At 50.0% G+C, this 230,686-nt stretch carries 207 protein-coding genes, 3 tRNA genes, 3 rRNA genes, 1 other RNA gene, 3 pseudogenes, 2 CRISPR repeat arrays and 1 riboswitch (2 of these 220 running past the window's edge); of the genes and pseudogenes, 108 read left to right on the top strand and 109 right to left on the bottom strand.

All coding sequences use genetic code 11. The annotated features are described in order from the left end of the window. The 3 genes from CYJ98_RS09615 to CYJ98_RS09605 form a co-directional block, all read right to left on the bottom strand. Positions 1–242: the 5' portion of a YfhL family 4Fe-4S dicluster ferredoxin gene (locus CYJ98_RS09615; RefSeq protein ID WP_003679513.1), read on the bottom strand. It extends 10 nt beyond the left edge of the window; the window shows 242 of its 252 coding nt (coding positions 1–242); it begins with the start codon at positions 240–242; its stop codon lies off the left edge, out of view. A 122-nt stretch (positions 243–364) separates the two neighbouring features. Continuing rightward, positions 365–937 (bottom strand): 16S rRNA (guanine(966)-N(2))-methyltransferase RsmD, encoded by a 573-nt coding sequence (gene rsmD, locus CYJ98_RS09610; protein ID WP_101756365.1) that lies wholly within the window; start codon positions 935–937, stop codon positions 365–367. A gap of 132 nt (positions 938–1,069) precedes the next feature. Continuing rightward, the gene (locus CYJ98_RS09605; RefSeq protein ID WP_101756366.1) at positions 1,070–1,453 is read right to left on the bottom strand and encodes a helix-turn-helix domain-containing protein; all 384 of its coding nucleotides are present in this window, start codon (positions 1,451–1,453) and stop codon (positions 1,070–1,072) included. 188 nt (positions 1,454–1,641) lie between these two features. Here CYJ98_RS09605 and CYJ98_RS09600 point away from each other — a divergent pair, with 188 nt between their 5' ends. Then, positions 1,642–2,112: a hypothetical protein gene (locus CYJ98_RS09600; protein WP_143485324.1), complete on the top strand. Its 471-nt coding sequence runs from the start codon at positions 1,642–1,644 to the stop codon at positions 2,110–2,112. 54 nt (positions 2,113–2,166) lie between these two features. Further along, on the top strand, positions 2,167–2,613 hold the full coding sequence (locus CYJ98_RS09595) for a hypothetical protein (RefSeq protein WP_101756367.1): 447 nt from the start codon (positions 2,167–2,169) through the stop codon (positions 2,611–2,613). Positions 2,614–2,687: 74 nt separating this feature from the next. Here CYJ98_RS09595 and topA read toward each other — a convergent pair whose 3' ends face one another. From topA to def, 10 genes are all read right to left on the bottom strand, one after another. Beyond that, positions 2,688–4,994, bottom strand: a complete 2,307-nt coding sequence (gene topA, locus CYJ98_RS09590; RefSeq protein ID WP_101756368.1) for a type I DNA topoisomerase — start codon at positions 4,992–4,994, stop codon at positions 2,688–2,690. Positions 4,995–5,067: 73 nt separating this feature from the next. Then, on the bottom strand, positions 5,068–5,523 hold the full coding sequence (locus tag CYJ98_RS09585) for a DUF494 family protein (protein WP_003749244.1): 456 nt from the start codon (positions 5,521–5,523) through the stop codon (positions 5,068–5,070). Between the two features lie 24 nt (positions 5,524–5,547). Continuing rightward, positions 5,548–6,738: a DNA-processing protein DprA gene (gene dprA / locus CYJ98_RS09580; RefSeq protein WP_101756369.1), complete on the bottom strand. Its 1,191-nt coding sequence runs from the start codon at positions 6,736–6,738 to the stop codon at positions 5,548–5,550. A gap of 234 nt (positions 6,739–6,972) precedes the next feature. Beyond that, on the bottom strand, positions 6,973–8,247 hold the full coding sequence (locus tag CYJ98_RS09575) for a sigma-54-dependent transcriptional regulator (RefSeq protein ID WP_101756370.1): 1,275 nt from the start codon (positions 8,245–8,247) through the stop codon (positions 6,973–6,975). Continuing rightward, the gene (locus tag CYJ98_RS09570) at positions 8,234–10,360 is read right to left on the bottom strand and encodes a sensor histidine kinase (RefSeq protein WP_101756371.1); all 2,127 of its coding nucleotides are present in this window, start codon (positions 10,358–10,360) and stop codon (positions 8,234–8,236) included. The genes CYJ98_RS09575 and CYJ98_RS09570 overlap by 14 nt, the downstream gene beginning before the upstream one ends. Before the next feature lie 3 nt (positions 10,361–10,363). Next, positions 10,364–10,957: a DUF4390 domain-containing protein gene (locus CYJ98_RS09565; RefSeq protein ID WP_004520180.1), complete on the bottom strand. Its 594-nt coding sequence runs from the start codon at positions 10,955–10,957 to the stop codon at positions 10,364–10,366. Beyond that, positions 10,923–12,182, bottom strand: a complete 1,260-nt coding sequence (rsmB, locus tag CYJ98_RS09560) for a 16S rRNA (cytosine(967)-C(5))-methyltransferase RsmB (protein WP_049352440.1) — start codon at positions 12,180–12,182, stop codon at positions 10,923–10,925. The genes CYJ98_RS09565 and rsmB overlap by 35 nt, the downstream gene beginning before the upstream one ends. 46 nt (positions 12,183–12,228) lie before the next feature. Beyond that, on the bottom strand, positions 12,229–12,747 hold the full coding sequence (locus CYJ98_RS09555; protein ID WP_049352443.1) for an O-acetyl-ADP-ribose deacetylase: 519 nt from the start codon (positions 12,745–12,747) through the stop codon (positions 12,229–12,231). A 33-nt stretch (positions 12,748–12,780) separates the two neighbouring features. After that, positions 12,781–13,707, bottom strand: a complete 927-nt coding sequence (gene fmt, locus CYJ98_RS09550) for a methionyl-tRNA formyltransferase (RefSeq protein WP_101756372.1) — start codon at positions 13,705–13,707, stop codon at positions 12,781–12,783. A gap of 134 nt (positions 13,708–13,841) precedes the next feature. Further along, positions 13,842–14,345 (bottom strand): peptide deformylase, encoded by a 504-nt coding sequence (def, locus tag CYJ98_RS09545; RefSeq protein ID WP_003678675.1) that lies wholly within the window; start codon positions 14,343–14,345, stop codon positions 13,842–13,844. A 234-nt stretch (positions 14,346–14,579) separates the two neighbouring features. Between def and CYJ98_RS09540 the strand changes: the two genes are divergently transcribed. After that, positions 14,580–15,845, top strand: coding sequence for a LysM peptidoglycan-binding domain-containing protein (locus tag CYJ98_RS09540; RefSeq protein ID WP_101756373.1), 1,266 nt, complete (start codon positions 14,580–14,582; stop codon positions 15,843–15,845). 308 nt (positions 15,846–16,153) lie between these two features. On the opposite strand, the gene CYJ98_RS09535 is transcribed toward CYJ98_RS09540, so the two are convergent. Both CYJ98_RS09535 and pyk read right to left on the bottom strand, forming a co-directional pair. Next, complete coding sequence (locus CYJ98_RS09535; RefSeq protein WP_101756374.1) at positions 16,154–17,569, bottom strand: OmpP1/FadL family transporter; 1,416 nt, start codon at positions 17,567–17,569, stop codon at positions 16,154–16,156. Between the two features lie 201 nt (positions 17,570–17,770). Then, positions 17,771–19,243: a pyruvate kinase gene (gene pyk, locus CYJ98_RS09530; RefSeq protein ID WP_063075686.1), complete on the bottom strand. Its 1,473-nt coding sequence runs from the start codon at positions 19,241–19,243 to the stop codon at positions 17,771–17,773. A gap of 213 nt (positions 19,244–19,456) precedes the next feature. On the opposite strand from pyk, the gene CYJ98_RS09525 reads away from it, so the two are divergent. Continuing rightward, positions 19,457–19,960 carry a hypothetical protein gene (locus tag CYJ98_RS09525; RefSeq protein ID WP_101756375.1) on the top strand — a complete coding sequence of 168 codons (504 nt, stop codon included), beginning with the start codon at positions 19,457–19,459 and terminating at the stop codon, positions 19,958–19,960. Between the two features lie 65 nt (positions 19,961–20,025). On the opposite strand, the gene CYJ98_RS09520 is transcribed toward CYJ98_RS09525, so the two are convergent. The 16 genes from CYJ98_RS09520 to CYJ98_RS09445 all read right to left on the bottom strand — a co-directional run bounded on the left by CYJ98_RS09520 (position 20,026) and on the right by CYJ98_RS09445 (position 34,319). Beyond that, a complete protein-coding gene (locus tag CYJ98_RS09520; protein ID WP_269208304.1) occupies positions 20,026–20,154 on the bottom strand; it encodes a hypothetical protein in 129 nt (42 codons plus the stop codon). A 23-nt stretch (positions 20,155–20,177) separates the two neighbouring features. Further along, positions 20,178–21,041: a GNAT family N-acetyltransferase gene (locus CYJ98_RS09515; RefSeq protein ID WP_070836923.1), complete on the bottom strand. Its 864-nt coding sequence runs from the start codon at positions 21,039–21,041 to the stop codon at positions 20,178–20,180. A gap of 275 nt (positions 21,042–21,316) precedes the next feature. Further along, the gene (locus CYJ98_RS09510; protein WP_101756376.1) at positions 21,317–21,982 is read right to left on the bottom strand and encodes a hypothetical protein; all 666 of its coding nucleotides are present in this window, start codon (positions 21,980–21,982) and stop codon (positions 21,317–21,319) included. Between the two features lie 192 nt (positions 21,983–22,174). After that, a complete protein-coding gene (gene pyrI / locus CYJ98_RS09505; protein ID WP_070813707.1) occupies positions 22,175–22,633 on the bottom strand; it encodes an aspartate carbamoyltransferase regulatory subunit in 459 nt (152 codons plus the stop codon). A gap of 10 nt (positions 22,634–22,643) precedes the next feature. Further along, complete coding sequence (gene pyrB, locus CYJ98_RS09500; protein ID WP_070813708.1) at positions 22,644–23,564, bottom strand: aspartate carbamoyltransferase; 921 nt, start codon at positions 23,562–23,564, stop codon at positions 22,644–22,646. A gap of 924 nt (positions 23,565–24,488) precedes the next feature. Beyond that, complete coding sequence (locus tag CYJ98_RS09495; RefSeq protein WP_244169028.1) at positions 24,489–24,983, bottom strand: type IV pilin protein; 495 nt, start codon at positions 24,981–24,983, stop codon at positions 24,489–24,491. Positions 24,984–25,162: 179 nt separating this feature from the next. Beyond that, positions 25,163–25,450: a ComEA family DNA-binding protein gene (locus tag CYJ98_RS09490; RefSeq protein WP_070813709.1), complete on the bottom strand. Its 288-nt coding sequence runs from the start codon at positions 25,448–25,450 to the stop codon at positions 25,163–25,165. Between the two features lie 383 nt (positions 25,451–25,833). After that, positions 25,834–25,947 (bottom strand): 5S ribosomal RNA (gene rrf / locus CYJ98_RS09485). A gap of 95 nt (positions 25,948–26,042) precedes the next feature. Further along, positions 26,043–28,931: ribosomal RNA gene (locus CYJ98_RS09480) — 23S ribosomal RNA — on the bottom strand. A 348-nt stretch (positions 28,932–29,279) separates the two neighbouring features. Beyond that, positions 29,280–29,355 (bottom strand) — tRNA-Ala (locus tag CYJ98_RS09475). 5 nt (positions 29,356–29,360) lie between these two features. Beyond that, positions 29,361–29,437, bottom strand: a tRNA-Ile gene (locus CYJ98_RS09470). 105 nt (positions 29,438–29,542) lie between these two features. After that, positions 29,543–31,083: ribosomal RNA gene (locus CYJ98_RS09465) — 16S ribosomal RNA — on the bottom strand. The 16S, 23S and 5S rRNA genes sit together here with 2 tRNA genes alongside, the layout of an rRNA operon. 456 nt (positions 31,084–31,539) lie before the next feature. Next, positions 31,540–31,956 carry an RNA polymerase-binding protein DksA gene (gene dksA, locus CYJ98_RS09460; RefSeq protein ID WP_004519243.1) on the bottom strand — a complete coding sequence of 139 codons (417 nt, stop codon included), beginning with the start codon at positions 31,954–31,956 and terminating at the stop codon, positions 31,540–31,542. 233 nt (positions 31,957–32,189) lie between these two features. Beyond that, complete coding sequence (locus CYJ98_RS09455; protein WP_101755624.1) at positions 32,190–32,747, bottom strand: YggT family protein; 558 nt, start codon at positions 32,745–32,747, stop codon at positions 32,190–32,192. A gap of 2 nt (positions 32,748–32,749) precedes the next feature. Then, on the bottom strand, positions 32,750–33,547 hold the full coding sequence (proC, locus tag CYJ98_RS09450; protein ID WP_101755625.1) for a pyrroline-5-carboxylate reductase: 798 nt from the start codon (positions 33,545–33,547) through the stop codon (positions 32,750–32,752). Between the two features lie 76 nt (positions 33,548–33,623). Next, the gene (locus CYJ98_RS09445) at positions 33,624–34,319 is read right to left on the bottom strand and encodes a YggS family pyridoxal phosphate-dependent enzyme (protein WP_101755626.1); all 696 of its coding nucleotides are present in this window, start codon (positions 34,317–34,319) and stop codon (positions 33,624–33,626) included. 117 nt (positions 34,320–34,436) lie between these two features. Here CYJ98_RS09445 and CYJ98_RS09440 point away from each other — a divergent pair, with 117 nt between their 5' ends. The 3 genes from CYJ98_RS09440 to yccS all read left to right on the top strand — a co-directional run bounded on the left by CYJ98_RS09440 (position 34,437) and on the right by yccS (position 39,100). Then, complete coding sequence (locus CYJ98_RS09440; protein ID WP_004519239.1) at positions 34,437–35,483, top strand: type IV pilus twitching motility protein PilT; 1,047 nt, start codon at positions 34,437–34,439, stop codon at positions 35,481–35,483. An 86-nt stretch (positions 35,484–35,569) separates the two neighbouring features. Next, positions 35,570–36,799 carry a PilT/PilU family type 4a pilus ATPase gene (locus CYJ98_RS09435; protein ID WP_039861910.1) on the top strand — a complete coding sequence of 410 codons (1,230 nt, stop codon included), beginning with the start codon at positions 35,570–35,572 and terminating at the stop codon, positions 36,797–36,799. Between the two features lie 165 nt (positions 36,800–36,964). Further along, on the top strand, positions 36,965–39,100 hold the full coding sequence (gene yccS, locus CYJ98_RS09430; RefSeq protein ID WP_101755627.1) for a YccS family putative transporter: 2,136 nt from the start codon (positions 36,965–36,967) through the stop codon (positions 39,098–39,100). A 167-nt stretch (positions 39,101–39,267) separates the two neighbouring features. Here the strand turns inward: yccS and CYJ98_RS09425 are convergent, their stop codons facing one another. Beyond that, positions 39,268–40,446, bottom strand: coding sequence for a phosphoglycerate kinase (locus CYJ98_RS09425; protein ID WP_101755628.1), 1,179 nt, complete (start codon positions 40,444–40,446; stop codon positions 39,268–39,270). 193 nt (positions 40,447–40,639) lie between these two features. Between CYJ98_RS09425 and CYJ98_RS09420 the strand changes: the two genes are divergently transcribed. Next, the gene (locus CYJ98_RS09420; protein WP_101755629.1) at positions 40,640–41,989 is read left to right on the top strand and encodes a M16 family metallopeptidase; all 1,350 of its coding nucleotides are present in this window, start codon (positions 40,640–40,642) and stop codon (positions 41,987–41,989) included. Positions 41,990–42,047: 58 nt separating this feature from the next. Beyond that, positions 42,048–43,346: a M16 family metallopeptidase gene (locus tag CYJ98_RS09415; protein ID WP_101755630.1), complete on the top strand. Its 1,299-nt coding sequence runs from the start codon at positions 42,048–42,050 to the stop codon at positions 43,344–43,346. 50 nt (positions 43,347–43,396) lie between these two features. Here CYJ98_RS09415 and CYJ98_RS09410 read toward each other — a convergent pair whose 3' ends face one another. The 3 genes and pseudogenes from CYJ98_RS09410 to CYJ98_RS09400 all read right to left on the bottom strand — a co-directional run bounded on the left by CYJ98_RS09410 (position 43,397) and on the right by CYJ98_RS09400 (position 45,095). Next, positions 43,397–43,612, bottom strand: coding sequence for a hypothetical protein (locus CYJ98_RS09410; RefSeq protein ID WP_167382862.1), 216 nt, complete (start codon positions 43,610–43,612; stop codon positions 43,397–43,399). Positions 43,613–43,691: 79 nt separating this feature from the next. Continuing rightward, a pseudogene (locus CYJ98_RS09405) lies at positions 43,692–44,152 on the bottom strand (transposase); the annotation flags it as partial. 178 nt (positions 44,153–44,330) lie between these two features. After that, positions 44,331–45,095 carry a S24 family peptidase gene (locus tag CYJ98_RS09400; RefSeq protein ID WP_063076376.1) on the bottom strand — a complete coding sequence of 255 codons (765 nt, stop codon included), beginning with the start codon at positions 45,093–45,095 and terminating at the stop codon, positions 44,331–44,333. A gap of 323 nt (positions 45,096–45,418) precedes the next feature. Between CYJ98_RS09400 and CYJ98_RS09395 the strand changes: the two genes are divergently transcribed. Then, positions 45,419–45,631, top strand: a complete 213-nt coding sequence (locus CYJ98_RS09395; RefSeq protein ID WP_049352588.1) for a hypothetical protein — start codon at positions 45,419–45,421, stop codon at positions 45,629–45,631. A 155-nt stretch (positions 45,632–45,786) separates the two neighbouring features. Here the strand turns inward: CYJ98_RS09395 and CYJ98_RS09390 are convergent. The 5 genes and pseudogenes from CYJ98_RS09390 to CYJ98_RS09370 all read right to left on the bottom strand — a co-directional run. Continuing rightward, positions 45,787–46,342, bottom strand: a pseudogene (locus CYJ98_RS09390) (transposase); the annotation flags it as partial. A gap of 123 nt (positions 46,343–46,465) precedes the next feature. Beyond that, entirely contained in the window at positions 46,466–48,304 is a 1,839-nt protein-coding gene (glmS, locus tag CYJ98_RS09385) for a glutamine--fructose-6-phosphate transaminase (isomerizing) (protein ID WP_101755631.1), read from the bottom strand. Between the two features lie 161 nt (positions 48,305–48,465). Next, positions 48,466–49,839, bottom strand: a complete 1,374-nt coding sequence (gene glmU / locus CYJ98_RS09380) for a bifunctional UDP-N-acetylglucosamine diphosphorylase/glucosamine-1-phosphate N-acetyltransferase GlmU (protein WP_101755632.1) — start codon at positions 49,837–49,839, stop codon at positions 48,466–48,468. Positions 49,840–49,937: 98 nt separating this feature from the next. Then, on the bottom strand, positions 49,938–50,222 hold the full coding sequence (locus CYJ98_RS09375) for a membrane lipoprotein lipid attachment site-containing protein (RefSeq protein WP_003686634.1): 285 nt from the start codon (positions 50,220–50,222) through the stop codon (positions 49,938–49,940). A 61-nt stretch (positions 50,223–50,283) separates the two neighbouring features. Then, positions 50,284–50,931 carry a pyrimidine 5'-nucleotidase gene (locus CYJ98_RS09370; RefSeq protein WP_101755633.1) on the bottom strand — a complete coding sequence of 216 codons (648 nt, stop codon included), beginning with the start codon at positions 50,929–50,931 and terminating at the stop codon, positions 50,284–50,286. Between the two features lie 64 nt (positions 50,932–50,995). On the opposite strand from CYJ98_RS09370, the gene CYJ98_RS09365 reads away from it, so the two are divergent. The 3 genes from CYJ98_RS09365 (at position 50,996) to CYJ98_RS09355 (ending at position 53,500) form a co-directional block, all read left to right on the top strand. Continuing rightward, the gene (locus CYJ98_RS09365) at positions 50,996–51,997 is read left to right on the top strand and encodes a thiamine ABC transporter substrate-binding protein (RefSeq protein ID WP_101755634.1); all 1,002 of its coding nucleotides are present in this window, start codon (positions 50,996–50,998) and stop codon (positions 51,995–51,997) included. Positions 51,998–52,110: 113 nt separating this feature from the next. Next, positions 52,111–52,956, top strand: coding sequence for a mechanosensitive ion channel family protein (locus CYJ98_RS09360; RefSeq protein ID WP_101755635.1), 846 nt, complete (start codon positions 52,111–52,113; stop codon positions 52,954–52,956). Positions 52,957–53,032: 76 nt separating this feature from the next. Beyond that, complete coding sequence (locus tag CYJ98_RS09355) at positions 53,033–53,500, top strand: CinA family protein (protein WP_070504075.1); 468 nt, start codon at positions 53,033–53,035, stop codon at positions 53,498–53,500. 82 nt (positions 53,501–53,582) lie between these two features. Here the strand turns inward: CYJ98_RS09355 and efeB are convergent, their stop codons facing one another. The 3 genes from efeB to efeU form a co-directional block, all read right to left on the bottom strand. After that, a complete protein-coding gene (efeB, locus tag CYJ98_RS09350) occupies positions 53,583–54,848 on the bottom strand; it encodes an iron uptake transporter deferrochelatase/peroxidase subunit (protein ID WP_049344915.1) in 1,266 nt (421 codons plus the stop codon). Between the two features lie 134 nt (positions 54,849–54,982). After that, positions 54,983–56,149, bottom strand: a complete 1,167-nt coding sequence (efeO, locus tag CYJ98_RS09345) for an iron uptake system protein EfeO (protein WP_049333129.1) — start codon at positions 56,147–56,149, stop codon at positions 54,983–54,985. A 12-nt stretch (positions 56,150–56,161) separates the two neighbouring features. Further along, positions 56,162–56,995 carry an iron uptake transporter permease EfeU gene (gene efeU / locus CYJ98_RS09340; protein ID WP_004519216.1) on the bottom strand — a complete coding sequence of 278 codons (834 nt, stop codon included), beginning with the start codon at positions 56,993–56,995 and terminating at the stop codon, positions 56,162–56,164. 381 nt (positions 56,996–57,376) lie between these two features. Here efeU and CYJ98_RS09335 point away from each other — a divergent pair. The 3 genes and pseudogenes from CYJ98_RS09335 (at position 57,377) to CYJ98_RS09325 (ending at position 59,394) form a co-directional block, all read left to right on the top strand. Beyond that, positions 57,377–58,552 (top strand): annotated as a pseudogene (locus tag CYJ98_RS09335) (cytochrome-c peroxidase). Positions 58,553–58,690: 138 nt separating this feature from the next. Next, positions 58,691–59,020, top strand: coding sequence for an FKBP-type peptidyl-prolyl cis-trans isomerase (locus CYJ98_RS09330; protein ID WP_094192864.1), 330 nt, complete (start codon positions 58,691–58,693; stop codon positions 59,018–59,020). A gap of 125 nt (positions 59,021–59,145) precedes the next feature. Further along, positions 59,146–59,394, top strand: coding sequence for a BolA family protein (locus CYJ98_RS09325; RefSeq protein ID WP_003686612.1), 249 nt, complete (start codon positions 59,146–59,148; stop codon positions 59,392–59,394). A 68-nt stretch (positions 59,395–59,462) separates the two neighbouring features. Here CYJ98_RS09325 and CYJ98_RS09320 read toward each other — a convergent pair whose 3' ends face one another. From CYJ98_RS09320 to bioH, 8 genes are all read right to left on the bottom strand, one after another. Further along, positions 59,463–60,269: a class I SAM-dependent methyltransferase gene (locus tag CYJ98_RS09320; protein ID WP_101755636.1), complete on the bottom strand. Its 807-nt coding sequence runs from the start codon at positions 60,267–60,269 to the stop codon at positions 59,463–59,465. An 84-nt stretch (positions 60,270–60,353) separates the two neighbouring features. Then, complete coding sequence (locus tag CYJ98_RS09315) at positions 60,354–60,938, bottom strand: 4Fe-4S single cluster domain-containing protein (RefSeq protein ID WP_101755637.1); 585 nt, start codon at positions 60,936–60,938, stop codon at positions 60,354–60,356. After that, on the bottom strand, positions 60,938–62,773 hold the full coding sequence (locus tag CYJ98_RS09310; RefSeq protein ID WP_101755638.1) for an AAA family ATPase: 1,836 nt from the start codon (positions 62,771–62,773) through the stop codon (positions 60,938–60,940). Before CYJ98_RS09310 ends, CYJ98_RS09315 begins: the two co-directional genes overlap by 1 nt. 4 nt (positions 62,774–62,777) lie before the next feature. Further along, positions 62,778–63,890 (bottom strand): hypothetical protein, encoded by a 1,113-nt coding sequence (locus CYJ98_RS09305; RefSeq protein WP_101755639.1) that lies wholly within the window; start codon positions 63,888–63,890, stop codon positions 62,778–62,780. A gap of 40 nt (positions 63,891–63,930) precedes the next feature. Further along, positions 63,931–64,428 carry a hypothetical protein gene (locus tag CYJ98_RS09300; RefSeq protein WP_101755640.1) on the bottom strand — a complete coding sequence of 166 codons (498 nt, stop codon included), beginning with the start codon at positions 64,426–64,428 and terminating at the stop codon, positions 63,931–63,933. Beyond that, on the bottom strand, positions 64,421–66,466 hold the full coding sequence (locus CYJ98_RS09295; RefSeq protein WP_101755641.1) for a PIN domain-containing protein: 2,046 nt from the start codon (positions 66,464–66,466) through the stop codon (positions 64,421–64,423). Before CYJ98_RS09295 ends, CYJ98_RS09300 begins: the two co-directional genes overlap by 8 nt. After that, complete coding sequence (locus CYJ98_RS09290) at positions 66,466–70,404, bottom strand: AAA domain-containing protein (RefSeq protein ID WP_101755642.1); 3,939 nt, start codon at positions 70,402–70,404, stop codon at positions 66,466–66,468. The genes CYJ98_RS09295 and CYJ98_RS09290 overlap by 1 nt, the downstream gene beginning before the upstream one ends. Positions 70,405–70,496: 92 nt before the next feature. Next, on the bottom strand, positions 70,497–71,243 hold the full coding sequence (gene bioH / locus CYJ98_RS09285; protein WP_101755643.1) for a pimeloyl-ACP methyl ester esterase BioH: 747 nt from the start codon (positions 71,241–71,243) through the stop codon (positions 70,497–70,499). Here bioH and CYJ98_RS09280 point away from each other — a divergent pair. The 7 genes from CYJ98_RS09280 to rnpB all read left to right on the top strand — a co-directional run bounded on the left by CYJ98_RS09280 (position 71,242) and on the right by rnpB (position 75,365). Beyond that, positions 71,242–71,958, top strand: coding sequence for a ComF family protein (locus tag CYJ98_RS09280; RefSeq protein ID WP_101755644.1), 717 nt, complete (start codon positions 71,242–71,244; stop codon positions 71,956–71,958). The two genes, bioH and CYJ98_RS09280, sit on opposite strands and share 2 nt — an antisense overlap. 64 nt (positions 71,959–72,022) lie before the next feature. Beyond that, entirely contained in the window at positions 72,023–72,487 is a 465-nt protein-coding gene (trmL, locus tag CYJ98_RS09275) for a tRNA (uridine(34)/cytosine(34)/5-carboxymethylaminomethyluridine(34)-2'-O)-methyltransferase TrmL (protein ID WP_036492475.1), read from the top strand. Between the two features lie 48 nt (positions 72,488–72,535). Continuing rightward, positions 72,536–73,255, top strand: a complete 720-nt coding sequence (locus CYJ98_RS09270) for a septal ring lytic transglycosylase RlpA family protein (RefSeq protein ID WP_101755645.1) — start codon at positions 72,536–72,538, stop codon at positions 73,253–73,255. Positions 73,256–73,353: 98 nt separating this feature from the next. Beyond that, entirely contained in the window at positions 73,354–73,938 is a 585-nt protein-coding gene (ruvA, locus tag CYJ98_RS09265; RefSeq protein WP_101755646.1) for a Holliday junction branch migration protein RuvA, read from the top strand. Positions 73,939–73,951: 13 nt separating this feature from the next. Next, complete coding sequence (locus CYJ98_RS09260) at positions 73,952–74,185, top strand: methionine-binding protein (RefSeq protein WP_101755647.1); 234 nt, start codon at positions 73,952–73,954, stop codon at positions 74,183–74,185. 54 nt (positions 74,186–74,239) lie between these two features. Beyond that, positions 74,240–74,950 (top strand): hypothetical protein, encoded by a 711-nt coding sequence (locus CYJ98_RS09255; RefSeq protein WP_101755648.1) that lies wholly within the window; start codon positions 74,240–74,242, stop codon positions 74,948–74,950. Positions 74,951–75,003: 53 nt separating this feature from the next. Then, positions 75,004–75,365, top strand: an RNA gene (gene rnpB, locus CYJ98_RS09250) — RNase P RNA component class A. Positions 75,366–75,471: 106 nt separating this feature from the next. Here the strand turns inward: rnpB and CYJ98_RS09245 are convergent. Together CYJ98_RS09245 and CYJ98_RS09240 are read right to left on the bottom strand one after the other, a co-directional pair. Further along, on the bottom strand, positions 75,472–76,794 hold the full coding sequence (locus CYJ98_RS09245) for a murein transglycosylase A (protein ID WP_101755649.1): 1,323 nt from the start codon (positions 76,792–76,794) through the stop codon (positions 75,472–75,474). 90 nt (positions 76,795–76,884) lie between these two features. Beyond that, positions 76,885–77,472 carry an RDD family protein gene (locus tag CYJ98_RS09240; protein ID WP_101755650.1) on the bottom strand — a complete coding sequence of 196 codons (588 nt, stop codon included), beginning with the start codon at positions 77,470–77,472 and terminating at the stop codon, positions 76,885–76,887. A gap of 241 nt (positions 77,473–77,713) precedes the next feature. Here CYJ98_RS09240 and asd point away from each other — a divergent pair, with 241 nt between their 5' ends. Then, positions 77,714–78,829: an aspartate-semialdehyde dehydrogenase gene (gene asd / locus CYJ98_RS09235; protein WP_101755651.1), complete on the top strand. Its 1,116-nt coding sequence runs from the start codon at positions 77,714–77,716 to the stop codon at positions 78,827–78,829. Positions 78,830–78,918: 89 nt separating this feature from the next. Here asd and CYJ98_RS09230 read toward each other — a convergent pair whose 3' ends face one another. Then, on the bottom strand, positions 78,919–79,716 hold the full coding sequence (locus tag CYJ98_RS09230) for a factor H-binding protein (RefSeq protein ID WP_101755652.1): 798 nt from the start codon (positions 79,714–79,716) through the stop codon (positions 78,919–78,921). A 197-nt stretch (positions 79,717–79,913) separates the two neighbouring features. Here CYJ98_RS09230 and CYJ98_RS09225 point away from each other — a divergent pair, with 197 nt between their 5' ends. After that, positions 79,914–80,396: a dihydrofolate reductase gene (locus CYJ98_RS09225; RefSeq protein WP_101755653.1), complete on the top strand. Its 483-nt coding sequence runs from the start codon at positions 79,914–79,916 to the stop codon at positions 80,394–80,396. Between the two features lie 81 nt (positions 80,397–80,477). Here the strand turns inward: CYJ98_RS09225 and CYJ98_RS09220 are convergent, their stop codons facing one another. Further along, positions 80,478–80,744 carry a DUF3079 domain-containing protein gene (locus CYJ98_RS09220; RefSeq protein WP_101755654.1) on the bottom strand — a complete coding sequence of 89 codons (267 nt, stop codon included), beginning with the start codon at positions 80,742–80,744 and terminating at the stop codon, positions 80,478–80,480. A 167-nt stretch (positions 80,745–80,911) separates the two neighbouring features. On the opposite strand from CYJ98_RS09220, the gene CYJ98_RS09215 reads away from it, so the two are divergent. Further along, positions 80,912–81,367 carry a GNAT family N-acetyltransferase gene (locus CYJ98_RS09215; RefSeq protein WP_101755655.1) on the top strand — a complete coding sequence of 152 codons (456 nt, stop codon included), beginning with the start codon at positions 80,912–80,914 and terminating at the stop codon, positions 81,365–81,367. Between the two features lie 68 nt (positions 81,368–81,435). Here the strand turns inward: CYJ98_RS09215 and dinG are convergent, their stop codons facing one another. Beyond that, a complete protein-coding gene (gene dinG / locus CYJ98_RS09210; protein ID WP_101755656.1) occupies positions 81,436–83,586 on the bottom strand; it encodes an ATP-dependent DNA helicase DinG in 2,151 nt (716 codons plus the stop codon). Positions 83,587–83,750: 164 nt separating this feature from the next. After that, positions 83,751–83,969, bottom strand: coding sequence for a DUF2061 domain-containing protein (locus tag CYJ98_RS09205; RefSeq protein ID WP_101755657.1), 219 nt, complete (start codon positions 83,967–83,969; stop codon positions 83,751–83,753). 128 nt (positions 83,970–84,097) lie between these two features. On the opposite strand from CYJ98_RS09205, the gene CYJ98_RS09200 reads away from it, so the two are divergent. Beyond that, positions 84,098–85,048: a D-2-hydroxyacid dehydrogenase gene (locus CYJ98_RS09200; RefSeq protein ID WP_101755658.1), complete on the top strand. Its 951-nt coding sequence runs from the start codon at positions 84,098–84,100 to the stop codon at positions 85,046–85,048. Positions 85,049–85,242: 194 nt separating this feature from the next. Here the strand turns inward: CYJ98_RS09200 and gnd are convergent, their stop codons facing one another. After that, positions 85,243–86,691, bottom strand: a complete 1,449-nt coding sequence (gene gnd, locus CYJ98_RS09195) for a decarboxylating NADP(+)-dependent phosphogluconate dehydrogenase (protein ID WP_101755659.1) — start codon at positions 86,689–86,691, stop codon at positions 85,243–85,245. Between the two features lie 481 nt (positions 86,692–87,172). Between gnd and ggt the strand changes: the two genes are divergently transcribed. Next, positions 87,173–88,942 carry a gamma-glutamyltransferase gene (ggt, locus tag CYJ98_RS09190; protein WP_101755660.1) on the top strand — a complete coding sequence of 590 codons (1,770 nt, stop codon included), beginning with the start codon at positions 87,173–87,175 and terminating at the stop codon, positions 88,940–88,942. 237 nt (positions 88,943–89,179) lie between these two features. Here the strand turns inward: ggt and lpxC are convergent, their stop codons facing one another. Then, a complete protein-coding gene (gene lpxC, locus CYJ98_RS09185; RefSeq protein WP_101755661.1) occupies positions 89,180–90,094 on the bottom strand; it encodes a UDP-3-O-acyl-N-acetylglucosamine deacetylase in 915 nt (304 codons plus the stop codon). Between the two features lie 650 nt (positions 90,095–90,744). On the opposite strand from lpxC, the gene gap reads away from it, so the two are divergent. Beyond that, the gene (gene gap / locus CYJ98_RS09180; RefSeq protein ID WP_003747744.1) at positions 90,745–91,749 is read left to right on the top strand and encodes a type I glyceraldehyde-3-phosphate dehydrogenase; all 1,005 of its coding nucleotides are present in this window, start codon (positions 90,745–90,747) and stop codon (positions 91,747–91,749) included. A gap of 95 nt (positions 91,750–91,844) precedes the next feature. On the opposite strand, the gene tsaA is transcribed toward gap, so the two are convergent. Then, positions 91,845–92,519: a tRNA (N6-threonylcarbamoyladenosine(37)-N6)-methyltransferase TrmO gene (gene tsaA / locus CYJ98_RS09175; RefSeq protein ID WP_101755662.1), complete on the bottom strand. Its 675-nt coding sequence runs from the start codon at positions 92,517–92,519 to the stop codon at positions 91,845–91,847. Between the two features lie 170 nt (positions 92,520–92,689). Here tsaA and CYJ98_RS09170 point away from each other — a divergent pair, with 170 nt between their 5' ends. The 5 genes from CYJ98_RS09170 to CYJ98_RS09150 all read left to right on the top strand — a co-directional run bounded on the left by CYJ98_RS09170 (position 92,690) and on the right by CYJ98_RS09150 (position 96,890). After that, positions 92,690–93,325 (top strand): nicotinamidase, encoded by a 636-nt coding sequence (locus tag CYJ98_RS09170; protein ID WP_101755663.1) that lies wholly within the window; start codon positions 92,690–92,692, stop codon positions 93,323–93,325. 46 nt (positions 93,326–93,371) lie between these two features. Continuing rightward, positions 93,372–94,340 (top strand): lipopolysaccharide heptosyltransferase I, encoded by a 969-nt coding sequence (gene waaC, locus CYJ98_RS09165; protein WP_101755664.1) that lies wholly within the window; start codon positions 93,372–93,374, stop codon positions 94,338–94,340. A 184-nt stretch (positions 94,341–94,524) separates the two neighbouring features. After that, complete coding sequence (locus tag CYJ98_RS09160; protein WP_003686610.1) at positions 94,525–95,274, top strand: electron transfer flavoprotein subunit beta/FixA family protein; 750 nt, start codon at positions 94,525–94,527, stop codon at positions 95,272–95,274. 10 nt (positions 95,275–95,284) lie between these two features. Then, positions 95,285–96,217 carry an electron transfer flavoprotein subunit alpha/FixB family protein gene (locus CYJ98_RS09155; RefSeq protein ID WP_101755665.1) on the top strand — a complete coding sequence of 311 codons (933 nt, stop codon included), beginning with the start codon at positions 95,285–95,287 and terminating at the stop codon, positions 96,215–96,217. Positions 96,218–96,278: 61 nt separating this feature from the next. Further along, positions 96,279–96,890, top strand: coding sequence for an IMPACT family protein (locus tag CYJ98_RS09150; RefSeq protein ID WP_101755666.1), 612 nt, complete (start codon positions 96,279–96,281; stop codon positions 96,888–96,890). 60 nt (positions 96,891–96,950) lie between these two features. Here the strand turns inward: CYJ98_RS09150 and CYJ98_RS09145 are convergent, their stop codons facing one another. Beyond that, complete coding sequence (locus tag CYJ98_RS09145) at positions 96,951–97,256, bottom strand: DUF4298 domain-containing protein (protein ID WP_070813687.1); 306 nt, start codon at positions 97,254–97,256, stop codon at positions 96,951–96,953. A 140-nt stretch (positions 97,257–97,396) separates the two neighbouring features. On the opposite strand from CYJ98_RS09145, the gene purD reads away from it, so the two are divergent. After that, positions 97,397–98,668, top strand: coding sequence for a phosphoribosylamine--glycine ligase (gene purD / locus CYJ98_RS09140; protein WP_101755667.1), 1,272 nt, complete (start codon positions 97,397–97,399; stop codon positions 98,666–98,668). 72 nt (positions 98,669–98,740) lie between these two features. Further along, complete coding sequence (locus CYJ98_RS09135; RefSeq protein ID WP_101755793.1) at positions 98,741–99,310, top strand: L-threonylcarbamoyladenylate synthase; 570 nt, start codon at positions 98,741–98,743, stop codon at positions 99,308–99,310. Between the two features lie 383 nt (positions 99,311–99,693). Here the strand turns inward: CYJ98_RS09135 and CYJ98_RS09130 are convergent, their stop codons facing one another. After that, positions 99,694–100,134, bottom strand: a complete 441-nt coding sequence (locus CYJ98_RS09130) for a surface-adhesin E family protein (protein WP_101755668.1) — start codon at positions 100,132–100,134, stop codon at positions 99,694–99,696. A gap of 210 nt (positions 100,135–100,344) precedes the next feature. Between CYJ98_RS09130 and purB the strand changes: the two genes are divergently transcribed. After that, positions 100,345–101,715: an adenylosuccinate lyase gene (purB, locus tag CYJ98_RS09125; protein ID WP_101755669.1), complete on the top strand. Its 1,371-nt coding sequence runs from the start codon at positions 100,345–100,347 to the stop codon at positions 101,713–101,715. Positions 101,716–101,846: 131 nt separating this feature from the next. Here purB and msrAB read toward each other — a convergent pair whose 3' ends face one another. After that, the gene (gene msrAB, locus CYJ98_RS09120) at positions 101,847–103,415 is read right to left on the bottom strand and encodes a bifunctional peptide-methionine (S)-S-oxide reductase MsrA/peptide-methionine (R)-S-oxide reductase MsrB (RefSeq protein ID WP_101755670.1); all 1,569 of its coding nucleotides are present in this window, start codon (positions 103,413–103,415) and stop codon (positions 101,847–101,849) included. Positions 103,416–103,560: 145 nt separating this feature from the next. On the opposite strand from msrAB, the gene ftsY reads away from it, so the two are divergent. Further along, positions 103,561–105,093, top strand: coding sequence for a signal recognition particle-docking protein FtsY (gene ftsY / locus CYJ98_RS09115; RefSeq protein WP_167382863.1), 1,533 nt, complete (start codon positions 103,561–103,563; stop codon positions 105,091–105,093). A 156-nt stretch (positions 105,094–105,249) separates the two neighbouring features. Here the strand turns inward: ftsY and CYJ98_RS09110 are convergent, their stop codons facing one another. From CYJ98_RS09110 to CYJ98_RS09090, 5 genes are all read right to left on the bottom strand, one after another. Further along, a complete protein-coding gene (locus tag CYJ98_RS09110; protein WP_101755671.1) occupies positions 105,250–106,146 on the bottom strand; it encodes a polyprenyl synthetase family protein in 897 nt (298 codons plus the stop codon). Further along, entirely contained in the window at positions 106,130–106,357 is a 228-nt protein-coding gene (locus tag CYJ98_RS09105; protein WP_003681131.1) for an exodeoxyribonuclease VII small subunit, read from the bottom strand. Before CYJ98_RS09105 ends, CYJ98_RS09110 begins: the two co-directional genes overlap by 17 nt. A 135-nt stretch (positions 106,358–106,492) precedes the next feature. Next, positions 106,493–108,349 (bottom strand): ribonuclease catalytic domain-containing protein, encoded by a 1,857-nt coding sequence (locus CYJ98_RS09100; protein WP_101755672.1) that lies wholly within the window; start codon positions 108,347–108,349, stop codon positions 106,493–106,495. A gap of 108 nt (positions 108,350–108,457) precedes the next feature. Further along, complete coding sequence (locus CYJ98_RS09095; protein WP_101755673.1) at positions 108,458–109,378, bottom strand: patatin-like phospholipase family protein; 921 nt, start codon at positions 109,376–109,378, stop codon at positions 108,458–108,460. A gap of 99 nt (positions 109,379–109,477) precedes the next feature. Then, entirely contained in the window at positions 109,478–110,095 is a 618-nt protein-coding gene (locus tag CYJ98_RS09090) for a tellurite resistance TerB family protein (protein WP_101755674.1), read from the bottom strand. Between the two features lie 150 nt (positions 110,096–110,245). On the opposite strand from CYJ98_RS09090, the gene rsgA reads away from it, so the two are divergent. Then, a complete protein-coding gene (rsgA, locus tag CYJ98_RS09085; RefSeq protein WP_101755675.1) occupies positions 110,246–111,112 on the top strand; it encodes a ribosome small subunit-dependent GTPase A in 867 nt (288 codons plus the stop codon). A 71-nt stretch (positions 111,113–111,183) separates the two neighbouring features. On the opposite strand, the gene csm6 is transcribed toward rsgA, so the two are convergent. Both csm6 and csx16 read right to left on the bottom strand, forming a co-directional pair. Further along, a complete protein-coding gene (csm6, locus tag CYJ98_RS09080) occupies positions 111,184–112,275 on the bottom strand; it encodes a CRISPR-associated ring nuclease Csm6 (RefSeq protein ID WP_159068721.1) in 1,092 nt (363 codons plus the stop codon). A 27-nt stretch (positions 112,276–112,302) separates the two neighbouring features. Continuing rightward, positions 112,303–112,602 carry a CRISPR-associated protein Csx16 gene (csx16, locus tag CYJ98_RS09075; RefSeq protein ID WP_101755677.1) on the bottom strand — a complete coding sequence of 100 codons (300 nt, stop codon included), beginning with the start codon at positions 112,600–112,602 and terminating at the stop codon, positions 112,303–112,305. A 139-nt stretch (positions 112,603–112,741) separates the two neighbouring features. Between csx16 and cas2 (CYJ98_RS09070) the strand changes: the two genes are divergently transcribed. The 3 genes from cas2 (CYJ98_RS09070) to cas2 (CYJ98_RS09060) are packed head-to-tail and all read left to right on the top strand — an operon-like array spanning position 112,742 to position 114,339. Further along, positions 112,742–113,023, top strand: coding sequence for a CRISPR-associated endonuclease Cas2 (gene cas2 / locus CYJ98_RS09070; protein WP_101755678.1), 282 nt, complete (start codon positions 112,742–112,744; stop codon positions 113,021–113,023). A 12-nt stretch (positions 113,024–113,035) separates the two neighbouring features. Continuing rightward, positions 113,036–114,052 carry a CRISPR-associated endonuclease Cas1 gene (gene cas1 / locus CYJ98_RS09065; protein ID WP_101755679.1) on the top strand — a complete coding sequence of 339 codons (1,017 nt, stop codon included), beginning with the start codon at positions 113,036–113,038 and terminating at the stop codon, positions 114,050–114,052. Continuing rightward, the gene (gene cas2 / locus CYJ98_RS09060) at positions 114,049–114,339 is read left to right on the top strand and encodes a CRISPR-associated endonuclease Cas2 (protein ID WP_101755680.1); all 291 of its coding nucleotides are present in this window, start codon (positions 114,049–114,051) and stop codon (positions 114,337–114,339) included. Before cas1 ends, cas2 (CYJ98_RS09060) begins: the two co-directional genes overlap by 4 nt. A 161-nt stretch (positions 114,340–114,500) precedes the next feature. Further along, a CRISPR array of direct repeats spans positions 114,501–115,029; the repeat unit is 36 nt; unit sequence GTCTTAATCCCCATGTGGTGGGGAGGTTTTTCAGAG. Positions 115,030–115,286: 257 nt separating this feature from the next. Here cas2 (CYJ98_RS09060) and CYJ98_RS09055 read toward each other — a convergent pair. After that, positions 115,287–115,745, bottom strand: a complete 459-nt coding sequence (locus CYJ98_RS09055) for a hypothetical protein (protein ID WP_101755681.1) — start codon at positions 115,743–115,745, stop codon at positions 115,287–115,289. 83 nt (positions 115,746–115,828) lie between these two features. Between CYJ98_RS09055 and cas6 the strand changes: the two genes are divergently transcribed. After that, positions 115,829–116,770 (top strand): CRISPR system precrRNA processing endoribonuclease RAMP protein Cas6, encoded by a 942-nt coding sequence (cas6, locus tag CYJ98_RS09050; protein ID WP_167382864.1) that lies wholly within the window; start codon positions 115,829–115,831, stop codon positions 116,768–116,770. Positions 116,771–116,884: 114 nt separating this feature from the next. Then, a CRISPR array of direct repeats spans positions 116,885–117,557; the repeat unit is 36 nt; unit sequence GTCTTAATCCCCATGTGGTGGGGAGGTTTTTCAGAG. Positions 117,558–117,836: 279 nt separating this feature from the next. On the opposite strand, the gene metG is transcribed toward cas6, so the two are convergent. The 5 genes from metG to CYJ98_RS09025 form a co-directional block, all read right to left on the bottom strand. After that, a complete protein-coding gene (gene metG, locus CYJ98_RS09045; protein ID WP_101755683.1) occupies positions 117,837–119,894 on the bottom strand; it encodes a methionine--tRNA ligase in 2,058 nt (685 codons plus the stop codon). Positions 119,895–120,021: 127 nt separating this feature from the next. After that, on the bottom strand, positions 120,022–121,275 hold the full coding sequence (gene murA / locus CYJ98_RS09040; protein ID WP_070504121.1) for a UDP-N-acetylglucosamine 1-carboxyvinyltransferase: 1,254 nt from the start codon (positions 121,273–121,275) through the stop codon (positions 120,022–120,024). A 196-nt stretch (positions 121,276–121,471) separates the two neighbouring features. Continuing rightward, a complete protein-coding gene (gene ftsX, locus CYJ98_RS09035) occupies positions 121,472–122,389 on the bottom strand; it encodes a permease-like cell division protein FtsX (RefSeq protein WP_003747810.1) in 918 nt (305 codons plus the stop codon). After that, the gene (ftsE, locus tag CYJ98_RS09030; protein WP_003681151.1) at positions 122,386–123,036 is read right to left on the bottom strand and encodes a cell division ATP-binding protein FtsE; all 651 of its coding nucleotides are present in this window, start codon (positions 123,034–123,036) and stop codon (positions 122,386–122,388) included. The genes ftsX and ftsE overlap by 4 nt, the downstream gene beginning before the upstream one ends. Positions 123,037–123,285: 249 nt before the next feature. Further along, the gene (locus tag CYJ98_RS09025; protein ID WP_049349226.1) at positions 123,286–123,768 is read right to left on the bottom strand and encodes a TlpA disulfide reductase family protein; all 483 of its coding nucleotides are present in this window, start codon (positions 123,766–123,768) and stop codon (positions 123,286–123,288) included. A gap of 169 nt (positions 123,769–123,937) precedes the next feature. Between CYJ98_RS09025 and arsC the strand changes: the two genes are divergently transcribed. Then, entirely contained in the window at positions 123,938–124,297 is a 360-nt protein-coding gene (gene arsC, locus CYJ98_RS09020; protein WP_004519164.1) for an arsenate reductase (glutaredoxin), read from the top strand. A gap of 25 nt (positions 124,298–124,322) precedes the next feature. Then, positions 124,323–124,979: a YdcF family protein gene (locus tag CYJ98_RS09015; protein ID WP_070460998.1), complete on the top strand. Its 657-nt coding sequence runs from the start codon at positions 124,323–124,325 to the stop codon at positions 124,977–124,979. Positions 124,980–125,049: 70 nt separating this feature from the next. Here the strand turns inward: CYJ98_RS09015 and CYJ98_RS09010 are convergent, their stop codons facing one another. Beyond that, positions 125,050–125,301, bottom strand: a complete 252-nt coding sequence (locus CYJ98_RS09010; protein ID WP_070461000.1) for a hypothetical protein — start codon at positions 125,299–125,301, stop codon at positions 125,050–125,052. 106 nt (positions 125,302–125,407) lie between these two features. Next, positions 125,408–126,502, bottom strand: coding sequence for an ABC transporter substrate-binding protein (locus CYJ98_RS09005; RefSeq protein ID WP_070461002.1), 1,095 nt, complete (start codon positions 126,500–126,502; stop codon positions 125,408–125,410). Positions 126,503–126,661: 159 nt separating this feature from the next. Here CYJ98_RS09005 and gltX point away from each other — a divergent pair, with 159 nt between their 5' ends. Beyond that, complete coding sequence (gltX, locus tag CYJ98_RS09000; protein ID WP_101755684.1) at positions 126,662–128,056, top strand: glutamate--tRNA ligase; 1,395 nt, start codon at positions 126,662–126,664, stop codon at positions 128,054–128,056. 65 nt (positions 128,057–128,121) lie between these two features. On the opposite strand, the gene CYJ98_RS08995 is transcribed toward gltX, so the two are convergent. Beyond that, entirely contained in the window at positions 128,122–129,078 is a 957-nt protein-coding gene (locus CYJ98_RS08995) for a DUF2167 domain-containing protein (RefSeq protein ID WP_101755685.1), read from the bottom strand. Positions 129,079–129,523: 445 nt separating this feature from the next. Between CYJ98_RS08995 and CYJ98_RS08990 the strand changes: the two genes are divergently transcribed. The 11 genes from CYJ98_RS08990 to CYJ98_RS08945 all read left to right on the top strand — a co-directional run bounded on the left by CYJ98_RS08990 (position 129,524) and on the right by CYJ98_RS08945 (position 136,792). Next, positions 129,524–129,862, top strand: coding sequence for a hypothetical protein (locus CYJ98_RS08990; protein ID WP_049349234.1), 339 nt, complete (start codon positions 129,524–129,526; stop codon positions 129,860–129,862). 59 nt (positions 129,863–129,921) lie between these two features. Continuing rightward, positions 129,922–130,257 carry a zinc ribbon domain-containing protein YjdM gene (locus CYJ98_RS08985; RefSeq protein WP_049323689.1) on the top strand — a complete coding sequence of 112 codons (336 nt, stop codon included), beginning with the start codon at positions 129,922–129,924 and terminating at the stop codon, positions 130,255–130,257. Positions 130,258–130,373: 116 nt separating this feature from the next. Then, positions 130,374–130,487 (top strand): hypothetical protein, encoded by a 114-nt coding sequence (locus tag CYJ98_RS11110; protein WP_349290129.1) that lies wholly within the window; start codon positions 130,374–130,376, stop codon positions 130,485–130,487. Between the two features lie 34 nt (positions 130,488–130,521). Continuing rightward, on the top strand, positions 130,522–130,758 hold the full coding sequence (locus CYJ98_RS08980; protein WP_101755687.1) for a zinc-ribbon domain-containing protein: 237 nt from the start codon (positions 130,522–130,524) through the stop codon (positions 130,756–130,758). A 179-nt stretch (positions 130,759–130,937) separates the two neighbouring features. Next, positions 130,938–133,247 (top strand): DNA helicase RecQ, encoded by a 2,310-nt coding sequence (recQ, locus tag CYJ98_RS08975; protein WP_101755688.1) that lies wholly within the window; start codon positions 130,938–130,940, stop codon positions 133,245–133,247. Between the two features lie 225 nt (positions 133,248–133,472). Continuing rightward, positions 133,473–133,922, top strand: a complete 450-nt coding sequence (locus tag CYJ98_RS08970; RefSeq protein WP_101755689.1) for a DoxX family protein — start codon at positions 133,473–133,475, stop codon at positions 133,920–133,922. Positions 133,923–134,007: 85 nt separating this feature from the next. Beyond that, a complete protein-coding gene (locus CYJ98_RS08965; protein ID WP_049349240.1) occupies positions 134,008–134,280 on the top strand; it encodes a hypothetical protein in 273 nt (90 codons plus the stop codon). Positions 134,281–134,366: 86 nt separating this feature from the next. Then, positions 134,367–135,209: a DUF692 domain-containing protein gene (locus CYJ98_RS08960; protein WP_101755690.1), complete on the top strand. Its 843-nt coding sequence runs from the start codon at positions 134,367–134,369 to the stop codon at positions 135,207–135,209. After that, the gene (locus CYJ98_RS08955) at positions 135,199–135,885 is read left to right on the top strand and encodes a DNA-binding domain-containing protein (protein ID WP_101755691.1); all 687 of its coding nucleotides are present in this window, start codon (positions 135,199–135,201) and stop codon (positions 135,883–135,885) included. The genes CYJ98_RS08960 and CYJ98_RS08955 overlap by 11 nt, the downstream gene beginning before the upstream one ends. Before the next feature lie 142 nt (positions 135,886–136,027). Next, complete coding sequence (locus tag CYJ98_RS08950; protein ID WP_101755692.1) at positions 136,028–136,606, top strand: sigma-70 family RNA polymerase sigma factor; 579 nt, start codon at positions 136,028–136,030, stop codon at positions 136,604–136,606. A gap of 12 nt (positions 136,607–136,618) precedes the next feature. Further along, positions 136,619–136,792, top strand: coding sequence for a hypothetical protein (locus tag CYJ98_RS08945; RefSeq protein WP_004519151.1), 174 nt, complete (start codon positions 136,619–136,621; stop codon positions 136,790–136,792). A 238-nt stretch (positions 136,793–137,030) separates the two neighbouring features. Here CYJ98_RS08945 and CYJ98_RS08940 read toward each other — a convergent pair whose 3' ends face one another. Together CYJ98_RS08940 and CYJ98_RS08935 are read right to left on the bottom strand one after the other, a co-directional pair. Then, positions 137,031–141,179 carry a translocation/assembly module TamB domain-containing protein gene (locus CYJ98_RS08940; protein ID WP_101755693.1) on the bottom strand — a complete coding sequence of 1,383 codons (4,149 nt, stop codon included), beginning with the start codon at positions 141,177–141,179 and terminating at the stop codon, positions 137,031–137,033. Positions 141,180–141,259: 80 nt separating this feature from the next. After that, positions 141,260–143,101 carry an autotransporter assembly complex protein TamA gene (locus CYJ98_RS08935; protein WP_101755694.1) on the bottom strand — a complete coding sequence of 614 codons (1,842 nt, stop codon included), beginning with the start codon at positions 143,099–143,101 and terminating at the stop codon, positions 141,260–141,262. Between the two features lie 447 nt (positions 143,102–143,548). Here CYJ98_RS08935 and sstT point away from each other — a divergent pair, with 447 nt between their 5' ends. Both sstT and CYJ98_RS08925 read left to right on the top strand, forming a co-directional pair. Beyond that, complete coding sequence (gene sstT, locus CYJ98_RS08930; protein ID WP_101755695.1) at positions 143,549–144,772, top strand: serine/threonine transporter SstT; 1,224 nt, start codon at positions 143,549–143,551, stop codon at positions 144,770–144,772. A gap of 227 nt (positions 144,773–144,999) precedes the next feature. Further along, complete coding sequence (locus CYJ98_RS08925; RefSeq protein ID WP_101755696.1) at positions 145,000–146,856, top strand: ABC transporter ATP-binding protein; 1,857 nt, start codon at positions 145,000–145,002, stop codon at positions 146,854–146,856. 109 nt (positions 146,857–146,965) lie between these two features. On the opposite strand, the gene CYJ98_RS08920 is transcribed toward CYJ98_RS08925, so the two are convergent. Then, positions 146,966–147,694 carry a TIGR00730 family Rossman fold protein gene (locus CYJ98_RS08920; protein WP_003686578.1) on the bottom strand — a complete coding sequence of 243 codons (729 nt, stop codon included), beginning with the start codon at positions 147,692–147,694 and terminating at the stop codon, positions 146,966–146,968. Positions 147,695–147,835: 141 nt separating this feature from the next. Here CYJ98_RS08920 and truC point away from each other — a divergent pair, with 141 nt between their 5' ends. The 23 genes from truC to CYJ98_RS08805 all read left to right on the top strand — a co-directional run bounded on the left by truC (position 147,836) and on the right by CYJ98_RS08805 (position 169,501). Next, a complete protein-coding gene (truC, locus tag CYJ98_RS08915; protein ID WP_101755795.1) occupies positions 147,836–148,552 on the top strand; it encodes a tRNA pseudouridine(65) synthase TruC in 717 nt (238 codons plus the stop codon). Between the two features lie 97 nt (positions 148,553–148,649). After that, the gene (gene prfB / locus CYJ98_RS08910) at positions 148,650–149,753 is read left to right on the top strand and encodes a peptide chain release factor 2 (protein ID WP_003681666.1); all 1,104 of its coding nucleotides are present in this window, start codon (positions 148,650–148,652) and stop codon (positions 149,751–149,753) included. A gap of 704 nt (positions 149,754–150,457) precedes the next feature. Next, positions 150,458–151,915: an oligopeptide:H+ symporter gene (locus tag CYJ98_RS08905; protein WP_101755697.1), complete on the top strand. Its 1,458-nt coding sequence runs from the start codon at positions 150,458–150,460 to the stop codon at positions 151,913–151,915. Positions 151,916–152,249: 334 nt separating this feature from the next. Continuing rightward, the gene (locus CYJ98_RS08900) at positions 152,250–152,606 is read left to right on the top strand and encodes an NADH-quinone oxidoreductase subunit A (RefSeq protein WP_003686600.1); all 357 of its coding nucleotides are present in this window, start codon (positions 152,250–152,252) and stop codon (positions 152,604–152,606) included. After that, a complete protein-coding gene (locus CYJ98_RS08895) occupies positions 152,597–153,079 on the top strand; it encodes a NuoB/complex I 20 kDa subunit family protein (RefSeq protein WP_002215610.1) in 483 nt (160 codons plus the stop codon). The genes CYJ98_RS08900 and CYJ98_RS08895 overlap by 10 nt, the downstream gene beginning before the upstream one ends. 12 nt (positions 153,080–153,091) lie before the next feature. Then, entirely contained in the window at positions 153,092–153,685 is a 594-nt protein-coding gene (locus tag CYJ98_RS08890; RefSeq protein WP_101755698.1) for an NADH-quinone oxidoreductase subunit C, read from the top strand. Beyond that, positions 153,675–154,931, top strand: coding sequence for an NADH dehydrogenase (quinone) subunit D (nuoD, locus tag CYJ98_RS08885; RefSeq protein ID WP_049332998.1), 1,257 nt, complete (start codon positions 153,675–153,677; stop codon positions 154,929–154,931). Before CYJ98_RS08890 ends, nuoD begins: the two co-directional genes overlap by 11 nt. Continuing rightward, positions 154,931–155,404, top strand: coding sequence for an NADH-quinone oxidoreductase subunit NuoE (gene nuoE, locus CYJ98_RS08880; RefSeq protein ID WP_004467713.1), 474 nt, complete (start codon positions 154,931–154,933; stop codon positions 155,402–155,404). Before nuoD ends, nuoE begins: the two co-directional genes overlap by 1 nt. A gap of 53 nt (positions 155,405–155,457) precedes the next feature. Next, positions 155,458–155,853 (top strand): hypothetical protein, encoded by a 396-nt coding sequence (locus CYJ98_RS08875; protein WP_101755699.1) that lies wholly within the window; start codon positions 155,458–155,460, stop codon positions 155,851–155,853. 106 nt (positions 155,854–155,959) lie between these two features. Continuing rightward, positions 155,960–157,255, top strand: coding sequence for an NADH-quinone oxidoreductase subunit NuoF (nuoF, locus tag CYJ98_RS08870; protein WP_101755700.1), 1,296 nt, complete (start codon positions 155,960–155,962; stop codon positions 157,253–157,255). 50 nt (positions 157,256–157,305) lie between these two features. Continuing rightward, a complete protein-coding gene (locus CYJ98_RS08865; RefSeq protein ID WP_208617166.1) occupies positions 157,306–157,650 on the top strand; it encodes a hypothetical protein in 345 nt (114 codons plus the stop codon). Between the two features lie 69 nt (positions 157,651–157,719). After that, a complete protein-coding gene (nuoG, locus tag CYJ98_RS08860; protein ID WP_101755702.1) occupies positions 157,720–159,981 on the top strand; it encodes an NADH-quinone oxidoreductase subunit NuoG in 2,262 nt (753 codons plus the stop codon). 2 nt (positions 159,982–159,983) lie between these two features. Further along, positions 159,984–161,060 carry an NADH-quinone oxidoreductase subunit NuoH gene (nuoH, locus tag CYJ98_RS08855; protein WP_002216340.1) on the top strand — a complete coding sequence of 359 codons (1,077 nt, stop codon included), beginning with the start codon at positions 159,984–159,986 and terminating at the stop codon, positions 161,058–161,060. 75 nt (positions 161,061–161,135) lie between these two features. Next, on the top strand, positions 161,136–161,531 hold the full coding sequence (locus tag CYJ98_RS08850; protein ID WP_003676990.1) for a GFA family protein: 396 nt from the start codon (positions 161,136–161,138) through the stop codon (positions 161,529–161,531). A 55-nt stretch (positions 161,532–161,586) separates the two neighbouring features. Continuing rightward, positions 161,587–162,066 (top strand): NADH-quinone oxidoreductase subunit NuoI, encoded by a 480-nt coding sequence (nuoI, locus tag CYJ98_RS08845; RefSeq protein ID WP_003747878.1) that lies wholly within the window; start codon positions 161,587–161,589, stop codon positions 162,064–162,066. An 11-nt stretch (positions 162,067–162,077) separates the two neighbouring features. Next, a complete protein-coding gene (locus tag CYJ98_RS08840) occupies positions 162,078–162,749 on the top strand; it encodes an NADH-quinone oxidoreductase subunit J (RefSeq protein ID WP_101755703.1) in 672 nt (223 codons plus the stop codon). Next, complete coding sequence (nuoK, locus tag CYJ98_RS08835) at positions 162,746–163,051, top strand: NADH-quinone oxidoreductase subunit NuoK (RefSeq protein ID WP_003747881.1); 306 nt, start codon at positions 162,746–162,748, stop codon at positions 163,049–163,051. The genes CYJ98_RS08840 and nuoK overlap by 4 nt, the downstream gene beginning before the upstream one ends. Before the next feature lie 2 nt (positions 163,052–163,053). Beyond that, the gene (gene nuoL / locus CYJ98_RS08830) at positions 163,054–165,078 is read left to right on the top strand and encodes an NADH-quinone oxidoreductase subunit L (RefSeq protein WP_101755704.1); all 2,025 of its coding nucleotides are present in this window, start codon (positions 163,054–163,056) and stop codon (positions 165,076–165,078) included. Positions 165,079–165,151: 73 nt separating this feature from the next. Beyond that, positions 165,152–165,457 (top strand): chorismate mutase, encoded by a 306-nt coding sequence (locus CYJ98_RS08825; RefSeq protein WP_101755705.1) that lies wholly within the window; start codon positions 165,152–165,154, stop codon positions 165,455–165,457. Between the two features lie 76 nt (positions 165,458–165,533). Continuing rightward, the gene (locus tag CYJ98_RS08820) at positions 165,534–165,854 is read left to right on the top strand and encodes a cupin (RefSeq protein WP_101755706.1); all 321 of its coding nucleotides are present in this window, start codon (positions 165,534–165,536) and stop codon (positions 165,852–165,854) included. Positions 165,855–166,032: 178 nt separating this feature from the next. Next, a complete protein-coding gene (locus CYJ98_RS08815; RefSeq protein ID WP_070646485.1) occupies positions 166,033–167,529 on the top strand; it encodes an NADH-quinone oxidoreductase subunit M in 1,497 nt (498 codons plus the stop codon). 9 nt (positions 167,530–167,538) lie between these two features. After that, complete coding sequence (gene nuoN, locus CYJ98_RS08810) at positions 167,539–168,981, top strand: NADH-quinone oxidoreductase subunit NuoN (RefSeq protein ID WP_070504153.1); 1,443 nt, start codon at positions 167,539–167,541, stop codon at positions 168,979–168,981. A gap of 220 nt (positions 168,982–169,201) precedes the next feature. Next, on the top strand, positions 169,202–169,501 hold the full coding sequence (locus tag CYJ98_RS08805; protein WP_101755707.1) for a DUF2818 family protein: 300 nt from the start codon (positions 169,202–169,204) through the stop codon (positions 169,499–169,501). Positions 169,502–169,592: 91 nt separating this feature from the next. On the opposite strand, the gene CYJ98_RS08800 is transcribed toward CYJ98_RS08805, so the two are convergent. Further along, entirely contained in the window at positions 169,593–170,045 is a 453-nt protein-coding gene (locus tag CYJ98_RS08800) for a hypothetical protein (RefSeq protein ID WP_036493924.1), read from the bottom strand. A gap of 577 nt (positions 170,046–170,622) precedes the next feature. On the opposite strand from CYJ98_RS08800, the gene frr reads away from it, so the two are divergent. From frr to murJ, 13 genes are all read left to right on the top strand, one after another. Further along, the gene (gene frr / locus CYJ98_RS08795) at positions 170,623–171,180 is read left to right on the top strand and encodes a ribosome recycling factor (RefSeq protein WP_049332978.1); all 558 of its coding nucleotides are present in this window, start codon (positions 170,623–170,625) and stop codon (positions 171,178–171,180) included. Positions 171,181–171,237: 57 nt separating this feature from the next. Continuing rightward, a complete protein-coding gene (locus CYJ98_RS08790; RefSeq protein ID WP_101755708.1) occupies positions 171,238–171,984 on the top strand; it encodes an isoprenyl transferase in 747 nt (248 codons plus the stop codon). A gap of 5 nt (positions 171,985–171,989) precedes the next feature. Further along, positions 171,990–172,784, top strand: a complete 795-nt coding sequence (locus CYJ98_RS08785) for a phosphatidate cytidylyltransferase (protein ID WP_101755709.1) — start codon at positions 171,990–171,992, stop codon at positions 172,782–172,784. Between the two features lie 33 nt (positions 172,785–172,817). Next, positions 172,818–173,567, top strand: coding sequence for an SIMPL domain-containing protein (locus tag CYJ98_RS08780; protein WP_101755710.1), 750 nt, complete (start codon positions 172,818–172,820; stop codon positions 173,565–173,567). Between the two features lie 117 nt (positions 173,568–173,684). Next, positions 173,685–174,866, top strand: a complete 1,182-nt coding sequence (gene ispC / locus CYJ98_RS08775; RefSeq protein WP_101755796.1) for a 1-deoxy-D-xylulose-5-phosphate reductoisomerase — start codon at positions 173,685–173,687, stop codon at positions 174,864–174,866. Positions 174,867–174,997: 131 nt separating this feature from the next. Further along, a complete protein-coding gene (rseP, locus tag CYJ98_RS08770; protein WP_101755711.1) occupies positions 174,998–176,338 on the top strand; it encodes an RIP metalloprotease RseP in 1,341 nt (446 codons plus the stop codon). A gap of 3 nt (positions 176,339–176,341) precedes the next feature. Then, positions 176,342–178,744, top strand: coding sequence for an outer membrane protein assembly factor BamA (bamA, locus tag CYJ98_RS08765; protein ID WP_101755712.1), 2,403 nt, complete (start codon positions 176,342–176,344; stop codon positions 178,742–178,744). A 111-nt stretch (positions 178,745–178,855) separates the two neighbouring features. Then, the gene (locus tag CYJ98_RS08760; RefSeq protein WP_101755713.1) at positions 178,856–179,365 is read left to right on the top strand and encodes an OmpH family outer membrane protein; all 510 of its coding nucleotides are present in this window, start codon (positions 178,856–178,858) and stop codon (positions 179,363–179,365) included. Positions 179,366–179,466: 101 nt separating this feature from the next. Next, on the top strand, positions 179,467–180,507 hold the full coding sequence (gene lpxD, locus CYJ98_RS08755) for a UDP-3-O-(3-hydroxymyristoyl)glucosamine N-acyltransferase (RefSeq protein ID WP_101755714.1): 1,041 nt from the start codon (positions 179,467–179,469) through the stop codon (positions 180,505–180,507). Positions 180,508–180,580: 73 nt separating this feature from the next. After that, a complete protein-coding gene (gene fabZ, locus CYJ98_RS08750; RefSeq protein WP_003681704.1) occupies positions 180,581–181,030 on the top strand; it encodes a 3-hydroxyacyl-ACP dehydratase FabZ in 450 nt (149 codons plus the stop codon). Between the two features lie 75 nt (positions 181,031–181,105). Then, complete coding sequence (lpxA, locus tag CYJ98_RS08745; protein ID WP_101804492.1) at positions 181,106–181,882, top strand: acyl-ACP--UDP-N-acetylglucosamine O-acyltransferase; 777 nt, start codon at positions 181,106–181,108, stop codon at positions 181,880–181,882. A 160-nt stretch (positions 181,883–182,042) separates the two neighbouring features. After that, positions 182,043–183,218 (top strand): lipid-A-disaccharide synthase, encoded by a 1,176-nt coding sequence (lpxB, locus tag CYJ98_RS08740; protein WP_101755715.1) that lies wholly within the window; start codon positions 182,043–182,045, stop codon positions 183,216–183,218. A gap of 9 nt (positions 183,219–183,227) precedes the next feature. Further along, on the top strand, positions 183,228–184,766 hold the full coding sequence (murJ, locus tag CYJ98_RS08735; RefSeq protein WP_101755716.1) for a murein biosynthesis integral membrane protein MurJ: 1,539 nt from the start codon (positions 183,228–183,230) through the stop codon (positions 184,764–184,766). A gap of 80 nt (positions 184,767–184,846) precedes the next feature. Here the strand turns inward: murJ and CYJ98_RS08730 are convergent, their stop codons facing one another. Then, entirely contained in the window at positions 184,847–185,260 is a 414-nt protein-coding gene (locus CYJ98_RS08730; protein ID WP_101755717.1) for a helix-turn-helix domain-containing protein, read from the bottom strand. 172 nt (positions 185,261–185,432) lie between these two features. Here CYJ98_RS08730 and CYJ98_RS08725 point away from each other — a divergent pair, with 172 nt between their 5' ends. From CYJ98_RS08725 to CYJ98_RS08715, 3 genes are read left to right on the top strand one after another with little or no spacing between them, the layout of a single operon-like run. Further along, entirely contained in the window at positions 185,433–186,173 is a 741-nt protein-coding gene (locus CYJ98_RS08725; protein ID WP_234396218.1) for a M15 family metallopeptidase, read from the top strand. A 10-nt stretch (positions 186,174–186,183) separates the two neighbouring features. After that, entirely contained in the window at positions 186,184–186,561 is a 378-nt protein-coding gene (locus CYJ98_RS08720) for a hypothetical protein (protein WP_101755719.1), read from the top strand. Next, positions 186,561–187,283: a hypothetical protein gene (locus CYJ98_RS08715; protein WP_101755720.1), complete on the top strand. Its 723-nt coding sequence runs from the start codon at positions 186,561–186,563 to the stop codon at positions 187,281–187,283. Before CYJ98_RS08720 ends, CYJ98_RS08715 begins: the two co-directional genes overlap by 1 nt. Before the next feature lie 64 nt (positions 187,284–187,347). Here CYJ98_RS08715 and thiC read toward each other — a convergent pair whose 3' ends face one another. After that, a complete protein-coding gene (gene thiC / locus CYJ98_RS08710; protein ID WP_101755721.1) occupies positions 187,348–189,237 on the bottom strand; it encodes a phosphomethylpyrimidine synthase ThiC in 1,890 nt (629 codons plus the stop codon). Between the two features lie 93 nt (positions 189,238–189,330). Further along, positions 189,331–189,430, bottom strand: a riboswitch (TPP riboswitch). Positions 189,431–189,540: 110 nt separating this feature from the next. Between thiC and CYJ98_RS08705 the strand changes: the two genes are divergently transcribed. After that, positions 189,541–189,617: transfer RNA gene (locus tag CYJ98_RS08705), tRNA-Met, on the top strand. A gap of 178 nt (positions 189,618–189,795) precedes the next feature. Here the strand turns inward: CYJ98_RS08705 and CYJ98_RS08700 are convergent. Beyond that, positions 189,796–190,932 (bottom strand): FUSC family protein, encoded by a 1,137-nt coding sequence (locus CYJ98_RS08700; protein ID WP_101755722.1) that lies wholly within the window; start codon positions 190,930–190,932, stop codon positions 189,796–189,798. 154 nt (positions 190,933–191,086) lie between these two features. Between CYJ98_RS08700 and rnhB the strand changes: the two genes are divergently transcribed. Then, positions 191,087–191,680 (top strand): ribonuclease HII, encoded by a 594-nt coding sequence (rnhB, locus tag CYJ98_RS08695; RefSeq protein ID WP_049350693.1) that lies wholly within the window; start codon positions 191,087–191,089, stop codon positions 191,678–191,680. Between the two features lie 57 nt (positions 191,681–191,737). Here rnhB and CYJ98_RS08690 read toward each other — a convergent pair whose 3' ends face one another. Beyond that, positions 191,738–192,742, bottom strand: coding sequence for a quinone-dependent dihydroorotate dehydrogenase (locus tag CYJ98_RS08690; RefSeq protein WP_101755724.1), 1,005 nt, complete (start codon positions 192,740–192,742; stop codon positions 191,738–191,740). A 248-nt stretch (positions 192,743–192,990) separates the two neighbouring features. Between CYJ98_RS08690 and CYJ98_RS08685 the strand changes: the two genes are divergently transcribed. Further along, positions 192,991–195,000 carry an OPT family oligopeptide transporter gene (locus CYJ98_RS08685; protein WP_101755725.1) on the top strand — a complete coding sequence of 670 codons (2,010 nt, stop codon included), beginning with the start codon at positions 192,991–192,993 and terminating at the stop codon, positions 194,998–195,000. Between the two features lie 348 nt (positions 195,001–195,348). Here the strand turns inward: CYJ98_RS08685 and waaA are convergent, their stop codons facing one another. From waaA to CYJ98_RS08635, 10 genes are all read right to left on the bottom strand, one after another. Next, positions 195,349–196,611 carry a lipid IV(A) 3-deoxy-D-manno-octulosonic acid transferase gene (gene waaA / locus CYJ98_RS08680; RefSeq protein ID WP_101755726.1) on the bottom strand — a complete coding sequence of 421 codons (1,263 nt, stop codon included), beginning with the start codon at positions 196,609–196,611 and terminating at the stop codon, positions 195,349–195,351. Between the two features lie 138 nt (positions 196,612–196,749). Beyond that, complete coding sequence (locus CYJ98_RS08675; protein ID WP_101755727.1) at positions 196,750–197,181, bottom strand: plastocyanin/azurin family copper-binding protein; 432 nt, start codon at positions 197,179–197,181, stop codon at positions 196,750–196,752. A gap of 169 nt (positions 197,182–197,350) precedes the next feature. Then, positions 197,351–198,118, bottom strand: a complete 768-nt coding sequence (locus CYJ98_RS08670) for an ABC transporter ATP-binding protein (protein ID WP_101755728.1) — start codon at positions 198,116–198,118, stop codon at positions 197,351–197,353. A 10-nt stretch (positions 198,119–198,128) separates the two neighbouring features. Next, positions 198,129–199,175, bottom strand: coding sequence for a FecCD family ABC transporter permease (locus CYJ98_RS08665; protein ID WP_049332949.1), 1,047 nt, complete (start codon positions 199,173–199,175; stop codon positions 198,129–198,131). 117 nt (positions 199,176–199,292) lie between these two features. Then, positions 199,293–200,408: an ABC transporter substrate-binding protein gene (locus tag CYJ98_RS08660; RefSeq protein WP_101755729.1), complete on the bottom strand. Its 1,116-nt coding sequence runs from the start codon at positions 200,406–200,408 to the stop codon at positions 199,293–199,295. A gap of 519 nt (positions 200,409–200,927) precedes the next feature. Continuing rightward, complete coding sequence (gene ptsP / locus CYJ98_RS08655) at positions 200,928–202,691, bottom strand: phosphoenolpyruvate--protein phosphotransferase (protein WP_101755730.1); 1,764 nt, start codon at positions 202,689–202,691, stop codon at positions 200,928–200,930. Further along, positions 202,691–202,960, bottom strand: coding sequence for an HPr family phosphocarrier protein (locus CYJ98_RS08650; RefSeq protein ID WP_003747940.1), 270 nt, complete (start codon positions 202,958–202,960; stop codon positions 202,691–202,693). The genes ptsP and CYJ98_RS08650 overlap by 1 nt, the downstream gene beginning before the upstream one ends. A gap of 33 nt (positions 202,961–202,993) precedes the next feature. After that, complete coding sequence (locus CYJ98_RS08645) at positions 202,994–203,431, bottom strand: PTS sugar transporter subunit IIA (RefSeq protein WP_101755731.1); 438 nt, start codon at positions 203,429–203,431, stop codon at positions 202,994–202,996. A gap of 57 nt (positions 203,432–203,488) precedes the next feature. Beyond that, positions 203,489–204,052 (bottom strand): hypoxanthine-guanine phosphoribosyltransferase, encoded by a 564-nt coding sequence (locus CYJ98_RS08640; RefSeq protein WP_101755732.1) that lies wholly within the window; start codon positions 204,050–204,052, stop codon positions 203,489–203,491. Positions 204,053–204,166: 114 nt separating this feature from the next. Further along, the gene (locus CYJ98_RS08635) at positions 204,167–205,696 is read right to left on the bottom strand and encodes an ABC transporter permease (protein WP_101755733.1); all 1,530 of its coding nucleotides are present in this window, start codon (positions 205,694–205,696) and stop codon (positions 204,167–204,169) included. 232 nt (positions 205,697–205,928) lie between these two features. Between CYJ98_RS08635 and CYJ98_RS08630 the strand changes: the two genes are divergently transcribed. After that, the gene (locus CYJ98_RS08630) at positions 205,929–206,459 is read left to right on the top strand and encodes a cytochrome b (RefSeq protein ID WP_101755734.1); all 531 of its coding nucleotides are present in this window, start codon (positions 205,929–205,931) and stop codon (positions 206,457–206,459) included. 157 nt (positions 206,460–206,616) lie between these two features. Then, complete coding sequence (gene pdxA / locus CYJ98_RS08625; protein ID WP_101755735.1) at positions 206,617–207,621, top strand: 4-hydroxythreonine-4-phosphate dehydrogenase PdxA; 1,005 nt, start codon at positions 206,617–206,619, stop codon at positions 207,619–207,621. A 193-nt stretch (positions 207,622–207,814) separates the two neighbouring features. Here the strand turns inward: pdxA and CYJ98_RS08620 are convergent, their stop codons facing one another. The 10 genes from CYJ98_RS08620 to galE form a co-directional block, all read right to left on the bottom strand. Next, positions 207,815–208,810: a S49 family peptidase gene (locus CYJ98_RS08620; protein ID WP_003747953.1), complete on the bottom strand. Its 996-nt coding sequence runs from the start codon at positions 208,808–208,810 to the stop codon at positions 207,815–207,817. 54 nt (positions 208,811–208,864) lie between these two features. Next, positions 208,865–209,887 (bottom strand): lysozyme inhibitor LprI family protein, encoded by a 1,023-nt coding sequence (locus tag CYJ98_RS08615; RefSeq protein ID WP_101755736.1) that lies wholly within the window; start codon positions 209,885–209,887, stop codon positions 208,865–208,867. Between the two features lie 105 nt (positions 209,888–209,992). Next, positions 209,993–211,207, bottom strand: coding sequence for a sodium/glutamate symporter (gene gltS, locus CYJ98_RS08610; RefSeq protein WP_101755737.1), 1,215 nt, complete (start codon positions 211,205–211,207; stop codon positions 209,993–209,995). Between the two features lie 216 nt (positions 211,208–211,423). Beyond that, complete coding sequence (locus CYJ98_RS08605) at positions 211,424–212,830, bottom strand: tetratricopeptide repeat protein (protein ID WP_101755738.1); 1,407 nt, start codon at positions 212,828–212,830, stop codon at positions 211,424–211,426. A gap of 368 nt (positions 212,831–213,198) precedes the next feature. Then, positions 213,199–214,458 (bottom strand): capsule biosynthesis protein, encoded by a 1,260-nt coding sequence (locus tag CYJ98_RS08600; protein WP_101755739.1) that lies wholly within the window; start codon positions 214,456–214,458, stop codon positions 213,199–213,201. A gap of 136 nt (positions 214,459–214,594) precedes the next feature. Then, a complete protein-coding gene (locus CYJ98_RS08595) occupies positions 214,595–216,709 on the bottom strand; it encodes a capsular polysaccharide biosynthesis protein (RefSeq protein WP_101755740.1) in 2,115 nt (704 codons plus the stop codon). 23 nt (positions 216,710–216,732) lie between these two features. After that, entirely contained in the window at positions 216,733–217,272 is a 540-nt protein-coding gene (gene rfbC, locus CYJ98_RS08590; RefSeq protein ID WP_162817341.1) for a dTDP-4-dehydrorhamnose 3,5-epimerase, read from the bottom strand. A 53-nt stretch (positions 217,273–217,325) separates the two neighbouring features. Beyond that, positions 217,326–218,192, bottom strand: a complete 867-nt coding sequence (gene rfbA / locus CYJ98_RS08585) for a glucose-1-phosphate thymidylyltransferase RfbA (RefSeq protein ID WP_070606309.1) — start codon at positions 218,190–218,192, stop codon at positions 217,326–217,328. Positions 218,193–218,265: 73 nt separating this feature from the next. Further along, positions 218,266–219,333, bottom strand: coding sequence for a dTDP-glucose 4,6-dehydratase (gene rfbB, locus CYJ98_RS08580; RefSeq protein ID WP_070606307.1), 1,068 nt, complete (start codon positions 219,331–219,333; stop codon positions 218,266–218,268). Positions 219,334–219,449: 116 nt separating this feature from the next. Next, entirely contained in the window at positions 219,450–220,466 is a 1,017-nt protein-coding gene (gene galE, locus CYJ98_RS08575) for a UDP-glucose 4-epimerase GalE (RefSeq protein WP_101755742.1), read from the bottom strand. Positions 220,467–220,687: 221 nt separating this feature from the next. Between galE and CYJ98_RS08570 the strand changes: the two genes are divergently transcribed. The 4 genes from CYJ98_RS08570 to CYJ98_RS08555 all read left to right on the top strand — a co-directional run bounded on the left by CYJ98_RS08570 (position 220,688) and on the right by CYJ98_RS08555 (position 224,868). Continuing rightward, complete coding sequence (locus CYJ98_RS08570; RefSeq protein WP_003747973.1) at positions 220,688–220,918, top strand: acyl carrier protein; 231 nt, start codon at positions 220,688–220,690, stop codon at positions 220,916–220,918. Between the two features lie 3 nt (positions 220,919–220,921). After that, entirely contained in the window at positions 220,922–222,361 is a 1,440-nt protein-coding gene (locus tag CYJ98_RS08565) for an AMP-binding protein (RefSeq protein ID WP_101755743.1), read from the top strand. A gap of 1 nt (position 222,362) precedes the next feature. Further along, positions 222,363–223,733, top strand: a complete 1,371-nt coding sequence (locus CYJ98_RS08560; RefSeq protein ID WP_101755744.1) for an XcbB/CpsF family capsular polysaccharide biosynthesis protein — start codon at positions 222,363–222,365, stop codon at positions 223,731–223,733. A gap of 85 nt (positions 223,734–223,818) precedes the next feature. After that, positions 223,819–224,868, top strand: coding sequence for an acyltransferase (locus tag CYJ98_RS08555; protein ID WP_101755745.1), 1,050 nt, complete (start codon positions 223,819–223,821; stop codon positions 224,866–224,868). A 71-nt stretch (positions 224,869–224,939) separates the two neighbouring features. On the opposite strand, the gene CYJ98_RS08550 is transcribed toward CYJ98_RS08555, so the two are convergent. Beyond that, positions 224,940–228,608, bottom strand: a complete 3,669-nt coding sequence (locus CYJ98_RS08550) for a CDP-glycerol glycerophosphotransferase family protein (RefSeq protein WP_101755746.1) — start codon at positions 228,606–228,608, stop codon at positions 224,940–224,942. An 18-nt stretch (positions 228,609–228,626) separates the two neighbouring features. Then, positions 228,627–229,730: a stealth family protein gene (locus CYJ98_RS08545; protein ID WP_101755747.1), complete on the bottom strand. Its 1,104-nt coding sequence runs from the start codon at positions 229,728–229,730 to the stop codon at positions 228,627–228,629. A gap of 119 nt (positions 229,731–229,849) precedes the next feature. Here CYJ98_RS08545 and CYJ98_RS08540 point away from each other — a divergent pair, with 119 nt between their 5' ends. Further along, positions 229,850–230,686, top strand: the 5' portion of a protein-coding gene (locus tag CYJ98_RS08540) for a polysaccharide biosynthesis/export family protein (RefSeq protein ID WP_101755748.1). Its footprint extends 342 nt past the window's final position; only the first 837 of its 1,179 coding nucleotides appear in the window; the start codon lies at positions 229,850–229,852; the stop codon falls past the right edge of the window.

The following is a 230,686-nucleotide window of genomic DNA, read 5'->3' as shown; positions in this document are numbered from 1 at the left end:
TGAATGATTTTTTCGTACTTAGCCATCAGTTCTTCATGCGTTTCAGGATGTTCTTCATCGATCAAGATACAGTCGACAGGGCATACCTGTTGGCACTGAGGCTCATCGTAATGGCCTACACATTGCGTACACAAATTTGGATTGATTTCGTAAATTTCTTCACCTTGCGAAATGGCATCATTAGGGCATTCCGGTTCGCACACATCGCAGTTAATGCACTCATCTGTAATAAAGAGCGACATTTCTATTTCCTTTTTTCTTAAATTATCAAAACCGATTGGGCGCGGATTATAGCACAAATGATGTCGGAACAATCCGTTTGAAAGAATGTTTTACACCTTGGGAATGATTCTCAAATTCCATACTATTCAGCAACTTGTGTATAGAGTAACAATTCAAACCTACTCATTCCCGCCTTTCCTTCCCGATAAACTTCCAGCCAATCCGGTTTTTCAGGCAGCTTCCCTGCTTCAATATAGACCATTGCCCCATTTTTCAAGTGGCTTTGCAATCGGATAAACAGATTTTGCCAATCTTCCCATGCAAATGGCGGATCAAGAAATATGACATCAAATTTTTCAGACGGCCTTGTCAGATAAATCATGCCGTCTGAACACTCGATTTCTGCCTGTTTCAAACCTAATTCACGGATATTTTTCTGAAGCGTTTGAACAGTTTGGCGGTGGTTATCGACCATTACCACTTTTGCCGCATTACGGGAAGCAGCCTCCATTCCCAAAGCACCACTGCCGCTGAATAAATCCAATACTGTTTTGCCGGTTAAATCCTGGCCCAGCCAATTAAACAGTTTTTCACGCACACTGTCAGGCGTCGGGCGCAGACCATCTGCAGATAAAAATGTTAACTTTCGTCCCCTGCATTGCCCACCGATGATGCGTACTTGATTGGTGTGTTTGGAATGTTTGTTGTTTGCCATGATTTTTAAAAAGATACCGAGTTTTCAGACGGCCTCAATTATATAGTGAAACTGCCATCAAGCCGTATTTCACTCTATTCTTTTAGATACAACAAGGCCGTCTGAAAATCATTTTTCAGACGGCCTAGGCTTTTACTTCTGCACAGAAGTAGCCAGCTGTCTCAACAACTCAATTTCCTTATCCTTCTGCTCCAGCATTTCCCGGCAATGTTTTAACTCCTGATTCAACAACTCCAATTTCATAGCCATATCACTTGAAGCATATAAAGCGATATCGCCTCCACTATCTCCTTCATTAATCTGCAAAACCATCCCGTTATTACTAGATTTTAACAAATCCCACATATCTACTTTAAAGATAGCCGCCAACTGCTCCAGTCTTGGAATATTCAATTGTGTCTCACCTCGCTCAATCTTAGCGTATCCACCGGCAGACATGGCTAACTTTTCCGCCATTTCTTCCTGAGACCATTTATTTAATTCGCGTATCAAGCGGATCTTTTCGTGAGTTTCCATAAAATTAAACTTTCTGTATAGATAGTTGTATTATTGGGATAAATTTTAACCATATAGTAGCTAGACAATCAATTTATTTATATGTAATATGAAATTCATATAATAAAGCTTATTTATTTACGATACAGGCCTCGTAATCATTTCTTCGAGAACATTCTTCTTAACTTTTCTAAAAGGCGATAAATAAAATGAAATTTTTACATAAAATCTCTGTCACTACTATCTTAGGCCTTCTATCCATCCCAACTTATGCCGTTCCCAATGTATGGACTTCTTCTTTTACCCAAGGTTATACCGAATACGTCCTCTCCAATTCAAGAAATCAAACTATTATTGTAGCCTGTAATGAATATGCAGATATTCATTCCGATCACGGTTTTCACTACTATCCCAAAGGATTAAATGGGAATTCTCTCCCCCTTCGAAATATTAGTATTCTGTTCGATAATTCAACAGTTGCCTATCCTCCTCAAGATGGCGGACTTCCGACCAGCACAAGAGGTGGAGCAAATGAATGGATAAATTTTACACGTGCCATTTCCAAAGCCAAAAAAATTGATTTATATTCAAACAATAAGCTCATTGCAACATTTACACCATCATCTAACAGCGTTAAATCCATTGCTAGAGAGCTTGCTAAATGTAAACCCGCAGGATAACAACCTTCTTTGTTATATCAACCACTCTTATTAATCCATTATATAGGAAAAATCATGAAAAAATATCTGATTGCTCTTGTCTCACTCATGGCTTGTACAACAACTTTTGCACAAGATAATTTGCAAGCTCAAAAACTACAAATTGTGAAACGTATTTATGCAGGTGGCGGCAATCACCAAACTTTAATCAATAATTCTACCCGCGATTTCAAATCAGTTTTTATTGAAGACGAACGCAAAACTCCTGTTGGAGAAGTTGGCTGTATTGATTATGACTTAATAACACAAGGTCAGGATTCAAACCCTAAAGAAATCAGCCGTAGCTTGAAAACTTCTATTACTGATAATGGACACGTACTTGCTACCTTTAGAAATTTTGGCAAATTAAATAAACTAACTTATGTGATGTCATGTAATGGGAATCGTTGCTTAGTAGACGATGTATTAGAAAACGGTAAATCTTTCAAACGCTCAATCCGTAAGTGCATTCGAAGCCTTTAAATCATACATTCATAACCCAAGGCCGTCTGAAAATTATTTTTCAGACGGCCTTTTTCTATCTAAGCTTTAACCAATTACTCTTTCGGTGCAGGCGGTTCAATCTGTTCTTTCCAGCCGCATTCTTTTTGCGGACAGACTTTTTCCACGCCCCAGCGTTTGGTGGTTTTGATGGTTAAAACCGGCCAATGGCAGTTCGGACACTCTTCGGCGACGGGCGGGTTCCAAGTGGCGTAGTTGCAGTCCGGATAGGTGCTGCAACTGTAAAACAGTTTGCCGTAACGGGATTTGCGTTCGACGAGGTTGCCTTTTTTGCATTGTGGGCATTGGACGCCGGTGTCTTTCGGTTTTTCCAACGGCTCAACGTGCTTGCATTTCGGATAGTTGGCGCAGCCGATGAATTTGCTGCCGGTACGGCTGTATTTGTACACTAAACGACCGCCGCATTTAGGGCATTCGCGTCCGTCGAGTTCGGCTTGCTCTGCTTCCGTTTTGGCAATACGTTCGGCGGCTTCTTCGGCAGTTTCGTTGACGTTACGCGTGTAGCTGCATTCGGGATAGCCGGCACACGCAACGAAGCGGCCCATTTTGCCGAATTTGATTTGCAGTTTATGTTCGCCGCATTTCGGGCAGGTTTCATCGAGTTCCTGCGTAGTAAATTTGGCGCGTTCGATACCCTCTTTTTCTTCCACTTGCTTGATAAACGGCTTCCAGAATTTGTCCATCACGGGGATCCATTGGCGTTTGCCGTTGGCAATTTCGTCAAGCTGGTCTTCGAGTTTGGCGGTGAAGTGGTAATCGACATATTGGGCGAAGTGTTCGGTCAGGAATTTGTTGACGATGTCGCCTGTGTCGGTGGGCATGAAGCGTTTTTGCTCAAGGGTAACGTATTCGCGGTCTTTGAGCGTGGAAATAATACTGGCGTAGGTAGAAGGACGGCCGATACCGTATTCTTCGAGGGCTTTAACCAGTGTGGCTTCGTTGTAGCGTGGAGGCGGGGTAGTAAAGTGTTGTTCGCCGTAGAGTTTGTCCACGGGCAGTTTATCGCCTTCGCTCATTTCAGGCAGTTTTTTGCTGTCTTCACTCTCTTCATCGTCGCTGCTTTCTTCGTAAACGCTGAGGAAGCCTGCGAAAGTCTGCACTTGTCCGGTTACGCGGAATACGCCCTTGCCGACGGTAATATCGACGGTGGTTTGGTCGAATTTAGCGGGCGTCATCTGACAGGCGACGGTACGTTGCCAAATCATTTGGTACAGTTTGAACTGGTCTGCGCTCAAGAAGGGCTTGACGCTTTCGGGCGTGCGGTACACGGAAGTCGGACGGATCGCCTCGTGGGCTTCTTGGGCATTTTTGGATTTGGTTTTGTATTGTTTGGCGGCACTCGGCAGATATTCTTTGCCAATTTTGTTTTCGATGTAATGGCGGATTTCGGTTAACGCTTCATCGGCCAAATTCACGCTGTCGGTACGCATATAGGTAATCAGACCGATGGCACCCTGCCCTACGTCTATACCTTCGTAAAGCTGCTGGGCGGTACGCATGGTGCGGTCGGTGGTAAAGCCGAGTTTGCGCACGGCATCCTGCTGCATGGTAGAAGTGGTGAACGGCGCGGCAGGATTGCGGCTGCGCTTTTTCTTTTCAATGGCAGTAACGACAGCCTCTTTGCCTTCGAGTTCTTTCAACACGTCGGCTTGAGCGGCTTCGTTCGGCAGGTCGAATTGTTCGAGTTTTGCACCGTTGTATTGGGCGAGTTTTGCAGTAAACTTGCTGCGTCCTTTGTGGCTGTCGAGATGTACCGTCCAATATTCCTGCGCTTCAAACGCGCGGATTTCGTTTTCGCGCTCACAAATCAGGCGCAAAGCAGGGCTTTGTACACGGCCTGCACTCAAACCGCGGCGGATTTTTTTCCACAACAATGGCGAGAGGTTGAAACCGACCAGATAGTCCAAAGCACGGCGGGCTTGTTGCGCATCGACCAAGTCCATTTCGATTTCGCGCGGATTGGCGACGGCGTCGAGCACAGCGTTTTTGGTGATTTCGTGGAACACGACACGCTGCGGCTTGATGTTTTTCAGGCCGCGTTTGGATTTGAGGATTTCATAAAGATGCCATGAGATGGCTTCGCCTTCCCTATCCGGGTCGGTTGCGAGGTAGATGTTTTCGGCTTCTTTGGCACCGGCGACGATGGCATCAACGTGTTTGCTGTTGCGGCTGATCAGCTGGTACTTCATGGCAAAGCCGTTGTCGGGATCGACTGCTCCGCTTTTGGGTACCAAGTCGCGGACATGACCGTAAGACGCCAAGATTTCAAACTCACCGCCCAGATATTTTTTCAGGGTTTTGGCTTTGGACGGGGATTCGACGATTAATAGGTTTTTCGCCATTGTTGTTCTCTTTTGGATGTATTGGGTTTATGTTTCAGACGGCCTTTATGATTGAGGCCGTCTGAAAAAAGGTTTAGTGCATAACGTTTTGTCCGGTCAACGCACTCATCAAGTCGTCACCTATCAGGACGGGCAACTCGCTCTTGTGCATCCACAACACCAGCAATACCAACACTTTGGCGGTATCGAGGGTGATTTCGTCCGATGGAATGTGCATCAGGGCGTGAATGACGATTTCGCGTTGCTCATAAGTAATTGCGTGCTCGGCAACCAAATACTGCATCAAGCCCATGACTTCCTGCGGCAGGTTTTCAGCTTCTTCACGGCAGAATACGCGCAGGGAGTCGCTGTTAAACGGCTCGGCATAGAATTCGGACGTATTGAACAAGACTTCCATCATCATCAATGTATTGCCGATTTCCGTAGCATCAAAACCCGCATCTTCCAAGAGGCGACCCAAATCCTCCGGAGGCGGACAATTGTCGAAATCTTGGAAGTGTTCGATTAAATAGGCAATGACTTCGGTCATGCTGGTTCCTTAAATATAGATAATTTATGCTTTGACACGCTGATAACGGCCGCCCGGTAAGGCGGCAACAATACCGTCAAGTTCGTATTCCAAAAGCTGTGCGTACACGTCTGCTGCTGCCGTATTGGTTTGTTGCGCCAAAATATCGGGGTGTATCGGGTCGTAACCCATTGCTTCCAATAAAGCGCTTGTTGATGGGGCGGCGGATAGGTTTTCAGACGGCCTTTGCGGTTCATCCGCTATTATTTTTTGTTGCAGATGTTTGGTTCGATCGTTTTTCAGTTTTACCGTCTTATTTATAGAATATGATGGAACAGGCGTATTTTGCAATAGCTGCGGACACTCATGGAGAATATCGTCCAGACATTCCACCAGTTTTGCCCCGTCTTTAATCAGCTTGTGACAGCCTTTGCTGTGCGGATTGTCTATCGAACCGGGCACCGCCATCACTTCGCGCCCCATCTCCGCCGCCAGCTTGGCAGTAATCAATGAGCCGGATTCCAATGCCGCCTCGACCACCAATGTCAGCTGCGACAATGCGGCAATCAAACGGTTGCGGCGCGGAAAGTTGCCTGCAAACGGACGCGTATCTAAAGGGAACTCGCTGACAATCAATCCCCTTTCGGCAATTTCATAAGCAAGGTTTTTATTGGACGGCGGATAAATGCGGTCTATACCGGTTCCCCAGACGGCGATGGTGCCGCCATCTGCCTGCAATGCCCCCTGATGGGCGGAGGTATCGATACCCGAAGCCATACCCGATACGACGGGAATGCCTTTTTCGCTCAACGCCCTGCCGAAATCTTTGGCAATCCGCATTGCCTGCGGCGTGGCATGGCGGCTGCCGACAATCGCGGCAGAAGGTGTGTGCAGCAGCTCTGCATTGCCGCGTAAAAACAAGACCGGCGGCGCGGTAATGCCTTGTGTCAGCATTTCGGGGAAATCATCATCTTGCAGCAACAACAAACGGCAACCGTCCTGCATTTCCCATTGTAAAGCGGCTTCAGCAGACTGCTGCGCCAAAGCCCGTTTGTCCGCATTGCGCCACGACTCGGCCGCCTGTTTATGGCGCACCAACGCGGCAATTTTGTCTGCCGGCGCATTCAAGGCAGCTTGTGCGCTACCGAATTGCTGCAATAGCAACAAAAAACTTTCTGCGCCGATATAGGGCGTAAATGCCAGTTGCAACCAAGCAAAACGCTCGTTTTCCGTCATCAATCTGTTCCCTTTTCGTAATGGTTGTTCAGACGGCCCGAAGTAAATCAAGGCCGTCTGAAAATTTTATTGATATAAAACTTTTGTCGGCTTAAAAGGCAAAATAACACCGCCGAGCCATATCATTATTTTTATAAAGTATTGCTTGTCTGAGCAAACCGTCAAATGACGATGCCGTCTGAAAAACCTGATGGCTTTCAGACGGCCTCTTTTGTGTTTAAACCGATATTGCGCTTATTCTTCGGATTTGTCGGCGCTGCGGCGCGATACGCTGATACCGAGTTGTTTGAGTTTGCGGTAAAGGTGTGTACGCTCCAAACCGACCTTTTGCGCCACGCGGCTCATATTTTGGCCTTCTTGGGCGATGTGGTACTCAAAGTAGCGGCGCTCGACTTCTTCCCTCAACTCACGCAAAGGCATATTGAAATTGAAGCCGCCGATGATTTCTGTCGCCGTCGCGTTTTCCTTCTGACCCAAAGCCACAGCAACGGCCTGCTCGTCCACTTCTTTGCCGTCCGATTCCAACATGATGTTTTTCACCGTTTCGGCAAGCTGGTCGTAATTGCCCGGCCAATCGTATTGGCGCAAAACCACCAACGCGCTGTCGCTGAATTTTACCGGCTGGATTTTTTGACTTTCGGCCAAATCGGTCATGATGCGGTTGATTAAAAAGACGATATCGTCTGGTTGACTGCGCAAAGAAGGAACATTGATGCGCTCTTTCAACAGCTCCGCCAGTCGGCCGGCAACGACGTCATCGGCGCTCTCACCGCGTTTAAAGCCGCATGAAGCAATCACACGGACATTGTAGCGGTCGGCTTTCTCCAGCAAGAAAGCAATGCCGTTTTGGATATTTTTGCTGTAACGGGCAATATCACCGACATACAAAATGCCGCCTGATGCCTTTTGCAACAGCTCCATCGGCGTATCGACAATGTGTTCGACACGGTCGGTTGCCACCCAAGGCGTACCGCTTTTGTGCAGATAGCGGGCGACAATTTCAAACGGCGAGCCTGCCTCACCGGCCAACAACAGCGGGCGGTTGTGTTTGGCGGCCGCTTCAATGCTGCCGTTCATTTCTTGAATGACGGAACTGTTGCCCAGTTTGTCCAAAGTCATGCCGGAGGCCGTCTGAACTTCGCCATGTTTCAAGGCGCGTTCTACTGCGGACAAGAGTTTTTGCAGGGCAATCGGTTTTTCCAGAAAATCGAGCGCGCCGATTTTGGTGGCCTCAACCGCAGTATCAATGCTGGCATGGCCGCTCATCATCACCACAGGCATATTGAGTTGGCCGTTTTTCGCCCACTCTTTCAACAAAGTGATGCCGTCGCAATCGGGCATCCAAATGTCCAGCAACACCATGGCCGGACGCGTTTGATAACGCAATTGGCGCGCTTCTTCGGCATTTTCGGCCAAAGTAACGGTATAGCCTTCGTCTTGAAGGATTTCGGAGAGCAGGTCGCGGATGCCTACTTCATCATCTACAATCAAAATATCACTGCTTCGCATAAGTTTCTGCCATTTCCGGTAAAGCTATTTTGACACACGCGCCGCCGCTGTTCTGATTGCTCAGGCTGATACGGCCGCCATGCTCCTCGATAATTTTTTTCACAACGGGCAAACCCAGCCCCGTTCCTGTCGGTTTGTCGGTAACGTACGGCTCAAAAGCATTGTGCAGCATTTCTTTGCTGAAACTTTTACCGTTGTTGCAGACAGTCAGGAAAACCTGTCCGCCTTCGCGTCCTGTTTCGACGTTTACTTGCGGCGCTTCGTCCGACTCTGCCGCTTCTGCGGCATTCTTAAATAGGTTATGCAACACTTGGCGCATCGCCGTCGTATCGGCAACAATCGGCAAGGCGTCGGCGCTGAGCCGAGCATTAAACTTGCACGCGCCGGCCTCATATAATACCAATACTTCCGACACCAAACCGTTTAAATCTTGTTTTTCTAAATTCAGCGACGGCGCACGCGCATAATTGCGGAATGCTTCGACCATTTCTTTCAGCGCGGCAACCTGTTTGACGATGGTATCGGTTGAACGGCTGAGGATTTGAGCGTCTTGTTCATCAAGTTTATCATGCAATTTCCATGCCAATCTCTCGGCAGAAAGCTGGATAGGCGTGAGCGGATTGCGGATTTCATGCGCCAAGCGTTTCGCCACTTCGCCCCATGCGGCCTCTTTTTGCGCCCGCATCAAGACGGTAATGTCATCAATCACCATCACCACGCCGTTATCGTTGTCCTCCGGCAGGATGGTGGCCTTGCCCAATAAGATTCGGGCATCATCGGGCGCGGCATATTCGACTTGGACGGGTTTGTCGCTGTCGGCGGTTTCATTAATGGCGGCAAACACATCGGCCAACAGGGTTTGCTGCGGCGATTTGCCGTGCCATTGATGCCAGTTGCTGCCCCACAAAGACACCAGCGAAACGCCCAAAATCTGTTCGGCGGCCTTGTTAAAGGTTTTCAGACGGCCGTCGGCATCCAAAGTAATCACGCCTGTGGTCAAACTTTCCAACACGCATTCCAAATAATGGCGGGCGGCTTCTTCGCGCAAACGGTTGCGCTCGTCCGCCTCTTTGGCAATCGATAACTGCTCGGTCATGTGGTTGAACAACTGGGTCAACCGTCCGAACTCGTCATTGCGGAATACCGGCCGGGTCTGGCTGAAGTCACCCTGAGCCACCGCCCGCGCGCCCTCTGCCAGCGACAACACCGGTGCCACAAAACGGCGGGCAAAATACAAAGCCATCACCAGCGCCAAAAAGATAGCCAACAATGTCGCGACCAAAAGCGTGGACAGGAAAAAGGTTTGCAGGCCTTTTTTGGTATAACTCAGCTCGGCGTATTTGGCGCGGGCCGCTTCAATCAGCGTCGCGTCTTGGGCAACATCTTTCGGAATCGGCTGCCGAAAAAACAACGCATAATCCTGATTTTTATGTGTACCGATCAGCATCCAGCCTTGAGCATACAGCACGCCGCCGATGTTTTCCAAGCTGCGCACCGAGCCGGTCTGCTCCAGCTGCTCCCATCCTCCTTTGGTGAGTTCGGGTTGATTTAGTTTCAGGGGATTGATGCTTTTCTCAGCTTTATGGGTAGTCGCGTTATAAAGCGCCAGCTGGGCAAAGTCGGCAGTAAGCGCCGATTTTGCCAGCGTCTGCCCTAAATTGCCGTCCAGTGAAGCGGCGCTGATTAAGTCGATTTGCACCGGCGTGGCGTTGCTGACAGCGTTGTCCACCGCCAAGTTCAGCGCGGATTTGCTCAAGTTTAAGCTGCGCTCTAGAGCCTCATGGGTATCGTTGCCAAACCAAGAATTAATCGTACAGTTAATAAACTGGGCGGAAATACCGAACAAAAACACACCCGGCAATACGGCAACCAAGGTAAACATCCCCGACAGCCGACGCGCAATCTGCGAACCGAACACGCTTTTGCTGTTGTCGCGCATCAAAAGCACGACATAGCGTACCAACACCGCCGCCAACACCAGCAACAGCAAGCCGCACAAGGCGACAATCCACCAGAAGTAATCGGACAATACGTTGCTGCTGCCCGTTGCAACAGTCAGACCATACAACAAAACAACGGCGAATACGGCAGCAATCAGAAGAAAGCGGCGCATGGCTTACTCCTGCACGACCGACAAGGACTTCCAACCGGAATCCAAATGCCAGTTTTTAGACGTCAGGGCATTGATTTGGAACGGTTTGGGCAGCTTGGCGGTTGTCAGCAGCAGGCGGATTTCAGCCTTCGTGTCTTTGGCGGCCACATCACTCAGCGCACCCTTGGACAAAACCTTCCAATTCGCGACCGCGCCCACTGCGCGCAAGGCAGTCTCAAGCGTGTCGTACTCGGTAGAAAACGTACCGACGGTAACGCGATAACGGTTGGTCAGCGGATGGAAGGACAATTTATATTGAATCGTGCTGTCGTTGTTGAGCAGCTGGTCGAACTTGAATTTATAAGACGACATAGACGGCGCTGACAGCTGCCAACTCAAATTGAAATGCAGGGGGACGCCCTGTTTGAGTGCTTCTTTAAGCTGGTCGGGCAGGTCGGTGCGGAAACGGCTGCTGACGGAAAGCTGTCCGGCATGGGTCAGCTTTGCCTCAGCACGGGTCGCACTGATGCCCTCGCCCGCCGCATTCAGCGATACGGCAAGCAAGAGCGGTACAATCAGCGTTTTACTGCTTTTTAATAAGCGCGTAATAAAAGCCATCTTGATGTTTGTTCGGTAAGAGCACATGCGATCCGATCAACTCGGCATCGGCATGGCGGTTAAGGAATTTTTGCAACTGACCGTCGTTTTCTTCGACAAAGACCGAGCAGGTAGCCAGCAACATCCTGCCGTTTTTCGTCAGGGTCTGCCACAGCGCGTCTAATAATGCTTCCTGTTGGCGTGCGGTTTTGACGGCATCGGTCGGTCGGCGCAGCCATTTGACATCGGGATTGCGGCGCGCCACGCCCGAAGCGGTACACGGCACATCGGCCAAGACCGCGTCAAAGGCCTTGCCATCATACCACGCTGTCAAGTCCTGCGCATCGGCACAAGTCAAAGAGGCCGTTTGAAAGCCTAAACGGTCAAGGTTGCTCTTCACCCTGTTCAGACGGCCTTCGTCTATATCCAAAGCGGTAATATGACAATCTGCCAGTTCCATGATATGGCCCGTCTTGCCGCCCGGTGCCGCGCAGGCATCAAGGATGCGTTCTCCGTCTTTCGGGTTCAACAAGTAGGCAGCACGTTGCGCACCAAAATCCTGCACCGACACCAGGCCGTCTGAAAAACCGGGTAGGCGGCTGACCGGCACGGCTTCTTCCAACATCACGGCGTATTCGTCCAAAGCCCTGGCCGGAATACCTTCTGCAGCCAGTTTTTCCAAATAGCTTTCGGCATTGCCGTGTCGGCGGTTGACGCGCAAAGTCATCGGCGGATGCGATTGCAGCGCGGTAGTAATGTTGTGCCAATGTTTCGGATAATGGTTTTTCAAGTAAGCCACCCACCACACCGGCAAATTGTGTTTCGCCACATCGTCTTTTTTGCAGGAAGCCGCGAGTTTGTCGCGTTCACGCAAAAAGCGGCGCAAAATCGCGTTGGCAAACGAGCGGAACTGGCCGCGGCCAATTTTGGCAATGCTTTCCACCGCTTCATTGACCACCGCATGAGGCGCATTACGCGTGTAATGCAGTTGGTACATCGCCGCCAAAAGCAGGCTTTCTAGCTGCGGATTGTCAATCGGCTTCTTCAGCATTTGACCAAGCATATGCTTCAAACTGCCCAAATAACGTTGGCAACCGTAGGCAATATCCTGCAACGCGCCGTTTTCCTGCGCCGTCAGCTGCGGATGCGCCGCGCGGATTTCCGCCAAGACATCCTGAAGATTGCGCCCTTCGGCAACCGCGGCAACGCTGTCGGCGGCCAATTTTTGGGCGAGGGACATACTCATATTTTTGCTTTCTGATTCATATTTGATTTCAAGTGTTCGGAGGATTTCAGACGGCCTGTTCGGCAGCTAACAATGCCCGATAATATTCGGCATCTATTTTGGAAAAACAGCAAAAGATGATTTTTTCCACTGCCGGACATTGCGGCAGGGTTTGTTTCAAACTCTCCAAAGCGATACGCGCGGCGGCTTCGGCCGGAAAGCGGTACACACCGGTGCTGATGCACGGAAAGGCGATGCTGTGAAGCTCATGCTTCTGGGCAAGCAGCAAGGAATTGGCGTAGGATTGTGCCAATTTAGCCTCTTCATTTTGCTGTCCGCCAAACCATACCGGCCCGACCGTGTGGATGACATAACGCGCAGGCAAACGATAGCCTTTGGTTATTTTGGCTTCGCCTGTGCGGCAACCGCCCAAAGTACGGCACTCGTCCAGCAGTTCTTTGCCTGCGGCGCGGTGTATTGCACCGTCTACGCCGCCACCACCCAACAACGATGAATTGGCGGCATTGACAATCGCATCGACTGCCAATCGGGTAATATCGCCCTCGACCACTTCAAAAACAGCCATTGTTTTCTTTCCTCTACGTTGATTTCCAGCCTGTTACAAAACCGTTCCGACTTCAATCGTCCGGCCTGCCGCAAATGCCTGTATGCTCATGCGTTTGCTGCCGGAAGGCTGCAATTCGGTGATGTTCAGCGCATTTTCACCGCACGCCACCAGCAGGCCGTCTGAAGTGCAAGACAATACTTCGCCTGCCTTACCCTGTTTGGCCACGACTTCGGCTCGCCAGATTTTCATCGGTTTGCCTTGATATTCGACCCACGCGGCAGGTACGGGGTTAAAGGCGCGGATTTTGCGTTCGATAATGTGCGCGCTTTGATTCCAATCGATACGCGCTTCTTCTTTGCTCAATTTCTGGGCATAGGTAACACCTTCTTCAGGCTGTTTGACCGCGTTCAGACGGCCTTCAGCCTGCAGACGCTGCAAGTCGGCAACAATCGCTTCCGCACCCAAACCCATCAACGCGTCATGCACTTCGTTGGCAGTATCCGTAGGTTGGATGGCGTAGCGGTGTTCGCTGACCACATCGCCGGTGTCCAAGCCGATGTCCATCTGCATGATGCACACGCCGGTTTCGGCGTCGCCGGCTTCAATCGCACGTTGAATCGGTGCCGCGCCGCGCCAACGGGGCAACAACGAAGCATGGATATTGAGGCAGCCGTGTTTGGGCGTATCCAACACATCCTGCGGCAAAATCAAGCCATACGCGGCCACTACCATCACATCCGCGCTCGTATCTTTGAGCATTTGCAGGGCTTCGGCGTTATTGCGCAACTTTTCCGGCTGCGCCACGGTCAAACCCAATTCCAAGGCAGCCTGTTTGACCGGCGATGCGGTCAACTGCATGCCGCGTCCTTTGGGGCGGTCGGGCTGGGTCAACACCAGCGGAATTTCAAAACCTGCGGCGGCGATGGCTTTCAAGGCGGCGGCGGCAAAATCGGGTGTACCGGCAAAGATGACTTTCATGTTGTGTCCTTGTGGAAATGGTTTGAATGGCGCGTTGGGCAAACTGTTTCAGCTGAAAAGGCCGTCTGAAAGATTGAAAACCGAAGTCTGCCTTCTGTTTTGTCTTTTCAGACGGCCTTTAAGCGATGCGTAGGTCAGATGGTGTGTTTCTGACGTTTTTTCAGTTTGGTTTTGATGCGGCCTTGCTTCAGCTGCGACAGGTGTTCGACAAAAACGATGCCCATCAGGTGATCCAATTCGTGCTGCACGCAGATTGCCAGCAGGCCGTCTGCTTCCAGCGTGAATTTCTCGCCTTTTTCGTTCAAGGCCTCAACTTTGACGCGCTCGGCACGGGTCACGGTATCGTAAATACCCGGCACGGACAGACAGCCTTCTTCATAAGTCGTCTCGCCGTCTTTTTCGACAATGACGGGATTGATGAACACGCGCGGCTCGCTGCGGTCTTCGGTCAAATCCATCACGACGATGCGCTCGTGTACGTCGACCTGGGTGGCCGCCAAGCCGATACCGCGTGCTTCGTACATGGTTTCAAACATATCGGCAACCAATGTCTGGATGCGCTCGTCGATTTTTTCAACAGGTTTGGCGACCGTGTGCAAACGCTCGTCAGGGTATTGGAGGATGTTCAGTAAAGCCATAATATTCTCGTTTTATAAAGCTGATGTGTGATTTTCATACAGATTCGGTTTCCGCCGCCACAATCTCCTGTCATGACAGCAACATTCAATGCTAAAATAACGCCGAAAAATGTTAAGATAGCGCGACGGAGGCCGTTCGTTATCGTATTGATGAATGGGCGGCAGTTTCGCAAACTCCAGCCTTCTCTGTTTATCATCTGAAGACAAACCGAATCGATTTCAAGGGGAACGGTTATGCAACAACGTATTATAACCCTGCTTTGCATGGCAGGCATGGCTATTTCTGCCCACACTCAGGCAGCTTCTTTAAAAATCCGCCCCAATGCGCCGCAACGCTACGTCGTTAAAAACGGCGATACCTTGTGGGGTATTTCCGGCAAATATCTGTACAGCCCATGGCAATGGAACCGCCTTTGGGGCGCCAACCGCAACGCCATCCGCAATCCGCACCTGATCTATCCGGGTCAGGTGTTGGTTTTACGCTACGTCAACGGCCAGCCACGACTGGGTTTTGAACATGCCCAAACCCGTTCAGACGGCATTCCCGTAATCAAACTGCATCCGCGCGTACGCGAAACTTCCGGCTACGGCATTCCGACCGTCAACGTCAACCTCTACCGCATGTTCATGAAACATCCGCAGATTATCGCTCCGGAAGAAACCGCCAACGCACCGCGCCTGATTGCAGGTCCCGACAACCGCGTCCTCTACACGCAAGGCAACCGCGTGTACGCATACGGCCTGACCGAACCCGGCCGCTACCTGACCTACCGCGTTAATAAAAACATCACCGACCCGGAAACCGGCAAATTCCTCGGCCAAGAAGTCGTGTTCAGCGGCATCGCCAACACGCTGCCTTACACCGACTCCGCCTTGGAAAACCGTACCCGCGCTTCTGACGAAAAACTCAAAAGCAACGAGTATTACACCCAAGTCAACAAAGTCATGAAACTGCGCACCCAGTCCGCGCAACCTTTGGTTATCGAAGAAGCCGTTTCCGAAATCCGCAAAGACGACTATCTGCTGAAACTGCCCGAAGGCCTCGACAGCTTCAATTTTATGCCTCACGCCCCTGCCCGTCCGATTCAGGCCAAAGTCGTTTCCATCTTCGACGGCGTGGGTGAAGCCGGCCAATTCCAAACCATTACTTTGGATAAAGGCGAACTCGACGGCTTGGACAAAGGCACTGTGGTCAGCCTCTACAAACGCGGCCGTCAAGTCCGTGTCAATCTGTCCAACAACCTGATTCGCAAACCGAAAGACAAAGATACGGTTGAGTTGGTTTCCATTCCGGCGGAAGAAATCGGCTTGGCAATGGTGTACCGCACATCCGACCATCTGGCCTCAGCCATTATTTTGGAAAGCCTGAACAGCGTTTCCATCGGCGATACCGCCTCCGAACCCGGCCGTGATTTGGACAATATGGCTGATGAAAAAACCATGGACAAACCGGCTGAAGACGAACAGGAAAGAGAAATCGAACTGGAAGTCCGCAGCTGATTGGGCTTTTTTAGCAGCAATTCGGTAAATAAAGGCCGTCTGAAAACCTGTTTTTCAGACGGCCTTTTGATTGCCTATCAGAATAAAGAAATCTGTAACACGTTGTTTAAAGCGCAAACAACATCTCATGTCTTTAGCTATTTATCGGCTATTCCCTTTTCTATTGCCTTTCCGCTCTGTCATTCAAATCAGAAATATGAAAGCCCAACACGCGATTTATTGCCTGTGGATTGTTCCATCTGTTCCTGCCAATCAAAAAGGCCGTCTGAAGTCTTCAGACGGCCTTTTTATCCACAACTCAAATCCGATTATTTGAATTTGTAAGTGTATTGCAAGCCCAAGATGTCCGCTTTGTTTTTAAAACGGGCAGAGGATGTACCACGGCTGTCCACGTCGTTGCCGCTGGCTTTGCCGGTGCGGTAAACCGTGTCATTGATGTGGATATGGCTGTACGCCGCATCGATCACATGGTTTTTACCCAGTTGATATTTGGCACCGACGGAGAACCAGATACGGTTGCCGTCAGGCAGGCTGTTCATGCGGTCTTCAGCGCTTTTAACCGGTGATTTGTCGAAAGCGATACCGGCACGCAGTTGCAATGGTTCGGTAACTTGGTAAGAGCCGCCGAATGCAACTTTATAAGTATTGCGCCAGTTAGGCGTAATGACGGTACGGTCAGATTGGCCGTTGACAACTTTTTTGGTGTTTTCAAACACCAGCTCGGCTTTGTTGAAGCGGCTGTGGCGCGTCCAAGTCACATCGCCGAACAGGTTGGTTTTGTCGGTGGCGCGGTACATACCGTGCACAGACAAAGACTCAGGCGTGACAATTTTTACACTGGCTTTTTCGTTTGGTACATAACCGCGTGCAGCCATTGCACCCAAATCCCAAGCGCGTTTTGCATATGCGCCGTCCGCTTCCCAATCGGCAGTGCCTTTCAGCGTATGCGATACTTTGGAACGATAGTTCACACCCACGCGTGCGCGCTCATTGATGTCCCACATCCACGCCAATTGATAGCCGAAGCCCCAATCGTGGCCTTTTACATCGGCATGACCGTCAGCTTTGCCGGTTGCATCGACAGCAACAGGACGGCCTGCTTGACGGGAAGCCAAGCCGCTGGCCAATTGGCTGATGGCGCCGGAAGCGTCCCAGTCGGAGTATTTGCGCAATTCGGCTTTGGAATATTGGGCAATCAAACCGGCACCGACGGCGTGCTGCTCATTCAGTTTCCACGCGACTACCGGCTCGATGGCGATGGTGGTCAAACCCAGTTTGTTGATATTGTGGCGCAATACGGAATCTTTTTCGTATTCTGTTGCAGAGCCGAAGGGAACGTACACGCCCAAACCCAAAGTCACATCGTCGCTGGCTTTGTACGCGCCATAAACATGTGGAGCAACGGTGGTTTCGGTAATTTTGCCGCTGGTCGAGCCGCTGACATCGGCACCCGTGCGGAAGTGTTTCGCAGATTCCGCCTTATAATGAATGCTTGGGAATACGATATTGGCGTTAACGGAAATTTGGCTGCTGTCGATTTTACTCAAACCGGCCGGATTGTAGAAAATGGTTGAGGCATCGGCGGCTTCGGCGGCGGCGGCGTTGGCCGTGCCTTGTGCGTTAACGGATTGTGTGCCGAAATGGTAGCCGGAAGCTTGGACTGCGGTAGATAAAAGTGCTGTGCTTAAAATAAATGCTGTTTTTTTCAAATTGAAATGAATCATTTTGGTTTACCGTGAAAGTAGCGGACAAAGAAAAAGGCCGTCTGAAACGTCCTTTATTGATTTAGTATAGGCACTCAATTCTATACTACATCGTTATTCTTGCCTATTATTTTCGGTTTTTTACATAAAAAATACCCAAAATACAAAAAAAAAGCAGGCTACGGACAGCCTGCTTTTTCCACTTAGTTAACCTTGATTCGATTATTTGACTTGCAACACTTCCAATGTGTTGGTCGAACCGGATTCGCGCATTTTCGAGCCGCTTGTAATGATGTATTGGTCGCCGGAACACAGAATTTGGTGTTCGACCAACACAGCTTCCACTTCGTTCAGCGCAGTATCGTGGTCGGTACTGGTCGCCAAAATCATCGGACGCACGCCGCGATACATTGCCATGCGGCGTTGGGCGGAAATGCTCGGAGTCAGGGCGAAAATCGGCAAGGTGATGTTGTGGCGGCTGATTTCGAAGGCGGTTGAGCCGCTTTCGGTCAGGGCGACAATCGCTTTAGCGTGAACCGCACGCGCTACGCCGACTGCGCCGCCGGCAATCGCCAAGTTGGTGCTGACGGCTTCGGGATACTCGACTTGTTCGGCAACGCCGTTGAGCGAGTCCTGCTCTTTTTCGGCTGCCGCGCAGATAATCGCCATTTGGCTGACGGTTTCAAACGGGTATGCGCCGACAGCGGTTTCGGCGGAACACATCACCGCATCGGTGCCATCCAACACCGCGTTTGCCACGTCGCTCACTTCGGCGCGGGTCGGTACGGGGTTGGTAATCATGGATTCCATCATTTGGGTCGCGGTAATGCTGAAGCGGCGCAACTCGCGGGCACGGCGGATCATGCGTTTTTGCAGGGCAGGAACGGCAGCATGGCCGACTTCCACTGCCAAGTCGCCTCGGGCAACCATAATACCGTCGCTGGCGAGGATGATTTCGTCCAGATTTTCAATGGCTTCTACGCGCTCGATTTTGGAAACCAAACCTGGGCGTACGGCTGTACTTCCTTTCATTTCTTCTTCAACTTTGGCGCGTGCGATGTGCAAATCTTCGGCAGATTTCACAAAGCTGATGGCCAAGTAGTCGCAACCGATGGCAATCGCCGTTTTCAGGTCGCGGAAGTCTTTTTCTGTCAACGCGCCGGCAGACAGGCCGCCACCACGTTTGTTAATACCTTTATTACTTTTCAGCACATGGCTGTTTTCAACTCTTGTAATAATCTTACTTCCTTCAACCGCCTCAACGGTCAAAGTCAACAGGCCGTCATCCAGCCATAAAACATCGCCGGCAACGACGTCATTCGGCAAATCGCGGTAGTCCAAACCCACCGCTTCGCGTGTGCCTTCACCTTCAAGCGCGGCATCCAAAATTAAGGTTTCATCTTTATTCAGCTCGATGCTGCCGCCGGCAATTTTACCAACACGGATTTTAGGCCCTTGCAAGTCGGCAAGAATCGCCACTTCCTGACCTGCGCGTTTCGCAGCTTCGCGCACGATGCGGGCATTTTCTTCATGGAACTCCGGAGTACCGTGACTGAAATTGAAACGGACGACATTAAGACCGCCGACACGGATCATGTCTTCCAACAATTGCACATTGTTGCTGCCCGGACCCAATGTGGCGACAATTTTGGTATTGTGACTGATACGGGTTAAATCACGTTGCAATTCGCTCATGTAAACGTCCTTTCCTGTTGATTCCACGTTTGATAATGAGGGAGATTGTACGCTTAATACAATAATGTTGGCGTAAAATTACATTATTTTCTGACTTAAACTAAATTTATTTTTACATTAACCTACTTTTCTATCAGATACAATACACTCTCACGTCGTCATTTTTGATTTTCAGACGGCCTCCCTCATACTAATAGAATACTCAACTGATCCATGAAACGTTTTTTGACTCCGCTACCCATCGGCATCGTTTTGGCCGACCTGATCTACGGTTTCGTCCTGAATGTGATGCAAGGCTTAAACTTGCAACAAACTGCATCTAACCAGTCCGGCACGCTTTCCGTTACGCCCGACATCGCCTTCAACAGCCTGCAAATCATCGCCAACGGCGGCATGGTCTGCATCATCGGCTTCGGTTTGATTGTTTTGTTCCAACTCAACCGCGCCGTATTACGCCGACAAATCCTGCCCATCGGTATTTTCCGAACCCTCGGTCTGTTGGCTGTTTTGGCATTCAGCATTTCGTCTTTGTGGGAATGGTTGCATGCCGCTTTGTCGCTGCTATCCGGCCGCAATGTTTTAAACTTCAGCAACCCGCGTTATCTGGTTACCGCAGCCTGCATGCCCATTATTGCTTTCTTGTGCATCTTGCGCCTGTACAATTGGTATCGCCTGCATCGGACTGTTGCCACCGACGATGCCTCCGCTACCCTCTAATCAAGCTGCAAAAAGGCCGTCTGAAACAGAAAAACCTATTTCAGACGGCCTTGTCATTATATGCCTCAACGTTGATGGCTGGTTTCTACACCGGCCTTAATCTCACCATACATTTGCGAGCTGCCTTGCCCGCTGCCTGATGCGCAAGCCGCCAAACTCAGTGCCAAAACAGCCGCAGTCAAAATCTTCAACATGGGATTCCCTCTTTCTACAACCATTATTTCGGATCGCAACGGAAATGGTAGGCGCAAATTTCAAATCCGTTTTTGAAGTAGAGACGATGCGCATCTGCGCGGTCATGGTTCACATGGACATTCAGATGGATTTTGGTTGCGCCGGTTTCCGCACCGATTTTGCGTACTTCTTCCAACAAGCGCGAAGCATAGCCTTTTTGGCGGCATTGAGGCATGGTTACGATGTCGTCAATATGGATGTGGTAACCGCTGGCCAAATTGTACGCGGCATGGAAACCGCATACGGCTACGGCATTTTGTTTGCCTTCTTCAAAAATGCCCAGCAGGCGGTAGCCGGTTTTACGCTGATGCTCGTTGATTTGTTCGACAAAACGGTGAATATCGGTCAAAGAAGAACGCAAAATGCTCAATGCCGCAAAAGCGGTCGCAGTTTCTTCCGGCGGAATTTCACGCAATACGCCGACCACAGGCGCGGCAGCTTGAGGCTCGGGCTGGGTATCGGCCGCTTCCGCACGCTCGGCGGCGTGCTTTTCTTCAATCGCCTGCGCCAACAAAACGCGCTCGACCGGCACTTCGCCCTGCTGCTTGCTTTCTTGCTCTTTGAGTAAGGCTTTGCAGTCAATCACGCGCAAATCATTATCCGCCGCAAAGTCCATCAAGAAACGGAACATTTGCGGATTGTCTTCTTCCAGTTTTTTATCGACTGCCACACAACGGACATTGTCCACCAAAATCGGGCGCACCCAATTCGAATAGGAAAGGCGGTTGTCTTTGGTGAAGGAAGACAAAATACCGCACAGGCGCTCCGCCCAGTCGCTTGGTCGGAAAATCTTGCCTTTGCTGGTCGTACCATGGATCACAACTTCATAAGGATTACACACTAACATAAGCAGCTTCCTGAGAGTAAATGGCTGAAGGAATATTTCGCCAGTGCCAACATCAGAAAAAGTTCCGATACATAGCAACAGATTATTGAAAAAATATCAGTAAGGTTTTGAAATACGACAATGATGAGACAGCTTGCCGATCCTGACAATCCGTTTCGAATTCTTTGATTATTATACCCGATACGCCTCTTTTTCTTCAAAAATCATTTGAAAAATAACAACAGGCCGTCTGAAAACAAGTATTTCAGTTTCAGACGGCCTGCATATTTTGAATATCAATACAACAATTTCTTGCGGGGCTTTTGCTCGCCATTGGATTTAATTTCTGACAAATTGAAATTCAATATGCTCAAATCCAAGACGCTTTCAGAAGTGCATTGATCGCCAAAGGCATTTTCATAAGTGGCCTTCAGTTTCAACACGCCGCCAAATGTCTGATCCGGCAATTCGGCAGCAAGCGCCAACATGCTTGCAAACACGCCACCATACAATTCACCCGATGCCAGCATATCCACGCCGCCAGAAAACATCTCCAAGCGCATAACTGCATCGGCAACCAGCTTGCTCGGCAAGTGATCCGGCAAAGGCTCTGCCTCAAAACGCACATTCTTCGCCAAGCCCTTACCGCTATTGCGGACAACCAAAACCAATAAATCTGTTTGCCCGTCAGAACGTTGCAACGTCGCATGCAAAACAGGATGAATGCTTTCTTTTTGAATCAGCTGCTCACGGTGCAACATCTTGCTTTTTGCTTTGGATCGCGCAGAGACGACAGCCCAAATCAACCAAACCAATGCAACGGCAGAAATGGCAGTGACTAAAAGGGGAAGGTTGGTCAAATAGGCTTGCTGATTAAACCAAACTTGTGCTGCCAAAAATCCGGCAAAGAAAATCAAGACGTATAAAATTGGGGCAAACCGGCTTAGTATGGATGAGTGCATAAGTTTTCCTACATTTCGTATCGTGTTATAAAAAATAATGCCTTTTGAGCAAATGATGTCATTAACTCAGAAGGCATTATTTTAACGTAATTTTAACGCAATTTGCTTAATATCTTGCTTTTTATGAAACTGATGTATCAAGCAGACAACTCAAACCGCACAGCCGTGTTTTCAGACGGCCTGAGATTTTTATCAGGCTTCGGCAACCGAATCACGCGAGAAGGTTTTTTCGCAATAATGGCATTTCAAACGCGTCTGACCATTATGTGAACGGACATAAAAGCGGCTGATGACCGGCTCGCCATGACTGGCACAATTGGTATTCGGGCAGCGGAACACTTCCGAAATTTCCTCCGGCAATGACAAATGCTGTTTGTCGATTACTTTAAACTGATCGATTTTGTTTACCACTGCTTCAGGGGCAAATAAAGCCAAACGGTTAGCCGCATTGGCATCCAACCATACGCCGCTGACTTTGATAATGTCTTTGCTTCCCTGCGTTTTGCTGGGCAAATTAAAGCCGACCGTAACCGCGCTGCCATAATGCAGCAGCTTAAATTGCCTTAGAATGGCCAAGCCTTTACCGGCAGGAATATGGTCAATTACCGTACCTTGTTCAATCGCTTCAACGCTAAGTTTTGAGTTTTCCATCTTTCGCTCCTTAAACTTCTTCGTTCAATACCAAAGATAAAATCGCCATCCGTGCATACACACCATTGGTTGCCTGTTCAAAATAATAGGCATGAGGTGTTTTATCCACATTCGGATGAATTTCATCTACCCTCGGTAAAGGATGCAAGACGCGCAAATTGGGTTTGGCATTTGCCAACATTGACGCATCAAGATTGAATTTACCCTGGATTTTGGCAAATTCCTGCTCATCAAAACGTTCGCGCTGAACGCGGGTCATGTACAAAATATCCGCCCATTCGACCGCTTCTTCCAAGTCGGGCAAAATTTGATAAGGACACCCGGCCTCTTCCAGTTCTTCAGTGATATAGTCCGGCATCGCCAAGCTAGGAGGGGAAACAAACGCAAATTCACAACCCCAACGCTTCAGCGCCTGACATAATGAATGTACCGTACGGCCATATTTTAAATCGCCGGCCATCGCAATTTTCAAATTGCTTAAACTGCCTTGTGTTTCATAAATCGTTACCAAATCCAAAAGCGTCTGGCTCGGATGTTGGTTGGTACCATCGCCGGCATTAATCACAGGTACGCTCGAAAATTCAGCCGCCACACGGGCCGCACCGTCTTTCGGGTGTCGCTGAATAATCGCATCCGTATAGCTGGAAATAATCCTCGCAGTATCTGCAAGCGTTTCACCCTTTTTCGCGCTGGTATTCGCACCATCGGAAAAACCGATAACTTTCCCACCCAAACGCTGTACCGCCGTTTCAAAAGACAAACGCGTACGAGTGGACGGTTCAAAAAAGCACGAACCAATCAATTTGCCTTCAAGCAAATCTTCACGAGGCTGCTTTTTCAACTTCAAGGCCGTCTGAAGCAGTAATTCGAGCTGCTCCGTCGTCAAATCTGAAATTGAAATAATATGTTGCCGATAAAGCGGATTAGGCATGACCATTCCTTCCCATAAAAAAGCCCGCAACAGGCGGGCGTTTCAAGCAAACCGATTCCATCACTGCCCGACATCATCCCCATCGGACAATCACAACCATGTTTCTATCACACCCATGAAATCTTCTGCATTATCTCATATTTAACAGACGGCTGCTTCTTTCAAGTTTTCAGATGGCCTGAGACATTTACAAAATAGTCCCATACTCAACAGCTGAAAACCAAACACAGGGATTCGGCTGTTTCTGTTCCAGATACCCTATTTATCTTTTCTAAATACTCACAATCTAACATCATTCAGACTACTTTTTAGAGACAAACAGACTTAATGGCTTTCAACAGGTTCAAACACATTGCTTTCAAATGGCTTTGCGTACTTATTTACCTAGAGCATAATAGGCTACCAGCCCGATTTACGATGAAAAGTACCAAAGCTTTTAAAAGGTAATTGGTATTTGCACTCATGGGCAGTAGTGGTAGTAATATGCAATTTCTTAATATAGCCTTCAGTATCGGTACGGGTATATTGTTTGTGACCCGTCTGTATTAGCCGTCTTTCCTTACCCAGCAAGGTATCATTACTTGGTTTGTGCTTCCTTGTCCTTTGTCATCCACACTTGCCACTGGCCGTCTGAATAATGTTGACAATAATAGCAATGGTTGCTTTCTCTACTTTTAAGCCTGTTTCGATCGATTTGCCGTTAATCAGTTCCAGTAGTTCGGCTAGAGTGTTTCTTACGCCAGCTGGTTATGGTGTCAGCATAAGATACTATAATCAAAAATACTCAGTTATTTGAAATGACAAATAGGTTGAAATTAATAGATAATCAGATCGTATTTGGACTTAGAATCTGAAACGATCGCCCAAAGGACGTGCCCCCCCACATCCTTTTCTTTATCCGCTTCCTCCCTTTCGATCAGATTTCTACCCCATAAAAGGCTTACACTCCGCATCATTGCCCCTAAATATCTCCTCACCGTCCCTACAGCTGCCCTTCACTTTCATCTTCCCGCACACCACCGCCGTCAGCGACTCGTTCAAGCGCAGCACCCTCGGCTCCGCCTCCCTATCCAGCGCCACCGCCTTCAAGGTAAACTTTCCCTCCAAGATACCCTTAGCTTGACCGCTCATCCTGATACAGAAACCGCCCGCCTCCTTTACCGGTAGCTCCGGCCACTTCGTCGACGTCAGCTTAAAGCTGCCCTTTTTCGCATAGAACTGCTCCATAAAGCGCGCATTTTCCAGCAGCGCGGCATGAGCCGCACGCAAGTTGGCCGAACGGACTGACTCCCGATAGGCGGTCAATGCCACCGTCGCCAATATCGAAACCAGCAGCATCACCACCAACAGCTGTACCAATGAGTAGCCTCTCTGCACAGTTGCCCCATTCCGTTTTCCGTCAAATGTTTTTAAGTACATATCTTTATTCCCTTTATCTTTTATACCCTATCCAACAAGAGACTATCCGTTTATCCCTTCACCCAATCTAAAGTCTCCACTGGTCCAAGTCTTCATTCCCACTGCCCCATACAAAGCCGCCCGTCAGCCGGAACCGGCAAACGGTTCGTCCTCGGGGCGGCATACAGGCAGAGTCAGGCTTATTTTTTCACGGCAGGCTGTGCGGCTTTAGGTGCGGCAGAAGAAACCGTCGCCTCCGCCTTCAACTTGTTCAGCACCGCATCACCGATACCCTTCACGTTTTTCAGCTCCTCCACCGATTTGAACGTACCGTTCTTCTGACGGTATTCCACAATCGCCTTCGCCTTAGCCGGGCCGATACCCGGCAAAGCCTCCAGTTCGGCAGAAGATGCGGTATTGATGTTCACGGCGGCCAAAGAGAATGCTGCACAGACGGCGGCAAATGCACCAAATAAAAATTTCTTCATCAGATTTTTTCCCATAACATATTTGATTGAATCAGTCATAAAGTCTACCGAATAGTTTTATCCCAAGCGGTAAACACTGTCACATACGCAGATAGGGCAACAGCCCATACCCGCATAAATGCTTACGCCATATTAACGCAAATATCGTTTTATTTCAAATATTCTAAACAGTTAACTATAACTTTCAGTACTTTTGTTCAAGAATAACAACAGGATTATCATCCCTTAATTTAAACAACAAGAATACACGAACACTCAATAGGCATCGGAATGGGTATCGGTTCATAAAGATGCACCCATTACCCTACCTCCTATCATCAAACCGACAGAAACGACAGGCATGTAAAAAGCCCCCGACATCAGTCGGGGGCTTCGGAATGGGTGTTTGGCGGTGACCTACTTTCACATGGAAGAACCACACTATCATCGGCGCTGAGTCGTTTCACGGTCCTGTTCGGGATGGGAAGGCGTGGGACCAACTCGCTATGGCCGCCAAACTTAAACTGTTACAAATCGGTAAAGCCTTAATCAGTATAAATGGTGATGACTGAATCAGTCAGTAAGCTTTTATCTTTGAAGTTCTTCAAATGATAGAGTCAAGCCTCACGAGCAATTAGTATGGGTTAGCTTCACGCGTTACCGCGCTTCCACACCCCACCTATCAACGTCCTGGTCTCGAACGACTCTTTAGTGTGGTTAAACCACAAGGGAAGTCTCATCTTCAGGCGAGTTTCGCGCTTAGATGCTTTCAGCGCTTATCTCTTCCGAACTTAGCTACCCGGCTATGCAACTGGCGTTACAACCGGTACACCAGAGGTTCGTCCACTCCGGTCCTCTCGTACTAGGAGCAGCCCCCGTCAAACTTCCAACGCCCACTGCAGATAGGGACCAAACTGTCTCACGACGTTTTAAACCCAGCTCACGTACCACTTTAAATGGCGAACAGCCATACCCTTGGGACCGACTACAGCCCCAGGATGTGATGAGCCGACATCGAGGTGCCAAACTCCGCCGTCGATATGAACTCTTGGGCGGAATCAGCCTGTTATCCCCGGAGTACCTTTTATCCGTTGAGCGATGGCCCTTCCATACAGAACCACCGGATCACTATGTCCTGCTTTCGCACCTGCTCGACTTGTCGGTCTCGCAGTTAAGCTACCTTTTGCCATTGCACTATCAGTCCGATTTCCGACCGGACCTAGGTAACCTTCGAACTCCTCCGTTACTCTTTGGGAGGAGACCGCCCCAGTCAAACTGCCTACCATGCACGGTCCCCGACCCGGATTACGGGTCTGGGTTAGAACCTCAAAGACACCAGGGTGGTATTTCAAGGACGGCTCCACAGAGACTGGCGTCTCTGCTTCAAAGCCTCCCACCTATCCTACACAAGTGACTTCAAAGTCCAATGCAAAGCTACAGTAAAGGTTCACGGGGTCTTTCCGTCTAGCAGCGGGTAGATTGCATCTTCACAACCACTTCAACTTCGCTGAGTCTCGGGAGGAGACAGTGTGGCCATCGTTACGCCATTCGTGCGGGTCGGAACTTACCCGACAAGGAATTTCGCTACCTTAGGACCGTTATAGTTACGGCCGCCGTTTACTGGGGCTTCGATCCGATGCTTGCACATCTTCAATTAACCTTCCAGCACCGGGCAGGCGTCACACCCTATACGTCCACTTTCGTGTTAGCAGAGTGCTGTGTTTTTAATAAACAGTCGCAGCCACCTATTCTCTGCGACCCTCCAGGGCTTACGGAGCAAGTCCTTAACCTTAGAGGGCATACCTTCTCCCGAAGTTACGGTATCAATTTGCCGAGTTCCTTCTCCCGAGTTCTCTCAAGCGCCTTAGAATTCTCATCCTGCCCACCTGTGTCGGTTTGCGGTACGGTTCAATTCAAACTGAAGCTTAGTGGCTTTTCCTGGAAGCGTGGTATCGGTTACTTCATGTCCGTAGACACTCGTCGTCACTTCTCGGTGTTAAGAAGACCCGGATTTGCCTAAGTCTTCCACCTACCGGCTTAAACAAGCTATTCCAACAGCTTGCTAACCTAACCTTCTCCGTCCCCACATCGCATTTGAATCAAGTACAGGAATATTAACCTGTTTCCCATCGACTACGCATTTCTGCCTCGCCTTAGGGGCCGACTCACCCTACGCCGATGAACGTTGCGTAGGAAACCTTGGGCTTTCGGCGAGCGGGCTTTTCACCCGCTTTATCGCTACTCATGTCAACATTCGCACTTCTGATACCTCCAGCACACTTTACAATGCACCTTCATCGGCCTACAGAACGCTCCCCTACCATGCCAGTAAACTGGCATCCGCAGCTTCGGTTATAGATTTGAGCCCCGTTACATCTTCCGCGCAGGACGACTCGACCAGTGAGCTATTACGCTTTCTTTAAATGATGGCTGCTTCTAAGCCAACATCCTGGCTGTCTGGGCCTTCCCACTTCGTTTACCACTTAATCTATCATTTGGGACCTTAGCTGGCGGTCTGGGTTGTTTCCCTCTTGACAACGGACGTTAGCACCCGCTGTCTGTCTCCCGAGGAACCACTTGATGGTATTCTTAGTTTGCCATGGGTTGGTAAGTTGCAATAACCCCCTAGCCATAACAGTGCTTTACCCCCATCAGTGTCTTGCTCGAGGCACTACCTAAATAGTTTTCGGGGAGAACCAGCTATCTCCGAGTTTGTTTAGCCTTTCACCCCTATCCACAGCTCATCCCCGCATTTTGCAACATGCGTGGGTTCGGTCCTCCAGTACCTGTTACGGCACCTTCAACCTGGCCATGGATAGATCACTCGGTTTCGGGTCTACACCCAGCAACTGTTCGCCCTATTAAGACTCGGTTTCCCTACGCCTCCCCTATTCGGTTAAGCTCGCTACTGAATGTAAGTCGTTGACCCATTATACAAAAGGTACGCAGTCACACCACAAGGGTGCTCCCACTGTTTGTATGCATCAGGTTTCAGGTTCTATTTCACTCCCCTCCCGGGGTTCTTTTCGCCTTTCCCTCACGGTACTGGTTCACTATCGGTCGATGATGAGTATTTAGCCTTGGAGGATGGTCCCCCCATATTCAGACAGGATTTCACGTGTCCCGCCCTACTTTTCGTACGCTTAGTACCACTGTTGAGATTTCGAATACGGGACTATCACCCACTATGGTCAAGCTTCCCAGCTTGTTCTTCTATCTCGACAGTTATTACGTACAGGCTCCTCCGCGTTCGCTCGCCACTACTTGCGGAATCTCGGTTGATTTCTTTTCCTCCGGGTACTTAGATGGTTCAGTTCTCCGGGTTCGCTTCGCTTATCCTATGTATTCAGATAAGGATACCTCCTAAGAGGTGGGTTTCCCCATTCGGACATCGCGGGATCATAGCTTTATTGCCAGCTCCCCCACGCTTTTCGCAGGCTTACACGTCCTTCGTCGCCTATCATCGCCAAGGCATCCACCTGATGCACTTATTCACTTGACTCTATCATTTCAAGAACCTCTTTGACTTCGTTTGCCTACCCGTTGACTAGGGAAGCAAACTTGAAATTCCTACTTTGATAAAGCTTACTACTTTGTTGTGTCTTAATCCTGCCTTTTGTGTTTCAGGATTAAGTCGATACAATCATCACCCAAATACTGTGTTTGTTTTCTTTTCTCTTGCGAGAGATTTTTTATCCTTTGCAAAGAACAAAAAATCAAAACAAACTCATTGTCTTTGTTTGTTGATTTCGGCTTTCCAATTTGTTAAAGATCGATGCGTCGATATTTCACTTCGCAAATCAAAATAAGCTGCTAAGTATAGCAGGCTTCCTTTGATTTGTAAAGTTCTTGGTGGAGGCAAACGGGATCGAACCGATGACCCCCTGCTTGCAAAGCAGGTGCTCTACCAACTGAGCTATGCCCCCGTTCTTGGTGGGTCTGGGAGGACTTGAACCTCCGACCCCACGCTTATCAAGCGTGTGCTCTAACCAGCTGAGCTACAAACCCGGATTCTCTTCTTAAGCGAATCTTGTCTTCACTCAAGCTTTTCTCTTCCGCATCTTTTACAGTTTACCGATAAGTGTGAATGCATCAGACCTCTTCTTTCTCTAGAAAGGAGGTGATCCAGCCGCAGGTTCCCCTACGGCTACCTTGTTACGACTTCACCCCAGTCATGAAGCATACCGTGGTAAGCGGGCTCCTTGCGGTTACCCTACCTACTTCTGGTATCCCCCACTCCCATGGTGTGACGGGCGGTGTGTACAAGACCCGGGAACGTATTCACCGCAGTATGCTGACCTGCGATTACTAGCGATTCCGACTTCATGCACTCGAGTTGCAGAGTGCAATCCGGACTACGATCGGTTTTGTGAGATTGGCTCCACCTCGCGGCTTGGCTACCCTCTGTACCGACCATTGTATGACGTGTGAAGCCCTGGTCATAAGGGCCATGAGGACTTGACGTCATCCCCACCTTCCTCCGGCTTGTCACCGGCAGTCTCATTAGAGTGCCCAACTAAATGATGGCAACTAATGACAAGGGTTGCGCTCGTTGCGGGACTTAACCCAACATCTCACGACACGAGCTGACGACAGCCATGCAGCACCTGTGTTACGGTTCCCGAAGGCACTCCTCCGTCTCTGGAGGATTCCGTACATGTCAAGACCAGGTAAGGTTCTTCGCGTTGCATCGAATTAATCCACATCATCCACCGCTTGTGCGGGTCCCCGTCAATTCCTTTGAGTTTTAATCTTGCGACCGTACTCCCCAGGCGGTCAATTTCACGCGTTAGCTACGCTACTAAGCAATCAAGTTGCCCAACAGCTAATTGACATCGTTTAGGGCGTGGACTACCAGGGTATCTAATCCTGTTTGCTACCCACGCTTTCGAGCATGAACGTCAGTGTTATCCCAGGAGGCTGCCTTCGCCATCGGTATTCCTCCACATCTCTACGCATTTCACTGCTACACGTGGAATTCTACCTCCCTCTGACACACTCTAGTCACCCAGTTCAGAACGCAGTTCCCAGGTTGAGCCCGGGGATTTCACATCCTGCTTAAGTAACCGTCTGCGCTCGCTTTACGCCCAGTAATTCCGATTAACGCTCGCACCCTACGTATTACCGCGGCTGCTGGCACGTAGTTAGCCGGTGCTTATTCTTCAGGTACCGTCATCAGCTGTCGGTATTAGCAACAGCCTTTTCTTCCCTGACAAAAGTCCTTTACAACCCGAAGGCCTTCTTCAGACACGCGGCATGGCTGGATCAGGCTTGCGCCCATTGTCCAAAATTCCCCACTGCTGCCTCCCGTAGGAGTCTGGGCCGTGTCTCAGTCCCAGTGTGGCGGATCATCCTCTCAGACCCGCTACTGATCGTCGCCTTGGTAGGCCTTTACCCCACCAACTAGCTAATCAGATATCGGCCGCTCGAATAACGCAAGGCCCGAAGGTCCCCTGCTTTCCTCCTCAGAGAATATGCGGTATTAGCTAATCTTTCGATTAGTTATCCCCCATTACTCGGTACGTTCCGATATATTACTCACCCGTTCGCCACTCGCCACCCAAGAAGCAAGCTTCTCTGTGCTGCCGTCCGACTTGCATGTGTAAAGCATGCCGCCAGCGTTCAATCTGAGCCAGGATCAAACTCTTATGTTCAATCTCTAACTTATAACTTCTGGTCTGCTTCAAAGAAACCGACAGGACAATGTCTAAAACATTATCTTGTCTGTCTTTTAAACAGTGTGAGGCCTAATGCACTCACACTTATCGGTAATCTGTTTTTTAAAGAGCGAATCGAATTATACAGTACATTTAGCAAATGTCAACTAAAATTATCGAAAATTCTAACTAACTGTGTTATACTGTCTGCTTCGTTTTCTTCACCGCGTCAGCAGCGAAGAACCGAACTATACGCCTCCCAACAAAACCAGTCAACACCTTTCGCAAAATTATTTCTAGAAATTTAACCACCACCCTGTTTTAACAGGGTTTTTATTTTATAAAAAAACTCCAACAACCTTTCTACACAATCCAAACATACAAAAAATACAAACTAAAGGCCGTCTGAAATGCTCTTTCAGACGGCCTTTTGAGGTTTCTATCTTTATATTCTTAGTCGGCGAACTGTTTTTTCATTCGTTCGCGGCGCTCTTGCGCTTCTACGGACAATGTCGCGGTCGGACGTGCCAGCAGGCGTTTGAGGCCGATGGGTTCGCCGGTATCGGCACAGAAACCGTAATCACCTTCGTCAATGCTGCGGAGAGTCGCTTGCACTTTATTGAGAAGTTTACGCTCACGATCGCGGGTGCGCAGTTCTAAAGCGTATTCTTCTTCTTGAGTAGCTCGATCAGCAGGATCGGGAGCGGATTCGTGCTCTTGAAGATGGCCGGTAGTGGTGTTTGCATTTTCAATCAGCTCTTCTTGCATTTTAACCAGTAGTTCGCGGAAGAAGGCCAATTGGTCGCTGTTCATGTAGTCCTCTTCAGGACCATCCCAGTTTAAAATATCTTGTTCTGTCAGCTTTGCCATGGTGTCTGCTTTCGGTTTGTTGTTAATGATTTGGATGCTACGGGTTTGCTTTTATTGGGTTTTCTTGAATTTCCGTTTTGGAAATTGGGCGAATCATATCATGTTTTACCTATTCATTTGTTCTTTATATTTCGATTTGCACTTTTTTGCACTACCTTACACCTAAATGTATTAAAGCGCTTTTTAGGACGTTGTATTTTTGGTCGTTAATACCTGCTGCGCTTTCAGACGGCCTATTGAAGCAACCATAGGTTGGTTTGCTGGATAAGTTGGGGAAACCATCGGGCCAGCCACAACCATAATAAGAGTGCCAATAAACTGCCTGAAAAATCGTATCGTCCTACGCGTAAGAAGGAAAACGGTTTGAGCAATGGCTGCAAGATTCGTTCGATGGCATAAGTCAACGGCGAATAGCGGCCCTGTATACTGAACACCATTCTAATAATCAGACCAATAAGTAATGTATAAGCCGCGGCTTTCAGCATATGGAGCGCGGCAAACCAGAAGTTTGCCAAAATCAGCTTATTGCTGATGGACAGCGCCGGCGAGATGAAAATAATGGCGGTACAGGCAAGGTAGTACACCAGAAAACCTGAAGGCAGGCAGTACCAATCGGTTTTCTCGCCGGATGGAAATGCTTTTTGCCAAGGTTTGGTCAGCCAGCCTGTTGCCTGTATGCTGAATTTGAGCAGGGGTTGTTCTGCTGCCAATCCTGCGTATCGGAGCAAAAAGCGCGTGATACACAGGATGGCAATAGCGTCTGCCAATAATAGGAGCAAGTCGCCGCGCATGTTCAGACGGCCTTATATTGTTGCGCCATTTCTTGCGAACGTTTGACGCAGGCTTCTACACCCTGTTCGATGGCTTCGGCAACGTGACGGACTTTGAAGGTTTCGATGGCTTCGTGTGTCGTGCCGCCTTTGGAAGTTACGTTTTGCTGTAATTGTGCGAATGCTTCGCCGGTTTGTTCGGCCAAAGCCACTGCGCCTTTAAATGTAGCAAGGCTCAGTTCGCGTGCGTCTTGCTCATTGAAACCTTGTGCTAAGGCCGCATTTTGGAGAGCGCCCAACAGATAGAAAACATAGGCGGGGCCGCTGCCGCTGATGCCGGTAATATTGTGGAGTTGCTCTTCCTCGTTCAGCCAAACGGTTGTACCGACAGAGCGCATGATGCCGTCTGCAGCGGCACGGTCGGTTTCTGAAACACTTGCATCGGCAAACATACCGGATACGCCCAAACCGATTTTGGCCGGCGTATTGGGCATGATGCGTACGATACGGCGTGTGCCACCCAGATAATGGCTGAGGGTATCGATGGACAAACCTGCCGCTACGGACAACACCAGCGCACCATTTAAACGGATGTTTTGACAGGCTGCCTGCATGTCTTGCGGTTTGACGGCGAGAATGAGGATGTCGTCCTCACTCAATTCGGGCAGATTTTCAGAAGTGGCTACGCCCAATTCTTGCACCAGTTGCGCCCGTCTTTCGGCGCCGCGTTCGACAATGTGGACACGATAGCCGTCTTGTTTGACCAAACCGCCTGCAATGGCAGTCGCCATATTGCCGCCGCCAAGAAAATAGATATTCATATATATGTTACTCCTTTGTGATATCGATCAGGCCGTCTGAAACTGCTGTCTGCCCTGTTCAGACGGCCTATTACTTTTATTGAGGATAATGCCGCTTGCCGAAAATCGCGCTGCCGATGCGGACATGGGTTGCGCCGCATTCTACCGCGATTGGCATATCTCCGGACATACCCATAGACAAAACATCTACTTCAACGCCTGCCGCGTTCAGCTCAGCCAACAGCCGTTGCATGGTGTGAAACTGGCCGCGTAACTCATCGTCGCTGCTGTCGGCCTTGGCCACACACATCAATCCGCGCACTTTAATATTCGGCAACTTGGCCACTTCAAGGGCCAGCTCGACCGCTTCATCGGGCGCCACGCCGTGTTTTGCCTCTTCCGCGGCAATGTTTACTTCAATACACACCTGCAACGGCGGCATTTCAGACGGCCTTTGTTCGCTCAAGCGTCGCGCCGTTTTCAGACGGCCTATCGTATGCACCCAATGTGCGCGCTCGGCCACAAATTTGGTTTTATTAGACTGCACATCGCCGATAACGTGCCAAACAATATCCGGCAAATCGACCAGCGTTTCCGTTTTTTCAAACCATTCCTGAATATAGTTCTCGCCAAAATCGCGCTGACCGGCCGTATACACTTCGCGGATATCGTCTGCCGGAAACGTCTTGCTGACCGCTACCAGCTTCACCGCATCCGCAGGCCGTCCTGCAGCCTTAGCCGCCTGTTCAACCGCCCGGCATACGTCCTGATAGTTTTGTTGCAATACCGACATGGTTTTCTCCTTTAACCCGTTCATCACTCGGCATTTTGAAAATTTTACTTGGTCGAACGGATTTATCTATTTAAAATAAAGCGATTTTATTATTCTAAACCAAAACAAGGCCACATTATGCAGATTACCGACTTACTCGCGTTCGGCGTGAAAAACAAAGCCTCCGACCTCCATTTGAGTTCTGGCATTTCCCCCATGATACGCGTACACGGCGACATCCGCCGCATCAACCTGCCCGAGATGAGCTCGGAAGAAGTCGGTACCATGATTACCTCGGTCATGAACGACCACCAGCGCAAGCTCTATCAACAGGATTTTGAAGTCGATTTCTCATTTGAGCTGCCTAATGTTGCCCGTTTCCGCGTCAACGCCTTTATGACCGAACGCGGCCCGGCTGCCGTATTCCGTACCATTCCGAGCACCGTTCTGACGCTGGAAGAATTGCGTGCGCCGCGCATTTTCCAAAAAATTGCCGAAAATCCGCGCGGTTTGGTCTTGGTAACCGGCCCGACCGGTTCGGGTAAATCCACCACGCTGGCGGCGATGGTCAACTACATCAACGAAACCCAACCGGCCCACATTCTGACCATCGAAGACCCGATTGAGTTCGTCCACCAAAGCAAAAAGGCGCTCATCAACCAGCGCGAGCTGCATCAGCACACCCACAGCTTTACCAACGCCCTGCGTTCCGCACTGCGCGAAGACCCAGACGTGATTTTGATCGGTGAGATGCGCGACCCTGAAACCATCTCCCTCGCCCTGACCGCCGCCGAAACCGGCCACTTGGTTTTCGGCACGCTGCACACGACCGGCGCCGCCAAAACCATTGACCGTATTGTCGACGTATTCCCCGCAGGCGAAAAAGAAATCGTGCGCTCCATGTTGTCCGAATCCTTGCGCGCCATCATTTCCCAAACCCTGCTGAAAACCCGCGACGGCAACGGCCGCGTCGCCGCACACGAAATCCTGATTTCCACACCGGCCGTGCGCAACCTCATCCGCGAAAACAAAATCGCCCAAATCAACGCCGCCCTCCAAACCGGTCAGGCCCACGGTATGCAAACCCTCGATCAAGCCCTGCAAACCCTTGTCCGCCAAGGCACCATCAGCCCCGAGCTGGCACGCAGCAAGGCGCAAAACATCGAAAACCTCTCTGTTTTCTAAACCATACCCAGGCCGTCTGAACCCCATCATCCCGTTTTCAGACGGCCTTTCAGTCTGACCGAATACCCGTTTTAAAGAGAATCATCATGAGCGACCTCGCCCCTCTGCACGACCTGTTAAGCGAAATGGTGCAAGCCTACTCACAAAAAAACCAAGCACCGCACATCCCGACCCCGGCCGAAATCGGCACGCATCTTCACCCCCTGCTCGACCGTATGTGTGAAGAGGCCGAAAAACGCAACGCATCCGACATCTTCATCAGCGCAGGCTTTCCCCCTGCCATCAAAGTCGGCGGCACCCTCACGCCCATGCCCCACAAAGCGCTGACCGGCGCGGACACCGCCGCCATCGCCGAATCCACCATGAACCCCGACCAGCTCGAAGCCTTCAATCGCGACTGGGAAATCAACTATTCCGTCCAATCGCGCAGCAACACGCGCTACCGCGTCAACGCCTACCACGAGCAAGGCCGCGTCGGCATGGTATTGCGCCGCGTCAGCCAAGACATTCCCGAAATGAAGACCCTCGGTTTGCCCGAAAAACTCCAAGAGCTTGCACTCGCGCCGCGCGGCCTGCTGATCCTCGCCGGCCCGACCGGTTCGGGTAAGTCCACCACCATGGCCTCCATGCTCAACTACCGCAACCAAAAGCTGCCCGGCCATATCGTCACCATCGAAGATCCCATCGAGTTTATCTACAAACCTTGCCGCAGCATCTTCACCCAGCGCGAAATCGGCATCGATACCGACAACTGGAAAATTGCCGTTCAAAGCGCCATGCGTCAAGCGCCTGACGTCGTCTGTATCGGCGAAGTCCGCAGCGAAGAAAGCATGGAATACGCCCTTCAACTGGCTCAAACCGGCCATCTGTGCGTTTTCACCATCCATGCCAGTACGGCCTCCCAAACCATCGAGCGCATTATCAACTTCTATCCGGAAGACCGCCGCCAACAAGTTTTGATGGATTTGGCGTTAAACCTCGTCGGCATCATCGGCCAACGCCTCACCATCAAGAAAAACCGCCAACGCACGGCCGTTACCGACCTCCTGCTCAACACTCCGGCCATGCAGGACCTGATTTTCAAAGGCGAATTGCTGGAAATCCGCGACCTGATGGCACGCTCCGGCAGCAACGGCATGCAGACGTTCGACCAAAACCTCTTCAACCTCTACGCACAGGGCCAAATCGAACTCAGCGAAGCCCTGCGCCAAGCAGTTTCCGCCAACGATTTGCGCCTGCGCATTCAAATGCACGACGAGGGCAACAATACCGAGCGTCTCTACGACCGCATCAGCGACCTCAACCTGATGACCTGATGGCGCAAGCCAAAAAAGGCCGTCTGAACAAATGTGGAAACGAAATCAAGTATTTCCCCGTATCCGTTCAGACGGCCTTATCCTATTTCAAACATTCTGAAACCGACTGAAAATCCTGTTAAAATCCAATCATTCACCTCATAACGAATAATAAACAACACCATCATGAACACTCCGCCGCTCAAACCTCTGATCATTGCCTCCCTGCCCGTCTTCGCCAGCGTGTTCATCGCCGCCACCCTCGTTTGGCACTTCAACACGCCTAAGCTCGTCATGCCCTTCGTACTCGGCATTATTGCCGGCGGTTTGGTCGACTTGGACAACCGCCTCACAGGCCGTCTGAAAAACATCGTCATCACCGTTGCCCTGTTCACCCTCTCCTCACTGCTTGCCCAAAGCACCATCGGCACAGGCGTTCCCTTCATCTTGGCCATGACCCTGATGACTTTCGGCTTCACCATCCTCGGCACCGTCGGCCTCAAATACCGCACCTTCGCTTTCGGTGCGCTCGCCGTCGCCACCTACACCACGCTGACCTACACACCCGAGACCTACTGGCTGACCAACCCCGTCATGATTCTGTTGGGCACTGTCCTATACAGCGTCAACACCCTGATCTTCCAAATCATCCTGCCCCACCGCCCCGTCCAAGAAACCGTTGCCAACGCCTACGACGCACTCAGCAACTACTTCGATGCCAAAGCCGACTTTTTCGACCCCGACGAAGCCGCATGGTTGGGCAACCGCCAAATCGACTTGGCCATGAGCAACACCGGCGTGATTACCGCCTTCAACCAATGCCGCGGCGCACTTTTCTACCGATTGCGCGGCCAACACCGCCATCCGCGTACCGCCAAAATGCTGCGCTACTACCTCAGCGCGCAAGACATGCACGAACGCATCAGCTCCGCCCACGTCGATTACAGCGAAATGGCCGAGCAGCTCAAAAACACCGACCTCATCTTCCGCATCCGCCGCCTGCTCGAAATGCAGGGTCAGGCATGCCGCAACATTGCCGCCACCCTGCGCAACAACAAACCCTACGCATACAGCAAACGCCTCGGCCGCGCCATGGAAGGCTGCCGCCAGTCCCTCGGCCATTTTGCCGAGACCCACGCCGACAATGCCAACCTCCACAATATCCGCCGCCTGCTCGACAACCTCAGCAGTGTCGATTACCAACTGCGGCAACTGCAAAACGATGCGTCCCTTGCCGAAAACGACAACACCGACACCCGCATCGCCGCCCTTGAAAACACCAAATTCCGCAATATCGGCGAGACCGTCCTCAGCCAGCTCAATTTCGACTCCGGCGTCTTCCGCCATGCCACCCGCCTCTCCATCGTCGTGGCCGCGGCCTGCATCATTGTCGAAATCCTTCATCTCAATCTCGGCTACTGGATTCTGCTGACCGCCCTTTTCGTCTGCCAGCCCAACTACACCGCCACCAAAAGCCGCGTGTACCAACGTATCGCCGGTACGATTCTCGGCGTAATTGTCGGTTCGCTCGTTCCCTACTTCACCCCGTCTGTTGAAACCAAGCTTTGGATTGTCATCGCCAGCACCACCCTGTTCTTCATGACCCGGAGCTACAAATACAGCTTCTCCACCTTCTTTATCACCATCCAAGCCCTGACCAGCCTCTCGCTTGCCGGTTTGGACGTGTACCACGCCATGCCCATCCGCATCATCGACACCATCGTCGGTTCCGTTATCGCATGGGCCGCCGCCACCTACCTCTGGCCCGATTGGCGTTACCTCACCCTCAGCCATACTGCCGCCCAAACCATTACTGCCAACGGCCGCTATCTCGACGCCATCCTCGACCAGCTGCAAAACGGCAGCCGCGACGATTTCGACTACCGCCTCACCCGCCGCCAAGCCCACGAAAGCACCGCTGCCCTCAGCAGCACCCTGTCCGACATGAGCAGCAACCCGAAAAAATACCAAGACCGCCTGCAAGACAGTTTTACCCTGCTCAAAACCAGCTATGCGCTGACCGGCCACATTTCCGCGCTCGGTGCATACCGCGACCAAGTCCGAATCGACGGCAACGACGGCTTTGCGCCCTATGCCAAGCTGACCCACCACATCGCCGAGTTGCTGACCCAAATGCCCCAAACCGACCCCGAAGCTTTTGAAACGGCCATGACCCAAATCCGTCAGGAATTTGCCGAGCTTGAACAAAACACACAAGCGCAGCAAGACCACATCCTCAAACACCAGCTCGACCTGATCATCCGCCAGCTTACCCCGTGCTATCAGGCATTGCACCGACAGGCCGACGTAGAGGCCGTCTGAAAAGAGCCGGACGCTTTCCAGACTGTTTAGCAACAAGTCTGCCAACCATCGGCGTTGAATCCAGCTAAACACTTCCTCAAATAAAAACCAAAAAACAAAAGGCCGTCTGAAACCTGATTTCCAGATTTCAGACGGCCTTTATTTTTAACAATCGATATTAAAACCGATTATGCGCCGCGTTTTTCCAAAGCAGCAACAGCAGGCAACTCTTTACCTTCCAAGAACTCAAGGAACGCGCCGCCGCCGGTAGAGATGTAGCTGATTTGATCGGTTACGCCGAATTTGGCAATCGCCGCCAAAGTGTCGCCGCCGCCGGCAATCGAGAACGCATCGCTTTGGGCAATCGCTTCGGCCAATACTTTGGTACCGCCGGCAAATTGGTCAAATTCAAACACGCCGACCGGGCCATTCCATACAACCGTACCGGCAGCTTTGAGCAAATCGGCCAAAGCAGCAGCGGATTTCGGGCCGATGTCCAAAATCATGTCGTCTTCGGCAACGTCGGCAATGTCTTTCACCACCGCTTCCGCATCAGCGGCAAAGGCTTTAGCGACAACCACATCGGTCGGCAGCGGAACAGAGCCGCCTTTTGCCGCCATTTTCGCCATGATTTTTTTAGATTCTTCCACCAAATCATGTTCGGCCAAAGATTTGCCGATGGCTTTGCCTTCTGCCAACAGGAAGGTATTGGCAATGCCGCCGCCGACGATGAGTTGGTCGACTTTGTCGGCCAAAGATTCGAGGATGGTCAGTTTGGTAGACACTTTGCTGCCGGCAACGATGGCAACCATCGGATGAGCCGGTTGTTTCAGGGCTTTGCCCAAAGCGTCAAGTTCGCCCGCCATCAACACGCCGGCGCAGGCAACCGGTGCGGCTTGGGCAACGGCTTCAGTCGAAGCCTGGGCGCGGTGGGCGGTACCGAATGCGTCGTTGACGAACACGTCGCACAAAGAAGCGTAGGCTTTGCCCAGCTCCAAGTCGTTTTTCTTCTCGCCTTTGTTGATGCGCACGTTTTGCAGCATCACGACATCACCGGCGTTTAAAGTCGGTTTGTTTTCACGCCAGTCGTTCAATACTTTCACGTCTTTGCCCAACAGTTTGCCCAAATGCGCGGCAACAGGTGCCACATCGTCTTCAGGATGAAATTCGCCTTCGGTCGGACGGCCGAGGTGGGTCATCACGATCACAGACGCGCCGTTGTCCAAGCAGTATTTGATGGATGCGAGCGAAGCGCGGATACGGGTGTCGTTGCTGATGTTGCCGTCTTTGAACGGTACGTTCATATCGGCGCGGATCAGAACGGTTTTGCCTTGAACATTTTGTTCGGTCAGTTTCAAAAATGCCATGATGATTCCTTTGTGATGGTTGGAAACGGGAATGTTTGGGATTATCCGCGAATGAGGGGCGACGGTAAAGATTGGCAACGACCGCGCTTGATGTGAATCAGCAGATAAGGCCCGGGCCGTCTGAAACATTCGGCCAATCTTTCAGATTTTCCGCTATACTTTGGCGATTGATTTTCATTTTACGGATTGAACCATGTTACGCCGAATTGCTTTAATGCTTGCCTTCGCGCTGCCTGCCGCCTCATGGGCGCAGACGCTTTCTGAAACCCTGCCCAACGGTCTGAAAATCATCGTCAAAGAAGACCATCGCGCACCTGTGGCCGTTTCGCAGATTTGGTACAAAATCGGCAGCGTGGATGAGAAACCGGGCAAAAGCGGCCTGAGCCACGCTTTGGAACACATGATGTTTAAAGGCACGAAAGACGTCCCCTCCGGCGAATTCAACCGCCGCGTGTCCGAGCTGGGCGGACAAAACAATGCCTATACCAACCGAAATGAAACGGTCTATTATGAAAACGTTGCCGCCGCCAACCTGCCCGAGATCCTGAAGCTCGAGGCAGACCGAATGCACAACCTCAACTTCAGCGACAAAGAATTCCTCAACGAGATGAACGTCATCCGTGAAGAACGCCGCCAGCGCACGGAAGACTCGGCCGACGGCAAAATGTGGGAACAAGCCTATCTTGCCGCTTTTACCCAACCGTCCATGCGCGCCTCCGTCATCGGCTACATGAAAGATTTGCACACCCTAAAAGCCGACGACTTGCGCGCGTGGTACAAACAATATTACGCGCCCAACAATGCCGTATTGGTCATTGTCGGCGATGTCGATGCCAAACAAACGCTTCAGACGGCCGCCAAACTCTTTGGCGATATTCCGGCCAAAGCCCAGCCGCCGCGCAACAAACTCCATACCGAACCCTATTTGCGCAAGCCTGTTACGGTCAAAGCCACTTCTCCGGTTACACACCAGCCGCTGATTGCCATCAACTTCCGTGTGCCGAAACTCCAAAAACTCGATGACACGATGCCTTTCGCCCTCGACATCCTCTCCGATATTTTGGCAGGCAACGCGTCCAGCCGTTTTGATAAAAACCTCGTGCGCGGCAAGCAAACCGCATTGAACGCAGGAACGCATTACGACATCATCAGCCGTGAAATGCCGCTGTTCAGCGTCATGGCCATGCCTGCCGAAGGCGTGAAAACCGATACTTTGATTGCCCAGCTGCGCCAAGAAATCAAAGACATTGCCGACCACGGCGTTTCCGAAGAAGAATTGCAGCGCGTCAAAACCCAGGCAGCGGTCAGCGAAATCTACGCCAAAGACTCCATGTCTTCCCAAGCCTCCATGATGGGCCGCCTCGAAGCGCGCGGTTTCCAATATACCGACGAACAAGAAATCCACCGCCGCTTACAGGCAGTCAGCGCACAAGAAGTACAGGCTGCCGCCCGGATGTTGACCGACGATCGCATGAGTACCGTCATCATCGAGCCGCAAAAACCTGCCACCGCGCCAAACAAAAAAGTTGCCAAACGCCGATAAACATCAGGCCGTCTGAAAGCCCATAACCTTTCAGACGGCCTTAACAGAAAGCCACAACATGAAACCCACCCTGCTCGCCCTTGCCCTACTCCTGCCCTTAAGCGTCCAAGCCGCCACCGACATCCAACGCTGGCGCAACCGCGACGGCACCCAAATCCTCCTTGTCGAACGCCACGAAAACCCCATCATCGACCTTGAAGTCAGCTTCAAGGGCGCAGGCAGCGTCGCCAATCCGGACGGCAAAAGCCAAGTTGCCGAATTTACCGCCGCCCTCCTGACCGACGGCACCCAAGAGCTGGACGAAGAAGCCTTCAATGCCGAAGCCGACAACATCGGCGCACAAATCAGCAGCGACAGCAATGCCGAAAGTGCATCCGCAGGCTTCCGCAGCCTCAGCAAAGCCGACATCCGCGACAAAGCCGCCAACTTGCTCAACCACTCGCTAACCCGTCCGCGTTTTGACGAAGCCGTTTTCCGCCGCCGTCAAATCCAATCCATTACCGGCTTGCAACAACAGGAAACCACCCCCGACTACACCGCCACGCGCGAACTGACCAAGCTCATCTACCCGAATCACCCTTACGGCAGTGGCGCAAACATAACCGTCGACAGCCTTAAACAAGTTAGTCTGGACGACATCCGCGCCTTCCACCGCACCCACTACGGCAAAGACAACGCCATCGTCGCCATCGTCGGCGACCTCAACCGCAAACAGGCAGAGCAACTGGTCGAACGCGTCCTCAAAGACCTGCCGACCAAAGCCACCGCAACCCATGCCATCCCGCCCGTTCCCAAACAAACCGCCCAACGCCGCGACATCCCCTTTGCCGGCACACAGGCACAAGTCCTGCTCGGCACCTCCCTCATCAAACGCCACGACCCCGACTACTACGCCCTCGTTGCCGGCAACTACATCCTCGGCGGCGGCGGTTTCGACAGCCGCCTCATGAAAGTTTTGCGCGACCAACACGGCTACACCTACGGCGTATACAGCAGCCTCGCCCCGGCGACAGAAGAAGGCACGTTTGCCGTTTCCTATTCCACCCAAAAGAAAAACACCAAAGCCTCACTGGCTGACACCCAAGCCGTCATCGAGCAGTTTATCGCCGAAGGCCCGACCGAAGCCGAGCTGAAACAGGCCAAAGCCAACATCGTCGGCAGCTTTCCCCTGCGCTACGACTCCAACGACAAGCTGCTCAACTACCTGAGCCTGATCGGCCTCTACGACCTGCCCAACGACTACTTGGAAGCCTATCCCAAAGCCATCAACAGCCTGACCGTCAAACAAGTCCGCGACGCATGGCAACGCCGCATCAAATTCAAAGACCTCAACACCGTCGTTGTCGGTGCAGAATAAAACGCTTTAAAACAACAGGCCGTCTGAAAGATTTTTCAGACGGCCTGTTTTCATTCTGTCGGTTTGCTGATCTTGTCATCAGAGGCAACTCTAATCAATAAAATATCAGTCACAATCAGCTGTTGTTGTACATTTATAATGAAAGCAAAGACATCATAAATAGCCTCTCTATTACTGAAACCGACAAACATAAAGGCCGAGACCTTTGCAAAATTCCTTTTCCCCCGACAGCCGAAACCTAAACATAGATTTTCGGCTGTTTCCATTCCAAATCACTCCTGACTCTACTCAAATACCCCCTTAATTCCCCTTGGATGCCTGATTAATCAGGCATCCGGTCACCTTTTAGGCGGCAACAGGCGCACTTAGCCTGTTGGCGGCTTTCAAAAGATTCACATCGCCTTCAGATGGCTTTGCGCACTCACTTTGAGCAGACCAAAATAGGCTGCCCTAGCATAGCGGAACTTACGGTGCAGCGTACCAAAGCTTTGTTCGACCACATAACGGGTTTTCGACAAATATCGGTTGCGTTTGGTTTGCGCTTCCGACAGTGGATGTTTGCGATGGGCTTTGCGCATAATGCCGTCCTGCAGCCGATGCTCTTTCAGATGTTGCCGGTTTTCCTCACTGTCATAGCCTTTGTCGGCATAGACGGTCGTACTTTCAGCAATGCCTTCCAACAAAGGCAACAGGTGTTTGCACTCATGGGCATTGGCGGGGGTAATGTGCAGTTTCTCGATATAGCCTTCCTCATCGGTACGGGTATGTTGTTTGTAACCGAGTTTGTAGAGGCCGTTTTTCTTTGTGTGGGGTGGTGTTAGTTTTGTCATAGATATATAACGAGAAAAAAAGGCGGAAATTATTGAAAGGATAAGGAAATTTAAAAAAGTGGTGGAAATTTTAGAATTGCGAAAAAAGCGCGAAATCTGACAGTTTTTTGTCAGTTTCGCGCTTTTTTTGTCATGGGAATTATCGGGAAGTTGTTTATTTTGATATGCCGCAGCTCCAGAGGTATTTGCCGAGGATTTGGAAGTCGGCGGGGGTGGAGGCAGACAGGGTTAGTTGGGTTGTCGGGTAGATGGATTTATTTGGGTTGTCGCTGATGATATTGAGTGTATCGGCGGTCAGGCGTTGCAGGCGTTTGACCCGGAGTTCGTCTTGCTGCCGGAACAGGTAGATTCCTTCGCGGGTGTAGCGCGTGGCGGTTTGCCATAGGACGGTGCCTTGGTCGATTAGGGTTGGGAACATGCTGTCCCCGTCGATGCGGGTACAGAAGCAGTCTGCGGGGGAGAGCTGCAGGTGTTTGAAGAAGGCGGTTCGGAACCACATGGCTTCGGGGTTGGTATCCCACGGTATTGCGCCGCTGCCTGCGCTGGCGAAGACTTCTTTGTAATAGCGGACGGGTACGATGTCGCGCGTATCCTGACGTGCCGCCCAGTCTGCGTAATCCATATTTTCGATATGCGCTACATCGGGTTGAGTGTTGCGGACTTCAAGCGGTGTGTCTGTTTCCGCGCCATCTATCAAATGGAGCAAGCCTTTTTGTTCCAATTCATCAATAACATAAGGAGGAAGAGGGTAGATTCTTTTAACACCTTTCTTCCCACCTTGTGAAGGTGCTTCTTCATATTCCCAATGTTCTCTTTCTGCCCTGTATTGAATGGCGCGTGTTGTATTCGGCAGGCTTATCAGATTCAACTGGGTAATCAAATTCTGAATTTCAGAGATGCTGAATTTTGGCTCTTTCATTTCCATGCTCCAATTAAAAACATGGAAAAAATCTTAGAAATTATTTTCATATTTAAAACAATCACTTGTCAAAACAACATAGAAAAGCATGGAAATTTTAGTTGCGAAATAATTTCCAAGTTATATAATGTTAAAAACAGCGAAACGGCAACTTTAAAACAGTATAACCGATTTTGCAGTGTTCTTTAACAATTTGGAAATAGCCAAAAAAATGACGGGTATTCGGCCCGTCAGGAAGGAGACTGTTTAACAGGTCGTCTGAAACGGTTCGGACGACCGATTAAGCGGTTTTGCTTAGATACTTTATACAGAAAGGAATCAAAATGAAGCACATTGCAAATATTATGCAGATGAACGATTGGGATATGAATCAAGAAAGTACAGTGGGGCGGATATTGGAATATGGTCGCGGGAAGACTAAAAAATTCGTCATCGAATGGTTGGGTGGAGAGAAAACCGAAGTGAAAGGCGGTTATTACGATGCCTGTGCTATAGGTTTGAATGCTGATACTTGGAACTTTATTCGTCGAATTTAATAAGGTTAAACAGGTCGTCTGAAACGGCGGACGACCTGTCTAGATAATAAAGAAAGGAAAACGATGAGTGGTATGCATCCTGAAATGATACGGGCGGAAATCAAAATGAAGGGACTGTCGCTTGCCGATGTGGCTGCGATGGCAGGTATAGGCGAAAGCACACTTTGTCCAGCGGGCATCTTTGTCCTTACTCGGTGTGGTTTGGCCACTGACTTGTCCTTCCTCATCAACTTCTATGGCCTGGCGTTGTTTGCTGCCGGCGGTTTGAATAATGGTGGCGTCAATGACGGCAGCAGATGCTTTCTCTATTTTTAGGCCTTTTTCGGTCAGTTGTCGATTAATCAGTTTGAGCAATTCGGACAGGGTGTTGTCTTGCGCCAGCCAGTTGCGGTAGCGGCATAAGGTGCTGTAATCGGGGATACTCAGTTCGTCAAAACGGCAAAACAGGTTGAAATCGATGCGGGTGATGAGGCTGTGTTCGAGTTCGGGATCGGAGAGGCTGTGCCATTGTCCGAGCAGGACGGCTTTGAACATGGATAACAGGGGATAGGCCGGACGGCCGCGGTGGTCTCTAAGGTAACGGGTTCTTTGACGATTCAGGTATTGTTCGATCGGCTGCCAATCAATCACCTGATCCAACTTCAATAGCGGGAAACGGTCGATGTGTTTGGCGATCATGGCTTGGGCGGTTTGCTGGAAGAAGGAGGTCATGAAAAATCCCCTAAATGTCTTGATGGGAATTTAGGGGACTTTGGGGAATTTTGCAAAGGTCTCAGGCCGTCTGAAACCCAAATCTCAGGTTTCAGACGGCCTTTTTTTAACCGGGTTTATTGCTTATTCAACCGTTACCGATTTAGCCAAGTTGCGCGGTTTGTCCACGTCTGTACCGCGTGCGAGGGCGGCGTGGTAAGACAGGAGCTGCACGGGGATGGTGTGCACAATCGGCGAGAGTACGCCGACGTGGCGTGGGGCGCGGATAACGTGCACGCCTTCGGTGGCGTTGAAGTTGCTGTCGAGATCGGCGAAGACAAAGAGTTCGCCGCCGCGTGCGCCGACTTCCTGCATATTGGCTTTCACTTTATCCAACAGGCTGTCGTTCGGGGCAATCACGACAACAGGCATGTTCTCGTCCACCAAAGCCAACGGGCCGTGTTTCAGCTCACCCGCAGGATACGCTTCGGCGTGGATGTAGGTAATCTCTTTCAGCTTCAATGCGCCCTCAAGGGCGATTGGGAAGTGGATACCGCGACCCAGGAAGAGTGCGCTGGTTTTCTTGGCAAATTTTTGCGCCCAAGCGGCGATTTGCGGCTCAAGATTGAGAACGTGCTGAATGCTGCCCGGCAGTTGGCGCAATTCTTCAACGTATGCACTTGCTTGCTCGTCGGAAACCAGGCCGCGTTGTTTGCCCAAGGTAACAGCCAAGCCGAACAGGACAACCAGTTGGGTCGTGAACGCTTTGGTAGAGGCAACACCGATTTCTGCACCGGCGCGTGTGTACAGTACCAACTCGCTTTCACGCGGCAGGGCGGATTCCATCACGTTACAAATAGACAGGCTGTGTTTGTGTCCCAAGGATTGCGCGTATTTCAGGGCTTCCATGGTGTCCAAAGTTTCGCCGGATTGGGAAATGGTGATGACCAGTTGTTTCGGATCGGCAATCACGTCGCGGTAGCGGTATTCGCTGGCGATTTCCACGTCGGTCGGCACTTTGGCGATGGATTCGAGCCAGTATTTAGCAGTCAGCGCGGCATAGTAGGACGTACCGCAGGCAAGGATTTTGATGCTGTGGATATCGTCGAACACTTCGCGTGCATTCGCACCGAAGTTTTCAGGTTCGAAACCGCCATCTAAGAAGACTTCGGCAGTATCGGCGATGGCGCGGGGTTGTTCGTGGATTTCTTTTTGCATGAAGTGGCTGTATGGGCCCAACTCCAAAGAAGCCAAAGACAATTCGGACACTTTAATCGCGCGTTCGGTTTGCGCACCGGTTTTGTCGAGCAGTTTTTCGATGCCGTTTGCGTTCAGCAGGGCGATATCGCCGTCTTCCAAGTAAGCAATGCGGCGGGTAAAGGCGATCACGGCAGATACGTCGGAAGCGATAAAGGTTTCTTGGTCGCCCAAGGCCACCAACAGCGGGCAGCCCATGCGCGCAACAACCATTTGTTCAGGGTTGTCTTGTGCGATAACGGCAATAGCGTATGCACCGTGGAAACGGGCAGTCGCAGCTTGGACGGCTTCAAACAGTTTGCCGCCGTTTTGTGTGTATTCGTGGTTGACACTGTGGGCGATGACTTCGGTATCAGTTTGCGATTCGAAGGTGTAACCCAACGCTTTCAGGCGTTCGCGTTCGGCTTCAAAGTTTTCGATGATGCCGTTGTGGACAACCGCGATCATACCGCCGGAAATATGAGGGTGGGCGTTAGGCTCGGTTACACCGCCGTGGGTTGCCCAACGGGTATGGCCGATGCCGATATGGCCGAACACGCCTTTTTCGCGCGCGGCGTCCTCCATCAGCTGCACACGGCCGACGCGGCGGACGCGTTTGATTTTGCCGTCCATGTTGACGGCGATACCCGACGAATCGTAGCCTCGGTATTCAAGGCGTTTGAGACCGTCGGTCAGAAAATCGACTACATTGTGATTGGCGCGAATAGCACCTACGATACCGCACATATAAGTTCCTTAGTATCAAAAGTTTGAGAAAATGACTGCTGCTCCGGCTCCCGAAAGCGGCAGTCGGAAAACGCCGTTTTATATTCATTGAAACGGCAAATCTGGGTTTCAGACGGCCTGTTGTTTCTCAAGGCCGTCTGAAAACAAATAAAAGATCAACCTTACTTCTTATCGCCTTTTTCCGGACGCACCCAGCCTTCGATGACGGTTTGGCGCGAACGGGCGAGAACGAGTTTGCCGTCTTCGCAGTTGCGGGTAATCGCGCTGCCCGCGCCTGTCGTTACTTTGTTGCCTAGGGTAACGGGGGCAACCAGTACGCAGTTTGAACCGATGCGCACTTCGTCGCCGATGACGGTTTTGTGTTTGTTCACGCCGTCGTAGTTGGCAATAATCGTGCCGGCGCCGAAGTTGGTTTTGCTGCCGATCTCGGCATCACCGATGTAGGTGAGATGGTTGGCTTTGGTACCGTTGCCAATGGTGGCGTTTTTGACTTCGACGAAGTTGCCGATGTGTACGTCGTCGGCCAGTTTGGCTTGCGGACGCAAACGGGCGTATGGGCCGATTTGGTTGTTTTCACCGACTTCGCAACCTTCAAAATGGGAGAATGGGGCGATTTTGGTGTTGGCACCGATTTTGGCGTTTTTGATCACGCAGTTGGCACCGATTTCGACGTTGTCGCCGAGTTCGACTTCGCCTTCGATGACGACGTTGACGTCAATCACGACATCTTGTCCGTGTTTCAGACGGCCTCGTAAATCGAAACGTGCCGGATCGCGCAGGGTTACGCCTGCTTTGAGCAATTCTTGCGCCTGTTCAGTTTGGAAAATACGCTCGAGTTCGGCCAGTTGGAGTTTGTTGTTCACGCCGGCGGCCAGATAAGAGGCGCGGACTTGGACGGGATGAACTTTAATACCGTCGGCAACGGCTTTGGCGATGAGGTCGGTCAGATAGTATTCGCCTTGGGCATTGTTGCTGGAAAGGCTGTTCAACCAAGCTTCGAGTTTGGCGTTAGGCAGAACCAAAATGCCGGTATTGATTTCTTTCACGGCTTTTTGGGCGGCATCGGCGTCTTTTTCTTCGACAATGGCAGTTACGCTGCCGTTGCTGTCGCGGATGATGCGGCCCAAACCTGTCGGATCGTTAGGCACGTCGGTCAACAGGCCGACTTCGTCGCCTGCGGCTTCAAGCAGGGTTTCGAGGGTGGCTGCGTCAATCAGGGGAACGTCGCCGTACAACACCAGCGTGCGGCCTTCGGCGGAAAGGTGCGGCAGGGCGGTTTTGACAGCGTGGCCGGTACCGAGCTGTTCGGTTTGTTCAACCCAAACGACATCGCGTTTGACGGTGTCCAAGACTTGCTCTTTGCCGTGGCCGATGACGACGCAGATGTTTTGGGGATTCAGGGAGGCGGCGGTGTCGATAACGCGCTCAACCATGGGAAGGCCGCCGATGCGGTGCAGCACTTTGGGCATTTTGGAGTACATACGCGTGCCTTTGCCGGCAGCGAGGATGACGATATTTAAAGCTGTCTGAGCCATGATACGGTTTCCGTTGTCGTTGTTTGAGGCCGTCTGAAAAGTGGGGCAACAAGTGTTGATTGTTTTTCACTCCGTTTCAGACGGCCTTGGGGATATTGTTATTCGGTTGCTGGCTGTTGGTTGGCAAATTGCGGTTTTTGCCAATGTTGGCCGCGTTCGCCGTGTTCAGCATGATCCGCTTGATTGGATTGGACGGCGCGGCGCTCAGGGCGGAACTGATTGTAATTCATGTTTTTAGAATAAGTACCGTCCTGATAAACGATAGGTGTGCCGGTAGCATATTTTTGGCGTACGGCGGTACGGCCGGATTCGTTGGTGTAGGTTTCCCAAGAGCAACCGGCCAAAACGGCGGCGGCGGTCAGAATTAAAGCGAGTTTACGCATGATGTTGTCCTTGTTTTTAAATGTCGGCAATACCGTGTATTGTACTTGTTTTTTCAAAACTTCACGGCAGTTTTGTGCAAAATTCAAGCAAACCCTGCATATCTTTCGCTATGCCGTCGGCAAATGGCAACGGATGGGCTTTTTCGCCGTACCAAACGGTCTTCATGCCCAAGGCTTTGGCTTGGTGCAGATTGTCGGCGCTGTCGTCCACCATAACGCACTGTTCGGGTTTGACGCCCAACAGGCGGCAGACGTTGAGATAGGCCTGCGGATTGGGTTTGTAGAGCAGGCCGAAGTCGTCCGTGCCGAACAAGCCGTCAAAATGCGCTTCCAAGCCCAACGCTTCAACCAATGCGCGGACATAAAACGAAGGTCCGTTGGAAAATACGGCTTTTCGCCCTTTCAGACGGCCTAAAACGTCATCAGTTCCATCCATACCCTCCACCTTTGCCAAAATTTGCTTAAGGGGGTGACTTTCACGCAAAAATTCATCGATATCGACTTCGGGATGATGGATTTGCAAACCGGCAAGCGTCGCGCCGTATCGGTGCCAATAATCTTGGCGCAGTTGGGAGGCGGCTTCTTCAGAAAGTTTCAGACGGCCTGCCATGTATTCGGTCATGGCGCGGTTGATGATGTAGAAAATGCCGGCTTCGGCATTGTGCAAAGTGTTGTCGAGGTCAAACAGCCAAACGGGGGAATGATTCATATCGTGCCTTGATATGCAGATTTTGTTATGATATTTCGTATTTTACCCGTACAAAGGAAAGAGAATGAAACTGAAATTGTCCGTCTTGGCCCTGTTGCTGGCCTCGGCAAACCTGTACGCCCAAACCGAAGTGCGTCTGGCCGTGCACAAATCCTTCAGCCTGCCCCAATCCGTCATTGCGCAATTTGAAAAAGCCAACGATGCCAAAGTGTCCGTCATCAAGGCAGGCAGCGGCAACGAAATGCTCAACAAGCTGATTTTGAGCAAAGCCAACCCGATTGCCGATGCGGTTTACGGTTTGGACAACGCCAACATCGGCAAAGCCAAAGCCGCCGGCATCCTCGCCGCCAGCCAACCCAAATCCGCGCCCGTAACCGCTTCCCTGCCCGATGCACTGGCTGTCGATTACGCCTATGTCGCCATCAACTACGACAAAAAATGGTTTGAACAGAAAAAACTGCCCCTGCCGCAAACCCTGCAAGACCTGACCAAACCGGAATATAAAAACCTTCTGGTGACCCCGTCTCCCGCCACGTCCTCGCCCGGCCTCTCCTTCCTCTTGGCCAACATCGGCGGCATGGGTGAAGAAGGCGCGTTCAAATGGTGGGCGCAAATGCGCCAAAACGGCGTGAAAGTCGCCAAAGGCTGGAGCGAAGCCTACTACACCGACTTTACCCAAAACGGCGGTGCCTATCCCCTCGTGGTCAGCTATGCCACCAGCCCGGCGGCCGAAGTCCACTACTCCAAAGGCAAATACAGCACCCCGCCCACCGGCAACCTCTTCCTCAAAGGCGGCACATTCCGCCAAGTTGAAGGCGCGGCCGTTTTGAAAGGCGCAAAACAACCCGAACTGGCGGCCAAACTGGTGAGCTGGCTGCAAAGCGGTGAAGTGCAAAAAGCCCTGCCTGCCGAAATGTGGGTCTATCCGGCAGTCAAAAACACGCCGCTGCCCAAAGTATTCGAGTTTGCCCAAACCCCGAAACACAGCGATTCCCCCAACCGCGCCGACATCAACACCAAACAAAAACAATGGGTGAGCCGTTGGAGCAAAACCGTTTTACGTTAAGCTGAAAAAGATTTAAAAAAGATTAAAGGCCGTCTGAAAAACCAAATCATTAGTTTTTCAGACGGCCTTGTTTTACAATGACCTTTTAAACAACTTCACACGCACACACAATTATGAATTTCGATCTTCAAGTCCTCTCCTCCTTCTCCGGCTGGGAACAACTCGCCCAAACCGGCATGTCTTTCGGCATGAACCTGCTGGCCGCCTTGGCCATCTTCTTTATCGGCCGCTGGATCGCCACGCGCTTAGTAACACTGATGAAAGCCGCGCTGACACGCGCCAAAGTCGATAAAACGCTGGTCAGTTTCCTCGGCAACGTCGCCAATATCGGCCTGCTGATCCTCGTCATCATCGCCGCACTGGGCAAACTCGGTATCCCGACCACTTCCGTGACCGCCTTGATCGGTGGCGCAGGCTTGGCCGTGGCTTTGTCTTTGAAAGACCAACTGTCCAACTTTGCCGCCGGTGCGCTGATTATCCTCTTCCGTCCGTTTCAAGTCGGCGATTACATCAAAGTCAACGGCCTTGAAGGCTTCGTCCGCGAAATCAAAATGGTGCAGACCTCATTGAGCACACCCGACAACGAAGAAATCATCCTGCCCAACAGCGTGGTCATGAGCAACAGCATCGTCAACCGCTCCTCCCTGTCCCTCTGCCGCGCCCAAGTCGTGGTCGGCGTCGATTACGCCTGTGATTTGAAAGTTGCCAAAGACGCCGTATTGCGTGCCGCGACCGAAAATCCCCTGTGCGTCCAAACCGAAGACAAACCAGCCGTCGCCTACATCACCAACCTTGGCGACAGTGCCATCGAAATTACCCTTTGGGCGTGGACGCAAGAAGAAAATCTCGGCCCATTCCGATTCGCCCTGAACGAACAAGTGGTTGAAAACCTGCGTGCCGCCAACATCAACATCCCGTTCCCGCAATGCGATGTCCACCTCATCCAGCCGAAAGCCTAATTTCAGCTTTCAGGCCGTCTGAAACCTGGCGGGCCAAGCGCCTGCCCGGTTTTACCCTTTCCCCTAAGGAGCCGCCATGTCCCACCTGCAAACCATCGCCGAACACCTGACCAGCCGCCGCCAAACCGTTACCTGCGCCGAGTCCTGCACCGGCGGCCTGCTTGCAGGTGCGCTGACTTCCATTCCCGGCAGCTCGCAGTGGTTTCACCAAAGCTTCGTCACATACAGCAACCAAGCCAAACAAGACCGCCTCGGCGTCATGCCCGACACCTTGCTGAAACACGGCGCGGTTAGCCGCGAGACCGTCTATGAAATGGCTCGCGGCGCAAAAGCCGTCGCGCAAGCGGATTACGCCTTGAGTATTTCCGGCATCGCCGGCCCTGGCGGCGGCAGCGCGGCCAAACCGGTCGGCACAGTCTGGTTCGGCCTGGCCACGCCCGAAGGCTCGTTTGAGCAAACCGCGCTTTTCACAGGCGATCGCGAAGCAGTAAGGGCGCAAGCCGTCGAATACGCATTGGCTTTCTTGGCGGAACATTTGGTTTGATAGAAAAAACACAGGCCGTCTGAAATCTGGAAATCAGGTTTCAGACGGCCTTTTTATTTATCTATTCAAACCATCAGCGGATTTATACGCCCAAAAGCTCTTTGCCGAGGAAGCTGCCTTTTTCGACACCCGGCAGGACGAAGAAATAGCCGCCGCCAAACGGGCTGATGTATTCCTCCAGCGGTTCGCCGTTGAGCAGGTTTTGCACGAAGATGAAGCCGTCGGCAAGGTTGGCCTGATAGCAGATGAACACCAAGCCGACATCGAGCTGGCCGTTGGCGGCGAGGCCGCGCGAGTAGTTGAAGGCGCGGCGGTAGAGCAGGTGTTTTTTCATGAACTCCGGATCGCGCGGATTGGCAAGGCGCATATGGCTGTCTTTGGGCGTGATTTTGCCGTCGGGGTCTTTGGCGAAATCGGCGGTGTCGCCTTCTTTTTTACCGTCCATGGGCGCGCCGCTGTATTTGCGCCGGCCGAAAATATCGGTTTGTTCCTGCATCGGGGTGCGGTCCCAAAACTCGACAAAGTGGCGGATGAGGCGGACGGCCTGATAGCTGCCGTTTTTCGCCCATGCCGGTTCGTCCAAGCTGTTGGCGGCAACGCCCGTCCACAGGACTTGATCGGCGACTTTGGGATCTTCGACTTTGGGATTGCCTGAGCCGTCGCGGAAACCTAAAAGATTGCGCGCGGCAATGGCGCCGGGTTCGGCTTTAGGGAGCCAACCGTCTATGCTCCAGCGGATGACGGCAAACTGGGCGGTGTTTTTGATGATATCGCGCAGGGCGGCTTGGCAGGTTTCGGGGGAGAATGCGCAAATTTGCAGGCTGAGGTCGCCGTCGCACCAAGATTTTTGGAGTTTGTCGTTGGGGAAGTCGCGCATTTCTTGTAGGTGTTTCGGCTTTTTGTCTTTGAGGCCGAAGCGGTCGTCAAAAAGGCTGCTGCCGACGCCGACGGTAACCGTCAGCCCGTCGGGGCGGAATTGTTTGCCGAGGATGCCGCTGCCAGCAGGCGGGAGTTTGTCGTCGCCGTCTTGGTATTCGCCGCCTTGGGTGAGGAATTCGATACGGGCGGTCAGGGCGCGGAACAGGTTTTCAAGTTGTTTGGCGTCTTTGGCGGTAACGTCAAAGGCACACATGATGCCGAAGAGCTGGTGTGGCGTGACGATACCTGCCTGATGCTCGCCATAACACGGATAGGCCAGCTCGGAATGTTGGTTGTTTTGGGTCTCGGCGGCGGCTTCGCCTTGTTTTTTACCGGCAAAATAACCGGCAACGCCGATGGCGCCGGCAGCAAGGGCAGTTTTGAAAAGGGTTCGTTTTTCGGGTTGTGCCGGTTGTTTGTTTTGGCTCATGGTCTGCTCCTTGGCAGGGAACGGAAAGATTGCAATCGTGTGAAGTAAGGTCGGTTTTCAAGCATATTTGTGTGGGCGACAATAAGATTCAGACGGCCTTTCAATATCCAAAGGCCGTCTGAAAACACGTTATCTTATTTCAAACCCAAAATGCCGCGCAGTTTGGCCAAGTCTTCTGCCAAGGCATTAATCGGCGCCTGCAGGGCTTTGCGGTCTTCTTCGCTCAGTTTGTCGTACAGCTCGAAGCCATCTTGTTTTTTATATTTCGCCAAAATGTCTTCAACCTGTTTGAAGTTGGCATCGGTTTTTTCCAACAGCGCTTTGTCTTTGGCTTCGATCAGCGGACGGAACAAATCAACGATTTTTTTGGAGCCTTCCACATTGGCTTGGAAGTCGCTCAAGTCGGTATGGCTGTAACGGTCTTCTTCGCCGCTGATTTTGCTGCCGGCCACTTCTTCAATCAGTTCGGACGCGCCGCCGACCACCTTACCCGGAGGAAACGCCAATGCGTCGATTTCTTTTTGCAGTGCTTCGACATCGGTCATCAGTTTGGCTGCAATTTCCTTCACGCCGGATACGTCTTTTTCTACCCAAAGGGCGTGTTCGATACGGTGGAAGCCGGTAAATCCGGCATCTTTCGCACCGTCTTTGAAGTCGTCTTCACGCGCATCGATGACGGGGTCGAGTTCGCTGAAAAGCTCTGCAATCGGTTCGATACGTTCGTAATGGACGCGGGTGGCGGCAAACAGGGATTTGGCCTTTTCAATGTCGCCGGCTTTAACGGCTTCGGTAAAGGTTTTGGTTTTCGCCACCAGCTCTTTAACCTCGCCTTGAACGTAAGCTTTATAGTCGGCGAGCGGTTGGGACAGTTTTTCCAAATCCGCTTCGTTGGCAGTGTCTTTGAAGCCGCTGTCGGTAACAATCAGCTTACCGCGCGGATTTGTCAACAGGCCGCAAGTCATTTCGTATTCGCCCGGCAGTAGGGTAACGGTCATTTTGTCGGATAAACCCGGGGCGATGTTTTCACGCTCGTCCACCACCATCACGCCTTTCAGGATTTCCCATTCCAGCTTGCGGCCGCTGTCGTTTTTGATGTTGAACACGACTTGGCCGCTGGGGACGGTCAATTCCATCGGTTCGCAGGCAGTATCGTTCACACCGATATTGACCGAACCGTCGGCATTGGCGGCAGCGGATGCACCTGAAGCGGCAGGCGCGGCTTTTTCGGCTTCAGGCGGCTGACACGCAGTCAAACCCAGAGCCAGCATTACAGACAAAGCAGTCAGATTGAATTTTTTCATTTTACTTCCTTCTTATTTAGTTAATTTAGTTAACGTTTTTGCCGGAGCGCTGCCGCGCAAAAACCAAATCATGACGGGAACCAGATACAGCAGCCAAATCAGGACTTCGCCTTCGGTCGGATGGTCGGTATAGCCGAAGAAACCGCCGAGCAGCACGCCTAAAGGGCTGTCTTCATGCAAATATTTCGAGGTGTCGAAAGCGATGTCCTGCATCGCATTCCATACGCCAGCCTCATGCAGCGCACGAAACGAACCGGCCAACAGACCGGCCGCCACCACAATCAAAAACGCGCCCGTCCAACGGAAAAACTTCGCCAAGTTCAGGCGCATACCGCCCTGATAAATCAGCGTACCGATGACAACCGCCGCCAGCAGCCCCAATACCGCGCCTATCGGCATAGACCACGTCGGGCTTTGCTGGAACACGGCAAGCAGGAAAAACACGCTTTCCAAACCTTCGCGCGCCACGGCCAAAAACGCCATGCCGACCAAGGCCCAGCCCTGGCCGCTGCCGTGGTTCAAGGCCGTCTGAACAGAATCCTGAAGATGCTGTTTCATCGAACGCGCGGCCTTCTTCATCCACAAAATCATGTACGTCAGCATCGCCACGGCCACCAGGCCGATGACGCCGACCACCAATTCCTGTTCTTTTTGCGGAATCTCGCCCGTAACGGAATGAATGCCGTAACCGATACCCAAACACATGGCCGCAGCCAAAAACACGCCCAGCCAAACCTTCGGCATCAGCTCGCTGTGTCCCGACTGTTTTAAAAAACTGGCAACAATGCCGACGATCAGGGCGGCTTCGATGCCCTCGCGCAGCATAATCAAAAAAGCAATCAGCATAAAAAACTCTAAAGTGAAACATTCATTTGTTAACGCATTTATAACGCTTTACGCTTAATAACGCAAATTATTTTCATTTTTTAATAATCCTATAATTATTAAGATTTTTTAAAATAAAATAACGAACGTAATCAATAAAAACTAAAAGGCCGTCTGAATTTTGTTTTTTCAGACGGCCTTAAAAACATTAACTAATTGTAAAAAAACAATAAAAAAGTTTCATAGTATAAAATTCTCTATCGGTTATATTTTCAAAATTTATCAAATTTAAAAGGTTGATTTACAACAAAAATTAAAACCGCCTTATCTTTTATAGTTGGCATATTGCTGGTGCAATCAGCAATCCATGACATAACAAACGCATAACAAAGGAACCCTCCTATGCCACGTTTAAAACTCCACCAAATCGCTTTGGCTTTGGCCGTTTCTGCCGCGCTGACCGCCTGCGGCGAGAAAACGGCTCAAACAACCGAAACCCCTCAAGCAGCTTCTGCCGCGAGCGCTGCCGATACTGCCGCAAGCACCGCCGCCGTTTCGGCCCCTCAAAATTCCGCCGATATTTCTGCCGAAGACAAAGCCCTGTTGGAACGCGCGCAAGCTACGTTCAAACCTTTGCCTGACTTAGCCGAAATGCAAAAAGTTCGTCCGTTTACTGAAGAACAGGTCAAACTCGGCCAACAACTTTGATACGAAAACCGCCTGTCCAAAGGCAACACCGTCAGCTGTAACTCTTGCCACAATTTGGCAACTGCCGGCGTAGACAACATGCCGACCAGCGCGGGCCACAAAAGCCAATTCGGTGGCCGTAACTCCCCAACTGCTCTGAATGCCGCCTTGTTAGGCAGCCAATTCTGGGACGGCCGTGCAGCCGATGTGGAAGAACAAGCCGGCGGCCCATTGCTCAACCCGGTTGAAATGGCCAACGCGACCGAGGCCGATGCTGTTGCCAAAATCGCCGGTATTCCTGAATACCAAGAGAAATTCAAAGCCGCATTCCCTGAAGACGGCGCGGTTTCCTTCAAAAACATCACCACCGCATTGGGCGCGTTTGAACGTACCCTGCTGACCCCGACCCGTTGGGACGACTACCTGAAAGGCAACGTATCTGCCCTGAGCGAACAAGAACGCAAAGGCGTACGCGCATTTATGGACAACGGCTGTATCGCTTGTCACAACGGTGTCAACTTGGGTGGTACCATGTTCCAAAAATTCGGCTTGGTGGACGGTCCTTACTGGAAACACATCGACGATCCTAAACACGACAAAGGCCGTGCGGACGTAACCAAAAAAGCCGAAGACGAATTCTTCTTCCGCGTTCCCGGCTTGAGAAACGTCGAACGCACCTACCCATACTTCCACAACGGCAGCGTTTGGGAACTGGATAAAGCCGTCAACATCATGGCGAAAGCACAATTGGGTAAAACCTTGGCTCCGGAAGACACTGAAAACATCGTTGCCTTCTTGAAAGCCCTCTCCGGCAATGTTCCGGAGTCTGCCCGAACCATGCCTGAGCTGCCCGTCTCCCACGATGTCAAATCCCAACCTGACAACAAATAAGGGTTAGCATAAAACAAGGCCGTCTGAAAATCCGTTTCAGACGGCCTTTTTGTTGCCGGCCATATGGGCGGCTTTGTTTCACGATTGCGCACAATATGGTAATCTTGAGCCGATTTTCACCATACATCCGAAAGGAACATCATGAGCCTGATTATTGAAGACTTGCAAGAAGGCCACGGCAAAGAAGCCGTCAAAGGCAAAGAAATCACCGTACATTACACCGGTTGGCTGGAAGACGGTACCAAATTCGACTCCAGCCTCGACCGCCGTCAACCGCTGACCATCACCCTGGGCGTCGGCCAAGTGATTAAAGGTTGGGACGAAGGCTTCGGCGGCATGAAAGAAGGCGGCAAACGCAAGTTGACCATTCCTTCCGAAATGGGCTACGGCGCACACGGTGCCGGCGGCGTGATTCCTCCGCACGCGACTTTGATTTTTGAAGTCGAGCTGCTGAAAGTGTACGAATAAGCATTTGACGCTTCCAAAGGCCGAGGCCGTCTGAAACCCTGTTTTTCAGGTTTCAGACGGCCTGTTTTTATCAAGATTCGGTATAATGCCTGTTTTACAAACAAACCATTTCCCAAGGAACCCTCATGCTTTTACCCGAACAAGTCAAAACCCTGATTGAAGGCGTTACCCCTTGCGAACACGTCGAAGTCGAAGGCGACGGCCATCACTTCTTCGCCGTAATCGTTTCCTCTTCCTTTGAAGGCAAAGCCCGCCTCGCCCGCCACCGCCTGATTAAAGACGGCCTCAAGCCGCAACTCGAAAGCAACGAATTGCACGCGCTGTCGATTTCCGTTGCCGCCACGCCGGCCGAATGGGCGGCCAAACAGGCTTAATTCGGAATCAAGCAAAAGGCCGTCTGAAACTTCAGACGGCCTTTTTGCATTCAAACCCCCAAGCAGCCTCAGCTTCCGGCCTGCATCTGTTTTTTCGGGAAAAACTGCACCACGTTCTCCCCTTGCGGCAACACCAATTTCTTCACGGCATGGCCGTACACGGTTTCAAGCGTGATGTTCAGACGGCCTTCGTTGGCAAAAATCTTATCCACAGCTTCCTTGGCCGCTTGCGGATTGCTGAACTTCAACGCATTCCACAATCCCAAGGTTTCCATGTCCTGCCAAAACGTCCCGGCTTTTTTATAGCTCAACTCAAGCTTGGCCGTGTCGGTTACCGGATCGTAAAAGCCGTTGTCGGCGAGCATATCGCCCAAGTCGTGCATATCAATCAGCGTGGGCGCTTCGCATTCGATGCCTTCATGGTTCAGACGGCCTGTCAGCTCAGTCAGGCTGTCGCGGCCAAAGTGCGTGAAAAACAATAATCCGTCGGTTTTCAAAGCGGCGGCCCAGTTTTTTAATATCGGCAAAATATCGTCGGCGCGGCTGAGGCTGAGGTTGGCCCACAGCATATCGGCGGATGCTTCAGGCAGCGGCGCAGTCAGGGCTTGGCAATGTTGCGGAATGGTTTTACCGGTCAGCTTCTGCCAGAAACCGCCTTTGCGCGCGGCGGCGGCGGTTTTCAAAAAGTCGGCATTCGGATCGTATTCTTCAAACACGGCGTCGGGATAACGCGCGGCCAGCAGGCTGCGGCTGATGTCGGCATCGGCACCAATCAGCATGATGCGTTTGGGTGCATTGCGGACCAGCTGCAGGCGCTCGTCGGTGTCTTGGGCGAGATGGCGGTGAATCTGCCAGCGTTTGTCTTGGGGGTTCATGTTTCAGACGACCTTTTTATTTATAATTTTATAGTATAAGTCTTCGTATAATAGGTAAAAATGTATTATTTTAATGTTGTTAAATTAATATGGATAAAATTTAACAGGTAATCCATTACTTTGAATATTATTACAACTATCCACTCTCCATTCATTAGTTACCGATAATTCTTGAGTCTCAATCCCATCTGAATAACGATTTGTCAAATAATAGAATTTTTGGTTTGTCGAACCCACCCAATTTCTTGTTGTTTCTATTTGTGTATTATCAAATTCTCCGTCGACCAATAGGTCTGTAGAGTTTAATAGCCTTTTGCTGCCTGAAAATTTATTTTCTGACAGTTCGGTATATTCGTAGCCGGAAAAAACCATTACGGATAGATTTAGATTATGTGCGGCCTCGGCAATATCGGCTAATCCTTCAGCTTGTAAAAAAGGCTCTCCACCAAGAAAGGTAAGACCCTCTAGTGGATATTTTTCCGTTGCGTTTTTAAGTAATTGAATGATTTCATTCGATCGCATAAGGTGGGCAGGTTTTATTTTCAGTAATTCACCATTGCAACAACCTTTACACCGTTTCAGACATCCTTGAACCCAAATTACAAAACGCAGACCTGGTCCTTCGGCTTCGGTAGCTTCAACAATATGGGATATATTCAGCCAGTGCATTATTCCAACTCGAAATCAAAATATTTTCCTGCCTGCAAGACTTTTAATGTCCTGCCTTTTAATTTATGGGGCTGTTCTACTCGCTCAAAGAGAAATTCTGCCAGTGGGTCGAATAAATATTTTGTTAAAACGTTTAATACGCCACGCCCCCCGTGTTGATAATTTACTTGTTTGATTAATGCATCTAGTGCTTTATCCTCATTTTCAAATACCAGTTTTTCAAGCCCCCATTTTTCTTTCAGACGGCCTGTCAATGGTTTAAGTTTTGCGCGGGCTATATCTTTTAATACAGCATCATCCTGTATGAAGTTAAACGGGATAATGTTTGCATCGCCTATACGTCCTAATAATTCTGGGCGGTTTAGTTCGTCTCTAAAATGAGATTGCACTGCCTGCTTAAATTGTTCTGCAATATTTTCTTTATTATCTTCGTCAGACCGAATATTAGCCGCACCGATATTGGAAGTGAAAACGATAAAGGTATCGGCAAAAGAAATGGTTTCGCCTTTTCCGTCGGTCAATCGACCATCTTCTAATATTTGTAGAAATTTATCTAAAATCCGCGGATGGGCTTTTTCGATTTCATCAAACAAGAGTAGGGAAAATGGGCGTGTTTTCACTGCATTGGTCAATTGACCTCCTTCTTCAAAACCGACATATCCCGGCGGTGCGCCGACTAATCGTTGATCAGCGTGTTCGTGATTAAATTCCGACATATCGAAGCGGATGCAGGCATCCTCATCACCAAATAGAAATTGTGCCAATGATTTTGCCAATTCGGTTTTGCCTACGCCTGTCGGTCCAACAAAAAACAGCGCTCCTTTAGGTGTACGGGCTTTAACTGAATGCTGCAACCCTGAAAGCCCGGTATAGGCTCGTATCAAAATCTTGTTTACGGCTCCAATTGCCGATTCCTGTCCTTTGACTCGTCTTTGAAGCGTGATTTGGGCATCTTTCAATCTTTGATAATTCAGTTTTTCCCAAGGGGATTGACGTTTACCATAACGGTACAGCGATACTAAATTCTGTATATTGATAGATGTCTGCTGTTGCCTGGATAAACGGACAAGGTTATCTATATCGCGTAAAGTCAGAGTATCGGTTAACGTAACAAAATCTGCCAACGATTGACTTCCCGCACTCAAATTATCACTAACCTTCCATTGTGTTTGTCTTGCCAAAATAGCGGCTTCGCGTTCGGAAATATTAGGTAGGGGAATGGTTATTTCGGCAAATAAAGGATTGTTCAGATAAACGGATGGCGGTAAGGCGGTATTGCCCGAGCACAGAAAAACCAACAGGCTTTGCGGTTGGCCCATCGCTTCTGCGGTTGTTATTTGTTCGGCATCCCGTAGGCCAGTGGCGATTTGTTGCAACCAAGCTCGTTCCGTTTCACTCAAGGCATTGATTTGCCCAAACAGATAATTTGACCAATCTACGATAAAGGCGGCTTTTTTCTGTGTTTTGGTCATGACTTGTTCAACGGTAGCAAAAAAATCCTGAGGCTGAATGGGAATGCGTCCAGATATTACTTTATTATCTTCACCGTCATCGTCAAAATCGTAAGCCTCACCAACTTCGGTCTGCATACCGAGCCGGTTCAATCCTTCCCATTCTTGCGAGGAAACACCCGATATCCCATTCAAACGGGAGTAAAATACAACCTGTTCAAAACCTTGTGCTTTTAAACTTTCTTCAATAATTCTGTTTATCGGCATTAATTTGTTATAACGGTTGAAACCTAAGTCAATGATGTTTCCGCTGATGATTAAAGCCCGACGTATTATGGATTGACGTTCAAAGTTTTCCAGCCATGTATTGATATATTCGTTCATTTTTTTACCTTAAGTGCGATTTTGCCGTATGTGTTGGATTGATGGGTTTGGCATCGGCATGTTCGTCATCCGGATTTTCCCAAAGAACACGTTCATCAGATAAATTTACACCATAAACTTCGGATAGTTTCGGCAATACTTTTTGCATATCTTCTTTACAGCGCTGCCCTTTATAGTTATCAAATTCATAGCGAACCGCACCATCTAAACGTACACGGAATTTTGCCTGGTTTCCTTGCGGGCGGCTTGCTTGGATGACAACGACGCTGTCTTCGCCTACACCTTGTTTGACCGGTGGCAAAACCGTAAAACCGGCTTGCTTCAGCGATTGATATACGGCTTTGACCATTTCCTTACGGACTGCTTCGTTTTCAATCACCGTATCTTCGATTTGGTGGGCTTCTTGGATGATTTCTGTCAAATCCTTTTGATTTTCTTGCTCTATTTTTTGTTTTAACCGCTCGGATTCCGATTGTGGCAGATTGGCGGTTTCAATAAATTTTAAAAGATCGGACTTTTGTGTTTGTGCAACTTCGTCTTGTACGGTTTTAGCAAAATTTTTTCGAATTTCTTCGGCTTGTTGTTCTGCCGATTGTTTAATTTCGCGAATCGCCGATTTTATGTCAGCAATACTTAGATTTTCCTCCGTAATACGTTTTCGAACTATTGCTAAAGGTTTGAATGCCAAATTTCGTGCCTGCTTATTTTCCCAATTACTTGTTTCCTGTATCCATACGTTTTCTATTTCAGCACGCAAACGTTCCGCCGCACGTTCCGCCTCTTCACGCAACAGACGTTGGTGTTCTTCCGCTACCCTTTTGTTTTCCTGTGCTTCGTAACGTATGGCTTGTACAAGCCGACCAATAGCAAAACTGCGGTTACGGCCGTCATAGGCGTTCATATGTCGTACCCGTTGAATCTCAGTGCGTATGGTAGCGATGTTCTGCAAAGCAAATTCAGCCAGATCGCTGTTTTCCAAATCGTTTAGCTGCTGTTCGTAACGGCGCAGATAAATTTCCGTTGTTTGGTTGATTTCGGTTTCCCTTGCCTTGCGTGCGGCTTCGCGGATTTCCCGTTCGCGTTCCAATTGCCAACGGTTTTCGCTGATTTGACTCATTTTATTCGTCTCCTAAATCGTTTTCAGACGATGTTACGGTTCAGATGGTTTTAATTCCGACAGCCGTAGCGTGATTTTTAAGGTTTTTATCTTCTGTATAAAGTACCACATCATTCAATTTATATCGTGCGGCAACAGCCAGGATGGTTTGATCGTTTTGTCCGTTGCGGTTCTGCCCGTCTGCTTTTGTACCCATCAATGCCAAAATTCCTGGTTCGGCAGATTCCGTATGCTGCGCCAGTTTCAATTCTTCAATCTTGCGTATAGCTGCGCGTATTTCTGCGGCTTCCCGTTCCAACCGCTCAACGCTTTTTTCCGCTTGGATTTTTTCTTTTTCTGCCTGCTGCCGCTTCAAATCCAAATCGCGTTTTTCCTTTTCCCATTTGGATTTTTGGTTTTGGACTTGCAGGATTTGCGCATTCAATTCATCGCGCTGTTTCTCCAATGCCAGCCTTGCGGGCGATTTTTCTACCGCCGGTTTGGCTTGTCCGTCAATTTGGTTTTGCTGTTTTTGCTTGTTTTTGTTCTTTTTAGCCATTTGGCTTTTCCTTGTCGTTTAATTGGGTCAATTGCGTTCTGACCGCATCTAACTCTGCTTTCAGACGGCCTAAACGGGCATCGCAATCTGCAATTTGTGCATCAATGTCGACTGAAACAATGGCTTCACATTGCTCGGTTTTTTCCACTAAGGTTTGTTTGGCGGTAGCTAAATCCCGTTTGAACTTCTCTTTTTGATAATCCAATTCGTTTAACACGGTTTGAGGAAGGATTACCGTGCCTTCCGTTTGGATTACAGACAGACTGCCAGGACGGTTGCGGACAAAGTTGGTATCCAATACGGCAAATTTCCGAGTTTCATCTAGGGGTTCGAAAAGTCGGAATACCGCTGTTTGCCATTGTTTTAGCTGCTCCGACAGTTTGGCAATGCCGTTTGAAGCGGAAATTGCAGGAAAAGTGCGGTTGATTTCTTCGACGTTTTTCTGCCATAGACTGATTTTTTCCAGGCTATTCGGCTTGATGTCCTTTAATTCCAATGCGGTGGGATTCAGACGGCCTAATGCTTTGTGCAACGCCAGCAGTTCGGACAATTCGGGAATTTTATGCACTGTCGATTTTTCATTATTGACAGCCCAATCAAAGGCTTGCCGTTGCGCTTCTGCTGACAGTCGAGCCAAACCCAATTCCACTTTTGGAAAGTATTCTGTAAATTGTCTCAAGTCATCTTCATTGTTAAGCGGCTTGATCATTTCCGCCCAACCTTCGGGTTTAAATGGCTTGTTCCAAGTCTTTTTGATGAGTTCTGCAAAGTCAGATGCCTGAGTTATCGTCATCTCAGGTAACTTTTTCAGAATATCGGCTGCGGGGACAAAATTTGCCATAAATGCCAAAACTGCCATATTTGGCTGAGAAAGGGCGAGCAGGTTGGCAAGCCAATTTTCAGATTCTTGATATAAAATTTTTGCCGGTAACAGATACGGCTGATGATCGAAATAGCACTCGAGATAACCTGTTTTCTCCACAAAAAGCGTATTATCCGAAAAACGGAAAAATATGCGGGTCAGGCCGTCTGAATCTTTTAACAGGGCAGGAATGGAAAGATGTTTACCGTCTAATTTGGCTTCGGCAGGAATGGAAAGATGTTTACTGTCTAATTTGGCTTCGGCAATATCGGCGAAGACAATCAGCGGCATTTTATCGTCAATTTCCTGATTTCCATTGAATTTGACTTCAACCGCATCGCTGATTTGACGTATATCGGATTCCTGATCCGCCAGAACTAATGACAGTAAGTCGTTTTCAGGGTAATACAAGAATGCCTCGCCTTGGAGTGCATTCTTAGCGTTGGAAATCATAGGCTTAAGCAAATGCTCTTTGATGACTTGCGGATCGCGCGTATTTATCCATTGGGAAAACAGCTTGTCTGAGCTGTCAATATTCAAATAACGGTTGCCATCCAGCGTGAGCTTGACAGGGACGGTTTGCGGTAAAGATGTATCTTCATCGCGCGTTACACTGATGCCGTCATGCTCCAATTCGGTTTCGGCATCAAACCATTTTTGATTTGTAGACTCCAGCCCACTCAATTGCTGCAATAAAGCTTCATCAACAGGGAAAAGGGAACAATTCAGTTCAACATATTCTACGTTGCTTGCGCTCTGTTTTGGTTTGCCGACATATTCATTCAATAATGGATTAAACCAAAATTCAGCATTTTCCGTTCTACGCCGCCCCGGCATTTTTTTCTCACGGTAAAACTTTTTACCATTGTCGGTCAGCTTTAAATCGATTAGAGGTAACTTGTCTAAATCATCTTTCTTGTTGGGTAAGTCAATATGTTCGATCAGTACCGTATCATTAAGATTTTCCAGTGTATAGCGGACAAAGGTGAAATCCAGTTTCAGCACATTGGCAATCTGTGCCAAACTGTTATTTGTCAACTGAGGAAAATCATTATGGGCAAGACCCATCAACAACTCGGCAAATACGGTCGGCGTACCAATTTTACGGTAGCGATACTCTGTATCCGCGCGGTAAATCGGATAGGAAAAGGTCTTTTTTGCCAGCAATTTATCCATTATCTACGCCCTTTTTGCTGAGGTTGTATGTTTGGCAGGATGGCGGAAAATTCTTTCGCATCGCAAATTCCGCCTGTTTCTGCCCAATGTTCTAAATATTTGAACATATTCTTATAAACCATTTTTTTATCGTATCCTGCTTTATCCATTCGAGGCAGTTTGACTTCCCGGTTTTCCAGCATATTTCTTGCACCGAATATCAATAAAAGATTTTGTGCGCGAGACATTGCCACATTGATAAATTCAAAACGGGCAATGTTTGCTCTGCCGGCTCGGAATTTTTGTGTTCTATCACCACCATTGTTTTTTACCAGGCTTAGTAAAATAATCGGTTTTTCTTTGCCTTGATAGCGGATAACCGTATTGATTTCTACATCAATGGCGGAAAACGATAATTTATCTTTATTGATTTTTCGGATTTCATCACGAATGACGCGGCATTGAGGCTGGTAAAATGAAACGACACCTACTTTCATTTTGTTGTCCTTGCCATAACCCAATGTCTCAAGCTGACGGTTCATATCCACCAATGTTTTGGCAATCATTCTTGCCTCTAATACGTTGATATTGCTTTGCCCGTCATTAATCGAAAAACGCTTTCCTTTTTCATCATCTGTCGTATCAATCCACAGCACATGGTCTTTTTGGGACAATAGTCCTTTAAACTCAATCCCATGAGGCCGTTCGGCATCCGGATTGCCGCAGGTCAATTGCCCTTCATAAAAGTAGTTGATCATCTTCATGATGTCAGGGTGCATACGAAATTGAATATTTAAGCGTTCGCGTAAACTTTCCGGTGCCTTTTCAAACAATTCTTTAAACAGACTCGCCGTGACCATTTTTTCGAATTTATGCAGATTATCCTCGGTCAAATCCGTATCGGAATCTTGCTTGTTTTCCTGTGCTTCGTTTTGTTCGACTTCATCTTCAAATGTCAGTCCGTCGGCTTCATTGAATATCGGTGGCAATTGACGATGGTCACCCACCAAAATGGCTTTTTTGGCACGCATAAGAGGCAGCAACATTTCCAACGGTGTAGCTTTGGATACCTCGTCGATAATGACTACATCAAAACCGTCAAAATCATTATCGGTTAGTGTCCGCTCGTTTTCGTTGCAGGTAATGGCAACCAGATTGCAACTTTCCACAAATGGCTTTTCCAATTCGCTCCAATCTTTTTCCGCTCTTTTTTCCGGCTCTTTCAGGATTTCCTGCCAACGGGAGAATAAAGGCATAAAATCTTGGTTTTGTGTTTGCAGGGTTTGCAGTTCTCTTTCTAATAAGTTCAAACGGCTTTGCTGTGTGGCAAATTCTGCCAAAAAGTCTGCTTCGGCAGAAAACCCGCCATCGATAAGTATTTGTGCTGACTGTTGTTTTTTCAGACGACCTCGTTCGGTAATTTGATATTTAATCTCTTCTAGTGACTCAAGGTCAGCTTGCTTTTCCTGCATGGTTTTATCACTTGGCGGTTGCAAATCATAGCCTTGCAACTGATTGTTCAAATCCCAAACTGTGGCTTGTACCAATGTCTGATATTGCTGTTGGAATATGGTTAGATTTTGAACGCGCTGTATCAGCAACGGTTTGAGCATTGCAGGATTATTTTGCGTAAAACGTTCTGCATCGTTAAAAATTTGGTAAGGTTCGAGATTTAGACCGTCCGATGGTTTATCTTTCAGACGACCTAATTCTTTTCGCTTTTCTTTCCATTGGGCGTAAAACTTATCGCTGTCGTCTTCTTCCATTTCCATTTTGTTTTTGATGTCAGTAATTTCCTGCTGTAACCGTTCTATTTCCAGTAATGTTTTCGTATCTGTCCCCATCGTGCCATTGCCACTGTTCAATCGTGCTAAATCTGCTTCCATTTTCGGCAAAACTGCCTGGATACGCTGATAACGTTGAATCAGTGCATAAAGAATGGCAGCTTGGTTTTCGCTTTCAGCAAGAAACCGCTCGTAAGAAAACGGTTGGTTGATATGCAAATGCTCAAGGTTGGTAAGATGTTCTACTAATGGATAAAGTGTTTCGGGTAAAACAAAATCGCTGTTACGCAAGGCTTCACCGGAATTTTTCTCATTGAGTAAGCCGATAAGCTGTGCAATGTTTTCTATATCGCGGCTATGTCGTCTGAAAATATCCTGCTGTTCATCAAACTCAATTTTGGCTTGGATAAGTGCCTGCTCTGCTTGTTTCAGACGACCTTGATTGGTACGGTATTCTGCACGAAGCTGTTGCAAATCATGTGCCACAAATTCAGCCTGTCGTACCCATTCGCGCAGTTTTTCAGTTTCACCCGACAACTCATTAAACGGTTGCAGGTATTCTTTGTCTACATAATTGCGCAACGATACATAATGTTTGCTCAATATACTTTCGCCGGTAAATTGTTTACCTTCTTCCGTAATGCGGTTGGCACTTTTTGCTAAACGGACAGCCCTTAATTCAGGATGGTTTTGCAGGCGCGACAAAGCATTATCCAATGCGTCGTGAGCTTGGCTTGCAAGCAAGACCGTTTCTCCGCGCTTGGCAAATTGTAGGCAGGCCTCGGCGATGACCGTGGTTTTGCCGGTTCCCGGTGGCCCCTGAATCAAACATATATCAGGTGCCGCCAGCATTTTTTGTACGGCAGATTTTTGTTTGTCATTTAAACTCTTATTTTCCCATTCGGTAATTTCGGGAATCTCGTTTGGCCGGTTGGCATTTTCAATATCAAACAGATAACTTGAAAGATACGGCGCATAACAACCTTCATTTTGTTGCAGGTTTTTTACCGCCCGGCGATGACGCTCAATCAATGCTAAATCGCCGACTAAAGAAATAGACAAGAAACCGTTTTTGGGAAGATTTCGGAACAAATGATTAATTTTATCTTGGCGGGAATGTTGGTTACCGTCCTGCTTATCTGAATCGGTATTATCTTCAAATTGAGAAATTTTATTGTTCAACTCTTCGGAAATATCGACAAAAACATCGGCAAATACCGCCTTGCTGAAATCAAATTGATTTTTTTCACCTGCATTTTCTTGTTGCAACGCTTTACGATAATCCTCACAAACCTTCACCTTTGCTTTATCGGAATGGTTGAATTGGATAATTTTGACACCGTCTTTCGCAAGTTGCCCTAATTGTGAGAAAGCACTCTCCACACGCGAGGCGTCTTTTTGAGGTAGTAAAAAACGGAAGGGTTGATCGGAAGTTTCTCTTTTAAAAGCATGCAGGTTTTGACGGCTAAATGCGGCACGTGCTTTTTTCAATACCTGTTCATCTTCCGCAATGACCAAAAAGTGTACCTGCCCTGTTTGTTCATTGAACTGCCAATGCAGGTATCGTAACCCCTGAGTTTTGTGTTTGATTAACTTATTTTTAAAGGTCAAAAAGTCTAACCAACCCGACAAGCGTTCTTTAGTTTTAGCGGCATATGCCGGTAGGGATTTTGTAAAATCAGAGGAAAGCAAATTAGGTTGACTACGAGGCGGATATGAATTTTCCTGTAACTGATAAAAATGAGTTTCAACTTGCTTTTCATAAGCAGTCGCATCCATTCCTCCATGTGTGAGAAATACTCGTTCAGGAATAAAAACAGGACTAACAGTTGCTGTCGGACAATATCCAATAACTGCTACCGCGATGTTATGAGGAATATGTTGATTGAAAACAGGATGGGAAGAAATTCGAATAGATAAAGAAATTTTTTTTTCCGAATTATCTTGCAAAGAAAGATTGGCAAAGTTAGCAACTATTGCTTCATCGGCTAAGAAGAAATCTTCGCAAAACTGTTTCGCAACAGTTTCATATTCTTTGCTTGAATATTGCGGAAATTGCGCTTTGTAGGAACGAAAAGCACGGGAAATACTTTTCCCGAGCATTTCTTGTGTTACAGAATTTTTATGTTTTTGTTCGGTTTCGGGTAGGCGAAAATAAACAGTCTTTCCAGTCATGTTTAATAGTCCCTTTAAGATAAAATTTAAAGATAAAACTTATCTAAATTGCAATGCAATTGTATTTTAATATTTTGTAATATAGATATTTTTCAGACAACCTTCTCAACAAAACCGCGGTAAATTTCGGCAAATTCGTCGGCATGGCTTAAAAAGGGCGCGTGTGCGGCTTTGTCGATAAGGACCAGCTCGCTGTTGCTCAAATGGCGGTGTAAATATTCGCCCATGCGCGGCGGCGTGATGGCGTCTTTCTGTCCAAACACCAGCAATGACGGCGTCTGAATCAGCGGCAACAGCGGACGCGCATCAGCATGGTTGACCGCTTCAAGCGCGGCCTGTAAGGCGGATGGCGTGCCGCAGCGTGCCAAATCGGGCAGCACCCGGTTTAAGATTTCGCCGGAATGGGGCGTGTGCAGCAGTTGCAGTTGTAGAAACTGTTTAATATGTTTGGCATAATCCTGCTGAAATGCACCGACCATCTTGCCCAAGGCAGGTTGTGCCAAGCCTTCGGGATAATCCGTGTCGGCAGTCAATCGGGCAAAACTTGCCGTCAGGCAGAGCGATTGGATTTTGTCGGGATAAAGCGCGGTCAGATACAGGGCAACCAGTCCGCCCAGCGACCAGCCGAGAATGTGTGCCGGCGTGTCGATTTGTCCGGCGAAGGCTTCGGCAACGGCGGCAATATCAAACGGTTCGGCAAAAGGCGCATCGCCGTGTCCGGGCAAATCAAGCGCGCGGACGTCCCAACCGGCAGGCAGGCGCGGTATCAAATCGTCGAATACATGGCGGTTCGCCGCCCAACCGTGTATCAGATAAACTTTTTTGGCGGAGTGTGGCATGAATGTTCTTTCTTGGTGGCGCAGTTTGAAACGGCTCAATGCGCGACGTTGCGTATTATGCCACGATTCCGTTTCAGACGGCCTTTGCCGAGGCTGCGCAAACGATTTGACGGAATATTTTATCGACGCGGCACAAAGCTGCCCTTTGTGTTTCCGCTATATCGCAGGCGGGGCAGTGTGCGGCAGTTGTCAGAAAAAGCCGCCCGCATTTGATAGAATGTGGGCCTCGCTGTATTACGAACCACCCGTCAGCAGCATGATACGCGAGCTGAAACACTTGGCGGATTTGGGCATGAGCCGTCCGTTGGCGGATTTGATGTGCCAAAACGCACCGGACTGGCTGGCGACGGAACACTTCGATTTCGTCCTGCCCATGCCTTTGAGCAAAGAGCGGCGGCTCAAGCGCGGATTCAACCAAAGCGAGGCTTTGACGGATATTTTGGCAAAACGCTACGGCTGGACGCTGCTGCCGCGCCACGCGGTTTTCAGACGGCATGGCGAGCCGCAAAGTACGCTGAAAAGCGACGAACGTCGGAGAAATATCAAGAATGCATTTAAAATCAAAGCCGAATTACCGAAGGCGTGTAATATTCTGTTAATTGACGATGTCTTTACCACCGGCTCGACTTTGGACGAATTGGCGAAAACGCTGAAAAAATCAGGCGCAGGCCGGATTTGTTGTTGGTCTTTGGCGCGGCCGCCAATGAAAAAATAGCTTAAAGTTTTTGACACCCATGGAACATTTCGGCATTATGCCACTCTATAAGTGATTGATTTATATGTTTACCATAGTTTTGTACCAACCCGAAATCCCGCCCAATACGGGCAATATCATCCGCCTGTGCGCCAATACCGGTGCCGATTTGCACTTGGTCAAGCCGCTTGGTTTCCCTCTGGATTCGTCCAAAATGAAACGCGCGGGCTTGGATTATCACGAGTTTGCCAAACTGACGGTACATGAGAATTTCGAAGACTGCCTCAAGGCACTCGAAGGTCGCCGCATTTTCGCACTGACCACCAAAGGCTCTACCCGCCCCGACGAAGTTTCCTTCCGCGAAGGCGACGTGTTGCTGTTTGGTCCCGAAACGCGCGGCCTGCCTGCCGAAATTCTCGACAGCCTGCCTGCCGGACAAAAAATCCGCCTGCCGATGATGCCCGGCAGCAGGAGCATGAATCTTTCCAATACCGTCGCCGTTATTCTGTTTGAAGCATGGCGACAAAACGGTTTTGCCGGCGGCGTATAACAGGCCGTCTGAAACCGCTGCGTTATCAACTCAAGAACGGAACCCGTTTTGACTTTTACCAAAAAAACCCTCCTTTCCTTAGCCGCCGCCACCATCGGCGTCCTTTCCATCAATGCCGCCGTTGCCGACAGCGTGGTCCGAGTCGAAAAACTGCATCCTTCTGCCAACCGCAGTTACAAAGTTGCCGGCAAACGCTACACGCCGCTAACCCAAGTTTCCTCTTTCAGCCAAACCGGCAAAGCCTCATGGTACGGCAACCAATTCCACGGCCGTAAAACTTCCAGCGGCGAGCGTTACAATATGAATGCCCTCTCCGCCGCCCACAAAACCCTCCCTATTCCCAGCTACGCACGCGTGACCAATATGCAAAACGGCAAAAGCGTCATCGTCCGTGTCAACGACCGCGGCCCTTTCCACGGCAACCGCGTCATCGATGTTTCCCGCGCCGCCGCCCAACAATTGGGTTTCATCAACCAAGGTACGGCCAACGTCAAAGTTGAGCAAATCATCCCCGGCCAAACCGCCGCTCAAACCATTATTTCCCCAAACAACAAAGAATTTTTTGTTGATTTGAAATCCTTCGGTACCCAACGCGAAGCGCAGGCTTATCTGAACCAAGCCGCACAAAGCCTGCCGTCAGACAGCAAAGTCATGCTGGAAAAACGCAACTACGAATACGTTGTCAAAATGGGTCCGTTCAGCAGCCAAGAACGTGCCGCCGAAGCAGGCGAACGCTCCCGTCATCTGAATCTGGTGTCCGCCATCTGATTTCGTCCGCGTTAGCGCTGAAGTTTGATACAATACAAGGCCGTCTGAAACCCGATTGCAAGGTTTCAGACGGCCTTTTTTAATCACAAGGGAACACCATGATCAGCAGGCTCACAGGCAAATTGATTGAAAAAAATCCGCCGCAGGTCGTTATCGACGTCAACGGCGTCGGTTATGAAGCCGACGTTTCCATGCAGACTTTCTACAACCTGCCTCCCGTTGGCGAAACTGTCCATCTCTACACCCAGCTTGTCGTCCGCGAAGACGCGCATTTGCTGTTTGGTTTCGCCTCGGCCGAGGAACGCGCCACCTTCCGCCAACTGGTCAAAGTCAGCGGCATCGGTGCCAAAACCGCATTGGGCATTTTGTCGGCCATGAATGCCGACGAGCTGGCGCAAGCCATCGCCGAAGAAGACGTCAAACGCCTCTCCTCCGCCCCCGGCATCGGCAAAAAAACCGCCGAACGCATGGTGTTGGAACTGCGTGGCAAACTCGTATCCCATACCGTTTCAGACGGCCTGTTTGCCCCTGATACCGTTGCCGACGAAAGCCAAGACATCATCAACACCCTGCTTGCCCTCGGCTACAACGAACGCGAAGCCAAAGCCGCCACCAAAGGCATTCCCAAAGGCACGGAAGTCGGCGAAGGCGTACGCCTGGCCTTAAAAAACCTGCTCAAATAAGGCCGTCTGAAACATGAAAACTGCCGTCCTGAGTGCCGCCTTGCTTCTAAACGCGTGCGTCTATACCGAGACTCCGTACGGGCGCACTGCCGTCTTAGACCTGCCCGTCCACGCGCAAACCACCGTCAACAAAACCGTGACCATCAACGCCCCGCCCGGGATGACCGTCATCTATCAAGACAGCGAACCCGTCCGCAATTACCCGGCCTATCCCGTTTATCCCCGCCGGGTTTATCGTTATCGATAAACAACGCTGACCGTTTGAAACCATATATTCAGACGGCCTGTTGAGAGACCAACCATGAAATACATCCTTCCCCTGCTTTTACTCCTGAGCGCCTGCACACCGGACACCAAGACCACCACGGATGCCGCATCCGCCCCCAAAACACACGGCTTCGCACACCGCCTGACCGAAGGCGAAAAACTGCTGACCCAAGCCCTCATCAAACAAGACCTCGCCGCCTACTTCAAACACGAAACCGGCGGCGCATTTGCCGAACAAGCCCCCTTATTCTCGGCCCAGCAACTTGCCGAACAGAAAAACATCCCTAAAAACGATGCCATCGGCGTTTACGGCAAAATCATCAAAACCCAAGGCCGCACCGCCTGGCTGCAAACCGACAAGCAAACCCTCAAACTCGATTTGGCCGAACCGCTGCAAGAAGCAGAAGGCGAAGTTACCCTTGTCTGCCAACATGAAAACACCGCATTCCAAGACTGCCAAACAGAAGAAAACTTCGCCCGACGCTTTACCGAACAAATCTTCTCGGCGGTCGAGTCCGGACGCGTATCCGCCCAAACAGACGCACCGGCCGAAGAAATCATGGCCGGCCGCCTCATCCCGTTTTTGAGTGCCGCCAGCGACTTTACCGGCAACTTCAAAGCCTGCGCCACCACCATGACCGAATACTGCACCAGCCGTCTGGCACGCGAAATGCCCGAATCCGCAGTCCGCAAAAAAGCACAGGAATTGGGTTTGACCGAAATAGCATTTAAAAAGAAAAAATAAATATTTAGGCCGTCTGAACCTTATGGCGGCTGTGTTATAATCCGCACCTCATACAGGTCGGACAGACAGTCGCCGCGTATCGCGTAAGGCATACGGGGAGGAAAGTCCGGGCTCCACAGAGCAGAATGCCGGCTAACGGCCGGGCGCGGCAACGCGACGGAAAGTGGAACAGAAAGCAATACCGCCGATGATTGCCTTTGGGCAAAACAGGTAAGGGTGAAAAGGTGCGGTAAGAGCGCACCGTGCATTTGGTAACAAAGCGCAGCAGGCTAAACCCCATTCGGAGCAAGACCAAACAGAACGCGATGACGCTGCTCGCCGAGCGTTCGGGTAGGTTGCTTGAGCACACCAGCAATGATGTGCCTAGAGGAATGACTGTCCGCGACAGAACCCGGCTTACCGTCCGAGCTGTATGTCCCCATACCGCGGCAGGTTTTTAAAACCTGCCGCATTTTTATCGAAATAAAAAGGCCGTCTGAAACCTGAATCTTGGTTTCAGACGGCTTTTTTTAAACCGCTGTTTATGGACGGTATTCCGGTTTCATGCCGTTGGGCAGAAGCTGCCATACATAGCCGGTGGTTTTCATTTTGCCGGCCACTTCGCCTGCTTCGTCGCCATAGCCCCAGAAATAATCCACACGGACCGCGCCTTTAATCGCGCTGCCGGTATCTTGCGCCATAATCAGGCGGTTGAGGGCTTTTTTGGTGATCGGATGGGCAGTGGCGACAAACAGCGGTGCGCCAAGCGTGATGTAGTGGCGGTCAATGGCACCGGCGTATTCACCCATCAACGGCGTACCCAATGCGCCCACCGGGCCGGAATCGCCGCTGCCGGTCAGCTCGCGGAAGAAAACGTAGCTTGGGTTTTGCCCCAAAACTTCGGCAAGGCGGCCGGGGTTTTGCTTCATATAGGCCTTGATGCCCTGCATGCTGGTCTGACCCAGCGGCAGATAGCCTTTGTCCGCCATATAGCGGCCGATGGAAACATACGGATGCTCGTTTTTATCGGCAAATCCGACACGGATGTATTTGCCGGACGGCGTTTTCAGACGGCCTGAACCTTGAATGTGCATAAAGAAAAGTTCGACCGGATCATTTGCGTAACCCAAAATCGGCGCTTTGCCGTTAAGCGCGCCGCCGTTGATTTGGCTGCGGGTGTAGTAAGGAACAAAACGGCTGCCTTCAAAACGGCCTTTCAGCGCGGTGCTGCGTGCTGTAATCGGGAATCTGGACAAATCGGCCGTGTATGTGCCGCTGTTGTCGATGACGCCGCTGTTTGGGCCGGTTTGACGGATGCGGACAGTGGCTTTGCTGCCCCTCAAGTTTGCAGCCAGCGGAACGGAAACGAAATCGTTCGGAATGCCGTAAATAGGGAAACGGGATTGGCTTGTAGGCTTGTCGTCGCCGTGCAGGACCGGTTCGTAATAGCCGGTAATGGTGCCGGCAGGATTGCCGCCGTTATCGACGCGCCATGCGGTGAAATAGCGCTCGAAAAAGTGCTTGGCTTGGAAATGGTGCACCGGCGTCTGCATGGCTTGGATACAAACGTCCTGCCAGCCTTGACGGTTTTTAAGTTTTTCACAGCCTAAGCGGAAAGACTGCAGGCTTTTGGTAAAGTGTTGGAGGTCCCAGTGCGGCAATTCGTTGTAGGAAACTACGGTGTAGTTTGCTCCTCCCCCGCTCACTGTCGTACCGACGGGATCGGGCGTACCAGTGGGGCGGTCAGGGCCTTTGATAACGCTGGTGTCGGTTTCGGGAAGGTTTTTAATGCTTTTGCTCGGACAGGCGGCAAGAATGGCTGCGGCAATACTGACGAGCGTGATGCGGTACAGATGTTTTTTCATGGAATCAATAGCGTGTCGAAAGGCCGTCTGAAAGCTATTTTTTCAGACGGCCTATGTTGGAAAGTGCTGATTTTAACACAAAAAAGCGATTTATCGGCGCGGCGGCAATTGGACGATAACCGTATCGGCCAGCATATCGTAGAGCGTGCGGCGGTCGCGTTTGACCGAGAAGAGCATAATAAAGTTGATCAGTGTAATCAGTAGTGAATAAATTAAAATGTTTCCTTTTAATACAAAGTATGCAGCAAACACAATGGCAAGTACAATTAAGCCCCATGCAACTTCTCGCACCAATACCGTACCAAGAAAACCCGGATTGCTGCCATTGCTTTTCAATACACGAATACCCATGATCTTTTTACCCAAGGATTGACCATAGCGGCTCATGTAATAAAGCTGAACAATACCGACAATTAAATATACGATAGAGGTCAATCCTAGCATCTGTGTCATATCGGCCCGCTCGCTGACACTTATTATAAGCTCTTGTGTAAAAGAAATATTTTTCTGCTTGGCAATTGCTGCTGTCTCAGTATATAAAATATAATAATAGGGTAAAAAAATAATTACATTAAATAAATAATTCAACAAATATGCCGCGACCCGTGACCATACTGAAGCAATATGGACATCTACTATTTCTGTTTTAGGCAAATCCGACAAATTGATTTCGCTCATTTAATCTTCCTCTGTGCTATTCAATGAGATGCAATTTCATTGCCATCTTAACCTATTTTTCCATCATTCTAAAAAATTTCGATAAAAACCTTTACATTTTCCGCAGACGGCGTTAAAACGTTTGTTTTCCCCTTTGTTATAGTGGGTTAACAAAAGTCTGAACAAAGCGGCAGGCGATGCCGTTCCGGTTTTTGTTAATGCACTATAAACTTATCCGGATTTTCTTCTCAAGGAGTAGCACATGAAAGTAGGTTTCGTCGGCTGGCGCGGTATGGTCGGCTCTGTTTTGATGCAGCGTATGAAAGAAGAAAACGACTTCGCCCACATTCCCGAAGCGTTTTTCTTTACCACTTCCAACGTCGGTGGCGCTGCCCCTGATTTCGGTCAGGCAGCCAAAACATTGTTGGATGCCAACGATGTTGCCGAATTGGCAAAAATGGACATCATCGTTACCTGTCAGGGTGGCGATTACACCAAATCCGTCTTCCAACCCCTGCGCGACAGCGGCTGGAACGGCTACTGGGTTGACGCGGCTTCTTCCCTGCGCATGAAAGACGACGCGATTATCGTCCTCGACCCTGTCAACCGCAACGTCATCGACAACGGCCTCAAAAACGGCGTGAAAAACTACATCGGCGGCAACTGTACTGTTTCCCTGATGTTGATGGCTTTGGGTGGTTTGTTCCAAAATGATTTGGTCGAATGGGCAACCAGCATGACCTACCAAGCCGCTTCCGGCGCAGGTGCGAAAAACATGCGCGAACTCATCAGCGGCATGGGCGCGATTTACGCCAAAGTGGCAGACGAGCTTGCCGATCCTTCCAGCGCGATTCTCGACATCGACCGCAAAGTATCCGATTTCTTGCGCAGCGAAGACTATCCGAAAGCCAACTTCGGCGTACCGCTCGCCGGCAGCCTGATTCCGTGGATTGACGTGGATTTGGGCAACGGCCAGTCTAAAGAAGAATGGAAGGGCGGCGTGGAAACCAACAAAATCCTCGGCCGCAGCGACAATCCGACCGTAATCGACGGTTTGTGCGTACGCATCGGCTCTATGCGCTGCCACAGCCAAGCCCTCACCCTGAAGCTGAAAAAAGACCTGCCTGTTTCCGAAATCGAAGCGATTTTGGCAGGCGCAAACGACTGGGTGAAAGTCATCCCTAACGAAAAAGAAGCCAGCATCCACGAGCTGACTCCTGCCAAAGTTACCGGCACGCTGTCTGTTCCTGTCGGCCGTATCCGCAAACTGGAGATGGGCGGCGAATACATCAGCGCGTTCACTGTCGGCGACCAACTCTTGTGGGGTGCTGCCGAGCCGTTGCGCCGCGTATTGCGCATTATCTTGGGCAGCCTGTAATTTAGGTTGGCATGAAAAAAGCAACGGTTTGAGCCGTTGCTTTTTTTGTCAGAAAAAGGCCGTCTGAACCTTTCAGACGGCCTTGTTTCCTATTCTTTTTTACCGGCCAAACCGATTTCTTTGGTGGAATCGCCAACTTTGATTTGCGCCTTACCGGCAATTTCTTCAGCCTGCGGGCCGAAGAGTTTCAAATCATAACGGCCGTTTTCGATACCGTTCAAACTGGTTTTACCGCTGATGGCGGCTTTACCATTGTTATTGGCAATACCTGCGGCAAGCAGGTCGACATTATTGTGGGAAGCCATGCTGCTGATTTTGCCGTAACCTTGTTTTTTATCGAAATCTACGGTGTATTTCAGACGGCCGCTGCGGTCGTCGCCATTAAACGCGATGCCCGAATACTGATAGCTGCCTTGTTTGGGCAAATTGCGGTACGCTGTTTCATCGCCTTGGACTTCACCGACGGTGAATGTGTATATATCGAGGTTTTGCAGCTTGCCTGCGTCATCGGCTTTTTGTTTGGCGTAACGCGCGGCAACATTGGAATAATTTTGTTTATACACTTGGAAATCGCCCGTTTCCAAAGTGATGACTTTGCCGTTTACCTTGATTTTTTGGGCGTAGTCGTAAGAAGATACTTTATCGGTTTTCAAAAAGCCGGTATCGAGTTTGTCGCCTTTTTTCAGGGTTTGCTTTTTACCGTTGGCCGTCAGCTCCAACGTACCGTTTTCAGGGACGGATTCGTTCAATTCAACGGACAACACGCCTTTCGGATGCGGATTGAGCGGCTCGGTCACGGCATTCGACAAGCCGCTTGTTGCGCCACCGCAGGCAGCCAACATCAAAGACAGGGAAGCAGTCAAAGCAGAAATGCGGAGGGTTCTCATCATTTTTTCCTTTCCTTTTTTATTTGGTATGATATTTATCATATACCTAAAAAAATGAACAATAAATGATTTTTGTCAAAATCAAGCATTTTGAATATTAATTTTATAAATATTGAAACATTTTTAGAATATCGGGCATTCAGTTCATCCAGCCTCCCTTCCGCTATAATCATTTTATTTTGCAAACGGATTTCATCATGCCGAAAATCACCCTTATCGCCGCCTACGCCGCCCGCCGCTGTATCGGCATCAACAACACCATGCCTTGGCATTTGCCTGAGGATTTTGCCTTCTTCAAATCCTACACTACCGGCAAACCCGTCATTATGGGCCGCAAAACATGGGAGTCGCTGCCGCGCAAGCCATTGCCCGGCCGTCAAAATATCGTCATCACCCGCCAAGATTATCAGGCCGAAGGCGCGCAAACGGCGGCCTCTTTGGAAGATGCGCTGGCTTTGTGTCAGGGGGTTGAAGAAGTCATCATCATGGGCGGCGCGCAAATTTATGCACAAGCCCTGCCGATTGCCACCGATTTGCGTTTGACCGAAGTCGGTTTGGATGTGGACGGCGATGCGTTTTTTCCTGAGTTTTCCACAGAAACATGGCAAGAAGCCTCTCGGGAAAACCATGTTTCCGCCAAAGGCATCGAATACGCGTTTGTGCATTATATGAAGGCATAATCCGACAACGCAAAGGCCGTCTGAAACCCTGTTTTCAAGTTTCAGACGGCCTTTTTATTTCATTTGTTTACGGCATGCCGTTTAAGCCATTTTGTTTTTCAAAGGCAGCTTGATATGCGGTTTGGCCGGCTTGGGCGCTTCTTTCAGTCCAAGTTCGATTTGCTGCTCTTCGCTCAACAAATTGCTCCAGTCGCCTTTTTTATACCAGTCGCGGCCGTCCAACTCGATGGGATGTTGGATGCGCTCGCAACCGTTGCCGCATTGCAAATCGTCTTCTTTGCAGTATTTGTCGCAACCCCAGCAGATACGCTCGGGATTTTTCGGGAAAATGGGAAATTTCTTGGCCATGATGTTCTTCTTTTGTTTGTGTGCGGTATGGGCAGAATTATAAGTGATTTGAATGGGGCTGGCGGCGGGTTTATCGTGTTTTACGCTGATTTTTTAAGATGTGTTAACCTTTCAGACGGCCTATACTGTAAAAACTATCCCTATGCGGTACAACAAGAGGAGCCAATATGAACATATGCCGTCTGAAGCCTGAATTTGTCGAGCCTTTATCCCTCGCGCTGTTTGAGGAATGGCACGATTTTGCGCCGTGGTCGTCTCTGGACAAAATCCGTGCGTATTACGCGCAGTGCCTTAATGGGGATAACTTGCCGCTGGCGTTCGCGGCTGTGGATAAGGAAGGGCGGCTGATGGGTTCGGCGGCATTGAAGCGGTTTGATATGGTGTGTTTTCCCGAATATGAATATTGGCTGGGCGATGTGTTCGTTTTGCCGCAATTTCGCGGTTTGGGCGTGGGCAGGCAGCTGGTCTCGTTTTGTCTGGATAAAGCACGCAAACTGGGTTTGCCGTATCTGTTTCTCTATACGCCGGATGTGCAGGCTGTGTATGAAAAGTTTGGCTGGAAAGAAATCACGCAGACTTGGCATAACGGGGAAACCGTATCCGTCATGAAATTGGATTTATAGCTTGAAAAGAATAAAAGGCCGTCTGAACATTTGGTTTCAGACGGCCTTTTATTTTAAATTATCCACAACTACCCTATCCGCTTAAACGGCGGCAGACAGGCCAATAATTGCTGGCCGTAGCGTTGCGTTTTGACGCGGTTGTCGAGGATGGTCACGCGGCCGTAATCCTGTTCGGTACGGATAAGGCGGCCGACGGCTTGGATCAGTTTGATGCTGGCTTCGGGCACCGTGATTTCAATAAAGGGATTGCCGCCGCGTTGTTCAATCCAACGGTTTTGGGTTTTCTCGATGGGATTGTCCGGCATGGCAAACGGCAGCTTGGCAATGATAACTTGCACGCAGGCCGTACCGGGCAGATCGAGCCCTTCGGCAAAACTGTCGAGGCCGAAAATAATGCTGGCTTTGCCTTCGGCAATGGCTTGATGGTGCCTTTGTAAAAGAACGGCCTTGGGCAACTCGCCCTGCACAAGCAGAAGCGGTAAATATTCGTCAGGCAGTCGCAAGGCGACGTCCTGCATTTGTTTGCGTGAGGAAAACAACACCAGCGTGCCGATGGCTTCAACCGGCGAAACCAGCTTCGGCAACCATTCGACAATGGCGGCCGTGTGCGCATCAGGGTCTTTCGGGCTGGCATGAACCGGCGGAATATACAGCTCGCCTTGCGCATCGAAATTAAACGGGCTTTCCAAAGCAAGCGTGGTGGTTTCAGGCAGCCATAATAGGCCGGTTTGGCGCAAAATCAGGTTGAAGCTGCCGAGCGATTGCAGGGTAGCCGAAGTCAACACCGCGCCTGCCGCGCGCCGCCACAGATTGTTGGCAAGGTGGGATGCGCTGCTGATGGGGCTGGCGTTGAAAATATAGTCGTTTTTGTCGTCGGCACGGCGGGTTATCCATTTTGCCAACGGCTCTTCGCCCTCAATGGGAACGGTGGAGAGCAAATCCCAAACCGCGCTGATTTGTTCGATACGGGCGATAAAAAGACCGAACTCGCTGGTCAGGCGGTCGATGAGCGCGCCGTCCTGTTCTTTTTCGCGGCGTGCGGCGGAAAGCGCATCGTTCAGCCCGATAACGTGTTTGAGCAGGCTGCGTGCAGCAATGGCCGTATTGGAAACCGTGGTTTCAAGGCCTTCGGGGATTTTGCCGTCTTCCCACAGCCAAGTCGGTTCGTTGTGTTTCCGCCTGTCGTTTTCAGACGACCCCAGACTTAAAGACGGCTCTTCCGCTAAATGGAACTGCCATTCGTGCAGGCTGTCGAGCAAGGATGTGGCAGCTTCGTCGGCAAGGTTGGCAAGTTCGGCTTTATTGGTGAGCGCGGCAATTTTGCCGGTCAGCTGCGGCAGTTTTTCCAGCGTCCAAACGGCAATATTCCATGAATGTTCGGCGGCAAAACGGCTGAGGGCTTTTTTGGGCAGGTGGTGCGCTTCGTCTATGCAATAGAAACTGTTTTCAGGAGCAGGCAGAATCACGCCGCCGCCCATGCTGATGTCGGCAAGCAGAAGATCGTGGTTGGCAACAACGACATCGACGGTTTCCAAAACATCGCGTGCCAGGTAAAACGGGCATTCCGGACGGTTTGGACAGGCGGATTTCAGGCAGCCGTGGCGGTCGTTGGTCACTTTGAGCCAAATCGCGTCATCGATTTTTTCCGGCCAAGTGTCGCGGTCGCCATTAAAGCGGCGGGCGGAAAATTCATGGGCAATGTCGCGCAGCAGGTTCAATTCTTCCGGCTTGGGTTTGCTGTCCCACAACACTTCCGGCGCTTCAAAACCAAGCAGGTTTTGCTGGGCGTTGTTTTGCGTCAGTTGATAGAGTTTGTAAGGGCAAAGATAACGGCCGCGCCCTTTGGCAAGCGCAAAGGTCAGCTCCAAACCGCTTTTTTCGACCAGAAACGGCAAATCGCGGTCAACCAACTGCTCCTGCAAGGCCACCGTCGCGCTGCTGACAATCAACCGTTTGCCGCGTGTTTGCGCCATGATGCCGCCGGCCAAAAGGTAGGCCAACGATTTACCCACGCCGGTCGGCCCTTCGATCACGGCAATGCTCTCGCCCTCGCGTTTGGGCGCTTCTTCGCCTTCTTCACGCGTCAACGTCCGCGAAAAAGCGTTGGCAATTGCCGCAATCATTTCCCGCTGCGAAGCGCGCGGACGGAAACCGGGCAGGTTTTTGCCGATGTTTTGGTAATGGTCGCGGATAGCGTTTTTTTCTAAATCGGTGAGCATTGAGGCCGTCTGAATGGGTTTGCAAGAATAGCGTATTTTAGCATTTTTACCTTCATGAAGCCTTCGTAAAGTCTTACTCTATTTTAGGGTTTGGCATTTTGATGGCGATGGCTAAACCGAAAAACCATAATCGGTTTTAATCAAGCAAAAGGCCGTCTGAAACTTTAGCCGCACTGATGCAGAGGCACCCACAATTTTTGCTTCTCGGATTTGTTTTTCTCGTAGCGGTTCCACGCTTTTTCATGAAAATAAAAGACGACGGTATTGACGATGGGTTCGACCAAAGCCACCACGCTGGAAACGCCGATACTGCCGGTCAGAATATAGGCGACACTAAATGCGACGCTGAAATGCAAAATAGCAAATGTAATGGTTTTAATCATTTTGTTTTCCTGATACATTGATGTTTTAATCGCTACATAATAATTATTATCAACTAACGCGTATATTTTAAATCCTTTATCCTAATTTAGATTTTATAAATCGATATTTTATTTTTGATAGGAATTTTATGAACCCGCTCCATATTGTCGTCCTCGACCGCGATACCCTCGTCAACCGTCCGTTTGAATTTGATTTTCCACACACATTAAGCAGCTACGGCACAACCGAAGCGCACGAAACGCTGGCGCGTATCCGCGGCGCGGACATTGTGATTACCAACAAAGTCGTGATTTCCGCCCAAGCATTTGCCGAAAATCCACAACTCAAGCTGGTTGCTGTTACCGCGACAGGCGTCAACAATGTGGACGTTGAGGCTGCCAAACAAAACGGCACAGCAGTGTGCAATATCCGCGCTTACGGCAATGAATCCGTGGCGGAACACGCGTTTATGATGATGATTACCCTGATGCGCAACCTGCCTGCCTACCAGCGCGACGTTGCGGCAGGCTTGTGGGAAAACTCGCCGTTTTTCTGCCATCTCGGCGCCCCGATGCGCGATTTAAACGGCAAAACGCTGGCGATTTTCGGACGCGGCAATATCGGTAAAACGCTGGCAACTTATGCTCAGGCTTTCAAAATGAATGTCGTGTTCGCCGAACATAAAAATGCCCAAAGCATCCGAGATGGCTATGTTTCCTTTGACGAAGCCATCCGCTCCGCCGATGTCGTGTCACTTAATTGCCCGCTCACGCCACAAACGGCAAACATGATAGGCGAAGCCGAATTGCAGCAAATGAAACCCGGTGCCATCCTCATCAACTGCGGGCGCGGCGGCTTGGTCGATGAAGCCGCTTTGGTTGCGGCGTTGAAATACGGCCAAATCGGCGGTGCAGGTTTTGACGTGTTGACACAAGAGCCGCCACGCGACGGCAACCCTCTGCTGAAAGCCCGACTGCCCAACCTCATCGTTACGCCACACATTGCATGGGCAAGCCAAGAGGCCGCCAACCGTCTGTTTGACATTCTTTTGGACAATATCAACCGCTTCGTGGCCGGCAATCCGCAAAATCTGGTTTAATCTATGGAAAACCTGTTGATAAGGTTGTGAACAATTTTAAAGGCCGTCTGAAATATTCAGACGGCCTTTATTAATCATTATTTATTTCATAAGGTTATCTATAAAATAGGTTAAATCGTTTCATTCTTCATTGTGGATAACCCTTAAAAAGGCCGTCTGAAATACTCAGACGGCCTTTTGTTTGCCCGGACAAATTAGATATCGTATGTAGTTGAAGCAGTATCGCCGCCCTTGCCTGTCCAGTTGGTATGGAAGAACTCACCGCGCGGTTTGTCGGTACGCTCGTAAGTGTGCGCGCCGAAATAGTCGCGTTGGGCTTGCAGCAGGTTGGCGGGAAGGCGTTCGGAAGTGTAGCCGTCAAGGAAGGTAATGGCAGAAGCCATGCAAGGCATCGGAATACCGCACTCGATCGCTTTGGCCACCACTTTGCGCCATGCAGGCAGACAGGTTTCCAACACGCCTTTGAAATAAGGATCGGAACCCAAGAACACCAAATCAGGATTGGCTTCGTATGCGTCGCGGATGTTGCCCAAGAACGCGCTGCGGATGATGCAGCCTTCGCGCCACAGAAGGGCGGTATTGCCGTAATTCAATGCCCAATCGTTGTTTTCGCTGGCTTCACGAATCAGCATAAAGCCTTGTGCATAAGAAATAATTTTGGACGCCAACAGGGCTTGGCGCAAGGCATCCACCCATGCGGCTTTGTCGCCTTCAATCGGGGTAATGGTTTTGCCAAACAGGCTGTTTGCTTGGGCGCGTTGGTCTTTAAACGCGGACACGCAACGTGCAAATACGGCTTCGGAAATCAGGGTCAACGGGATACCCAAATCGAGGGCATTGATGCCGGTCCATTTGCCTGTGCCTTTTTGTCCGGCAGTATCGAGGATTTTTTCGACCAAAGGTTCGCCGTTTTCATCTTTGTAGCCCAAAATCGCGGCGGTAATTTCGACCAGATAAGAATCCAGTTCGGTTTTGTTCCACTCGTTGAAGATTTGGTGCATTTCGTCATAAGACAGGCCCAAACCGTCTTTCATGAATTGGTAGGCTTCGCAAATCAACTGCATATCGCCGTATTCGATGCCGTTGTGCACCATTTTGACGAAGTGGCCCGCACCATCGCGGCCAACCCAGTCGCAACAAGGCTCGCCTTGAGGCGTTTTGGCGGAGATGGCTTGGAAAATCGGTTTGACGGCAGGCCATGCGGCTTCATCGCCGCCAGGCATGATAGATGGGCCGTGACGCGCGCCTTCTTCGCCACCGGATACGCCGGCACCGATGAAGCGGATGCCTTTTGCGGCCAGCTCGTGTGTACGGCGGGTGGAATCAGGATAGTTGGCATTGCCGCCGTCAATAATGATGTCGCCTTCGTCCAAAAGCGGAACGAGTTGCTCGATAAAATCGTCAACAACAGAACCAGCGCGCACCATCATCATGATTTTGCGTGGTTTTTCTAATTTATCAACCAGATCTTGCAGTGAATATGCGCCGATAATATTGGTATTTTTGGCTGCGCCGTTTAAAAAATCATCTACTTTGCTGGTCGTACGGTTGAATGCAACAACTTTAAAACCATTGTCGTTCATGTTGAGAATCAGGTTTTGCCCCATCACGGCAAGGCCGATAACGCCAATGTCGCCTTTCATTTGGTGAAACTCCATTATTGATTAAATTTATCAAGCGTAACTCTAGCTGATTTACAACTTTTTAACAATCCTTAACTTTTTAATTTTTTGAAAAGATACCTTTACGTTTCAGACGGCCTTTGCCTTTGGGAAAACAAACTATAAATTAGATTTTAAATAATAAATAGAAGATGATATTGAGTGCTGCCACAGCTTGTTGATAACTTTAATTACAAAAATTTTTCAAATACTTAGCTGATATTTTTTGATGAGGATAAAGTATGGTCGACCTTGTTTGCAGATGTGGATAAAAATTTCCTGCTGCTTCATTCTGTGGGTAACTTTTTGCCTGTGCACAATCTTAGCTTGTTTTATACTTCTCTAATCGGAACTGATTGACTAGAGAAATAGTCAAATGGTTTTTTATTTCAAGCTATTTTCATATTTCCTTTTATTTAAGCTGGGAAAAGGCCGTCTGAAAATATTTCAATAAGGTGTGCATATGAAGTTTTCCTTTAGTATTAACCTGTTATCTGTTTTGATTTTGGCCGCTTGTGCGCAACAGCCAGTTCAAAAGCCTCAAGTTTCCCTGCCCTCTGTATCTGTGGATAACCATGCGCCGGAGCAAGGAACAGGGCTGACGGAGCAGAAGTTAATCCGCGCCAAGCATTATATGGCGGCGTCTGCCAATCCGCTGGCAACTGAAGCCGGTTATGAAATTTTGAAGCGCGGCGGCAGTGCGATAGATGCGATGATTGCCATGCAGACAACTTTGGGACTGGTTGAGCCTCAGTCTTCCGGATTGGGTGGCGGTGCGTTTTTGGTGTATTGGGACAATAAGGCGAAAAAGCTGACGACGTTTGATGCCCGTGAAACAGCGCCGAAAGCGGCAACGCCGGAACTTTTCTTGGACGAAAACGGCAAACCGATGGGCTTTATGAAAGCGGTGGTCGGCGGCCGTTCGGTCGGTGTGCCGGGGATTCCGAAGCTGCTGGAAGATGTCCATAAGCGTTACGGCAAATTGCCGTGGGCAAGTTTGTTTGAGAAACCGATTACTTTGGCGGAACAAGGTTTTGCTGTTTCTCCGCGTATGGCGAAATCCATCGAACAAAATTTGGAACCCTTGCAACGTTATCCGCAAACTGCTGCCTATTTCTTACCCGACGGCAAACCTTTGGCTGCGGGAACGGTTTTGAAAAATCCTGAATTTGCGCGTTCTGTGCGCCTGTTGGCGGAAAAAGGCAGTGCGCCGTTTTACCAGGGAATGCAGGCGCAAAATATTGTCCGTGCCGTTACCGGTGCTGTGGATAATCCCGGCAAAATCAGCATGGCGGATTTGAAAAACTATCAAGTTATCGAGCGTAAGCCGGTTTGTGCGCCGTATCGTGAATATGAAGTTTGCGGCATGGGCGCGCCAAGTTCCGGCGCAATCGCTTTGGGGCAGATTTTGGGCGTATTGCAGAATCAGGATATGAAAACGTTGGGCGCGGAAAATATCCACAGTTGGCGCTGGATAGGCGATGCGTCGCGGATTGCGTTTGCCGACCGCGATTATTATGTCGGTGATCCCAAGTTTGTGAATGTTCCGACCCGAGTCATGATTTCACAGGCTTATTTGAAACCGCGTGCCGAAGAAATCCGCAAAGCTGACAAGGCATTGGAAACTATTCAGGCAGGTAAGTTCGGCAAGGAATACGCGCAAGGCATGGCGATCGAGCTGCCGTCCACTAGCCATTTGGTGGTTGTGGATAAAGACGGCAATGTCGTGTCGATGACGACTTCGATTGAAAACGCGTTCGGTTCGGGGCTGATGGCAAACGGTTATCTGCTCAACAATGAATTGACCGATTTTGCCTTCAACCCTGTCGGCGCGGACGGTAAAACGGTGGCAAATAGTGTTGCCGGTGGCAAACGTCCGCGTTCTTCGATGGCGCCGACTATTGTGATGAAAGACGGAAAACCTTATATGGCGGTCGGTTCACCGGGCGGCAGCCGCATTATCGGTTTTGTTGCTAAAACACTGGTTGCGCATATCGATTGGGATATGGACATTCAGACGGCAATTTCACTGCCGAATATGCTCAATCGCGGCAGCCAGTATGAAATCGAGGAAAAAACCGCTGCTGCGGATAAAGCGGCTGCGTTGGAAAAATTGGGCTACAAAGTCCAAATCCGCGATTTGAATTCTGGCGTGCAAGGCATTGTGATCGGCAAGGACGGTTTGCTCGGTGGCGCCGACCCACGCCGTGAAGGCAAGGTCATGGGCGATTGATATTGTCGGTTTGACATGTAAAGGCCGTTTGAACAGCTTCGTTTCAGACGGCCTTTTTAGTTTGGGAAAATATATGGATAAGATGTGTATAAGAATAACATTAAATTTTAATATTTTTATTTTTCAATAAGATAAAAGATATGAATATGTGGATAATTACTTGTGGAAAACAACATGATTTAGGCCGTCTGAAAGGTTCAGACGGCCTTTTTATTGGACTGTTTTGTCTATTTTCTATCAGGCTGCCGGCAACTCGTGAAAAGCACTAGGCAAGTCTTCGTCATCGGCAAACTCAACCCATTCGTAAGCGCTTTCATCTGCCAAAACGGCACGCAACAGTGCATTATTGATGGCATGACCTGATTTGTAACCTTCAAATGCACCGATAATCGGATGGCCGACAATGTACAAATCGCCAATCGCATCCAGGATTTTGTGGCGGACAAATTCATCGGGATAACGCAAACCTTCCGGATTCAAAACATCCATGTCGTCAATCACGATGGCATTGTTCAAATTGCCGCCCAGTCCGAGATTGTGGGCGCGCATCATTTCCACTTCGTGCATAAAGCCGAAGGTACGGGCGCGGGCAATCTCATCGATATAGGATTTTCCTGCAAAATCAATCTCGAAAGTAGGTGCGCTGCGATTGAATACGGGATGGTCAAATTCGATGGTTAAAGTAACTTTAAAGCCGTCATAAGGCGTAAAGCGCACCCATTTTCCGGTTTCTTTGATTTCAACGGGTTTGAGGATTTTTAGAAAACGTTTTTGGGCTTTTTGATCGACAACGCCTGCATCTTGTAATAGGTAAATAAACGGCAGGCTGGAGCCGTCCATAATCGGAATTTCAGGCGCGTTCAATTCAATCAAGGCATTGTCGATGCCATAGGCAGACAGAGCCGACATAATGTGTTCAATCGTGCCGATGCGCACGCCTTTATCGGTAACGATGGTTGAAGAGAGGCGGGTATCGTTGATCAAATAAGGATTCAATTTGATTATTTCGCCCATTTCCCCACTTAAATCGGTACGGCGGAACGAAATACCGCTGTTTTCTTCGGCAGGATGCAAAGTCAGAGCGACCCTTTCGCCCGAATGCAGGCCAACGCCGGTAACGCTTACTGATTTGGCTAAAGTCCGTTGCAGCATAATTGCTTCCTTTTAAAAAGTCTGATGGGCAAATGATACGTTAAAAAGGAAAAAACAAGCCATCATTTTTAATAGTATTTGCCAATATGGATGTTTTGCGGGTGTGAATTTCAAAATTTTAATTATCCACAATAGCATGTGAAATTGAAGTGGGTAATTTGGGTTTTATCCACAGAAAAATAGAAGAACTAAGATTCTATCCTTTTTTATTCCGGCATTCAGTTGGGGTTGGCCTCAAAGATAAAAAGCGACTATCAAATTGGTTTTAAAGAAAGTTATTCCGTTATCCACAGATGGTTTGGTTCTTCATCAAAATCATTATTTTAAAAATTAAAATATTATGATTTGAAAAAAACACTGAATGATCAACACAAAAATGGCAAAATACGGAGGAATAGAACTAAGTTTATGATTTCCATAAGCTTATGAAACTTTTAAGATTGGAAAATGGTTTTTATGAAATAAAATATCAAAAGCTAGAACTAATCCGATTTGCCTGATATTTTCCTACAAACAAGAATTTCATGTTTTCTTTATTTAAATCAAACAACTTAAAAGTAATTATCTGTAATCCTAGAAAGTAATTTTATTTCAGGATACAATGGACTTACTGAAAAATTTTTCCCATTCCATCTAATAGGAGTAGCAAAATGAGTATTAAAGTAGCGATTAATGGTTTTGGCCGCATCGGTCGTCTGGCATTGCGTCAAATTGAAAAAGCCCAAGGTATCGAAGTCGTTGCTGTTAACGACTTGACTCCTGCCGACATGTTGTTGCACCTCTTCAAATACGACAGTACCCAAGGCCGCTTTGAAGGCTCTGCCGAATTGAAAGACGACGCTATTGTTGTTAACGGCAAAGAAATCAAAGTATTTGCCAATCCTAATCCTGAAGAATTGCCTTGGGGCGAGCTGGGTGTGGACGTCGTCCTTGAATGTACCGGTTTCTTTACCAATAAAACCAAAGCGGAAGCCCATATCCGTGCCGGTGCGCGCAAAGTTGTGATTTCGGCTCCCGGCGGCAATGATGTGAAAACCGTTGTATACGGCGTAAACCAAGATATTTTGGACGGCAGCGAAACCGTCATCTCTGCCGCTTCTTGTACGACTAACTGCCTGGCTCCTATGGCTGCGGTATTGCAAAAAGAATTCGGTATTGTCGAAGGCTTGATGACCACCATCCACGCCTATACCGGCGACCAAAACACCCTTGACGCGCCACACCGTAAAGGCGACTTCCGCCGCGCCCGTGCCGCTGCCTTGAATATCGTACCGAACAGCACCGGTGCCGCTAAAGCCATCGGTTTGGTTATCCCTGAATTGAACGGCAAACTTGATGGTTCTGCCCAACGCGTTCCCGTTGCTACCGGCTCTTTGACTGAACTGGTTTCTGTTCTCGAGCGTCCTGTGACCAAAGAAGAAATTAATGCTGCGATGAAAGCTGCCGCCAGCGAGTCTTACGGCTACACTGAAGATCAAATCGTTTCTTCCGACGTCATCGGTATTGAATACGGCTCACTCTTCGATGCCACTCAAACCCGCGTGATGACCGTAGGCGACAAACAATTGGTGAAAACCGTTGCTTGGTACGACAATGAAATGTCTTACACTTGCCAATTGGTTCGTACCTTAGAATTCTTTGCCAGCAAAATCTAAAGGATAACAGGCTGAATCAATCAGTCTGTGGATAACTCAAAGGCCGTCTGAACATTTCAGACGGCCTTTTGTTTGTAGAAAGATTCAATCTGCAATCAGATTGTGGATAGTTTAATCACTGTGGCACATTTGTTTTCTATCTTAAATTGCACTTCATAATCCGCAATATTCATTACATAAATCCGTTCGGGAATATCTTGGTAGGCAGGACGGGGATCTTGGGCAATGCTTTGCTCAATAAGGTGTTTTTCTTCTGTGGATAAATATTCCGCAAGCGTACTTTCTGCCCAAACAACGTTCAATTCTTCAGGTTTGCCGCTGACAAAGCCTGATGATGCGTCAGGTTTGGATTCGACAAACGGGATGTAGGGTTTGATATCCACTACTGGGGTACCGTCCAATAGGTCTGCACCGCTGCAATAGATGCGGACAGGTTTGCCTGTTTCGATGCGTTCGAGTTTCAGCAGGGATAAACCGAGATGATTGGGGCGGTGTGGGCTGCGCGTGGCAAATACACCCATTTTTTGTTTGCCTCCGAGCCGTGGCGGACGCACCATTTGCGCCCAACCTTCATCCAATACGCCATGGAAAATAAAACTTATCCACACATAGTCGAAGTCTTCCAAGCCTCGAACGCTGTCTGCGGTAAATTCAGGAGTGAGTTCAATGCAAATTTCTGCCGCAGGAACCAAACCGGGTTGGCGGGCAATACCGAATTTTTGTTTGTAGGGGGAATGAACGGTTGCAATAGGCGTAATCGAATAGGACATAATTTGTGGATAAATATTCTGTGCAAACTGTCATCATATCACAGATGTTTTCCCACATTTTGCAGTAGTAATTTGTTATAATACAAAGCATTTATTCCAAATGTCCGTACATTGGCAATAAATGAATAATTTAAATTATTTAAAATAAAATCAATAGGTTATATTAATCCATGATTGTTTCTATCGATGTAGATGCACAAAAAACGTTTACGCCTTTGTGCCCGAAAGAATTGCCTGTTGCCGAAGGTCATCTGATTGCGGATGAACTCAATGCCCAAGCCGCGTTGGCGGATTTACGCGTTATGACGAAAGATGCGCATCATGTTGCGGCAAAATGGCTTGTGGATAATCCTGTTGATATGTTAAAACCGACGGGTTTGCCCGATGCGGATTTGACTTGGGTGTCACATGCGATGGTTGGAACATATGGCTATGAATTGTTGGATGGCCTGCCTTCAGCCAAGGAATACGATTATTGTGTTTGGAAAGGCGTCGATCCTGAGTTACATCCTTACGGCGCATGTTTTCACGATATTGAAGAAAAGCTCAGTACAGGTTTGATCGAATGGTTGCGCTGTAAAAATGCAAATACAGTTATTGTCGGCGGTTTGGCAACGGATTATTGTGTGAAAACAACGGTTTTACAGTTGCTTAAAGGCGGAGCTTGGAAAGTCATTGTCAATCGGGCGGCTTGCCGCGGCATTGCTCCGGAAACGGTTGAATCCGCATGGCAGGAAATGCATTCTGCCGGAGCTATTATTTTAGAAAATGCCGAAGAAATAAAAAAATACATTAATAATCAATAAATTATATTTAAAATACTGTTGTTTCACGTGAAACATTTTCCAAAATATGAAGATTTTACTTGTCCGCTTGTCCAGTATGGGCGATTTAATTCATACGTTGCCCGCAGTTGAAGATTTGGCGCGACAATGTCCTGAGATAGAGCTCCATTGGCTATGTGAGGCAGGGTTTGCAGATATTGCCCGCTTGCATCCTTTTGTCAAAAAGGTTCATGTAATGAAATGGCGGCAATGGCGCAAACACCTTTTTCAGGCTGAAACGTGGCGTGAAATAGGCCGTCTGAAAACGGATTTACAGGCTGAATCTTTTGATTTTGTTTTAGATAGCCAAGGACTGATTAAAAGCGCATGCTTTGCCAAAATGGCGAAATCCCCTATTTACGGTTTGGATAAACACAGCGCGCGTGAAAGTTTAGCTGCCTTTGCATACAGTAAAGCGTTTGCCGTGCCGAAAGGTAAAAATGCGGTCTGGCGAAACCGTGAATTATTCGCCCAAGTATTTGGTTATACAATGCCTGAAACGCAGGTATTTGGTTTGTCGGTTCCTGAATCAGGCCGTCTGAAAAATTTGCAATCCCCTTATTACGTTGCTTTGCATGCAACCAGTCGCGACAGTAAATTGTGGCCGGTAGAACACTGGTGTGCATTATTGAAAAAGTTGAATGAAGAACAACAATACAATGTGTATCTGCCGTGGGGAAATGAAACCGAAAAAATGCGTGCCGAACAGATTGCAAGCGATTTACCGTTTGCTTCGGTTTGCGACAAAATGAATTTATTACAGGCTGCATTTTTATTGAAAAACGCAGAGGGTATTATTGGCGTAGATACCGGACTGCTGCATCTTGCCAATGCATTGGAAAAGCCTGTTGTAGGAATTTATACAGATACAGATCCGGCCAAGACCGGCGTTCAAGTTTCGGCTTATGCAAAAAATTTAGGCGGTATTGCTCAAATTCCCAATGTTGACGAGGTTTATCAAACCTTGATGGATTGTGTTACAGCATACGGTAAATAATTACTGGGGAGTTGGATTTATTTTCTGAGTAAATGCTTTAGAAATGATATAATTCCGCTCTATTTGCCAAGATTTATATAAATTTGGTTTTGTCATGTTGGTGAAAACCGAATTGGATTTTATATAAAGAATGTATCAAAAGCAGTATGCTAGATTTGATGGACATTCTTTTTAGGAGAATTGAATGAAAGCACTGGTCGCAGTAAAGCGCGTAGTGGACTACAACGTCAAAGTTCGTGTGAAAGCCGATGGTTCCGATGTGGATATCGGTAATGTCAAAATGTCGATGAACCCATTTGATGAAATTGCGGTAGAAGAAGCTGTCCGTTTGAAAGAAGCCGGAAAAGTAAGCGAGATTGTTGCTGTTTCTCTTGGCGAGAAAAAATGTGAAGAGACGTTGCGTACTGCTTTGGCGATGGGTGCCGACCGTGCGGTTCACGTTGAGACTGATGCGAAGTTGGAGCCTTTGGCTGTTGCTAAATTGCTGAAAGCTGTTGCGGATAAAGAAAATCCGCAAATTTTACTGTTGGGCAAACAGGCAATTGACGATGACGCCAACCAAGTTGCCCAAATGCTGGCTGCGTTGTTGAATGCGGCTCAAGGTACTTTTGCATCAAAAGTGCAAATTGAAGGCGAAGAAGCATTGGTAACCCGTGAAATTGACGGCGGCGAAGAGACTGTTGCATTGAAGCTGCCTGCGGTCATCAGTGCAGATTTGCGTTTGAACGAACCACGTTTTGTCAAACTTCCTAATATCATGGCGGCAAAGAAAAAGCCTTTGGAAAAATTAAGTCCTGCCGATTTGGCTGTGGATATTTCTCCACGTTTGAATACCGTGAAATTTGCCGAACCTAAAGCACGTCAAGCCGGTGTAAAAGTGGCTGATGTTGCCGAATTGGTTGAAAAGCTGAAAAACGAAGCCAAAGTGATCTAAGGAGTATGAAATGAGCGTATTGATTATTGCGGAACATAATAACCAACATTTGAATCCTGCCACTTTGCATGCGGTAACGGCTGCTACTAAATTGGGTAATGTAGATTTATTGGTTGCCGGCAGTAATGCTGCTGCGGTGGTTGAAGAGGCAAAACAGGTTGCAGGCGTAGCGAAAGTTTTGGTAGCCGATGCGCCCTATTACGCTGAAGGCTTGGCAGAAGAATTAACGCCTTTGGTTGTTAAACTGGCTGCGGATTACCGCTATGTGGCTGCGACTGCAACTGCGTTTGGTAAAAATCTGTTGCCCCGGGTTGCTGCCCTGTTGGATGTACCACAAGTTTCCGATTTAACCGAAGTTGTGGATAACTCGACATTTGTTCGTCCGATTTATGCCGGTAATGTATTTGAAACTATTCAATCCAATTCTGAAAAATTGGTACTGACTTTCCGTGCGACAGCATTTGATGCTGCCGGACAAGGCGGTAATGCAGAAGTGATTAATGTTGAGGCAACGCCTGCTCAAAACCTGAGCCGTTTCGTAAACCGTCAACTTTCCCAGTCTGACCGCCCAGAATTGACTCAGGCAAAAGTGATTGTTTCCGGTGGTCGTGCATTGGGCAGCGCTGAAAAATTCAATGAAGTATTGACTCCTTTGGCTGATGTTTTGGGTGCGGCGATTGGGGCATCCCGTGCAGCAGTGGATGCCGAGTATGCGCCAAACGATGCCCAAGTCGGACAAACCGGTAAAGTGGTTGCGCCGCAACTGTACTTCGCTATCGGTATTTCCGGAGCTATCCAACACGTTGCCGGTATGCAGGACAGTAAAGTGATCGTTGCTATCAACAAAGATGCTGACGCTCCGATTTTCAATGTAGCAGATTATGGCTTGGTTGGTGATTTGTTTGAAGTTGTGCCTCAACTGACTGAAGCACTGAAAAACTAATGTTTCACGTGAAACGTTCAGACGGCCTTTGCTATATAAGGCCGTCTGAAAATATTTTGGCATGATTACGACCTATAAAACCATTACCACTCCGACACAGGCTGAATTTAAAGATAAAGGCAGTCGCTTCATTGCATATGCCTATCCGATTCGCACTTTAGCCGATGTGAAGAAATATCTCGACCTATTAAAGGAAGAGCATCACAAGGCGCGACATTGGTGTTACGCCTATCGATTGGGTGTGGATGGAATGCAGTTTCGTGCAAACGATGATGGAGAACCGTCTGGAAGCGCAGGCCGTCCTATTCTGGGGCAGATTGATTCTGTCGGCGTAACGGATGTGTTGGTTGTGGTTGTGCGCTATTTTGGCGGTACGCTATTGGGTGTTCCCGGTTTGATTCATGCCTATAAGGAATCAACGGCTCAGGCGCTGGTGATAGCTGAGGTTGTTGAAAAGAATGTCGAAAAGACAGTTTGGTTGAAATGTGAATATCCTGTTTTGAATGAGGCCATACGGATTGCCAAACAATATCAGGCCGATATTGTGGGACAGGATTTGCAGCTGGATTGTAAGTTGACAGTGAAAATAGCGTTGGCCGATTATGAAGCTTGTATTGCTGCTTGGAAAAATACGCGCCAAATTGAAGTAGATACTGAGAAGTCGTTTGAATAAAAGGTCGTCTGAACATATTTGAGAAATCAAAAGTTTCAGGCGGCCTTTGATGTTTTAGCCTTAGTATCTGTCTAAAGCATTTACGCTTGAGCGCAGGTGTTCCCAAGCCAGTTGATGAAATTCCCCTAGTGCGTTCCATAGGGCATCTTCGCTCATAATGCTGTATTCGCCCTGTGTTCGTAAATCAACATCTGCCCCTTCTTCAATGGCTTGATAGCATGCTTGGTATTCGTTGGTATAGAAGTCATCCATGTCTTGCATGAGGCTTGCAGCATGTTTCCAGCGGGCGATATCTGCTTCCAGTTGTGGCAGTAATTCGCACCATTCGCGGTATTTGCTTTGAATTTCGTCAATACGTTTTTGCATGATTTGTCCTTTCGTTGTTTGAAATTAGAGTATGGTTGTCTTGGTGCGATATTATTCTTAATTTGAAACAGCTATGCAAGATGGAACAATATTCCATCGATTGAATTTTATTTACAACATCTATTCTTCAAGGAGATGGTATGAAATTGCTCGTTATTGGTAATGGTGGACGTGAACACGCACTGGCTTGGAAATTGGCGCAGTCGTCTAAAGTAGAAACTGTCTTTGTTGCACCTGGTAATGCCGGAACGGCAATTGAGCCTAAACTGCGGAATATCGCATTAACGGCACATCAAGATTTAATTGATTTTTGCCGTAATGAAAATATTGCCTTTACCGTAGTTGGCCCTGAAGCGCCTTTGGCTGCGGGTGTGGTGAATGACTTCCGTGCTGCCGGATTGAAGATTTTTGGCCCGACTCAATACGCGGCCCAGCTGGAGAGCTCAAAGGATTTTGCTAAAGCGTTTATGGCAAAATATAACATTCCAACTGCGCAGTACCAAACCTTTGAAAATGCCGATGCTGCACATGATTACGTCAATCAAAAAGGTGCGCCGATTGTTATTAAAGCGGATGGTTTGGCTGCCGGCAAAGGCGTGATTGTCGCCATGACTTTGGATGAAGCCCATGCTGCTATTGATGATATGTTGTTGGGCAACAAAATGGGCAATGCAGGCGCGCGCGTCGTGATTGAAGATTTCCTGCAAGGCGAGGAAGCAAGCTTTATCGTTATGGTGGACGGCAATCATGTTTTGCCGATGGCAACCAGTCAAGACCATAAACGCCTGTTAGATGATGACAAAGGCCCTAATACCGGCGGTATGGGCGCATACAGCCCTGCTCCGGTGGTAACGCCTGATGTGTACGAGCGCGCGATGAATGAAATTATTTTGCCGACTGTGGCCGGTATGAAGGCAGAAGGTCATGAATTTACCGGCTTTTTATACGCAGGCTTGATGATTGATAAAACTGGTGCGCCTTATACCATCGAATTCAACTGCCGTTTCGGCGACCCTGAAACCCAGCCAATTATGAGCCGTTTGGATAGCGATTTGGTGGATTTGATTGAAACGGCAATCGACAGCAAACTGGATAGTGTCGCTGCCGAATGGAATCCGCAGACCGCGGTAGGCGTGGTGTTGGCCGCACAAAATTATCCTGACTCCCCGAAAAAAGGCGATGTAATCTTTGGCTTGGATAAAGCCAATCAAATCGGTAAAGTTTTCCATGCCGGTACTGCGACGAATGAAAAAGGCGAAGTGGTAACCAACGGCGGCCGTGTGTTGTGTGTAGTCGGTTTGGGCGATGATGTTGCCCAAGCTAAAAGCAAGGCTTATGAGGCATTGGAAACAATCCGTTTTGACGGTATGCAATACCGTAAAGACATTGCCGATAAAGCCATCAACCGTTAATAATGAATAGAAATAGGCCGTCTGAACACAGATTATCCGACAATCTCAGTTTCAGACGGCCTTGGTATGATGATGATGTTTCCCAGAATTTTATCGGCTGCAGCCCAACACAGGCTGCAGGCGCATCTTAAAAAAGGCGGTTTGGTCGCCTATCCTACCGAGTCTTGCTATGGCTTGGGCTGTATCCCTACTTTGCCCAAAGCGCTCAATCAATTGATTCATCTGAAAAAACGACCGCAACACAAAGGCATGATTGTCATTGGCCATAGCTTGGAACAGTTGCAACCTTTGCTGCAAAGGCAGTCTGAAAATATCCAAACCATGCTGCATAAAGCATGGCCTGCTCCGAAAACTTTTTTATTGCCGGTCGGCAAAAAAGTATTGCCCTCATTGCGGGGAAAAGGACGCAGTAAATTGGCTGTCAGGGTTCCTGCGCACGCAGGTGCAAGACGTTTGTGTCAGGTTTTGGAAATGCCTTTAGTCTCTACTTCATGCAATCGTGCAGGCAAACGGGCGTGCAAAACGGAAAGGGAAGTCAGAAGACAGTTTGGCAGGAAAGTCTGGGTTGTAGGCGGATTGATAGGTAAGCAGAAAACGCCCAGCCAGATTATTGACGGAGAAACAGGGGCAAGGCTGCGTTAAAGAAGGGCTAAATGATCAAAGGGAAGTTATTTTTAAGAAGAAAATTTCTTCAAAACTATTGGAATATTTTTGTAGAAAATATCCTGTACAGAATCCAGTTTGATGCATGGTAGTCTGTAAATACAGCTCGATTAAGCAGATAGTAAGTCAGTAAATAGAGTAGAAAGCAGTATTTTGTGAAATGCTCTTGCAAAGAATGAAGCAAATTTTGAGCGTAAATGAATCGCTGTAATAAATTATTTTTGAATAAACAAATTTTGTGGATAAATTTGAAGATAAATTTCCATAAAAACATAAAAAGGCCGTCTGAAACTTGATATTCAAAGCATTCAGACGGCCTTTTAAATATTTAAACTGTGGATAACTTTGTGAATAAATGTGGATTAAAGCTTATGTCCGCACACTGTTTCGTATTGTTTTTCAGTAATCGTGCCGCTCATGACGCTCATTGGGCGGATGCTGGTCGGTGTATAGCTTTGGTTGGAAATCACCCGGCCGTGTTCGTCCATCAGTTGCAGCGCTGCCAAGCGATAGGTTTTGTTTGAGCAATGAATTTCCCAGCTGCCGATAGCCGTTTTATAGGCCGGGGTGTTAACGAAACGTTCCTCTTTCAGTTTGGAAACGGTTTTTTTATCGCGGAAAGTAACCAGTGCGCCATTTCTTTTAATGCTGCTTCTATCAATAGCCACTTTGATATTGCCTTCTGAGATGGTGCCGATGTTGGTCCAGCTGCCGCTGCCGCTCGATGTGGTTGTTGTTTCACAGGCACTCAACATCAAAGCCGCAAATACGGTTGCAGCTAGGGAAAAACGTTTGATATTCATAAAACCTCATTATTTACAAAAAGTCAGTCGATATTATCCGTGAAGATGGCATATATCGTAAATCGATTTTGCAAAGTTGAACCTCTGAAAAGAAATTTATGAAAAATACGCTGAAAAGGCCGTCTGAAATCTGTCTTTCAGACGGCCTTGAAGTGTAAAATCATGTATAATTGCAAACAATTTGGTTTTCATCCCATAGGAAGATCCGACATGATTAACCCTATCGCTGCACTTTCCCCATTAGATGGCCGCTACGCCAAATCCGTTGAAGCATTGCGTCCGATTTTCTCCGAATACGGCCTGATGCGTGCGCGTGTCAAAGTTGAATTAAACTGGCTCAAAGCCCTTGCCGCCGAGCCTAAGATTGTAGAAGTTCCTGCTTTCAGCGATTTTACGCTTGCTGAAATCGACAAAGTGATCGAAAACTTCTCGCTTGAAGATGCCGCCGCCGTCAAAGCCATTGAGGCGACCACCAATCACGACGTTAAAGCCATCGAATATTGGCTTAAAGAACGCTTCTCCGGCGTGCCTGAAGTGGCTGCCGCCAGCGAGTTCATCCACTTTGCCTGCACCAGCGAAGACATCAACAACCTGTCCCACGCTTTAATGCTGCAAGAAGCGCGTGAGGCTGTTTTGCTGCCGAAACTGGCCGAAATCATCGAAAAACTGACCGGCATGGCGCATGAGTTGGCTGCCGTCCCTATGATGAGCCGCACGCATGGCCAGCCTGCTACGCCAAGCACACTGGGTAAAGAAATCGCCAATGTCGTGTACCGCCTGCAACGTCAGTTTAAAAACCTGCAAGCGCAAGAGTTCCTCGGCAAAATCAACGGTGCAGTCGGCAACTACAATGCCCATATGGTCGCTTATCCCGATGTGGATTGGGAAACCCATTGCCGCAACTTCGTTGAAATCAGCCTCGGCCTGACCTTCAACCCCTACACCATTCAAATCGAGCCGCACGACTATATGGCGGAATTCTTCCAAGCCATCAGCCGTGTCAACACGATTCTGATCGACTTTAACCGCGATGTTTGGGGCTATATTTCTTTGGGTTACTTCAAACAAAAAGTCAAAGCAGGCGAAGTCGGTTCTTCCACCATGCCGCACAAAGTCAATCCGATCGACTTTGAAAACTCCGAAGGCAACCTCGGTATGGCCAATGCCGTATTGGGCTTTTTGTCTGAAAAACTGCCGATTTCCCGTTGGCAGCGCGATCTGACCGACAGCACCGTATTGCGCAACATGGGCGTAGGCGTGGGCTATACCGTATTGGGCTTTGCCGCCCATCTGCGCGGTCTGAACAAGCTTGAGCCGAATCCTGCCGCCCTTACTGCAGATTTGGACGCTACTTGGGAGCTGCTGGCCGAGCCGATTCAAACTGTAATGCGTCGTTACGGCGTGGCCAATCCTTACGAGAAGCTGAAAGATTTGACACGCGGTAAAGACGGCATTACGCCTGAAGTGTTGAAACTCTTTATCGAGTCGTTGGAAATTCCGGCAGAAGCCAAAGTCAAATTGCTTGAGCTGACTCCTGCGTTGTATGTTGGCAAAGCCGAAGAGTTGGCAAAACGAATTTAAAAGGTTTTTTTCAGGGCGCACTTTCTTAGTTATTGAAATTTTTTGATAGATAAGAAACCAACCCTCTACATCTAACAAATTAAAAAGGCCGTCTGAAATCTCTTTCAGACGGCCTTTTTCGATTCAATTCGTTATTTCACTTTGCCTTTCAACGCGCCGTAGCCGGCTGCGTCCATTTCTTCCAAAGGAATGAATTTCAAACTTGCGCCATTGATGCAATAGCGCAGGCCGCCTTTGTCTTTCGGGCCGTCGGGGAAAACGTGTCCTAAGTGCGAATCGGCGGCGTGGCTACGCACTTCGGTGCGGCGCATGTTGTAGCTGAAATCGTCGTGTTCGGTAACGGCGGAGGTATTAATTGGATGGGTAAAGCTCGGCCAGCCGCAGCCGGAATCGAATTTGTCGGCGGAGCTGAACAGGGGTTCGCCGCTGACGACGTCTACATAAATGCCGGGTTTGAACAGATGGTCGTATTCGTGGCTGAAGGCGTATTCGGTCGCGCTTTTTTGGGTAACTTGGTATTGCTCTTCGGTCAGGAGGCGTTTGAGTTCGGCAGCGCTGGGTTTTTTATACGTTGCCGCGTCGAAGCCTTTGCCTTGCGGAGTGGCTTTGGTTTTGCCCGGCAGCGGTTCGTCGGCTTTGCGGATATCGATGTGGCAGTAGCCGTTGGGGTTTTTAATCAGGTAGTCCTGATGGTATTCCTCGGCATCGTAGAAGTTTTTCAGCGGTTCGTTTTCGATGACGAGGGGCTGTTGGTATTTTTGCTGCTCGCGTTTGAGCGCGGCGGCAATGACAGTTTTTTCGGCAGGGTCGGTGTAGTACACGCCGCTGCGGTATTGCGTGCCGATGTCGTTGCCTTGTTTGTTGAGGCTGGTCGGGTCAACAACGCGGAAATAGTATTGCAGGATGTCGTCTAGGCTGAGTTTGTCGGCATCGTAGGTGACTTTGACAGTTTCGGCATGGCCCGTATCGCGGTAGGACACGTCTTCGTAGCTTGGGTTTTCCGTTTTGCCGTTGGCGTAGCCGGATACGGCGTCAATCACGCCGTCTATGCGTTGGAAATAGGCTTCCAAGCCCCAAAAGCAGCCGCCAGCGAGGTAGATGGTGCGCGTATTCATGATTGCTGAATCCTTTTTCTGTGTGTCGGGTTTGTAAAATGTGTTTTTCAGACGGCCTAAATCGGCATCGGGATCGCGGATTAAAGCCAATGCCTGCGCTTCGTTGATGCTGCCTTTGACGATGCGCTGCACGTCGCCGTCTTTGCCGATTAATGCCCATGAAGGGTAAACACTGATATTCAGGCTTTGGGCGATGGTGCCACCGTTGTCGGTAACGACGGGCAGCTTGGGATAGTTCAAACCGGCATACCATTTTTGAAAGTCGCCGTCTTTTTTCTCGTGTAGAAAACCGGGTGAGACAACGGTAATCAGGTTGGCAGAACCGAATTTTGTATCTTGCGCCCATTTTTCAGTTTGTCCCAATTCGGACAAACACAAAGGACACCAACTTGCCCAAAATTTAATCAGGGTGGGTTTGTCTTTTTGCAGGTAAATAGTGGCAGGGCGGTTGTCAGGGGTTTTCAACGAGGACAATGCCTGTGGTACGGTTGCAGCTTCGGTATCCATCATTTTGGATGAGCAGGCGCCAAGTACAAGCAGGCAGCCGAACTTGGTGCAAAGTGAAAATAATGTGCGGGGATTCATCTCTATGTTTCCTGTATGGATGGTTTGTCTTGTTAGACGTTGGAAATGCCAAAACCTGACAACCTTGATTTTCAGACAACCTTGCCATGTAAAATACGCTACAATACTCCCTATTTCAAGTTTCTAAAATTAAAAGGAAAATTTAATGTTCAGCTTCTTCCGTCGCAAGAAAAAACAGGAAACTCCGGCTCCTGAGGAGGCTCAAGTTCAGGAAACCGCAGCAAAAGTAGAATCTGAAGTTGCTCAAGTAGTTGAAAATATTAAAGAAGATGCCGAATCTTTAGCAGAAAGCGTCAAAGGGCATATTGAATCAGTTGTCGAATCGGCTGTTGAAACTGTCAGCGAAACCGTCGAGCAGGTTCGGGAAGCTTTGACCGAAACGCCGTCTGAAACAATCGAAAAAGTAGAAGAACACGTTGAAGTGGCAAAAGAAGCGGCCGTTGAAACCGTCAGCGAGGCTGTTGATCAGGTTCAAGAAGCCGTTGCCGAGATGCCGTCTGAAGTGGCCGAGGTTGCTGAGGAAGCAGCAGAACAGGCTGAGGCGGCAAAAGAAGCAGCAGTTGAAACCGTCAGCGAGGCTGTTGAGCAGGTTCAAGAAACCGTTGCCGAGATGCCGTCTGAAGTGGCCGAGGTTGCTGAGGAAGCAGCAGAACAGGCCGAAACGGTCAAAGAAGAAGCTGTTGAAGCAGTTAGCGAAGCTGTCGAGCAAGTTCAAGAAGCCATTGCGGAAACACCGGCTGAAGCCCCTGCTCAGGCAGAAGAACCCAAGCTCAGTTGGGCTGCGCGTTTGAAACAAGGCTTGACCAAATCACGTGACAAAATGGCAAAATCGTTGGCCGGCGTGTTTGGCGGCGGGCAAATCGACGAGGATTTGTACGAAGAGCTGGAAACTGTTCTGATTACCAGCGATATGGGCATGGAAGCCACCGAATACTTGATGAAAGACGTGCGCGACCGTGTCAGCCTCAAAGGCCTCAAAGATGGCAACGAATTGCGCGGCGCGCTGAAGGATGCGCTGTACGACTTGATTAAGCCTCTGGAGAAGCCTTTGGTCTTGCCGGAAACCAAGGAGCCTTTCGTGATTATGCTTGCCGGTATCAACGGTGCAGGCAAAACCACGTCTATCGGCAAACTGGCCAAATATTTCCAAGCGCAGGGCAAATCTGTGTTGCTGGCGGCAGGCGATACTTTCCGTGCCGCCGCGCGTGAGCAGCTTCAGGCTTGGGGCGAGCGCAACAATGTAACCGTGATTTCGCAAACCACAGGCGATTCCGCAGCCGTTTGCTTCGATGCTGTCCAAGCCGCCAAAGCGCGTGGGATCGATATCGTGCTGGCTGATACAGCCGGACGCCTGCCGACGCAGCTTCATTTGATGGAAGAAATCAAAAAAGTGAAGCGCGTGTTGCAAAAAGCCATGCCTGATGCGCCACATGAAATCATCGTCGTGCTTGATGCCAACATTGGTCAAAACGCCGTCAACCAAGTCAAAGCCTTTGACGAAGCTCTGGGTCTGACCGGCCTTATCGTCACCAAACTCGACGGTACAGCCAAAGGCGGTATCCTTGCCGCCCTTGCCTCTGACCGCCCAGTTCCTGTCCGCTATATCGGCGTAGGCGAAGGCATCGATGATTTGCGTCCGTTTAATGCCAAAGCGTTCGTGGATGCCCTATTGGATTAAATAGACAGGCTGAGGCTTGTAAACACAGTTTGCGGGGGATTTCTGAGCTATATTTTGAAAGATTCAGCATTCGGTTGATACCAGCCAAACAAGCTGTTAAAAAGGCCGTCTGAAACCTAAAATCAGGTTTCAGACGGCCTTTATTTATTTGCAGGTTTAGTTTTTCCGTGCGGTAACGAACTCGGCCAGTTGGCGCAGACGCAGGGCTTTGTCGCCGAATGGCTCGATCAGGGAAACGGCTTCTGCAATCAGCGTCTCTGCGTAAGTACGCGCGGCGTGCAGGCCCATCAGTTTGACGTAGGTCGGTTTGTCGTTGTCCGAGTCTTTGCCGGCGGTTTTGCCCAAGGTGGCGGTATCGGCTTCGCAGTCCAATACATCGTCGATCACTTGGAAAGCCAGGCCCAATTTGGCGGCGTAGTGGTCTAAGGTTTGGATTTGCGCCGGTGTTAAGTCTGGGCAGGAAAGTGCGCCTAAGGCCACGGCCGCGCGGATGAGTGCGCCGGTTTTGAGGCTGTGCATCTGTTCCAGTTCGGCCTGATTCATGGCTTTGCCGACATTGGCAAGGTCGATGGCTTGTCCGCCCGCCATGCCGAGGCTGCCGGATGCTTGGGCCAGTGTGGATAACATGGCAAGCTGACGTTCGGCAGGCAGGCCTGTCGGACGGCTCAATACATCAAAGGCTTGGGTTTGCAGCGCATCGCCGACCAAAAGGGCGGTTGCTTCATCGTATTGCACATGGCAGGTCGGTTTGCCGCGGCGCAGGCTGTCGTTGTCCATCGCCGGCATATCGTCGTGAACCAGCGAATAGACGTGCACCATTTCGATGGCCGCCATCGCCTGCTCGACGGCATTTTGGTTTGCTTCGCCCAATTCGGATGCGGCAAGCACCAAGAGCGGGCGCAGCCGTTTGCCGCCGCCGAGGGTAACGTAACGCATGGCTTCATGCAGCGTGTGCGGCACTTGGCTTTCAGACGGCAAGAAATGCGCCAGCAGCAATTCGGTTTGCGCTTGGGCTTTTTGTTGCCATGTTTTGAGTTCATTCGCCGGGTTCAAGGTTCAACTCCTTCAGTTCGCCGGCATCCAAGACTTGCAATTTTTGCTCGACTTCCGCCAATTTGGTTTGGCAGTATCTGACCAATTCGTTGCCTTCCTGATAGGCGGCCAGAGCGTCTTCCAGCGGCATTTCGCTGCTTTGCATGGCCTGGGTCAGGGTTTCGAGGCGGGATAAGGCTTCTTCAAAGGATTGGGGGGCGTTTTTTTTCATGGTTTGAAATGATGGGCAGAAAAGGGGAATTGTAGCATTTTTAGATGATGAAGGCCGTCTGAACAGGGATGAAAACGAAATCAAAGATTTCTGTTTCTTTGTTCAGACGGCCTTTTTTAAAACGGAATAACGTTATCAGCCCGGTAAAACGGCTTTTTGATAGTTGAGCGCGATAAACTGCTTCTCGGCATCCAATTCAGTGATTTTGAACAATGCCTGCGATTTGGGCAGCGCATCAAACGGAATACCGGTCGCGCGCGTTACCAGCGGCAGGCCTTCAATGCGAACGAGGTCTTCTTTGAGGATGGTGGCCGTTAGCTCGCTCGTGCCTTGCTGTTGCAGATAGACGAGGCTCCAGTAGGCTTCCATTTGGCGTTGGAAGTCGGCGTAGGCTGTATAGGCGGCATCAAAGTCGCGTAGCGCGGCGAAAAGCTCGGCATCGCTGTTTTGATACAGTGGCTCGGCAGTGTCGTCTATCAGGCTGATCAGCTGCTTTTGGTTGATGTAGTCGGCGGCGCGGCGCAGCGGCGAGGTAAACCAGCCGTAATGCTGCACGCCCATGCCGATGTGCGGCTCGGACTTGGTGCTCATGCGCACTTTGCCTGCCGGTTGGACGCGGAAAAGGCCGGGCAGCTCGTTTTCATCCAGCATTTGCGCCCAAGTGCTGTTGGCAAGAATCATCATCTCGCTGACCAGCGTATCGATGGGCGAACCGCGTTCGCGGCGGACGACGGATACGTTGCCTTCCTCATCCAATTCGATGCTGTAATCGTATTGAGGCGCGCGGTCGGGCTCGTATTTGCTGCGCGCTTTTTGCAGGGCGATGGCAAATTGATAGAACCAAATCAGGTCTTGATGGTGGGCAAACATCATTTCGCCCGCTTCGTCCAAGCCGGTTTCGGCGTTGAAATGCGGCTCGATGGTTTGAATGCGCAGGTTTTCAGCGATGTTGACCGCTTCGATTTTGCAGGTCGGTGCGCCGACGTTGAACTCGTTGTCCACATCGAAATAAATGCTGATGGAAGGGCGGTATGCGCCTGCATCAAGGCTGAACGCGGCAATCCAGTTTTCGGGCAACATAGTGATTTTGCCGCCGGGGAAATAAACCGTGCTCAAGCGGTCCATGATGTTTTTTTCCATTTTGTCGCCTTGTTTAATGGCAAGCGACGGTGCGGCGATGTGGATACCGACGCGTTTCATGCCATTGCCCAAGTCGGTCAGGCTCAAAGCATCATCAACTTCGGTGGTCGATTCGTCGTCAATGGAAAAGGCGGTAACGTCGGCCTTGGGCAGGTCGGGCATTTCAGGAAGCGGAAAGTCGGGGAAGCCTGTTCCTTTAGGGAAGTATTTGATTTCAAATCCGTCTTGCAGGTATTGGGGAATGGACGTAATGCCGCCCGTTTTTTTCGCCAGTTCGTAGGCGGAGGTTTTCAGCGCGTCAGCGGCTTTGGTAAAGGCTTTGTAAGTCAGCGACTGCTTGTCGGGTGCGTGTAAGATGGTTTTCAAATCCGCCGCGATTTCAGACGGCATCTCGCCGCGTTTCAAGGCTTCTGCCCAAGCGTCGATTTGCGCGTCTTGCTGTTTTTTGCGTTCGATGGCGGCAAGTGCCTGTTTCAAAGTTTCTTCTGGCGCGGCTTTGAACACGCCTTTGGCTTTTTTGTAGAAATACATCGGCGCGGCGTACAGCGCAATCAAAGTCGCCGCCAGCTCGGTTTTGGTCGGCGCATGGCCGTAATATTCTTCGGCGATGGCTTCGGCGGTAAATTCTTCTTCGCCGCATACTTCCCACAATAAATCGGTGTCGATGTCCGCCGCCTGTGCCTGCGCGTTCTCCAAAAACGCCGCCATATCGCCGTCAAACTCGGCAAAGACATTGTTTGCCTTCACTTTGGTGCGTTTGCCGTGTTGGGTATCGACTTGGTAGGTGGCGTCGTTTTTTTGGACGATTGAGGCAACTTTGAATTGGCCGGACTCTTCGTAAAAGATATTCATTTTTTTAGGATTTTATGATTTGTAGGAAACGCGTGATTTTAGCAGATTTGCACAAGAAAGGCCGTCTGAAAAACATACTTTCAGACGGCCTGTTCAAACGGCGGATGATTAATACTGATATGCCGCCAGTTTGCGTTTGATTTCAGGCAGGGCGGCGCGTGCGGCCTGTTCGCCCAATTGGATGGCGCGTTGTTTTTGGTCGAAACCGCCAACCGAACCCAGCTCCAAAACCTGCGGTTTGATGACCACATTGGCTTGTCCCAATTCTTGGCGTAAGGCGGTTTGGCTCATCACGTTGAAGGTTTGGTCAAGATAGGAGAACATGCCTTGGCTGACATTTTTGGCCGGACGGGCGGAAATATCGACGGCAATGATGAAGTTTGCGCCCATTTTTTTCGCCGCGCTGACCGGTACGGGCTGTGACAGGCCGCCGTCTACATATTTGCGGCTGCCGATGACGACAGGTTGAAACACGTTCGGAATCGAAGCAGAAGCGCGGACTGCCTGTCCGGCATTGCCTACGTTAAATACCACAGGTTTACCGCTTTCAAAATCGGTCGCAACGGCGGCAAATTTGATGGGGAACTGCTGCATCGGGCGGTTGCCGACTTTGCGGTTGATGTAGTTTTGCAGTTTTTCGCCTTTGATGAAGCCGCTGGTGGACAAGGTCAAATCCACCAAATCGGTTTTACCCAAAATTTCCGCTTCCAATTCGAGGCGGTCGGGCGACATTCCCGAAGCGTACATACTGCCGACAATCGAGCCGGCGGATGTGCCGGTAACGATTTTGACCGGAATATTGTTTTCTTTCAAAACCTTAATAATCCCGATATGAGCAAAGCCTTTGGACGCGCCGCCACCCAAAGCCAGCGCAACCGTGGCTTTCGGTTTGGGTGCAGGACGCGAAACCGTATTTTGACCCTGTGCAGAAGGTTTGGATTGCGGCGCGTTGCCGCTCGGACAGGCAGCCAATACCAAGACGGACGAAGCGGCTAAAAACGTTTTGAATGTGGAAAAAAGTTTATTCATGTTCAGACAGCCTTTAATATGTCGAAAGGGTTATTTTACTCTGAAATTAAGTCGAAAGGCCGTCTGAAATCAGGTTTCAGACGGCCTTTTAAATCAAGCTCAAGCCAATTCGAGCTGTTTTTCCAAACTTTCGACCAGTTGGTCGTCCAAATTCAAAGCTTGGGACAAACGGCTCAGGAACACGATTTCCTTGCGTGATAAGTCCGCGCAGACCAATCTGGCCGCCAGATAAGTTTCGGCTGCCAAAGCCTCGTCGCTGCCGACCGAAGCGGCAATTTGCTCGATAGAGGCCGGTTGCGCATATTCCGCCTGCAGCCATGCCGCCGTTTCCGCATCGCTGCCGCTTTCACGCTCAATGGCCGCGCGTTCCGCATCGTCAATCAGGCCGTCTGAAGCCGCCGCCGCAATCATCGTTTGCAAAATCACACGGCTGTGGTTTTCACCAATCAGACCGACAGGTTGGAAAGCACTTTGCGGCAATTCGTCCTGCTGGCGGTTTTGTTTCCAGTTTTGATAGCCTTTATAAGCCAGAAAACCCAAAGCGGCGACCGAGCCGGCCTTTACCAGTTTCTTCGCGTTTTTCTTTTTCAACAGCATCGATGCCAAAGCACCCGTCAGCGCGCCGCCGCCGAAAGAATTGAGCGGGCTGTCCGCCACCGCTTTGCCGCCTTTTTGAGCCGCACCCAAAACCTGATTGAGCAACTGACTGAAATCCATAAAAAATCTCCTGAAAACAAATACATTGTAAATATAGGGCAGAAACACCCAAAAACCAAGCCAAAGAAAGTTAAAAGGTGCAAACAAGTTTTCAGACGGCCATAGCCGACTTTCGGTACAATCACACCATTCCAAACAATAAACCCCATCATGACCGATACCGCCCAAATCATTACCAGCTATGGCCGCCGCTATATTGTCCGCACCCCCGACGGCCAAACATATGACGCCACCACCCGTAAAAAACGCGTCGATTTCGCCTGCGGCGACCAAGTCCGCATCAGCCCCATCAACGGCGAACAAGTCGTGATTGAAGACTACCTCCCGCGCGAAAGCCTGCTCTACCGCCAAGACGCGTGGAAAACCAAACTGATTGCCGCCAACGTTACCCAACTGCTCATCGTAACCGCCGCCAGTCCCTCACCCAGCGAAGCCCTGTTGCAACGCGCCCTCCTCGCGGCAGAAGCGGCCGGCATCGACGCCGTTATCGTCCTCAACAAAGCCGACCTCCCCGAAACCGCCCAATGGCGCGAGAAACTCAAATTCTACGAAACCCTCGGCTATTTAGTGGTCGAAACCAACGCATTGGAAAACGCCGACATCCTGCGTCCCATTTTAGAAGGGCAAACCAACATCCTGCTCGGACAAAGCGGCATGGGCAAGTCCACCCTGACCAACGTCCTACTCGGCAACCAAGCCGCCCGAACCGGCGACATTTCCACCGCGCTCGACTCCGGCAAACACACCACCACCCACGCCCAACTATACGATTTAAACGCAGAAACCCGACTCATCGATTCCCCCGGCCTGCAAGAATTCGGCCTGCACCATCTCCAAGCCGCCGATTTATTGCAATACTTCCCCGACCTGCGCCACCTTATCGGCCAGTGCCGTTTCCACAACTGCACCCACCGCGCCGAACCAGGCTGCGCCGTCAAAGCTGCTGCCGAATCAGGCGAAGCCAAACCCGAGCGCATCGAATTTCTGCAACGCGTTACCGATGAATTGTTGAGATAAAGTTTTAACGGAAATAAGCGTTTGGATAAATAAAAAGGCCGTCTGAAAAATTCAGACGGCCTTTGCTTGGGCTACGACTTGTTTTGAATATTGATAGAAGATGGCTCTAGAGGCAAATAATACAGCTTATTACGTTTTCCCTCCGCATGGATGGTAAATTGTTTGCCGTATTCCCCCATAACCTTGCGGAATTTCTTCGCAATGTTTGAGCGGTCTTCCCCGAATCGAGCCCAAAAGAATGAGCCTAATTTCACGCCATCGTCTTCCAACCATTTTTCCAATGTAATCTCATCAGATTTTTTGCGGCGATTTTTATAGTTTGCCCAAACCAAGCGTGCCAATTCCTCTTCTTCTTCCTGCTTGATTTTCCGGCCGTCTATACACAGTTGCGCCATTGTCAGATAGACGGAAAATTCTCGAGGAGTCAGATTTTCCACGCAAACCGTACCAAAGTGGATGTGCCCTTTTTCCACATCAATAACAACCTGCGTATCATCCAACATTTCTTGTATACACATCACAGCTTGAGAAAAAGTTTGTCCTTCCGTCAGCGTCCAATCCACTTTTCCGCCACCCATGCGGACAAACGGAATTTCTGCCAACATGACTTGTGCCTTAGAGGCATCCATCATCCCATGCTTGCTCGTGTTTAAAAACAGCTCATTTTTAGGCGGATAGAAAAATTCCGGATGCGTTTCAAAAGCCTCTTCCACCAAAACATGGGACATCTTGTCCTGTTTTCTGCCAAAAAGCGACAAAGCATAGCCGATATAAAAACCCATAGATTTTCGTCCGCCTGCAATCGAAATATGCAACTCCGTATTCTTATCGGCACACAAATCCCGAATCCATCGCACAATCATATCTGCTGCCGCATTATTTTGTTCCGGCGTACGAATATCTTCCAAAGAGCCATCCTCATCGCGGATAATCTCAATAGAATGCTCATCAAAGTGAATATCCGGCAAATCATATTCCTGACGCAGCCGTCTGAAATATCCGTTTTCACCCAGCAGCCGGCTTTTGATTTTTTCAGCACCGGCCAAAGTCGTCAGCGCCACAATACGGTTGGGAATCCATTGCTTTTGAGCAAGGGCAAACACAGTTTCCGTAATAATTTGCGGCGTCATTCCCGACACCACGACCAAAATCTTTTCTTTCATTTTCATTTTCCCTGTCAATATGCCGCCTTAATCCTCGCGGCTCGATACATCAAACCGGCGTAAACGCGCACCCATACATACCATCTCATCGGCCGTATATTCAGATCCACGTCCCGACAACTCCTGCGGCAGCTGTAAAAAATAAAATACCGCACCTTTGGCACATACATCCGCGGCCAAATGCAGCGGCAACGTACCCAATACCACATCGCCATCAGCGACCTCATCCGTATTCAAATGCGGCTCAAAACGATCAATCGCAAAGCCTGATTCACGCACCGCCCAATCAATGGCACCTTGGTGGCGGGAAACAAACCAAACAGTCATCCAAACCTTACCCCGTTAATTTAAAAACCGCATCATATCTGCTATTTCAGACACCATCATCAAACACAAATTTGTCATCAATGCATACAACATACAACCTGCCGATAATAGCTGTAAGCATCAAGCCCAAAATAAAAACATGAGCATACGCCGATTTTATCTGATTGCCTATGACATAAGCGATAGCGGCAGACAGCACCAAGTCCGCAACATCTTACAAGGCTATGCCACAGGCAGCCAAAAATCCCTGTACGAATGCTGGCTGACCGAAACCGAATGGCAAGACTTGCGTTGCCGTCTGCCCAATCTGCTCCGGGAAGGAGACAAGCTGAATGCCGTCTGCCTGCCTGAGACAGAACAACACGCCATGTTGTTCGGCGCCGCCCAACCATTGCGTTATGAAACCTTTATCGTTGCCTGATAAGAAAGAAACATGATGTCCACGCTATATATCGACCGCAAAAACCTGTCTTTGTCTGTAGAACACGATGCCCTTATATTTAGGGAAGGCGACAAACGCATCAATACCGTGCCACTCAACGTCCTTGAGCGTATTTGCATTAAAGGAGAAACCAGGCTGGGCACCTCCGTCTTAGCCAAGCTCGGAGAGAAAGGAATAGGCCTACTCGTGTTGAGTGGCAGGATGCAAAAGCCAAATATCATACTTCCTTGTCCCAAAACAGACAGCCGCCGTCGCATCGCCCAATACCAGATTATCAGCACACCCAAATACAGCCTAAAAATAGCAAGGTGTCTGGTGAGCGAAAAAATCAACCGGCAAGCCGAGATGCTTGCAAATATTGATATCCTCTACCCGGAAAGCGCCCCACATCGAAAAAACACCTTAGAAAACATCAAACGATTAACAAATCAAGTGGCGGCTTCAGACAGCCTAGAGCAAATCAGAGGAGTAGAAGGCATAGCCGCCGCACAATATTTTCAAGCCTGGCAAACCTTCCTACCATCGAGTCTGAGTTTTCAAGGCCGCAACAGACGGCCGCCCAGAGATCCCGTCAATGCCGTTTTATCATTAGGTTATACATTGCTGCATTTCGATATCGTACGGCAGCTTTACCTGGCCGGGCTTGACCCCTATATCGGAATTTACCATCAGCCTGTCCATGGGCGCGAATCGCTTGCCAGCGACCTGTTGGAACCATTCCGTCCCCGGTATGACCAATGGGCCTTACAGCTTTTCCGCACCCAAATGTTAAGGGAACAAGATTTTAGTACGAATGAAAAAAACGGCTGCCAAATGGGAAAAGCAGCACGTATCCGCTTTTACCAAGCCTACGAACAACAAGTAAAAGAATGGCGCAAAGACATCCGCCAAAGCTGCATCCGCCTGCTCAAGTATCTGGCGGCAGTCAGCCGTCAGCCCGATATCGCCCTTGACGGCGGCTGGATGGTGATAGAAAACGAAACCGATGAAGAAAGCGAGGCATCATGAAACAAAACTGGCTGATAGCCTACGATATTACCGACCGTAAACGATTGGGCAGGGCTTACCGTTTTTTAAGTGGACAAGCGCTACATTTGCAAAACAGCGTCTTCATTTTTAAAGGCACACAAGAAGAAGCGCAACATTTGTTTCAAAAACTGACCGGAATGTTGGATAAGGCAGACGATTTGCGTATCTATCCGCTCAGCCCGCACAGCCCCATCTACGAACTCAAAGGCAGCCTCTTGGCGGAAGGCATCGTACTGTGCGGCCATATTCCGGTCATTTCGGGCTGACAAACCAAAGGCCGTCTTATAGATGGCCGTTCCTTATAAAAATGCCGTCTGAAACCCTAAATACAGGTTTCAGACGGCATTTGTTTACCGTTGAATTATCCCCGAGTGGCGGGGAGGTTTTTCAGAGTCGGTAATGATTGGGTACAAGTTGGTTTTATGGCGTCTTAATCCCCATGTGGTGGGGAGGTTTTTCAGAGTTCAACCAACGCAAAGAAGTACCTACTCAAGGTCTTAATCCCCATGTGGTGGGGAGGTTTTTCAGAGAATCAGGTGCTGTCGTTGTTAATGTCAGCGAAGGTTGTCTTAATCCCCATGTGGTGGGGAGGTTTTTCAGAGTGAATCAGGCGGTGAAACCGCGTGGGATTCATTGGGGTCTTAATCCCCATGTGGTGGGGAGGTTTTTCAGAGGATTCTCTGCGTCTTTATCAAATGCGTGCAGAGATGTCTTAATCCCCATGTGGTGGGGAGGTTTTTCAGAGTTCAAACGCGTGAATCCTAGTGAGGATGATATTGGTCTTAATCCCCATGTGGTGGGGAGGTTTTTCAGAGGAAAGGAATCATTATGCAAGAAATGTTTTATCAAAGTCTTAATCCCCATGTGGTGGGGAGGTTTTTCAGAGGTAAAGTACTTCCAGAATTTGACTGGGATATTCGGTCTTAATCCCCATGTGGTGGGGAGGTTTTTCAGAGAGCGGAGGGGTGTTTTCTCTATTAAATTCAGTAGGTTAAAATGGTCAATATCTAAATTACAAATATTCACAAAGATAAACGGGGATTAACATAGAAAATAAGGCTTCCGCCTGAAAAATAAGGGCAATCCAAGTCTGACTTACCCTGAAAAACCTATTGTCCCCTATTGGGAACAATATTGTCATTTTAACATCCAAGCCATTGCTTGAGAAGCATATTTTAGTAAAAGGCCGTCTGAAAGTTTCAGACGGCCTTTGCTATCTGCTTGAGTTGTTTTGTAAAGCTTTTAGTAGTTCCTTGATGCTTTTCTCGCGTTTACTTGTTAACCAGTTGGGCTGGTGTTTCTGTAAAACGGGTTTTAGAGCCAGTTGCTCGGTAATTTGCTGTCTGTCTTGGCTGCTCAAGCGTCCGTCCGTTGCGGCCTGCTTCAAATCGGTTTCCAATTCTTTAAAGTATTGGCTGCCTTCGTTGTCACCGACGCTATATTTTTTTTTCTCCCTGTATGATTTTGAGCCATTTGGCAATGAGTTGCTCATGCGGTGATAAGGCAGCAGTTTGCGCTTGTTTGGCAATGGCTGGGGTCGCTTCTTTTTTGTTGTCGACGTATTTTTGATACGGGTTATATGGATTTTGTGTATCAAAATAGCCGTAACCGGAGGAAGTTTTGCGCCTATTACTTGTCTTTCCGCAAATACAAATTTGCAGATGCCCGCCATCCGACTCATAATCTGTCTCTACGTCCAACTGAATGCATCATAACGGGGCTTTCCCCCTAGACTATAAATATAAAGTTATCATCATGAATCTGCTTACACTGCCGTCGCAACTTCCTATTGCACGCTACCGTTTTACTTTCCAACCGGATACCGAGCTTGTACTTCCTCCTTATGCGGCCTCTACTTTACGCGGTATTTTCGGCCATGCCTTGTTGAACACCGTATGTACTTGTTGGGAACCTTCCCAAGACGGGGTGCATCCTGCCGATTGTCCGTACAGCCATATTTTCGCTACGCCCTACAACGACAAATTGCCGGGAAGCCGGAAACATCATCCGCCGCAACCGTACGTCATCGAAACGCCGTTTAAGCAGCAATTGCAGATTTATCCGGCAGGTTCGGATTATCAATTTCAAATCGTACTCATCGGAGGCGCCAGGCATATGCTGCCGTTGATTAAAGCCGTATTTGAGTATGCTTTTAAGAAAGGAATTGCCCGGCAAAATGTCCGGTGTTCGCTAAAGAATCTCGAAGTCGAAACCCCTGACGGCTGGCAAGGCATTTTGGAGCATGGCATTATCCCGTTGCATCCGAATACAATCAGCCTTCCCCAACATTTCCCGTCAGATGTTTCCATTCAGTTGTTGACACCGTTGACGATACGGCACGACAAAAAGGTGATGAAAGCCGGACAGCTGACCGAATCCATGTTTTTGCGTCAGGCAATACGCGATATTTCTGCGATTGCAACGACGCATTGGGAACATCCGTTGGAGGGCAGGTTTCAAGAATTAATCAGGGCGACAGAGCTTGTCAGGGGGAGAAAATCTTTATCTGATACAAAATGGAAACGTCATTCCAACAGACAACAGCGCGATATGACTTATCAAGGAGTAATGGGAGAGTGGACTTTCTATGATCTTCCTAAGGAATTGTCGGCTTTACTTTATATTGGACAATGGCTGCATATCGGAAAAGAAACCACATTCGGGCATGGAGGCTATCGGATCACGGCCGGGCTGTAAAATCACCGGCCTTTCGGCCTGATAAACCAAAGACTGTCTTATAGGTGGCCGTTTCTTATAAAAAATGCCGTCTGAAACCTTAAATATAGGTTTCAGACGGCATTTGTTTACCGTTGAATTATCCCCGAGTGGTGGGGAGGTTTTTCAGAGTGGCATTGGACGGCGACTATGCCGACAAAAATGCGTCTTAATCCCCATGTGGTGGGGAAGTTTTTCAGAGTTTCTAACGCTGGCTCTATCGTCCTAGACTCAACGTCTTAATCCCCATGTGGTGGGGAAGTTTTTCAGAGCTCATTCAGACCGTGTACTGTTGGCTAAAGACAGTGTCTTAATCCCCATGTGGTGGGGAGGTTTTTCAGAGGGCACACGGTGATGTAACACTGTTGAACAGACTGTGTCTTAATCCCCATGTGGTGGGGAGGTTTTTCAGAGGTAAGACCATGATGTCGATAGCAGCAGCTGCTGCGTCTTAATCCCCATGTGGTGGGGAGGTTTTTCAGAGCCAATAAAGCGGATAACGTCCGCTTCAGCCTGAGGGTCTTAATCCCCATGTGGTGGGGAGGTTTTTCAGAGAGAAAATCGTACGTAGCTTACAACTTTCACCAGAAAGTCTTAATCCCCATGTGGTGGGGAGGTTTTTCAGAGGTTTTACGCGGAAGCATCCAAGGAGTTTGCTGAGTCTTAATCCCCATGTGGTGGGGAGGTTTTTCAGAGCCATTAACCTAAACGAAAGGACTACAAAATGAACATCGTCTTAATCCCCATGTGGTGGGGAGGTTTTTCAGAGAGCGGAGGGGTGTTTTCTTTATTAAATTCAGCAGGTTAAAATGGCCAATATCTAAATTACAAATATTCACAAAGATAAACGGGGATTAACATAGAAAATAAGGCTTCCGCCTGAAAAATAAGGGCAATCCAAGTCTGACTTACCCTGAAAAACCTATTGTTCCCTATTGGGAACAATATTGTCATTTTAACATTCAAGCTATTGCTTGAGAAGCATATTTTAGTAAAAGGCCGTCTGAAAGTTTCAGACGGCCTTTGCTTTGTGCTGTGGTAAAAGGTATCAGCCCACTTTATCCCCGGGCTGTGCGCCTGCGTCAACGTCGAGGAGCTTCAGTTTGCCCTCTGCTGTGGCGGCGGAGAGGATCATACCTTCGGATACGCCGAATTTTGCCATTTTGCGCGGGGCGAAGTTGGCGACGGCGATGACCATGCGGCCGTTCAATTCGGCAGGATTCGGGTAAGACGCGGCGATGCCGGAGAAGATGATGCGTTTTTCAAAACCGAAATCGAGGTCGAATTTCAAAAGTTTGGTGCTGCCTTCGACGGCTTCGCAGTTCAATACTTTGGCGACGCGCATGTCGATTTTCATGAAGTCGTCGAAGCTCGCTTGTTCGGCGACTTTTTCGTATTTGCTCTCTTCGGCGGCAGGCGCGGCTGCGGCGGCGATGCTCTGTTTGTTGGCTTCGATTAAATCGTCCACTTGTTTTTGCTCCACTCGTTGCATGAGGTGTTCGTATTTGTTGATGGCGTGTTCGCCCAAGGTTTCGCGTGTATTTGCCCAAGTGATGGCTTCCAAATTCAGGAATTTGGCGGCGTTTTCGGCCACTTTCGGCAAGACGGGGGCAAGGTAGGCGGTCAACATGGTAAAGGCGTTGATGAGTTCGCTGCATACTTCGTGCAGGCGTGCGTCTTGACCTTCCTGTTTGGCGAGCTCCCACGGCTTGTTGGCATCAACGTATTCGTTGACAATGTCCGCTAAGGCCATGATGTCGCGCAGGGCTTTGGCGTATTCGCGGCTTTCGTAGCATTCGGCAATGGCTTCGCTTTGCGCAGTCAGTTTTGCCAGCAATGCGCTGTCGGCAACGTCTTTCAGACGGCCTTCAAAGCGTTTGGCGATGAAACCTGAAGCACGGGCGGCGATGTTGACGTATTTGCCGACGAGGTCGCTGTTGACGCGGCTGATAAAGTCTTGCAGGTTCAAATCGATGTCTTCGATTTTGCTGTTGAGTTTGGCGGCGATGTAGTAGCGCATCCACTCGGGGTTCAGGCCTTGTTCCAGATAGGATTTGGCGGTGATGAAGGTGCCGCGCGATTTGGACATTTTTTGTCCGTCTACAGTTAAAAAGCCGTGTGCGTACACGCCGGTCGGGGCGCGGTGGCCGGAGAAATGCAGCATGGCGGGCCAGAACAGGGCGTGGAAATAGAGGATGTCTTTGCCGATGAAGTGGTACATCTCGGTTTGGCTGTCGGCTTTGAAGTATTCGTCAAAATCGATGCCGATGCGGTCGCACAGGTTTTTAAACGATGCCATGTAGCCGACGGGCGCGTCCAGCCAGACGTAGAAGTATTTGCCCGGCGCGTCGGGGATTTCAAAACCGAAATACGGCGCGTCGCGGGAAATATCCCAGTCGGACAGCGTGGTTTCTTCGCCTTCGCCCAGCCATTCTTTCATTTTGTTGAGGGCTTCGGCTTGCAGATGGGGCTTGCCGTCGTGCGGATTGTTGCCGGAAGTCCATGCTTTGAGGAAGTCGGCGCATTCGCCCAGTTTGAAGAAGAAGTGTTCGGATTCGCGCAATTCGGGTTTGGCACCGGATACGGCGGAATACGGATTAATCAGTTCCGTCGGGGAATAGGTCGTGCCGCAGACTTCGCAGTTGTCGCCGTATTGGTCTTGGGCGTGGCATTTCGGGCATTCGCCTTTGACGAAGCGGTCGGGCAGGAACATTTGTTTTTCGGGGTCGAAAAGCTGCTCGATGACGCGGCTTTCGATTTTGCCGTTAGCTTTCAGCGCGCGGTAAATGTCTTGGGAAAACTGTTTGTTTTCAGGGGAATGGGTGCTGTAATAATTGTCGTAGCCGATGTTGAAACCGGTAAAGTCGGCGAGGTGCTCTTCGCGCACTTTGGCAATCATGTCTTCGGGCGCGATGCCTTGTTTTTGCGCGGCAAGCATCACGGGCGTGCCGTGGGTGTCGTCGGCGCAGCAGTAGTAGCATTCGTGGCCGCGTAGTTTTTGGAAGCGTACCCAAACATCGGTTTGGATGTGTTCGACCATGTGGCCGAGGTGGATGCTGCCGTTGGCATACGGCAGCGCGGAAGTGACAAGGATTTTGCGTGTCATGGTTTGTGCTTTTAAAAACAATGGATAAAGATGTCGGGAATTATACCGCAAAACAATACGCAAAGGCCGTCTGAAACCCGATTGCCGGTGTTTCAGACGGCCTTTTATTTATCGGCTGCGTATGGGATCAACCGCGTACGCGTTCGATTTTTGCGCCTACGCCGCCGAGTTTTTTCTCGATGTATTCATAGCCGCGGTCGAGGTGGTAGATGCGTTCGACGATGGTTTCGCCATCTGCGACCAAGCCTGCCATGACGAGGCTGGCGGAGGCGCGCAGGTCGGTTGCCATCACGACGGCGCCAGAGAGTTTTTCCACGCCTTTGATGTAGGCGGTGTTGCCTTCGGTGGTGATGTCTGCGCCCATGCGGTTGAGTTCGGGAACGTGCATGAAGCGGTTTTCAAAAATGGTTTCCACCACGCGGCTGCTGCCTTCGGCAATGGCGTTCATGGCCATAAACTGCGCCTGCATGTCGGTTGGGAAGCCCGGGTGGACGACGGTACGGATGTCCACGGCTTTGGGGCGTTGTTGCATGTCGATGGAAATCCAGTTGTCGCCTGCTTCGATGATGGCACCTGCTTCGGTCAGTTTGTTTAACACGACTTCCATGGTTTTTGGGGCGGCATTGCGCAGGACGACTTTGCCGCCGGTCATGGCAACGGCGCAGAGGAAGGTACCGGCTTCGATACGGTCGGGAACGACGCTGTGTTCGCAGCCGTGCAGCTCTTTTACGCCTTCGATGGTCATGGTTGCTGTACCGATGCCGCTGATTTTTGCGCCCATTTTGACGAGGCATTCGGCCAAATCGACGACTTCGGGTTCGATGGCGCAGTTTTCGAGGATGGTGGTGCCTTCTGCAAGTGTGGCCGCCATCAGCAGGTTTTCGGTACCGCCTACGGTTACGACGTCCATGGTGACACGCGTGCCTTTCAGACGGCCTTTGGCTTTGACGTAACCGTGTTCGATGGTGATTTCCGCACCCATGGTTTCAAGGCCTTTGAGGTGTTGGTCAACCGGGCGCGAACCGATGGCGCAACCGCCGGGCAGGCTGACTTGGGCTTCGCCGAAGCGGGCGAGGGTCGGACCCAAAACCAAGATGGATGCACGCATGGTTTTTACCAGCTCGTAAGGTGCGCAGGTGTTGTTGACGGTGCCGCCGTTGATTTCAAATTCGGAGATGTTGTCGGTCAAAACGCGTGCGCCCATACCTTGCAGCAGTTTTTGGGTGGTTTTGACGTCGGCGAGCATGGGTACGTTTTTCAAGCGTAAAGTGCCGGAAGTCAGCAGACCGGCACACATCAGCGGCAGGGCGGCGTTTTTTGCGCCGGATACGATGATTTCGCCGTTGAGGGGGCCGTTGGCAGAGATTTTGAGTTTGTCCACAGGATGTCTTTCGTTATTTGTCTGCACGGTTTATGCCGCACAAATGAAATGAGATGGATAATAAACCATCAATTATAAGGGATTATGCCCTTGCTGTTAGATTTGGCAGTATTAAATTTTCACAAGGTTTGTTTAAGTTGCGAAAGGATAAGATTTCAGGCCGTCTGAATAGTTCAGACGGCCTGTTTGCTAAGGCTTATTTTTTGGCTTTGAAACCCAAAAGGTGTTGCGTAGTGGCCAACCATGCGCCGAATACGCCCAGCGCGATGACGAAGCCGAATACCAGCGACACTTCGCTAAATGTGAAGAAACGCCAGCCGATGTTCAGGCCGTAGGGTTTGAAAATCGCGTCCACCAGCGGCCGTACTTCGGCCAGCAGCCAGGCCGACAAGCCCAGGCTGACGGCGGCGGAGAAAATACTCTGCCACATTGCCTGATAAAGGAAAGGACGGCGGATGAAGGAAGCGGGCGCACCCAACAGCTTGGTGATTTCCAACTCTTCCTTACGGCTGAGGATTTGCAGGCGGATGGTGTTGTGTGCCACCAAGACAAAGGCCATGCCCAAAGTCAGCGAGAGGAACCACAAAATCTTGCGGATAAATTCGTTAATACGATAAAGGGTTTGTACCCATTCGGTATCCATGGTTGCAGATTCGACGCGCGGCAGCTTGGTAATGTCTTTATAGATGGCCTGCATCTGATCCGGAGAAGTGGCAGGATCGGGCGTAACGATAAAGACATCGGGCAACGGGTTGCCATCGAGCATGGAAACGAGGTTTTGGTCGAGATTGGTTTGCAATTCTTCCAAACCTTCCTGCTTGCTGATAAAGCGGACTTTATCGATACGGCTGTCGCGTTGGAGCAGATTTTTCACCGTATCGGCATCAGAACTTGCCGCATCGGTGTCCATATAAACCGTAATTTGCGGCGACTCGTTGAGCTTGCCCAATACGCTTTGTCCGCTTTGGATGCCCAAATACATAAACAGCGGCAAGGTCATGGCAACGGCAAGCATGAGCAGGGTCAGCAGCGTGCCGATGGGTTGGCGCAGAAGCTCTTTGAGTGCGGCGCGTGCCGATTCGACGTGTAGCGAGATGTAATGAATCATACTCATGCGAGGCGTCCTTTCTGCAGGCGCAAGACGCGGTGGCCGTAATCCGCCATCAGCGTTTCATCGTGCGCCGCAACGATCACGGTCGTGCCTGCTTCATGGAAGGTTTTGAACAATTCCATAATATCCAGCGCATAGGCGCGGTCGAGGCTGGCGGACGGCTCGTCGGCAATCAGCAGGCTGGGTTGGTGAACCACTGCGCGCGCGATGCACAAACGTTGTTGTTCGCCGCCGGATAAAGTGATAGGCATATCGTTTTCGCGGCCTTTTAAGCCGACTTTCTCAATCGCAATACGCGCGCGCTCTTCCGCTTTGCGCGGCTGGTAGCCGCTGATCCGCAAAGGCAGGATAACATTTTGCAAGACATTGCGGTCGTAGAGGATTTTGTGGTCTTGGAAGACAATGCCGATATGTTGGCGCATAAAGCCGATCTGATTGTCGCTCAAGGTGCCGAGGTCTTGATTGTTGAACCAAACCTTGCCTTTGGTAGGCTTGGTAATGCCTGAAATCAGCTTCAAAATGGTGGATTTGCCCGAACCCGAATGGCCGGCGATAAAAATCATCTCACCTTTGTTAATCTGGAAACTGACATTTTTCAGGGCTTCGAAACCGCCGGGATAGGTTTTGGAAACTTGTTCGAAACGGATCATGGGTTTTCCTGAAAATAGGGATTCAGACGGCCGGCGTCATCGATAGGGCAACATGCCGTCTGAAAAAGTGGGGATATTCACAGATTATAAATATTTCGGCTGCTTTTTGATAGTGAAACCCCGGTTCTGCCTGTGGATACACTGCCGGTTTGCAACACAAAACAACATGGTTTGAAATAAAGGCCGTCTGAACGGTTGGGTTTCAGACGGCCTCGGTATCAGCGTAGGTTAAGCACCCTATCCACTGTTTTATTTACATTTGGTTTTAGCCAAATTTACGGCAGCAGTCAGGCTTTTTTCGTTAACTTCGCCGGTGATGGTTTGTTTGTAGCCGCATTTCGGCGCTTCGACGACAGTGAAGGGCAATACGCCGACGTTGTTGCCGTGGGCTTTCATGAAGTTGCGGCTGTTGGCGCCGGTGTAACGCCAAATCGGATAGCTGACCGGCGTTTGTTTCAGGAACTTGCCGATGTTGTCGGTCGTATCCAGCGCAATGCCGACCATATCGACGCTGCCTTTTTTCTGCGCTTTGTACCATGCGGACATAGCGGGCATTTCTTTACGGCAGGGGCCGCACCAGGTTGCCCAAAGGTTGACCACGCGCACGGGGGCTTTGAGCGATTCCAGGCTTTGCGGTTTGTTGTCCTGCCAACCTGCCGTTTCATCGGCGGCAAAGGCTGGCGCAGCAGTAAAAACGGTGGCGGACAGTAGAAGGGCGGTTAAGGCTTTCATGGTTGTATCCTTGAGGTTGCCAATCGAAATTGTGTTTATTGTAAAACGGTTTGGTGGGTATGCCTACCGATTCGTATCAAGATATCAGGTAAAAAGTTTGAGTAAAAATCAGTTGCAGACGATAATAACCGCCATCATTGAATGATTTTGCAATAATACGGAGATTTTCATGCCGTCTGAATTCACACTTTATCACAACCCGCGTTGCAGCAAATCGCGTGCCGCGCTGGCTTTGCTCGAAGAAAAAGGCGTTGCCGCCGACGTGGTCAAATATCTGGATACCGCGCCCGATTTGGCGACTTTGCAGGATATGTTTGCCAAACTCGGTATCGAATCGGTGCGCGGCATGATGCGCACAAAAGACGATTTGTACAAGGAATTGGGTTTGGACAACCCCGATTTGGACAATGCCGCCCTGCTTCAGGCAATCGCCGAACACCCCGCCCTGCTCGAGCGTCCCGTTTTGGTAACGCCTACGCGCGCAGCCATCGGCCGTCCGTTGGAAAACATTGCCGCCCTACTCGGCTGATAGGGTTGGATAAGGCCGTCTGAAGATGATTTCCCTGCTTAAAAGCCGCAATGGCCTGCGATATTACCTGTTTCGCGGCCTTGCTTTGAGCGTTTTGCTGGTGTGCGGTATTTTTTTGAGCGGCACATGGCAGATTTACCGGACAGGTTCGCACACCTTGCCGAAGGATGCTCATGCCGATGCGGCGGTGGTATTGGGTGCGGCGGCATGGGATAAACGCCCGTCGCCGGTATTCCGTGAGCGCATCAACCACGCCATCACGCTCTACCAAAGCCATCGGGTCGGCAAAATCATTTTCACCGGCGGCACGCCCAAAAAAGGATTTATGACCGAAGCCGAAGTGGGGCGCCGATACGCGCTCAAGCAGGGCATACCGGCGCACAATATCCTGTTTGAAAACACGTCGCGCAACACTTATGAGAACCTGCGCAATATCGTCCCCATCATGCACGCCAACGGCATCGGCAGCATTATTGTTGTCAGCGACCCGTATCATTTGGCGCGCGCCGAAGAAATGGCCGCCGATTTGGGCTTGTCAGACGCGCAGTTCTCCGCCACCCCGACCACGCGCTTTGACGAGCGCAACAAGAAAGCCAAGTTCCTGATGCAGGAGAGCTATTCTTTGTTTCTCTACCGTATCGGCAAATGGAGCGATGCGGTTTGGAATTGGATAGGTGGTTGAGCTTTGGGCAAGCCATACAAAAGGCCGTCTAAAGCCTTTTAGGTTTCAGACGGCCTAAATGTATGCTTACTTATTGATATTGATTTGCAGCTGCACTGCCAAAAATGACTACAGCTACAGCCAGTACCAGATAGATGACAAACAGAATCAAGGCAGCCTTGAAATAATTGGCTTTATTCGGATTGGTGTTTGAGCCGAATGCCCATACAAACGTCATAACTATATTGACCAGCGGAATCATCAAAATCAAGTTTGTTATCAACCATTCTTTGACGCTTACAATTGGAGCCTGTTGATGGCCGATTTGGTTTTGTTCAGTCATATCTTGTCCAATACATTAAATAAAAAGAATAATAATTATACATAATAAAACCATATTGGTATAGCATACATATTCAGACGGCCTGAGCCTATGATTTTTGCAGCCGCTATTTCAATCGGATGTAAAATGTACCGTCCGGCACGACGGGCAGGTATTTGCGGTAGAAGTCCAGATAGGTCTTGTTTGGGTCTATGTCGGCAAACTGCTGCGGATACAGGGTTTTGGCGATAAATTGTGCGCTGGCCAAATCGGTGAGTGAGCGGGAGGCGGTGTGGTAGATGCCGTAAACGCGTTTGTTTTTGACGGCAGGAATGTCTGCCCAGCCTTTGCGTTTGACAAATCCGGCCAGGCGGCGTTGCGCATCGGCCTGGCTGATGCCTATGCCCATCGCCATAATGTCAGGCTTGTCTTTATGGCCGTTTTCCGTCCCCGAAATGACGATGACGTCGGGTTTGGCCGTCAGGAATTTTTCAGGGTTTACCGGTCCCCAGTTTTTAACGTAAGGTGCGGCGATATTGTTGCCACCTGCTGTGTCGGCAATCGCGCCCCACATATCTTTGCCGAAGGTGTAGCTGTATTCGGACGGGCCTTTGTCGCCGAATTCGATATAGATTTTCGGTTTGGACTGCTTGGCGCGCGCGACGCGTTTTTGGATGTCGGCAATGCCTCGGGCGTATTCGGCGGCAATTTTTTGGGCGCGCGCCTGCGTACCGTTGAGTTCGCCGAAAATTTCCGCACTGCGCGTGTGCCGCGCGACGGTTTCGGCGTTGAAATCGACCACGACGACGGGTATGCCTGCCGCTTTAATGCGCGGCAGGTGGGTGGCGATGGCCTTATACTGCCAGTCGGCCAGAATCAATACGTCCGGCTTGAGCGCGAGCGTTTTCTCCAGTGAAAACGTGCCGGTGCTGATGTTGCCGATGTCCGCAATGTTTTGCAGGGTAGGCAGCTTCTGTTTGAACATCGCCCAGCTGCCGGGATTGAATTTCTCCCAAAACTCACGCGAAATGCCGATGACGTTTTTAAATTTGTCCGCGCCCGTTACCGCGATATAGTCGGGATAGTAAAACGCCAAAACCGCGCGTTTGACAGGGACATCGACTTTGACTTCGCGTCCCAATACGTCTTTGATAGTTTTGATTTCGGCTTGGGCAAAAAGGGGCAGGAGGGCGAGGGCGGTAAATAAAGCGCGTTTGTTCATGAGCGGATACTTTCAAAGAAATAATTATCATTAGTTTTGTTTTCAGGAGAAAAGTTCCCAGACGGTCCTTCTGCGCCGACATTATTTTTAGACGGCCTTACATTGTTTAAACCTTGCCGAAAAAGTAAAATACCTGTTTTCAAAGACTTTGGAGCCATCATGACCGTCAAAACCCGTTTCGCCCCCAGCCCCACCGGCTACCTGCACATCGGCGGCGTACGCACCGCCTTGTTTTCATGGGCGTTTGCCCGCCATCATAAAGGCGAGTTCCTATTGCGTATCGAAGACACCGACTTGGCGCGCTCTACTGCCGAATCTGTCAACATCATCCTCGACGGCATGAAATGGGTCGGCCTGAACTACGACAACGCCGACAACGTCGTTTACCAAACCCGCCGTTTCGACCGCTACAAAGAAGTCATCGCCGAACTTTTAGAAAAAGGCCATGCCTACTACTGCTATTGCAGCAAAGAAGAGCTGGAAGCCATGCGCGAGAAAGCCGAAAAAGAAGGCACGGCGACTTACGACCGCCGTTGGCGTCCGGAAGAAGGCAAAACCCTGCCCGAAATCCCTGCCGACGTTCAACCCGTCGTCCGCTTCAAAACGCCTTTGGACGGCGTTACGAAATGGACGGACTTAGTCAAAGGCGAAATCTCCATCCCCAACGAAGCACTCGATGACCTGATTATCGCCCGCGCCGACGGCACGCCGACCTACAACTTCTGCGTTGTCGTGGACGACTACGACATGGGCATTACCCACGTTATCCGTGGTGACGACCATGTGAACAACACCCCAAAACAAATCAATATTTTAAAAGCCATTGGCGCCACCCTGCCTGAATACGGCCACCTGCCGATGATTCTTAACGAACAAGGCAAAAAAATCTCCAAACGCAGCGGCGATACCGTTGCCATTACCGATTTCGGCGCAATGGGCATCCTGCCCGAAGCCATGCTCAACTATCTGGCACGCTTGGGCTGGGCGCACGGCGACGACGAGTTCTTTACGATGGAACAATTCATCGAATGGTTTGATTTGAAAGATGTTTCCCCGTCTCCAAGCCGCATGGATTTGAAGAAACTCTACTGGATTAACGGCGAACACATCAAAATCACCGCCAACGAAAAACTGGCCGAAATGGTGAAACCGCGCCTCGCCCTGCGCGATATCCACGAAACAAGCAAGCCTGCTTTGGAAGACGTGTTGGCATTGGTCAAAGACCGCGCCCAAGACCTGAACACGCTTGCCGACGAGTGCCTCTACTTCTACGTCAAACAAACCCCTGCCGAAGCTGACGTGCAGAAACACTGGGACGACGAAGCCGCCGCCCGTATGCTGCGCTTTGCCGAACGCCTCGAAGGGCTGGAAGACTGGAACGCCGAAGCCATCCACGATCTCTTCAAACCTTTCTGCGACGAAGAAGGCATCAAAATGGGCAAACTCGGTATGCCCCTGCGCCTCGCTGTCTGCGGTACGGCAAAAACCCCAAGCGTCGATGCTGTATTGGCATTAATCGGCAAAGAAGAAGTGTTGAAACGGATTCGTTCGTAAGGCATGAATGATAAAAGGCCGTCTGAAATGTTTCAGACGGCCTTTTTATTTTGAACAGGATTTATTTATTCTTCTTCGTTCGGTTTATTTTTATCTTTTTTGCGCCACAGGCCTTTAAACAATGCGCCTGCTGCAACAGCACCGAAAATAATCAGTTTGCCGAATTTAGCCAGTAATGCGCCGGCCAAAGCTAATAATCCCAGTTTTTTTGCAGCGATACCGCCAACCAAGGCAGCCAGTCCGTATTCGGCTACTTTGTCGGTTGCCGCATTGAAATCGCTATAACGCTTGCCTTCGTTGAATTCGATATTGCCCAACAATTCTTGCACAATAGGTTTGTATTGATCTATGCTTTTCAAATCGGTGATCATAGTCAATTCAATATAGCCTTCGCGTCCCAGCTGGAAAGTATTGTAGTTGATGGTAGGATTGGGGTCGGGTTCGTTTTTATTCAGAATGTCAATCGACCAAATCAGACGATGGGTCTTTGCATCATATTGCGGTTTTTCTACCCAGCCGCGTGTTTCTATTTCCGGTATGTTGCGGGAGGCTCGTTCTTTGTTTTGTTCCTCGGTGCCTTCTTTCAGCTGCTCGAGCATGGCTTCAACATCCCATTCTTTGGCATCATCGTCTTTGATGTAGCCGGAATCGGTAAAGGTCAGGTCTACTATCCAATTAGTGTCACCGTCCTCGTTCTCCGATTCGGGGAGAATCAGGCCGTAGCGGTTGGGATCTGTGGCGTTGCCTGCTTCCCTCATCATGGCGTTGGCGCGATTTTTTTTCACAAAGACCATTTTTGCAGGCAGTTTCAGTTTGGCCTGATTGCCCAAATCAACGGTTGCCGGGCCTTGGATGATCTGGTCGTCAACGTAGTTCGCGATAGAATCTGAGGCTTGTTGCGCTTCTTGTCCGGATGCCTCGACGGCAGAGGCGGTATCAGCGTTGGCTGCAGAAGCCGGCAGGGTTTGGATAGATAGTAGGGCTGCCAAAACGGCATAGGCGAGACGGTTGCTTTTCATCATAGGGTTCTCATGGAAGAAGAATTAAAAAAGATGCAGACAGCCGCAACACCATATGCTCCGGCATGACTAAAGGATAAATTTTACAATAAATAAATCATATTTACATATTTAAATATGACTGTAATTTAAAAATACAGGAAAGCTTTTTGACGAGAGATAGAGCAATCGTTGTGAAATTCAAAAAGGCCGTCTGAAAATTTTTCAGACGGCCTTTTCTAATAAAACCAGAAAATAATGGAATAAGGCGGAGAATATGAGAAAATAATAGCTGCCTGCCTATCACAACAGTTGATTGAATTAACTTTTATTGGCAGCCTGAATGTCCGAATTGGATAAAATAAGCCATTAAGAACAAAGACCAACAAGCATATTATGTAAAATTGGCGGCGGAAAAAATTGGCTTTGCGCTTTACTTTACAAATCAAACGACTTTAAAGGAAAACCCATGAAAAAAACCTTACTTGCCCTGATGATGTTATCCGCTGCTGCCGCGTATGCCGGTGAGGCGGAAGACCGTTTGCTGTCCGTCCAATCGGTTTACCGTGCCGCTTTGAATGAGCAAAACAGCAACGACAGCAAAATTATTTCCCTGCAAAGCGATTTGGAAAGCGCGCAGCGCCGTTTGCAGGCTGCGCAATCCGATATTGACCGTTTGAAAGGTGAAATTCAGACGGCCTTGGCTCAGAAAGAGCAGCAAAATGCCAAGCTGCAACAAGCCGGCCAGATGTTGGATGCGGCGTGGAATGCCGTTTACGGCGTAGGCGGCAGCAAGGCGAAGCAATAACTTAGACATTGTATTATTTGCGTTTTACGCTTCTTTTATCATCTTTATAAGGAAACCTCATGTCCCTACCTCCCTGCCCGAAATGCCACTCCGAATACACTTACGAAGATGGTGCCCAATACGTTTGCCCTGAGTGCGCCCATGAGTGGAACGAGGCCGATGCTGCGGCTGCCGGCGATGATGCCTTGGAAGTCAAAGATGCCAACGGCGCGGTATTGCAAGATGGCGATACGGTTGTCTTGATTAAAGATTTGAAAGTCAAAGGCAGCTCTATGGTCATCAAGCAAGGCACCAAAGTCAAAGGCATCCGCCTGCAAGAGGGCGACCACAATATCGGTTGTAAAATCGATGGCAGCGCGATGAACTTGAAATCTGAGTTCGTCAAAAAAGCCTAAAGATTTTATTTTTATCTAAAAATAAATATCCTGCTCAGATTATTGAAGCCTACAAGAAAGGCGGAAATTCTGCTTTAGATGGTGATTATACTGTCTTTGGTCAAGTCATAAATGGCATGGATATTGTGGGTAAGATTGTCGAGAGCCAAACTGGTAAAAACACCAAACCCAAAAACGAGATTAAAATTGAAAAGATCGAAGTTATCAAAGATTACGACTTCAATAAATAATTTTCAGTTTAAATAAGAAAGGAAAGTAATACATATGATTATCTGGGGCTATAAAGGCTATCAAAAAGAACTAGGACATACTCAGTCTGTTATCCAATGCGGAAACTGTCAACAAACCGCTCCTTGGGAAATTATTGAGACGGGTCGAAAATTTTCCCTCTACTGGATTCCTCTTATTCCTTATGGAAAAAAATATTACGTCCTATGCCCAGTTTGCCAACGCGGTAAAGAAATTGAAAAACAAGAAATTAATGAATATTTAAATTATTAAGATTAAAAAGAGGCTAGTCATGAAATTACATGCCTCTTACTCTTGTATTTAAAAAAACAAAACATTCTTTCGGAAGGTTAACCTGAAAGGCCGTCTGAAAAAGCGGCGGCAAAATGTTCCGCACATACGCGAGTGTAAAACCGTTAAAATAACGCTTTCCCCTATTCTACGGAACCATTATGCCTCAGCCGACCGCCAAACAGATTTTGCACGAAGTATTCGGTTATCCCGAATTTCGTGGCAAGCAGGAGGCTATCGTCAATGCATTGGCCGGCGGCGAGAGTTTGATGGTGCTGATGCCGACGGGCGGGGGCAAGTCTTTGTGTTACCAGATTCCGGCGCTGATGCGCGAAGGCGTGGCGGTTGTCGTATCGCCGCTGATTGCGTTGATGAACGACCAAGTGGCCAGCCTGCATGTGGCCGGGATTGAAGCGGTGGCAGTCAACAGCAGCACATCGGCAGATGAGGCGCGCGAGATTGCCGACAAACTTGCCCAAGGCCGTCTGAAACTGCTTTATGTCGCGCCGGAACGCTTGGTTACCGACCGCTTTTTACGTTTTCTCGACCAACAAACCGTCAGCCTGTTTGCCATTGATGAGGCGCATTGCGTCAGCCAATGGGGACACGATTTCCGCCCCGAATATCAACAGCTCGGCATGCTTGCCGAACGCTATCCGAACGTCCCGCGCATCGCCCTGACCGCTACCGCCGATGCGGCCACGCGCGCCGACATCAAGCATTATCTGCACTTGGACAATGCGCCCGAATTTATCTCCAGCTTTGACCGCCCGAATATTTATTATCAGGTTATCGAGAAAAACAATGGCAAAAAACAATTGCTGGATTTCATCCGCAAGCAGATGCATGGGCAAAGCGGCATTGTGTATTGCCTAAGCCGTAAAAAAGTCGAGGATGTGGCGCAGTTTTTGTGTGAAAACGGCTTGGAGGCGATTCCGTATCATGCCGGTTTGAGCATGGATGTGCGCGAGGAAAACCAACGCCGCTTTACGCATGAAGACAATATTATTGTGGTGGCGACCGTGGCGTTCGGTATGGGCATAGACAAACCCGACGTGCGCTTTGTCGCCCATCTCGATATGCCCCAAAGTGTCGAACATTTCTATCAGGAATCGGGGCGTGCCGGCCGGGACGGGCTGCCTGCCGTGAGTTGGCTGTGTTACGGCTTGAACGATTGGGTGTTGCTGCGCGAACGGATTGCCGAAGGCAACAGCGACGAGGTGCAAAAGCAAATCGAAATGCAAAAACTCGATGCCATGCTTTCCGTCTGCGAAACCGCCGCCTGCCGCCGCGTACTGCTGCTCAAACATTTCGGCGAAGAATCCGAACCCTGCGGCCATTGCGACAACTGCCTGCATCCGCCCGTGCGGTTTGACGGCACGGTGTTGGTGCAAAAATTACTCAGCTGCGTGTACCGCGCCGGACAACGTTTTGCCGCCGGTTACATCACCAACCTTTTGCGCGGTAAAAGCGACGATTGGATACAGCGCAACGGCCATGACAAGTTATCCACATTCGGCATCGGCAGCGAACAGACCGACAAGGAATGGCGCAGCGTCATCCGCCAGTGCATCAGCTTGGGCTATCTCACCGTCAATGTCGAGCAGCATCAAGCCCTGCAGCTGACCGAAGCGGCCAAACAAGTCCTCAAGGGTGAAACCGAAGTCATGCTGCGCCCCCTGCGCCGCGAAAAAACGGCCACCCAAAAGCCAAAAGACGATTGGTTGCGTACCGAGCGCGAAGAGCGTTTGTGGCAGGCATTGCGCCAATGGCGGCAACAACGCGCCCGGGCAGAGGAAGTGCCGGCCTATGTGGTTTGCGGCGACAAAACCCTGCGCGATATTGTCGAAAAAATGCCCCGAAGTTTGGAAGATTTACACCAAATCTACGGCTTGGGCGAGGCGAAAATCAATAAATTCGGTTTGGAGATACTCGACGTTTGCGAAACAGCTGAAGCCGGTACGGTTTCCACAGACAGCGCACAAGTTATCCACAGCTTGGGCGAGCGCGAACAGGCCTTAAAACGGGCTTTGGAAACTTGGCGCGAGCAGCAGGCAAGTGCCGATCAAGTGACGCTGGGAACGGTGTTCTCCAACGAAAGCATGGACGACTTGCTGACCAATACGCCTGCCGAACCCATCGACCTTTTGGGCGTGTATAAACTCGGCGAAAAACGTATCGAGCAATACGGAGAGGGCATTTTAAACATCTGCCGCCCGTTTTCAGACGGCCTGAGCGAAGAGGATAAACGCAAACGCCGATTGATGCGCCGTCTGCTTCAGTGGAACATCGATACTGCCCGCCATGAAGGCCTCGAAGCCTATCAGATATGCAGCAAAGTTACCCTACGCGCGATTGCCGCCCGACGGCCGCAAGATTTGGCGGAGCTGGCGGAAATCCACGGTATGAATGAGGAGAAAACCGACAAATACGGCGCAGAAATTGTCGAATTGTGTAAACAAGCGGATTGATTGACCGCGTTCATCATTAAAGGTCGTCTGAAACCCAATCAAGCATGGTGTTTCAGACGGCCTTTTTGAATTTTTAATCTTTATAAAACAATGAATAAGAAAATATCTTCATTTGTTTTGTCAGTTTTTTAAAGCTGCCGCGTCTAAACAGGCAGGAAAGATGGGATGGTACCGATGGATTTTTCGTCCTATCCCATTCGACACACACATCGATTAGGAAAATAAATGAACACCTCATCCAACCCCTCTTGGCAGGCCGCTTTCGGCTTGTTGGCACTCAGGCTTTTTGCCGCGTATGAATTTCTTGAGTCCGGCCTGGAAAAATGGAACGGGGAAAACTGGTTTGCAGATATCAACAGCCAATTTCCCTTTCCGTTCAATTTGTTGTCGGATACGGTCAACTGGAATTTGGCCATGTGGGCGGAACTGGTTTTGCCTGCGTTGCTCATCGTCGGCTTGGCAACGCGGCTGTCCGCGCTGGGATTGATGGTTGTAACAGCTGTCGCATGGTCTGCGGTACATGCCGGCTTGGGGTACAATGTGTGCGACAACGGTTATAAAATGGCACTGATTTATTTGGTGGTTTTATTTCCTGTCCTATTGCAGGGCGCAGGCCGTCTGTCTTTGGATGCCCTGCTGAAGAAACGCTGTTGTCGTATCAAGTATTTTCTTTAAGGATTAATGGTCGCGGGCCGACTTTAAATGCCCGATATTATCCCTTGATTTGTTTTAAAACCCATATTTTAAAAAGGAAGTTGAAATGAAAAAAAATGTAGCTGCTGCTCTGGCCGGTGCACTGTCCCTGTCTCTGGCTGCCGGTGTTGTTGCCGCTGATAAAGCCGCCAGCGACGTGGCTGTTGAGAAAACTGTTAAAGCTGCCGAAGGTACTTGCGGCGCGGCTGCCAAAGCCGGTGAAGGTACTTGCGGCGCGGCCATGAAAAAAGCACACGCCAAAAAAGGCAAAGCATCAAAAGCCAAAGCTGCCAAAGTAGTAGAAGGCAAATGCGGCGAAGGTAAATGCGGTTCTAAATAATCCTGCAACATACCTTTAACAAAGTCGCATTTTATAAACAAAAATGCGACTTTGTCGTTCATACGGCATCATAACAGGACATCACCATGATTCAACACGCAGGCTTGGGCTACCGCCGCGACTTGGCGGAAGACTTCCTCTCGCTTTCAGACGACAGCCCGATACGCTTTATCGAAGCCGCCCCCGAAAACTGGCTGAAAATGGGCGGCAGGGCGCGCAAACAGTTTGACCGCGTGGCGGAACGGCTGCCGCTGGCATTGCACGGATTATCCATGTCGTTGGGCGGACAAGCCCCGCTGGATACCGACTTGATAGACGGCATCAAAGAAATGATGCGCCGTTATGACTGCACGTTTTTCTCCGACCATTTGAGCTATTGCCACGACGGCGGTCATCTTTACGATTTGTTGCCGCTGCCTTTCACTGATGAGATGGTGAAACATACCGCGCGCCGTATCCGCGAAGTGCAAGACCGTTTGGGCTGCCGCATCGCCGTAGAAAACACCTCCTACTACCTGCATTCTCCGCTTGCCGAGATGAACGAAGTCGAGTTCCTCAATGCAGTTGCCCGTGAAGCCGACTGCGGCATTCATCTCGATGTGAACAATATCTACGTCAACGCCGTCAACCACGGCCTGTTATCGCCTGAGGCCTTTTTAGAAAATGTGGACGCAGAGCGTGTGTGCTATATCCACATTGCCGGGTATGACGTAGAAACGCCGGAATTGTTGATTGATACGCATGGCGCGGCGGTTTTGCCGACCGTTTGGGATTTGCTCGAACTCGCCTATGCCAAACTGCCGACGATTCCGCCCACCCTGTTGGAACGCGATTTCAATTTCCCGCCTTTTGCCGAACTTGAAGCCGAAGTCGCTAAAATCGCCAACTATCAAATGCGTGCCGGAAAGGAATACCGCCGTGCAGCCTGAAACTTCCGCCCAATATCAACACCGCTTTGCCCAAGCTATACGCGAAGGCAAAGCCGCAGATGGATTGCCGCAAGAGCGGTTGAATGTCTATATCCGCCTGATACGCAACAATATTCACAGCTTTATCGACCGCTGTTATACCGAAACGCTGCAATACTTTGACAGCGAAGAATGGGGCAGTCTGAAAGAAGGTTTCGTCCGCAACGCGCGCGCTCAAACGCCCTATTTTCAAGAAATCCCCGGCGAGTTCCTCCAATATTGCCAAAGCCTGCCGCTTTCAGATGACCTCTTGGCATTGATGGACTTTGAACACACCCAGCTGCTCGCCGAAACCGCTCAGACCGATAGCCAAACAACCCATGCCGATTCAGACGATTTGGCTTACACCCTTTCTCCCGCCGCCTTTGTGCGCCGTTATCAGTATGACGTGACGGACGAATTGCAGGAGGCGGAAACTGCTGTTTTGGTGTGGCGCGATAAGGAAGATGACGTGATGTACCAAACGCTCGACGATTTCGATGCCTTATTGCTGGAAACGCTGGCAGAAACGCCCACTTCCCTAAACGGCCTGCAGACCATGCTGGCAGAGTTCATGCCGTCTGAAAACGCTTGGCAGGACGCATTAAGGCAAAAATGGACGGAATGGTTGGAACAGGGCATTTTGGTTGCGGCATAAATCAAGGCCGTCTGAAACGGGTGCAGTCGGTTTCGGCGAAACAAAAATACTACTGAAATCGTTTATAGATTCAATCGCATGCTCTTGCCGTATCAGCGTAAAATCAAAAGTATATTGATCATTCATTTCATACTGATACATTATGGCCCTACCCGAACTGACCGATGCCGAGCTTGCCGAATCCCGCAAACTGCTGCTGCGCTTTGCCCATATCCAGCTGCCCGACCGCCCCGATTTGGCGGAAGACCTCGTACAGGAAACCATGCTTTCTGCCTACCGTGCGGCCGAGGGTTTCAAAGGCGACGCCCAAGTGAGCAGCTGGCTGTTTGCAATCTTAAAAAACAAAATTACCGACTGCCTGCGCCAAATCGGACGGCAACGCCAAGTTTTCGTCACGCGCGACGAGGAAGCCTTGGATGAAGCCTTTGAAGGACATTTTGCCGCCGACGGGCATTGGACGGACGAAGGACAGCCTCAGGGTTGGGACTCGCCCGAAGCCAGTTTGAACAATAAAGAGTTCTACCAAGTTTTGCAGACCTGCCTCTACCATCTGCCGGAAAACACCGCCCGCGTGTTTACCATGAAAGAGATTCTCGGCTTTTCAAGCGATGAAATCCGCGAACAATGCGGCATCAGCCATGCCAACTATTACACCATCATGCACCGTGCGCGCGAAACCTTGCGCCAGTGCCTGCAAATCAAATGGTTCTCCCATGCCTGACAGGAAAACGCCATGAAAAAATGCCGCAAAATAACCGATCTGATTTCCAAACAGCAAGACCAAGTGCATCTCAGTCTTTTTAACCGCATTGCCCTTGCCGTCCACCTGTCGCTCTGCCCCCGTTGCCGCGAATATAAGAAACAGCTCGAATTAATTAGCAATGCCATGCATAAGTTGTTTCGATGATTCAAAAAAAGCCGTCTGAAACCTACCCCTGTCAGTTTCAGACGGCCTTTTTGCATCTGCTTTATTTATTGCTAACTTGGAATAAGCCATGGTTTGCCGTTCACTTTTTTAGCTGCATTTATTTTTAAACTTGCGCCGTTGGCCTTTGTTTTTTGAGGCATGGCTGAAGATTCTAATACGGTAGAACAAGATAAAGGCCGTCTGAAAGATGAATTTCAGACGGCCTTTTTCACGGCTTTTAGTGTTGTTCTTCCGGCTCGGGTTCGTCTTTGCCGAACCAGTTGTCAAAGCGGATGGTGTATTTCAACTCGCCGCCGGAGGAGCGCGTGCCGATGCGGGCAACGGCTTGGATGGCGCGGGTCAGTTGGTACACGAGTTTGACGGATTGTTCGGCGCTGGAAATGCCATATTCGTAACCTGCGTAGAGGTTGTTGGTGAGCTGTTTGCCGACGGTCAGGACTTGTTCGGCAGGGTTGAGCTCGCCTGTTTGGGCGTTGCGGCTGCGTTTGCTGGTAAAGCCCAAATCATCCACAAGGCCGATGCGGTCGTTGACTTGGCCGGCAAGCAGTGCGCTGGCGGCCGCAGAGAGCGTGGCATTGTCGCCGTCGCTGCCGCTGCTGGCACGGTTGAGGATGAGCCAGGAGAGTTTGTCTTTTTCACTCATGGCTTCTTTGGCAACCAAGGTTACGCGCGGATTGTTGAGGCTGCCGAGGACTTCGACACCTGCACCGACCGGGGAGAGACGGCGTTCGGCACGGATGTTGAGGTTTGGATTGGTCAGCGGGCCGACAAAGGAAACCGATCCTTTGGTGATGTCGAGGTCTTGGCCGTAGGCTTTGTAGCGGCCTTTGACAACGCGCACGGTACCGACGCCTTGGACGGCTTCGCCCGGATGTGATGTGATGGCCAGTTTGCCGCCGATGGTAACGTCTGCGCCGTAGCCGACAAAACGGACATTGTCGTTGATGTTCAAGACAAGGTTCATATTAATCGGCGTGGTGGCCGTTGCTTCTTTTTTGGTTTCGCCCAGTACAACCACGTCGTCATCGAGGGTCGGCATGGAGGATTTTTGCGAACCAAACCTGCCGTAGTCGGTGTTGAGTGTGCCGTTGAGCGATACGCCTTTTTCCGGATTATAGAGGACTTTGGCCGCGCCGGAGAGCTGCAGTTGGCGGTTTGGACGCGAGAGGGTGCGGTATTTGTCGAAGACGATGTCCACGTCGACATCGGGGTTGGCGTTGGCAAGGTTGACCGCGCCTTTGAGCTCAATCGTGCCGCCACGGTGGAATTTGAGGCTGTCGATCACCCATTTTTGACCCTGCAGGCGCGAACGCAATACGCCGTTGTCGAGAATCAGGCCTTGGGTTTGATGGCGGTAATAGAGGTTGTCGCCATTAATCAGGCCGCTCAGTTGCGGATCGTTCAGACGGCCTGCCAAGTTGACGGCGGCGTTCAGACGGCCTTTGAGGGTTTGGCCGACGGGCAGGAAGTTGCGGAAGACTTCGAGGTTGGCAACGTTCAGGTTGAGCTTGCCGCTCAGGGGGGCGGTGTCGAAGCTGGTACCCTGACCGATATTGACGGTACCGTCGGCTCGGCCGTAATTGGTTTGGAGGTCAAGGTTGCTGTTGACGGTAGGCGAACCGAGTCGGCCGCCGATGGTGGCGGTCGCGTTCAGACGGCCTGCAATGCCTTGGGCTGTCGCCGGCATAAAGGATTTGAGCGAGCCCAAATCGGGAACGCTGATATTGACTTTGCCGCTGACAGGGGCGTTGTTGATGTTGTTGCCGAACTGCTGGGCGATGCCGAGCGTGCCGTCAACTTTGCCGAAGCGGGTGTTGCCTTCCAGCGTGCTGTCGATGCGGCCGTTTTGGAAACGGGTACGCAGGGCGAGTGCGGAAAGCCCCAAAGGCTGTTTGTTTTTCGGGTCTTTGCTCGGCAGGATGATGTCGCCGCTTTGACGGTTGATGTTGAGGAAGCCGCGCGCGTTTTGACTGTACGCCAAATCCCAATCGCCGCCCAAGACGAGGTTGTGTTCGATAGGCGGAGTGTAGAAGTTGTGCAACTCGGTAATGTGCAGATTTTGTGCGCTGCCTTTACTGGTAATGCCGGCTTTCTTGTCCCAAACGAAATTTTGCAGGTTGAGGTTGCCGCCCATGGCCGCCCAGCGCGCGCTGCTGAGGGAAACGCGTTCGCTGCCGGCTTCGAGGTTGAGGCGGTTTTGCAGTTTGAGGTTGAACGCGCCGCTGATGTCGAGCGTGTCGACCGTGCCTTTCCATTGGGTTTGGTCTTTGTTGAGGCCGCCGGTGGCGTCGAGGTCGAGCTTGTAGCGTTTGTTGTCCACCGCCATGCTGCTGTTGCCACGGATGTGGTGGTGCGAACCTGTGCCGCTGATGAGCAGGTTGACGTTGTCAATCATGGCCGCGCCGCCGGATACGGCGATGTGTTCGCCTTTAATATCGGCACTCAACGGACGGTTGGTATCTGGCGAGCCTTTAAGCTTGAAGTCGAGGGTGCGGATGTTGACGGTATCGGCAACTTTGAAGTTGCGCGCTTCGCCGTTCAAATCGGCTTCAAGGGTTTTGAGGCCGTCTGAAAAGCTGCCGGAGATGTAGCCGCGCGCGTTGAGCAGGCCACCCAAGCCGAAGCCGAAACGCGACAAATCGGGGGCGGTAATGTTGAGGTTAAGGCGGTCGCCTTTTTTGCCGAAGCTGCCGTTGGTTTTGACGATGTTGCTGCCGAGGGTCAGGTCGGTCAGGGCGCGCGAGAGGTGTTTGTTTTCATAGGCGACGTCGGCTTTGCCGCTGAGTGGAACGCCGTTGAGCGTACTCGGTGCGAACTGCATTTTGCCGGCGAATTTCTCTTGCGCCAGTATGCCGGTCAAGTTGATGTTGCCGTTGACGCTGCCTTGCGGAAGCTGCGGATCGATGCGTGCAGGGTTGAAGGCTTTGCTGACGATGTCCAGCTGCAGTTTGCGGTCTTTGAAGAGTTCGAGTGAGCCTTTGGCGTTGAGTTCGCCGCCGTTTTGCGGAACCAGGCGGACTTTGTCGAGCTTGAGCGTGCGCTGGCCGAGCTGTTTGTCGGTTTGGAAAAACAGCATGCCGTCTGTACGCGCAAATCCGCTGTCGAGATTCCAGTTGATGACAGGGGAGGAGGTTTCACCTTTGACGTCGATACTGCCGTTCAGACGGCCTGCAATGTTTTGACGCACAAAGTCGTCTGCGCCGGTATTGTTGATGCCCAGTGCGAGTTTGAGCTGGTCTTGGGCGGTATCGATAGAGCCGGATACGTCGATGCTGCCGTTTTTGAGCAGGCCGACGCCGATGTCTTCGATTTTGACCGTACCTTTGTCGTCGACGATGAATTCGCCGAGGATGCGTTTGACGGGGATATGGTTTTCATCGGCAAAACCGGCTTGGTCGTTTTCCAAGTCTATCGAGCCTTCCAGCGCAACGCCGTCTGTAAAGGACGGAATGGTGGTGGCGTCGAAATTCAGGCGCGCTTTGGGCAGGCTGGGCAGGAAGGCCTGCGGATTGATGTTGGAACCTTTAATCAGGATTTCGCCGACGGTTTCATTGAGGCTGTCGGCGAATGGGTGGATGGTGGATTTGGCAGACAAATGAACGTTGTCGCTGTCGAGCAGCAGGTCGGTGTACACGTCTTGCAGGCTGCCCCACAGGCGCACCGTGCCGTGTATGGTTTCGCCCTCAAGCTGGCCTTTGGTGTAGATGGCGGTATTGAGGACGTAGGGTTTGTTCAAACCGAGCACCACCGCGCCTGTCGAGCTGCTCCAGGGCGTGTCGGCGGTTTTGATGTGGAGGCGGTGTTCTTTTTTGTCGTAATGATAGGCCGCGTGCAGATGGTCGAGATAGACGGTCTGCTTGTCAAAACGCTTGCCCACGCTGATTTTGCCGGTTTCCAAACGGTCGAGATAGGCGGTAACGGGTAGGTCTATACTGTCGGGCAGGCCTTTTGAAGGCTCTTCTTCTTTGGGCGGCGTGCGCTTGGTCACGATGGCGATGTCGCCGGCCACGACTTCGGTAATATGTAAAGACGGACGGAACAGCTCGGACGGTTTCCAATCAAAGCGGAAGTTGCTGATTTTGATGTCCGCACCTTCTGTTTCAATCAACCATTTATCGCCTTCAAAACCTTCAATCAGCGTCCCCTTCAGCGTGTCCGAAGAGATTTTGACGCCGAACCATGACGGGATTTTGTACAAACCGAAACGCAAACCCGATTCCGTACCGACCAGCCAGCCGATCGCGCCGGCGGAAACGGTCAATACGCCCAAGGCGGACAGGACAAAGCCGCGCAACAGGCGTTTTTTGCGCTTTGGCAGGGCGGGCTGTTGTTCAGACGGCGTGGAAGTGTTTGCAGTATCGGTCATGATATTTTTCTGTTTGTCTGTTTTTCAGACGGCCTGAAATGGCTGAGGCCGTCTGAAAGAATGGATGGTGAGTATGTTTGTTAAAACCTTGTGCCCAAGCTGATGTGCCAGCGGATTTTTTTGTCGTGATGGCCGTAGGCAATATCGAAGGAGAACGGCGCAACCGGGCTGAACCAGCGCACGCCCAAGCCGGTACCGTGTTTTAAGGTCATGTGTTTGAAGTTGCTCGCCGCATCGCCGACATCGTGGAAGATGGCGCCGGAGAAGCTCTTGGTAACTGGGAATTGATATTCGAGGCTGCCGACCACCAAGGCGCGTTGCGGTAAAACGGAGCCGTTGGGGCCGGCTAAGCCGATGCTGTCGAGTTCGTAACCGCGTACGGAAGTTGCGCCGCCGGTGCGGAACATCAGGCTGGACGGTACTTCTTCGCCTTCGCGGGCATAAACGTAGCCTGCTTGTCCTCGTACGATGAACGTACCGAGTTTTTTGTTTTCAGGCGTGAAGAAATAGCCTGCCCGTGCCGTGGCGCGTGCCATTTGGGTGGAGGAGAGGAGTTTGCCCAAGGTCGAGCCGATTTTGCCGTCGAGGTAGTAGCCGTTTTGAGGGTGCAGCTCGGTTTCAATGCTTTGCCGTTTCCATGAGGCGGTCAACATGGTGGCATGGCTTCGACCCAAATCGTAGCTGGTGTCGGGGACTTTGCGGTCTTCGGTAATGAATTCGAGGCCGAAGCGGGCATCAATATTGTTGCGGTCGCGGACGTACCAAATACCGCTGGTCAGGGCGCGTTTTTCAAGGTTTTGCGTGGTCGATCGGTTGTAGGAAACGTTGCTTGTCCAGTAGTTGCCGCGGTTGTTGCGCGGTTGGCTGATACCGGCGGCCAGCGTGGTCTCGTATTTGTCCATATCCCAAACGACCGAGCCGATGTAGCCCTTGTTAAAGAGGTTGTAATAGTCGTAGGCGATGCGGCCGCCGATTCCATATTCGGAGTCGTAGCGGATACCGGTTTCCAGTTTGTGGCGTTTGACTTCGGTCACGTTGATTTTGACGGGAACGCGGTCACCTTGCAGTTGATCGAAGTCGGCTTGTACGGACGCACCGGAGTAGTGGCCGTTTTGTTCGAGCGCCTGTTGCAGGTCGAGGATTTTGTCTAAGTCGTAAGGCGAACCGGGGTGGAAACGCGCCATGCCGGAAACCACGCTCTCAGGGTAGCGGCGTGTGCCGGTGATTTGGAAGTCGCCGAAGTAAATGGGGCGGTTGCTCTCCACGATGACGTTCAAGTCGGCTTTTTGCGTATTGGGATTGATGGTGGCTTGGGTGGTGGTGAGTTTTGCCAATGGATATTTTTTGCGTGTTACCGCGCTGAGGACGGAGGTTTTACTTGCACTCCAGCCGTCTTGGTCGAAGTTTTCGCCAACGGGCTGTTGCCAGTTTTCCATTGCATTTTGGTAGTATTCGGCCAAGTTGTCGTCATTCAATACGTCGCCGAGGATGGCCACGCTGACGTTGTCGACTTTGGTGCGCGGACCGGGGGTAACGTTGACGGTGTAGCTCTCGCCGTGGTCTTGAATATTGACGTTGCTGTTGAAATAGCCTTTGGTCCGGAGCATGGTTTTGACGTTGTCGGGTGCCTCTTCAGCGAGGAAGCCGACCTGCTCTTTATCCAGCTCTTCGTCCTGCTGCTGGGTAATCAGCGGCAGGTATTCTTCAAGCATTTCTTTGACTTCGCTGTCTTGGGTGTCGATTTTGACGGGAAATTTGGGCTTGAGTTTGCCTGTTTGGTCGTCTTTGGGCTGCTTGGGCATTTCGGATTCGGGAACGGCCTCGTAGTCTTCCGCTTTGGGAACGGAAGTATCTACTGCCAACGCGTGTCCGTAGGCGAGCGCCAATGATGCAAATAAAACAGGGTAGGTCAGTTTGGTCATGATGTGTGTTCGACAGCGACAATTCTTCAGTTTGGGGATTTTAACATTATTTCTGCAAGGTTTCAGGCTATGGTTATAAACGGAAATTTAGCGCGATAATGTTGCAAAATGTGACGTAAGGGCGGATTTTGGTTTGTTTCTATCTGATTGTAATATTTATGTTTTTGTATTTTGATTGATGAAGTTGCCTTTGTATTCGGCCTTATGGCGCAGATTTCAGGCCGTCTGAAAGCAAGATATAGAGAAGTAAAGCAACGGTATGGGCATACTTTAAAGTAGGGTTTGAGCGGGTTTGACTGTATTTTTGGTATAAAGTGCCAACTGTGTCATAAATGCTAAACTTTAATGCTGTTTTTGTGAGGTGTGCATGAAAACCTCGCCGACAAATGATTTTTTATTTTAGAATGTAAGACTTTTTTAACATATCTTTAAATTGAAGGAACGGATATGGCAAGTGGCAATCCGCTTTTAAACGCGATCAACAGCGTCAGCCTGGTGGTACAAATCGCCATCGGCTTGGTTTTAGGTATTCTTGTGGGCGCAGTTGCGCCGCAAGTCGGTATCAGCGCAGGACTGCTGGGCAGCCTGTTTGTCGGTGCGCTTAAGGCTATCGCACCGATTTTGGTATTCGTTTTGGTGACTGCCGCCATTGCGCAACACCAAAAAGGCAATCAGGCCCACATCAAACCGATTTTGATTTTGTATATTTTTGGTACGTTCGCAGCCGCTGTGGTGGCGGTTGTCGCCAGTATGGCATTCCCGACCACGCTGATTCTGCGTGCGGCAGGCGATGTGTCCGTTGCGCCGCCTTCCGGCATTGTCGAAGTGTTGAAAACGCTGCTGATGAATTTGGTGGCCAACCCGATTAACGCGCTGGCCAATGCCAACTATATCGGCATTTTGGCTTGGGCTTTGGTATTGGGCGCGGCTTTGCGTCATCACGGTTCGGATACGACCCGCCAAGTGGCGGCCGACTTGGCCGATACCGTTTCGACCGTTGTGAAATGGATTATCCGTTTTGCGCCGCTGGGTATTTTCGGCTTGGTATCTTCTACTATTGCGGAAACCGGTTTTGAAGCGCTTGCCGGTTATATGCAGCTGTTGGCCGTATTGCTCGGCTGTATGCTGTTTATCGCTTTGGTGGTCAATCCGATTATTGTGTGGACGCAAATCCGCAGCAATCCTTTCCCGCTGGTGTTTACCTGCCTGCGCGAAAGCGGCGTGTATGCCTTCTTTACCCGTTCTTCCGCCGCCAACATCCCTGTGAACATGGCATTGGCGAAAAAACTGGGTCTGCACGAAGACACTTACTCTATCTCCATTCCATTGGGTGCAACCATCAATATGGCCGGTGCGGCAATCACCATTACCGTTTTGGCGATGGCTGCGGCGCACACGCAAGGCATTACAGTTGACTTCGCCACTGCCCTGCTGCTGAGCCTGGTGGCCACCGTCAGCGCGTGCGGTGCATCCGGTGTGGCCGGCGGCTCATTGCTGCTGATTCCTTTGGCGTGCAGCCTGTTCGGTATCGATAACGATGTGGCCATGCAGGTGGTTGCTGTCGGCTTCATCATCGGCGTGATTCAAGACTCTGCAGAAACTGCGTTGAACTCTTCCACCGACGTTTTGTTTACTGCCGCTGCCGATTTAGGTCGTCAACGTAAAGAGTAATTTTTAGGGTTAACCTAAATCCAGCAAAGGCCGTCTGAAAACTTTCAGACGGCCTTTGTTTTATGCAAAGCAAAGGGATTTTTAGATGGTCAAGCCGATAGATTGGTTTGGTCGGACTGACGGTATCCGCTGTCATCAGTTGGATTTTTCCCGTAAAATACAGTCTTGAATGTATTTGAACACCTCTTTTCAGACGGCCTGACCGTCTTATCACATTTGCAAAAACAATGATTAAAAAAATATTCTCATGGTTCGAGTCCCGCATCGACCCTTATCCAGAAGCGGCTCCGAAAACGCCAGAAAAAGGGTTGTGGCGGTTTATTTGGAGCAACATTGAAGGCGTGCGCAAATGGATTGCCGTGTTGGCCGTGTTTACGGTCGGCGTCGGCATCATGGAAGCCTTGATGTTCCAATTTATGGGCAAGGTGGTCGACTGGCTCGGCACGTATACGCCGCAAACGCTTTTTGTTGAAAAAGGCCATGCTTTAATCGGCATGATGGCCATGGTGGCATTTTTTGCCGTTTGGACCTTTTTCGCGTCCAGTGTGCGCCTGCAAACCCTGCAAGGCGTGTTCCCCATGCGCCTGCGCTGGAATTTCCACCGCCTGATGCTGGGGCAGAGCCTGGGCTTTTATCAGGACGAATTTGCAGGACGCGTGTCCGCCAAAGTCATGCAGACCGCGCTGGCGCTGCGCGATGTCGTGATGACCGTTGCCGATATGGTTGTCTATGTGCTGGTGTACTTCATCACTTCCGGCGTGATTCTGTCCTCATTTGATGCATGGCTTATTTTGCCGTTTATCTGCTGGATGATTGGATTCGCCATGATTATGCGCTTTCTGATTCCCAAACTCGGTAAAACCGCTTCACGCCAGGCCGATGCGCGCTCGTTGATGACCGGCCGCATTACCGACGCCTACTCCAATATCGCCACCGTCAAACTTTTCTCCCACGGCGCACGCGAGGCCGCTTATGCCAAGCAGTCGATGGAAGAGTTTATGGTGACTGTCCATGCCCAAATGCGTTTGGCTACGCTGCTGCACACTTGCAGCTTTATCGTCAACAGCTCGCTGACCGTCGGTACGACCGCCTTGGGCATTTGGCTTTGGTATCACGGCCAAGTCGGCGTGGGCGCGGTAGCCACGGCCACGGCCATGGCATTGCGTGTGAACGGTTTGTCGCAATACATCATGTGGGAATCCGCCCGCTTGTTTGAAAACATCGGTACCGTCAACGACGGCATGGCAACCCTGTCCAAACCGCAAACCATCCTCGACAAGCCGAACGCCCTGCCGCTGAAAGTGTCGCAAGGCGAAATCAAATTCAAACACGTCGATTTCTCCTACGAAGCAGGCAAACCGCTCCTCAACGGCTTCAACCTCACCATCCGCCCGGGCGAAAAAGTCGGCTTGATCGGCCGCAGCGGTGCAGGCAAATCCACCATCGTCAACCTGCTCCTGCGCTTTTACGAACCGCAAAGCGGCACGATTTCGATTGACGGGCAAAACGTCGACAGCGTTACCCAAGAAAGCCTGCGCGCCCAAATCGGTTTGGTCACGCAAGATACCTCGCTGCTGCACCGCTCCGTCCGCGACAATATTATCTACGGCCGTCCCGATGCGACCGAAGCCGAGATGATTTCCGCTGCGGAACGCGCCGAGGCCACAGGTTTTATTCCTAACTTAAGCGATGCCAAAGGCCGACGCGGCTATGATGCACACGTTGGCGAACGCGGCGTGAAACTTTCCGGCGGCCAGCGCCAACGCATCGCCATCGCCCGCGTTATGCTCAAAGATGCGCCGATTCTATTGCTTGACGAAGCCACCAGCGCGCTCGACTCCGAAGTCGAAGCCGCCATCCAAGAAAGCCTAGACAAAATGATGGAAGGCAAAACCGTGATTGCCATCGCCCACCGCCTCTCCACCATCGCCGCGATGGACCGCCTCATCGTCTTGGACAAAGGCCGCATCATCGAAGAAGGCAGCCACACCGAGTTGCTCGAGAAACAAGGCCTGTACGCCAAACTTTGGGCACACCAAAGCGGCGGCTTCTTGAGTGAGCATGTCGAGTGGGAAAATAATTAAACGCTTTGAAAGAAGATAAAAGGCCGTCTGAAAACATTTTCAGACGGCCTTTATTAATGAAGCAAAGGGCAGCTGGGATAACCGCTTTTTCAGTTGAAACCTTAGTTTTTTACAGCCCCAGCGACCAAGCATTTTGGTGTTCGGACAAGTCTTCCAAGCGGTTTTCGTAATGGGCGAAGATTTCTTCGATGATTTCGTCTTCGTCATCGATAACTCGGATCAGGTTCAAATCCTCTTCCAAAATCAGGTTTCTGCCCAGCAACTGCTCGCGTATCCAGTCCAACAGACCCGCCCAAAATGCTTTGCCCACTAAGATAATCGGGCGGTCAGGCGTTTTGCCGGTTTGCACCAAGGTCAGGCTTTCAAACAATTCGTCCAACGTGCCGAAACCGCCGGGCATGACGACATATGCTACGGCGTGTTTGACGAACATGACTTTGCGCGGGAAGAAGTGTTGGAATTTAATCGACAAATCCTGATACGGATTGGCTTTTTGCTCGTGCGGCAACACGATATTCAGCCCCACCGCCGGACTTGCGCCTGCAAACGCGCCTTTGTTGGCCGCTTCCATAATGCCCGGCCCGCCGCCGGAAATGACGGAAAATCCGGCATCCGACAGTTTGCGTGCCAAGCGTAATGTAAACTCGTAGTCGGGATGGTTTTCAGGCGTGCGCGCGCTGCCGTAAATGCTGACGGCTGGCTGAATGGCGCGCAATTCTTCGCCGGCTTCGACAAATTCGGAAATAATCTTCAATACATGATACGACTCGCGCGCCTGAATATCGCGGCGTGTTTCGTCGGGCAGCATGGGTTTGGGCAGTTTTTTGAGCAGGCTCACGGCTTTTCCTTTGTGTTTTTATGTACAGTATTGTAACCCGAAAGGGGCGGGCCGTCTGAAAGTTGGGTTTCGGCGGCAAGTGTGCCTGCCACATTTTCAAAAGCCCGTTACAATATCTGCTTTTATTTTTACTGCTTTGCCATGCTTGATATTATCCACCGCGACAGCCGCACCATCGCCGTCAACAAACCTGCCGGAATGCTGGTGCACCGAAGCTGGTTAGACAAACATGAAACCCGTTTTGCCGTGCAGACCCTGCGCGACCAAATCGGGCAGCACGTCTATCCCGTCCACCGCCTCGACCGCCCGACTTCCGGCGTCTTGCTGTTTGCACTCGATACGGAAGCCGCACGGTTATTGACGCAGCAGTTTGAAAACAAAACCATCGAAAAAACTTATTGGGCGATTGTCCGCGGTCATCTGCCTTCAGACGGCCTGATTGATTACGCCCTCAAATATATGCCCGACAAAATCGCCGAAGCGCAGACCGAAGCCACATTGCAGGAAGCGCAAACCGCCTACCGCTGTCTGGCGCAAACCGAGTTGCCGTTCCAATCTGCCCTGCGTTATCCGACTTCGCGTTATTCGTGGGCCAAACTTACGCCGCACACCGGCCGCAAACACCAACTCCGCCGCCATATGAAACACATTTTCCACCCCATCGTCGGCGACACCAACTACGGAGATTTGCGCCAAAACCATGCCGTTGCCGAACATATCGGCACGCAACGTCTGATGTTGCACGCGCGAGGCCTCAGTTTTCAAAGCATAGAAGACGGCAGCCGGATGACCGTACAAGCGCCGATAGACAACGACTGGCGGCTTTGGATGGAAAAATTCAAAATTGAGGCCGTCTGAAAAGCCAAACCGCACATTTTCAGACGGCCCGGTCATGGAAAAAAACAGGCAAATCCCTTACAATACGCCCCTAAAATTTTGAAAGAACACAAGAATCATGGAAGCCGAAGTAATCAACCAGCTTAATAACACCCTAAACGACTTGGAGAAGCGCAGCGAAGACATCCGCGTCTATATGGACTATCAGGGCAAGAAAGACCGATTGGAAGAAGTCGTCGGCCTCTCCGAAGATCCGGAACTCTGGAACGACCCCAAACGCGCCCAAGAAATCGGCAAAGAGCGCAAAATCCTCGAAGGCATCGTGGTGACCCTCGACAACATCGCCACAGGTATCGAAGACAACCGCATGCTGATTGAAATGGCCGTCGAAGAAAACGACGAAGAAGGTTTCGCCGCCGTGCAGGAAGATGTGGCCGGTTTGGAAAAACAAATGGCCGATCTCGAATTCAAACGAATGTTCAACCAGCCAGCCGACCCGAACAACTGCTTTATCGACATTACCGCAGGCGCGGGCGGTACCGAAGCGGAAGACTGGGCGGGTATGCTGTTCCGTATGTACAGCCGCTACGCCGAGCGCAAAGGCTTCAAAATCGAAATCCTTGAAGAAGACGACGGCGAAATCGCGGGCATCAACCGCGCCACCATCCGTGTGGAAGGCGAATACGCCTATGGCCTGCTGCGTACCGAAACCGGCGTTCACCGCCTGGTGCGCTATTCACCGTTTGACTCCAATAACAAACGCCACACGTCGTTCTCGTCCGTGTTCGTTTACCCCGAAATCGACGATTCCATCGAAATCGAAATCAATCCTGCCGATTTGCGTATCGACACTTACCGTGCATCCGGTGCAGGCGGTCAGCACATTAACAAAACCGACTCCGCCGTGCGTATTACCCACGAGCCGACAGGGATTGTGGTTCAATGTCAAAACGACCGTTCGCAACACGCCAACAAAGCCGCCGCGATGGAAATGTTGAAATCCAAACTGTACGAATTGGAAATGCGCAAACGCAACGAAGAGAAGCAGGCTTTGGAAGAAGGTAAGTCCGATGTGGGTTGGGGCAGCCAAATCCGCTCATACGTTTTGGATTCCTCACGCATCAAAGACTTGCGTACAGGCTACGAAGTCGGCAACACCAAAGCCGTATTGGACGGCGACTTGGACGGCTTCATCGAAGCCAGCCTGAAACAAGGTGTGTAAACCGTAAGAGATAAACAGGCCGTCTGAAAGATTTCAGACGGCCTGTTTGTTAGTAACTATACCTACGACTACTGAAAAAATTAAATTGAAAAAAAATCTAAATCTATAAAATATAGAAACGGAAATAAAAGTCCGTGTATCTGAAAACTTAAGTATAGAATGGAGCAATAATGGCAAATAATCAGACAGGCAACAGTAACCCAAACTGGCCAAGCAAAACAGGTAATCCGTCAGGCGGCGGACGTGGTAACAATCCCCCGTCAGGTAGCGGAAAATCTGGTGGGGGCAAAAAATAAACAATTTCTTTAAGCCCTACTTTTTTAAGTAGGGCTTTATTTTATCTGTTATTTGTATCACATAGTTTTCAGGCAGCCTGAAACTACTCTAAAGTCTTATCAGCCTAAATGGAATACCGAACGCAGTAAATATATCCGTTTTCGGCCACATGAAAAATACAATATAGAAAATCTAAAAATTAATGGGTTTTTGAATATGTAGGGCATGACGGAGATGGCCGCGATATCCTTGTTATGTAGCTATTGAGTTCTTTTTAGATACGAATCTTAATCTTTCTGTAAAAATATGCTTTTTAATGTTTTGCAAATGCAAAGATTGGCGGTAATATATAGTTTCTATAAAAATGATTGGTAGGTGCAATAGGCCGTCTGAAGCCTGAGCCTGTCTAATATATAGGAGAACTCATAATGTCCGGTCAAAAGCCGTCTTCTGCCGAGAAAACCTTCTTCGGCCATCCTTTGCAATTATCCACCCTATTCCATATTGAGCTGTGGGAACGTTTTTCCTTCTACGGTATGCAGGGCATCCTGCTGATTTATCTGTATTACACCGCGAATCAAGGCGGTTTGGGTATGGATAAAGCCTTGGCTGGTGGCATTGTCGGCGCGTACGGCGGCAGCGTTTACCTGTCCACCATTCTCGGTGCATGGTTGGCCGACCGCATTTGGGGTGCGGAGCGTACCCTGTTTATCGCCGGTATCGTCGTGATGACCGGCCATATTTTATTGGCGATTGTGCCGGGCTTGATGGGATTGTTGTTGGGCTTGGTGTTTATCGCGCTGGGTAGCGGCGGCGTGAAATCGTCTGCAGGTTCGATGGTCGGCTCTTTGTATGAACGGGACGACCTGCGAGAATTACGCGATGCCGGTTTCTCCATTTTCTATATTTCCATCAATATCGGCGGTTTCTTAGGCCCTTTGTTGACCGGTATTTTGCAAGACAGAATGGGATTCCATTACGGTTTCGCCGCGGCGGCCGTCGGTATGGCATTTGGCCTGTTGTGGTATTCGCGCGGCCGTAAAAACCTGCCGCATACGCCGGCTCCCAATCCGTTGCGCCCTGAAAAGGTACAGACTGCAATAGCTGTTGGCGTGTTGCTGGTTTTGGTGTTGGGCAGCGTGATTGCTTCCGGCGCACTCAATCTTGAGAACTTTTCACGCTGGCTCTTGGGCGTGGTCATTATTACCGTTATCGCTTATTTTGCACGCCTGCTGGGCAGCAGCCAGGTTGAGGCAGCCAATAAACGTTACATCATGGCCTATATTCCGCTGTTTTTGACCATTTGTATGTTCTGGGCGGTTTGGTTTCAGGTGTACACCGTTGCAACGGTTTATTTTGACGAAACGGTTGACCGTACTTTCTTCGGCTTTACCGTACCTGTTTCATGGAAAGACTCGATACAGGCCATGTGGGTGGTTCTCTTTTCCGGCGTAATGGCTGCGGTGTGGACGAAAATGGGTAAGCGCCAACCTAAAACGCCGTTGAAATTTGCACTGGCCATGTTGGTAACCGGCGTCTCTTATTTGTGTTTCATCCCGTATATTTCATCCGAGACCCCGATGCCGATTATCGTGTTTATGCTGGTGTTGCTGGCGATTACGATAGGTGAGTTGATGCTGTCGCCGATTTCGCTATCGTTTTCCACCAAAATCGCACCGAGCATGTTTAAAACACAAATGGTTGCTTTGAATTTCTTGGCATTGTCCATCGGCTTTACTTTGGGCGGAGTGTTGTTTAAAGACTACTACAATGCTCAGTCGCCATTGGATTTCTACTGGATGCTGGCCACCATTGGCGCAGTAACCTGCGGTATCCTGCTGGTACTCGCCCCGGTATTGAACCGTATGCTCAAAGGTGTCGATTGATTTTTCTATTTAAAATAATGTGATGTACACAGGCCGTCTGAAAATAATCAGTTTTCAGACGGCCTGATGTTTTTATTGAGGTTTGGAAAAGGGCAGTTTTCCAAATTTTTTAAGTAAATCGGACAGGAAGAAAATCCGAATTAAATGATACATGATTAAACTGAAATTAAAATTGTGAAATATTAAATAAGAATAAGAATTGTTCTCATAACTTTATTGAATTTATTAGGGTTTTTTTACTGATTTGCTGATATTTACCTTTAAATGGCTTTTGAAATTCGATAAAATGGTAATCTATTTTTAAGATTTGTCTGTCAACCAGTTAGGTACGACCATGTTGGCCAGTTATTTTCCCGTCCTCGTATTCATCCTCGTCGGTCTTGCAGCCGGCGTGCTGTTTATCCTGCTCGGCACGATTTTAGGCCCGAAACGCCACTATGCCGAAAAAGACGCAGCTTACGAATGCGGTTTTGAAGCCTTTGAAAACGCAAGGATGAAATTCGACGTGCGCTATTACCTCGTCGCCATCCTCTTCATCCTGTTTGATTTGGAGGTCGCGTTCATGTTGCCGTGGGCAGTCGTGTTCAAAGATTTGGGCGCATACGGCTTCTGGTCTATGCTGGTGTTTATCGTCGTTCTGACGGTAGGCTTTATTTACGAATGGAAAAAAGGTGCGCTGGAATGGGAATAGAAGGCGTTTTGAAAAAAGGTTTCATCACCACCAGCGCGGATACGGTGTTGAACTATATGCGTACCGGTTCATTGTGGCCGGTTACTTTCGGCTTGGCCTGCTGCGCCGTGGAAATGATGCATGCAGGTATGGCGCGTTATGACCTTGACCGTTTCGGTATCATTTTCCGTCCGTCCCCACGTCAGGCCGACCTGATGATTGTGGCAGGTACGCTGACCAACAAAATGGCGCCAGCCCTGCGCCGCGTATACGACCAGCTCGCCGAGCCGCGCTGGGTATTGTCTATGGGTTCGTGTGCCAACGGCGGTGGCTATTATCATTATTCTTATTCCGTTGTGCGCGGTGCCGACCGCGTCGTGCCGGTAGACGTTTATGTGCCGGGTTGTCCGCCGACTGCGGAAGCCCTGATTTACGGCCTGATTCAGCTCCAACAAAAAATCAAGCGCACTTCCACCATCGCGCGTGACGAGTAAGGAGAGGACGATATGGCAAGCATTCAAAACTTATACGAGACCGTCGTCGGCGTGCTTGGCGATCAGGCAAGCAAAGTCATTTCAGCTTTGGGCGAGATTACCGTCGAGTGTCTGCCCAAACACTATATTTCAGTCATGACCGCATTGCGCGACCATGAAGAGTTGCATTTCGAGCTTCTGGTCGATTTGTGCGGTGTCGATTACAGCACTTACAAAAACGAAGTATGGCAGGGCAAACGCTTTGCCGTCGTCAGTCAGCTGCTTTCCGTTAAAAACAATCAACGCATCCGCGTACGCGTCTGGGTTTCAGACGACGACTTCCCCATAGTCGAATCCATAGTCGATATTTACAACAGCGCGGATTGGTACGAACGCGAAGCCTTCGATATGTACGGCATCATGTTCAACAACCATCCGGACTTGCGCCGCATCCTGACCGATTACGGCTTTGTCGGACATCCGTTCCGCAAAGACTTCCCGATTTCCGGCTATGTGGAAATGCGTTACGACGAAGGGCAAAAACGCGTGATTTACCAACCTGTTACCATTGAGCCGCGCGAGATCACGCCGCGTATCGTCCGTGAGGAGAACTACGGTGGCCAATAAATTAAGAAACTACACCATCAACTTCGGCCCGCAACACCCTGCGGCGCACGGCGTATTGCGTATGATTTTGGAGTTGGAGGGCGAAACCATCGTTCGTGCCGACCCGCATATCGGCCTCCTGCACCGCGGTACTGAAAAACTGGCTGAAACCAAAACCTATCTGCAAGCCCTGCCCTATATGGACCGCTTGGACTACGTTTCCATGATGGTCAATGAGCAGGCGTATTGTTTGGCAGTAGAAAAACTTGCCGGTATCGATGTGCCTATCCGCGCCCAATACATCCGCGTGATGTTTGCCGAAGTAACGCGCATCCTCAATCACTTGATGGGCATCGGTTCGCACGCCTTCGACATCGGCGCGATGACTGCCATCCTTTATGCCTTCCGCGACCGCGAAGAGCTGATGGACTTGTACGAAGCCGTGTCCGGCGCACGTATGCATGCCGCCTACTTCCGTCCCGGCGGCGTTTACCGCGACCTGCCCGACTTCATGCCTAAATACGAGAGCAGCAAATTCCGCAACGCCAAAGTATTGAAGCAGCTCAACGAATCTCGTGAAGGCACCATGCTCGACTTTATCGACGCCTTCTGCGAGCGTTTCCCGAAAAACATCGATACACTCGAAACCCTCCTGACTGACAACCGTATTTGGAAACAGCGTACCGTCGGCATCGGCGTTGTCACTCCTGAGCGCGCCATGCAAAAAGGCTTTACCGGCGTTATGTTGCGCGGTTCCGGCGTGGAATGGGACGTGCGTAAGACACAGCCTTACGAAGTGTACGACAAAATGGATTTCGACATTCCCGTCGGTGTGAACGGCGACTGCTATGACCGCTACCTCTGCCGCATGGAGGAAATGCGCCAATCCGTCCGCATCATCAAACAATGTTCCGAGTGGTTGCGTGTCAATCCGGGTCCGGTCATTACCACAAACCACAAATTCGCTCCGCCCAAACGTACCGAAATGAAAACAGGTATGGAAGACCTGATTCACCATTTCAAACTCTTTACCGAGGGTATGCACGTTCCCGAGGGCGAGACCTACACCGCTGTCGAACATCCGAAAGGCGAGTTCGGCGTTTACATCATTTCAGACGGCGCAAACAAACCCTACCGCCTGAAAATCCGCGCACCCGGCTTCGCCCACCTGCAAGGCATGGACGAAATGGCAAAAGGCCACATGCTGGCCGACGTCGTTGCCATCATCGGTACGCAGGACATCGTATTCGGGGAGGTTGACCGATAATGTTATCCGCAGAATCCTTAAAACAAATTGATATTGAGTTGGCAAAATATCCTGCCGACCAACGCCGATCCGCCATTATGGGTGCATTGCGTATCGCCCAGACCGAAAAAGGCTGGCTTGCTCCAGAGACCATCGCCTTTGTCGCAGACTATATCGGCATCTCGCCTGCACAAGCCTACGAAGTCGCTACTTTCTACAATATGTACGACCTTGAGCCTGTCGGTAAATATAAATTGACCGTTTGTACCAACCTGCCCTGCGCCCTGCGCGGCGGTATGGCTACCGGCGAATACCTCAAACAAAAACTCGGTATCGGTTATGGCGAAACCACGCCCGACGGCAAATTCACCCTCGTCGAAGGCGAATGCATGGGCGCATGCGGCGACGCCCCAGTTATGCTGGTAAACAACCACAGCATGTGCAGCTTTATGACTGAAGAGGCGATTGAGAAGAAACTGGCGGAGTTGGAGTAGGTTGCGGGTTTACTTGAAAAATAAATTTAATTTTGAATAAATGGAAGAAAGCTATGCAATTAGATAAAGAGAAATTTGATTGCTTGTATCGTTATTTAATTTTAGTGGCACAGAACAAGCGTGTCGTAATGTACCACGAATTAGAAAGTGTATTCCGATTAAGTCATAAATTAGTTGGTTTGTATGCTGGTGCAATTGGTGATTTTTGTTTAGAGCAAAATTTACCTTTGTTAAACTCCCTAATTGTTAGTGCACAGGAATGTCAGCCTTCCGATGGGTTTGCTAACTATTTAGAAAAAAGTGGGATGGATAGTTGGGGAGATTGTCTTGTTAAATGTTGGCAAGAATATCACGTTACTACTACACAAGTACAAAAACGTGGAAATTATCAGGGTATTACAGATTTAATTGATGATTCAAAAGTTTTAGGTTCTATCTTTACTAAATAAAATAAATTCATAGCAAAGTAAGTCTGATCTAGACTCAACTAATATGTTTTTAGGTCGTCTGAAACAGCGGCCGCAACCTATACGAAAACGAACAGGCACACCAAAAATGGCTATTTACCAATCAGGCGTGATTTTTGACCAAGTGGATACCGCCAATCCCGATTGCTGGACATTGGACGAATACGTCAAACGTGGCGGTTATACCGCCCTGCGTAAAATCCTGTCCGAAAACATCTCGCAAACCGATGTGATTGACGAAGTCAAAACCTCTGGCTTGCGCGGTCGTGGCGGTGCGGGCTTCCCGACCGGTTTAAAATGGAGCTTTATGCCCCGTTCCTTCCCGGGCGAAAAATATGTGGTTTGTAACACCGACGAAGGCGAGCCGGGTACATTTAAAGACCGCGACATCATCATGTTCAATCCTCATGCCCTGATTGAAGGCATGATTATCGCCGGTTACGCGATGGGTGCGAAAGCCGGCTACAACTACATCCACGGCGAAATTTTCGAAGGCTACCAACGTTTTGAAGCCGCTTTGGAGCAGGCGCGTGCCGCAGGCTTTTTGGGTAAAAATATTTTGGGTTCGGATTTTGAATTTGAACTCTTCGCCCACCACGGCTACGGCGCATATATTTGCGGCGAAGAAACCGCATTGCTCGAATCGCTGGAAGGCAAAAAAGGCCAGCCTCGCTTTAAACCACCATTCCCTGCTTCGTTCGGCCTGTACGGCAAACCGACTACCATCAACAATACCGAAACGTTCTCCTCCGTCCCCTTCATTATCCGTGACGGCGGACAGGCATTTGCCGATAAAGGTATTCCGAATGCAGGCGGTACCAAATTGTTCTGTATTTCCGGTCATGTCGAGCGTCCAGGCAACTATGAAGTGCCGTTGGGCACGCCGTTTGCCGAAGTCCTGAAAATGGCGGGCGGTATGCGCGGCGGTAAAAAACTTAAAGCCGTCATTCCCGGCGGTTCGTCCGCGCCCGTGTTGCCTGCCGATATCATGATGCAGACCAATATGGACTATGACTCGATTTCCAAAGCAGGCTCGATGTTGGGTTCCGGCGCGATTATCGTGATGGACGAAGACGTGTGCATGGTGAAAGCCCTTGAGCGTCTGAGCTACTTCTACTACGACGAGTCTTGCGGCCAATGTACGCCTTGCCGAGAAGGTACCGGCTGGCTTTACCGAATCGTCCACCGCATTGTAGAAGGCAAAGGCCGCATGGAAGACTTGGATTTGCTGGATTCTATCGGTAACCAAATGGCAGGCCGCACCATCTGCGCCCTCGCCGATGCCGCCGTCTTCCCTGTCCGCAGCTTTACTAAGCATTTCCGTGATGAGTTTGTGCATTACATCGAACACGGCGGACCGATGAAACCGAATAAGTGGTATTAAGATCTGTCTATTTAAAGAAGAATTAGAAATTATTTGATGGAAGGATAGTTATGCAGTGCCCAAAATGTGGTTCTGAAAACATTGAAAAATTAAATTATGGTAAACGAGCTGGTGCTGGTATAGGCGGTGTAGCAGGTGGGGTCGGAGGGTACATAGCAGGTAGTGCAGGGGCAGCTGCAGGTGCCAAAGCCGGAGCTGTAATAGGATTATTTGCGGGACCTGTAGGTGCAGCTACTGGAGCTACTGTTGGTGCTGTTGCAGGGGGTGTGTTAGGAGCAATAGCTGGTGCAACTACGGGAGCAGGTTCTGGTGCTATGCTGGGGGAAGTTGTTGATTCTAATGTTCTATCTAATTTCAGATGTCATTCGTGTGAACATACTTTTAGTGAGCAATGAGTAAGTAATTGCTAATAAAGAGTAGAGTTTATTTGCAAACCTCTAAATATTCGTAACTAGGAACGAACCATGTTACAAATCGAAATCGACGGCAAACAGGTATCTGTGGAGCAGGGCGCGACGGTGATTGAAGCCGCGCACAAGCTCGGTACTTATATCCCGCATTTCTGTTATCACAAAAAACTTTCCATCGCCGCCAACTGCCGTATGTGTTTGGTGGACGTGGAAAAAGCCCCCAAACCTCTGCCCGCCTGTGCCACGCCGGTTACAGACGGCATGATTGTGCGTACGCATTCGGCAAAAGCTCGAGAGGCGCAAGAAGGCGTGATGGAGTTCCTGCTCATCAACCATCCGCTTGATTGTCCGACCTGCGACCAAGGCGGCGAATGCCAGTTGCAGGATTTGGCGATGGGCTACGGCAAAACCACCAGCCGCTATACCGAAGAAAAACGTTCCGTCGTCGGCAAAGACATGGGTCCTTTGGTTTCCGCCGAGGAAATGAGCCGTTGTATCCACTGTACCCGTTGCGTTCGTTTCACTGAAGAAATCGCCGGCGTGCAAGAAATCGCTATGGCCAACCGCGGCGAACATTCCGAGATCATGCCTTTTATCGGCAAAGCGGTAGAAACCGAATTGTCAGGCAACGTCATTGATTTGTGTCCCGTCGGTGCGCTGACCAGCAAACCGTTCCGCTTCAACGCGCGTACTTGGGAATTGAACCGCCGCAAATCCGTTTCCGCCCATGACGCTTTGGGCAGCAACCTGATTGTGCAAACCAAAGACCATACCGTCCGCCGCGTGTTGCCGTTGGAAAACGAAGCCATCAACGAATGCTGGCTGTCCGACCGCGACCGTTTCGCCTACGAAGGCCTGTATCACGAAAGCCGTCTGAAAAACCCGAAAATCAAACAGGGCGGCGAGTGGATGGACGTGGATTGGAAAACTGCGTTGGAATATGTCCGCAGCACGATTGAATGTATCGCCAAAGACGGCAACCAAAACCAAGTCGGCGTTTGGGCCAATCCGATGAATACGGTTGAAGAGCTGTATTTGGCCAAAAAGCTTGCCAATGGTTTGGGTGTTAAAAACTTTGCAACCCGTTTGCGCCAACAAGACAAACGTCTTTCAGACGGCCTTAAAGGTGCGCAATGGTTGGGACAAAGCATTGAATCTTTGGCTGACAACGATGCTGTATTAGTAGTCGGTGCGAACTTGCGCAAAGAACAGCCGCTCCTGACCGCCCGCTTGCGCCGTGCCGCCAAAGACCGTATGGCCTTGAGCGTATTAGCCAGCAGTAAAGAAGAATTGTTTATGCCGCTTCTGTCTCAAGAAGCCGCACATCCCGACGAGTGGGCAGGCCGTCTGAAAAACCTGTCTGCCGATGCGGAACACGCAGTTACCGCCAGCCTGAAAAACGCTGAAAAAGCAGCAGTGATTTTGGGCGCCGAAGTGCAAAACCATCCTGATTACGCCGCCATTTATGCCGCCGCGCAAGAGCTGGCGGATGCAACCGGCGCAGTGCTGGGTATTTTGCCTCAAGCCGCCAACAGCGTCGGTGCGGATGTTTTAGGCGTGAACTCCGGCGAGAGCGTTGCCGAAATGGCAAACGCGCCGAAACAGGCAGTCTTGCTGCTCAACGTCGAGCCTGAAATCGATACGGTTGACGGTGCAAAAGCCGTAGCCGCGTTGAAACAGGCGAAAAGCGTGATGGCGTTTACACCGTTTGTCAGCGAAACGCTGCTGGATGTGTGCGACGTATTGTTGCCGATTGCGCCGTTTACCGAAACATCAGGCAGCTTCATCAATATGGAAGGCCGTCTGCAATCTTTCCACGGCGTGGTACAAGGCTTCGGCGACTCGCGTCCGATGTGGAAAGTGTTGCGCGTATTGGGCAACCTGTTTGACCTGAAAGGTTTTGAATACCACGATACCGCTGCGATTCTGAAAGATGCGCTGGATGCGGAAAGCCTGCCGTCCAAACTGGACAACCGCAGCACATGGACAGGGGAGAGCGTTCAGACGGCCTCAGACCGCCTCGTCCGTGTCGGTGGTGTCGGTATTTATCACACTGATTCTATCGTGCGCCGTTCTGCGCCGTTGCAAGAAACCAGCCATGCCGCCGTGCCTGTCGCGCGTGTAAATCCAAACACATTGGCACGCTTAGGTCTGCAAGACGGACAAACCGCCATCGCCAAACAAAACGGCGCAGGCGTATCGGTTGCCGTCAAAGCCGATGCCGGACTGCCTGAAAACGTGGTGCATCTGCCGCTGCATACCGAAAATGCCGCGCTGGGTGCGTTGATGGACACTATTGAACTGGCGGGAGCTTGATCATGCAAGAATGGTTCCAAAACCTCTTTGCCGCAACGCTCGGTCTGGGCGATTTGGGCATCACCGTAGGCTTGGTGGTATCCGTCATCGTCAAAATCGTGATTATCCTGATTCCGCTGATTCTGACCGTTGCCTACCTGACGTATTTTGAACGTAAAGTCATCGGCTTTATGCAGCTTCGTGTCGGCCCGAACGTAACCGGCCCGTGGGGTCTGATTCAGCCGTTTGCCGACGTGTTCAAACTCTTGTTTAAAGAGGTAACTCGTCCGAAGCTGTCAAACAAGGCCCTGTTCTATATCGGCCCGATTATGTCGCTCGCCCCGTCTTTTGCGGCTTGGGCGGTGATTCCTTTCAACGAAGAATGGGTGCTGACCAATATCAATATCGGTCTTTTGTACATCCTGATGATTACTTCGCTGTCGGTTTACGGCGTGATCATCGCGGGCTGGGCTTCCAACTCCAAATATTCGTTCTTGGGTGCAATGCGTGCTTCCGCGCAAAGCATTTCCTACGAGATTGCCATGAGTGCCGCGCTGGTGTGCGTCGTGATGGTATCGGGCAGCATGAACTTCTCCGACATCGTTGCCGCACAAGCCAAAGGTATTGCCGGCGGTTCGGTATTCTCTTGGAACTGGTTGCCGCTCTTCCCCATCTTCATCGTCTATCTGATTTCCGCCGTTGCCGAAACCAACCGCGCGCCGTTTGACGTGGCAGAGGGTGAATCTGAAATCGTTGCCGGCCACCACGTCGAATACTCCGGCTTCGCGTTCGCGCTGTTCTTCCTCGCCGAATACATTTTCATGATTCTGATTGCCGCGCTGACATCGCTGATGTTCCTCGGCGGCTGGTTGTCTCCGTTTCCGCAAAGTTGGGGCTTTATCGGTACGCCTTCCGCATTCTGGATGTTCGTGAAAATGGCGGCAGTGTTGTACTGGTATCTGTGGATCCGTGCAACTTTCCCGCGCTACCGTTACGACCAAATCATGCGTTTGGGCTGGAAAGTGCTGATTCCGATCGGCTTTGCCTACATCGTGATTTTGGGCGTGTGGATGATTTCACCGCTGAATCTGTGGAAATAGGGCAGGGAGGCCGTCTGAAAGTTTTCAGGTAGCCTGAACCCCAAATTTTTAACCGTTTCAAACCGAGAGAAACCGATGAAAGCTCAATGCCTGTGCGGCGCAGTATCACTGGAAACCGCCGAAAACCGCGAACTCCACGCCTGCCATTGCGGGAAATGCCGCACATGGGGCAGCGGCGCGTCTTTTACTTTGGCCGCCCGGTCGCCCGAAATCACAGGCAGCGAGCACATCGCGCATTATCAGTCGTCCGAATGGGCGCAACGCTGTTTTTGCAAACACTGCGGCACACACCTGTTTGTGCAGGTTGGCAACGATTATTACATCAACGCCGGGCTGTTTGCCGACAACGCGGGCTTTGAAACTACCTCACAAATCTTTATTGATTGCAAAGCTCCGTATTATGACTTGGCCAACGATACCCCGAAGCTGACCGAAGCCGAGTTTTTAGAAATGGTGGGCGCGGCAGGTTAAAAAAACCGCTTTCAGACGGCCTGTAAACAGAACAATCCGAAAAGAGCATCCGAAAATGGCTAATTTAGTAAAAACCTTCCTGCTGGGCGAATTGGTGAAAGGCATGGGCGTAACGCTCAAAAACTTCTTCGCCCGCAAAGACACGATTTACTTCCCCGAAGAAAAAACGCCGCAATCCGTGCGTTTCCGCGGCCTGCACGCGCAACGCCGTTATCCGAACGGCGAAGAGCGCTGTATTGCGTGTAAATTGTGCGAGGCAGTTTGTCCGGCAATGGCGATTAACATTGAATCGGAAGAACGCGAAGACGGCACCCGCCGCACCAAGCGTTACGACATCGACCTGACCAAGTGCATCTTCTGCGGTTTCTGCGAAGAGGCCTGCCCGACCGATGCGATTGTGGAAACTCATATTTTTGAATACCACGGCGAGAAAAAAGGCGACTTGCACATGACCAAGCCGATTCTTTTGGCCATTGGCGACAAATACGAACCCGAAATCGCCAAACGCAAAGCCGCTGACGCGCCGTATCGTTAAGGAGCAGACGAATGACTTTTTCCGCGATTCTGTTCTATATCCTTGCCGCCATCGTTTTGTACGGTGCGGTTCGTACCGTTACCGCTAAAAACCCTGTGCACGCCGCTTTGCATTTGGTGCTGACCTTCTGCGTGAGCGCGATGATTTGGATGCTGATGCAGGCCGAATTCTTGGGCGTAACGCTGGTGGTGGTTTACGTCGGCGCCGTGATGGTGTTGTTCCTGTTCGTCGTGATGATGCTGAATATCGACATCGAAGCCATGCGCGTCGGTTTCTGGCGTCATGCGCCGGTTGCCGGTGTGGTCGGCACATTGTTGGCGGTTGCCCTGATCCTGATTTTGGTCAACCCGAAAACCGACCTAGCTGCATTTGGTCTGATGAAAGACATTCCGGCCGATTACAACAATATCCGCGATTTGGGCAGCCGTATTTATACTGACTACCTGTTGCCGTTTGAGTTGGCGGCGGTATTGCTGCTGTTGGGTATGGTGGCCGCGATTGCACTGGTTCACCGCAAAACCTTCAATCCGAAACGTATGGATCCTGCCGACCAAGTCAAAGTACGCGCCGATCAAGGCCGTATGCGTCTGGTGAAAATGGAAGCGGTCAAACCGCAAGTCGAATCTGCCGAAGAAAGCGAAGTTTCAGACGGCCTCAAGCCGGAAGGGGAGGGCAAAGCATGATTACCTTGACGCATTATTTGGTATTGGGTGCGCTCCTGTTCGGTATCAGCGCAATGGGTATCTTTATGAACCGCAAAAACGTGCTGGTATTGCTGATGTCCATCGAGCTGATGCTCTTGGCGGTGAACTTCAACTTTATCGCTTTCTCCCAATATTTGGGCGATACTGCCGGACAGATTTTCGTATTCTTCGTACTGACCGTTGCCGCTGCCGAATCCGCCATCGGTTTGGCGATTATGGTATTGGTGTACCGTAACAGAAAAACAATCAACGTTGCCGATTTGGATGAGTTGAAAGGGTAATCATGAACGACATGACTTTATATTTGGTAATTGCCCTTGTACCTTTGGCAGGCTCGTTGATTGCAGGTTTGTTCGGCAACAAAATCGGACGTGCCGGTGCGCATACCGTAACAATACTCGGTGTGGCGGTGTCCGCCGTGCTGTCGGCTTATGTGCTGTGGGGATTCCTCAATGGCAGCCGTACCAAGTTTGACGAGAACGTTTATACCTGGCTGACAATGGGCGGCTTAGATTTCTCCGTCGGCTTTTTGGTCGATACGATGACGGCGATGATGATGGTCGTGGTTACCGGCGTGTCGTTGATGGTGCATATCTATACCATCGGCTATATGCACGACGAAAAAGTCGGCTACCAACGCTTCTTCAGTTATATCTCTTTGTTTACATTCAGCATGTTGATGCTGATTATGAGCAACAACTTCATCCAACTCTTCTTCGGCTGGGAAGCTGTGGGCTTGGTATCGTATCTCTTGATCGGTTTCTATTTCAAACGTCCAAGCGCAACATTTGCCAACCTGAAAGCCTTTTTGATCAACCGTGTCGGCGACTTCGGCTTTTTGCTCGGTATCGGCTTGGTGCTTGCCTATTTCGGCGGCAGCCTGCGCTATCAAGATGTATTCGCTTATCTGCCTAATGTTCAGACGGCCACTATCCAACTGTTCCCCGGTGTGGAATGGTCTTTGATTACTGTAACCTGTTTACTCCTGTTTGTCGGTGCGATGGGTAAATCTGCACAATTCCCGCTGCATGTCTGGCTGCCTGATTCGATGGAAGGCCCGACACCGATTTCTGCATTGATTCACGCCGCAACCATGGTTACCGCCGGTCTGTTCATGGTATCGCGTATGTCGCCGATTTATGAGATGAGCAGCACTGCGCTATCTGTCATCATGGTAATCGGTGCGATTACTGCTCTGTTTATGGGTTTTTTGGGCGTGATTCAAAACGACATCAAACGTGTGGTTGCGTATTCCACCCTGTCGCAACTGGGCTACATGACCGTGGCTCTGGGCGCGTCTGCCTATTCCGTAGCAATGTTCCATGTGATGACCCACGCTTTCTTTAAAGCCTTGTTGTTCTTGGCCGCAGGTAGCGCGATTATCGGTATGCACCATGACCAAGACATGCGCCATATGGGTAACCTGAAAAAATACATGCCGATTACTTGGCTGACCATGCTGATCGGTAACTTGTCGCTGATCGGTACGCCGTTCTTCTCCGGCTTCTATTCCAAAGATTCGATTATCGAAGCAGCGAAATACAGCACCCTGCCGGGTAGCGGATTTGCTTATTTCGCCGTCCTCGCCAGTGTGTTCGTTACCGCGTTTTACGCGTTCCGCCAATACTTTATGGTGTTCCACGGCGAAGAAAAATGGCGCAGCCTGCCCGAACACCATTCAGACGACCATGGCGAAGAACATCACGGCTTGGGCAAAAACGACAATCCGCACGAAAGCCCGCTGGTCGTTACCCTGCCTTTGATTTTGCTTGCCATTCCGTCCGTCATCATCGGCTACATCGCCATCGAACCCATGCTCTACGGCGATTTCTTCAAAGACGTGATTTTTGTTAATGCCGACGCGCATCCGACCATGCACATCATGAAGGAAGAGTTCCACGGCGCATTGGCAATGGTGTCTCACAGCCTGCATTCGCCTGTACTCTACCTCGCTATTGCAGGTGTATTGAGCGCATGGCTCCTGTACGTCAAACTGCCGCACCTGCCTGCGAAAATTGCACAGACATTCCGTCCGATTTACGTTTTGTTTGAAAACAAATACTACCTCGACGCCCTGTATTTCAACGTCTTCGCTAAAGGCACGCGCGCATTGGGTACTTTCTTCTGGAAAGTCGGCGATACCGCCATTATCGACAACGGTATCGTCAACGGCTCTGCCAAACTGGTCGGCGCGATTGCCGCGCAGGTACGCAAAGTCCAAACTGGCTTTATCTACACCTACGCCGCCGCTATGGTATTCGGCGTATTGGTACTGCTCGGCATGACCTTCTGGGGATTGTTCCGATAAAAGCGGGATTTCAGACGGCCTATCTATAGTTTGTGTGTATAGGGGCCGTCTAAAAAAGAAAATTTGAGCAACAATGATTGAAGACAAATTACCGCAAACCCTGGACGAAGTCCGCGAAGCCATTGATGGTTTGGACAAGGGATTAATCGAATTACTCGCCCGCCGGCAGAAATTGGTACGGCAGGCTGGTCGTCTGAAACCTAAAAACGATGTGCGGGCGGTTTCCGCGCCTGAACGGGTGGCTCAAGTGATTACCTCGCGCCGCGCTTATGCCGAAAAGGCCGGTTTGTCGCCCGAAGTAGCAGAAGCAGTTTGGCGCAGCATGATTGATGTGTTCATTAAACTTGAGATGGACACCAACCGTACCGATGGAGCGTAGTCAAAATCTTCGGATAATGGTTTTGACAAGAAAAATATGGAAGAGGCCGTCTGAAATATAGAGGCGAGAAAAAACCATGTCGGACACACAAACCATCCGCTCCGCCGAATTTACCGCTTCCCGCGCATGGGGCGCGCTCGACATCGCCAATATGAACGGCACCACCGTACGCCTGCACTGGACGAACCAACCCTACACATGGCACATCAACGACGGCGAGGAAGTGTTTGCTGTGATGGATGGCGAAGTTAATATGCACTACCGAGAAAACGGCGAAGAACACATCGTTCGTTTGAAAAGTGGAGATATCTTTTACGCAGGAATCGGCACGGAACACGTTGCCCATCCGTGCGGCGAAGCGCGGATTTTGGTGATTGAGAAAGAGGACAGTGTTTGAGGCCGTCTGAAAAGAAGGTTTGAGACAGCAACAGAATAAGAGAATGACGGCAGATATACATTTTTCTTGATTTTGCCGTACACAAAATACACAATCTTTTTCAGACGGCCTCCTGAAATGTCGTCTGGAAACCAACCCATACAACTATATTTTTTATTTTAACCACAGGTTAACCACTATGTTTTCCAACTACCTACTCAGCTTGGCAATATGGATACCCATCGCCGCAGGTGTGCTGGTTTTGGCGACCGGTAAGGACAGCCGTGCGCCGCTGGCGCGTGTGCTTGCCTTCATGGGTGCGCTTGCCGGTTTCTTGGTAACGCTGCCCCTGTTTACCGGTTTCGATCGTTTGAGCGGCGGCTATCAGTTTACCGAGTTCCACGAGTGGATTCCGCTGCTGAAAATCAACTACGCATTGGGCGTGGACGGTATTTCAGTGCTCTTTATCATCTTAAATGCGTTTATTACGCTGTTGGTGGTATTGGCCGGTTGGGAAGTCATTCAGAAACGTCCGGCGCAGTATATGGCGGCATTCCTGATCATGTCGGGTTTGATTAACGGCGCGTTTGCCGCGCAGGATGCGATTCTGTTTTATGTGTTCTTCGAGGGTATGCTGATTCCGCTGTACCTGATTATCGGTGTATGGGGTGGCCCGCGTCGCGTCTATGCGTCGGTCAAGCTGTTCCTCTATACGCTGATGGGTTCGCTCTTGATGCTGGTTGCCATGGTTTACCTGTACTATCAAACAGGCAGCTTCTCTATTGTCGATTTCCAAAACATCAAACAGATTCCGTTGGGCGTACAGCAGCTTTTGTTTGTGGCATTCTTCCTGTCATTTGCCGTAAAAGTGCCGATGTTCCCTGTGCACACTTGGTTGCCGGATGCCCACGTTGAAGCGCCGACCGGCGGTTCGATGGTGTTGGCAGCAATTACGCTGAAACTGGGTGCGTATGGTTTCTTGCGCTTTATCCTGCCGATTATGCCGGACGCGGCACGCTATTTTGCCCCTGTGATCATCGTATTGAGCCTGATTGCCGTGATTTACATCGGTATGGTGGCTTTGGTGCAAACCGATATGAAAAAACTGGTGGCGTACTCTTCCATCAGCCATATGGGTTTTGTCACTTTAGGCATGTTCCTGTTTGTGAACGGCCAACTGAATGACTGGGCATTGAAAGGCGCAATCATTCAAATGATTTCCCACGGTTTTGTGTCCGCCGCGATGTTTATGTGTATCGGCGTGATGTACGACCGCCTGCATACCCGCAATATTGCCGATTATGGCGGCGTGGTCAATGTGATGCCTAAGTTTGCGGCGTTTATGATGTTGTTCGGTATGGCCAATGCCGGTCTGCCTGCAACTTCCGGCTTTGTGGGCGAGTTTATGGTGATTATGGGCGCGGTTAAAGTGAATTTCTGGGTAGGTGCGTTGGCTGCTATGACTCTGATTTACGGTGCGTCTTATACCCTGTGGATGTACAAACGCGTTATTTTTGGTGCGATTCACAATCCGCACGTTGCCGAAATGAAAGACATCAATTGCCGCGAATTTGCGATTTTGGCGATTTTGGCGGTTGCTGTATTGGGCATGGGTCTGTATCCGCAAGCGTTTATCGAAGTAGTGCATCAAGCGGCAAACGATTTGATTGCCCATGTGGCACAAAGCAAGATTTGAGGTGTGTAAATGAACTGGTCTGATTTGAATTTAATGCCTGCCATGCCCGAAATCGTGCTGCTTGCGCTATTGGGTGTCGTATTGCTGGCAGACTTGTGGATTTGCGATAAAAACCGTTATTTGACCCATCTGATGAGTTTGGGAACGGTCATCATCGTGGCCGTTACCCAGTTGGCGGTATGGGAGCAGGGCAGTGTCGATGCCTTTCACGGTATGTATATTGCAGACGGCATGTCCCGTTTGGCAAAACTGGTGCTGTATGCACTGACGTTTGGTCTGTTTATTTACAGTAAACCGTACAACCAAGACCGCCAAATCTTCAAAGGTGAGTTTTACACCCTGTCATTGTTTGCCCTGTTGGGTATGAGCGTCATGGTCAGCTCGGCACATTTCCTGACTGCGTATATCGGTTTGGAATTGTTGTCTTTGTCGCTGTACGCCATGATTGCCCTGCGCCGCGATTCCGGCCGCTCTGCCGAGGCCGCACTGAAATACTTCGTATTGGGCGCGTTGGCCTCCGGCTTGCTGCTTTATGGTATTTCCATGGTTTACGGCGCCACCGGCTCTCTTGATTTTGCTTCCGTCTTGGCTTCTGCTTTCAATGAGCAGGCCAATGAATGGTTGTTGAAATTGGGTATGGTATTTATTGTGGTCGCCATTGCATTTAAATTGGGTGCGGTTCCATTCCATATGTGGGTGCCCGATGTGTATGATGGCGCGCCAACCTCTGTTACCGCCTTTGTGGGTACGGCTCCGAAAATTGCCGCTGTTGTCTTTGCGTTCCGTATCCTTGTTACCGGTATGGGTACCATACATTCAGACTGGGCGCCGATGTTGGCCATTCTTGCCGTTGCTTCTTTGGTGGTCGGTAACCTTGCCGCCATCATGCAAACCAATATCAAACGTATGCTTGCCTATTCCACTGTATCGCACATGGGCTTTATCCTGTTGGCGTTTATGGCAGGCGCAGTCGGCTTTACTGCAGGTTTGTATTACGCCATTACCTATGCTTTGATGGCGGCAGTCAGCTTCGGCGTTTTGATGGTATTGTCCACCAAAGACATTGAATGTGAAAACATCAAAGACCTCGCAGGCCTTAACCAACGCCATGCATGGTTTGCCTTCCTGATGTTGCTGTCTATGTTCTCCATGGCGGGTATTCCACCGCTGATGGGTTTTTACGCCAAATTCGGAGTGATTATGGCACTCTTGAAACAAGGCCATGTTTGGTTGTCCGTATTTGCCGTCATCATGTCGCTGATTGGTGCGTTCTACTACCTGCGCGTGGTCAAAGTCATCTACTTCGATGCTCCTGACCATGACCAGCCGGTCGGCAGTAACTATGCCGCCAAATTTGTTCTGACGGTCAATGCCTTCCTGCTGCTCCTGTGGGGTATCATGCCGCAAACCGTTATCGACTGGTGTGCCAAAGCATTGATAAATACCCTGTAAGCTTCAAACAAAACCAACGGCGGCTGTTCCAAAGTCGCCGTTTTTGTTAGGATTCGCATTCGGATGAAATATACCCAAAGTTCAGACGGCCTCAAGCCTTTGAACAATCATCAAGCGGGTATTATCAAGATATTGAATATTCCACGGATAATGATGGGCAAGAATGTCCATTTAACATGTTAAAATCACACACAGGCCGTCTGAAAACAGAAAGACTACCATGACCGCATCCATGTACATTCTTTTGCTGTTGGCACTTATCTTTGCCAACGCACCATTTATTACCACCAAATTCTTCGGCATCATCGCCCTGAAACGCAAACACATCGGTCATCACTTGATCGAATTGCTGGCAGGCTTCCTTCTTACTGCAATCCTCGCTTATATCCTCGAATCGCGCGCAGGAGCCGTACATGCTCAAGATTGGGAGTTTTACGTGACCGTTGTCTGCCTCTACCTGATTTTTGCTTTCCCATGCTTCGTATGGCGTTACTTTTGGAATGAGCGAAATAGAGAGTAGGAATTGGATTTGAATAAGGAAAAGGCCGTCTGAAAGATTTTCAGACGGCCTTGTATTTGAGAATGTAGGTGGCAATGACTACATCTTTGAGTTAGGTAGATATGGATTCAATAAAGACTTTATCTTCTTTTTGGATAAAAGTAGCGGAGAGACAATAATCTGTCTCATAAACACATCCCATAATTTTGACTTTATTTTTGTTTTTCCATTCAATACCGGCAACAATGGTCTCCAAAGGATAGTCTTTAGTTTCTGAGAAAGGCGTTACAGAACGAGATTTTGGTAATTGTGCCATTGTTACGGTTGTTTTGGGTATGCCGTTTTTTAAAATGGGAAACCAAAGAAAAGGGATGGACTCACCTTTCTTTTTATTCCATTGAGCAGAATATTTGCTAAAAGCAGTAATGGCATCGCTTAGTCCCCCTTGGTAAAAGCATCTTTGGCTTTCCCCAATCATTTCTTCTACGGGCTTTTTACAATGTAAGTTTCCAGCCAAAGAAAAAGAGGGGAGGATGAATAGAACTGTAAAAATAAGTTTTCGCATAATTAATACCCCGTATTTAGAGTCAGAAGACTGATGGAAAAGATAGAAAAGGCTTTTTTCATTTTTTATCTCTCAATGGTTGAATGAAATATAAGTCTTTAAAAGTGATTAAAAAGAAATCTCATATCGAGATTTCTTTACGTAGTTATGTGTAACATTTGCAAACATTGTAACATAGTAAATTCAATGCTACAGTTATTTGATATGTTTAATCAATTTAGATAATCGGTCATTATAACCGATTATCGGTATATTTCCCGAGGAAATTCATTTCGATTGAAAAGAGTAGAGTTGTTTATATCTATTAGCAATAAAATTCGTTCTTTGTGTGGATGGAAACAATGGTCTCAAGATAGAAGCTTAGTTTCCAAATAAATTCAGGAAAAGGCCGAGTTGATGTAGTTGCTTGAAACAATAAAGGCCGTCTGAAAGATTTTCAGACGGCCTTTATTTTGTTTGATGTTAAATATCGGTTAGAAAACAAGGCTGTTGGGGCGTAAAGCCTTGTCGTGGGGGCGGTTTAACGGTACTATTCTCGGTTAATCCTGTTTTATTCCTATGAAATTGAAAGTATAAGATGATTAATGATATTCAAAAGACAGCTGAAGGCAAAATGCAGCGTTCTCTGGAAGTATTGAAAGACAATTTGGCTAAAGTGCGTACCGGCCGTGCGCATACCGGCCTGCTTGACCAAGTGGAAGTGGAATACTGGGGCAGCATGGTGCCTGTGAGCCAAGTGGCGAACGTGACGCTTTTGGATGCGCGTACGATTGGTGTGAAACCTTTTGAGAGCAATATGGCTTCAAAAGTCGAGAAAGCGATCCGTGATTCCAACTTGGGCCTGAACCCTGCTTCTGTCGGCGATTTGATCCGTGTCCCTATGCCTATGCTGACTGAGGAACGCCGTAAAGATTTGATCAAAGTGGTACGCGGCGAGGCGGAAGAGGGCCGTGTGTCTATCCGCAATGTGCGCCGTGATGCAAACGACCACATCAAAAAATTGTTGAAAGACAAAGAAATTTCTGAAGATGAAGCCCGCCGCGGCGAGGAAGCGGTTCAGAAGTTGACCGACAAATACATTGCTGAGGCAGACAAGCTCTTGGCGGCCAAAGAAGAAGATTTGATGGCGATTTAATCCTGTGTGCAAACCGTTCAGACGGCCTTTGGACGGTTTGCTCCCTGAAAGGCAGACATGAAAAGCAGTACGCAGACGATTTTGGAACACTCTGCCATCCCCCGACATATTGCTGTGATTATGGACGGCAACGGACGTTGGGCAAAGAAGCGTTTTCTTCCCCGCGTGATGGGGCATAAGCGCGGCTTGGATGCGCTGGAGAACATGGTGAAGCATTGTGCTGAACTGGGTGTGCAGTATTTGACCGTGTTTGCTTTTTCGACTGAAAACTGGCGACGCCCCGAGGAAGAGGTTTCTTTTCTGATGGGGCTGTTTTTGCAGGCTTTGCAAAAGCAGGTGCGCCGTTTGCACGATAACAATATGCGATTGAGGGTCATCGGCAGCCGCGAGCGGTTTAATGCTGAAATCCTGAAGGGGATTGAGGCGGCCGAGGCGTTGACGGTAAATAATACCGGTTTGACTTTGAGCATTGCCGCCGATTATGGCGGCCGCTGGGATATTTTGCAGGCGGCAAATCAGTTGATTGCCGAAGGTGTAACTGAGATTACGGAAGAGGCGTTGTCGCGCTATTTGATGTTGGGCGATGCACCCGAGCCGGATTTGTTTATCCGAACCGGCGGCGAGACACGCATCAGTAATTTCCTGCTGTGGCAGATGGCGTACGCGGAATTGTATTTTACGGATACGCTGTGGCCTGATTTTAATGAGAAATCGCTGAACGAGGCGATTGCTTCGTTCCAAAAACGGGAGCGCCGCTTCGGGCGGACTTCCGAACAGCTGCCGCTTGAGCAGCAACGGGGTTGAGAACTATGTTGAAACAACGGATTTTGACGGCGCTATGGCTCTTGCCGCTGATGCTGGGTATGCTATTTTATGCACCTATGTGGCTGTGGGCGGCGTTTTGCGGCCTGATTGCCATGCTGACTTTGTGGGAATATGCCCGCATGAGCGGCTTGGACAAGCTGAAAATCAATCATTATTTGGCTTCAACGCTGGTGTTCGGCGTGATTGCCTATGCCGGCGGTTGGCAGTTGCCTGATTTGGTTTGGTATGTCGTATTGGCGTTTTGGCTGATTGTCATGCCTTGGTGGCTGAAAGCGAAATGGAAGTTAAACGGCGGCTGGCAGGCTTACACGGTCGGTTGGTTGTTGGTGATGCCGTTTTGGTTTGCACTGGTTTACCTGCGCCCTCAGCCGGAAGACGCGCTGTCTTTATTGGCGATTATGGGTTTGGTGTGGGTGGCCGATATTGGCGCGTATTTCTGCGGCAAGTCGTTTGGCAAGCGCAAAATTGCGCCGACCATTAGCCCGGGTAAAAGCTGGGAAGGTGCGATCGGCGGCGCATTGTGCGTTGCCGTGTACATGACCATCGTATGGAAAGCCGGTTGGCTGGCTTTTGAAGCCGGTTGGTTCAAAACGATTTTGATCGGCTTGATTCTGACCGTTGTCAGCGTGTGCGGCGATTTGCTGGAAAGCTGGCTCAAACGTGCGGCTGGTATCAAAGACAGCAGCAATCTGTTGCCGGGACACGGCGGCGTGTTCGACCGTGTGGACAGCCTGATTGCCGTTATCAGCATTTATGCCGTCTTTGTATATTTGTTTTAAACCGCCTGTCTCATATGGTTGGGGGAGCTGATTATGTCCGAACAAAAACAGATTTCATCTTTATCGATCTTGGGCGTATTGTTGGCATTGGGATTGATGGCTGCAGCGTTTATTTTGGGCGTGCAGTTTAAGAATCTGCGCCAGCCGGGGACAATTACCGTAAAAGGTTTGGCAGAGAAAAACTTCCAATCCGACAGCGCGACGTGGAATACGGGCGTGAATGCGCACGGCGAGAGCTATCAGGAAGTTTTGGATTTGCTGACGGCAAGACGCAAGAAGCTGTCTAAGTTTTTGGGCGAGCAAGGCTTTACGGCGGCTGAAATGAAAGTGGGCCTGCCTGAAGTGTCGCGCGTTTTCAATGAAACCCGAGACGAACTGGGCAACGTAACCCGCACGCCCAACGGCTACGATGGCAACCTCAATATTGTGGTTAACACCAAAAAACTGGACAAAATCCAAGCAGCACAGCGCGCCATTTTGAACTTCCGTGCGCAAAACGAATTCATCCGCTTCGATAATCCGCAATATTTGCTGGGCAATTTGGAAACCATCAAACGTGATTTGATTACGCAGGCGACTGAGGACGCGCAGAAACGCGCGGCCGAATTTGCTAAAACCGGCGGCGGCAAAGTGGGCGCCATGCGTTCTGCTTCGCAAGGCTCGTTCAACATCTATGCCGACACCGGCAGCAGCGAGGACGATGAATACGGCGGCTCTTACGATAAAAGCACCGTTGGCAAACAAGTCCGACTGGTTGTTACCATCGAATACGGCATTGAGTAATTCTTTCAGACGGCCTTTTCAGCTGGGAGGCAAAAGGCCGTCTGAAAATTGGAAATGGCAAAGAAATTTATTTCAAACACAATGAATACCGTTTGCACAGCACACAAAGAACACACCATGACACAACAAGTTCTGACCATATTAGGCAGTACCGGCAGCATAGGCGAAAGCACTTTAGACGTTGTCTCTCGCCATCCCGAAAAATTCCGCGTGTTCGCGCTGGCAGGGCATAGGCAGGTGGACAAGCTGGCGGCGCAATGCAAACAGTTCCGTCCGGAATATGCTGTTGTCGGCGATGCCGGCCATGCCGCTGAGCTGGAAAAGAAACTCAAACAAGAAGGCATCGATACACAGGTTTTATATGGTTCTCAAGCCCTGATTGATGTCGCCTCTGCCGACGAAGTCAGCGGCGTGATGTGTGCCATTGTCGGCGCGGCCGGTTTGCCGTCGGCTGTAGCCGCCGCTCAAAAAGGCAAAACCATTTATCTGGCAAACAAAGAAACACTGGTGGTTTCCGGCGCATTGTTTATGGAAACCGCCTGTCAAAACGGCGCTACTGTCTTGCCGATTGACAGCGAACACAACGCCATCTTCCAAGTATTGCCAAGGGATTACACAGGCCGTCTGAATGAGCACGGTATCAATTCGATTATTCTGACTGCATCGGGCGGCCCCTTCCTTAACACCGATTTAAGTACATTTGACAGCATTACGCCCGAGCAGGCGGTCAAGCATCCGAATTGGAGCATGGGGCGCAAAATTTCCGTCGATTCCGCGTCAATGATGAATAAGGGCTTGGAGTTGATTGAGGCGCATTGGCTGTTTAACTGTCCGCCGGAAAAACTGGAAGTCGTCATTCATCCGCAATCCGTGATACACAGCATGGTGCGTTATCGCGATGGTTCGGTATTGGCGCAGTTGGGCAATCCCGATATGCGTACGCCGATTGCTTATTGCTTGGGCCTGCCCGAACGCATCGATTCCGGCGTGGGCGAACTGGATTTCGGCGCATTGTCCGCATTGACCTTCCAAAAGCCTGACTTTGACCGTTTCCCATGTTTGAAACTTGCCTATCAGGCCATGAATGCAGGCGGTGCTGCACCTTGCGTGTTGAACGCTGCCAACGAGGTTGCCGTAGCCGCTTTTTTAGATAAACGCATTAAGTTTACCGATATTGCTAAAGTCGTTGCCCACTGCCTTGCCCAAGATTTTTCAGACGGCCGTCACGATATCGAAGGCCTGCTGGCGCAGGACGCGCAAACACGCAGGCAGGCAGAAGCCTTTATCGGCAAACAGTAAAGCTTCAATGACAGGCCGTCTGAAACGTCAACCGCTTGGCATTTAGGCAGACAAAATGGAACAACTGCCTTTATAATCGGTTTTCAGACGACCTTATCCGTTGATGATCACACTCCACTCAGGGGATTTTTTTGCAAACCTTTTTAGCCTTTATCGTCGCCATTCTGATTTTGGTCAGCCTGCATGAGTTCGGACACTATATTGTTGCCCGCTGGTGCGGTGTTAAAGTCGTGCGCTTTTCCATCGGCTTCGGTAAGCCCTTTTTCACCCGAAAACGCGGCGATACCGAGTGGTGTCTTGCCCCGATTCCGCTGGGCGGTTACGTTAAAATGGTCGATACGCGCGAAGGCGAGGTGGCAGAAGCAGATTTGCCGTACGCCTTTGACAAGCAGCATCCGGCCAAGCGCATCGCCATTGTCGTCGCCGGCCCTTTGACCAATTTGATTTTGGCCGTTTTGCTTTACGGTTTGAGCTTTTCCTTCGGCGTAACCGAGTTGCGCCCCTATGTCGACATGGTCGAGCCTGCCAGTATTGCCGCCAAAGCAGGTTTTCAGGCAGGCGATAAAATTGTATCGGTCAACGGAATCGCCGTTAAAGACTGGAGCGATGCGCAAACCGAGATGGTGTTGAACCTTGAAGCTGGCCCTGTAAAAGTCGCTGTTCAGACGGCCTCAAATACCCAAGCCATCCGCATAATTGATGCCGCCGGTACGCCTGAAGCAGGTAAAGTTGCGAAAAGCCAAGGCAACATCGGCCTTTTGCCTTTTAGAATTACTAACCGCATCGGCAAAGTCTTGGCCAATAGTCCGGCCGAAAAAGCAGGTTTGAAGGAAAACGACAAACTGCTGACCGCCGATGGGAAGCCCATCGAAAGCTGGCAGGCATGGACGGAACTCTTCCGCGCCAGCCCCGGCAAACGAATCGAACTGACTTACGAGCGCGCCGGTAAAATACTGGCGACCGCTATCCGTCCGGACAGCGTCGAGCAGTCGGCAGGCGTGCTGGTGGGTAGAGCAGGGCTTGCCGCTCAGGCGGATAAAGAGTGGGATAAAACCATCCGCTACCGTTATACGCCTTCCGTTGCCCAAGCCTTTGAATTGGGTTGGAACAAAACCGTCAACTATTCGTGGACGACCCTCAAATTTTTCGGAAAACTGGTTACGGGCAATGCCTCTTTGAACCATATTTCCGGTCCCCTGACCATTGCCGATGTCGCCGGACAATCCGCTAAACTCGGATTGCAGAGCTACCTCGAATTTCTGGCCTTGGTCAGCATCAGCTTAGGCGTGTTGAACCTTTTGCCCATACCCGTTTTAGACGGCGGACATCTGGTTTTCTATACCGCCGAATGGATACGCGGAAAGCCTTTGAGCGAGCGCATACAGGTAGTCGGCCTGCGCTTCGGACTGGCAGCCATGCTTTTGATGATGGCTGTGGCTTTCTTTAATGACATCAACCGTTTGTTTGGATAATTTATGAAACTGAACCAGATTGCTTCCGCTTTAATGGTATTGAGCCTGTCTCCACTGGCATTGGCTGACTTTACCATTCAGGACATCCGCGTCGAAGGCCTGCAACGCACCGAGCCGAGTACCGTCTTCAACTACCTGCCCGTTAAAGTCGGTGATAATTTCAATGATGCGCGCAGTGAAGAAATCATCAAAAAACTCTACGCAACCGGTTTCTTTGACGACGTACGCGTCGAAACCATGGACAATCAAGTCCTGCTGACCGTGATTGAGCGTCCGACCATCAGCTCGCTCAATATTACCGGCGCGAAAATGCTGCAAAACGATGCCATCAAGAAAAACCTTGAAGCTTTCGGTTTGGCGCAATCCCAATACTTCAACCAAGCAACGCTGAACCAAGCCGTTGCCGGTTTGAAAGAAGAGTATTTGAGCCGTGGCAAACAGTCTGTCCAAATCACGCCGACCGTTACCAAACTCGCCCGCAACCGCGTGTCTATCGATATTGCCATCGAAGAGGGCAAATCTACCAAGATTACCGATATTTCCTTTGAGGGCAACGAAGTTTATTCCGACCGCCGTCTGATGAAACAAATGTCCCTGAGCGAAGGCGGCATGTGGACTTGGATCACTAAGAGCAACCAGTTCAATGAGCAAAAATTTGCTCAGGACATGGAAAAAGTCACCAATTACTACCAAAACAACGGCTACTTCAACTTCCGTATTTTGGATACCGATATCCAAACCAACGAAGACAAAACTAAGCAAACCATTAAAGTAACCGTCAGCGAAGGCGACCGCTTCCGTTGGGGCAATGTACGCATCGAAGGCGATACGCTGGAAGTGCCGAAAGAAGATTTGGAAAAACTGCTGACCATGAAGCCGGGCAAATGGTACGAGCGCGCGCAAATGTCCAATTCGCTCGAAGCCATCCAAAACCGCATGGGTCAGGCAGGTTACGCATTCAGTGAAATCAATGTCCAACCGATTCCAAATGCCGAAACGCATACCGTTGATTTTGTGCTGACCGTTCAACCGGGCCGCAAAATCTATGTGAACGAAATCAACATTACCGGCAACAACAAAACCCGTGACGAAGTCATCCGCCGCGAGTTGCGCCAAATGGAATCGGCGCCTTACGACTCTGCCAAACTGCAACGTTCTAAAGAGCGCGTTGAGTTGTTGGGCTACTTCGACAACGTTCAATTTGATGCGGTTCCTGTGGCCAATACGCCTGACCAAGTTGACCTGAACATGAGCCTGACCGAACGTTCTACCGGCTCGCTCGACTTGAGCGCAGGTTGGGTTCAGGATACCGGTTTGGTGATGTCTGCCGGCGTGGCTCAAGACAACCTGTTCGGTACGGGTAAATCCGTTGCCCTGCGCGCTTCCCGCAGTAAAACCACAGTAAACGGCTCATTGTCGTTTACCGACCCATATTTCACACCTGACGGCGTAAGCTTGGGCTACGACCTTTACGGCAAGTCTTACGACCCGCGTAAAGCTTCTTCCAGCGCGAAACAATATAAAACCACGACTTTCGGCGGCGGTTTGCGTATCGGTATTCCGGTTACCGAATATGACCGTGTGAATTTCGGTTTGGCCGCAGAGCGTCTGACCGTGAACACCTACAAAGGCGCGCCTAAACGCTATGCCGACTTTATCAACCAATATGGTAAAGGTGACGGCAGCGGCGTGGGTAACTTCAAAGGCTGGTTGTACAAAGGTACCATCGGCTGGGGCCGCAACAAAACCGACAATGCCTTGTGGCCGACCCGCGGTTACCTGACCGGCGTAAACGGCGAAATCGCCTTGCCGGGCAGCGACCTGCAATACTACACCCTGACCCACAACCAAACTTGGTTCTTCCCGTTGAGCAAAGATTTCACATTGATGCTGGGTGGCGAAGTCGGTTATGGCAACGGCTACGGCAAAACCAAAACCATGCCGTTCTTTGAAAACTTCTACGGCGGCGGCTTAGGCTCTGTCCGCGGCTTTGAAAGCGGTACGCTGGGCCCGAAAGTCTATGATGAATACGGCGAGAAAATCAGCTACGGCGGTAACAAAAAAGCCAACGTTTCCGCAGAGTTGCTCTTCCCGATGCCGGGCATTAAAGACTCGCGTACCGTCCGTCTGAGCCTGTTTGCCGATGCGGGCAGCGTGTGGGATGACAAAACCTACAACGACAGCAGCAGCAATTCTTATTACACTAATGGCGCGCTCCAAAACGTGTATGGCGTAGGCACAACGCACAAATCGACATTCAAAAACGAATTGCGTTACTCTGCCGGTGCTGCCGTGACTTGGCTCTCTCCGCTGGGTCCGATGAAGTTCAGTTATGCTTATCCGATTAAGAAAAAAGAAGGCGACGAAATCCAACGCTTCCAATTCCAACTCGGTACGACATTCTGATGATGTTTAGGCCGTCTGAAACCGGGTTTGTCCGTTTCAGACGGCCTCATGGCAGATTGGCGGCAAGCTTATTGCAAACCGCCCGTTTGTTTTCAAGCAAGGATTTTTATCATGAGTAAAATAGCCGACACCCTCCGTGTCCTCGCCGTAGCCCTGCCGGGTTTCGTGCTGTTGCCGCAAGCGGCGGCGGATGGCGTGCAGAAAATCGGTTTTATCAATACCGAGCGCGTTTATCAGGAATCCAAGCAGGCGCAAAGCATTCAGATGACTTTGGAAAAAGAGTTCAAAAGCCGTCAAACCGTCTTGCAAAAGCTGCAGCAGGAAGGCGAGGCTTTGGAGCAAAAACTGAGTAGCGACAAACTCAGCGACAGCCAAAGGGAAGCGGAAACCCAAAAATGGCGCAATCTGGTACAAAAATTCCGCAAGCAGCAGGCCGAGTTGGCTGAAGACTACAACTTGCGCCGCAATGAAGAATTCGCCGCGCTCCAGCAAAATGCCAACCGCGTCATCGTCGATTTAGCCAAACGCGAAGGTTACGACTTCATCTTGCAGGACGTGATTTACGTCAACGGCCGCTACGACATTACCGACAGCGTTATCAAAGCCCTAAACGCACACTGACCCTGCTCGGCAGCGAATGTGACCATACAGACAAATCTAAGGCCGTCTGAAATCCAAACCGGCATCTTTCAGACGGCCTGACATCTTGACGGCAGATTATCATGACTTCACAAGCATACACCCTGTCCCAAATCGTTTCCCAGCTCGGCGGCGAATGGAAAGGCGAAGACATCGCCATTACCGCCGTCCGTCCGTTGGATCAGGCGCAGGCGGAACACATCAGCTTTTTGGCCAATCCGAAATACAAAGCTGAAGTACACGACAGCCAGGCAGGCGCAGTGATTGTGTCGCCGAAAGCCGCAGACGAATTTGCGGGCCGCAACCTGATTGTGGCTGCCGACCCTTATCTTTATTTTGCCAAAGTGGCACGATTGTTCTCGCCGATTGTCAAAGCACAGGGCGGCGTACATCCGACTGCCGTTGTCGAGGCCAGCGCCAAAGTACCGGCAAGCTGCGAAATCGGCGCAAATGCCTATATCGGCGCGAATGCCGTATTAGGCGAAGGCTGCCGTATTTTGGCCAATGCCGTTGTCCAACACGATTGCACGTTGGGCGATGAAGTCGTGCTGCATCCCAACGCCGTTATCTATTACGGCTGCACTTTGGGCAACCGTGTCGAAATCCACAGCGGCGCAGTCATCGGTGCGGACGGTTTCGGCTTGGCCTTCGCCGGCGATTCATGGTTTAAAATTCCGCAAACCGGCGCAGTCACGCTGGGCGATGATGTGGAAATCGGTTCGAACACCAATATCGACCGCGGCGCAATGAGCGATACGACCGTCGGCAACGGCACCAAAATCGACAACCAAGTCCAAATCGGCCACAACTGCAAAATCGGTGCGCACACCGTTATCGCCGCCAAAACCGGTATTTCCGGCAGCGTCACCATCGGCAATTATTGCATTATCGGCGGCGGCGTCGGCACGGTCGGACACATCGAAATCGCCGATAAAACCACCATCGGCGGCGGTACATCCGTTACCCACAGTATTACCGAAAGCGGCCAGCATTTGGCCGGTATTTTCCCGATGTCGGGCTACAAAGACTGGGCGCGCAATGCCGTTTATATCCACCGTTTGAGCGAAATGAACAAACGCCTCAAAACGCTGGAAAAACAGCTTGCCGACAGCGACGAAGCCTAAATGCGGCGCAAACAGTCCGCACCCCGCATCCGAATACGTTTAAACCCAATACAAACAAGGAAAGACGAACATCATGGACGTACAACTCCCGATCGAAGCCAAAGACATTCAAAAACTTATCCCACACCGTTATCCGTTTTTGCAACTCGACCGCATTACTGCGTTCGAACCGATGAAAACCCTGACTGCGATTAAAAATGTCACCATGAACGAGCCGCAGTTCCAAGGCCACTTTCCCGACCTGCCCGTGATGCCCGGCGTGCTGATCATCGAAGCCATGGCGCAAGCGTGCGGCACACTCGCCATCCTCAGCGAGGGCGGCCGCAAAGAAAACGAATTCTTCTTCTTCGCCGGTATCGACGACGCCCGTTTCAAACGCCAAGTCATCCCCGGCGACCAACTGGTTTTTGAAGTCGAGCTGTTGACCAACAAACGCGGTATCGGCAAATTCAACGCCGTTGCCAAAGTCGACGGTCAAGTTGCCGTTGAAGCCGTGATTATGTGCGCCAAACGCGTGGTGTAAGAATGGGACAGGCCGTCTGAAAGCTTCAGACGGCATCTTGCAGGCAATACCTGTATCAGATAGCAAGGAAACAGCATGACCCTTATCCATCCGACCGCCGTCATCGACCCCAAAGCCGAACTCGACTCCAGCGTCAAAGTCGGCCCGTACAGCATCATCGGTCCCAATGTCCAAATCGGTGCGAATACCGAAATCGGTCCGCACGTCGTCATCAACGGCCATACGACCATCGGTGAAAACAACCGCATTTTCCAATTTGCCAGCCTCGGCGAAATTCCGCAGGACAAAAAATACCGCGACGAGCCGACCAAGCTGATTATCGGCAACGGCAACACCATCCGCGAATTTACGACGTTCAACCTCGGTACGGTTACCGGCATCGGCGAAACCCGTATCGGCGACGACAACTGGATTATGGCCTACTGCCACCTTGCCCATGACTGCGTGGTCGGCAACCATACTATCTTCGCTAACAACGCCTCACTCGCAGGTCACGTTACCATCGGCGACTACGTCGTCTTGGGCGGCTACACGCTGGTGTTCCAATTCTGCCAAATCGGTGACTACGCCATGACCGCGTTTGCCGCCGGCGTACACAAAGACGTACCGCCATACTTTATGGCTGCAGGCTACCGCGCCGAACCTGCCGGCCTCAACAGCGAAGGTATGCGCCGCAACGGTTTCACGGCCGAACAGATTGCCTCTGTCAAAGATGTGTATAAAACCATTTACCATCGCGGCATTCCGTTTGAAGAAGCCAAGGCAGAGATTCTGAAACGCGCCGAAACCCAAAGCGAATTGGCGGTATTTAAAGACTTTTTTGCACAATCCACACGCGGTATTATCCATTGATGGATGGATTGAAGGCCGTCTGAAACTTTTTCAGACGGCCTTTGGATTGCAAAAATCCGTGCAGTAGGGCAGGTTTTTTGTCCGTTTGCTGCCGATGCCGTCTGAAAATGGGTGGGCAAATGACCGCCCCAAAATCTTTTAGCTTCCGAACCTTAACAATATGAATTCCAATTCTTCCCCCCTTATCGCCATCAGCGTCGGCGAAGCTTCCGGCGACTTGCTCGGCGCACACTTAATCCGTGCCATTAAGGCGCGTTGCCCGAACGCGCGGTTTACCGGCATCGGCGGCGAGCGCATGAAGGCGGAGGGTTTTGAGAGTTTGTACGATCAGGAAAAGCTGGCGGTGCGCGGTTTTGTTGAGGTTATCAAACGCCTACCGCAGATTTTGAAAATCCGCAAAGGGCTGGTGAACGATTTAATCCGCCTCAAGCCGGATGTGTTTATCGGCATCGATGCGCCGGACTTTAATCTCGGCGTGGCAGAAAAACTCAAGCAGGCAGGCATTCATACCATTCATTACGTCAGCCCGTCGGTTTGGGCGTGGCGGCGCGAACGGGTCAATAAAATCGTGCATCAGGTCAACCGCGTGTTGTGCCTGTTTCCGATGGAGCCACAGCTTTATATCGATGCCGGAGGCAGAGCCGAGTTTGTCGGCCATCCGATGGCGCAAACCATACCGGTGGAAGCGGATAGGGCGGCGGCGCGGCAGAAGCTGGACGTACCTGCGGACGTGCCCGTGTTTGCCATCTTGCCCGGCAGCCGCGTGAGCGAAATTGATTACATGGCGGTGGTGTTTTTTCAGACGGCCTTATTGCTGCTGAAACGTTATCCGAAGGCACAGTTTTTGCTGCCTGTGGCGACGGTCGCAACGCGCAAACGCATTAGTGAAATTTTGGCGCAACCTGAATTTGCCGCCCTTCCCATTACGTTGACCGACAAGCAGTCGGATACGGTTTGCACCGCTGCCGACGTGGTATTGGTCACCAGCGGTACGGCGACTTTGGAAGTGGCCTTGTGCAAGCGGCCTATGGTCATCAGCTACAAAATTTCGCCGCTGACTTATGCGTATGTGAAAAACAAAATCAAAGTGCCGCATGTTGGTTTGCCCAATATTTTGTTGGGTAAAACCGCTGTTCCCGAGCTGCTGCAACACGATGCCGTCCCTGAAAAACTGGCACAGGCCGTGGCAGACTGGTATGACCACCCTGAAGCCGTGGCCGTGTTGGAACAGGATTTCCACGCCTTGCATCTGCTGTTGAAAAAAGATACGGCAGCATTGGCGGCGGCGGCAGTATTGGAAGAAGCCGGATTTTCAGACGGCCTGAAAGACAAGTAAGGAAAATACATGAATTTATTGGGAGCATTGGCCAAGGTTGGCAGCCTGACGATGGTGTCGCGCATTTTAGGTTTTGTGCGCGATACGATTATCGCCCGTGCGTTTGGTGCAGGCATGGCGACGGATGCGTTTTTTGTCGCGTTCAAACTGCCCAACCTGCTACGGCGCGTGTTTGCAGAGGGCGCATTTGCCCAAGCCTTCGTACCGATTTTGGCGGAATACAAAGAAACCCGCTCACCCGAAGCCACGCAGGCATTTGTGCGTCATGTGGCCGGTATGTTGTCGTTTGTGTTGGTCATTGTTACCGCACTGGGCATACTTGCCGCGCCGTGGGTGATTTATGTTTCTGCGCCCGGTTTTGCCAAAGATGCCGATAAGTTTCAGCTCTCCATCGACCTGCTTCGGGTAACGTTTCCTTATATCTTTTTGATTTCCTTGTCGTCTTTTGTCGGCTCAATACTCAACTCCTATCATAAATTCGGCATTCCCGCCTTTACGCCGACTTTTTTGAATATTTCCTTTATCGTCTTTTCCCTGTTCTTCGTACCGTATTTCGATCCGCCTGTTATGGCGTTAGCGTGGGCAGTATTTGTCGGCGGCGTGTTGCAGCTGGTGTTCCAACTGCCTTGGTTGGCGAAACTGGGCTTCTTGAAAATGCCCAAACTCAGCTTTAAAGACGCAGCGGTCAACCGCGTAATGAAACAGATGGGGCCGGCTATTTTGGGCGTGAGCGTGGCGCAGATTTCCTTGGTTATCAACACCATTTTTGCCTCGTTTTTGCAGTCCGGCAGCGTGTCATGGATGTATTACGCCGACCGACTGATGGAATTGCCGACCGGCGTTTTGGGCGTGGCACTCGGTACGATTTTGCTGCCCACCTTGTCCAAACACGCCGCCAGTCAGGATACCGAGCAGTTTTCCGGCCTGCTCGACTGGGGTTTGCGCCTGTGTATGCTGCTGACCCTGCCTGCCGCCGTCGGCCTTGCCGTGTTGTCTTTCCCTCTGGTTACGACCTTGTTCATGTACCGTGAATTTACGCTGCACGACGCGCAAATGACCCAACACGCGCTGATTGCCTATTCCTTCGGCTTGATCGGTCTGATTATGATTAAAGTGTTGGCTCCCGGTTTCTACGCCCGCCAAAACATCAAAACCCCCGTTAAAGTCGCTATTTTCACGCTGATTTGCACGCAGTTGATGAACCTCGCTTTCATTTCGCCGCTTAAACACGTCGGCTTGTCCCTTGCTATCGGTTTGGGCGCGTGTCTGAATGCAGGTTTGCTGTTTTTCCTTTTGCGCAAACACGGCATCTACCGCCCCGGTAAAGGTTGGGCAGCGTTTTTGGTTAAAATGGTCATTTCTTTGGTCGTCATGGGCGGCGGTTTGTGGCTGGCGCAATATTATCTGCCGTTTGAATGGGTGCACGTCGGTGGCTTTAAAAAAGCAGGCCAACTCTGCGTCCTGATTGCCTTGGGAGGTGGCCTCTACTTTGTTTCCCTCGCCGCGCTCGGTTTCCGTCCGCACCATTTCCGCAGGGTGGAAAAATAGGCAGCCGTAGTGCTATTGCTTTGGCTTAAAGGCTATTCACTAAAAAGGCCGTCTGAAACATTTTCAGACGGCCTTTTATTTTATTTCGAACGCAGATTTTCAATCAATTCTTTCAGTAATAGATTTTCATCTATTTTTTGCTGTAGCAGTTGATCTTTGTGCAACATTAATTCTTGTTGATGTTTAATAGTCAGCTTTAATTTTTCAATTTCTGCAGTTAACTCTTGTGAAGGTGTTGCATAGAAAGAAATATCACTGTTGTTGTCGCCTTCATTAATTTGGCATACAAAACCTTTATTTTCGGATTGAAGCAAATCGAGTAAGTCAATATGAAAAATTTCAGCAATTTGCTCCAGGCGTGGTAAGTTCAATCTAGTTTCACCGCGTTCAATTTTTGCATAACCGTTGGTGGAAAGATTTAATTTATCCGCAACCTCTTCCTGTGACCATTGGTTCATTTCTCGCATTAACCGGATTTTTTCATATGTCTTCATAGTTACCACTTTTTATTAATTTCAACCCAAACTTCAGTAGGATTTTATCACTTTTGGTTGCTGGCTTACCAGCAGTTGGTTACATAAAATTATGCCATTATAAATAGATACCTTAAGCATAATGATGGGTTGGAGAACTTTTATTTCCTTTGTGTTTTTCTTAACTATTACCATGCAAAGCCATGCTCGGGAAATTGTGCAACAAGCTGCTGCTCAATGTTTTCAGGCTGCCTATCCGCAAACTGTTAAAGCTATCGGCGCAACCGTTTCGGTTAACGGACAAACATTTGCATTGGCAAAATCGAAATATTCAGATTATTTTAAAAAATTGAATAGCGCAGGTTTATTAGATCAACTGGAACAGATTTATCCTTTGGATTTTTCAACTCCTAAAGCTAATGAAGATGCAGGGCGTTTGCGTGATGATGCTTTCTTTGCTGAAATGTATGGCGAAAATGAGGCAGAGGTAAGAAAAAATTTGGTCCCTATCTATTGGGCTCCGTCAGGAAGAACAGTTATGTTTAACAAAGTAAATGGAGCAGCTGAAAAACTGGAGACAGTTGGTAGAGAGTTGGCGGCTGATTTTAACTTAAAAAGTTATGCTGCCAAAACTGCAGGGACATTTAACTATCGCTTCATTAGTGGAACTAAGCGGCGTAGTGCCCATGCTTTCGGTATTGCCATTGACTTCTCATTGCCTAAAGGCCTAGGTACATATTGGCAGTGGTCAGGCTGTAAAGAGGGTAAAGCCTGTACCTATCCACAAGCTCTGCGCCAAGATGCTATCTTAAAGAGAATGGTTGCAGTCTTTGAAAAGCATGGCTTCATTTGGGGAGGGAAATGGTATCACTATGATTCTGTGCATTTTGAATATAGGCCGGAATTATTAATCAAACAATGTCGTTCACTTTAAAGGAAAACTTATGAAAAAATGGTTAATTTTAGGAAGTATTTTATTATCAACACAAGCTTTCTCATCAGATTATCTATGTTCTTATCGTGCGAGGATATCTCAGAACGATAAATTTAACAGCAGCGGTAATTATATCGCTACGCAATACAGTAAAGATGTTGTTGCTGCTATCATCCGCCAAGAACGTGCCAATTTCCACAAATTTGGTGTGCGAGATAACGAAGATGAAGGCGATTGCGTATTTGCGTCAGCCGAAAATCGTTCGCGCTTAGAACGTTGGTTAGCTTCGGGTAGTATTGGACAGGCTACTATCCGTCGCATTGTTGATGGCAATCCCGTAATTTACGTTGATATTTACCGCAACCGTGTCAGTGTGAGCACCCGTTGATGATTAAAGGTTTGTTATATATCAGTGCAGTAGGTCTGTTCTTGCTATCAGGCTGTGGCTCTAAAAATAAAATTGCTTGTAGTGATGAGAATGGACTACTTGTCTTGAAAAATGTAGTTACCGAAGCTACAGAAAAGCAGTTACGTTCAGAGAATAGTAACTTAACTTTGTCTTCAATCCGTGCAACAATTGCAAAAATCGGAATGTCTTTTGAAGATATCCGCACATCTAAAAATGATCCTAACAGTAATAAAGTTTTTTGTGAAAGTAAGCTCACGCTTAGCATACCTACTGACCTTCTTAGCGATATACAGGTTGCATTAGAGGAAAGTGGACAGAACGATAACATAGAAAAATTTCTGACGAGCTTTAATTATAAGAAATCAGCAACCGCTGCCAATAAATATCAAATTGATCTTGTTTATAATCTTCAGCCGACCGATGATGGGAAACAGATTTATTCTGAAATAGAAGATAGTATCAATGCTGTTGCTGGTATTAGTTCAATGTTGAATTATGCTTTGTCAAAAAACATAATTATCAACCAGAATTTAGAAGAAAAACGTGCTAAGGAAGAAATTGAGAATCAGGAGGCAGCTTACCATAGGTCAGAATGGCAACAACAGTCCTTCGATGAGATGAATCCTGTACAATTACCTGAGACTAACGTATCCAGTCCTGATGAAATAAGGCCTACAGATGAAATGAGTGTAGTGCAATAAGAAAACAACTCCCCAAAAAAGGCCGTCTGAAACATTTTCAGACGGCCTTTTTTTGTTTTATGTTTTAACTATAAAGCTTCGCTCCTTTTTTGACGAACTCAATCGATTTTTCCTCCATGCCCTGCCGTTGGGCTTTTTGCTTGTCGGCGTAGTCGCGCACTTCCTGTGTGATTTTCATCGAGCAGAATTTGGGACCGCACATTGAGCAGAAGTGGGCGATTTTCGCGCCTTCGGCAGGCAGGGTTTCGTCGTGGAAGCTCTCGGCGCGTTCGGGGTCGAGGCTTAAGCGGAATTGGTCGCGCCAGCGGAACTCAAAACGCGCCTTGCTCAGGGCGTTGTCGCGTAATTGTGCACCCGGCCAGCCTTTGGCGAGGTCGGCGGCATGGGCGGCGAGTTTGTAGGTGATGATGCCGGTGCGCACGTCTTCTTTATCGGGCAGGCCGAGATGCTCTTTCGGGGTAACGTAGCAGAGCATGGCTGTGCCGTACCAGCCGATATTGGTTGCGCCTATGCCCGAGGTGATGTGGTCGTAGCCGGGGGCGATATCGGTAACGAGCGGGCCGAGTGTGTAGAAAGGTGCTTCAAAGCAGTGTTGCAGCTCTTCGGTCATGTTTTCTTTGACGCGTTGCAACGGCACATGGCCGGGGCCTTCGATCATGACTTGGACGTCGTGTTCCCACGCTTTGGCGGTCAATTCGCCCAAGGTGTGCAATTCGGCGAATTGGGATTCGTCGTTGGCATCGGCAATGCAGCCGGGGCGCAGGCCGTCGCCGAGGCTGAACGATACGTCGTAGGCTTTCATGATTTCGCAGATTTCGTCGAAATGCGTGTAGAGGAAGTTTTCCCGATGGTGGGCGAGACACCATTTCGCCATGATGGAGCCGCCGCGCGATACGATGCCGGTGAGGCGGTTGGCGGTCATCGGCACATAGCGCAGCAACACGCCTGCGTGCAGGGTGAAATAGTCCACGCCTTGTTCCGCCTGCTCGATTAAGGTATCGCGTACCAAATCCCAAGTCAGGTCTTCGGCGATGCCGCCGGTTTTTTCCAAAGCCTGATAGATGGGCACCGTACCGATGGGGACGGGTGCGTTGCGGATAATCCATTCGCGCGTTTCGTGGATGTGCGCGCCGGTGGACAAATCCATAATCGTGTCCGCGCCCCAACGCAGCGACCATACCATTTTTTCGACTTCTTCGGTCAGGCTGGAGGTAACGGCGGAGTTGCCCAAGTTGCCGTTGATTTTGACGCGGAAGTTGCGGCCGATAATCATCGGTTCGAGTTCGGGGTGGTTGATGTTGGCAGGGATAATCGCGCGTCCGGCGGCGATTTCTCGGCGCACGAATTCGGGCGTGATTTGGTCGGGATGAGTCGGGATGTTCGCACCGAAACTTTGCCCTGCGTGCTGCTTCAAGAGCTTGGCGTATTCGGGCCGTCTGAAAAGCTCGTCCAGCTTCATGCGTTCGCGTATGGCGACAAACTCCATTTCGGGCGTGATGATGCCGCGGCGCGCATAGTGAAGCTGGGTTACGTTGCTGCCGCTTTTCGCGCGGCGCGGGCGGGTAATTTGGTTGAAACGCAGATGGGCGGTTTTCGGATCGTGCGCGCGTTCGGTGCCGTATTCGCTCGACAGGGTAGGCAGGATTTCGGTATCGCCGCGTTCGTCCAGCCATGCGGTGCGGACGTGCGACAGGCCTTGTTTCAGATCGATGTGTGCTGCCGGATCGCCGTATGCGCCGCTGGTGTCGTACACCGGAATCGGCGGATTGGCTTCCGTACCTTGCGCCGTGTAGGTGTCGTCTTGACGGATTTCACGCAAAGGCACGCGGATGTCGGCGCGGCTGCCTGGGATATAGACGCGGTCGGAATTGGGATATTGGAAGCGGATGCCGATGTCTTCGCTCAAGTCGGAAAGACGGCGCGCCTCATCGCCGGTTTTTTTAGCAGTAGTCATAAAAAATTGCTCCTGTTTCTCGGTTATGAAATGGAAACAGGAGCATTGCTTTTTTCAGACGGCCTTGTGGATATCTTCAATCAACCGTTTAAAATCACATTTGCCGAAACTCCCCACGCAGGTATTATCCTGTTCGGGTGTAAAGGGTATTTCTCAGCCGCTCGGTTTGAAAGCAGCACCCCTGTTTCTTTATTAACGAAAATTAAACCATGCGGACGGTTTTTTGTAAAGCGGCGTTTTTCGCATTTTCTGTCAAAAACGCTTGACAGCGATTCCGTCTTTCCGTATAGTTACAACTTCTGACGCGGGATGGAGCAGCATGGTAGCTCGTCGGGCTCATAACCCGAAGGTCGTAGGTTCGAATCCTGCTCCCGCAACCAAATATAAAAATCCCCTGTAATTGCAGGGGATTTTGCTTTATGCGGTATTTATTGTTGCTTGGATTGATTGAAAGGCCGTCTGAACCATTGGGTTTCAGACGGCCTTTTTTATTGGCCGATGTTATCGGCGGCTAATTCGTTTTTGTCTTTTATTTTGGGTTTGCGTTTTTCAGACGGCCTATTGTTGCTCCGGATCGGTATCGTTGCGCAGGTATTCTTTCAAGCGTTGCAACTCTTTTTTGTCCAACCATTTATTGCGCGAACGTTGCAACAGAATCACCAATGCGGCGATTTCGTTGCGCATATTGGTGCTGAGCCAGAGGAAGCCTTGCCAGTCGTAATGCAGGCGGGCGGCAGGTTTGCTTAGTTCGGCATTGAGCGAAGTATCGATGCGGATGCGGCGGGCGTAGTGGCCTTTGATGAGGCGGACGGTCAGGCGCAGCTCGCGTTGGAGTTGGTTGAAGTGGCGGTCAAGCAGGCGGATTTCGCTTTCGTTGAGCGTGGGCGCGCGCAGTTTGGCGGCGGTGGTCAGGAGCAGCTCGGTGGTGTTGACGATTTTGCGGTGGGCATGCTGCATGGCTTCCATCATATTGTTGCTGATGTGGCTTTCGCCGGATGTGGCAGCTAGATGGCTGCGGCTTTTGACCATGCGGGCGTTGATTTTGCGCATTTTAATCATGTTTTGCTCCAAACGCTCACGGGTCATGCGCTTGCCGTTGCTGATTTCGGCAATCATTTTGGCGCAGTCGGTGAGGTTGTCGGCAAGCATGAAGCGCCACATCAGGGTGGAGCGCAGGGGCAGGAGTTTGGCGGCGGCAATGGCGATGGCGGCACCAATCAAAACGTTCATGGCGCGCATCAGGCCACTGTCGAGCCAATGGTGGCTGCTGTCGCCGATGAGCATGCACATGGTCAAACCGGCAAGCATGGCAACATAACCGTTTTTGCCGACCGCAGACCAACCGGCCACTGCGCTGGCGGCACCGATAATCAGATAGAAGAAAACGCCGTCTTGCAAATAATGCTGATTCAACCATAAAACGGCCAACCCGACGCCCAAACCGATGGCCGTGCCGAGCATACGTTCGACTGCTTTGGAGTAAATCGCACCTTGGAATTGCAGCATGCCGAGGACGACAAAGACGGTCATGCCGATCCACTCGCCGTGTTGCAGGTGGAAGACTTTGGCCAACAGGGTGGAAAACACGATTGCCAAGCCGAGGCGGAGGGCGTGGATATGGCGGCGATAGCGGTAGCGCTCGTAGGCGTTGAGCCAACGTTCGGAAAAATGGAGGCGTTCGGATTGGGCAGGCATGTTGTGAAACGTATGGGTATGTGGGGATGTAAATTATAACTGATTGGTAAAGCAGATGAAATTTGAACTGTTCCCCAACGGTTTGAACTATTGCAGAATTTCTCTACCGCAAGCGGATATAATGGCGGCTTTGAATCAGACAGGCGGTGAAGAAATGGCGACGGTTTTAAGCGCAGGCGTGGATGAAGCGGGACGCGGCCCTTTGGTCGGCAGCGTATTTGCGGCGGCAGTGATTTTGCCGGAACATTTTGACCTGCCGGGTTTGACCGATTCAAAAAAACTGAGCGAAAAAAAGCGCGATATGTTGGCGCAGATGATTAAGGAACAGGCGGTTGCATGGAGCATTGCCTTTGCCGATCCCGACGAAATCCTGCAACTGAACATCCTGCACGCAACCATGGCCGCGATGAAGCGCGCAGTCGAGGGGCTGTCGGTGGCTCCCGATAAAGTGTGGATAGACGGCAACCGCGTGCCGAAAGATTTGAATGTCCCTGCCGAAGCCGTGGTCAAAGGCGACAGCAAAATTATTGAAATCTCTGCCGCTTCGGTTTTGGCCAAAACCGCGCGTGATGCGGAAATGTATGAATTGGCGAAACGCTATCCGCAATACGGGTTTGACCGCCACAAAGGCTACGGCACGGCGCAACATTTGGCCGCGTTGAAACAATACGGCGTCTTGCCGGAACACCGCCGCGATTTCGCACCGGTCAAAACCTTATTGGCACAAGGCAATCTGTTTGAAGAATGAAAGCATATCAAAAGGCCGTCTGAAAGATTTCAGACGGCCTTATTTTTTAGGAAAGTATTATTTCAACGCAGCCAAACACTCTTTAATCAACTCAGGGCCGCGATAAATCAAACCGCTGTACACTTGAATCGCACTGGCGCCCAAGCGGATTTTTTCTGCCGCGTCCGCGCCGTTCATGATGCCGCCGACGCCGATAATTGGCAGTTTGCCGTCAATGCGTTCCGCCAAAAGTTTCAACACCTGATTGCTTTTCTCATGTACGGGCAAGCCGCTCAAGCCGCCTTGTTCGCCTGCGAGCGGATGGCTGCCCAAGCTTGATTTGTCGATGGTTGTGTTGGTGGCGATGATGCCGTCCATTTCCACGGATTTGACCACATGGGCGATGTCGTCGATTTGCGCTTCGTCTAAATCCGGCGCGATTTTGACCGCCAGCGGCACATATTTGCCATGCGCGGCCGCCAGTTGCGCCTGTTTGTTTTTCAAGGCTTCCAACAATGCGCTCAATTCGTCGCCGCCTTGCAAGGCGCGTAGGTTTTTCGTATTGGGGGAGGAAATATTGACCGTGATGTAGCTTGCGTGGGCGTAGGCTTTTTCCAAGCAAATCAGATAATCGTCGGCCGCGTTTTCAATCGGTGTAACGGCATTTTTACCGATGTTGATGCCCAAAATGCCTTTAAAGCGGCTGTTTTCAATGTTGCGGATCATCGCGTCGATGCCGTGGTTGTTGAAACCCATGCGGTTGATGATGCCTTGGTGTTCGGGAACGCGGAAAAGGCGCGGCTGCGGATTGCCCGGCTGCGGCTTGGGCGTTACCGTGCCGATTTCGACAAAGCCGAAACCCAAAGCGGCAAACGCATCGATACACTCGCCGTTTTTGTCCAAACCTGCCGCCAAGCCGACCGGATTGGGCAGCTGCAAACCCATCAGCTCGGTTGGCCGGGTGTGGCTGTCCACTTTGGGCAGCAGGCCGAGTTTTTCGATAGAACGCAAACTGTTGAGCGTGAAATGATGGGCCTTTTCTGCATCGAAACGGAACAGGATAGGGCGGACGAGTGAATACATGGCGGCGGCTTTCTGAATGGTTGATGAATTTGGCGTTATTTTACCTGAAACCGTCAAACTGCCCCAAACGTCTGTATCGATATGATTTTATTGTTTGGCGTCAAATGAAAATAAATAGGGCTTTTGCGTGTATTCGGATAGTTTATTAAAATGGCAAAAGAGAGGTTTTTCAGACGGCCTGATGGATGTATCAAAAGGCCGTCTGAAAAGTTTTGATTTGATTGTTTACCTGATACAGGAATATTTTTATGAAACAGGCGGTTGATCCTTATGCGAGTTTCCGTGAGCTGACGTTGCGGGGGATAATTCTCGGCGCGTTGATTACGGTGATTTTTACGGCATCCAATGTGTATTTGGGCTTGAAGGTGGGCTTGACTTTTGCGTCTTCGATTCCGGCTGCGGTAATTTCGATGGCGGTTTTGAAGTTTTTTAAAGGCAGTAATATTCTGGAAAATAATATGGTGCAGACTCAGGCTTCGGCTGCGGGTACGCTCTCCAGTATTATTTTTATTCTGCCGGGTTTGCTGATGGCTGGTTATTGGGCGGGCTTTCCGTTTTGGCAGACTACGCTGCTGTGTATGTCCGGCGGTATTTTGGGCGTGATTTTCACTGTGCCTTTGCGTTATGCGATGGTGGTGAAGAGCGATTTGCCTTATCCGGAAGGCGTGGCGGCGGCCGAGATTTTGAAGGTCGGCGACCATGATGCGGACCAACAGGAAGGCGGCAGCGGTATCAAGGAATTGGTGTCGGGCGGCGCTCTGGCCGGTTTGATGAGCTTCTGCGCAAGCGGTTTGCGCGTGGTGGCGGACAGCGCGAGCTTTTGGTTTAAAGGTGGCGCGTCGGTGTTTCAAGTGCCGATGGGCTTTTCTTTGGCTTTGCTGGGCGCGGGCTATTTGGTCGGCCTGACCGGCGGTATCGCGATTTTGCTGGGTATCTCGATTGCTTGGGGCGTGGCCGTGCCTTATCTGTCGGCACATATTCCGCAACCTGCCGATATGGAGATGATTCCTTTTGCGATGTCTTTGTGGAAGGAAAAAGTTCGTTTTATCGGCGCGGGTACGATCGGTATTGCGGCTATTTGGACGCTGTTGACTTTGATGAAACCGATGGTCGAGGGTATGCGCCTGTCTTTCCGCAATTTCGGCGGTGCGCAGATGACCGAACGCACGGAACAGGATTTGTCGCCTAAGGCGATGATTGCCTGGGTGTTGGCGATGATGCTGGTGTTGGGCGTGTCTTTCTTCCACTTTATCGGCGACTCGCATATTTCCGGCGGTTTGGCTTGGCTGTTGGTGGTCGTATGTACGCTGCTGGCTTTGATTATCGGCTTTTTGGTGGCGGCGGCTTGCGGTTATATGGCTGGTTTGGTTGGTTCGTCTTCCAGCCCGATTTCGGGTGTGGGCATCGTCTCTATCGTTATTATTTCGCTGGTGTTGCTGCTGGTCGGTGAATCCGGCGGCTTGATGGCTGATGAGGCAAACCGCAAATTCCTGCTGGCGTTGACGCTGTTTTGCGGCGCGTCTGTGATTTGTGTGGCTTCGATCTCCAATGACAATCTGCAGGATTTGAAAACGGGTTATCTGGTCAAAGCAACGCCTTGGAAACAGCAGGTTGCGTTGATTGTCGGCTGCGTTGTCGGTGCCGTGGTGATTTCGCCTGTGTTGGAGCTTTTGTATGAAGCCTACGGCTTTACCGGCGCGATGCCGCGTGAAGGCATGGATGCAGCCCAAGCACTTGCCGCGCCTCAGGCAACTTTGATGACCACCATTGCCCAAGGTATTTTCTCGCACAATTTGCAATGGGATTATATTTTCACCGGCGTGGGCATCGGCGTGGCGTTGATTGCGGTCGATTTCACATTGCGCAAATCTTCCGGCGGCAAGCGCGCTTTGCCGGTATTGGCTGTGGGCATGGGCATTTACCTGCCGCCGTCTGTGAATATGCCGATTGTAATCGGCGCGGTATTGGCGGCTGTGTTGAAATCCGTCATCGCCCGCCGTCAGGAAAACCGTGAAGGCCGTCTGAAAAATGCGGAACGTATCGGTACGCTGTTCTCCGCCGGTTTGATTGTCGGCGAGAGCCTGATCGGTGTGATTATGGCGTTTATCATCGCCTTCTCCGTAACCAACGGCGGTTCGGATGCGCCTTTGGCCCTGAACCTGGAAAACTGGGATACGGCCGCCAAATGGCTTGGCTTGGCGTTTTTTGTTTTCGGTATGTTCGTGTTTGCACGCCGCGTGTTGAAAGCAGGACGTTAAGTTTGTAGGTTGAGAAAAGGCCGTCTGAAACCCAAAAAATTGGGGTTTCAGACGGCCTTTTTAGTGGAAATTTGTTTGGAATGATTTTAGGAAGTTTGGGTATAATTATCGCGGGGCTAGGTAGTGAAACAGCCCCATGGCAGTGGGGCTGTTTTATTTGAACCTCCCCAGAAAGGAGAGTTTCAACATGAAACGAACCAAGCCGAAAGGTCGTTCATGGCTGAGACTGCGGACAGTCGTTAAGATTATCTTAACCCTGTTCCTGCTCTTAGTCAATTAAACGGCTGAAAACAAAAAACTGTTTTTCAGTTTCCGCCTGTTTGTCATGAACAGGCGGTTTTTTGTTGCTTAACGCTGATTCAAACAATCTGCAATCGCTTTGGCAATTTTGGCACTGGCGCCTTGGTGTTGCGAAATGAATTGTTCGGTGTGGCTGATCAGCTGTTGGCGCAGTGTTTCGTCGTCGAGGTATTGGCGCGTGGTTCTGTACCAGGCTTCGGCAGTTTCGACGCGGACGGCGGCTTTGGCTTCGACTGCGCCTTTGCAGGCTTGGGCGAAGTTGTAGTTGGAGTAGCCGAAGAGGGTGGGGACGCGGCAGGAGATAGGTTCGATGATGTTTTGACAGCCGGCATCAACGAGGCTGCCGCCGACGAAGGCAATGTCTGCGCTGAGGTAGTAGGCGGCAAGCTCGCCCATGCTGTCGCCTATCCAAACCTGTGTATCGGGGGAAACGGGTTGTCCGTCGCTGCGTTTTTGGACGGTATAACCAAGTGATTTGGCAGTATCGTAGGCCGTCTGAAAGTTTTCAGGGTGGCGCGGGACGATGACCAGCAAGGCATTGCCGCGGTAGCCCTGCCATGCTTTGAGGAGCAGCTCGGCTTCGTCTGTGCCTTTGTACACGCGCGTGCTGGCGCAGACGACGACGGCTCGTGCACCGATGCGTTCTTTAAAGGCGACGGCAAGTGGGCGCGAGTCGTCGGGGGGCGCGATGTCGTATTTGGTGTTGCCGCAGACGTGGACGTTGGATGCGCCGATGAGGTGCAGGCGTTCGGCATCGGCGGCGGTTTGGGCAAAGCAGCCGGAGAGGGTCTGCATGGCAGGCTCGACCAGCTTGCGGATTTTGAGGTAGCCGCGTTGGGATTTTTCGGAGAGGCGCGCGTTGGCCAAAAAGAGGGGAATGCCTGCTTCTTGGCAGCCGTGCATCAGGTTGGGCCAGATTTCGGTTTCCATCAAAATGCCGCAGATGGGGCGGTGTTCGGCTAAAAATCGGGCGACCCATTCGGATTTGTCGTAGGGCAGGTAACGGCATTGCGCATCGGGAAACAGGGATTGCGCGGTGGCGCGGCCGGTCGGCGTCATTTGGGTAATCAGAAACGGCGAGTCGGGAAAATGGCGGCGCAATGCCTGCACCAAAGGTTCGGCCGCACGCGTTTCGCCGACGGATACGGCGTGTATCCAAATCGGGCGTTGTACGGGATTGGGATACGCCTGCCCGAAACGCTCGTCCCAATGCTCGAGATAGTCTGGGGATTTGAGGGCGCGGCGGCGCAGGTGGCGGCGGATCAGGAAGGGGGCGAGGTGCCACAGCGTGGCGTAAAGGCGGCGTATCATGCTTACGGGTCTTGTGTCGGAATAGGCCTATTTTATCGGAAACTGAAACGGAAGATATAGCTTTGATGCGGGTTTTACGCAAAGGAAACAGGCCGTCTGAAAGGTTTCAGACGGCCTTTAATGCAGGCATAAACGCTTTTACTTCACTTGCGCCATGTATTTTTTCAGACGGCCTTTGCTTTGCATGGCGCGATTTTCCATTTCATCGACAACGGCTTGTGCTTTGGTTTTGTTCACCGGTTTGCCGACCTGAATCACGCCGCTCATGTTCATCATGCGGTGTGGCGGGCAGGTGTAGACGTATACACCTTCTTTGTCGAGTTTGAGGGTGAAGTCTTTGCCGTCTTCGGAGAGGAAGTCGGCAACGCCCTCGGGCAGGGCTTTGCTTTGCACCCAGTGGCCGCTGTTAGTAGCTTTGAAGGTTACGGTGTCGCCGACTTTGGCGTTGACGTAGCCGGGCTCGAACACCATGCTGCCGTCTTTGCCGTTGTCGAGCATTTTGATTTCGTGGTTGGCGGCGTATGCGCTAAGGGAAGCGGTCAGCATCAGGAGGAAGAGGGATTTTTTCATGGAGAAAGTCCTTTCTAAGGATAAAAAAATATGGTGCGGGCTGATGAGTCGGAGAGGCAAGCCTTGGGTTTACCGCCCTCTCCCTAATCCTCTCCCGCAGGAGAGGGGATAAATTGCAGGGAGTTTGCAGGCCGGATGCTCAAATCCGACATTTGCAGGAGCGGTTAAGTTACGCACTCTTCCGCATCGGGCGGATAACGGGCAGGCCTTTGCTGTCGTACAAAAGCTCGATGTCCACTTTGTACAATCTGCCGATCATGTCCGCCTGCAACACGTCCTGCGGCGCGCCCTGCGCCTGTACTTTGCCTTCGCCGAGCAGAATCACGCCGTCTGAAAACTGCGCGGCGAGGCTCAAATCGTGCAACACCATCAGTGTAACCAGATTGTGTTCGTGCGTGTATTGCACCACGCGTTCTAAAAGATTGAGTTGATGGTGCATATCCAGCGCGCTGACCGGTTCGTCCAGCATCAGGATTTCGGGGCGGCGCAGCATGACTTGGGCAAACATCACGAGCTGCCGCTGTCCGCCGGAAAGCCGCATGACGTCGCGGTGTGCCAGATGGCCGATGCCCAGCTCCGCCATGATACTTGCGGCTTCGTGCAGCAGTTCGTCGCCGACGTGCATGTGCAGCGCGTCCATGCGGCCGAGCAACACGACTTCCAGTGCGGTCAGCGAGGCTTCGGCGGCGGTGTCCTGCGGCATATAGCCTATGCGTTTGCGCCAGCTTTGCAGGTGGATTTTGCTCAACGCTTCGTCGCCGTAGCGGATGGTGCCTTTGTGCGCCACTTCGCCGAAAATCGTTTTCATCAGCGAGGATTTGCCCGTGCCGTTGGGGCCGAGCACGGAATAGACTTTGCCTTGTTCCAGCGTCAAATCGATACTGTCGGCGACCACATAATCGCCGCGCCGGATGTGTACGTTTTCAAGTTTCAACATTTCAGACGGCCTATCGTTTCGTTAATACAATCCAGAAGAAGAACGGCACGCCGACAAACGACGTAACGATGCCGACCGGAAACAGCGCGCCCGGGATAATTACCTTGGACAACACGCTCGCCACCGATAAAAACGCCGCCCCCGCCAGCATCGCGCCGGGCAGGAAGAAACGCTGGTCTTCGCCCAAAAGAATCCGCGCCACATGCGGCGCAACCAAGCCGATAAAGCCGATCACGCCGACAAAACTGATGGCCGTTGCCGTCATCACCGCCACCAACACCAGCGTTTTCAGGCGCAAAAATTGCAGATTGATGCCCAGCCCGACGGCTCGTTCTTCGCCCAAGCGCAGCGCGGTCAGCTTCCACACGTCGCGCGAAAGCAGAAACACGCATACCGCCGTAACCGCTGCCGTAACGATGACCGTCTCCCAAGTCGCCTTGGTCAGGCTGCCGAACAGCCAAAACAGAATCTGCTGCGAAATCTCAGGCGCGGCGATAAATTGAATCAGCGACAAAATCGACTGAAACAGAAATAACAGCGCAATCCCCACCAACACCAACATCGCCGAGTTGAAGCGGCGTGCCGAAGCAAACAGAAACAAGATGCCCGAAGCCAGCATGGTCATCACAAACGCACCGATGGGAACGGCGACCGTTTCAGGCAGCCCGAAACCGCCGAACGCGATCACCGCCGACGCGCCCAAACCCGCCGCCGCCGCCAAGCCCAGCGTATAAGGGCTGGCCATCGGGTTGTTCAGGAGCGTTTGAATTTCCGCACCGCCGACACCTAAAGCCGCGCCGACCACCAAGGCCATCACCGCAATCGGCAGGCGCAAATCCATCACAATCAGGCGGTTCATTTCATCGACTTCGGGTTTGCCCAGCAAAACATTGACCACTTCGCCGACGGGCAGCGTGTCCGTCATCGCAGGGCCGGTGGCGATGTCGAATAGGAAACTGACCGCCGCGATGACTAAAAACATCAACACAATCAACCAACGCTTGCCTTCCAACTTGCGCTGGTTTTTCACAATCTCGGCGACAACCGAATCATTCATGTTTCAAACCTTTAAAAAAGAGTGTTGTGAAAGGGGAGAAACAGGTTTGCCTTTTTCTTCCGCAAAAATTTCAGACGGCCTTCCGATTTAAAAGGCCGTCTGAAAATCTAAACTACCTTATTGTCCTTTCGGGTAGAGGTAGAACGTACCATTTGGTACAACCGGCAGGTTTTGGCGGTAGAAGTCCAGATAGGTCTTCTCAGGGTTGAAATCCTTAAACAACTGCGGATAAATCGCTTTGGCCATAAACTGAATCGATGCGCTGTCGGACAGCGTGCGCGAGTTGGCGTGGTAGGCAGCGTAGAGGCGGTTGTTTTTAATCGCAGGCAGGTTGGCCCAGCCGGCGCGTTTGGCAAAGCCGGCCAAGCGTTTTTCCGCTTCCGCTTTCGGAATGCCCCAGCCCATTACCATGGCGGCAGGGTTTTTCTTCAATTCGGTTTCGCGGCCGGTAATCACGATGACGTCGGGTTTGGCGGCGAGGACTTTTTCAGGGTTGATCGGGCCGTAGAATTCAACCGAAGAAGCGGCGATATTGTTGCCGCCGACCAGTGTCGCCATCGAACCCCACATGCTCTTGCCGAAGGTAACGCTGTGTTCGGCAGGGCCTTTGTTGCCGAACTCGACATAGACTTTAGGCTTGGGCAGGTTGGCTTTTTGCACGCGCGCCTGGATGGTGTCGGCAACGCGTTTGTAATCCGCCGCCAGTTTGTCGGCTTTTTGCTGCTGGCCGGTCAATGTGCCGATGAGTTTGGTCGATTGAACGTGTTTGGCGACCGTTTGCGCGTTGTAGTCCAACACGACGATGGGGATGCCGGCTTTGTTGATGCGGTCGAGATCGGAACCCAAAGCCTTGTATTGCCATTCGGCCAAAACCAGCAAATCGGGTTTCAATGCCAATACTTTCTCAATCGAGAATGTGCCGACTTCCACTTCGCCTACGTCGGCAAGCTGGTTCAACTTAGGCACGGCTTTGCTGAATGCCGCCCAGCTTGGCGGCGCCCAGTCGGCCCAAACTGCTTTGGAAAAACCGACGACGTTGTCCAGCGCGGTTTTACCGCCGATGGCCATGTAGTCTTGGTAGTAGAAGCCCAAAACCACACGTTTGGCTGGCAGGTCGACGGTTACCTTACGGCCGACGGTATCGGTCAGCTGAACGGGTTTGGCAAAAGCGGATACGGAGCCGACGGACAAAGCGGCGGCGGCAATCAAAGCAGAAAGTTGCGTAAATCTCATAAATCATTCCTTTAGAATATGATGATAATTACTATCTTTTAGTAAATTTACAAGGTATTGAATCTTTTTTCAAGTGAATGTAGGGATAGACATATTTCGGAATAAAAAGTTTCATCATTAAAACGAAGGGATAGTGTTGATATAGGGCTTGGGTGTACTGAAGACCTGGTTAAAAGGAATGATATGGGGTACCTAAAGCCATAGTGGGCAGTAGCAGGAAGTGATAAGTAAAGGGTTTTTTATTGCAAAAAATAAAAGGTATCCGGTTGAATACAGCAGGCCGTCTGAAACCTTGTAATCGGGGTTCAGACGGCCTTTGGTGTAGGCATAAAAGCTTTTATTTCACTTGCGCCTTATATTTTTCAGACGGCCTGTAAGCAGTGTTTGGGAAAAGTGAAAAAGGTTGGTTTTTGAAATGGCGAAATAGGGAAGAAGAGGGCTTGAGGGAGAATCGGGCATAAACTAAAAATGGGGACGAATAAAAAGGGCGTGTATCGAAACACGGCCCTTTTTAGAGATTCAGACGGCCTGTGATTCCGCCTGTTCGCTTTGGTTGAGGATTTTAATCAGTTTTTCGGCTTTTTCCGGGTCTTCGCAGCGCAGGATTTTGGCGGCATCGTTTTCGAGATGGCCGGTGTGGCTGTGCAGGATGATGTTTTTAACCGAAAGCAGGTTGTTGGGGTTCATGGAGAATCGGCGCAGGCCCATGCCGAGCAATAGGCGGGTGAAGACGGTATCGCCGGCCATTTCGCCGCAGATGGAGACGCCTTTTTCCATACGGTTTGCCGTGCGGATGATGTGTTGCAGCGTTTTGAGGACGGCAGGGTGGCCGGGTTGGTAGAGGTGGCTGACGCTGTCGTCGCCGCGGTCGACCGACAGGAGGTATTGAATCAGGTCGTTGGTACCGATGGAAACGAAGTCGACGAGCTTGAGGATGCTGCCGACGGTCATGGCGGCGGACGGGATTTCGATCATGCAGCCGATGCTGACCGGGCCGAAGGTTTCGCCGCGTTCGGTCAGCTGGCGTTGGGCCGTGTCCAGATGGATAAGGCATTGGCGCACTTCGGAAATGGATGTAATCATCGGCCACATCATGCGCACGGGGCCGTGGGCGGCGGCGCGGAGGATGGCGCGCATTTGGGTGCGGAACATGACCGGCTCGGCGAGGCACAAACGGATGCCGGTCAGTCCGAGCGCGGGGTTGAGGCTGCCGTTGGGTGTGCTGTTTTGGCCGAACCAGCGCGGATTTTTATCGACACCCAAATCGACGGTGCGGATGGTGATGTTTTTGCCTTTGAGTTTTTTGACAATGCCGGCATAGACTTCGTATTGTTCGTCTTCGGTCGGCATGTTGTCGCGGTTGAGATAAAGAAATTCGCTGCGGAACAGGCCGACGCCGTCTGCGCCGAAGTTGTGCAGGGCTTTGATGTCTTCGGCGGATTCGATGTTGGCCAAAAGTTCGATGTTGATGCCGTCGGCCGTGGTGGCGGCGGTTTTTTTGATTTTGTTGAGTTCGCGCTTGTGGCTGCGGTATTCGCGGGCGAGGCGGCGGTATTCGTTGAGGACGACTTCGTCGGGGTCGATGATGAGGATGCCGTTGATGCCGTCGACGATGACGATTTCGTTTTCGGTAATGAGTTTGCGGGCGTTGTGCAGGCCGATGACGGACGGGATGTCGAGGCTGCGGCCTAAGATGGCGGTGTGGCTGGTCGGGCCGCCGGCATCGGTTACGAAGGCGGTAATGTGCTGCTCTTTGAACAATACGGTATCGGCAGGCGAGAGGTCGTGCGCGATGAGGACGGTGTCGTCAAACAGGTTGCCGGCGAGGTTGATTTCGTTGCTTTGTCCGACAAGGTTGTTGTGGATGCGGCGGACGACTTGGAGCATGTCCTGTTTGCGTTCGCGCAGGTAGTCGTCGTCGATGCTGTCAAACTGGGCGGCGAGTTTGTCGCTTTGTTGTTTCAATGCCCATTCGGCGTTGATTTTCTGTTCGCGCAAAATGTCGATGGGTTCGCGCGAGAGGGTGACGTCGGTCAGCAGCATGAGGTGCAGGGAGATGAACGCGCCCAATTCGGTCGGGGCATTTTCGGGAATCGCACCGCGCAGCTGTTCCAATTCTTTGCGCGTGGCTTTGATGGCGTTGTCGAAACGGGCGACTTCGGCCTCGAGCTTGTCGGGATCGATGTCGTATTGGGGAACTTCCGCCGCGCCGCGCGTGATGAGGTGGGCGTGGCCGATGGCAATGCCTTTGCCTGCGGCCACACCGTGTAGGACGATGCTCATTATTCGCCCTCGCCGAAGTAGTCGTTGATGAGGTCGGTCAATGCCTGCATGGCGGCGGCTTCGTCTGCGCCGTCTGTTTCCAGCTCAATCACGGTGCCTTTGGCGGCGGCCAGCATCATCAGGCCCATGATGCTTTTGCCGTTGACACGGTTGCCGTTTTTGGTGACCCAGACTTCGCTTTGGAATTGGGAGGCGGTTTGGGTGAATTTGCTGGAGGCGCGCGCGTGCAGGCCGAGTTTGTTGATGATTTCGATTTCTTGTTTGAGCATGGATGTCCCCTAATGGTTGTAAAGTGAATGTTTTCAGACGGCCTTAGCCGTTTCTTTGCACACCAGGTCTTCGGGTGCGGATGTAATGGCGAAAATGCCCCGGATGGCGGCTTCTTTGACGGTTTCGGTGAAGTCGGAGAGGTTTTCGGCTTGTGATGAGTATTGGATGGCTTTAATCATCATCGGGGCGTTGAGGCCGGTCAGGATGGCGGATTTGTTTTCGCGCACCAGCCGGCGTGCGGCGTTGCACGGGGTGGCGCCGAAGATGTCGGTCATGATCAGTACGCCGCGGTTGTCGGGAAATTCCTGCAAGGCGGCGATGGCGTTGTTGATGATGTCGTTTTGGTCTTCATTGGGCTGAACGCCGAGAATACGGACGTTTTCGGGAAAGCCGTTGGGGAAGAAATGGTGGGTCAGCCCTTGGTAGGCTTCGCCTATGGTTTCGTGCGTGATGATAAGCAGGCCGATCATGATGTGTTCCTAGTGTTGGTTTGAGGCCGTCTGAAAACCTTTCAGACGGCCTTGGTTTTATTTGTTGTTTAAGGCGTAGATTTCGCCGAGGTTGCGCCAGCAGCCGGCGGCATCCATGCCGTAGCCGAAGACGTAGCGGTTGGGCACGTCTAAACCGATATAGTCGGCTTTGGTCGGTTTTTCTTTGTCGATCAGCTTGTTGGCAAATACGGCCGCACGGCAGCTTGCCGCGCCCATTTCCAACAGTTTTTCCTGAATGGCGGCCATGGTGTGGCCTTCGTCTAAAATATCGTCCAAAACGATTACATGACGGCCTTTGATTTGCTCGGGGTCGGGCATGCGTTTCCAGTTGAACGCGCCGCCTGCGAGTTTGTCGCCGTAGCGGGAAACGTGGACGTAGTCAAAGTCCAAAGGAAAGCGTAACAGCGGCAGCAGCTGCCCTGTAAACACTACCGCACCACCCATGACAGGCAAGAGCAGGGGGTATTTGTCGCCCAAGTCGCGGGTGATGTCGTCAGCAACTTTTTGCAAGGCCGCGCGGCATTGTTCTTGGTCAAACAGCAAGTCGGCATTGTCCAGCATGGCTTGGGTTTCAAGGCGTTTGGTTTCTAAGTCGGTCATGATAGGTCGTGTTGAGTGCGGTTAAAAACAAATTATATAGCGGATTCAATCAATTTTCGATACAAGGCGCGGCAATAGTGTAGTGAAAGCGAAGGGAATTTGAGCAGACTACGTTCAGACGGCCTTTTGCCCTTCCGCTTCGTCCACCAGCAAAAATGCCGTCAAAGCCAAAGCGGTCAATACCGCCGTCAACACCATCGCCCGTCCGTAATTGTCCGCACCGGCGCGTCCGAGATAATCGTAAATCAAAGTGGTCAGCGTCTGCCATTCGGGACGCGACAGGAATAATGTGGCCGCAAATTCGCCGATACACGTTGCTGAAGCCAAAGTCAGACCGCGCCGCAAGGCCGGTTTCAATAAAGGCGCGGTTACATAACAGGCCGTCTGAAAACAGTTTGCGCCCATGGTGCGCGCCGCCGCCGCGTAATCTTTGGGCAAACCGTCCCACGCGGCCAGTACGTCTTTGGCCACAAACGGATACGCCAACAGCGCATAAGTCGCCGTCAGCAGCCACAGCGAAGCCGTCCATTGCGGATAGAGCAGCAATACGCCAAACGCGATGCACACGGGCGACACCATAAACGGCAAAAACATCAGCGCGCGCAACCACGCCATTTGCCGTGCCGCCGCCGCATACAGCACGCCCAAAACCGTCGCCGCCGCCACCGCTGCCGCAGAGAAACGGATCGTGTTCCACGCAGCCGCCCACGTTTGCGCTTCCAGCAAAACCGCCCACGAAGAGCCTGCCGCTGCTGCCTTGAGCCATACCGCCGCCAAAGGCAGCAGGCAGCACAGCACCAACATGGCCAATACCGTTGCCGTCAGCCATTTTTCCCAAGCCCGTACCGGCGCGCGCGGAGGTAAAGGCGAGACTGATTTATCCACCGCCACGCGCTTACTCCAATACGCATACAAACCGCCGGCCGCCGCCGTAGCCACCAGCACCAGCCACACCAACACCGACGCACGCGCCATGTCCAACTCGTACGCCACCAGCCGGTAGATTTCCACTTCCACCGTTGCAAAACGTTCGCCGCCGAGCAGCAAGGCCAGTCCGAAGCCTGAAAAACAATATAAAAACACCAAGCACGCGCCGCCGGCGACCCACGCGCGCACCACCGGCCATTCGACCCAGACAAACCGCCGCCACGCATCCGCGCCCAACGATTGCGCCGAGAGCAACCGTGCCTGCGGCACGCGCACAAATCCCTGATACGCCGAGCGCACCAAAACCGGCAGGTTGAAAAACACATTGCCGTAAATCAGCAGCCACGGCGTGTCCTGCCAACCTGCCGCCAGCATGCCGTGTGCGCCGAACAAGGCCAGCACGCCCATGCCCGCCACCAAAGTCGGCATCACGAAAGGCAGCATCAGCAGACGCAAAACCATACGCCGTCCGGCAAAATCCATCCGCGCCAGCACCCACGCCGCAGGCACGCCCAAAGCTGTAACCAAGACGCAGGTCAAAACCGCCTGCGCTACCGTCCAGCCTAAGCGCAGGCGCATATAGTCATCAGCCACCACTTCCGCCCAAGCGCCCTCGCCGTCGTAAAACGCCAGCGACAGCAAAGGCGCGGCCACCATGACCGCCAAGAAACCCAAAGGCAGCAGCAACAGCGCACACCGCCGAATCCAAACCTGCATCGATGCGTACCCGAGAATAAAAACGCCTATTTTAGCCCGAGTTCGGCGCAGAAGGTGGTATTCCTGCCCTTGTTTTCAGACGGCCTGGGCAGCCTGACGGATAAAACTGATGTTTATTCAAAATTTTCAAACATTTACGAAATGTCTTCAAAAAGGCAACATAATTGGTTGGGCATTTTTGATACAATCCGCCGCTTCAAAAAATCAAATAAATCAAAAACAAGGAAACATTATGACCACTACACGTCCCCAAACCTACGATACCGTCTCGCGCGCATTGCACTGGCTGACCGTACTCGGTTTCATCGGCATCCTGACCACCATCGCCATCTGGACCATTTATGACGGCGAAGAATGGGTCGGCGCACTCTTCGGCGTACACAAATCCATCGGTTTCATCACGCTGCTGGTGATTATCGTGCGCATTGTTTGGGCCTTGCTCAATGCATCCAAACGTCCTGCCGCCGACAGCTTTGCCGCCAAAGCCGGCCACCTTGCCCTTTACGTCCTCATGCTTGCCGTTCCCGTTATCGGCATGATCCGCCAATACGGTAGCGGCCGCGGCCCGTTGAAAGTATTCGGTGTCCAAGTGATGCAGGGTTCGCCTGAAAAAATCGAATGGATGGCCAACCTCGGCAATATGGCGCATGGCAAACTCGGCTGGCTGCTCTTCGCGCTGGTCGCCGGCCACATCGCCATGGTCGTCGTCCACCGCATTCAAGGCCACGACGTTTTGTACCGCATGATCGGCCGTCGTCCTTAAATATAAAACGGTAAACAGACAAGGCCGTCTGAAAACAGTTTGACCAAGCAAAAACTGTTTTCAGACGGCCTTTTTGTATTTGTGTTAATCTGCAAAAGTAGGGCAGGCATTTTGCCTGACTGTTGTCTAAATACTGTAAACCATACCGAGAAACACCATGACTGCTCCCATCCTCGCCATCACCTCCGGCGAACCGGCCGGCATCGGCCCCGACATCTGCCTTGATTTGGCTTTCGCCGACCTTCCTTGCCGCCCCGTTGTTTTGTGCGATAAAAACCTGTTGGCGCAAAGGGCCGGACAGCTCGGCAAGTCCGTTATCCTGCGCAATTTTCAAACCCAAGCGGCCGATCCGTTGCCCAAGGGCGAACTCGAAGTCCTGCATATTCCCTTAGCTGCCGAATGTCGGGCGGGCGAACTCAATCCTGCCAATGCCGCGTATGTCCTCCGGCTGCTGGATACAGCGTATCAAGGCATTTCAGACGGCCTGTTTGCCGGTATGGTGACTGCGCCGCTGCATAAAGGCATCATCAACGATGCCCACGCAGGCAACGGCTTTTTCAGCGGCCACACCGAATACCTCGCCGAAAAAAGCCATACCGAACAAGTCGTCATGATGTTGACCGGCTGCGGCCTGCGCGTGGCGTTGGTGACCACCCATCTGCCGCTGAAAGACATTTCCGCCGCCATCACGAAGCCTTTAATCGAGTCGGTTACCCGCATTCTTGAACACGACCTGCGCCATAAGTTCGGCATAGCCAAACCGGTCATCCTCGTTACCGGCCTCAATCCCCACGCCGGCGAAGGCGGCCATTTGGGACACGAAGAAATCGACACCATTATTCCGGCACTTCATGCCCTGCAGGCCGAAGGCATAGACGCACGCGGCCCTTATCCGGCCGATACCGTGTTCCAACCCTTCCTGCTCAAAGATGCCGATGCCGTCCTCGCCATGTATCACGACCAAGGCCTGCCGGTGCTCAAATACGCCGGTTTCGGCGAAGGCGTGAACATTACCCTCGGCCTGCCCTTTATCCGCACCTCCGTCGATCATGGCACGGCCTTGAGCTTGGCAGGCACGGGCAAAGCCGATTCCGGCAGCCTGATGACCGCCGTCCGCGCCGCGCTCGATATGGCGCACAATATGCAGAAACAGGCCGTCTGAAGCGGAAAGGTTGAATCATTTGTCGGCGTAAAGTGTTCCTGTAAGAGCATCATCAGGAAATATTTATCTGCCGATTTGATGAGGCCGATGAGTGTTTGGACAATAATCAGCGTTTTATTGTAAAAACCATATATAACAAGGCCGTCTGAAACCCAGATGTTTAGGGTTTCAGACGGCCTTTCAGTTTTTTGGTTTACCAAATTTCAGACAAAGTTTCTTTGACTTTGGCCTTCACTTCCGCACCGAAGCGGCGGCTGAGCATTTTGCTGAAATCGTCTTGCGGCGTGTAGTTGACCAGCTCGGGGGCTTTGACGACATCGCGGGCGACGCTGTAAATGCTGCCGAAGTCGTCAATCAGGCCGACCTGTTTGGCTTCTTTGCCGGTGTAAATACGGCCGCTGAAAACGTCGGGATACTGTTTGTCTTTCAACCTTGCGCCACGGCCGAGTTTGACGGCTTTGATGAATTCTTGGTGGATATCGCCCAACATGCTTTCCCAAATTTGGGTTTGAGCCGGCGTTTCAGGCGTGAAAGGGTCGCCCATGCCTTTGTTGCTGCCGGCGGTTTTCAGACGGCGTTTGACACCGGCTTTGTCCATCAGGCCGGTAAAGTCGAAACCGCCACCGATCACACCGATGCTGCCGACAATGCTGGAAGGGTCGGCATAAATTTTGTCGGCTGCGGCGGCAATGTAGTAGCAGCCGGAAGCGCACATGTCTTCGGCAACGAGGTAAACGGGGATGTCTTTGTGTTCGGCTTTGAGGCGGCGGACTTCGTTAAAGGCCGTGTTGGACACGACAGGCGAACCGCCGGGGCTGTTGGCGCGGATGATGATGGCTTTGGCGTTGCCGTTTTCGTAGGCGGCTTCCATGCTGTCGCGCAGGATTTGGACTTGGTCGTCGATGTCGTTGCCGATTTCGCCGGTCAGGTCGATAACGGCGGTGTGTTCGCTGCGGGCTTGGACCGATGTGGTTTTTCCTTCTTCTTCCGCCAGGCCGAAAATCAGGCTGAGGAAGATGAGGACGGCGACGCCGCGCCAGATGTTGCGCCAAATGCGGGCGCGGCGTTGTTCTTGGTAGGCGGCGAGGAGGACTTCGCGCAGGGTGTTGCGCTCCCAGTTGTCAACTGGAGTGGAGGCGGAAGAGGGTGTGTTTTGGGCATCGCCTTCACGGTGGATTCGGTATTGCATGATGTAATGTGCTTTCGTGCAGGCCGTCTGAATGTTCAGACGGCCTTATCGGTTTTAGTTGATGGAATAGCCGCGCAGGTATTGCGTGCGCTCGCGGGTCATGCGGGTTTCACACTGCAGGCGCAGGTATTCTGCTTGTGCGGCGTTGTCTGCGGACGCGGCTGCTTGTTGGCAGTTAAGTTTTTTGCTTTGAATCCAGGCGCGTTGCTCGCCAAGGATTTGTTGTTTGACATCGCTGTCCATACCGCCCCAGAGGTCGTTGATCTCGCCGTCCGCCTGACGGTTTTGCGCGCGCGCGTTGTCAAGTTCGCTTTGGCTGAGGCCTGGCGGCTCGTTGCGTTGGGTTTCATGGTCGGGGCGCAGGACTTCGTAATCTGAATCGTCGCCGTCATCGGTCAAACCGACGGCTTGGCTGGCGGCGTTGTTTTCAAGGATGTCTTGCGGATTGAGGGTGGGCGGCTCTTCCGTGTTTTGGTTTTGCAGCAGTTTGATGGCCTGCTCTTTGGACACGGGTTTGCCGTCTATCATGACGATGCTTTTTACGCCGTAGGGCAGCAGGGTGGCGGAAAGGGTTTGGGCGGTGGAACTCAGGGTATTGTCTTCGAAAACCGGTTTGCCGTCTTTGTCGGGGGTGTAGAGCAGGGTGGTGCTGAACGTGTTGTTTTCAAAGGTCAGGTTGCTGCCCATCAGTTTTTGTTCGAGCATGTCGGACAACGGGGTGCTGCCGTAAATCAGCGGGCTGTTGTCTATGGCCGTTTTGAGGATGGTGTCGGGAATGCGGATTTTGAGGTTGGCGCGGCAGATGGCTTTGCCGTCGTCTTCGGTTTCTTTGGGGTCTTCAAGCAGGGTTTCTAATTCGAGGCCGGCGGCGATGATTTTGTCGGCATCGACGAATTGGCGGTTGTCATTGCGGGCGAAGGAGCGCGCTTGTTGTTTGAGGGTGTCTTCGATGGTGGTACGGATGTTTTGCAGTGTGGCCGGTTGGGCGCAATCAAGTGCGGCTTTGGGCTCTTCTTTGCTGCATGCGGCAAGCAGAATTGTGCTTAAAATCAATACGGAAGCGGTTTTTTTGTACATGTGTACTCCTGAAGGTGACGGCCTTTCAGACGGCCTGACGTGCCTATCATAGCAAAAGCACTTGCAGCAAGTAAATGCGGCAAGTGCTTTTCTATGTCGGACGTATCAGCCTTTGATGACGCTGACGAAGCCGGAGAGGATGGCGGCGTTGAGCAGGTCAACGAAGAACGCACCCACCATAGGCACAATCAGGAAGGCTTTGTGCGAAGGGCCGAAAGTTTGGGTAATGGACTGCATGTTGGCAACGGCAGTCGGGGTGGCACCCAAACCGAAACCGCAGTGGCCGGCTGCCAAGACGGCGGAGTCGTAGTCGCGGCCCATGAAGACGTAGGTAACGAAGGTTGCGTACAGGATCATCACGACGGTTTGTACGGCCAGGATGATAGTTACCGGGCCTGCCAGACCGGTCAATTCCCACAGTTTCAGGTTCAGAAGAGCCATGGCGAGGAAGAGCGACAGGGAGGCGTTACCGAATACGTCGATGGCGCGGTCGAACATATTGACTTTGAAGGTTGCAGTCAGGACATTGCGGATGACCACGCCGGCAAACAGACACCATACGAATTTAGGCAGGTCGAAGAAGGCTTTGTCGTAGCCGTCGACGATTTCGGCAAAAGCCAAACATGCAGCAAACATCGCGAGTGTTTCGACAGCGGAGTCAGCCGTAATCAGACGGGTACGTTGTGCTTTTTCGAAGACGTCGTCGGTTTGATCGTTGTCAACTGGTTTTTTATTTGTTTCCAGAGGTTTGCGACCCATTTTGTTGATCAGGCGACGGGCAACGGGACCGCCGATCAGGCCGCCGAATACCAGGCCGAAGGTGGCGGAAGCCATACCCAAGCCGGTTGCGCCGGTCAGGCCGAATTTGCTTTCAAAGTCAGGACCCCATGCGCCGGCTGTACCGTGACCGCCGGTCAGGGTAATCGAACCGGTAATCAGGCCGATCAGCGGATCCAGACCCAATGCGCTTGCCAAGCCGACACCGACGAAGTTTTGGACGATGATGAATGCACCCACCACGGCGGTAAAGATGACCAAAGGCAGGCCGCCCGCTTTCAAACGGGTGAAGTCCGCGCTCAAACCGATGGATGTAAAGAAGATGAGCATGAACGCATCTTGCAGCGGTTTTTCAAATTTGAAGCTGACGCCGTAGGCTTCGTGCAGGGCGAACAGGACGATAGCGGCAACCAAACCGCCGGCGACCGGCTCGGGAATATTGAAGTCTCGTAAGAATTTGATTTTTTGAACCAGAAATTTACCAACCAGCAACACGAGCGTGGCGGCAATCAGTGTGTAATAACTGTTGAATTCCCATTCCATGTTGTTTCACCTCCTAGAAATGTTTTTCCGAGTATCCGTTTCTTTCCGGATGCAGTGTGTTTCAACGCTTGGCGTTATCCGCCGAGTGTTATGGTATTGATGCGCGGACAAGGTGTTTCCGGAAAGAAATGGAAACGATGGCTTGTCCGTGAAAAATAACTGGCAAATATTAGGGGAATAGTTAAAGATTGTCAAAAAATGCGTGTGTAAATCTTTTCAGACGGCCTTTTTCCCGATGGCATGATGTGCTTCGCGGCGCCATTGTTCCAAGAGGGATGTTAATAACCCGGCCGAGGTATGCCCGTTGCCGATGGCGGCCTGCAGCCAGTAGCAGGCAGTCGGAACATGGCAGCTTACACCTTGCCCGTGATAGTAAAAACAGGCGAGGTGGTATTGGGCGGAAGGGTGGTTTTGTTCGGCTGCGATGGCGTACCAGTGGGCGGCCGCCCGAGGGTCTTGCGCCGTGCCGAGGCCGTAATGGTAGATGCGGCCTAAGGCTGCCGCCGCATTTTTATGATGGAACTCGGCCGCTTCCATGTAATTTTTGCGCGCGGCATTGTAGTCGGCAGGACGGCCGATGGCGCGGGCTTGTGCTTCCGCCAAGCGGTATGCGGTCTCGGTTTGTTGCTGTTGCAGGGCGGCTGTTTTGATTTGTTCGTATTGTTGCGGATGGTACAGCGCGGCATCGCTGACGAGTTTTTGTGCGGCGGCGGCAGAACCCAGCGCGGCGGCACGGTGGTAGTAATCGTGCGCGACATGGTTGTCGGCTTTGATGCCGAGGCCGTAGCGGTAGAGGTCGCCCATGATTTTCAGGGCTTCGGGATGGTTTTTCTCGGCGGCGGCTTTGGCGTAGCGTGCCGCTTGGAACGGGTCTCGTTCGGAAAGTTCGCCGGTCAGGGCGTATTGGGCCAGCTTGGCTTGAGCTTCCGCTTGTTCCTTGTCGGCGGCACGGCGATACCATTCCAAGGCTTCGGGTCGGCGTTGGGCAGCAAGAAGGTCGGCCAGCAGGGTTTGTGCGGCGATATGGCCGGCTTGCGCGGCTTGTTCGAGGTATTGTTCGGCTTGTGCGTGGTCGGGGCTGATGCCTGTGCCGTAGAAGTAGATTTGACCGAGTTGCCAACAGGCGGCAGTCACGCCGAGGGTGGCCGCTTTTTCGTATTGTTCGACGGCTGTCGCAACGTCGCCTTGGCGTTGATGATGGCGTGCCAGATGGTAATACGCGGGCGCGGCATATCGGGCGGCGGCAAGCTCCGCCCAGTAGAGTGATTGTGGATTGTTGCGTTGCGCGTGGTAACGCATGAGGATTAATTGGGCTTCTGAGTGTCCCTGCTCACCCAGCCAGGCATAGTCGTTAAGAAGCTGTCCGGTCGGGGTGCCGTTGTGTTCGCGTTGTTGCAGCAGGGAGAAGAGTGCTTTGGGATGGCGTTGGGCCGCGGCGGCTTCCAACCATGAAAGTGCCTGCTCCGGTTGGCCGTTTTGCAGCAGATGGTTGCCCAATACGAAAGCAGCTTCCGCATAACCTTGCTCTGCCGCCTGTTGCAACAGGGGCAGGGCTTGGGCGGTATGGGATTGTTCCAAAAGGGCGGCGGCTTGCCGGTAGAGGATTTCAGGAGCAGCGGTCATGGTTTGCGGGCGGATATAAAGTGGAAGACGGATGTTGCGGCATATGGGCGGCGATACCGGTTGAGAGCTTTGTAAAAATTTTGCTCGGCATAGTTTTGTAGAGTGTATTGTCTTGCTGGCTTATTTTTAGGATGTTTGGCTTGTTATATTGTTTTGCCTAGGGATACATCCATATTTTGTGTGTTACAAAAGGCTCAGCTTGAGTCGGTATGCGCTCATGACAGCTCGGTCATTATACTGTCTTTGTAATTTATTGTTAATGATAAATGCAGGTTTTTGTGTTTTATTTACATGTAAGTAGCCAAGGTATTGATTGCTTCAGGCCGTCTGAAATATTTTCAGACGGTCTGAACTTTTCCTTCGCTAAGTCAGGTTGTCGGTGTAGAAAAGTCGGATGTGTTTTTGTTGGGAAAAAACACCTGACTGTAGAAGTTACCGTTAATTTGGGTCACGTTGAGGTGGTACATTCGGTAGGCATGGAACAGCTCTTTGTCAGGCGGTGTCGGATGATTCCAAAATTCTGCCAAGGTATTTTGGTCAGTAATGCCGGGAATATCATAATAGGCACGGCCGAGAACCTTAACTGGCATATTGTGAATCAGACCGGACAGGCCGCTGGTGCTGTTGATGGTAACCATGCCGAGGCCGTGGCGCAGGAAAACGGGCAGGGGGACATCATGGACGTAAGTGATACGGCCTTTGAGTTTGGGGTGTTTTTTGATAAAGCGTTTGATGTCGCGCGAGTAGTCGATAAAGCCGCGGTCCATCGGATGATGCTTGATGATGAGGTTGGTATCGGCAGGCGCGTGCGCGGCAAAGGAGGCCAAAATATGGAGCAGGAAGCTGCGGACGCTGGAAAAGTCACAATGGATGCGGACTTGGCTGTCGTTGAATACCTGCAAGGGAACAATAAAAAATTTGCCGTATTTGCCCGCCTCCACGCGTTTGGCGATTTGGATGTCTTCAATATAGTAGTTCAAACGCTTGAGGATGGAGATCGACCACAGTTTGAGGTAATGGCCGGCATTGGATGCGCGGTGGTGGATGTAGTTCGGGTACTTGTTCGGATTGCGGAACAATTCGATATAGTAACGGACGGCATTTTTGGCCATGGGCATAAACCCGCCGCGTACCGGCGTCGGCGCTTTGTATTCTTGCTGGACCAGCTTGGGGAATTGTTCCAAAAAAAAGTCGGCACGGCGCGGCAACGGGGAAAATGCGTTGACGCCGTCTTTTTCTAAGGTGATGTAGTAGGGGCGGAAATAGCCTTCTTCAAATGCCCAGAAACTGGCTTGGTTTTCGTTTGCAATGCGTTTTGCAATGACGTGATAAGGGCGTGTGTCGCCAAAGCAGACAACCGCCTGGATGTGATGTTGAACGATGTATTCTTGCAAGAATTCAGGAAAGGCATCGTAGTTGTCGTTAAAAACAACGGTATGCGCTTGAGTGGGCGGATAAAAATAGTCGTCGCCTGCATTAAAGTTGAATTTATGTACAGTTTTGCCGTTTTCAGTCAGCCAATTGGCAAGGCGCAGAAAAAAATCGCCGACAGGGCCTTGAAGCAGCAGGATATTTTCTGCGCTTTCAAGCAGGTTTTGCAGGTTGTTTTTGAGGACGGTCTGTTTCATGTCGCAATGTGGTTTTGTTTTTTATGTAATAGTTTTAGGTTGAACTTTCAAGCATACGCCAAGAGAATTAACGATGCAAAAGCAATGATGCCACAATAGAGGCAAGTTCATGACGTATTGTTAATTTAGATGGTATTTATTTAAAAGATCGATATAGTTGTTTGATTTTACCTAATTTTTTAGCAAAGTACCCGCGATGTAATCCGTTGTTGTTTTTTTGCATATTTTTTTGTCGTATCAGGATTTGGGCTGCAGTTTCCGCATTGATGGCCTGATGGGTTTCGGGGTGGATGTAGTCAGGATAGTGGATGAGCGTGCCGGCAATCAGCTGCCAAAGTTCAAGTCTGCGACTGCGGCGCGGAATAGGGAGCAGATCTTGGGTAAGCCCCCAACCTGCATAGAAAGGCAGGCCGTAGCAGCTGACTTTTTTGCCGCGCAACAAGGCTTCAAAACCGGTCAGCGAAGTCATGGTATGTACTTCGTCTGCGTATCGGAGACAAGTCAGGATGTCGGCTTGTTCGGCGGTTTGGTCGGCATATCGTGCCGTATCTTCAGGAGAGATATGGCCGATACGGTTACCGCTGACTACATCGGGATGCGGTTTGTAGATGATATAGGCATCGGGATTGCGTTTGCGTACGGTACGGAGCAGATCCAGATTGCGATAGATTTGGGGCGAACCGTAGCGGATAGACGCATCATCTTCGACCTGGCCGGGAACGAGGATCACGGTTTTGTCGGTTAACGGGGCGGTGAAGTCTGAGCTGCCGACGTTGTATTTGCTGATACGGTTTTCGGTCAGCATTTTTTGCAGCTTCAAGGCCGTCTGAAAGTCTTGATTGTCGAAGTTTTGGTTTTGCAGGATGTGTTCAAGACGGGACGGGGTTTCGGCATTGAAATAAATGCCCATATCGTCGGTAACGAGCGACAGCGGCGGTACTAAATTAGAACCGAGCCCGACCGAGCGGATAAAGCCGTCTTCCATGCGCAGCAGGGGGATGTGGTGTTGTTCGGCAAAACGGACGATGGCCTCTTTGCCATTGCCCCAAGCAAGGATGCGTGCATCATCGGACAGTTTGACCCTGGCCAGTTTTTTTGTGGAGGAGATAAATTTCAGACGGCATGAGGGTACGTTAAAGAACGGTTTGGCAACCGCGCGTTTCCACAAAGACATGCCGACGCAATACAACTCGCCACGCAATTTGTCGTTTTTGCGTTTCACCGTCGCCAGATAGTCGATGACATCAAAGAGGCTGCCTACTTCGTCGGTATTGGGGTTGAGGTAGCGGCTGTATTGAATATAGGCTGCGGCGAAGAGCTGCAGTAAGTTGCGAGGGGTGCGACGTTGGGTTTGAGCAAGGCTGCTGATTTTAGGATGGCGGTCGTCGCTTACGCCCCATCCGGCATACCACGGCAGGCCGAAGGTGATCAGTGGTTTGCCGCACAAAAGCGCCTCAAAACCCATTTGCGAGGTAACGCAATAAACTTTATCAACGTTTTGCAACAAAGAAATCGGATTGATGTCTTCTGCCAAAAGATGGACGCGGTATTGCTGCGCCAGTTGGGTCAGATAGCCTTGTTTTTTGCCGCACAAAACATCGGGATGGGTTTTTACCCAGATATCGGCTTGCAGGTTTTCATTCAAGGCCGTCTGAAACATCAGTTCAAACGTAGAGGCATCTGCACCGCCATATTGGATGGCCATATCGCCGAAGGTTTGGTCAATGATGAGGACGGTTTCAGACTTAGATGGGGAGCGCAAAGGATGATCGTCTGAAAGTTCGGGCGCGTGGTTGTATTTGGACAGGTGGTGTTGCAGGATGAAATCCATCGCCTGTCGCGCCTGAGCCAAGGTTTCAGACGACATAGTATCGGCAGCGAGAATCAGTTGTTCCAAACGCGAAGGACGCGTGGTGTCGTAGTAGATACCGATATCGTCATAGACGATGGAGTAGGGCGGATAACCGGAGACGCCCAGTCCGAATGATCGTAAAAAGCCGTCTTCCAAAGCAATAAAGGGAAGCTGGTGTTTAGCGGCAAAAGCACGCGCTTTGTGTGTCGTCGGGCGCAAACCCCAGCCAACAACAGCCTCTGCTCCTTTTCCATCTTTGCAGATATGAAATTCAGGCAATAGGGTGGAGAGATGGGGGATTTTGCGAATGCCGCGAGAGGGAATGTAGGCGTTTTTCACAATGCGTTTTCGTCGATTATTGTTATTAATGGATTGTAGGCCGTCTGAAAAGAGGAACATTCTTTCAGACGGCCTGAATAGTCTTAAAACATGACTGCTTCAGCCAATACTTTGCCTGCCAAGTCTTTAGGCGACAGGTTTGGCTCGCCTTGCAACGGCCAGTCGATGCCGACGGTCGGATCATTCCAAATCAGCGAGTGTTCGGCTTTTGGGTTGTAATAGTCTGTGCATTTATAGACGAACTCGGCTTCATCGCTCAGTACATAGAAGCCGTGAGCGAAACCTTCGGGTACCCACAGTTGGCGTTTGTTTTCTGCGGACAAAATTTCGCCTACCCATTTGCCGAAAGTGGGGGAGTCTTTACGCATATCGACAGCCACGTCGAATACTTCGCCGACAACCACGCGTACGAGTTTGCCTTGTGTGTTTTCAGTTTGATAGTGCAGGCCGCGCAATACGCCTTTGCTGGATTTGGAATGGTTTTCCTGCACGAAGGTGCGGTCGCAGACTTGGGTCTTGAACCACTCGTCGCGGAAGGTTTCCATAAAAAAGCCGCGCGCGTCGCCGAAGACTTGCGGCTCAAGCAGTTTTACGTCAGGAATGGCGGTATCAATGATGTTCATCGTTTTATCTTTCATCTAAAGGCCGTCTGAAAAGTTTCAGACGGCCTCAAACATTATTTTTTCAACAGGCGCAGCAAATATTGGCCGTATTGGTTTTTCGCCATCGGGCGCGCCAGCTCTTCCAGTTTTTCATCGGAAAGCCAACCGTTGCGCCAAGCAATTTCTTCCAGGCAGGCGATTTGCAGGTCTTGGATGTTTTGCACGGTTTGGACGAAAGAAGCGGCTTCGTGCAGGCTCTCGTGGGTGCCGGTGTCCAACCATGCGAAACCGCGTCCCAAAAGTTGTACCGACAATGAACCGTCTTCCAAATACATTTGGTTGAGGTCGGAAATTTCCAATTCGCCGCGGGTGGACGGTTTGATTTGTTTGGCGAACTCGACGACGCGTTGGTCGTAGAAGTACAAGCCGGTTACCGCCCAATCGGATTTGGGCTGTTGCGGTTTCTCTTCGATAGACAGGGCGTTGAAGTTTTCGTCAAATTCAACCACGCCGAAACGCTCGGGGTCTTTGACTTGATAGCCGAATACGGTTGCGCCGTGGGTCTTGGCGGCGGCCTGTTTCAATGTTTGCGTAAACGATTGGCCGTAGAAAATATTGTCGCCCAAAACCAAGCAAACATTGTCGTTGCCGATAAATTCTTCGCCGATGATAAATGCCTGTGCCAAGCCGTCCGGACTGGGTTGCACGGCATAGCTGATGGAAATGCCGAAATCGCTGCCGTCGCCGAGCAGGCGTTTGAAAGAGGCGTTGTCTTCGGGCGTGGTGATTACCAAAATATCGCGGATTCCTGCCAGCATCAATACGGACAGGGGATAGTAAATCATGGGCTTGTCGTACACGGGCAGCAGTTGTTTGGATACGCCGCGTGTGATGGGATAGAGGCGTGTGCCGCTGCCTCCGGCGAGGATGATGCCTTTCATGGGTTTTCTCCTGAGTAGTGTGTGTTTGCATGATTTTCAGACGGCCTAATATGGGAATAGGCCGTCTGAAAACTTATTTTCCGGTGCCTAAACGCTCTAAACGGTAGCTGCCGTTCAGTACGTTTTGCCACCAGGTTTTGTTGTCCAAATACCATTGCACTGTTTTGCGGATGCCGGATTCGAATGTTTCCTGCGGTTTCCAGCCCAGCTCCCTGCCGATTTTGGCGGCGTCGATGGCGTAGCGTACGTCATGGCCGGGGCGGTCTTGTACGAAAGTAATCAAATCTTCATAACGAGTCACACTCGCCGGTTTTTCAGGAACAAGCTCTTCCAGCAGGACGCAGATGGTTTTGACGACTTCAATATTGGCTTTTTCATTGTGGCCACCAATATTGTAGGTTTCGCCGACAACACCTTCGGTAACAACCTGATACAGCGCGCGCGCGTGGTCTTCGACAAACAGCCAGTCGCGGATTTGCATACCGTCGCCGTACACGGGCAGCGGTTTGCCGTCGAGCGCGTTCAGAATCATCAATGGAATGAGTTTTTCCGGGAAATGGTAAGGGCCGTAGTTGTTGGAGCAGTTGGTTACGATGGTCGGCAAACCGTAAGTACGCAACCATGCGCGGACGAGATGGTCGCTGGACGCTTTAGAAGCAGAGTAGGGGCTGGACGGCGCGTATGGCGTGGTTTCGGTGAACAAATCGTCCGTACCGTGCAAATCGCCATAGACTTCATCGGTAGAAATATGGTGGAAGCGGAAGGCTTCGCGCTTTTCAGACGGCATTTGTTGCCAGTAGGCGCGGGCCGCTTCAAGCAGATTGAATGTGCCGACGATATTGGTTTGGATAAACTCGCCTGCCGAATCGATAGAGCGGTCGACATGGCTTTCCGCAGCCAAGTGCATCACGGCATCAGGCTGGTGTTGTGCGAATATGCGGTCGAGTTCGGCGCGGTCGCAAATATCCACTTGCTCAAAAGCATAGCGAGGGTTGCCTGCTACCTCAGTCAAAGATTCCAAATTGCCGGCATAAGTCAGCTTATCGACATTGACGACAGAGTCTTGGGTGTTTTGGATAATATGACGGACAACGGCAGAACCGATAAAGCCCGCGCCGCCGGTAACAAGGATTTTTTTCATAAGTTTCAGAGGATAGTCAAAATAATATAAACAGATTATAGCAGACAGAAAGTGTGTTTTTCAGATAAAGAGGCCGTCTGAAAATATCTCTTCCAGACGGCCTGTATCAGGTCAATTTAATCGTCGTAGCCATTTGGGTTGTTGCTGACCCAACGCCATGAGTCTTCCATCATCTGCGCCAAATCACGCTTGGTTTCCCAACCGGTCTGCGCTTTGGTGTAGGCGGGATCGGCGTAGAAACAGGCCAAATCGCCATCACGACGCGGTTTGATTTGGAACGGAATGGTCAAACCGGAGGCTGCCTCAAAGGCACGGATGATTTCCAATACCGAATAAGCACGTCCCGAACCCAAATTAAACAGGTGTACACCCGAAACATCGCTTTTCGCCTGCATTGCCGCCACATGGCCTTCCGCCAAATCCATCACATGGATATAGTCGCGCATACCCGTACCGTCTGGGGTAGGATAGTCATCGCCGAAAACCGACAATTGCGGCAGCTTGCCTGAAGCCACTTGGCAGATATAAGGCAGCAGATTGTTTGGGATACCGTTTGGCTGCTCGCCGATCAAACCGCTTTCATGCGCACCGATAGGGTTGAAATAGCGCAACAAAATCACGCTCCAACGCGGATCGGCCTTTTGGATATCCGTCAAAATGCGCTCCACCATAGACTTAGACGTGCCGTAAGGGCTGGTCGTATCCCCCGGTTGCATATCTTCCGTATAAGGTACTTTACCCGGATCGCCGTAAACCGTAGCAGATGAGCTGAACACAATCTTAAATACGCCGGCACGCGCCATTTCTTCAGCCAAAACCAAACTGCCCGACACATTGTTGTCATAGTATTTCATTGGTTCGGCCACGCTTTCACCGACTGCCTTCAAGCCGGCAAAATGGATGACAGCATCAATATCGTGTTCCGCAAAGATTTGACGCAACACTTCACGATTACGGATATCCCCTTGGTAAAAAGGCACAGACTTGCCGGTAATCTTTTCCAAGCGCGGGAGGATGTTGGCAGACGAATTGCACAAATTGTCCAAAATCACGGCATTAAAGCCTGATTTCAGCAGGGAAACAACGGTATGAGAACCGATAAAACCGGTACCGCCGGTAATAAGAATAGTCATTGGTTTTCCTTAATTAAAATTGTGTTTGGAAGTCGTGAAACAGGTTGGCTGAAAATACAAACGCTTTCAGATGACCTGGTGTAAATGTTGTCAAAGAGGGATTGCTTTATTTGGATATTGTATATTTAGTTACCTGAAAAGTAAAAAAATATGGGATAATCACAGTGTTATGCACAGGGTGCAAAGCGTTATCATTTCAATTTTAATAAAAGGATCTTACCATGTCAGTATCTAACGAAGTTTTGGCGTTGATTTCACAAGTTGCACAAAAACAAGTGTCAGCAAATGAAGAATTGTTATCTACAGGACTTATTGATTCCGTGAGCGCAATGGATTTGGTTATGGCCATCAAACAAAAATTTGATGTTGATTTGCCGTTTGAGCAATTGGTTGATATTTTGGCAAATTCAGCCAATATCATTCAATATGTTGAAAATAATTACAAAGGCTAAATCATGAAACAATTAAATGAATTCCAAAATCTTGATGATTTTTTGGAATACCGTTTCAACCAAACTTCGGGAAAAGCGTTAGTTAATGATACTCAGGAATGTTCTTGGGAAGAGTTGCGTGTAAAAATAGCCACATTTATCGAGGCTTACAAAAGCATAGCAGATATTACCAAAAACATTCCTTTGGTGTTGCACGGCCATAAAGAAATTGATTTTGCAGTGGCAATTTATGCCTGCTTATTGAACAAAATCCCTTTTATTCCGGTAGATAGTATTTATCCTGAAAGCCGTCTGAACAATATCTGCCAACTGTCGAAAGCACGCTTTGTGTACCGTTCGGCAACGCAAACTTTTGAAAAGCAGACTGACGAAGAAGTAGAGCTTGCTGAAAAAGATTTGGCTTACATCATGTTTACTTCAGGAACAACCGGCGCACCTAAGGGTGTGCAAATCGGTCGTGAAGCTGTATTCAACCTGATGAAATGGATGAAAGAGCAGCTTAATTTAGCCGCACCTAATGTGTTTATGAATCAGGCTCCGTTTGCGTTTGATTTGTCAATGTACGAAATCTTTGGCAACTTGGCTTACGGTGGTTGCATTGTCATGAACAGTCGTGATGCTATTTCTAATCCTGCCACCTGGATTGATTTTTTGGCCAAACAACAAATTACTACTTGGGTTTCCACGCCTTCTTTTGCCATGCAGCAGCTGCTTAACCCTAAATGCAGTCAGGCTACTTTACCGAGTTTGAAAGAATTTTTGTTCTGTGGCGAAAAACTTGGCAAACCGGTAGTAAATATGATTTTTCAAAAATTTCCCGGTGTCCGCGTTATCAATACCTATGGTCCGACTGAAGCTACTGTAGCAACAACTTACGTTGATATTACGCCTGATATGCTGGCGGTAGAAGAAGAGTTGCCTGTAGGCGTTGCCGTGCTTAATTCCAAATTAGAGATTGTTGACGAAGAGATTTGGATTAGCGGCAACCATGTGATGTGTGGCTATCTGAACAACGAAACTGAAAATGCCAAACGCTTGGTCGTACACAGTGCAGATAACCGAACTTATAAAACAGGTGACTACGGTTTTGAAAAAAATGGATTGTTCTATGTACAAGGCCGTAAAGACGAGCAGATTAAGCTCAATGGCTATCGTATCGAACTTTCAGAAATTGAAGAAAAAATCCTTAACCTTAAGGAGTTTGCCTTTGATAATGTGGCAGTAGTGGCTTTGAAACGCAACACAGGTGCAGTATTGCGTTTGGTGTGTTTCTATACAGCCAAGCAAAGTGCAGATACTCAGGCGATCAAAGACGCATTAGTACAAAATTTACCGTCTTACATGATGCCGTCTGAATTTATTCACATTGATGAAATTCCAGTCAGCACCAACCACAAAACCGACAAAAAAGCATTGTTGGAAAAATATCAACAGGGTTTATAAAATGGATTTATATCAAATTCAGCAAAACATCTTACGAAAAGCCAAGATTGATCCTCAAAAGGTTAACGCTTGGATTTATAACAATCAAAGTATAGTGTTTGATTTTCTGTTGAACGACTATTTTGTCAGCGTCAGTTATACGGCAGTAGGACAAACCTTTAACTTTATTGAGCGTAATAAGAGCAAAATTTCTAAGATTTCCGGCTTCCATAAATTTCTGAAATATATTTCAGAAGTTTATGGAAGTTACCCACAATCGGTTAATCAAGAAAAGACAGTATTGTCTTTTAAATTTGCTGAAGCCGATTGGGCAAAAATCGAGGATAAATTTAGTGAGATTTTAGAAGTCACTTCCATTTATCTTGGCAGCGAATTATGCTACATCCTGAATGTTGAAAAAAATAAAGGCATTAATTTAGCCGAGTATTTGGATAAGCCGGAAGTTGAATACATTGGTGTTAAAGGCGACAGTAATGAGTTTTTCCTAAGCTATGCTCGGAATCATGGTCTAAGTGATTATGTTTATGAGCTAAATAATAGAGGCTTTTTAGCTGTCGAACACAAAATGGGTGTAAGTGTGTTCCGTCGCGTGAACAAGCACAGTTATAAAGATCTTTTGGCTTATTTCCCAGACTCTTTCCATGAGTTGGAAAATGTCATTTATACTGTTGAAGCACCGAAAGTATTGAGTGCCAACAAGAAAAACCTATTGGTATTGTTCTCTTATACCAATAAGAGTAATGAGAATATGGTTGACCGTTATTATAGCCACCCATTTCCATTTATCAGCAACAGCATCATGCCAAATACTTATATCATCCGTATGGCTGATGTATCAGACGCGTTTGGCAGTCACGGGTTGAATACAAAGTTTGATGAAAATATCGAAGACAATATCCAGCGTTTCATTAAGAGCCTGATGAGTATTTATGGCGTAGATAAGAAAAACGTAGTCATTTGCGGTGCATCATCAGGCGGTACAGGAGCGGTATATCACGGCTTAATTGGTGGGTACAAAACCTTTGCAATCGACCCATTTTTGGGCAACCATAAATACTATGGTGGCAAAGATCCATTGTATCTGCACTCTATCCGTACGCCGATTTTGGAGACTTTCAAAAAGCTACCAGATGCAATTGATCATAACCTTGAAAATCAAGTGGTCATTTCATCGGCTAAAGTATCAGAGTTTTATCCGGATATTAAAGAGCTGAAAGAAGCATTGCCTACAGTTGTATTATGCGAGTTTGACTTTGAAAAAATTCAAAAGCACATAGATTTTTCAGGCAACACAGTATTCTTGTCCAATACCATTATCAATAATTTGCTGTTGGACATCCATATTACTGATTCGGACATTAATCTGAACTAAATGTGAAGTAAATAGACAGTAAGTTTAAAATTTACTGTCTATTTTTTTAATATTTGAACCATATTTATCATGTTTGGGGAATGTAATGGTAGATAAAACGACTGAAGAATTTCAGCAAGAAATTCTTAAAAATATCAAATTAAAAAATACGTCTGTTGATGTTTATTATCAGCAGAATGTGTACTGCAATTTCAAATCTGACCGTGAAACACCATTTTCTGTCAGCTTAAATTTGGATTGGCAGAAAATTTTCCTGTTTTATCGTAATAAAAGTGAGATAGATAATATTGGAGAAATGTTTCCAAACTTCAGTTTATCTAAGCAGGATGGGGATAATGTATACATTTATGATGTCAGTGCTTTGGATTTTGCCCAAACCTGTGCGGTCTTTATCAAATTGGCCGAACGTGCGGAACAATATTTCTCTGAACGTCCAGTAGTTAACAGCCGCAAAAAAGAAGTGATGTCAGGTAATTATATTGACACCTCTGGAAATAAAATTACTGCACCTGATAATCTGCGAAACTGTCATTTCCAATTTCTAGGAGGAGGTGGGAATGAAGTTGTTATCCACCCTAATGCAAACTTGCGTAATGTGTTTTTGGAATTTTTAGGTAAGGACAGCAAAGTCTATATTGGAGAAAATGTTTCTATGCAAGGCCAATGGTGTTTGGGAGTAGGCTGTACGATTAACATCGGCAGTAAAACTACCAGTACCAATCCGGTTTATATTACTGTTGCCGAACATACAACCTTGTCCATTGGTGAAGATTGTATGTTTGCCACTAATAATCAAATCCGTACTGATGATGCACACCCGATTTATGATGTTCATACTGGAAAACGTTTAAATGTTTCTAAAGACGTTACCATTGGAGACAGAGTGTGGGTAGCCTATGGCGCAACAATTTGGGGTGGTACAAAGATTGGTAGCGGTAGTATTGTTGGTGCATTTTCGGTAGTGAAAAAACATTTTCCTAATAACTGCGTTATTGCAGGAGTACCGGCTAAAGTCATACGCAAAGATGTATTTTGGGAACGCAATAATGTTTTATATACAGATATAGATGAAGGTAAGGATTTAGCAGAAATGAATCATGTTACCTACATCAATTCAACGGTAGAACTTGATTAGTGAATCTAATAGTAAAGGCCGTCTGAAAACATAAAAGTTTTCAGACGGCCTTTTTTAAGATAAGACAGAGATTACTCTAAACAAGCCAATTGTTTTTTCAGACACTCAGCCTGTAATGCCTTGTCACCTTTAGCTTCGGCTATTTCAGCTGCCAGTTTCCAATATGCTGCTGTGTCTTGTAGAGAGAGACTGTCAAAATAACGTTGTGCTGCCTGATGGTTTTTCAGACGGCATAAAGCAGTTGTATAAAGATACATCGTTTCCGGTGAGGTTTGTGCAAAATCAGCCAATATTTTGGTGACAGACTCCCAATCTTGGTTTTGGGCAAGTTTTTCAGCTTCATACAAGGCCAAAGACGGATTCTCGGGATATTTTTGGCGCAGTTGAGCCAATAGATATCTTTCGCCGTCAGTGTTACCGGCAGCGTACATTTTTTTCAGATAATCGACTGTTAAATCTTCAGGAATTAAGAGCAGATTTTCTTCAAAGGCACGGTTAAGCTGGGTAAATAGTTTTTCAGAATCACCGCGTAATTTTGCCAGTCTTGCAATGGCGATACGGCAACTTGGATCATTTTGAGTATGTTTTTCAAAAGCAACCAAATACTGATGCGCGCCTTGTAAGTTACCAAGTTTCATGCAGAGGTAAGAAGCCAACAGCTCGGGTTTGAGATAGCCTTTTTGGCGATCGTCCAAGCTATCAATATACGTTTTCAGTAAAGCCAATGCTACAAAATAATTCTGCTCCGATAGCTTTTGTGCTACGGTCAACAAAGGTTGATATGAATCGGGTAAGTCTGTACCTATCCGGGCAAACAGTTTTTCAGACGGCCTTTTTGCTTGGTGAAACGAGGCTGCAAGTAATGAGATAAGTAAATCATTTTGCGTTCCTATATGCTCGTTTTCAGCAAAAAATTCCGCCCCTTTAACAGCATTACCGATATATAAGTCCATTTTCGCATGCCAGTAACCTGCGGTATCGGGATAATCAGGTAACAGGTTTTGCAAAGTATCAAACTGGTTGCTCTCAAATAAAGCGTTCAGATAACGATGGCGATAATCAGCTGTTTCTTCCGCATTCAGACGGCCTGTATCAAGCAGAGTTTGGATACGGGTTGCTGCCAAGTCCCATGCATGATGATTCTCTGCTTGGGTAATCATATTCTGAATAATAGGCAGATTATCTGTAGTGTCAGGTTGGTCAAGTGCTGTAATAGACTGATAGACACGCTCACAATTATTCGAATCCCTAAATTGGAATGTCTTATCAATGCGTGTTTGATACAAATCTGGTACTTTAGCTTGGTTTTCTACTAGATCTTTTAATGCTGCCAGAAGTTCTGTTTCATTATAAGCAACTGCACCAAAACCATCTCGGTTATAGTCAAAATAACCTTTTTGATAGGTGTGATTTCCACTGGAGAATACTTCATCATAATCAAATTGATAATACAAAATAGCTTTATTCAAGTAGGCTACATCAAATGCAACAGATGAATAGTCTGTAATCAAGATGCTAGTATTTTGGAAGACGGATTGGATGTTACCTTCTGAATAGCTATAGATTTTAATAAAGTCAGGCACAGTGAACTCATCCATGTATTCCTGAATACTTGGATGTGGTGCAAAGACGATTTGATAACCTTGATCATTCAGTTCTTTTAATATGGCGTGATTCATGAAACCATGCCAATGTCTGGCATAGTTAGTTTTCATGAAATCAGGGTTTCTTGTTCGTTCTGTACCTGAAATATATGTGCCTACAATGGAGCTACGCCATGTTGGCATGATTAAAATCTGTTTAGATTCGGTATTGTTATTGATGAGTAAACGGTCATAACGAGGGAAGCCTGTCAGTTTAACTTCTTTTTTACCAAATTTATAAGCAGTCGTATTGTCCACAATAGAATGGTATTCTGGATTTGTCGCTGTAACGAAACAAGCAATTTTTTTGGTATTTAACCAACCTGATAAATCATCTTTCGTAATGCCATGTTGTAAAAAGACGTAGTCTTTATCTAATAGGGAATTATCTTTGAAATAATGTGTGATATATCCATCAACATGACTACTGATGATTTTTGCGCAGTCTTTTAATTTACTCTCAAATGCAGATGAGCCAAATTCAAGCAAATTAAACCCATCTTGTTCGAGCCTTTTCCAATCAGAGGAGGTTTTTTTCAGGGCAAAATAAATATCTTGTTCTGGATGATTTTCACTAATATAACGATATAAGTGTTCTGCATTATCATCGGCCTGATTGTCCCTATCCATTAAAATCCAGTCATTCGATTTAACTGTGGATTTTTGTTTGAATGAAGTGAATACCGTTTCGATTGGTAGTTTGTCAAATTGTTTTCCTGAGAATGTTAATTTGGCTCTATTACCGGCTAAAAAAAGTTCTAAACTTCCCATATCGTTACAAGGAAGCCATGTGCGGTATTCTTTAGTGTATAAACTGCCTAGAAAGTCATAGACAACTTCTTTTTGGTATTTAGGGAATATTTCCTTACCATTAATTACCCATTGCTCAACAATTGGGAAATTTGAAAAATATTTCACCAAAATCTGTTTCTTTGTCAAATCAAAATCTTCAACATAAGCAATTTGACTTTTAGGTGCTGTATTTTTAAATAAACCGAGCAGAGCTACTTTTTGGAAAAACCATGTTCCTGCTAAATTAAAGCGAAGAATTGTTGCTTCATCAATATATGAGAACATTTCATGTAGTAAGGCAACGAAATGTTTTTTTTGCTCTTCACTTAGGTGTGACAATGCTGCAGGTTTGTTTACGATACGGCCAAAATACCAGATGATATGGTATAGGACGATTCTTTGAATATGCTCAGGGACTTTTCCAAATTTCATTTTGGCTGTTTTTAAAATTTCAATACAGCCTTTTTCAATTACCCTAGAAAATAGTAATGGATTGTTCCATGCTCCATCTAACGTAGACGAACCATCGGAACGTTTTCGATAAAAATAACTGATTTTTGACAGAAAAGCAGCATTAGTTGAGGCATCAGTATTTAGAATATAATCAGTAACAAATTTTGCATCTTCAAAGCTAGGTTTCATTGCCTCATCAAAATAAATATGTGCATTACGGATATTATCAATTTTGAAAAAAGCAGTACTTGCAGATAATTGTAGGTGATCTTTTAGATTAGATAATGGAAGGACAACATCCCCTTTAGCAAAACGATATTTTAAGGGGTGTGTATCTTTCACCATGTCTTTATCTTCAAAATAGAAGACTAATGGGCAACCTACTATGCTAATGTTGGCATTATTACTTAAGAAGTTATCTGTTTTGTAGAAGTAATCAGAAGAAACAAAATCATCTGGATCTATGAATGTTACCCATTCGGTTTCAACATGTTGTAAACCCAGATTGCGTGCCGAGGCCTGGCCGCCATTTTCTTTGTAAAAATAATGGATATTTTGGGGAAACTTGGCTTGCCATCGTTTGATGATTTCTGCCGAATGGTCGGTTGATCCATCATCTACTAGAATGATTTGAATGTGTTTTTTGAAATTCAAGCTTTGTTTGACGATACTGTCAAAGTATTCATCAAGGTATTTCTCGACGTTATAAACGGCTGAAACGATTGTAAATTGATTATTACCTTCGTATTTTAAGGGAAGGTATTTTTTGAGTTTCATTACGCGTTTGGCGTACATGTCGCGGAAAAAGAGTTTAGGGTCTCGTAAGAGCTTCCGAAATTTTTTATTGTTCATTTTTTTGACCTTTTATTTTTATTTGGTTTTGAAGTAATTTTCCAGCATTTGAATCAGTTTGTCCTGGTAGTTTTTAATCTGTTGCTGGCTGTGAAAATCGTTGGCACAAAAAGAGTGTGGCTGACGCCCATTTTTTTTATTTTCTAAGAGCTTGATATATTGTGCAGGCGCTTTGTTGGAGCGGATATTAAAATAATAACATATTTCATTACCTACTGTAGATTTCCTGTTTAAAAACATCAGCCAAGGCACGAGGAAGGTAGCAAGATTGAGATCGTGGTTAGAACGGAAACGGTTGGATAAAAAGGCTTCAATCTCAGTACGGTAGTGCTGCCAAGCAAATTGAAAGCTGCTTTTATGTAGTGGGATATAGGTGTGTACTAACGGACGGTCGATGTGGCAGTCGTAGTGCTGTTGTAATAGTGCGATACAGTTTTTTGAAGCGGAAAGAGTGGGTGTATCGGTTCCTCTTTCAGACATTTGTTTTAGGCTTTTGTCTGCAATAAAAAGTGAAGCAATACCGTTGGCGTGAAAGAAGTGTTCCTTCGGTAATGGTCGGGCAACAAATACATCATCGTTAAAATAGATGAAGTGTTCATTTAGATTGGGAATGTTGTGCAGGTGTGCTTCGATTACATGTGAATTGAAGGTGGGCAGGTATTGCGGGTCAATGATTTGACTGTGATCTATTATGCTGACGTTGGGATAGTCGGCAGGATTGAGCCAGTCGGGGCGTTGGTTGTCGGTAATGATGTAGATATGGTTGACCCACGGCAGGAAGGTGCGCACGCTGTGAAGTGAATAGTAAAGTTCGTTGTGGTTGCTGAAACGGGCTTCGTCATTATTGTGGAGTGCGTTTTGTTCGGCAGTAGGGCTATGTTGGCGGCGACGTTGCTGCCATTTGGGATCTTGGTTATTTACCCATGTGAAAACGACATCAACTTTAATAGGGGGAAGGTTGATACTATTTTCAAGTTCGGCTAAATACAGGCTGTTGTCGATAATGACCGGTTCGTCAGACTCTGTTGTACGCTGTTCGGCGTTGCGGACAGGGTATCTTTTGTTGAGATAGTCGCGGAAGAATACACCTGGTTGTCGAATCAGTTTTTTAAGTTTTCTCATGACGGTATTCACTGTAATGTGATGTTTTTTGATGCTTATGTCAGGTTTTCAGACGGCCTAATATTTCATCAGGTGTTATAATGGTTGTGCGTAATTAAAAGTATAGTGAGATTTAATCAATGTTGAAAGCAGAATGTCTTACCCGCAGGGGCATGTTATTGTTGTGCGTCAGTCTGTTGGCTGCATGCTCTTCTCTCCCTTCTTCCGGCCCAAGTACACGAAATGTTGTTGCTTTGGGACAACAGTCGGCTACAGCCGAAGTACCGGAGGTGGAGTTGATTGATGTGAATGGTGCGGTAGCTCAGTCGCTATATCAAGCGCAAGTTAATCAGTCATTTGCTCAGCTGGGCGATGGTACATCATCAATAGGGGCTATCAATATAGGTGATGTGCTGGACATTACGATTTGGGAAGCTCCTCCGGCTGTGTTGTTCGGTGGGGCTTTGTCGTCTACCGGTTCGGGTAATGCGCAGCAAACGAAGCTGCCCGAACAGATGGTTAGCTCTTCAGGTACGATTTCTGTGCCGTTTATCGGCGATGTGTCTGTCCTCGGTAAAACACCGGTTCAGGTGCAAAACATTATTAAAGGCCGTCTGAAAAAAATGGCGAACCAGCCGCAGGTAATGGTGCGCATGGTGCAAAATAATGCGGCGAATGTATCGGTTATCCGTGCGGGTAATAGTGTGCGTATGCCTTTGACGGCTGCAGGCGAGCGCGTGTTGGATGCGGTGGCTGCCGTGGGCGGTTCGACTGCGAATGTTCAGGATACGAACGTACAGCTGACACGCGGTAACGTTGTAAGAACGATTGCTTTGGAAGATTTGGTGGCTCATCCGCGTCAAAATATTTTGTTGCGCCGTGGTGATGTGGTCACAATGATTACTAATCCGAGCACGTTTACGTCTATGGGTGCGGTCGGTCATACGCAGCAGATTGGTTTCTCTGTGAAGGGCTTG

Source organism: Neisseria perflava (assembly GCF_002863305.2).
GTDB classification, from domain to species: Bacteria; Pseudomonadota; Gammaproteobacteria; order Burkholderiales; family Neisseriaceae; genus Neisseria; species Neisseria perflava_A.
This window is presented reverse-complemented; position numbering and strand designations above follow the sequence as displayed.

Excerpts from the sequence above, each read along its gene's own strand:
- CYJ98_RS08990 (WP_049349234.1), top strand. The coding sequence starts at position 129,524 with ATGAAAAAAACCTTACTTGCCCTGATGATGTTATCCGCTGCTGCCGCG.
- CYJ98_RS08940 (WP_101755693.1), bottom strand. The coding sequence starts at position 141,179 with ATGACCGATACTGCAAACACTTCCACGCCGTCTGAACAACAGCCCGCC.
- CYJ98_RS09130 (WP_101755668.1), bottom strand. The coding sequence starts at position 100,134 with ATGAATATCAAACGTTTTTCCCTAGCTGCAACCGTATTTGCGGCTTTG.
- CYJ98_RS08905 (WP_101755697.1), top strand. The coding sequence starts at position 150,458 with ATGTCCGGTCAAAAGCCGTCTTCTGCCGAGAAAACCTTCTTCGGCCAT.
- purB (WP_101755669.1), top strand. The coding sequence starts at position 100,345 with ATGATTAACCCTATCGCTGCACTTTCCCCATTAGATGGCCGCTACGCC.
- gap (WP_003747744.1), top strand. The coding sequence starts at position 90,745 with ATGAGTATTAAAGTAGCGATTAATGGTTTTGGCCGCATCGGTCGTCTG.
- galE (WP_101755742.1), bottom strand. The coding sequence starts at position 220,466 with ATGACTATTCTTATTACCGGCGGTACCGGTTTTATCGGTTCTCATACC.
- efeB (WP_049344915.1), bottom strand. The coding sequence starts at position 54,848 with ATGAGCCAAAACAAACAACCGGCACAACCCGAAAAACGAACCCTTTTC.
- CYJ98_RS08545 (WP_101755747.1), bottom strand. The coding sequence starts at position 229,730 with ATGAGAAAACTTAAAAAACTGATTCGACAACCAGGTGTATTCTTCCGC.
- ptsP (WP_101755730.1), bottom strand. The coding sequence starts at position 202,691 with ATGAGCATCGTCCTACACGGTGTGGCCGCAGGCAAAGGCATTGCCATC.
- CYJ98_RS08720 (WP_101755719.1), top strand. The coding sequence starts at position 186,184 with ATGAAAAAATGGTTAATTTTAGGAAGTATTTTATTATCAACACAAGCT.
- CYJ98_RS08605 (WP_101755738.1), bottom strand. The coding sequence starts at position 212,830 with ATGACCGCTGCTCCTGAAATCCTCTACCGGCAAGCCGCCGCCCTTTTG.
- CYJ98_RS09055 (WP_101755681.1), bottom strand. The coding sequence starts at position 115,745 with ATGGCGGGCATCTGCAAATTTGTATTTGCGGAAAGACAAGTAATAGGC.
- dksA (WP_004519243.1), bottom strand. The coding sequence starts at position 31,956 with ATGGCAAAGCTGACAGAACAAGATATTTTAAACTGGGATGGTCCTGAA.
- CYJ98_RS09415 (WP_101755630.1), top strand. The coding sequence starts at position 42,048 with ATGAAACCCACCCTGCTCGCCCTTGCCCTACTCCTGCCCTTAAGCGTC.
- CYJ98_RS08985 (WP_049323689.1), top strand. The coding sequence starts at position 129,922 with ATGTCCCTACCTCCCTGCCCGAAATGCCACTCCGAATACACTTACGAA.
- CYJ98_RS09445 (WP_101755626.1), bottom strand. The coding sequence starts at position 34,319 with ATGTCGGTATTGCAACAAAACTATCAGGACGTATGCCGGGCGGTTGAA.
- CYJ98_RS08805 (WP_101755707.1), top strand. The coding sequence starts at position 169,202 with ATGACCGCATCCATGTACATTCTTTTGCTGTTGGCACTTATCTTTGCC.
- bioH (WP_101755643.1), bottom strand. The coding sequence starts at position 71,243 with ATGCCACACTCCGCCAAAAAAGTTTATCTGATACACGGTTGGGCGGCG.
- CYJ98_RS08895 (WP_002215610.1), top strand. The coding sequence starts at position 152,597 with ATGGGAATAGAAGGCGTTTTGAAAAAAGGTTTCATCACCACCAGCGCG.
- CYJ98_RS08780 (WP_101755710.1), top strand. The coding sequence starts at position 172,818 with ATGTCCGAACAAAAACAGATTTCATCTTTATCGATCTTGGGCGTATTG.
- pyk (WP_063075686.1), bottom strand. The coding sequence starts at position 19,243 with ATGAGCGAATTGCAACGTGATTTAACCCGTATCAGTCACAATACCAAA.
- CYJ98_RS08995 (WP_101755685.1), bottom strand. The coding sequence starts at position 129,078 with ATGATGAAAAGCAACCGTCTCGCCTATGCCGTTTTGGCAGCCCTACTA.
- cas2 (WP_101755680.1), top strand. The coding sequence starts at position 114,049 with ATGAAACAAAACTGGCTGATAGCCTACGATATTACCGACCGTAAACGA.
- glmS (WP_101755631.1), bottom strand. The coding sequence starts at position 48,304 with ATGTGCGGTATCGTAGGTGCTATTCGCGCCAATCACAATGTAGTCGAT.
- csm6 (WP_159068721.1), bottom strand. The coding sequence starts at position 112,275 with ATGAAAGAAAAGATTTTGGTCGTGGTGTCGGGAATGACGCCGCAAATT.
- CYJ98_RS09575 (WP_101756370.1), bottom strand. The coding sequence starts at position 8,247 with ATGCGAAGCAGTGATATTTTGATTGTAGATGATGAAGTAGGCATCCGC.
- sstT (WP_101755695.1), top strand. The coding sequence starts at position 143,549 with ATGGCAAGTGGCAATCCGCTTTTAAACGCGATCAACAGCGTCAGCCTG.
- CYJ98_RS08600 (WP_101755739.1), bottom strand. The coding sequence starts at position 214,458 with ATGAAACAGACCGTCCTCAAAAACAACCTGCAAAACCTGCTTGAAAGC.
- CYJ98_RS08660 (WP_101755729.1), bottom strand. The coding sequence starts at position 200,408 with ATGAGATTTACGCAACTTTCTGCTTTGATTGCCGCCGCCGCTTTGTCC.
- CYJ98_RS09495 (WP_244169028.1), bottom strand. The coding sequence starts at position 24,983 with ATGTACTTAAAAACATTTGACGGAAAACGGAATGGGGCAACTGTGCAG.
- CYJ98_RS09535 (WP_101756374.1), bottom strand. The coding sequence starts at position 17,569 with ATGATTCATTTCAATTTGAAAAAAACAGCATTTATTTTAAGCACAGCA.
- CYJ98_RS09565 (WP_004520180.1), bottom strand. The coding sequence starts at position 10,957 with ATGGCTTTTATTACGCGCTTATTAAAAAGCAGTAAAACGCTGATTGTA.
- CYJ98_RS08800 (WP_036493924.1), bottom strand. The coding sequence starts at position 170,045 with ATGCGAAAACTTATTTTTACAGTTCTATTCATCCTCCCCTCTTTTTCT.
- lpxB (WP_101755715.1), top strand. The coding sequence starts at position 182,043 with ATGAATTCCAATTCTTCCCCCCTTATCGCCATCAGCGTCGGCGAAGCT.
- CYJ98_RS08970 (WP_101755689.1), top strand. The coding sequence starts at position 133,473 with ATGAACACCTCATCCAACCCCTCTTGGCAGGCCGCTTTCGGCTTGTTG.
- CYJ98_RS09225 (WP_101755653.1), top strand. The coding sequence starts at position 79,914 with ATGCCGAAAATCACCCTTATCGCCGCCTACGCCGCCCGCCGCTGTATC.
- CYJ98_RS08700 (WP_101755722.1), bottom strand. The coding sequence starts at position 190,932 with ATGCCTGCCCAATCCGAACGCCTCCATTTTTCCGAACGTTGGCTCAAC.
- CYJ98_RS09220 (WP_101755654.1), bottom strand. The coding sequence starts at position 80,744 with ATGGCCAAGAAATTTCCCATTTTCCCGAAAAATCCCGAGCGTATCTGC.
- CYJ98_RS09595 (WP_101756367.1), top strand. The coding sequence starts at position 2,167 with ATGAAAAAATATCTGATTGCTCTTGTCTCACTCATGGCTTGTACAACA.
- CYJ98_RS09255 (WP_101755648.1), top strand. The coding sequence starts at position 74,240 with ATGAAATACATCCTTCCCCTGCTTTTACTCCTGAGCGCCTGCACACCG.
- thiC (WP_101755721.1), bottom strand. The coding sequence starts at position 189,237 with ATGACTACTGCTAAAAAAACCGGCGATGAGGCGCGCCGTCTTTCCGAC.
- dprA (WP_101756369.1), bottom strand. The coding sequence starts at position 6,738 with ATGACGGAAAACGAGCGTTTTGCTTGGTTGCAACTGGCATTTACGCCC.
- CYJ98_RS08815 (WP_070646485.1), top strand. The coding sequence starts at position 166,033 with ATGTTTTCCAACTACCTACTCAGCTTGGCAATATGGATACCCATCGCC.
- CYJ98_RS08850 (WP_003676990.1), top strand. The coding sequence starts at position 161,136 with ATGAAAGCTCAATGCCTGTGCGGCGCAGTATCACTGGAAACCGCCGAA.
- ftsX (WP_003747810.1), bottom strand. The coding sequence starts at position 122,389 with ATGAGTATGATTCATTACATCTCGCTACACGTCGAATCGGCACGCGCC.
- CYJ98_RS08825 (WP_101755705.1), top strand. The coding sequence starts at position 165,152 with ATGATTGAAGACAAATTACCGCAAACCCTGGACGAAGTCCGCGAAGCC.
- CYJ98_RS09005 (WP_070461002.1), bottom strand. The coding sequence starts at position 126,502 with ATGAACAAACGCGCTTTATTTACCGCCCTCGCCCTCCTGCCCCTTTTT.
- CYJ98_RS08565 (WP_101755743.1), top strand. The coding sequence starts at position 220,922 with ATGAAACAATTAAATGAATTCCAAAATCTTGATGATTTTTTGGAATAC.
- CYJ98_RS09155 (WP_101755665.1), top strand. The coding sequence starts at position 95,285 with ATGAGCGTATTGATTATTGCGGAACATAATAACCAACATTTGAATCCT.
- CYJ98_RS09095 (WP_101755673.1), bottom strand. The coding sequence starts at position 109,378 with ATGAATAAACTTTTTTCCACATTCAAAACGTTTTTAGCCGCTTCGTCC.
- CYJ98_RS09510 (WP_101756376.1), bottom strand. The coding sequence starts at position 21,982 with ATGCACTCATCCATACTAAGCCGGTTTGCCCCAATTTTATACGTCTTG.
- CYJ98_RS09240 (WP_101755650.1), bottom strand. The coding sequence starts at position 77,472 with ATGAGCGAAATCAATTTGTCGGATTTGCCTAAAACAGAAATAGTAGAT.
- CYJ98_RS09310 (WP_101755638.1), bottom strand. The coding sequence starts at position 62,773 with ATGAACGAATATATCAATACATGGCTGGAAAACTTTGAACGTCAATCC.
- CYJ98_RS09570 (WP_101756371.1), bottom strand. The coding sequence starts at position 10,360 with ATGCGCCGCTTTCTTCTGATTGCTGCCGTATTCGCCGTTGTTTTGTTG.
- gltX (WP_101755684.1), top strand. The coding sequence starts at position 126,662 with ATGACCGTCAAAACCCGTTTCGCCCCCAGCCCCACCGGCTACCTGCAC.
- CYJ98_RS09440 (WP_004519239.1), top strand. The coding sequence starts at position 34,437 with ATGCAGATTACCGACTTACTCGCGTTCGGCGTGAAAAACAAAGCCTCC.
- pdxA (WP_101755735.1), top strand. The coding sequence starts at position 206,617 with ATGACTGCTCCCATCCTCGCCATCACCTCCGGCGAACCGGCCGGCATC.
- CYJ98_RS09015 (WP_070460998.1), top strand. The coding sequence starts at position 124,323 with ATGATTTCCCTGCTTAAAAGCCGCAATGGCCTGCGATATTACCTGTTT.
- metG (WP_101755683.1), bottom strand. The coding sequence starts at position 119,894 with ATGACACGCAAAATCCTTGTCACTTCCGCGCTGCCGTATGCCAACGGC.
- CYJ98_RS09145 (WP_070813687.1), bottom strand. The coding sequence starts at position 97,256 with ATGCAAAAACGTATTGACGAAATTCAAAGCAAATACCGCGAATGGTGC.
- pyrI (WP_070813707.1), bottom strand. The coding sequence starts at position 22,633 with ATGGAAAACTCAAAACTTAGCGTTGAAGCGATTGAACAAGGTACGGTA.
- dinG (WP_101755656.1), bottom strand. The coding sequence starts at position 83,586 with ATGCTCACCGATTTAGAAAAAAACGCTATCCGCGACCATTACCAAAAC.
- CYJ98_RS08980 (WP_101755687.1), top strand. The coding sequence starts at position 130,522 with ATGATTATCTGGGGCTATAAAGGCTATCAAAAAGAACTAGGACATACT.
- CYJ98_RS08550 (WP_101755746.1), bottom strand. The coding sequence starts at position 228,608 with ATGAACAATAAAAAATTTCGGAAGCTCTTACGAGACCCTAAACTCTTT.
- CYJ98_RS09515 (WP_070836923.1), bottom strand. The coding sequence starts at position 21,041 with ATGTTAGTGTGTAATCCTTATGAAGTTGTGATCCATGGTACGACCAGC.
- CYJ98_RS08595 (WP_101755740.1), bottom strand. The coding sequence starts at position 216,709 with ATGTTCCTCTTTTCAGACGGCCTACAATCCATTAATAACAATAATCGA.
- CYJ98_RS08875 (WP_101755699.1), top strand. The coding sequence starts at position 155,458 with ATGCAATTAGATAAAGAGAAATTTGATTGCTTGTATCGTTATTTAATT.
- nuoG (WP_101755702.1), top strand. The coding sequence starts at position 157,720 with ATGTTACAAATCGAAATCGACGGCAAACAGGTATCTGTGGAGCAGGGC.
- CYJ98_RS09420 (WP_101755629.1), top strand. The coding sequence starts at position 40,640 with ATGTTACGCCGAATTGCTTTAATGCTTGCCTTCGCGCTGCCTGCCGCC.
- CYJ98_RS09150 (WP_101755666.1), top strand. The coding sequence starts at position 96,279 with ATGATTACGACCTATAAAACCATTACCACTCCGACACAGGCTGAATTT.
- CYJ98_RS09435 (WP_039861910.1), top strand. The coding sequence starts at position 35,570 with ATGAGCGACCTCGCCCCTCTGCACGACCTGTTAAGCGAAATGGTGCAA.
- CYJ98_RS09410 (WP_167382862.1), bottom strand. The coding sequence starts at position 43,612 with ATGGAAACAGCCGAAAATCTATGTTTAGGTTTCGGCTGTCGGGGGAAA.
- CYJ98_RS09525 (WP_101756375.1), top strand. The coding sequence starts at position 19,457 with ATGAAACGTTTTTTGACTCCGCTACCCATCGGCATCGTTTTGGCCGAC.
- CYJ98_RS09315 (WP_101755637.1), bottom strand. The coding sequence starts at position 60,938 with ATGCACTGGCTGAATATATCCCATATTGTTGAAGCTACCGAAGCCGAA.
- CYJ98_RS08640 (WP_101755732.1), bottom strand. The coding sequence starts at position 204,052 with ATGACCGACTTAGAAACCAAACGCCTTGAAACCCAAGCCATGCTGGAC.
- ruvA (WP_101755646.1), top strand. The coding sequence starts at position 73,354 with ATGATCAGCAGGCTCACAGGCAAATTGATTGAAAAAAATCCGCCGCAG.
- CYJ98_RS11110 (WP_349290129.1), top strand. The coding sequence starts at position 130,374 with ATGGATATTGTGGGTAAGATTGTCGAGAGCCAAACTGGTAAAAACACC.
- waaC (WP_101755664.1), top strand. The coding sequence starts at position 93,372 with ATGAAGATTTTACTTGTCCGCTTGTCCAGTATGGGCGATTTAATTCAT.
- purD (WP_101755667.1), top strand. The coding sequence starts at position 97,397 with ATGAAATTGCTCGTTATTGGTAATGGTGGACGTGAACACGCACTGGCT.
- CYJ98_RS08760 (WP_101755713.1), top strand. The coding sequence starts at position 178,856 with ATGAGTAAAATAGCCGACACCCTCCGTGTCCTCGCCGTAGCCCTGCCG.
- nuoF (WP_101755700.1), top strand. The coding sequence starts at position 155,960 with ATGGCTATTTACCAATCAGGCGTGATTTTTGACCAAGTGGATACCGCC.
- CYJ98_RS09135 (WP_101755793.1), top strand. The coding sequence starts at position 98,741 with ATGATGTTTCCCAGAATTTTATCGGCTGCAGCCCAACACAGGCTGCAG.
- CYJ98_RS08635 (WP_101755733.1), bottom strand. The coding sequence starts at position 205,696 with ATGCAGGTTTGGATTCGGCGGTGTGCGCTGTTGCTGCTGCCTTTGGGT.
- gltS (WP_101755737.1), bottom strand. The coding sequence starts at position 211,207 with ATGGAATGGGAATTCAACAGTTATTACACACTGATTGCCGCCACGCTC.
- CYJ98_RS09555 (WP_049352443.1), bottom strand. The coding sequence starts at position 12,747 with ATGGCTGTTTTTGAAGTGGTCGAGGGCGATATTACCCGATTGGCAGTC.
- CYJ98_RS08570 (WP_003747973.1), top strand. The coding sequence starts at position 220,688 with ATGTCAGTATCTAACGAAGTTTTGGCGTTGATTTCACAAGTTGCACAA.
- fabZ (WP_003681704.1), top strand. The coding sequence starts at position 180,581 with ATGGACGTACAACTCCCGATCGAAGCCAAAGACATTCAAAAACTTATC.
- rsmB (WP_049352440.1), bottom strand. The coding sequence starts at position 12,182 with ATGAGTATGTCCCTCGCCCAAAAATTGGCCGCCGACAGCGTTGCCGCG.
- CYJ98_RS08690 (WP_101755724.1), bottom strand. The coding sequence starts at position 192,742 with ATGTATTCACTCGTCCGCCCTATCCTGTTCCGTTTCGATGCAGAAAAG.
- CYJ98_RS08685 (WP_101755725.1), top strand. The coding sequence starts at position 192,991 with ATGAAACAGGCGGTTGATCCTTATGCGAGTTTCCGTGAGCTGACGTTG.
- frr (WP_049332978.1), top strand. The coding sequence starts at position 170,623 with ATGATTAATGATATTCAAAAGACAGCTGAAGGCAAAATGCAGCGTTCT.
- nuoE (WP_004467713.1), top strand. The coding sequence starts at position 154,931 with ATGTTATCCGCAGAATCCTTAAAACAAATTGATATTGAGTTGGCAAAA.
- CYJ98_RS08620 (WP_003747953.1), bottom strand. The coding sequence starts at position 208,810 with ATGCAATACCGAATCCACCGTGAAGGCGATGCCCAAAACACACCCTCT.
- lpxC (WP_101755661.1), bottom strand. The coding sequence starts at position 90,094 with ATGCTGCAACGGACTTTAGCCAAATCAGTAAGCGTTACCGGCGTTGGC.
- lpxD (WP_101755714.1), top strand. The coding sequence starts at position 179,467 with ATGACTTCACAAGCATACACCCTGTCCCAAATCGTTTCCCAGCTCGGC.
- rfbC (WP_162817341.1), bottom strand. The coding sequence starts at position 217,272 with ATGAACATCATTGATACCGCCATTCCTGACGTAAAACTGCTTGAGCCG.
- CYJ98_RS09305 (WP_101755639.1), bottom strand. The coding sequence starts at position 63,890 with ATGAGTCAAATCAGCGAAAACCGTTGGCAATTGGAACGCGAACGGGAA.
- CYJ98_RS09200 (WP_101755658.1), top strand. The coding sequence starts at position 84,098 with ATGAACCCGCTCCATATTGTCGTCCTCGACCGCGATACCCTCGTCAAC.
- CYJ98_RS09170 (WP_101755663.1), top strand. The coding sequence starts at position 92,690 with ATGATTGTTTCTATCGATGTAGATGCACAAAAAACGTTTACGCCTTTG.
- CYJ98_RS09105 (WP_003681131.1), bottom strand. The coding sequence starts at position 106,357 with ATGAAAAAAAACGCCCCCCAATCCTTTGAAGAAGCCTTATCCCGCCTC.
- CYJ98_RS09010 (WP_070461000.1), bottom strand. The coding sequence starts at position 125,301 with ATGACTGAACAAAACCAAATCGGCCATCAACAGGCTCCAATTGTAAGC.
- CYJ98_RS09395 (WP_049352588.1), top strand. The coding sequence starts at position 45,419 with ATGAAGCACATTGCAAATATTATGCAGATGAACGATTGGGATATGAAT.
- ispC (WP_101755796.1), top strand. The coding sequence starts at position 173,685 with ATGACACAACAAGTTCTGACCATATTAGGCAGTACCGGCAGCATAGGC.
- proC (WP_101755625.1), bottom strand. The coding sequence starts at position 33,547 with ATGAATATCTATTTTCTTGGCGGCGGCAATATGGCGACTGCCATTGCA.
- pyrB (WP_070813708.1), bottom strand. The coding sequence starts at position 23,564 with ATGCCTAATCCGCTTTATCGGCAACATATTATTTCAATTTCAGATTTG.
- trmL (WP_036492475.1), top strand. The coding sequence starts at position 72,023 with ATGTTTACCATAGTTTTGTACCAACCCGAAATCCCGCCCAATACGGGC.
- nuoL (WP_101755704.1), top strand. The coding sequence starts at position 163,054 with ATGAACGACATGACTTTATATTTGGTAATTGCCCTTGTACCTTTGGCA.
- CYJ98_RS09280 (WP_101755644.1), top strand. The coding sequence starts at position 71,242 with ATGAATGTTCTTTCTTGGTGGCGCAGTTTGAAACGGCTCAATGCGCGA.
- CYJ98_RS08670 (WP_101755728.1), bottom strand. The coding sequence starts at position 198,118 with ATGTTGAAACTTGAAAACGTACACATCCGGCGCGGCGATTATGTGGTC.
- asd (WP_101755651.1), top strand. The coding sequence starts at position 77,714 with ATGAAAGTAGGTTTCGTCGGCTGGCGCGGTATGGTCGGCTCTGTTTTG.
- CYJ98_RS08790 (WP_101755708.1), top strand. The coding sequence starts at position 171,238 with ATGAAAAGCAGTACGCAGACGATTTTGGAACACTCTGCCATCCCCCGA.
- CYJ98_RS08615 (WP_101755736.1), bottom strand. The coding sequence starts at position 209,887 with ATGTACAAAAAAACCGCTTCCGTATTGATTTTAAGCACAATTCTGCTT.
- efeO (WP_049333129.1), bottom strand. The coding sequence starts at position 56,149 with ATGAAAAAATTCAATCTGACTGCTTTGTCTGTAATGCTGGCTCTGGGT.
- def (WP_003678675.1), bottom strand. The coding sequence starts at position 14,345 with ATGGCTTTACTGAACATCCTCCAATACCCTGACGAGCGTTTGCACACG.
- prfB (WP_003681666.1), top strand. The coding sequence starts at position 148,650 with ATGGAAGCCGAAGTAATCAACCAGCTTAATAACACCCTAAACGACTTG.
- CYJ98_RS08560 (WP_101755744.1), top strand. The coding sequence starts at position 222,363 with ATGGATTTATATCAAATTCAGCAAAACATCTTACGAAAAGCCAAGATT.
- topA (WP_101756368.1), bottom strand. The coding sequence starts at position 4,994 with ATGGCGAAAAACCTATTAATCGTCGAATCCCCGTCCAAAGCCAAAACC.
- CYJ98_RS08820 (WP_101755706.1), top strand. The coding sequence starts at position 165,534 with ATGTCGGACACACAAACCATCCGCTCCGCCGAATTTACCGCTTCCCGC.
- CYJ98_RS09205 (WP_101755657.1), bottom strand. The coding sequence starts at position 83,969 with ATGATTAAAACCATTACATTTGCTATTTTGCATTTCAGCGTCGCATTT.
- CYJ98_RS09100 (WP_101755672.1), bottom strand. The coding sequence starts at position 108,349 with ATGAATATCTTTTACGAAGAGTCCGGCCAATTCAAAGTTGCCTCAATC.
- CYJ98_RS08935 (WP_101755694.1), bottom strand. The coding sequence starts at position 143,101 with ATGACCAAACTGACCTACCCTGTTTTATTTGCATCATTGGCGCTCGCC.
- CYJ98_RS09455 (WP_101755624.1), bottom strand. The coding sequence starts at position 32,747 with ATGCGCGGCGACTTGCTCCTATTATTGGCAGACGCTATTGCCATCCTG.
- CYJ98_RS08650 (WP_003747940.1), bottom strand. The coding sequence starts at position 202,960 with ATGCTCAAACAAGAAATCGAAATCATCAACAAACTCGGCCTGCACGCG.
- CYJ98_RS08555 (WP_101755745.1), top strand. The coding sequence starts at position 223,819 with ATGGTAGATAAAACGACTGAAGAATTTCAGCAAGAAATTCTTAAAAAT.
- CYJ98_RS09245 (WP_101755649.1), bottom strand. The coding sequence starts at position 76,794 with ATGAAAAAACATCTGTACCGCATCACGCTCGTCAGTATTGCCGCAGCC.
- nuoK (WP_003747881.1), top strand. The coding sequence starts at position 162,746 with ATGATTACCTTGACGCATTATTTGGTATTGGGTGCGCTCCTGTTCGGT.
- cas6 (WP_167382864.1), top strand. The coding sequence starts at position 115,829 with ATGAATCTGCTTACACTGCCGTCGCAACTTCCTATTGCACGCTACCGT.
- CYJ98_RS09370 (WP_101755633.1), bottom strand. The coding sequence starts at position 50,931 with ATGAATCATTCCCCCGTTTGGCTGTTTGACCTCGACAACACTTTGCAC.
- CYJ98_RS08965 (WP_049349240.1), top strand. The coding sequence starts at position 134,008 with ATGAAAAAAAATGTAGCTGCTGCTCTGGCCGGTGCACTGTCCCTGTCT.
- efeU (WP_004519216.1), bottom strand. The coding sequence starts at position 56,995 with ATGCTGATTGCTTTTTTGATTATGCTGCGCGAGGGCATCGAAGCCGCC.
- CYJ98_RS09090 (WP_101755674.1), bottom strand. The coding sequence starts at position 110,095 with ATGGATTTCAGTCAGTTGCTCAATCAGGTTTTGGGTGCGGCTCAAAAA.
- rnhB (WP_049350693.1), top strand. The coding sequence starts at position 191,087 with ATGGCGACGGTTTTAAGCGCAGGCGTGGATGAAGCGGGACGCGGCCCT.
- tsaA (WP_101755662.1), bottom strand. The coding sequence starts at position 92,519 with ATGTCCTATTCGATTACGCCTATTGCAACCGTTCATTCCCCCTACAAA.
- murJ (WP_101755716.1), top strand. The coding sequence starts at position 183,228 with ATGAATTTATTGGGAGCATTGGCCAAGGTTGGCAGCCTGACGATGGTG.
- rsgA (WP_101755675.1), top strand. The coding sequence starts at position 110,246 with ATGACCGATACCGCCCAAATCATTACCAGCTATGGCCGCCGCTATATT.
- recQ (WP_101755688.1), top strand. The coding sequence starts at position 130,938 with ATGCCTCAGCCGACCGCCAAACAGATTTTGCACGAAGTATTCGGTTAT.
- waaA (WP_101755726.1), bottom strand. The coding sequence starts at position 196,611 with ATGATACGCCGCCTTTACGCCACGCTGTGGCACCTCGCCCCCTTCCTG.
- arsC (WP_004519164.1), top strand. The coding sequence starts at position 123,938 with ATGCCGTCTGAATTCACACTTTATCACAACCCGCGTTGCAGCAAATCG.
- CYJ98_RS08715 (WP_101755720.1), top strand. The coding sequence starts at position 186,561 with ATGATTAAAGGTTTGTTATATATCAGTGCAGTAGGTCTGTTCTTGCTA.
- nuoH (WP_002216340.1), top strand. The coding sequence starts at position 159,984 with ATGCAAGAATGGTTCCAAAACCTCTTTGCCGCAACGCTCGGTCTGGGC.
- CYJ98_RS08630 (WP_101755734.1), top strand. The coding sequence starts at position 205,929 with ATGACCACTACACGTCCCCAAACCTACGATACCGTCTCGCGCGCATTG.
- CYJ98_RS08840 (WP_101755703.1), top strand. The coding sequence starts at position 162,078 with ATGACTTTTTCCGCGATTCTGTTCTATATCCTTGCCGCCATCGTTTTG.
- nuoN (WP_070504153.1), top strand. The coding sequence starts at position 167,539 with ATGAACTGGTCTGATTTGAATTTAATGCCTGCCATGCCCGAAATCGTG.
- CYJ98_RS09360 (WP_101755635.1), top strand. The coding sequence starts at position 52,111 with ATGAATTTCGATCTTCAAGTCCTCTCCTCCTTCTCCGGCTGGGAACAA.
- CYJ98_RS08865 (WP_208617166.1), top strand. The coding sequence starts at position 157,306 with ATGCAGTGCCCAAAATGTGGTTCTGAAAACATTGAAAAATTAAATTAT.
- ftsE (WP_003681151.1), bottom strand. The coding sequence starts at position 123,036 with ATGATCCGTTTCGAACAAGTTTCCAAAACCTATCCCGGCGGTTTCGAA.
- CYJ98_RS08730 (WP_101755717.1), bottom strand. The coding sequence starts at position 185,260 with ATGAAGACATATGAAAAAATCCGGTTAATGCGAGAAATGAACCAATGG.
- cas2 (WP_101755678.1), top strand. The coding sequence starts at position 112,742 with ATGAGCATACGCCGATTTTATCTGATTGCCTATGACATAAGCGATAGC.
- lpxA (WP_101804492.1), top strand. The coding sequence starts at position 181,106 with ATGACCCTTATCCATCCGACCGCCGTCATCGACCCCAAAGCCGAACTC.
- CYJ98_RS09585 (WP_003749244.1), bottom strand. The coding sequence starts at position 5,523 with ATGACCGAAGTCATTGCCTATTTAATCGAACACTTCCAAGATTTCGAC.
- glmU (WP_101755632.1), bottom strand. The coding sequence starts at position 49,839 with ATGGCTCAGACAGCTTTAAATATCGTCATCCTCGCTGCCGGCAAAGGC.
- CYJ98_RS08675 (WP_101755727.1), bottom strand. The coding sequence starts at position 197,181 with ATGAAAAAATCCCTCTTCCTCCTGATGCTGACCGCTTCCCTTAGCGCA.
- yccS (WP_101755627.1), top strand. The coding sequence starts at position 36,965 with ATGAACACTCCGCCGCTCAAACCTCTGATCATTGCCTCCCTGCCCGTC.
- CYJ98_RS09230 (WP_101755652.1), bottom strand. The coding sequence starts at position 79,716 with ATGAGAACCCTCCGCATTTCTGCTTTGACTGCTTCCCTGTCTTTGATG.
- CYJ98_RS08900 (WP_003686600.1), top strand. The coding sequence starts at position 152,250 with ATGTTGGCCAGTTATTTTCCCGTCCTCGTATTCATCCTCGTCGGTCTT.
- CYJ98_RS09400 (WP_063076376.1), bottom strand. The coding sequence starts at position 45,095 with ATGAAAGAGCCAAAATTCAGCATCTCTGAAATTCAGAATTTGATTACC.
- CYJ98_RS08960 (WP_101755690.1), top strand. The coding sequence starts at position 134,367 with ATGATTCAACACGCAGGCTTGGGCTACCGCCGCGACTTGGCGGAAGAC.
- CYJ98_RS09600 (WP_143485324.1), top strand. The coding sequence starts at position 1,642 with ATGAAATTTTTACATAAAATCTCTGTCACTACTATCTTAGGCCTTCTA.
- CYJ98_RS08725 (WP_234396218.1), top strand. The coding sequence starts at position 185,433 with ATGCAAAGCCATGCTCGGGAAATTGTGCAACAAGCTGCTGCTCAATGT.
- fmt (WP_101756372.1), bottom strand. The coding sequence starts at position 13,707 with ATGAAAGTCATCTTTGCCGGTACACCCGATTTTGCCGCCGCCGCCTTG.
- nuoI (WP_003747878.1), top strand. The coding sequence starts at position 161,587 with ATGGCTAATTTAGTAAAAACCTTCCTGCTGGGCGAATTGGTGAAAGGC.
- csx16 (WP_101755677.1), bottom strand. The coding sequence starts at position 112,602 with ATGACTGTTTGGTTTGTTTCCCGCCACCAAGGTGCCATTGATTGGGCG.
- CYJ98_RS09025 (WP_049349226.1), bottom strand. The coding sequence starts at position 123,768 with ATGAAAGCCTTAACCGCCCTTCTACTGTCCGCCACCGTTTTTACTGCT.
- CYJ98_RS09325 (WP_003686612.1), top strand. The coding sequence starts at position 59,146 with ATGCTTTTACCCGAACAAGTCAAAACCCTGATTGAAGGCGTTACCCCT.
- CYJ98_RS09425 (WP_101755628.1), bottom strand. The coding sequence starts at position 40,446 with ATGGCATTTTTGAAACTGACCGAACAAAATGTTCAAGGCAAAACCGTT.
- CYJ98_RS08785 (WP_101755709.1), top strand. The coding sequence starts at position 171,990 with ATGTTGAAACAACGGATTTTGACGGCGCTATGGCTCTTGCCGCTGATG.
- CYJ98_RS09540 (WP_101756373.1), top strand. The coding sequence starts at position 14,580 with ATGCAACAACGTATTATAACCCTGCTTTGCATGGCAGGCATGGCTATT.
- rsmD (WP_101756365.1), bottom strand. The coding sequence starts at position 937 with ATGGCAAACAACAAACATTCCAAACACACCAATCAAGTACGCATCATC.
- ftsY (WP_167382863.1), top strand. The coding sequence starts at position 103,561 with ATGTTCAGCTTCTTCCGTCGCAAGAAAAAACAGGAAACTCCGGCTCCT.
- bamA (WP_101755712.1), top strand. The coding sequence starts at position 176,342 with ATGAAACTGAACCAGATTGCTTCCGCTTTAATGGTATTGAGCCTGTCT.
- CYJ98_RS09215 (WP_101755655.1), top strand. The coding sequence starts at position 80,912 with ATGAACATATGCCGTCTGAAGCCTGAATTTGTCGAGCCTTTATCCCTC.
- CYJ98_RS08645 (WP_101755731.1), bottom strand. The coding sequence starts at position 203,431 with ATGATCGGCCTGCTTATCATCACGCACGAAACCATAGGCGAAGCCTAC.
- CYJ98_RS09320 (WP_101755636.1), bottom strand. The coding sequence starts at position 60,269 with ATGAACCCCCAAGACAAACGCTGGCAGATTCACCGCCATCTCGCCCAA.
- gnd (WP_101755659.1), bottom strand. The coding sequence starts at position 86,691 with ATGAAAGGCGACATTGGCGTTATCGGCCTTGCCGTGATGGGGCAAAAC.
- CYJ98_RS09300 (WP_101755640.1), bottom strand. The coding sequence starts at position 64,428 with ATGGCTAAAAAGAACAAAAACAAGCAAAAACAGCAAAACCAAATTGAC.
- CYJ98_RS09605 (WP_101756366.1), bottom strand. The coding sequence starts at position 1,453 with ATGGAAACTCACGAAAAGATCCGCTTGATACGCGAATTAAATAAATGG.
- CYJ98_RS09490 (WP_070813709.1), bottom strand. The coding sequence starts at position 25,450 with ATGAAGAAATTTTTATTTGGTGCATTTGCCGCCGTCTGTGCAGCATTC.
- CYJ98_RS09355 (WP_070504075.1), top strand. The coding sequence starts at position 53,033 with ATGTCCCACCTGCAAACCATCGCCGAACACCTGACCAGCCGCCGCCAA.
- CYJ98_RS09260 (WP_101755647.1), top strand. The coding sequence starts at position 73,952 with ATGAAAACTGCCGTCCTGAGTGCCGCCTTGCTTCTAAACGCGTGCGTC.
- rfbB (WP_070606307.1), bottom strand. The coding sequence starts at position 219,333 with ATGAAAAAAATCCTTGTTACCGGCGGCGCGGGCTTTATCGGTTCTGCC.
- CYJ98_RS09290 (WP_101755642.1), bottom strand. The coding sequence starts at position 70,404 with ATGACTGGAAAGACTGTTTATTTTCGCCTACCCGAAACCGAACAAAAA.
- CYJ98_RS08950 (WP_101755692.1), top strand. The coding sequence starts at position 136,028 with ATGGCCCTACCCGAACTGACCGATGCCGAGCTTGCCGAATCCCGCAAA.
- rfbA (WP_070606309.1), bottom strand. The coding sequence starts at position 218,192 with ATGAAAGGCATCATCCTCGCCGGAGGCAGCGGCACACGCCTCTATCCC.
- CYJ98_RS08925 (WP_101755696.1), top strand. The coding sequence starts at position 145,000 with ATGATTAAAAAAATATTCTCATGGTTCGAGTCCCGCATCGACCCTTAT.
- CYJ98_RS09520 (WP_269208304.1), bottom strand. The coding sequence starts at position 20,154 with ATGTTGAAGATTTTGACTGCGGCTGTTTTGGCACTGAGTTTGGCGGCT.
- ggt (WP_101755660.1), top strand. The coding sequence starts at position 87,173 with ATGAAGTTTTCCTTTAGTATTAACCTGTTATCTGTTTTGATTTTGGCC.
- CYJ98_RS08890 (WP_101755698.1), top strand. The coding sequence starts at position 153,092 with ATGGCAAGCATTCAAAACTTATACGAGACCGTCGTCGGCGTGCTTGGC.
- msrAB (WP_101755670.1), bottom strand. The coding sequence starts at position 103,415 with ATGAATCCCCGCACATTATTTTCACTTTGCACCAAGTTCGGCTGCCTG.
- CYJ98_RS08665 (WP_049332949.1), bottom strand. The coding sequence starts at position 199,175 with ATGAATGATTCGGTTGTCGCCGAGATTGTGAAAAACCAGCGCAAGTTG.
- cas1 (WP_101755679.1), top strand. The coding sequence starts at position 113,036 with ATGATGTCCACGCTATATATCGACCGCAAAAACCTGTCTTTGTCTGTA.
- CYJ98_RS08945 (WP_004519151.1), top strand. The coding sequence starts at position 136,619 with ATGAAAAAATGCCGCAAAATAACCGATCTGATTTCCAAACAGCAAGAC.
- truC (WP_101755795.1), top strand. The coding sequence starts at position 147,836 with ATGCTTGATATTATCCACCGCGACAGCCGCACCATCGCCGTCAACAAA.
- CYJ98_RS09375 (WP_003686634.1), bottom strand. The coding sequence starts at position 50,222 with ATGCGTAAACTCGCTTTAATTCTGACCGCCGCCGCCGTTTTGGCCGGT.
- CYJ98_RS09295 (WP_101755641.1), bottom strand. The coding sequence starts at position 66,466 with ATGGATAAATTGCTGGCAAAAAAGACCTTTTCCTATCCGATTTACCGC.
- CYJ98_RS09160 (WP_003686610.1), top strand. The coding sequence starts at position 94,525 with ATGAAAGCACTGGTCGCAGTAAAGCGCGTAGTGGACTACAACGTCAAA.
- CYJ98_RS09365 (WP_101755634.1), top strand. The coding sequence starts at position 50,996 with ATGAAACTGAAATTGTCCGTCTTGGCCCTGTTGCTGGCCTCGGCAAAC.